Origin of the sequence: Streptomyces liliiviolaceus, assembly GCF_018070025.1 — a bacterium.
Classification (GTDB): Bacteria; Actinomycetota; Actinomycetes; order Streptomycetales; family Streptomycetaceae; genus Streptomyces; species Streptomyces liliiviolaceus.
Map to the genome: position 1 here is coordinate 8247784 of NZ_JAGPYQ010000001.1, position 187706 is coordinate 8435489.

Here is a 187706-nt window from a genome sequence, read left to right on the forward strand (position 1 = left end):
ACGCGCAGTCGGCCGGAGACCTGCTTCATCGCCTTGTGCTGCGCGGAACCACCGACTCGGGAGACGGAGATACCGACGTTCAGCGCGGGGCGCTGACCGGCGTTGAAGAGGTCCGACTCCAGGAAGCACTGGCCGTCGGTGATGGAGATGACGTTGGTCGGGATGAACGCCGAGACGTCGTTGGCCTTCGTCTCGACGATCGGCAGACCGGTCATCGAGCCCGCGCCCAGCTCGTCCGAGAGCTTCGCGCAGCGCTCAAGGAGACGGGAGTGCAGGTAGAAGACGTCACCGGGGTAGGCCTCGCGCCCCGGCGGACGGCGGAGCAGCAGGGACACGGCGCGGTAGGCGTCGGCCTGCTTCGAGAGGTCGTCGAAGATGATGAGGACGTGCTTGCCCTCGTACATCCACTGCTGGCCGATGGCCGAGCCGGTGTACGGCGCCAGGTACTTGAAGCCGGCCGGGTCGGACGCCGGGGCGGCGACAATGGTCGTGTACTCCAGCGCGCCGGCCTCTTCGAGGGCGCCACGCACGGAGGCGATGGTCGAGCCCTTCTGACCGATGGCGACGTAGACGCAGCGGACCTGCTTCTTCGGGTCGCCGGTGCGCCAGTTGTCACGCTGGTTGATGATCGTGTCGACGGCCAGCGCGGTCTTGCCGGTCTGACGGTCGCCGATGACCAGCTGACGCTGGCCACGGCCGATCGGGGTCATGGCGTCGACGGCCTTGTAGCCGGTCTCCATCGGCTCGTGGACCGACTTACGGGCCATGACGCCCGGTGCCTGCAGTTCGAGCGCGCGGCGTCCGGACGTCTCGATCTCGCCGAGACCGTCGATCGGGGCGCCGAGCGGGTCGACAACGCGGCCGAGGTAGCCCTCGCCGACGGCCACGGACAGGACCTCGCCGGTACGCGTGACCGGCTGTCCCTCCTCGATACCGCTGAACTCACCGAGGACGACCGCACCGATCTCGCGCTCTTCCAGGTTCAGCGCGAGACCGAGGGTGCCGTTCTCGAACTTCAGCAGTTCGTTGGCCATGGCCGAGGGCAGGCCCTCGACCTTCGCGATGCCGTCGCCGGCAAGGGTGACCGTACCGACCTCCTCGCGCGAGGCCGCGTCCGGCTTGTACGACTGGACAAAGTTCTCCAGCGCGTCCCGGATCTCCTCCGGCCGGATCGTGAGCTCCGCCATCTGGGTTCCCTGCTCTCCTTGTTGGGCCCGAAGTTTTCTTGGGGGGTCTGGGGCTTTTTCCCTCAGCGGCTGCGCCGCGGGCCCCCAGGAATCCTCTGCACGGCCCAACCAGGGCCGTAAGTACTGCGGTGTGCTGACTGCGGTGTACTGAACTTCCGGGTACTTCTGGTGTACGCGTATTGAATTGCCGCTAGCTCGCCATGCGGCGGCTGACTGCTTCCAGCCGGTCCGCGACGGAGCCGTTGATGATCTCGTCTCCGACCTGCACCCGGATCCCGCCGAGGACCTCGGGGTCCACGTCCAGGTTCAGGTGCATGGGGTGGCCGTAGAGCTTCGCGAGGGCGGCGCCGAGGCGCTGCTTCTGCACGTCGCTCAGCGGAACCGCCGAGGTGACGACGGCGACCATGCGGCTTCGGCGGTCGGCCGCGAGCTTGGACAGGGATTCGAGTCCCGACTCCAGGCTACGTCCCCGGGGCGCGGTCACAAGGCGCGTGACCAGCCGCTCGGTGACGGCGTCGGCCCGGCCGCCGAGCAGGCTGCGCAGCAGCTCGCCCTTGGCCGCGGCGGTGGCGCCACGGTCGGTGAGCGCGGCACGCAGCCCGGTGTCCGAGGCGACGATCCGGCCGAACCGGAACAGCTCGTCCTCGACGTCGTCGAGCCTGCCCAGCCGCTGCGCCGCCGTGAGGTCGGCGGTGTCGGCCAGCTCCTCGACGGAGTCGACCAGGTCGCGCGAGCGCGACCAGCGGGAGCGCACCAGACCGGCCACCAGGTCGGCGGTGGTGCCGCTGACCTGGCCGCTGAGGAGACGCCCGGCCAGCGCGGCCTTGGCCTCGCCGTCCTGCGCGGGGTCGGTGAGGACCCGGCGCAGGGACACCTCACGGTCGAGCAGCGCGGTGACGGAGGCCAGCTCGTCGGCGAGCTGCGCCGCGTCGACGGACGTGGAGTCCGTCAGCGCGTCGAGACGCTCACGTGCGGTGGCCAGCGCGTCGCGGCTCGCTCCGTTCATCGCGTGGCCTCGGCCTTCGAAGCGGTCTCGTCGAGACCGTCGAGGAACCGGTCGATCGTGCGGCTCTGCCGGGCGTGGTCCTCAAGGGACTCGCCGACGAGCTTGCCGGCCAGTTCGGTGGCCAGCTGGCCCACGTCCTGGCGCAGCGCGGACGCGGCGGCCTTGCGGTCGGCGGCGAGCTGCGAGTGACCGGCGGCGATGATTTCCTCACGCTGCCGCTGGCCTTCCGCGCGCATCTCGGCGATGAGCGTGGCACCCTGCTCCTGCGCCTCCTGGCGCAGACGCGCGGCCTCGTGCCGGGCCTCGGCGAGCTGGGCCTTGTACTGCTCCAGCACGCTCTGGGCTTCGGTCTGAGCGGCCTCGGCCTTCTCGATACCGCCCTCGATGGCCTCGCGGCGCTGCTCCAGAACCTTGTTGATGTTCGGGAGCAGCTTCTTGGCGAGGAAGCCGAAGACGATGACGAAGGCGATCAGGCCGATGACCAGCTCGGGGATCGGCGGGATGAGGGGATTTTCCATCTCCTCGGCCGCGACAGTGAGCAGCTGGCTCATATCAGTGCCTTTCGTCTAGTGGGCGGTCTGTCGTGAATCCGACGTCAGACGCCGTAGACGAACGGCATGACCAGACCGATGAGGGCGAGCGCCTCACAGAAGGCGAAGCCGAGAATCTGGTTGGCACGGATCAGGCCGGCAGCCTCGGGCTGACGGGCAAGGGCCTGGGTGCCGTTACCGAAGATGATGCCGACGCCGACGCCGGGGCCGATCGCGGCAAGGCCGTAGCCGATGGAGCCGAGGGAGCCGGAGACAGCGGCGAGGGTCTCAGTGGCAGCCATGCTGATTCTTCCTTCTCTGTACGGACCGGCGGGGGTTGACCACCGGACGTTTAGGGGGTTTGACGGGGGTGACTCAGTGGTGCTCGGCGAGCGCGCCCTGGATGAAGGTGCAGGTCAGAAGCACGAAGACATAAGCCTGCAGGGCCTGGATGAACAGCTCGAACGCCGTCATGACGATCACCATGATGAACGAGACGCCCGCGTAGGCGATCCCGATGCCGTTGAGCAGGTACCAGCTGGCGATCGTGAACAGCAGCAGCAGGGTGTGGCCCGCGAACATGTTCGCGAAGAGTCGCACCGCGTGCGTGAACGGCCGGACGATCAGGTTCGAGAGGAGCTCGATGCCCATGGCCAGCGGAAGAACCGGGCCCAGCGACTTGTCGTAGCCGGAGAAGTTCTTGAACGCACCGACGAAGCCGTGCCGCTTGAAGGTCAGCGAGACCCACAGGACGTACACGATCCCGGCGAGGACCGCGGGGTACGAGATGATCGACGTGACCGGGAACTGGGCGACCGGGACGATCGACCAGATGTTCATCATCCAGATGAAGAAGAACAGCGAGACGACCAGCGGTACGTACTTCTCGCCCTCCTTCTTTCCGATCGTCTCGTAGACGACGCCGCGCCGGACGAAGTCGTATCCGGCCTCGGCGACCATCTGCAGCTTGCCCGGGACGACCTTCGGCTTGCGGAAGGCGGCCCAGAAGAAGCCGATGACGATGACGGAGCCGAGCAGCGCCAGGAGCATCGTCTTGTTGAAATAGACGCTGCTGTCCGCATCGCCCACGAGGGGCTCGAACAGGAACGAGTGCAGGCCGGGGGCCGGGAATCCACAGCCGTCGAAGATGTGGCAGTCGGTCTCGAAGGCGAGCACCTGCGTCGGGTCAGCACTCACCGCGGGCTCCTTCAGCGTGGCGCATAGGTACGGCAACCTCGTTGTGTCGGCGCGGCGCGCAGCCGCGGTTCGGCACTGGACTGGTGTAACGGATGTGAGGGCGGCTGGGGGGCATCAAGCCTCGCGATTGAGCAGGCGTCAGCTCAGATGCCCGCGCCCGCGATGCCGCAGTTGGCACCGGACGATAGCAGGGTCTTCCACGAGCACTTATCCCGGCCCTACCCCTCACGACGAGTGCCCTGTCTTTTCGGGCCTGTCGCCCTTCGAGGACTCGGGTTCGACGTAGAGGATCTTGGCTTTCATCTGGGCACGCGCCTGCGCGCCGATCCACGCGAGCGTGGCGGCGACGATCGAGATCGCGAAGGCCTTCGGGTTGAACAGCGTCGTGTTCTTGAACGCGGCGACGAAGATGAACAGCAGAAGAATCTGTGCCGTGTAGAGCATCAGACCCATCGCCTGGAACAGGTGCGGAAGCGATTTGGCGGTGCGCTGCAGGACGTACAGCCCGACACCCATGAAAAGGATCACGACCAGCGTCGCCACGACCGCCCCGACCGCCCCCTTGCCCCCCGCGACCACACCACTGACGACGGCGGCGATCGCGCCGACGGCAGCCGTGGGCACAGCGGCCTGGAGAAGGATCCGGACGTCATTGGAGGGCATGGCGGCAACTCCGCTTTGCTCAAGGGGGCAGGTGTCGTCATGGACGAGCGTAGTCCCGGACAGCGAGAGAACCTCACCGCCGGTGAACCGTCGTATCGCGGTCCTTCGGCTCTGTCCTGGGTTCTCGTGAACCGTATCACAAACTATTTGATGAGGTCTTTACCTGGTTGGTGTGCTCGGTGTCACACATGAGGGTGAACATGCACGTCTGTGCAGTCGAGCGACCAACTTGTCTGGTATTGGGGCGCTTTCGGAGAGCCGCCCATCGGACGGCTCTTGCGAAACTCTTACCCGGCGTCAGCGCGACGTCCCGGCCCCTCGCTCGTCCAGCAGACGCGAACGGGCGCCGACGGCGGTCGCCCCGTTGACTCCTGAGACACCGACAGCGACCGGAGTACGGCGTTCCCCGTCCTGCTCCCCGTCCTCGTCCCCGCCGTGCGCGAGGTCCTCGCCGGCCTCGTCGTACGCGACCGCGGGGCCGCCCTCCGCGGGCACGTCCACGGCCTTGCGGCGGCGGTAGCGCGGCGGCACGAACTGCTCGGCCCAGCGCGGGGCACGCGGCGTGAACCGCGGCAGCAGGAGCAGCAGCAGGCCCACCGCGCTGAGCGCCATGATGCCGAGCACGATCCACATGGCGCCCGAGTTCACCGAGTAGGCGAGGGCTCCGAAGGCGATCAGCGCCGACCAGAAGTACATGATGAGCACGGCCCGGCTGTGCGAGTGCCCGATCTCCAGCAGCCGGTGGTGCAGGTGCCCGCGGTCGGCGGCGAACGGGGACTGGCCCCGCCAGGTGCGCCGCACGATGGCGAGCACCAGGTCGGCCGCCGGCACGGCGATGATCGTCAGCGGCAGCAGCAGCGGGATGTAGACGGGCACCGTCTGGTGCACGGCCTCCTTCTCGGACCCCGCGAACAGGTTCATCGCGTCCGGGTCGACCTGCCCGGTGATGGAGATGGCGCCGGCCGCCAGCACGAGCCCGATGAGCATCGAGCCCGAGTCGCCCATGAAGATCCGCGCGGGGTGCATGTTGTGCGGCAGGAAACCGAGACACATGCCCATCAGCAGCGCGGAGAAGAGCGTGGCGGGGGCGGCGGACTCCAGCCCGTACCCGTACCAGATGCGGTAGCCGTACATGAAGAACGCGGCGGCGGCGATGCAGACCATGCCCGCGGCGAGGCCGTCGAGGCCGTCGGCGAAGTTCACGGCGTTGATGGTGATCACGACGAGCGCGACCGTCAGCAGAGTGCCCTGCCACTGGGTCAGCGAGACCGAGCCGACACCGGGGATGGGCAGCCACAGGATCGTCAGACCCTGCATGACCATGACGCCCGCGGCGATCATCTGGGCGCCCAGCTTGATGAGCGCGTCGATCTCGAACTTGTCGTCCAGGACGCCGATCAGCCAGATCAGGGCGGCGCCGGACAGCAGGGCCCGCGGCTCGTTGGAGTTCTCGAAGACCACGCTGAGGTTCGTCAGATGGTCCGCGACCAGCAGGCCCGCGCACAGTCCGAAGAACATCGCGATGCCGCCGAGGCGCGGGGTGGGTTCTCGGTGCACGTCACGTGCCCGGATCTCCGGCATCGCTCCGGCCACGATCGCGAACTTCCGCACCGGCCCGGTCAGCAGGTACGTCACCGCGGCCGTGATGCAGAGCGTCAGGAGGTATTCACGCACGGGCATTCCCCACAGGTCTCGCTGGCCATCTCAGCCCCACACCATAGCTTCGCGCGCATACGGTTGAGGACTTCCGGGTAGAGCCGATGGTTGCACGAGTGGCTGTCACTCCAAGCCCACCCACCCCACGCTAGCCGGGATAAGGGGGAAATCTCCCGGTCAGGTCCCGCACTTCTTCACGTACGTGCCGGCCTGCGGACTCGTCCCGCAGCGCCGTGCCGAACAGCACCGCGACGCGGGCCATCTCCGCCTCGCCCATGCCCTGGGTGGTGACGGCGGCCGTGCCCAGGCGCAGCCCCCGTACGTCGGGACGGGGCAGCGCGCAGGTGTCGAGGACCATTCCGGCGGCGGCGAGACGGCCGCGGGCGGTACGGCCGTCGACGCCGAGCGGCGCCGGGTCGACGGTCAGCAGATGGGTGTCGGTGCCGCCGGTGACGACCGCGAGCCCCTCGGCGGCCAGGCACTGCGCCAGCACCCGCGCGTTCGCGACCACCTGATGGGCGTACGCCGTGAACGCCGGTGTTGCCGCCTCGCCGAACGCGACGGCCTTCGCGGCGACGGTGTGCATCTGCGCGCCGCCCTGCGTGAAGGGGAAGACGGCCCGGTCGACCCGGTCGGCCAGTCCGCTCCCGCACAGCAGCATCCCGCCGCGCGGCCCCCGCAGCACCTTGTGCGTGGTCGCGCACACGACGTCCGCGTACGGGACCGGGCTGGGCGCCGCTCCCCCGGCGACGAGGCCGATGGGGTGGGCGGCGTCGGCGATGAGATACGCGCCGACCTCGTCCGCCACCTCGCGGAAGGCCGCGTAGTCGATGTGCCGGGGGTAGGAGATGGATCCGCACACGATGGCCTTCGGCCGGTGGGTGCGGGCCAGCGCCCGGACCTGCTCGTGGTCGATGAGCCCGCTCTCCGGGTCGACGCCGTAGCCGACGAAGTCGAACCAGCGGCCCGAGAAGTTCGCGGGCGACCCGTGCGTGAGGTGCCCGCCGTGCGGCAGGCCCATGGCGAGGACGGTGTCCCCGGGACGCAGCAGGGCGGCGTACGCGGCCAGCACGGCCGAACTCCCGGAGTGGGACTGCACGTTGGCGTGTTCGGCGCCGAAGAGGGCCGTGGCGCGCTGTACGGCGATCCGCTCGGCGACGTCGACCAGCTCGCAGCCGCCGTGGTGCCGGGCGCCGGGGTATCCCTCGGCGTACTTGTTGGCGAGCGGCGAGCCCAGCGCGGCCAGCACGGCGGGCGAGGTGAAGTTCTCGGCGGCGATCAGCTGCAGCGTCGTGGTCTGCCGCGTCAGCTCCGCGAGGAGGATCTCGGCCAGCTCCGGATCCTGCCGGCCCAGCACATCGACGGACGGCGGGCCTTCGAGCGTGTGTGTGACCGGCATGGCTGACTCCGGACCTCGGCGGGGGGATCGCTATGTCCAATGTAGGACCGAGTCCCCTGCCGCGCCCGGCGTTACGCCCGAGCACCCCCACACACCGCCCTAGCGGCCCGCCACACTCACGCCCGCGCAGGCGCCCCCGTCAGCGCCGTGACCACCGGGTCCAGCGCTTGGTTGATCTCGTCGCCCACCGAGCGGAAGAACGGGAGGGGGGCGCCGTACGGGTCGTAGACCTCGTCGGCTTCCGCCGTGGGGGCCAGGAGCCACCCGCGTAGAGCCGCCGCGGCGCGGACCAGGGCACGGGCGCGTTCGACCATGCCGTCGTCCAGCGGGGGCAGGGTGGCCGGGTCTATGGCACGGACCAGGCGGGTGAACTCCTTCAGGGTGAAGGTGCGCAGGCCCGCCGAGTGGCCCATGGAGATGACCTGGGCGCGGTGGTCACGGGTCGCGGTGAGGACCAGGTCCGCCCGGATGACGTGCTCGTCCAGCAGTTCGCGGCCCACGAAGCCGGAGGCGTCCGCGCCGAAGTCCGCGAGGACCGCCTCCGCGTTGGCCTCCATGGGCGCGCCCTCGTGCCCCCAGGTACCGGCGCTCTCCACGATCAGGCCGCCCCACAGGGGGTCGCCGAGCCGGTCCGCCAGGGCATGACGGGTCAGCCGCTCGGTGATCGGCGAGCGGCACACGTTGCCGGTGCTGACGTGGAGGATGCGAAAAGAGGAGTCGCCCGAGGCCCCGTCGCCGTAAGCCCCCGTGTACCCCGTCCCCGTACCTATGCCACGCCCCGCGTCAGGGGCTGTCAATTCGCCACCTCAAGGTCGGGTACGACCTTTCGCAGCTCCTCGGCCGACAGCGCGCCGGCCCGCAGCAGCACCGGCACCTTGCCCGTCACGTCGACGATCGACGACGGGACGATGCCGGGGGTGGGACCGCCGTCCAGGTACACGGAGACGGAGTCGCCGAGCATCTCCTGCGCGGCGTCGCAGTCCTCGGGGGACGGATGTCCGGTGAGGTTGGCGGACGAGACGGCCATCGGGCCGGTCTCGGTCAGCAGCTCGATGGCGACCGGATGCAGCGGCATGCGCACGGCGACGGTCCCACGGGTGTCCCCGAGGTCCCACTGCAGGGACGGCTGGTGCTTGGCGACCAGGGTCAGCGCGCCCGGCCAGAAGGCGTCGACGAGCTCCCAGGCCATCTCGGAGAAGTCCGTGACCAGGCCGTGCAGCGTGTTCGGGGAGCCGATGAGGACGGGCGTGGGCATGTTCCGGCCGCGTCCCTTGGCCTCCAGCAGGTCCGCCACGGCCTCCGAGCTGAACGCGTCGGCGCCGACCCCGTACACGGTGTCGGTCGGCAGCACGACGAGCTCGCCCCGGCGCACGGCGGACGCGGCCTCGCGCAGACCCGTCGAGCGGTCGGTCGCGTCGTTGGTGTCGTATCGCCGTGCCATCAGCAAGCCTCCTCGCACACGCGGACCCCGGTGGCCGCGCACTTAACGGTTTCCACGTCGTCCGCACGGGACATCGCCGTGGTCATGGCGTCGCCCTGCGGGCGGTCGCGAACCGCGGCCGGTTGTTGAGGTCCGGGTGGTCGGCCGCGTCGGCCCAGCCCCGCTCCTCGGTGAAGATCCACGGCACCTGACCGCCCTGGGTGTCGGCGTGCTCGACGACGACGACACCGCCGGGCCGCAGCAGCCGGTGCGCGGTGCGCTCCAGACCGCGGATCAGGTCGAGGCCGTCCTCCCCCGAGAACAGGGAGAGTTCGGGATCGTAGTCCCGGGCCTCCGGAGCGACGTACTCCCATTCCGTGAGCGGGATGTACGGCGGGTTGGTGATGACGAGGTCGGCCTGGCCGTCGAGGTCGGGGAAGGCGTCCAGGGCGTTGCCCTGGCGCAGGTCGACCCTGGACCCCTCGACGTTCTTGCGGGTCCACCGCAGGGCGTCCTCGGACAGCTCCACGGCGTGTACGCGCGAGCGCGGCACCTCCTGTGCGAGGGCGAGCGCGATGGCGCCCGAACCGGTGCACAGGTCCACGATCAGCGGCTCCACGACGTCCATCGCGCGGACGGCGTCTATGGCCCAGCCGACCACGGACTCGGTCTCGGGCCGGGGCACGAACACGCCCGGCCCGACCTGGAGTTCCAGATAGCGGAAGTAGGCCCGCCCGGTGATGTGCTGGAGCGGCTCGCGGGCCTCGCGGCGCGCGATCACCTCCCAGTACCGGGCGTCGAAGTCCGCGTCCTTCACGGTGTGCAGCTCGCCCCGCTTCACACCGTGCACGAACGCGGCGAGCTCCTCGGCGTCGTTGCGCGGCGAGGGCACGCCGGCGTCGGCCAGCCGCTGGGTGGCCTGGGCCACTTCCGCGAGCAGCAGGTTCACGCGTCCTCCGGGCTGAGCTGTTGTCCGTCGTGCGGATGTGTACTGCGACTGTCCACTGCGGCCGTGCGGGTACGCGTCCTAGGCCGCGGCGAGCTTGGCCGCCGAGTCGGCGTCCACGCAGGCCTGGATCATCGCGTCGAGGTCACCGTCGAGGACCTGGTCCAAGTTGTACGCCTTGAAGCCGACGCGGTGGTCCGAGATGCGGTTCTCCGGGAAGTTGTACGTACGGATCTTCTCGGAGCGGTCCACGGTACGGACCTGGCTGCGGCGGGCGTCGGCGGCGTTGCGCTCCGCCTCCTCCTGGGCCGCGGCGAGGAGCCTGGAGCGCAGGATACGCATCGCCTGCTCCTTGTTCTGCAGCTGGCTCTTCTCGTTCTGGCAGGAGGCGACGACTCCGGTGGGAATGTGCGTGATGCGCACCGCGGAGTCGGTCGTGTTGACGGACTGGCCGCCGGGTCCGGAGGAGCGGTAGACGTCGATCCGCAGGTCGTTCGCGTGGATCTCGACGTCGACCTCCTCCGCCTCGGGCGTGACCAGCACACCGGCGGCGGAGGTGTGGATACGGCCCTGCGACTCGGTCGAGGGCACCCGCTGCACGCGGTGCACCCCGCCCTCGTACTTCATCCGCGCCCAGACGCCCTGGCCGGGCTCGGTGGCGCCGTTGCCGCCCTTGGTCTTCACCGCGACCTGGACGTCCTTGTAGCCGCCCAGCTCGGACTCGGTGGAGTCGATGATCTCGGTCTTCCAGCCGACGCGCTCCGCGTACCGCAGGTACATGCGCAGCAGGTCGCCGGCGAACAGGGCCGACTCGTCGCCGCCCGCGCCCGCCTTGATCTCCAGGATGACGTCCTTGTCGTCGCTGGGGTCGCGCGGGACCAGCAGCAGCCGGAGCTTCTCGGTGAGCTCCTCGCGCTGCTTCTCCAGGTCCTTGACCTCGGCGGCGAAGTCGGGGTCGTCGGCGGCGAACTCCTTGGCCGTCTCGATGTCGTCCCCGGACCGCTTCCAGGAGCGGTACGTCGCGATGATCGGGGTCAGCTCGGCGTAGCGCTTGTTGAGCTTGCGCGCGTTGGCCTGATCGGCGTGGACCGACGGGTCAGCGAGCTTCTTCTCAAGATCGGCGTGCTCGCCGATGAGTTCCTCGACCGCCTCGAACATCTCCGGCTCCAATGGACTGCCCCCGGCACCGTCACGGGTTCGGGGACGTAGGTACGGCATGGGGGTTCGTATGGGGGTTCCCTGCTCGATCGAACCGCTCGATCGATCTGCTCGATCGCGTTCGAGAGCGAGGGGTGGGGCTGCACCGCAAAGCGCCGGTCCCGGCGCCCCCGGACGGAGGCACCGAAGACCGGCGCTGTGAGCTCGCTACTTCGAGTCGGCCGCGGCCTTGGCCTTGCCGAAGCGGGCCTCGAAGCGGGCCACACGGCCACCGGTGTCGAGGATCTTCTGCTTGCCCGTGTAGAACGGGTGGCACTCGGAGCAGACCTCGGCGCGGACAGTGCCGCTGGAGATCGTGCTGCGGGTGGTGAACGACGCGCCACAGGTGCAGCTGACCTGCGTCTCGACGTACTCGGGGTGGATGTCGCGCTTCAAGGTGTCTCCTAGTTTCGGGAGGGCGCCGGGTCGCTGCCGCGGATTGCGGGGGCGTGAACCGGGGCCGACTGTCCAGTCTGCCAGGACTGGTGCCATCTCCCCAAACCGGGGGATGGCCGGGGGTATTCCCCAGGGCCCCTGCGGGGGTGCCGGGAGCTCGCCGCGGGCGGGTGCGGGACCGTCGTGGCTGGGCGCGCAGTTCCCCGCGCCCCTTGCGGGGCCGGGGCGGAGCACGATCAATTACTGGACGACGCCCTTGGCATCGCCGCTCGCCGTCCCCTCCGTCGCCGACTTCGGGATCGCGCGGTCGTTCTTCAGCGCGTCCCAGACCGCCGCGGCCTTGTCCTCCTCGACGAGGACACGGTTGCCGTCAGCAGGGTCGTACTGGACCGGCAGCGTGACCATGTTCATCTTCGACGAGCTGATCCCCTTGAGCCCGTTGGCGAAGGACGCCAGATCCTTGACCGAGGCCAGGTCGGAGTCCGTAGTCACCGTCTTCGTCGCGGTGTCGGCGAGGTCGTACAGCTTCTTCGGGCTGGTCAGTACGCCGACGCTCTTGACCTGCTCGACCAGCGCCTTGATGAACGCCTGCTGGAGCTGGATCCGGCCGAGGTCGGAGCCGTCGCCCACCCCGTGCCGTGTACGCACCAGGCCGAGCGACTGCTCGCCGGTCAGCCGGTGCGTGCCGGCCTTGAGGTCGAGGTGGCTCTCCTTGTCGCTGATGTCCTTGGTCGTGGTGACCTCGACACCGCCGAGTTCGTCGATCAGCTTCTGGAAGCCGCTGAAGTCGACCTCGACGTAGTGGTCCATGCGGATACCGGTCATCGACTCGACGGTCTTGACCGCGCAGGCGGCGCCGCCCGTCGAGTACGCCGAGTTGAACATGGCCAGCGACGCGGCGTCGTGCTCGACGCCCTCGCTGTCGGTGCACGCGGGCCTGGGGACGAGCGTGTCGCGCGGTATGGAGACCACGCTGGCCTTCTTGTGGCCCTCGTAGACGTGCACGACCATCGCGGTGTCCGAGCGGGCGCTGCCGTCGTCGGTGCCGCCGCCCAGGTCCTTGTTGGTGCCGGAACGCGTGTCGGAGCCGAGTACGAGGATGTCCTGCGAGCCGTTGTCGACGTCCAGGGGCCGGTCGGTGCCGAGTGCCTGGTCGATGTCGACGCTCTTGATGTTGTCGTTCAGGTTGAAGTACACGTACCCCAGACCCGTACCGCCCAGAACGAAGACACCCGCTGCGGACCAGGCCGCGATGACGAGCGCCTTATGACGCGCGCTCCGCGGTTTACGTCGATGGCCGGATTTAGGTGTGCTCTCGGCAGGCATGTGCTCCTCAGTTCTCGCTGGTCGGCTCGATTACCCCCTGCGGTCAGGGTCAGGCGTGGTCATGTGCCGTGACGTCTCTGTCAGGACCCGTCTGTTCAGACGTTGAAACCGAAAAAAGGGTTGCACGACGCACTGTGACCGTACTGTGCGAACACGGACACATCGGGTGACCGATGGTGCGGGCCGCGGGCGGCTCACCTGCGCTTACGTGGGCGGACGCACCGGTTCCGCGCCACCGTGCCGACCATCACATCTGTGGCGAAGGTCTCCGGAAGTGCACGACGGTGCACACCAGTGCACGACGGGGACACAACGCGCAGGGCCGCCCCCGAGGTGACGGGGACGGCCCTGTGCGGTACCGGCTGCGCCGGCTGCGACCTCAGTCGTTGCCGTTGCCCGGCATCGGCGTCGTCTTCTGGATCTGCAGCAGGAACTCGGCGTTCGACTTCGTCTGCTTCATCTTGTCGAGCAGCAGCTCGATCGCCTGCTGCTGGTCGAGCGCGTGCAGCACGCGACGCAGCTTCCAGGTGATGGCGAGCTCGTCGCTGCCGAGCAGGATCTCTTCCTTACGCGTACCGGACGCGTCGACGTCCACCGCCGGGAAGATGCGCTTGTCGGCGAGCTTGCGGTCGAGCTTCAGCTCCGCGTTGCCCGTGCCCTTGAACTCCTCGAAGATGACCTCGTCCATGCGCGAGCCGGTGTCGACCAGCGCGGTGGCCAGGATCGTCAGCGAACCGCCGTCCTCGATGTTGCGCGCGGCACCGAAGAAGCGCTTCGGCGGGTACAGCGCGGTCGAGTCGACACCACCGGACAGGATGCGGCCGGAGGCCGGGGCGGCGAGGTTGTACGCACGGCCCAGACGCGTGATCGAGTCGAGCAGCACGACGACGTCGTGGCCCAGCTCCACCAGACGCTTGGCACGCTCGATGGCGAGCTCGGCGACCGTGGTGTGGTCCTCGGCGGGACGGTCGAAGGTCGAGGAGATGACCTCGCCCTTCACCGACCGCTGCATGTCGGTGACCTCTTCCGGACGCTCGTCGACCAGGACGACCATCAGGTGGCACTCGGGGTTGTTGACGGTGATCGCGTTGGCGATCGCCTGCAGGATCATGGTCTTGCCGGTCTTCGGCGGGGCCACGATCAGACCGCGCTGGCCCTTTCCGATGGGCGCGACGAGGTCGATGATGCGGGTCGTCAGCACACCCGGGTCGGTCTCCAGACGGAGCCGGTCCTGCGGGTAGAGCGGCGTCAGCTTGTTGAACTCCGGGCGTCCGCGCCCCGATTCGGGCGCCATGCCGTTCTGCGAGTCCAGGCGGACGAGCGCGTTGAACTTCTCGCGGCGCTCGCCGTCCTTGGGCTGCCGGACGGCGCCGGTGACGTGGTCGCCCTTGCGCAGACCGTTCTTGCGGACCTGGGCCAGCGAGACGTACACGTCGTTCGGACCGGGAAGGTAGCCCGACGTACGGATGAACGCGTAGTTGTCGAGGATGTCCAGGATGCCCGCGACGGGGATCAGGACGTCGTCGTCGGCGACCTGCGGCTCGTTCGGCCCGAACTCGTCGCGGCCACGGCGGCCACGGCGGTCGCGGTAACGGCCCCGGCGGCCGCGGCGGCCACCCTCGAAGTCGTCGTCGTCCTGCGGGCCGTTGTCACGCTGACGGTCCTGGCGGTCCTGACGGCCGCCGCCCTGCTGACGGTCCTGCCGGTCCTGGCGCTGCTGGTTGCCGCCGCCCTGGCCCTGACCGCCCTGGTTGCCCTGTCCGCCCTGCTGCTCGTCGCCCTTGCCACCACGGCGGTCGCGGTCGCGGCCCCCGCGGTCACGGTCGCCGCGCTCACCGCGGTCGCCGCGGTCACGACGGTCGCGGCGGCCCTGACGGCCGTCGGTCCCGCCGTCCGAGCCGTCGCCCTTGGCCTCGCCCTGGGACTGCGCGGACTCCTCGGTCCTGCCCTCGGTCTTCGCCTCGGCGGTGATCGTCTCGGGGCTGCCCGCCTCCGAGGTGGCACGACGCCGGCGGCGCTCGGCCGGAGCGTCGTCCCCACCGCGCTCGCCGCCCTCGCTCGCCCGCGCGGGGCCGCCGGCCGGCTGGCCGGGGATCTCGATCTGCTGCTGGGCCACGGCCTTCTCGGCCTTGGCCTCCGCCTTCTTCTCGGCGGGAGAGACGGCCTCGTCCCCCGTACGAGCCTTCGAGGTGGCCCTGCGCTTGGGCTTCGTCTCGGTGGCGTCCCCGGCGGAGGACGCGGTCTTGGCCGCAGCACCCCCGCCGCCCTGCGCCTCCTTGATGACCTCGATCAGCTGGCTCTTGCGCATCCGCGCGGTGCCCCTGATGCCGAGGCCGGATGCGACCTGCTGCAGCTCGGCCAGCACCATGCCCTCAAGGCCGGTACCGCGGCGCCGACGGGAGCCGGCACCGGTGGCAGGCGCGGAGGCGTCCGTGGCGGGCGCGGCAGCGGTCTCCTCGACACGTGCGCCCATCAGATCGGTGGTGTCGCTCACGAAGGGTCCTTCCCTGGAGCGGACGTCGGCCTGTCTGGCTCGGCGACCGGTTGTGCTGTCCGACAGTGGTCCGTCATGTGTGGACCGTGCCGGGGCGGTGGTCCGCCCAAAGGCGGAGGGAATTTCTGGGATGACGTTTCCCGGGGCCGCGGACTTGAGGTTCTGTGTCCATCGGCTCGTTCACGCCGGTTCCGGAGCGTACTCAGCACCGCTCAGCGCCTAGCACCCAATGCATGGCACAAAGCGATTTGGGGGGCTCCCGGAAGAATGATTGTCCCGGACGGGGACGTGAAGCACCTCGCCATGGTGGGGTCGGGTGCAGACTTGAGGTTAACACTACCGGATCCAACAAACATTCCCCCTCTCGAAATCCGGCAACCGAGTGTCACGGAGCAAGCGGCAGCACGCTCGCTCCCGTGGCGTCGAGGCCCAGCCGGTTGGCCGCCCAGCCCTCTCCCGCCAGTTGTGCGACCTTGTCGGCCGCGGCCTCGTCGGCGAGCGCGAGCACGGTGGGCCCGGCACCCGAGATGACCGCGGGGATCCCGTCCGCCCGCAGCCGCTCCACCAGCGCGGCGCTCTCCGGCATGGCCGGCGCGCGGTACTCCTGGTGCAGTCGGTCCTCGGTGGCGGGCAGCAGCAGCTCGGGGCGCCTGGTGAGGGCCTCGACGAGCAGTGCGGCGCGGCCCGCGTTGGTGGCGGCGTCGACGTGCGGGACGGTACGCGGAAGGAGTCCGCGGGCGGTCTCCGTCAGTACGGCCTTGCCGGGTACGAAAACCACCGGAACGATGGAATCGGCGGGTTCCATCCTGATGGCGCGCGCCGCCCCGTTCTCCAGCCAGGACAAGGTGAATCCGCCGAGCAGACAGGCCGCGACGTTGTCGGGGTGACCCTCGATCTCGGTGGCGAGCTCCAGGAGCGCGGTGTCGTCGAGCTTGCTGTCGCCGCCTATGGTCACCGCGCGTGCGGCGACGATGCCGGCGCAGATCGCGGCGGACGAGGAGCCGAGGCCGCGGCCGTGCGGGATGCGGTTGGCGCAGACGATCTCAAGACCGCGGGGCTGTCCGCCCAGCAGGTCGAAGGCGGTGCGCAGGGACCGTACGAGGAGGTGGCGCTCGTCGCGCGGCAGCGTCTCGCTGCCCTCACCCGCGATGTCGATGTGCAGGCCGGAATCGGCCACGCGGACGACCACGTCGTCGTACAGCCCCAGTGACAGGCCGAGGGCGTCGAAGCCCGGGCCGAGGTTGGCACTGGTGGCGGGGACGCGCACCCGGACGGCGGCGGCGCGGAACGCTGGACCGGCCATCGCTCGATGACTCTCCTTGAGCTTGAGCTGCGAGATTTTCGAAATCCTGCGAGACGTACGGAGAATGCGGAAGACCCGGAGGCCGCAGGGGCGGCGCGGCACCGCGGCATATGCGGCGGGCGGGTTCGGTACAGCTTATCGAAGGAAGGTTCAGTGGCGACATAGGGCGCACAGGAGGCGCACGATGCGTGTCGTAAGCCCGCATGTGCACCCCCTGCCGGATGCCTCTTCCCGTGCCCCGTCGGGCACGTGTGCCGGGTGGTGCGGCTACGCCAGGCCCAGGCGCTCGGCGGCCGTGGCGGCGTCGACCGGGACCGTGACGGGCTGCGGGGCGCCCGCGACGGCCCAGTCGGGGTCCTTGAGGCCGTTTCCGGTCACCGTGCAGACGATGCGCTGTCCCGGGTCGACCTTGCCCTGCTCGGCGGCCTTGAGCAGACCGGCGACGGAAGCCGCGGAGGCCGGCTCGACGAAAACGCCCTCCTGCGCGGCCAACAGCCGGTAGGCGCGCAGGATCTCACGGTCCGTCACCTCGTCGATGAAGCCGCCCGACTCGTCCCGCGCGGCGAGCGCGTACTGCCACGAGGCCGGGTTGCCGATGCGGATCGCGGTGGCGATCGTCGAGGGGTCCTTGACGACCTCGCCGCGCACGATGGGCGCGGACCCGGACGCCTGGAAGCCCCACATGCGCGGCGTCCGCGCGGCGACCTTGTCGGCGGCGTACTCGGTGTACCCCTTCCAGTACGCGGTGATGTTGCCCGCGTTGCCCACCGGGAGGACATGGATGTCCGGGGCGTCGCCGAGCATGTCCACGATCTCGAACGCCGCGGTCTTCTGCCCCTCGATCCGCACCGGGTTCACCGAATTGACCAGCGCCACCGGGTAGTTGTCGGAGAGGTTGCGCGCCAGGGTGAGGCAGTCGTCGAAGTTGCCGTCGACCTGGAGGATCTTCGCGCCGTGCACGAGGGCCTGGCCCATCTTGCCGAGCGCGATCTTGCCCTGCGGCACGAGGACGGCGCAGACCATCCCGGCGCGTACGGCGTAGGCGGCCGCGGAGGCAGACGTGTTGCCCGTGGAGGCACAGATGACGGCCTTCGCGCCTTCCTCCTTGGCCCGGGTGATGGCCATGGTCATGCCGCGGTCCTTGAAGGACCCGGTGGGGTTGGCACCCTCGACCTTGAGGTGGACCTCGCAGCCCGTGCGCTCGGAGAGCACCTGCGCAGGCACGAGCGGTGTACCGCCCTCACGCAGCGAGACGACCTGCGTGGTGTCGGACACCGGCAGCCGGTCCCGGTACTCCTCGATGATTCCGCGCCACTGGTGGGTCATTGCTCGTTACTCTCCTTCAACCCGCATGATGCTGGCGACACCACGCACGGTGTCGAGGTTGCGCAGCGCCTCCACGGTCCCGGTGAGGGACGCGTCGGACGCGCGATGGGTGACGACCACGAGGGAGGCATCGCCGCCTCCGTCCTGCCGCCCCTGCTGGCGAACCGTATCGATCGACACGCCGTGTTCGGCGAACACGGTCGCCACCTGGGCGAGAACGCCCGGTTTGTCGGCCACATCGAGGCTGATGTGGTAGCGGGTCACGACCTCGCCCATGGGCGACACCGGCAGCTGGGTGTACGCCGAGTCGCCGGGCCCGGTCGCGCCGCTGAGCTTGTTGCGACAGACGGCGACGAGGTCCCCGAGGACGGCGGACGCGGTCGGCGCGCCTCCGGCTCCCGGCCCGTAGAACATGAGCTGCCCGGCGGCGTCGGACTCGACGAACACGGCGTTGTAGGCGCCGCGCACGGAGGCCAGCGGGTGGGTCAGCGGGATCATGGCGGGGTGCACCCGCGCGGTGACCGATCCCCCGTCGGCGGCCCGCTCGCAGATGGCGAGCAGCTTGATGGTGCAGCCCATCGCCTTCGCGGAGGCGAAGTCGGCGGCGGTGACCTCGATCATGCCCTCGCGGTACACGTCGTCGAGGCGTACGCGCGTGTGGAAGGCGATCCCGGCGAGGATGGCGGCCTTGGCGGCGGCGTCGAAGCCCTCGACGTCGGCGGTGGGGTCGGCTTCCGCGAACCCGAGGGCGGTGGCCTCGTCGAGTGCTTCCTGGTAGCCGGCGCCCGTCGAGTCCATCTTGTCGAGGATGAAGTTGGTGGTGCCGTTGACGATGCCCAGCACGCGGTTGACCTTGTCGCCGGCGAGGGACTCGCGCAGCGGCCGGATCAGCGGGATGGCGCCGGCGACGGCGGCCTCGTAGTAGAGGTCCGCGTCGTGGTCGTCGGCCGCCGCGTGCAGCGCGGCGCCGTCCTGCGCGAGGAGCGCCTTGTTGGCGGAGACCACGGACGCGCCGTGCTCGAAGGCGGTGGTGATGAGGGAGCGGGCCGGTTCGATACCGCCGATGACCTCGACGACCACGTCGATGTCACCCCGTTTGACCAGGGCGGTCGCGTCGGTGGTGACCAGGGCGGGGTCGATGCCCTCGCGCACCTTGGAGGGCCGGCGCACGGCCACACCGGCCAGTTCGACGGGGGCTCCGATGCGCGCGGCGAGGTCGTCGGCGTGCGTCGTCATGATGCGCGCCACCTCTGAGCCGACTACCCCACAGCCCAGCAGCGCCACCTTCAGCGGACGCGTACGCATCATCCGACCTCGTTTCCTCATACCGTCACGGTGGGACCAGTCTCACTCACCGGACGGGGGTTTCTACCCTTCGTCCGGATCGTGAGATGTCGATTTCATTTACGCGAGGCCGGAAAACAGGAGATCTTCCGTCCTGGCACGTCCGTCCATGTCAGCAGACATGGAGCCGGCAGACACCCGGGTCGGCCGACATCGGTCAGCCGACATCGGTCAGCCGACATCGAGGCGAAGAAGGTCCTCCTCGGTCTCGCGGCGGACGATGACCCTGGCCTCGCCGTCGCGGACCGCGACGACGGGCGGACGCAGGGCGTGGTTGTAGTTGCTCGCCATCGAGCGGCAGTACGCGCCGGTCGCCGGCACCGCGATGAGATCGCCGGGCGCGAGGTCGGACGGCAGGAAAGCGTCCTTCACCACGATGTCCCCGCTCTCGCAGTGCTTGCCGACCACGCGGACGAGCATGGGCTCGGCATCGCTCGTACGGGAGACGAGGGCGACGCTGTACTCGGCGTCGTACAACGCGGTACGGATGTTGTCGGACATGCCGCCGTCGACGGAGACGTACGTACGCAGTCCTTCGAGGGGCTTGACGGTGCCGACCTCGTACAGGGTGAAGGCGGTCGGTCCGACGATGGCGCGTCCGGGCTCGACGGAGATCCGGGGAGTCCGCAGCTTCGCGGCCTCGCACTCCCGGGTCACGATCTCGCCGAGGGCCTTGGCGATCTCATGGGGCTCGCGGGGGTCGTCGTCGCTGGTGTAGGCGATGCCGAGGCCGCCGCCGAGGTCGATCTCGGGCAGTTCGACACCGTGCTCGTCGCGGACCTGGGCGAGCAGGGAGACGACACGGCGGGCGGCCACCTCGAAACCGGCCATGTCGAAGATCTGCGACCCGATGTGGGAGTGGATGCCGATCAGTTCGAGGCCGTCGAGGGTGAGCGCACGCCGTACGGCCTCGGCGGCCTGTCCGTCCGCGAGCGCGATCCCGAACTTCTGGTCCTCGTGCGCGGTGGCGATGAACTCGTGCGTGTGGGCCTCGACGCCGACGGTGACGCGGATCTGCACGCGCTGCCGCTTGCCGAGGCTCTGCGCGATGTGCGCGACCCGCACGATCTCCTGGAAGGAGTCGAGGACGATACGCCCGACGCCGACCTCGATGGCCTTGGTGATCTCCGCCACGGACTTGTTGTTGCCGTGGAAGGCGATGCGGTCGGCGGGCATCCCGGCGGAGAGGGCGGTGGTCAGCTCGCCCCCGGAGCACACGTCGAGATTGAGCCCCTCCTCGTGCAGCCAGCGCACGACGGCACGCGAGAGGAACGCCTTCCCCGCGTAGAACACGTCGGCGTCGTGCCCGAAGGCGGTGCGCCAGGCGCGTGCCCGTGCCCGGAAGTCGGTCTCGTCGACGAAGTAGGCGGGCGTGCCGAACTCCTCGGCGAGCGAGGCCACATCGATCCCGCCGACGCTGACCGAACCGCTCGCGGTACGCGTCACGGTCTGCGCCCAGACCTTGGGGTCGAGGACGTTGAGGTCGGCCGCCGGGGCGGTGTAGTGCCCCTCGGGCAGGACATCGGCGTGGCGGGGCCCGGCGGGGTGTGCGGATCGGCTCATGTCTTTTGGGCTTCCTAGAAGATCTCGGATCGAATCGAATCAGACGGGATCAGACCGGATCAAAGCAATGAGATCAGATCAGGTCAGGTCAGGTCTGTTCAGCTCAGCTCAGCTCAGAGATGTGTCGGTGCGTCGATGCCGAGCAGGGACAGGCCGCCGGCCAGCACCGTCCCGGCGGCTTCGGCGAGCGCGAGCCGGGAACGGTGGGCGGCCGAGGGTTTCTCGTCCCCCAGCGGGAGCACGGTGTGCTGGAAGGCGAGCAGCGCGTCGGCGACGGTGACGAGATGCCGCGCGACCCGGTCGGGCGCGCGGTGGCGCGCTGCGGCGGCGAGGGCGTGGGGGTAGGCGTCGAGGGCGTCGAGGAGAGGGCCGGGAACACTGACGTGGTCCCCGGGAACGGCGGCGAATCCGAGGGCGGCGGCGTTGCGGCCGAGGGCCTTCGCGCGGGCGTACGCGTACCGGACGCGGAAGAGGGGGTTGCTCTCCCGCTGGACGAGGTGCTCGTCGGTGATGCGGGGGTGATCGTGGGCCGCGGGATGGAGCAGCGCCCAGCGGCCGGCGTCACGGCCGAGGGGGGTGGGGTCCTGGCCGGCGGGCACGGGGAGGAGATCGACTTCGAGGGGCGCGGACGTGGGCGCAGGCGCTTCGGGCGGGCCTTGGGCGGCCTCGACGGTGACGCCGAGGGTGCGGGCCCAGGCGGGGTCGAGCGCGTCCTCCGCGGCCTCCACGACCTCCGCGGCCTCGCAGGAGGCGGAAACGGCACCGGCGGTACGGGCGGTACAGGCGGTACAGGTGGTACAGGTGGTACAGGTGGTTCGGACGAGGACGCCCCGGGACCGCAGAATCCGGGCGAGGACCTGCCCGGTGACGGCGGCGCGCACTTCGCTGCAGGGGTAACGCAGCTGGACGACCTGCCCGGTAGGCCCGTCGACGTACCCGTACCGCTCGCGGCGCCGCAGAATCTCGGCGACGAGGGCGGCCTCCCGGCCCTTGAGGGTGATGTTGAGGAACCCGGGCCCGGTGATGTCGACGCGCGCGACGCCCGCCACTCCACTCAGGTGGGGCCGCAGGATCTCGGCGACCTCCTTCGGCGGCCGACCGGCGGGACGGGCCAGCTGGAGGGCGACATTGGTGGCGTAATCGCCACGCCCGCCGGGCCCGGGCGGCACGACCTGGGCGCGCTCCGGAACGGCCACGACCAGCTCACCGTCGTCCACGGCACGGCGCACGGCGCGCACCACGGTGCTGGAGAGCTCGACGGGGGTCACGGGGCAAGCGTAGGGGAGGAGGGGGGTGGGTAGGCGAATGGGTTTGGGCGAAGGTCCGGCATATGGACGCTTGCCTTCTCAGCGTGCTGCTCAGCTGCCGGTACGGCCGGCACGCTCGGGCCCGCCGGGCCCGTACAGACTCTCGGCACTGTCGAACGACGAACCAGTCCCGCTGCCGGAGGCCCCGCCGACACCGCTGTCGGCGGTCTCCCGCCGTTCCCGCCGCCGCTCCCGCAACTGTCGTACGAGGCGGACCAGGTCCGTGGGCTCGAAGGGCTTGGAGAGGAAGGCGTCGACGCCGACGTCGAGGCCGCTCTCGACCTCGTACTGGGTGCAGGCGCTGATGATGGCGAGCGGGAGGTCACGGGTACGCGGATCGGCCCGGAGCCGGGCGGCGGTACGCAGCCCGTCGAGCCGGGGCATGACCACGTCGAGGGTGACGACATCGGGGCGCACCTGGTGGATGACGTCCAGGCACTCGACACCGTCAGCCGCGGTCACGACCTCGAAACCCTCCAGTTCGAGGTTGACCCTGATCAGCTGCCGGATGACCTTGTTGTCGTCCACAACAAGCACCCGACCCGACGCGCCTGGCACAACTTGAGAGTAGGTCGGCGCGCGGGTTCGCGTCCGGCTTTTCCCTACTTCCACCCCACGCGGGGGATGCCGGGCCGCGGCCCGGCGTCGCACCCGCCCCGACTCCAACCAAGATCCAACGAACCCCGGACACCGCCTCCCCACCCCCCGAAATCCGTTCATGAACACCCGGAGAGAGCTGGTAGTGTTCAACCCGTCGCCGCAACCACAGCGCCCGACACGCCCCCGTAGCTCAGGGGATAGAGCAACGGCCTCCGGAGCCGTGTGCGCAGGTTCGAATCCTGCCGGGGGCACCTTGTATTAGGTGCCTAAAGACCCCGCCATCAGCGGTTTCGCTGAGGACGGGGTCTTCGCGTATCTACAGACGTGTGCAGGCAGGTGCCGCCGAAAGCAGCCGTTTGCCAGTGATCACGTAATGACGACGTAATGACCTTGGCGACCCTTCTTGCAGGTCAATGGCCCTTTGCCGCCCCCTTGAGCGTAGCTTTCCGACACACCTCCGACACGACGAAAGCCCCGGATCACTCCGGGGCTCGCGTGAGGGGCCTGTCGGTCAGTGTTCGGTGTCGACCCCCTCCCCCAGACCCTTCAGGATCCGGTCGTTCATCTCCTGCTCCTGGCCGTCGATGCACTTGGCGTAGATCTTCAGCAGGACGTCGACCGAGTGACCGGCACGCGCCGCGACTTCCGGGGCGGGTACGCCGGAGTTGAGCCACTGGGAGACGCCCGCGTGACGCAGGTCGTACGGACGGAAGGCCAGAACCGACGACACCTGGTGCGGTACGAGCGCCAGCTCCCGAGCCTGCTTCCACGCCCGGGAGTACGACGAGGCCGCGATCACGTTTCCTCGTTCGCTGGAGAACAGCCGGCCATCAGTGGCTGTACCGAACTCCTTCAGGTGCTCACGCAGCAGTGCCACCAGCGGAGGCGGTATCGGCACGATGCGCACTTCGCCGCGCGCTCGCTGCTTCAGGCCGCGCCGGTCATGAGCCTCGCCGGAGTCTGTCCACGCCTTCCCAGCCGTGGGACGGGTCTCCGTCAGCTCGATCCGACCCCAGCCGGATGCCGGAAGCGTGCAGTCGGAACGGCGGAGTCCCAGCGCCTCGCCCGGCCGCATGGCCGCGTAGTACAGGCACCCGAAGAACGCCTTCAGCCGCCGCCCGCTCGCACGGTCGTAGCCGCCGACGTAGGTGAGGGCGGTCAGCAGTTCCCGAGCCTGCCGAGGGTTGACCACCACCCGACGGTCAACTTCCTGCACCGCACTCTTGCCCCGCTTACGCCGCACCCGACTCAGCGGGTTGGAGGGCAGGTGTTCCAACTCCACAGCGTATTCCAGCGTGTTGAAGGCGACCGCCCTGCGCCGACGATACGTCTGGGTTGCCGCGGGCTTGCCGTCCAGCCTCCGGCCCAACCCGTCGATCAGCTCATGCACTCGGCCGATCTCCTGCAACTCCCCGACAGGAAGCGAGGCCTTTTCGATCCACCGAACGGCTGCCGCGATCTCCTCTGGCCGCTCCCGCTCCCTACGAGGAACCGGCAGAACATACGAGCGCAGCGCCCGCCGCAGCACCTCGGGAGTGGGTCGCCCTCTCCCCGGCTTCACGAGGAGGGGAACGACCGTCGCCAAGGCATCAGTCATGCTGTCCCGTTGCTTCGCTGACGCTTCCGCCCAGCGCGCTTCCACGTACCTCCGCGCCAGGTCGAGAAACGACAGCGCTGCCTTCCCTCCGCGAAGCGAGTCGGGCAGACCGGTGACTGTGTCGAACGGTTCGCCCTTGTCAGCGGCACGGAGGAGCTTGGCCCGGAAGCGGTCCGCGAGCGCCTTTGTCTTGTGCGACTCGTGGAACGGCTCACCGTCCACGGACCAGCGAACGAGGTAGGTCGGTTTCTTGGCGGAGCGGTTGATACTCAGTTTCCAGATCACAACCTTGTACGACTTCACGACGCGGCCCCCTCCGCACGCTTGTCCAACCAGTCGTTGAGCACGTCTCGCCGGACCCGTAACTCGCCGTTGGGCAACCGGATGCAGCGCGGGGCGATGCGCAGCTCCCGCCAGCGGTAGAAGGTGCGCCGGGAGATCCCGCCCAGTTCGTCGAGCACCTGCCGCACGGTGAGCAGTTCGGCCGGCTTCTCACGCGCCATGAGGATCACCGCTCTCCCGCACCGACACGGCCAGGAGCGCGGCCTCCGGCGAGTAGCCGCGCCCGGCGTAGCGCCACTGGCTGACCGTGACGGTTGGCCGTTCGCCGATACCGAGAGCCGTCCTCTGTTCCTCCGCACGGTGATCTGCACGGGCTCGACGGAGTGCGGTCAGGGTGGTGGAGTAGCGGCGTGACTTGGTGGAGAAGTGGCCGCCGTAGCCGAGCATGTGCGCCCAGCGTCGTAAGCCGAGAGGTTCGAACGGGGGCAGGCCGCCGAGCCACCAGCAGGTGCTGATCAGGCGGAGTACGTGGGCCCGTACCGGCAGCATGACCAGGTCCCGCGCGTGGTGAACCCGGCCGTCCACCGCGCCGGCGGACTCCGCTCCCTTGGCCGCGTACTTGGCGATGTAGCCCGCGACAGCAGCCGAGGCCAGCCGTTCCCCCGCACCGAACGCCGCGATGGGGCGCACGTCGACCTGTTCACCGAACCTCAGCACCCGAGGACCGACGACCTCCGCGCCGGGAGCGACGAGCCGCACCCGCACGACGACCGTCCGCACGGCCTCCGCCAGGAGGCTCGTCGTCGCCCAGCCAGGCGGGACCGAGGCCGGTCCGTCCGGGCCATCGAGGCGGATTACGGCATGGAAGTGGACCAAGCCGCGCCGCTGATACTCGGCAACCTTCGCGTACGACAACCTCACAGCCTCGCTGATCTCCGTACGGGACAGCCCGACCCTCCGGGCGATCTCGCGGCGCAGCTCCAGCCCGAAGCGGTGCCAGAGTTGCCCGGCGTGCGCCTGCCAGAGCACGGCCCCGGCGTAGTCGTAGCAGCGCGGGCAGAGCGGTTCACCGAGCCGGGAATCGTCAGCTGTATGCCGCTCATGGCAGCCGCCCGGCGAACCGTGTCGGCAGCACTCCCCCGGCCTCCTCGGACGGCAGGCTCGTACCTGTCCGTCGCGTTCACGACGAGTGTGGACAGGGCCGAAGCCGGGAGCCGTCAGGGTGGCGAAAACCCGAGGGTGCCCGCTCACGTCCTCCGTGACGTTCTTGCCGCCAACAAGTCCGGCCCGGATCAGCTGATACGTGTCTGCTCGGTAGAGCCGGGAGCAGGTCGGGCAGACAGTCGCTCGCCGGTTACCGCACGCCGTCAGCAGCCGACCCCCGTAGACGTCCGACTCGTACGAGAACAGTGCCTCGCCGGTAGTCGTGTCGAAGACGGTTGCTCCGCCGACCAGGTGAATCGGGTTGGTGCAGCCGCCGAGGCGGACGATGTTCCGTCGCCAGACCGCGAAGTCGGGCTCCGACGCCCTGGCGACCAGGGCGTCAAGGTTCTTCGGGAGAAGTGCGGTCATCGCCGATCACCGCCCCCGAACGCCTGCCACATCACGGCAGTGATCCCCTGCGGTCGAGTCTTGGCGCTGAACCTGAGTGTCGGATCGGTGAGCCAGAGTGCGGCGGCATGCGCCGGGCACAGGTGTTGCTCGAAGCCGTCGAGCCCGACGAGGACGATCTGTTCCCGTCCTACGCAGGTCGGCCGTTCCTTCTCCCTCAACTCGCAGTCCGGGTGAGGGGATTTGCGCGAACGATGCGCGGTGGACAAAGTGTGAGTGCTCCTTTCACTGCTCATGTGGCGGATGGAGTGGGTTCCTGACGGGGTCGGGTTTGGCGACTTCGCGCCCCGTCGGGAGCCCGTCGTACGGGCGGTCACTGCCACTCCTCGGGCGGCACCCCAACGGCGTCGACCAGAACGGGCACGGACGCGTGCCGCGGTAAGAGGACCGAAGGATTAGCGGTCGGGAAGTCGACCAGCTCCCGCAGGCCGGCCAGGGAGGCGGCGCGGTCACCGGAGCGGATGACGTAGTCGGACACGGGAGATCCCTTTCTCGGATCAGCGGGTTTGTTCAGAAGCGGAGTTGGCCGAGGAAGCCGTTCACGCCGTCGAGGAGCGTTTGGACGAACGGCGCGGCCACGGTCCGGGAGAGCAGGAAGCCGAAGGTTCCGCAGATCAGCGCATCGGCCCACCGCAGATAGCGGATGCGCAGGAGGAACCAGATCAGCAGGCCGAGCAGCAGCACGGCGGACATGGACACCAGCACGACAGGCCCCTTTCACGACGCTTCGACGTGCAGCTCGGAGAGCACGGGGGTCAGGTGCGCGTACTCGGCTGCGACGGCTTCCGCCTCCACCTCCGTGATCAGGTGCGACCGGGCGCGTTCCCAGCCGTCGCCGGAGGCGAGAACGGCTGTGCCGGCCTGTTCGGGGGTGATGGCCTGCGCCGCCTTGAGCGCGTCGGGGTTGAGGTCGCCGAGCGCCATCTCTGCCGTACCGGGGTCGGCCACTCGGTGACACACCCGGCCGCCGAGCTGTGCTCGCAGGGCGGTGACACCGGGTCCCAGGTCGGAACCGACACGTTGACCGGCGACGACGAGGAAGACTCCGAGGGCCGCGCCAAGCTGAGCGAGACGGATCAGCGCCGTACCGGCCGCCTGCGCTTCGTCCTTCTCGTTCCGGCTGGAGACGAGGAAGAGTTCCGCGATCTCGTCGACGATCACGACGACAGGGACCGGACGCTCCTTGTCGGGTAGGCCCCAGATATTGCGGACGCGAGCCGCCCGGCAGACGGTCATGCGGTCGAGGGTGAGGTCTACGAGTGCGGTGAGCAGTTGGACCGCCTGCTCCCTGTTGGTCGCGAGGGCGGACAGCCGCGGTTCGTAGAGGGACAGTTCCATGCCGCCCTTGCAGTCGATGCCGACCAGCGCGACGGGCTGCGGAGCGAGGCCCGCCACGAGTGCGTTGATGAGCGTCGACTTGCCGGAACGGGTGGCTCCGACGATCAGCCAGTGCGGTATGCGCCGCAGATCGAGCACCCACGCGGTACCGGTCTCCAACACGCCCACCGCTACGCGGAGCAGACGACCGGGCCCGCGCTGCTTCGGCACCCGAGGAGCCGCCAACGGATCGCACACCGAGGCGGCGACGCGCACGGTCCCCGGCTTCCAGGAGGTCACGCGCACCGCGTGAACCTGCCAGTCCTCCGCCATGGCAGGAGCCGCCTTGACGAAGTCCTCGGGCACCTGCCCCGGTAACAGCCGTACCAGCAGCCAGAACCCGCCGGCGGTCGGCCGTACGAGACCGCGCCGGGGCACACGCGGCTGAGGCGGAGGTGCCCCGTTGCCGACGAGCCCGGACACCACGGTCAGTGCCGGCCGACGGCTGACAGCCAGTCCGCACCCGGCCATCAGAGCTCGCCAGGTGTACATCACCCGGAGGGCGGTGGCCGGGAAGCCGAGTAACAGCCACCAGGCCAACGGGTAGCGGCGGCGCAGGACCGGGCCTGTGATGAACAGGCCCGACACCAGCACTGTGGCCACCAGTAGAACCCAACTCGGCCAGGTTTCCCGGCCCGAGGACGCGGAAGCCAGGATCATCACTGTGCAGCCCCCTTCCCCGCCGAAGTGGGAGCGCTCAGGGGCCGTATCTCCGCGGCACGGAAGGCGACGCCGTGCCGCCCGTCGTTCTCCCAGGGAGTGGCGACCAGGTCCCGCACGGCCACCGGCATACCGAGCTGAATGCCGACCGGCTCCCCGGCGACGCTCACGTTCACGACGTCCGCGGAACCTCCCGCCATCAGGCAGAGGCCGACTTGGTACACGGTCTTCCCGGTCTCACGGTCAACGCGAAGCTGACCGGTCTCACGGTTGGCAACCCGCGGAGCAGGGGGAACGGCACAGATGATCCCCGTGAACTTCGCGGTGTCGATCGGAAGGCTTGCCACTGTTCGGATCTCCTCATCTCTGGCACCCGAAGGCCAACCCTTCGGGCTGCTATACCACCCGTACTACGGGTGACGAGAACAAGAGTGACCACCCGTAGTACGGGTTGTCAACCGTCTAGTGATGAGCGAAGCTGTTCACGACCGTGGACAAGCTGTCTACGGAAACGCACAACCGCAGAGGTCACGGCCACGGAGGGCCCCACATGCCGCCGAAGAACACGCAGCCGAAGTACCGGCAGATCGCCGACTACCTGCGCGAAGGCATCCTGAACGGCACCTACCCGGCCGGCCAACCGCTCCCGTCCGAGGAGTCGTTGGCGAAGCAGTTCGGGGTGACGCGCCCAACGGTGCGCCAAGGACTCACAGAACTCCGGGCGTCGGGTCTAGTCGAGGCCATCATGGGCCGCGGTACGTTCGCCCGCTCCCCCCACGGCCGCCCCAGCCACACACGCCCGCGCGGCGTACGCCGGACCACGGACGGCCGCTACGCCGAAGCCGACGGCCTCCGCTGGACGGACGCCGAGCCCCCCGTAGCCACCCGCACCGACGCCCCGTTGGCCCTGGCGGATCTGCTCCGCATCCCGCCGGGCGAGCCGATGTTCACGTACGACGCCCTACAGACCGCGGACCAGGGCCACTTGCGCCAGCTCCACCGGACGTACGTGCCGTTCTCGGTGCTTCTCGACACTATGTACGAGGAGGAGGCCCCGCCGCCGGCACCGGACCTCTACAACGCGCTCGCCGAGCTGGGCCACGAACTCCACTTCACGGAGTACATCCGCACACGCATGCCCTTGCCGGACCAGGCTCAGGCCCTCCGGCTCTCGGACGGAGTTCCGCTTCTACACGTCCTCCGAGTGACGCTCACGGAGACAGATAATCCCTTGGCATTGGAGGAGTTCCACTTGCCGGGCGATGAGTTGGAGCTCTCGTTCAGGCTGTAGCGAGCTGCAGCTGGCTCAGACTTTCTCTACATCATCAAGGCGGCTCGCTCCGCTCCCCGCACGCGGCCCGGCCCCCGGCCGGGCCTGCGCTCCTGTCTCCGCCCCGCTCCAGCCCGGCCGGCGCCCGCGCCGCGAAAGGATGCAGCCGCATGCCGTAGGGAGGGGCACATCGTGGCTGGGGCTCGTCAGCGCGGTAACAAACGACCAAGACACACTTGGACTCATCCCTGGCTATACGTGAGCTCGCGAGAACCAGGGTCGCCGAAATCCGGAGAAGGCATCAGAAGCGCGTTACCAACGTGAGTCTTATCTTGTTTCTTTCCGCCGTCTTTGGAGTCAATTATGACCGTAATAAAAGCTACAGCCAGGACGACAGATACAACCAGCGAAGCTGCACCCACAAACACTTGCCTCACATGGTAAGTAGGCGGGTAATAACTTCCCCGCGGAGACAGCCAGAGCCTGCTTGACTTCACCAAAGTGATGCCGGATGCAACAATTCCGGCGGCAGACAGAAAGCCCACCAGAAGGATTCCGGCGAGAAAGTTGGCCTTAAATCCGGCGAAACCGAGGATGCTCAAGATATCTGCAGCAAGCGCGACAATAATTAGATACCAACCTGCTGCCCTTTGGCTTGAATCAGTCACACTTCACCGCCCACCAAAATTGCGAGGACGGTCAATCAACGGAAAGGCGGACAGGCGCAATTTCGTGACTTCTAGTCTGAAATAGCTCCAGTCTTCCCTCTCTGCAACATCTAGCATCGTCTCGGCCACCATGGAGGCGATTTGTGTAGCAAGGCGCATCGGATACTCATCCTCCAGTTCGCGCCGATCCCTAAGGAGGGAGATGACCGAGGTGACGATTACGCTTACAGAGACAACTACAGGCGTGATAGTAGCGAAAACCCTGCTGCCAGTGTTCGAGAAGGTGATTAGTTCCGCTACAGCAACCAATGAGGCGGCCAGCGAAAAAACTGTTCCCGCGATTACTGAGAGCGTAGCGAACGTCCGGTTGTTCTCATGCCGCTTGCGCTCCTCCGCCTGAGCCAGAAGATGTTCAGCGGAGCGAAGTGCACGCTCTAGCTCCTCACCGTCACTCAGATTCCACCTAGCCGCACGGCTGTCACCGACCCGCCGGGCCGCTCCGTCCCCTTGACGCCTATTCATTCCACAGTCCTCCGAGGGTATCAATCAGACATCGCAGCGAGGAGTTGCACTGAGAATTTGTCAATTGACTTGCCGCATTGAAAGACCCACGGGAAGAATGGAATTCATACGATTTTGCTTTGGCGGCAATCGGAAGAGTATGATACTGCAGGGAAATCGCTCCCAGGTCACCTAAAAGCTCTTGCGCCCTGAGGCCGAATTCGCTATCGGGGCCAATTTGGTAATATCTTCGCGCGTCATCAACTTCCCCCCAGTACAGATCGACCTTATTTGCCAGCACAAGTAGCCACTTTGGTTGATACTCTGCCGGAGCTAACATTCTCTTTTTTGTGATTGCTTTGCAGACTTCGTCGAAGCTGGCCAACTCGTGCCTCTTGTTGCGGGCACGCAGCGTTTGCAGGTCAAACGGGTCCAGCGCGCTCGCAACTACGTCTGAATTACTCCAGATGTGATCATATCCATTACATGCAACGAACACCACTCCTTCGAGAAGGGTCGATTCGCCGAACATCAGATTCATTGCATAATCGCGATCCTTACTCACTTGCCCGGGGATAGTGGTTACTGAATGAGCCTTCTTGTTCCGTCGAATAATATAGCCATCGTCTGTACTTACGCTCATCCCCGGCCCAGCGGGCCGCCTTGTTATTTGGGACCAGATCTCCGTCTTGCCCGCCCCGGAGTTTCCTGTAATCACGATTGGTGCCCCCCTTCGAAAAGAAAAGCGTTGAGACTGTAGGTCTAGATTATCTGGCGAACTTGCGTTTACCCTCGCCACGGCCTGCGGCCAACTCACCATGAACTGATGATATCCGGGAGCGTAGATCAACAACCCCTGTTCAGAGGTGGTCATCCTGATAGTTGTTCCCGAAGGTGGGCCACAGGTTGACAACTGCCGAGTGGAGAGTTGAACGGTGGGTGCCCCTCGTGCCCCTGCGCGGCAGCCCGCCGGAGTCACGGGACGTGATGCGGCTCGGCAGCATCAGAGCCGTTTGGCGCACAGTCGTATGGGCCGTGACCAATACGTGCCCGGCCGGACGGGCCCATCGCGAACACCAGACAGTCCCGCGGCTGGACACAACAATGGCCTCTGAACAACACTGCAGGTCAGAGACTGTTCACACTGCTCTCAGCGCGGAGGCGGTGTGCTATGTACCACGGTGGCATCGTTGCTACGACAGCTTTCAGGATTGCTCAGTCTCCATTGGAGAGACGGGTTGGGCGAGGAGGTTTGGTGCAGATCGAGCGTGAACCACGGGGAAAACCATGGAACCAGTTGACCACCCACCAGGTGCCTGCGCCGTCCACTCCAGTACGTACGCGCCGCACGCCTCGACCGCCACGAAGTCCTCCGGCGCCGCAGTCACGGGTCGGCCGTCGCGGGTTGCCCTGGTAGACGGTATTGACGGCGTGGCTAAGCCCCGGTGCGGGTGCAGCGAGACACACGCGTGCGTGGTCCTTCGGCGCACCCGCCGTCGTGGCTGACTGTCGTCGGCTGAGGTTCGGACGGGGCGCATAGAGGGCGCCGGCCGTCAGTCAGGTGCAGCGACGCTGAGCCGTTTCTGTGCCGTCCAAGGCCGCTCACCAGTGGCCAATGACAACCAACGACAACCACGAGGCGCACGATCTCACCGCCCCTGAACAGCAAAAACCCAGCTCACCAAGATCCCCGGCAAGACCCAGGGCAAGAAGACAGCTCATGACTCGCCTATAGCGATTCCATCGTCCGTGGTCGCACGGTGCAAGACGGCTGGGTGAGGGATTTCAGGTTCGTGCGGTGCGTGATGGTGTCTGCGTGCCAGCATGGTCGGTCCGGAGGTTGGTGGCTGGCTCTTCTCGGGGGTGCTTTGTTGTGCAGGCTGCTTTGCGGTGGCTAGCAGCGGTGCCGCTTGATTCTTAACCAGCGAAAAATGAGCGGTCGCACAGCGACCGTTCAGCGCGTTGCCGACTCGACCCCTTCCTGACTCCGCTCGGCCGTGGGATCTACTTCACAGCCACGGGTCTTTACCCGGCGGCAGCTCGTTCTCGTCATCAGGGTCCGTACGGGCGAGGTTCAGTAGCCATATGTCGGGCCCCTCCATCACGTTGCTGGTCAGCATCGCGGTAATGGGAAGGTGCGGCAGGGGGACCCGAACGCGCATGTATGTCTTCCGTCCGTCATCGTCCATCTCTCGGAACCAATCGTACAGTTCCCTGTCGATGGGTATGCGAAAATACCATTCGATGGCATTGAAGGCATGAAGCACCTTTGCATGTCGCTTTTCAAGATCTATCGATATGCTCCACGGCGCTATCGTTGGTTCGCATGACCTGCGGTGCCAGCGATATCCGCGCTTACGGGGTGGAGACGTAGATAATTCGACCACGACTATGCCGACCTGTTCCAGGTACAGCGGTGTTGCCCCTTCATTCTTCAGCGTCACCGTAAGGTCGATCTCGTTACCCATAGTCCTGTATTTACACTGCACGATCATGCGGGGTCGGGCGCGTCGATAGTTTTTCAACGTGATCGCAGCGTTGACGGTGGTTGCTAATCCGGCACCCAAGGCAATACCACGAGCCCACCAGTCAGCCGCCATGCCTACTCCGCCTCCCCCTCTAGCTCCCGCAGAGCGTCATCCAGGGTGGCTGGAAGCCTACGCCCGCGCACCGCCTCGTTGAGCCGAGTCATGTCCTGGTGAACACCTCCGTTGTAGCGCTTCGTTGTGAGGTAGAGCATGGGACGGCTGTGCGCTTCAAGTCCATTGGTAAGCATGGCCTCAACGCGAAATGCCAGAAGCCGGGCCATCCACTTGTCGGGGCGTGCCATCACAGTGAAGCCCTCATTGAGGACCCATCGTGCGCCCCCAAATGCGGGGATCGTCCGCTTGTCCTCCCCTTCCAGGAGGGTCACGATGCCAAGCCCCGTGAAGCGCCAAAGCTGCATAAAATAGGCACGGCGGCCCATGAACGTGGCAGCTAGCGGTGGCATAACGGGGCGGAGGTAGACCCTTTCTACCTCTACGACCGCTGCACTCCGGTTCTGTACGTGTACGTGGAGGTACCCCCGCCATGTGGTCTCGTCTGACGGATCGAGGTCCCCGTGGCGCGAGGAGTAGTCCACGGTTAGCTTGAGACGGGGGCCCCCGCGCCGGTACGTGGCTGCGGACACCAGCATGTTGGCAGCGGTAAAGCAGGCACTCAGGGACGCCACGAGGATGGCGATGACGGGTAGCGACATGAACGCAGGATGCCCAACCCGCCATGTGCGGCATGCCGGATTTGAGGAAGTTCAGCGGTAGTTGTGGTGGGGGTGGCGTGCGCCGCCATCGGTTCCTGAAGGGCGAGGACCAGCGGCCGGCTCAGACCGCGGTGGACGCGGGAGCGTCCCGGAGCTGGGCTCCCGAGGTGTCTGTCGTACGCTCGATCTTCGCCCACGCTCCACGGTGTGGGGGACCGAGCGGGGGTTCCGGCCACACGTGGGGCGTGGCCGGGACTTATCCGCGGTGCATGGGTGCGGTGGGGCTACTTGCCGTTGTCGCCCTCGTCGTCCTTCCGCTCCTGGTGCGTGTGGTCCGGATTGGGCAACGGCTTCTTGGGGTTAGGGTCCGGCGCAGGCGGGGGCGGCTTCGGGCGCCCTACTGCGGCATCCCCCCGCACGTTGCGCCGTACCTGAAACACCCTCACGGCCTGGTCGACCGCTTGGGATGTGATGACCGCTGCGATGGCGAGAGCCGTCGACACCGGTACGACCCACTCAGGCATGTTCATGTGCTGTTGCTGCCTTTCGCTCGCATTTTGGGCACCCCGAACCGCGCCCGCAGCGGGCATCGGTAGTGGGGGCTGGTCGCGGACCGCGTCGGAGTGGCGGTCGCGACCTCGATGGGATTTCCCACCGTTTGATCATCTTGTTGGTGATTGCTGGTATTTGTGGACCCTTCGGAGTATTTGGTTCCTCGTATGGGAATACGAAGGATTCACGGGCGCAGTTTCATCACGCACCCGAATTGGCGGCGAGAGATTTTCTGGTGAAGTGGCTGCACATAGAAAGGCGCAGTGCAGCACGGCATGATCCGTCTGGTTCCCACGGGGGTCAGGGGTAACGCGGCTATGTCGGACCCTCCTGTGAGTCTCCGCGTGGTGGTGCTGCTGAGCCGTTCCCACGTACCTAGTGCAATGCAATCCGAATTGTTTCGGCGTGCTCATGGACGGGTCACGTACGGGTCAAGGATAGGTCAAGGGCCGTTCGGCATCTGGGGTTCCATGAGTCGTCTTCAATACATACTGCTGCGTCGTTGGCCACGGCGGAAAACGGTGGTCGAATTGTGTACAGAAATTGCATCAGGTCAGAGCTGAGCAGGAGGGCCGCGCCGTGCGGGCAGGAGGAGGATTCCGCTGGTCAGGCAGGGTGTGGATATGTGGTTGAGGTCCACAGTCCACACCCAAAAAGCGTGGACCAGGTGTGGACCGAGGTCCACACTTGGGGGATCTAGCGCGGTTGACGAGAGGTAAAGCTCCACACTTATGTGTTTTTTATCGAAAGCGCTCTGACCTGGGAAAATACATAAAAATAATGTTAAATGCTCTAAGGGAAATGTACGCAAGAGCGCCACAGGATCAATGTGGACCTGGTCCACAGGTCCACAGTCCACAGTTGGTCCACATCCGGGGCACTTCCTCGCGGGTTATCCCCTGCGGTAATGCCGCGCGGAAGTGTGGGTCATATGAACTCAGTCTCATGCGGGTCCAGGACGTTCGAGATCAGGGTTCCGCCAAGCCAAGCCGGTTTGGCTCCGCTCACGCGCGGGCGTTTCCGAAATCGGCTTGGAGGTCTTGCCTTCCTTTACCTTCTACGCTGATTGCGGCCCGGCGAACCCGGCCTGACACGTCAAGGAGCAGCGCCGTGCGTGACCAGGGGTGTTGGCTGTCAGCGTGGTGACGTCGAGGGAGGAACGCGGGCGGTGACTCCCGCTCGCCGTTGCTGGTCATGCCGACTGCTGGAAACACCCGACGCTCGGACCTTAGAGGAGAGAGCCCGCGTGGAGGGCGCCCAAGGTAATGAACTCCCCGAGCGTTGGAGCCTGTTGCCCGGTCCCGTCGCGTGTTTCCGCAGGTGGGGACACGGGGTGACCTCCCGTCGAGCCGCTGGGTGGGCAGAGGCGTACCGCAGTGAGTGCAGGCCAGGGGTTCGAGGGTCAGGGCTCCGGGGTGGGGCCGGAGCATGGGGTGGATCACGGGTCGCCCCAGTGGTGCAGGGGCGAGGTGGGTGGCGAGGTGTGGATTCGGGGGTGCCGGATGGTCGTGCGTCGCGCCGAGAGGTGAGCCGGCGAGGGCTTTCGTGGGCCCGTGGGGAGGAGCGCGATGGTTCCTCCCTGAAGGGAGAGTCGGCGTACGACCGGAGGTTGGATAAGACAAGCTTTGAGTGCCCATCAGGCCGACCAGCACTCTGGCCTGTTGGGACTTAGACGTCGAGGTCGTAGGCGAGCACGGTAGGAGTACCTGTTCTCCTCGGCCTGGTGCGGAGGTTTGGCCGGCTCCCCCTCGTGCTCCTGGTCACCCTTCTGTTCCTGGCGCGTGTGGGCGGAGTCCACAGGCGGGGGCGTCTCCTTTCCTCGGAAGCTTCGGTACTTGTCCCGCACCTTTTCGGCGCTGTCGAGTAGTTTGACCGCCGCGTCCCCTGCCTGAGACCCGACGATTTTTACTCCGCCGATGGCAGCTATCGCCACCACCGCCCACTCACCTACGCTCATGTGCTGTGCTGCCTTTCGTTTCGATTTCGAGCACCCCGATGAAGCCCGCAACGGGGCGTTTCTGATGCGGAGTTGGTCGCCGTCCATCCCGCACCCTAGAGGGGCATGGCGACCGGATACTGGGCCGAGATATAAACGCGATGGCGGACATCTAGGAGCACACATGATGACTAGCGTCTTGTCACGCGCGGGTCCGTGATGCCTTGGGTGCCATTCGTGGAAAGCCGCTGGCCAGCGCTCTGTGTAATGCCACCCAACTCTCGTAGTCCTCAGTCTGCACAGGCCCTGGAACGAGAGTGGGTTCGAAGTTCCGGAGGATCGCGGCGGAACTTTCGTATCCGAGATACGTCGCGAAATCCTGTGTGACCCACGTGCGGAAGGGCGCCCGCAGGTTGGTGACAGACACGTCGACGGTGCCAGCCTCGATGCGAATCACCTTTGAGGGTGACCAGTTGGTCTTGGCCGCTGCTTAGTACTGCTTCAACCCCGCAGCCTCCCTCGCCTTCTTGAGGCGGTCACGCAGTCGTGCACGCTGGAATCCGGGCTCTTCCTGTGGCACCGAGGTCTCCGTCCTGCCGCAGTTGCGATGTCTGTTGGAAGGCTAACGGCCTCAATGCCGCCAGGCACACCGCTTACGGCTGCTCGGCGGATGGTGAGGGCGCCGAGCAACTCGCCGTCGTGCCGAAGTGCCTTACGAACCAACTACGCTTTCCCCGAGAGGTAGTTGGCTGCTCGTCCGAACGCGAAGGACCCTCTTCTTCGGGGGAGATATATCCTCCATAGCGGTATGTCTGTTATAGCGGGGTACCGCTTCTAGCCATGTCGCAGACGGCCAGGCAGCAGACATCACCCTGTCTCTTTGCGAGTACGCCGGTTGACGGGTCATGGACGCTGGCCGGATGCGCGGGGAACGTGCGCGCTTCCCGAGAGCTGAGCGTCCATCGGGCCACCCAACCTGACATCACCAGTTGACATCAACGACGGCGTACACAGGCAACCTTGGACAGTCCCGCATGGCGCAGCCGTACCCGCAGAAGGGCTCCGTGGAGGCTGCTCGATCGAACTCCTAAAGCGGTGGTCAAGGGGCCTGTGCCCTTCGCATGCCAGGTCCGGCGGGAAGCCGCGGGTAACACCGGCACTCGCAGCAAATGTGTTGCCACCCCCAGAACAGCGAAAACGCAGGTCACCAGGATTCCCGCACTGGGGAGGGTGTGGGGCCGAGGTAGTGCCGTTGGCCGAAGGTCAAAAGGCCAGATCGAGGTAGCTCTGCACTACAAGCCCGAAAGCAACGAAGAAGAAGCCAATCGTCTGCTCCCGCAAACCACGAATCGTTGCCCGCTTCGACTCCTCATCGCGAGCGGTGAGACGAGCCTCGAGGTCGTTGCCGATCTTCCGGTCTTCCTGTTCTCGTGCTTTCGTCTCTCGCCCTAGGTCGTACTGCACGTCCTGGGCCAGTGTGAAGACACGATTCAGGCGTTCCTCGACCGCGGCCTTGAAGGCGTCGGCGTCCTGTGCGGGGTCAGGCAAGGGCCCGAACGTGACGATGCCCCGAGCGCTTCCCGCGAAGTTGATCTCCATTGCCGCGCCGAGGCCATGAACCACTGTCGGTCGTGGGCGTCCGAGGAGGCGACGGCAGAGTCTTTTGAAGCCGGTCCAAAGTCGTCGGACTACTCCAAGCACGGTCGCCAGAACAGTGGCGAAGAAACGTTCGCCCGGAGCTGCGACGTCTCTGAACGTGTTGGACAGGCCAACGGCCGCCATAACCAGACCGCCAACCTGCATCGCGATGCTGATAAGCGTCAGCGCAGTCTTGAACACCTAGCCATCATCGATCTTGCACGATGATCAAATGTGCTGATCGCGCAAACTGCCCTCCTGCCTGCGGCGGCACGCTCGCCGAGCGCGGGCAGGCCGCTGCTGCCGACGGGGCTGGAAGGTCTCGGCCGCCAGCCGAGCGCGCCGAAGCTGGGCCGCCCCTGGGCCGTCCGAGGTCGCTCGACAGCGGCCAAGGACGACCAACGACGACCACCAGACGCGCGAGCCCACCGCTTCTGAGCAGGGAAAACCCAGCTCACCAAGATCCCCGGCAACACCCAGGGCAAGAAGAAGTAGAATTCATGATCGCGCTCCTCGTCCCTGCACATAACTCGGATGAGAGGCGCTTTCATGCTGAGGGCCCTCTTGGATCACTGTGTCTCGGCCCCGATCTCGCGGCCGGAGTTCATGAACGCATGCCCTTTATCGGCAGGAGCGACCGGGTGCCCCCTGCCCGTAGCTGTCAGGAGTGAGGGAGTCGCCACAGATGGGACTGCGCTCGGGCTTGAGGCGGCGGCATCGTGCGCACCAGGTGATAGAGGTTCTCAAAGTACTCTTGCCAGCGATTTGGATCTGGAAGAGCGTTCTGTGCCCGCTTGGCTCGCTCCACCCGTACCAGCGGCTCCATGCGTTCCCACACCGAGATCACGGATCCACCGAGGTAGCCGGAAACGGGTTCGATGTCGACAACACCGTGTGTGACCAGAGCACCCAGGTTGTCGTAAAACCAGGCCAGTTCACGTATCAGATTCCGCTCGGCCTCCGGCAGCCCCTCCATTCCGGCGGCCAAATCCCATTCTGGCAGCTGCTCGAACACGACCTCCCGGGCCCTGGCCAGGCGCATGCTGCGATGTTCGCGGAAGAGATCTACCAGAACCGGCAGCGTGTTCGTATGTTCCGCCAGCCGCAGCTGCCGAACGGACACGAGGACGGAGACACCCAGCGCCATCACCGATACCACCAAAGCCGCAATCTCCACCGAGTCCCCCGATTCCCACCGTTTGGCCTTCCGTTCCCTGCCCACGACGCGAGCAACCTCAAATGCCGGGGCCAAGCAGGCGGCCTCTAATAACCGCCCCGGCCGTAACCACCAGGTCGTAGGGCCGGATTACAGGGCCGTCGCAGGCGCGACAGGCGTGCCAGAACCGTGCCAGGTCGTATGGAGAACCATGGGGAACATCGGATACCAACTCGGTAACCGTCTCGCGAACAGGCACTCTTAGCCGCAAGTCAGTGAGAGAGACGAGGCCAAAGCATATGAGCCTCCCAAACTTAGAGCCTGTCAGCCGGCGGTGGGACGAGACCCAGGCGGGTGCTTCACTGATTTTTGGACGCGTCAGTGCCGGGTGCCTCGCTCTGAGCCTTAGGTGACAGTTCGCCAGCTGCTGATGTACCGCCCTTGGGCAAGGTAACGGGTCCCCTGAGCTCAGCCCGGACCGAGCGGATGGCTCGGACTGCTTTGATGACCTTCACCGCAACGACGGGGACTTGGTCAAGAGCGTGGCTGAGCGCGAAGACTGCGCTCGTGATGACGCCTACAGCAACGACAGCCCAACCAGCGATTTCCATCTGACCACCGAGCCTTCGCGAGGAACGATCACAGAACCAAGGCTCAGACGAAAAGCAGACCGCCAAACAGCAGTGCTACGTTCCATCGTCGCCTCCCCCCCGATGGCCCTGCGTCAGCTCTGACTCGTCAGATGACGCTGGACGCCGCAGTCACCCATGTGGACTACGTATTGCGACTATACCCGCGTATACTCGATCAAATCAGCGGAAGCAACGAAGAGTTGACGGTTGGAGGCGCGCGTAGCGGAGCCCGCTCACGGATCAAGATCAGTGTCACGAAACATTGGTCCGATCAATGTCGAGGCCTCGACGCTGTCCGTCTCGGTATCTGTCTCATCCCCGTTCAAGGCCGTTCAGATGAGACCAGGATTCGGGCAGTTCGTGAGCGGGCCGCCCATAACACAGGTGAACGCCCCCGCACGCACCCAGCCACCCCATCACCACAGCTGGAAACCGTGTTGGTCTTCACGGCAACGCCGGCCCACGACACCGCCAGTCGCGGCAGTTAGGTTGAGGGCGTAAACGAGGAAGCGATCACCATCAAGCTCACGCGCGATCAAGCGTTCGTGCTGTCGGACTGGCTCTACCACGTCATGTTCCAGTCCGACGACCTTGAAGGGATCGTGCCCAACCGAGCCGTCTGGTCGCCCATCTATGCGATCTCCGGAACGCTGGACAAGACGCTGAGCGAGATCTTCATGCCCGACGACGGCCCACGCCTTGAAGCGGCCAAGGAGCGTCTCCGCGTCAAGTCGTACGGGGGAGCCGACGACACCAGGCCCGGCAACGACGCACCACAAGCGCACCAGATAGAGCGGGGAACAGCGGGGAATCACGGCGAAAGCAACCACGGCCGATGAGACCCGGTACCAGGCGAACGCCCAGTTCAGCAGCCGTACCCGCCCTGAATGCCCGCAGCTTCCCAATCTGAGAGTCTTTGGAAAGAGAATCACTTCGGAGTATTTTCCCCGCGTTCCTGTCATTGTGGCTCATTCTGGTCTGAGGAACTTGGAGAGCTCTGCAGCTTAGGCAGGTCGCACTCCTGCGTTGTGCATGAGTGCGCTCCTGACGCGCCCTACCTCCACGCGCTAACTTGCGTCGCCGAGCAGGAATGAAAACACCGGGCGCATCCTCAGGAGTAGCGATGGCAGAGATCGATCAAGATGATCATGCGGGTGCTCTTGCTGAATATTCTGCGCTCAGAAATGAGATTACTACCAGAATCAGTTTGCAACATCAAGTTCTAGCCCTTCACGTGACCGCTGTAAGCGTTGTCTTCTCTGTGGCGTTGGCCGGAAGATCTCGCTGGCCAGTTCTTTTGATCATTTCTTTCATCTCTTACGCTTCCAGCGAGATCCTGGCATCCCTCTTTCGCACTATTGAAGGCATAGCGAAGTATATCGACGAGGAACTGAGTCAAAGGGTTGCTGGTGGTCTAGGGTGGGAATCGTGGCTAGTGCAGCATAAACCTGCTAGCGAAACAGCTAGACTGACGCATCCTTACTACCTGTTGTTCCCTGGAATATCTATCGTCTCCTTAGTCGCCATCGGCGCCTATGCATGGTCCAGTTCGCCAGATGGCCGCCAAAGCGCTTCTTTCTGGACCATAATCTCTGCCTGGCCGCTGGCGGCAGTATTCGCCGCATTGTCCTTTCGGGCTGTTCGAAGGCTACGTGCGCCGTTCTGACTGATGCCCTCAAGACAGCGTTCGAACGCTGTCGCTTATAAGTCCCCCTTCGTCCCTCATGCCTATCGGTCTGCCGTTCGTCCGGGCTGCGGCGCTGGGGCGCCGGTCCCGGCCGAGCGGCAGACCGCAGCGATACGGGGACCGAGGGCAGCGAAGGGCCCCGCACATCATCCGTCGGGGGAACGGTGACGTACGGGGCTTGGGCAGCCGGTTGCGGGAGCAGGCTCGTACCGCAGCTGGCCGAAGCTTCTCGGGTCGACCTGGGTCAGGCAACCGACGAGTCGTGTCGGGCGTTCCTCGCCTCTTGCATCATCGTCTCCGCCTGCGCCGCAAGGCCCGACAGAATCAGTTCCGCCAGCATCACGGCTGCTTCAGGGCGAACGTTGCCGAGGCGTACCAGGCCCTCGCCCGAAACGTTCACGTCTGCCGTGAGGTCGGGGAAGTCCGGCTCCAGGCCCAGAGCGGTGAGTTGCGCGGCCAATACGCCGGCGCTGCGTCGAGCTTGTGCCCAGCCCCGCACGTAGGGCACGCCGGGCATCAGGTTCTCGGCTCGTTTGGCGACGACGCCCCGTCGGTCGGTCATCACGTCAGTCCCTTCCTGATCGGTGTTCCGGAGGTTCGGCCCCGCTCTCTTCCAGTCGTCGCAGTCCCGCAGCGAGCGCCAGGCGCAGCAGTTCTGCCAGGCGCTCCGCGGTGGCCGGTGAGACACGGCCAAGCTCGACCAGGCCCTGACCGAACGCATTCATTTCGGCGCGCAGGTAAGGGAAGTCCTTTTCCAGGCCGGCAGCCAGCAGAGCATCCCGGAGGGCCGTCGTGGCGTTGCGTGTGGTGTACCAGTCGTCGCTGTCCAGAGGCGACCAGGTGGCAGCGTCGTGCCGGTGAGTGGCGTCATTTCCCATCGGGCCGGTCCCCCTCGAAAGTAGAGAGCGCGAGGGCAGCCGCGGACGGGTAGCGCGCGCCGTACCTGTCCACACGAGAGAGCAGTTCGGCAGAGGCAACCAGCATGGTGGCCAGGGCGACCGGACGCAGCGGGTTGGCGATGGGCCGCCGAGTTGGAGCACGGAGCCACTGATAGCGGTCACCACTCATAGGCATGGGCCCCGGGACGACGACCACAGAGCCGTCTCCCAGGTAGCGGTATGCCGGTGGGGCACCCTCCTCCTGCACCAGGTGTTGGGTGAACATCTCCTCGCTGTGCGAGCCGAGGAAGAAGCCGACTCGCTGCGCCTTGCGGTCGAGCACGGCAGGCCCGAACGGCAGACCTCTGCGGAGGAGTTGGTCGAAGGTCTCCATACCGACCCGCTGCTCGACCGTCACCGTGTCGAAGAGACGGCCAGCTGCCAACACGTACGGTGCGCGAGGATTGCTCGCCCAAGCCATCCTGCATTCGACCGGATCATCTGCCGCCGCGGAGAGCCATTCGACGCCTCTCGTGGTCATCCTCTGCACGTCATCTCACCTCGGTCTGACTCGGTCACGGCCGCGATGCCGTCCTGTGTCCAGACTCGGGGCTGGGCCCCCGGCCAGGGCAGATGACGAGAGGTGACGGGGGATGACGCGTCACGCGAGGACGCGTCATCCCCCGTCAGGGCGCAACCACTGCCTATCTGGGCTTACTTGGGGCGCTCGGTAGCGAACCGCGCGTACATTCAGACGTGGATCCACAGAGTCACTGACCTCAGCAGTCCCACCAGTGCACGCGCAGGGAGGGAATGGTCACGTCTTCCATGCAGCCGACCAGCATCCGCTTACGGCAGGTCCGTACGGACAGAGGTTGGAGTCAGCCGCGGTTGGTACGTGAGTTGCGGCAGGTCGCTGCTCGACGCGGGCACCAGCTTCCGGCGGACACCAGTGTGAAACGCCGTATCGCAAGCTGGGAGAACGGCCACAGCGTCCCGGACGACTTCTATGGTCCGTTGCTGTGCGAGGTGTTCGGACTCAGCGCCGCCGAACTCGGACTGACCCACGGGAGCGGACGGGATACGTCGCTCATGGATGTCACCTATCCGGCCAGCCCCGACGACGCGATCGAAGCGGTCGGCCAGCTGTGGCGTGCTGATCTCAATCGATACGAGCCGCTTTTGCAGGCTGAGCCGTCCGGGCCCGCGTGGAGCGAAGCGTCCCTCCGGTGGCTGGTTGCACCGGACCCGGCGATTCCCAGGCAGCGCAAGGACGGAATCCGGGTCGGTCTCGGAGACGTGGCAGCGATCAAGACCACCGCGGACATGTTCGCCGAACTGGACGACCGGTTCGGCGGCGACCACGCTCGGCACGCGGCCATCCAGTACCTCAGCACCGAAGTGGTGCCGCTTCTGCGCGGGCAGTACACCGAGCAGGTCGGTCGGGCCTTGTTCTCCACCGTGGCGGAGGCGACGCTCCTCGCCGGTTGGATGTCGTACGACGCCTGCCGTCATGGCTTGGCGCAGCGGTACTTTCTCCAGGCTCTCCGGCTGGCCCAGGACGCCAACGACCGCCGGCTCGCCGGAAGCATCCTGTCGGCCATGAGTCATCAGGCAACGTTCCTCGGTCGCTACACGGAGGCCGCCACGCTCGCTCGGGCTGCGCTCATGGGGATCTCCCCTGTGGCAACCCCGACGCTGCGCGCGCAGTTCCATGCCATGGAGGCTCGTGCCCTCGCTCGAACCGGCGACGTGCGCGCCTGCGAGGCAGCGCTGAACGCGGCCACGAAGGCACTGGAGAGCCGCAACAGCGATGACGAGCCAGAGTGGATCAGCTACTTCGACGAAGCCGAGCTCGCCGCCGAGGCCGCTCACTGCTTCCGTGACGTCGACAGTGCCCGTCAGGCCGTCGCCCACGCGGAGAACGCCATGAGCGGCAGCCACGTACGGAGCGACTTTTTCGCGACCATGGTCCTGGCCGACGCGCACCTACGAGCCGGAGACGTCGAGGAAGCGTGCCGTATGGCGCTGGACGCGCTCGATTTGGGAGAGCAGCTGAAGTCCGCGCGATGCGTCAGTTATCTCGCCGAGTTCCGGCAGAACCTCGTAACGGCTGGCCAGAGCGCCGAGGTGCACATCTTTACCGAGCAAGTCAGAGACCACAGACTGTGGGTCGCTTCCGGCGATCACGCCACTGTCTGAGGACGCTACGAGCGCGCAGACCCGTCGCTCAGAATGCGTTCCACTCGTCTCGTCCCTCCCCCGTGCGGAGAGACCGGACCCGTCGGGCGAACTCCGCGGCGGACCGCTCGTTAGCCGTGACCTGGTGACCGAGCCAGACAACCATCATCAGCTCACGCAGATCAGCCAGCGTCTCGTACCCCGGCCAGTTCATCAGGTCGAAGCCGTAGCGGTGGACGAACTCCGCGTACTCCGCCTTCGAATGCCAGCCGTAACGGTCGTAGTAGATCGCCGTCAGGATCAGGTCCCATTCGCGCGGGGCGAGCGTGAAGCCGTCCAGGTCGATGAAGACCGCGTGACCGTCGCTGTGGCGGAGGAGGTTCCCGATGTTGGCGTCCCCGTGGATCATCCCGAAGGGGAGCACGAAGTCCAGGCGGTCGTAGTCCTTGGCGAGCTTGGCCGCTCGTTCCTCCAAGAACTGCCGATCCTCCCCCGCGACGCCATCCAGTCCTTCGAGGGACGTCGCCAGTTTGGCCAGCGGATCGAAGTACGGCAGGCCCAGCGATTGCGGCTCTTCGAGCCAGTGCAGGCGGCGCAGCAGATCGGCCAGCTCGCCGATGGTGGCGTACTCCACGTTCTCCTGGACGCTCTCCCAGAAGGTCACGACCAGGCCGCCGACAACGAGCGGCTGAGCGATCTGTGCCGGCACTCGTGTGGCCGGGAAGTCCTCCGACTCCAGCCAGCGGGCCGCCTTCACCGCTCGGTCCATCTCCGCCAGGACCGACGGGTCACGCGCGATGCGGACGATGATCGGTAACGACGCCAGGCGGTAGACCGCGTTCGATCCGAGCCGCAGCAACTCGGCGCCGACGGAGTCGAGTCCGGCCGTCGTGCACGCCTCCCGGAGGACGGGCGCCAGACCCTCCGCAGTGAACTCCGTGCCGCCGCCGTCCGGTCCCCCGCCGCTGCCCGAGATCATGCTCCGACGATACGGGCCCGACCGACCGCCTGACAGGTCGCCCGCGTAATAGGGACGTGATGATGTTGCTCAGCATCCGCGCGGGAGGACCCTCCGCCGCTGGTCAGACGCCCTGTCGTCCCCCGTTCTCATCTGGGCTCCGGAGCCGTGTGCGCAGGTTCGAATCCTGCCGGGGGCACACTGTGTAAGTGTGCCCAAGACCCCGCCATCAGCGGTTTTGCTGAGGACGGGGTCTTCGCGTGTCTGGGGGCGTGTGCAGGCGGAGGCCGCCGAAAGCAGGCGTTTGCCAGTGATCACGTTGTAATAGCGTGTTGATCTATCTGCGCGACGCCGCACGTCAGGGGATGTTTTCGCGCCTGCCTAGCGTCGCCGTGCAGGCATGACGAAAGCCCCGGATCTCTCCAGGGCTCACGTCCATCGGTCCTGCGGACCGTTTCACTTTCCGGTGTCGTCCTCCTCCCCCAGGCTCTTCAAGATCCGGTCGTTCATCTCGTGCTCCTGGCCGTCGATGCACTTCGCGTAGATCTTGAGCAGCACGTCGACCGAGTGACCCGCACGAGCGGCCACGTCCGGTGCCGGAACTCCGGAGTTCAGCCACTGCGAGACGCCCGCATGCCGAAGGTCGTACGGCCGGAAGGCGAGCACGGACGAGACCTGTTCCGGCATGAGCGCCAGCTCTCGCGTCTGCTTCCACACGCGCGAGTACGACGACGCGGCTACGACGTAGCCCCGCTCGCTGGCGAAGAGCCGGCCGTCCTTCGCCGTACCGAACTCCTTCAGGTGCTCCCGAAGCAACCGGACGAGGGGTGGCGGTATCGGCACGATGCGCACCTCGCCCTCCGCTCGCTGCTTCAGGCCCCTTCTGTCATGCGCTTCACCGGAGTCCGTCCATGCCTTGCCTGCCGTCGGACGCGTTTCGGCCAGCTCGATACGACCCCAGCCTTTCGCCGGAAGAGTGCAGTCCGAGCGACGGAGACCCAGTGCCTCACCGGGCCGCATGGCCGCGTAGTACAGGCAGCCGAAGAACGCCCGCAGCCGTCGACCACTCGCCCGCTCGTAGCCACCCACGTACGTCACCGCCGCCAGCAGCTCGCGCGCCTGCCGAGGATTGACGACCACTCGGCGGTCAACCTCCTGCACAGGCCGTTTCCCGCGCTTGCGCCGTACTCGGCTCAGCGGGTTCGAGGGCAACAGCTCCAACTCAACTGCGTACTCCAGTGCGTTGAACACCACCGCCCGACGCCGCCGGTACGTCTGCGTAGCCGCAGGTTTGCCGTCCAGCTTCCGCCCGAGACCGTCGATCAGCCCATGTACCCGAACAATCTCCTGCAACTCGGCCACCGGAAGCGACGCCCGCTCGATCCACCGCATTGCGGCCAAGATCTCATCCGGCCGGTCCCTGTCCCGCTGCTTCGCGGATGCCTCCGCCCACCTGGCATCGACGTATCCGACCGTCAACTCCAGGAACGAGAGCGCCGCCTTGCCGCCGCGCAGTGAGTTGGGTAGTCCAGACACCGTGTTGTCGAAGGGCTCTCCCTTGTCTTGTCCACAGCTTGGCGACGCAGCCCGCGACAGCAGCCGAAGTCAACCTCTTCCCCGCACCGTCTCCGCCAAGAGGCCCGTGGTCGTCCAGCCAGGTGGAACCAAGGTCGGTCCGTCCGGCCCATCGAGGCGGATCACAGCATGGAAGTGGACCAGGCCGCTCCGCTGATACTCAGCCGCCTTCGGGACTGACCGACTTCGATCCCCAACCCGCGAAGCGTGAAGTACGGCGCAGATGATCATCAGTATCGATCGGAAGGCTTGCCACTGCTCTGAAACTCCTCGTCCCTGGCACTCCGAAGACTGATCCCTTATGCTGCTAAACCATCCAATGTACGGGCAACCAGAGTCCGGTATGGCGACCTGTAGTACGAGTTGGCAACCGACTTGCAATGGAGAACACCGTCCAAGGAAGTGGTCAACCTGCGCACCTTCTTGGGTAGCCGAGAAACGAACAGCCACGGAGAGCCTTTACACGCGACCGTGGAACAGGCAGCCGAAGTACCGGCAGATCGCCGACCACCTGCGCAACGAATCCTGAACGGTGCTCTCACGGCTGGACAACCGCTGACTCCTGAGGAGCCGTTGACGAAGCACATCAGCGTGACGCGTCCTGCAACCCGTCAAGGCCTCGCAGAGCTACGCGCATCCGGTCTGGTCGAGGCGATCATAAGTCGAGGCACGTTCACCCGTTCGCCTCAGAGCCGTTCGCGCCTCAAGCGCCCGAAGGGCGGACGCCTGGCCGCCGATGGCCGCTACGTGGAAGCCAACGACACCCGTTGGACGAAGACCAAGCCAGCGGTAGCCATCCGCACGAACGCTCCCTTGGCGTTGGCGGATCCGCTCCGCATCCCGCCCGGCAAGCCGATCCTCACGTGTGACGCGTTACAGACCGCCGACCACGGCCACATCACCCAATTCCACCGCACGTACATGCCGTTCTCCTTGTACCTGGGCGGCACCAGGTACAAGGAGAAGGCACCGCGCCAACGCCTATGCTCTACGTGGCACTGGCCGTGTTGGGCAACGAACTTCATTTCACCGAGTACGTCTGCGCCCTCATGCCACTACCAAACCCAGGCCCAGGTCCTCCCGCCGGCCCGGAAGAGGTCCACCTTCCTTGCGAAGATCTTGAACTGCCACTGCGGCTGCCCCCCCACGCCACAAGGCGGCTCGCCTCCGCTTCGGCACGCGCACCGACCAAGCTCCGACTACCGCCCGACCTGAATAATTCAAGCCAGCACTCGCCCCAAGAGCTCCGTCCGAGTGATACAACTTTTCTTGGTGATGAGCAGTGAACGCCCAGGAGGCGAACGTGACAAGCGGACTCGATGATCGCCCCAGCGCAACTATGTTCACGGTGGAGAATCTCGTGAACATGGCCCGGTCGGGAGAAATCCGAATTCCCCACTTCCAGCGCGACTTCCGTTGGCAGCGTCAAGATGTCGTACGGCTCTTCGACAGTATTGTTCGCGGATACCCGGTCGGCTCCCTCTTGCTATGGCGACGACCGGCACCAGCTCAGGTTCTGAAGCTTGGATCATTGGAGATCCAAGCTCCCGCTGTAAGTGCGGCGAGGTGGGTCGTCGATGGGCAGCAACGCATCACAAGCCTTGCCAGCGCACTAATTCCCGACGCGAGCAGGGATCCACGTTTCGCCCTCGCATATAACCTGCGTGACCAGGAGTTTGTGCCTACTCCGGCCGAAGAAGAACCACTCATTGTGCCACTTCCCGTGTTGTTCAACCTGACCCGAGTACTGCAGTGGTTTCAGAAATATCCTGAGACATTGGAGTACGTCGATCGCGCGAACAACATCACACAGACTTTGCGGCAGTTTCAAATCCCAGCATACGAGGTGAGCCAGAATGACGTGAAGGTTCTGCAAGATATCTTCGACCGGATGAATAACTACGGAAAGCGACTAAGCCGGGCTGAGATCTTCTCAGCGCTTTTCGCTGACGATGAAGGTATCAAAAATCGCCTCACGTTCGACAAGATCGCAGAACATCTCGACGAGGATTTGGGATTCGGGACAGTAGACAACGATACCGTTCTCATGGCCATGCTTGCCCGTCGCGGCCCCGACGTAAAAAGGGAAATCCGAAATGAGTTTGGTGGCGAAGAGGGAGGATCACGCGGGAACCATCTCGGGCGCGCCATCATTGATTTTCCCGATGAAGCACGCGACACTGCGTATCAACTCGGCGAGGCAGCAATGCGCCGAGCAATCGCTTTCCTTCAAGAAGAAGCGGGGGTTCCGCATGTCGGCATGCTCCCCTACCGCCATTTGCTCGTAGTCCTCACCCGACTCTTTGCGCACCACCCAAGCCCTGATTCAAGAAGCATCCGCCTACTCCGGCGCTGGTTTTGGCGAGCGGCAGTGGTCGGTCCTGAGGTTTTCAAGGGAAGCACCACCGGAGCAGTGCGGTTCCTGGTTTTTGCCGTTAAACCAAATGACCTCACCGGGTCAATCCAAGAACTGCTAAGCCTTGTTGACTACCCAAAAACACCACCCCCTGATCTGCGACGCTTCCGAAGCAATGAAGCGGCCACGAAGATAGTGCTATGTTCATGGTGGGCGAACATGCCCCGCTCTCTCGATGACGGAAATCCATTCGACCGAGAGGACCTTTCTGAAGTCCTCCTAGATCGGCCTACTGCGCTAGATGCCGTTCGCTACATTGTCCCAAGAAGTACAATCCCGCATGAATACCGCCTCTGGGCAGCCAATAGAGCGTTGGTACCTGTCATGGAAGCCAATGTGGCATCCATCGAGCCACTCGTGACACAGCGCCCCTTGAAGCTCTCCGAGGCTGCTTGGCAGGCCGCCTTGGCATCTCATCTAATCTCTTCAAACATGGCCTCCTTGATTACAGAAGGACGGACAGTCGACTTCCTCAAGGCACGCCAAGCAGAGCTCCAATCGCAATTGACTTCGTTCCTTGAGCGTATGTGTGAGTGGAACTTCGAAAATACACCATCACTCACCTCGCTCTTGGTTGAGGACCTAGCAGAGGATGTTGGACGTGCGTGAAGTGCAGCACGCAGTCTGGCTAAGGAGCCGTCACGTTGGAGTTTTGCACCAACGCGGCGACCACACTCGCTTGACTTTCGACGTATCCTACCGCGACGACCCTGAGCGGCCCGTCTTGGGCCTGTATTTCGAAGAAACTGTTCTGGCGGCACAATCATCAGCACTCAGAATTCCCCCATGGTTTTCGAATCTACTTCCCGAAGGTCGGGTGCGCGATTGGGTCGCGGAAGATCGAGGAGTCTCGGTTGACCGAGAGATGGAGCTCCTCGCCCACGTCGGACGAGATCTCCCTGGAGCCGTACGGATCCTGCCTACAGGGCTTCAGCCCGGCGGAGACTCGATTACTTGGGAACACTCGGACAACCAGGAACTACTCCACCAACTGTCAGACTCGGAGAGCCATCCCGGGTGGAGGATTTCTCTTGCCGGCGTGCAACTGAAGTTCGCCATGCTTTCCAAGGATGACCGCCTGACCATTCCAGGGTTTGGAGAAGGAAGCGACTGGATTGTCAAGTTGCCTGACAGACAGTTCAGCATGCTGCCACAAAATGAGTTCGCGATGATGACACTGGCACGCAAGGCCGGAGTTGACGTTCCCGATATCAAGTTGGTACATCGCGATCAGTTGTCGGGGCTTCCATCTAATGTATGGCCTGGAGAGGAAGAGCTGGCCTACGCTGTCAAAAGATTTGACCGAGGGCCTAACCGAGAACTAATTCACATTGAGGACCTCGCTCAGGTCAGAAATTTCTATCCTCGCGACAAGTATCGTGGAAACTTCGAAACTATCGCATCACTGACCTACAGACAGCACGACATTCGCGCGTTGCGAGAATTTGCTCGCAGAATGACCTTTATTATTCTTACGAGTAACGGCGACGCACACCTGAAGAATTGGTCATTGATCTATCGCGACGAACGCATTCCAACACTTTCTCCAGCTTACGATTTGGTATCGACAGACATCTACAGGGCCGGTGATGACCAGGAGGATCTGGGGCTCAAATTTGGCGGGAGCAAGCACTTTGATCGTGTCTCCCTAGCAACTTTCCGGAGGTTGGAAAGCCGCCTGAATGCTACCGGGGCAAACCTGACCGACTTCGTTAAGGAGACGGTAGAACTAGTTAGAGAAAATTGGCCTGTCGTGGCAGAATCTCTAACGCTCCCACGAGGTTTGACACAGTATCTTGGTAGAACAATCGAAGCACGCAGCAAAACACTGCTGAAATCTTGACTGATTGGCCTTCGGGACTTATTCAGGATAACGTCACAATGCCACAGCCCTGTTAGGGAATGCGGCAAGCCTCAGCCGATCACCCAGTTCAGCACTAGAATCGACAAAAGTCGCGGCTCCCCCTGACCCCTCTTGATTTCGGGGATGAGGTCGAGCCCTGCCTGAAGCGCGTCGTCAACTCGGGTTCGCTGTAGGCGCGGATGCTGCCGGCGTCCGTCTTGATGACGTCGGCGAATGGGTGGAGGTCCGTTGTCGTGGCAGTATCCATGGCGCGGGCGCGATCAGCCTCGAAGCTCTCGGCGTAAAGCCCCCGTCCGTCCCGCAGCTCGGCGCGGATGTCGGCCACAGTCCCGAGGTGCGGAAGTGATCCGTGCGGTGGCTCGGCGTGCTGCGCACTCATGAGTCCTCTTCGGGCCTGGTACTCGCTTATGGCCGTAGTAGTGGTCATGGGGCGGTCACGAGCTGGATGACCTCACACTCATACATCCGCTGAGTCCTCCTTGCGTTGCCGGACGGTCAGGAGTTCGGTTGCCTGCACGCGTAGCACCAGGCCCTCGTCCAGGCTCAGCACTACCGCGAGGTCATCGCCGCCATAGTGTTCGCGTCGGTGCGCTGACGACCACGCGCCACTCACCCCGCACCTTCACCAGCTGGTCCGGGCGCACCATGGCCGCCGCGGTCTCCCGTTCGACGGGCTCGGCGACGATGTCCGGCGCCTTCAACTCGGCCCATACCGTTTTTCCGGGACCGGCCTCGTGTTCCTCGACGCCCCAGCGGTGAGCCAGCGCCTCCACCAGGAGTAGCCCGCGCCCGCCGGTTTCGTCGTCGCTGGGCGTGCGCACTTCGGGCCGACCCTCGCACTCGTCGCTGACCTCCAGTCTCAGCAGGCCGTCCGCCGTTGATCTCGCGATCCGGACGCCGACCTGTCGGTCGCTCGGTGCGTGGGCTCGCAGCGCGTTGGTCACCAGCTCGGAGAGCAGCAACTCCGCGACGTCCAGCACGTCTTGGCCGACTCCCCATGCACCGAGCACGGCGTGTGCCAGCGCTCGCGTTCTAGGGACGCTGCGACGACAGTGGGGCAGCTGGAAGGTGACTTCGTTCGAGGCTGGGCTCCCTGTCATGGCACTCCCTGATGATCGGTGGGCGGCGATCTCGTCCCCGCGCTGCGGCAGCAGTTGCTGGTTCACCGAGGCAGGCATTCCGCAGCATATGTATTGGCGCAACGTTGCATGGAGCTTGTTAGTCTCGCTTCACCCCTTCGAGTAACTTCGCGGACTGACCGCCTGGCCTCTGGTAGGAGTCGCCCCATGCCTACTGTCAAACCGTCCACCGTGCTCGGACGCCAACTCGGCGACGAACTGCGCAAGTTCCGTGAGGCCTCGGGCGTGTCCATGGCGGACGCAGCGGAGCTTCTCGACTGCACCAAGGGAAAGATCAGCCGGATGGAGAACGGGCACGTTCCCGTCCGCGCTCCGGATCTGAACGCACTCATGCAGGCGTACCAAGTCCAGGACCTTGAGGCTCGCGCGCGTCTCAGCGCCATGGCGCAACGCGCCAACCGGCGTCGCCGTGAGGGATGGTGGCACCCCTACGACGCAGTTCTAGGAGATTCGTACAGGGATCAGATCGAACTGGAAGCCATTTGCGACAGCGTCCGAACATACGAGGTGCAACTGATCCCCGGACTGCTTCAGACCGCTGCCTACGGGCGGGCGGTGACAGTCGCCTCGCGGGCTTGGCAGACGCCTGAGGAGATCGACCAGTTCGTCGAGGTCCGGCTCGCCCGGCAGCGACGGCTCACCGACGAGGACCCCATGTCGCTCTGGGCGGTGCTGTCCGAAGGAGTCCTGCGCCAGCATGTGGGCGGCCCGGCGGTGATGCGTGCGCAACTGGAGCACCTTGTCGCCATGGCGGAGCAGCCCAACATCACCGTCCAGGTTCTGCCGTTCGCGCGTGGCGCCCACTCGGGTATGTTCGGCCCCTATCTGCTGCTGAGCTTCCCTCAGGTGACGTCGCTCGACCTTGTATTGACGGAGACCCCGACCGGCAACATCTGGGTGGAGCGCGAACCGGCAGTCGCCCATTACCGCACCCTCTTCGACGACGCCCGCACCACAGCGCTGCCTCCCACGGAATCGCGCACGCTGATCCGCCGCATCGCCAAGGAGTATCAAGCATGAGCCAGGACCACCACATACAGCCCGTACCCGTACCCGTACTCGCCGAAGCCGTATGGCGTGCCAGTAGCTACAGCGGCGGCCAAGGCAACTGCGTCGAGGTCGCCGGCAACCTCACCCCCCTCATACCCGTCCGCGACAGCAAGCGCCCCACCGGCCCTGTACTCGCCTTCTCCCGCAACGCCTGGACCACCTTCCTCGATCACCTGCGCTGAACCGGCGGTGGCTGCAGGACCGGCGGTGTCTGGATGTTCGGTCGACCCAAATCCACCCGAGTGCAAAATTTACCTAGCGCAATGATTGCCTTGTGCTTCTCGTACGTACCTCCTGGCGACCGGGTCGTTCAGCTCAGGAGGCAGCATGCGTGTCACGCAACGCACCGCAGGGACCGTATTCGTGATCGGTGGGCTGGGCGTGACGCTTGCCGCGCTCGCCTATCCGGCTCTCGTCGGGGTGGAGACCACCACGACCAGCCAGGACCGGATCATCGCCAACACCCGGTACGGGCCCCTGACCGAGGCCGATCGCGATTTTGTCGTCAAGGTGCGGGCCGCGGGGCTCTGGGAGCATCCGCTGGGGCTGATGGCCATGGAGCGCGGGACCACGCCCGCCATGAAGGAGGCCGGGAAGCATCTCGTCGCCGGGCACTCCGGGCTCGACGAGATGTGTCGGAAGATCGCGCCCGAGCTGGGCGTCACCCTGCCCAACCAGGCCAGCCCGCAGCAACAGCAGTTCGTGGCCACCGTGGACGGGAGCACCGGGCAGCAGTTCGACACGACCGCCGTCAACATCATGCGCGTCACGCACGGGCAGATCTTCCCCGTCATCGCGAAGATCCGTGCCAACACCAAGAACACCATGGTCCGTGAGCTCGCCGACCTGGCCAACGACACCGTCCTCGACCACATCACGGTGTTGGAGAAGACCGACCTCGTCAACTACGACCAGGTCAACTTCCAGCAGACCAGCCCGCCCAAGCTCCCCAAGGCCGAGTTGACCCCGCCCGCCCCGCAGCCCGGTTCGCCCGTCCTCGTCCTCAACAGGCCGGAGGGGTTGGATGTGAATACGACCTCGCCGACACCCACCCCGACTCCGACGCCCGCCGTGGGATGAGCGACAGCCGGCTATCCGTCGTGGCCCGTCTGCGGGTCCACCCAGCCCAGCGGGTGCGGCACACCGTCCTCCGCGTCGCCCACGTCCGGGACCGGGGGCTCACCGCCCGCCTCGTTGAAGGCGGTCAACGCCTCGACTATCGCCGTCCGTTGGGCCGGGGTGAGGCGTTCCACGATCGTGGCGATCTCCGCGCGCCGGCGGGCCGTGACGTCCTCGACCGTGCGCCGCCCCTCCTCCGTGAGCCGGAGCAGGGTCTCGCGGCGGTTGCCGGGGTTGGTCTGCCGGTCGGCGAGTCCGGCGGTGATGAGCCGGTCGACCATGCGCATGGCCGTGGACGGCGCGACCTGGAGCAGCTCGGCGAGCGTGACCAGCTTGGTGGCGCCGCGCGTGGACAGCACGACCAGCATCCGGACCTGCGGCAGGGTCACCCGTTCCTCGACCTCGGCGAGCGAACGGGCCGAGACCGCGACCAGTACGCGCGAGGCGGTCAGCACCGCCCGGGTCACCGCGTCGACGTCGTCATCGACGCCCACATCGGTGGCGCCCGCATCGGTGACGCCCACATCGGTGACGCCCGCGCCGGCAATGGCCCCGCCGGCGGCAGCCGTGTTCTCCACCGCCACTTCACTTACGTCTACGTCGTCCATGACGTCCAGGTCCTCCGTGACGTCGACGTCATCTGTGGCTCCGACAGGGGTCTCGTGCTCCGGCATGTGTCCTTTCTATCCCGCCGAAGTGCCTGCCCACTCACCTGATCCACACAGATTTTCCTCGTCCGTGACCCGTGTAAGCACGCAACGGCTCAACGACTGAATGGCTCAACGGGTCGGCGCCGGGCCCGTACTTCTGCGCACGATCAGTTCGACCGGCACCACCCGGCCCAGTTCCGGCTCCGGCGGCCCGTCCAGTTGGGACAGGAGCAGCCGCAGGGAACGCGTACCGATCTCGGGGAAGTCGGTACGGACCGTCGTCAGCGGGGGAAGCAGATGCGCGGCCTCGGGGATGTCGTCGTACCCGACCACACTCACGTCGTCCGGCACCCGGCGGCCCGACTCGTGCAGGGCGCGGAGCACGCCGAGCGCCATCTGGTCGTTGGAGGCGAAGATCGCGGTGACGTCGGGGTCGTCGGCCAGCCTGCGGCCCAGTTCGTAGCCCGAGTCGGCACTCCAGTCGCCGACGAGGGGTTCGTGGACCGCCGCCCCCGCCGCCTTCAGCGTGGCCCGCCACGCCTCCACCCTGCGGTCCGCCGACAGCCAGCCCGTGGGGCCCGCGATGTGCCGGACCGTCGCGTGGCCGAAGTCCAGCAGGTGCTCGGTCGCCTTGCGGGCGCCCGCCCGGTTGTCGGCCGTGACGAAGGACGCGTCCTTGCCGAGGTCGTTCTCCAGGACCATCAGCGGGGTGTCGAGCCGCGCCTCCGCCAGCGCCCTGCCCACCCAGCGCTGCGGGGCGATGGCGATCACACCGTCCGCGCCCTCGGCCGACAGGGTGTCCACGGCCCGTACGACGGTGGCCCGGTCCGCCGTGTCGAGCGCGATGGAGCTGACCAGGTAACCCGCGTCCTGGGCCGCGCTGTTGATCGCCGTCAGGATGGAGGCCGGGCCGTAACGGGCCGCGTCGAAGGAGATCACGCCCAGCATGCGGGTACGGCCGCTGGCCAGCGAGCGCGCGCTGCGGCTCGGGCGGTAGCCGAGGGTCCGCATGGCCGTCAGGACCACCTCACGGGTCTCGGGACGAACGGCCGGGTTGTCGTTCAGTACCCGGGACACCGTCTGCTTGGAGACACCGGCCAGCCGCGCCACGTCGTCCATCACCGGCCGCGCCCCCGCGAAGTTGCGCCGGCTGCGCCCCTTGGGGGGACCGGTCGGCACATCGTCACCGGCACTTCGGGTCATTGCGGGTGATGCCCTTCGAGGTACGGAGACGGAGGTAGGGGGACGACAGAGGTAGAGGTAACGGAGGTAGAGGTAGAGGGACGGAAGGTACAGGTCCGTCCGGCGGTCGGGGGCCCGCCCGGTCGGCCCAGGATAGGCCGCCGGGCGGGAGGGCGGCCCGGCAGCCCGGCCCCGCCCCGCTCTACCCGGCCTCCCTCACCTCCCCCGCCTCACCGATCGCCCACGTACGGGTCATCACCCACTCGACCCGCCCGACCGTCGCCGCGGCCGCCTCCGCTGCGGACACGTCCGCCACGTACACCCGCGCCTCCGTCGCCCTCGGCAGCACCCGCAGCCGCAGGCCCTCCCCCCGGAGGTCGAACGCCGGAAGCCGGTCGAGGGCGATGTCCCAGGCCCGCCCCGCGTGGAACTGGTCCGCCACGAGCCTGTCGCCCACGTACGCGCGGGCCACGTCACCGGACCAGTGGACGCGCAGCAGGGTTCCGGTGAGCGGGAGTCCGTCGGGGACAGAGATGGCGTACTCGGCGGCGGTCGTGTCGTAGTGCTCGTCGGCGGGGGCACTCGCCCGGCCCTGCACGCCGGTCACGGGTTCGGGCGCCGGCCCGGCGGCACGCACCAGCTCGGCCCGCCCGACGCGCAGTCCGCCTCCCCCGCTCTCTCCCCCGAACCGCGGGTCCCGGCCGTCCCCCGTCAGGTGATACCGCGTGAACACCCCGTCCTCCGACTCCCGCACGCTCCCGCCCGTGACGACCGGCGGCCGTCCCGGCGCCGGCAGTACGGCCAGCGAAACGTCACCGGCCGGGCTGTGCACCCGTACCTCGCCCTCCCCGCCCCGCGCATGCTCGTCGAAGACGACACCGGCACCTGTACAGGCATCTGCACCTGCCGCGCAGAGCACCAGCCGCTCCGCTCCCCAGGCGACCCCCTTGTAGGCGGTACGGGCCGTCCTCGCGTCCAGGACCAGGAGGCCGACCCGTTCGCCGTCCGCCGTGTCCACCTCCACCAGAGCGTCGGTGCCGGGCCGCAGCCCCGTGACCAGCACGCGGTCGTCGAGGGTGACGCTCTGCCCGAAGGGCGTCCGAACCGACCTCAACGTACGCGCGGCCAGGGCGAGTTCGACAGGGATGCCGTCCGCGGCCGCCAGCACCAGGACCGTACGGCCGTCGGCGTCGACCGTGCACACCGGCTGCGCCGTCGCCCAGTCCAGCCGCAGGCCTGCCACGTCCAGGCGCAGCGGCCAGCAGAAGTACGCGCCCGTCGGGACCGTGACCGGTGTGCTCGGGAGGGTGAGCGCGGGTCCCGCCGGGAACTCGACGGTGAACGAGGTGTCCGGGTGGTCCGGCAACTCCTCATGCGGCTGGTGGTTGTTGACGAAGAGGAAGCCGGAGTCCTCCGAGGCCCGGACCGCCCAGCGCAGGGTGTCCCGGTCGTCCCGCCCCGTCGGCTGCCGTGCCGGCAGGAAGGACTCCATCGGTGCGATCAGGCCGCCGAAGTCTCCCAACAGCAGGTGCTGCAGGCGCAGTTCGTCGTACGAGGGCCGGTACTGGCCGTACTCCCCGAGCGGGGCCTGGAAGTCGTACGTGCGGACGGGGAGGTCGTTGGGGTAGCCCGTCGCGTGGGACTCCTGGAGGGTCGTCAGCTCGCCCGCGGGATTCGTACCGCCGTGGAACATGTAGTAGCCCTGCCACACGGAACCGCAGCCGATCTTCGTGAGGCCGAGCGCTCCGACGTCGGCGGCGCCGACCCGGGGGCGGCGGTGGTACGAGACCGCCATGCCGCCGCCCAACTCGCAGGTGGCCCAGGGGAATCGACTCTCCGTGGCCGTCGGTTCGGTACCGCGTACCGTCGTCGTCGGGCGCAGATCGGCGCCGATGCCCTCGTCGTCGCGCTGGTGGGTGAAGAAGAAGTGGGTGCGGCAGGTGTCGGGCCAGCCGCCGTCGGCCTCGGTCCAGAAGGTCTCGGGGTAGCCGCCGTACAGCGGGAGCAGTTCGTCGGGCGGGAGTCGCACGCCTCCCCACGCCGTCGACGTCCACAGCGGGGCGCTCAGCCCGGCCGCCTGCGCCATGCGTTTCAGCGTGAGCAGGTGGCCCGGCCGGTCGTACAGCTCGTTCTCGATCTGGATCGCGACGACGGGGCCGCCGTGCGCGCGGTCGAGTCCGCTCAGCTGCGCCGCGACGGCCTCGTACCAGGTGCGTACGGGTGCCAGGTACGCCGGATCGTCGGTGCGCGGGGTGCAGGCCCCGGCGAGAAGCCAGTCGGGTAAGCCGCCGTTGCGGACCTCCGCGTGGGACCAGGGGCCGATGCGCGGGACGAAGTCCAGGCCGTGGCGGGCGCAGAGGCCGGCGAAGCGCCGCAGGTTCCGGTCGCCGTCGAAGCGGATCCGGCCCTCGACCTCCTCGTGGTGGATCCAGATGACGTAGCTGGCGACGGCCGTCACCCCGCCCGCCTTCATCTTCAGCAGCTCCTCCTCCCACTCCGCCGCCGGGTAGCGGGTGTAGTGGAACTCGCCGGAGACCGGGAACCAGGGGCGCCCGCCGCGGGTGAGGAAGCGGCTGGTGACCTCGATCGGGTCGGGGACTCCGGGGGCGTCGGCGAAAGGGAGGTGGCCGGTGAGGGGTGGCGCGGCCGGCGTGGACACCTTCAGGCGGAGCGGCGGCATCACGGGTTCACCGGGCCGAGGTCGGGGGTGTCGGTGAGGTGGACGCGCGGTTCGGTCGTGGCCTGCAGTTCCAGCAGGACGACGTCGTTGGTGCCGGGGCGCAGGACGGGCGCGGGCACGTACAGCGTGCGCTGCGGGCCGCGATTCCAGTAGCGGCCGAGGTGGAAGCCGTTGATCCAGGCCTGGCCCTTGGTCCAGCCGGGCAGGGAGAGGAAGGTGTCGGCGGGCGCCCCGACCTCGAACGTGCCGCGGTGGAAGGCGGGTCCGGCGTCGGACGGCGAATCGACGGCCGGAGCGAAGGGAACCGCACCCACCGTGTCCAGGGCCAGGGGGTGGCAGTCCCAGCCGTGCAGGGCGGTGCCGTCGAAGGTGACGGGTCCGAGCAGTCCCTTGGGCGCGCCGATGCGCGGTCCGTAGTTGACCCCGCCCATGTTCTCGACGAGCACGTCCAGCGTGGCACCGGCCCGCGGAACGCGCACGGGCAGGGCCTCTTCGTGCCGTTCCCGTTCCAGTACGCCGACGGGGGCGCCGTCCACGAAGACCTGGGCGCGGTCACCGACCCCGCCCGCGAAGCGCAGGACACCGTCGCCGCCCGCGGGAACCGTGGTGCGGTAGAGGACGTACCCGGCCCGCAGTCCCAGCTCCTCCATGGTCACCGGACCGGCGTCGACGCGTACCGGCTTGGCGAGGACGCTCGCATGCGGCAGCAGCGACGCGCGATCATCCAACTCGACGACGATGGGCGGCAGTTTGGGACCCGGCGCCGGGGCGGGCTCGTCGGGGACCGGGGCGTGACGGGAGATGACCTCGCGGAAGGCGTGGTACTTCGGACCCGGGTCGCCGGACTCGGTGAGGGCCGCGTCGTAGTCGTACGAGGTCACGATGGGCGCGTACGCGTGGTCGTGGTTGGCGCCGTTCGTGAAGCCGAAGTTGGTGCCGCCGTGGAACATGTAGATGTTGACCGAGGCGCCCGCGGAGAGGAGCCGGTCGAGGTCGGCGGCGGCGTCGGCCGCGTCGCGCACATGGTGCGGTTCGCCCCAGTGGTCGAACCAGCCGATCCAGAACTCCGCGCACATCAGCGGCCCTTCGGGCTGATGCGCGCGCAACTGATCGAGGGACTCGGTGATCCGGCTGCCGAAGGTGCCGGTCGTGAGGACGCCGGGGAGGCTACCGGCCGCCAGGTGCTCCGGGTCGGCCTGGTCGCAGGTGAACAGCAGCTCCTCGACGCCCCGGGCACGGAAGGACGCGGCGAGGTGTTCCAGATACGCGCGGTCGTCGCCGTACGCCCCGTACTCGTTCTCCACCTGGACGGCGATCACCGGGCCGCCGTTCGCGGCCAGCCGGGGCAGGAGCGGGGGCAGCAGCAGGTCGAGATAGCGGTCGAGCGCGTCGGTGAAGCGAGGGTCGCTGGTACGCAGCCGGATGTCGGTGTCCGTGGTGAGCCAGGAGGGCAGGCCGCCGCCGTCCCACTCGGCGCAGATGTACGGGCCCGGGCGCAGCAGGACGTGCAGGCCTTCGTCCTGGGCCAGCCGCAGATAGCGGGGCAGGTCGAGGATGCCGTCGAGGACGAGGGTGCCGGGTTCGGGCTGGTGGAGGTTCCACGGGACGTACGTCTCCACCGTGTTGAGGCCCATCAGCCGGGCCTTGCGGAGCCGGTCGGCCCACTGGTCGGGGTGGATGCGGAAGTAGTGCATGGCACCGGAGATGATCCGGAACGGCTCTCCATGGAGCCGGAATTCGTCGGAGGACGTACTCAGAACAGTCATCAGGATGCTGCTTCCCTTCGGCTCGGACGGGGGATCGGTACGGGGACTGGGTCAGTGGTCGATGTGGCGGCTTCGGTGGCCGATGCGACGGCGGCTTCAGCGATCGATGGGGTGGAGGTCCTCAGCGGCCGGCCGTCGCCGGGCGCGTGGCGCGGACCAGCCAGAGCGTGGCGGCCAGGCACAGGGCCGAGACCGCGCCCAGCAGGAGCGGGACGGCACGGACCCCGGACCACTCGATGGCCTTGCCGAGCGCGGGTCCGGCGACGACTCCGCCGGCCATGGACGCGGCGATGACCAGCGCGCCGGCTCTGCGGGCCCGCGGGGCGGCCCGGTTGAGCCAGGGCAGGCCGGTGGGGAAGATCGGCGCGATGAACAGGCCGACTCCCGCGTACGCATAGGGGGCGAGGCCCGGGATCGTGGCCAGCAGCAGGCAGACCGTCATGCCGGCGCACGAGACGATGACGATCGACTGGGCGGAGTGGCGCAGCGCGAGCGGTGCCGCGAGGAAGCGGCCGACGGTCATCATCAGCCAGTACACGGAGGTGGCGGTGGCCGCGGCCCCGGCGCCGTACCCGACCGCCTCCAGGTGGGTGGGCTCCCAGCCGCCGACGCCCGCCTCGATGCCCACGTGCAGCACGTACAGGGTGACGAACATGGCGAGCACCGACCCCAGACTGCGGCCGAGAACGGACGGCCCACCGGGCGCTCGCTCCCCCTCCCCCGGCTGCGGCGCATGCTCGCGCACACCCCTGAGGCACAGCAGCAGCGGCAGATTGACGACGGCGAAGACGAGGAAGACGACCGGATAGTGCTCGGCGCCGACCGCGCCGATCACGGCCGGTCCGAGGATCGCGCCCACGCCGAAGTGCGCGTTGAGGATGTTGAGCATGGCGGTCGAACGGTGGCCGAAGCCGACGGCGAACAGCTGGTTGAGCCCGTAGTCGACACCGCCGAAACCGAGCCCCGCGAGCAGGGCCGAGGCCAGCGCGACGGGCCAGTCCGGCGCGAGCGCGAAGCCTGCCGCGCCGAGGGCCATCAGCAGGTACGAGGCCCCGAGGATCTGCCGGTTGCCGAGCCGGCCGTACAGCCGGTCGAAGAGCAGCACTCCGGCGACGCCGCCGACGAAGTGCGCGCTCAGCGCGAGCCCGGCGGCCGAGGGCGACAGCCCGAACTCCTCGCGCAGGGCGGGGATCGAGGGCCCGTACAGCGCCTGGAGCGCGCCGATGAGCACGAACCCGCCGCAGGAGGCGACGACGGCCGCGGCGCTGAACACGGGCACGTCGTCACGGCTTGTGTCGTCACTCACGCGGTCACTCACGTGGTCGCTCACGCGGACTCCAGTCGGCGGTTGACGGCCCGCGTCCGCGCGGGCGACGAGCCGACCGGGGCGTCGGCGATGGCGCTGCGGCAACTATGATGTTACCGGTAACTCACAGCCGTCAAGATCTCCGCTCGGGATGCCGCGAGGGAGGAGACGGGCGCCGGACGCGGGCCCTCGGTCAGGACAGGGCTCGGCGCAGGGCGGCGTGGAGGTGGGCCGGGTCCGTCCAGTGGCGGGTCCTGGTCGGTGGCACGCGCCAGTGCAGACCGGGGGCGTACGTGCGGTGCCGGGGCGGGACGGCCACGTGGGAGCCCTGGCCGAGGATGCGGGCCGGGGGGACGTCCCAGGTGGCGGCCTCGCCCGGCGGGACTAGCCAGTACAGGACGCCGCCGTAGCCGTCCTCGATCACCGCTCCCGTGCGTGGGCCCAGATGATCGAGGATGCGCATGCCCGTGGCCAGTGGGACCCGGACCGCGTCCCACCACTGGCCGGCCGGGAGTGTCCGCACCTCCGGGTGCAACGGTCGCAGCCACTTCGGCGCATCACTGCTCGGCATGGTTCGGCCGCCTCCACGTCTCGCCCGGGATCATGACAATAGAACGAACCGGCGGCCTCGCTTGCCAGTACGGCTGGGGAACTTGTCGGTGTGCGCGTGCTCGTCGACGTGGGCGGTGGCCTTGCGTAACGGGAGGGGCCCGTGCCCGGGTGGCCGCGAGGGCGGCCGGGTGTTCGTTCATACGTGCGGGTCGTACGTGGCTGGTCGCGCAGTTCCCCGCGCCCCTGGGGGGTGGGGGTGGCCCCGTGCCTGCATGTGACCGTCGGACGTGGCTGAGCGCGCAGTTCCCCGCGCCCCTAGGGGGTGGGGGTGGCCCCGTGCTTGCATGTGGCCGTCGTGCGTGGCTGAGCGCGCCGTTCCCCGCGCCCCTAGGGAGTGGGGGTGGCCCCGTGCCTGTATGTGACCGTCGTACGGGGCTCAGCACCGTTCCTCGCGGCCCTTGTATGTGACCGTTGTGCGTGGCTTGGGGTGGGCGCTGATGGGGCGTGAGGGGGTGGTTCGGGATGTGTGGGCGGCGCGGCAAGGTGCGTTCACTTGTCGGCTCGGGAGCGCCGACCACATGTCCCGGACCACCCCCGCCCCCACCCGCGGCGCCAGGCGCGTCTTTAGGGGCGCGGGGAACTGCGCGACCAGCCACGTGCGGTCCGCAGCCGAAGGGAGACGTCCGGTCAGGCTGATGCCGTCTTTCGAGGGGAGGTCTTTTTGGGTGGGGGAGCGTCCGACGACTTCTTGCTCGCCGCGGACTTCGTGGTCGCCTTCTTCGTCGGGGTCTTCTTCTTGGTCGACGCCGGCTTCGCAGCGCTCGCGGCCGTCTTCTTCGCCGCCCTCTTGCGAAGGGGCTTCACCTGGGCCCCGTCAGAACCGGCGTCCTCGCCCCGCGCACCCCGCGCCTGCCGCACGCTGTTCTCCAGTGCGGACATCAGGTCGATGACCTTGCCGCCGGACTTCTCCGCGGAGGGCGCGGACGGCGCCGCCTCCCCGGACGCCTTCGCCGCGATCAGTTCCTCCACCGCCTCGCGGTAGTCGTCGCGCAACTCCGCGAGATCGACCTCCCCGAGCGTGTCCATCAGCGCGTCGGCCAGGTCGAGTTCCTTGTCCCGGACGGTGACACCCGCGTCCGGGGCGACGTCCTCGGGCGCGCGGATCTCGTCAGGCCACAGCAGCCCGTGCATGGCGATGACGTCGTCGACGACCCGCAGCATGCCCAGCCGCTCCCGCCCGCGCAGCGCGAACTTCGCGATGGCGACCTTCTGGCTGCGCTTCAGCGCCTCCCGCAGCAGGGTGTACGGCTTGGCCGCCGGCACCCCGTTCGCCGACAGGTAGTACGCCGTGTCCATCTGGAGCGGGTCGATCCGGTCGGCCGGCACGAAGGCCACGATCTCGATCGTCCGGGCGGTCGGGAGCGGCAGGGAGGCAAGGTCCTCGTCCGTGATGGGGATCATCGTGCCGTCCGCGTCCTCGTACGCCTTACCGATCTCGGACGACGTCACCTCGCGGTCCTCCGCCTCGCACACCTTGCGGTAGCGGATGCGGCCGCCGTCCTCGGTGTGGATCTGGCGGAAGGAGATCGAGTGGTTCTCCGTGGCGTTCATCAGCTTGATCGGGATGCTGACCAGGCCGAAGGAGATGGCACCGTTCCATATGGATCTCACGTCCGACACCCTTCAGGTCGCTGTCATCCGTACCCCGGCCCCGGCCCCGCTCCCACCCCCGCACACCCGTTTTCGTACGAATACGTGGGATTGTCATCCTATGACGCCAATCACTGAGGTGGCCGGGCGAAAGGTGACCCTGAGCAACCTGGACAAGGTGCTCCACCCGGCGACGGGCTTCACCAAGGGTGAGCTGCTGCACTACTACGCGACGGCGGCGGAGGCGTTCCTCCCCCATCTCCGCGACCGTCCGGTCTCCCTGCTGCGCTATCCGGACGGGCCGGACGGCCAGGTCTTCTTCACCAAGAACGTCCCGCCCGGTACGCCCGACTGGGTCGCCACCACGGAGGTTCCCCGTTCGGAGGGGCCGGCCCGGATGGTCCTGGTCCAGGATCTGCCGTCCCTGATGTGGGCGGCGAACCTGGTCACCGAGTTCCACACCCCGCAGTGGCGGGCGCGGACCCCTGATGTCGCCGACCGGCTGGTCCTCGACCTGGATCCCGGCGCGCCGGCCACGATCGTGGAGTGCTGCCGGGTCGCCGTATGGCTGCGCGACCGGCTGGCGGCGGACGGTCTGACGGCGTACGCGAAGACGTCCGGCTCCAAGGGGCTGCATCTGCTGGCCGCTCTGGAGCCAGCGCCGTCCGCCGAGGTGTCCGCCTACGCCAGGGTGCTCGCGGTGGAGGCGGAGGCCGGGCTGCCCGGTCTGGTCGTCCACCGGATGAACCGCAGTCTGCGGCCCGGCAAGGTCTTCGTCGACTTCAGTCAGAACGCTGCCCGCAAGACGACCGCCGCGCCGTACACGCTCCGGGCCCGGGCGGCGCCCGCGGTCTCCGCCCCCGTCACCTGGGGCGAGGTCGAGTCCTGCGCCGGTCCGTCCGAACTGGCCTTCGTGGCCGGGGACATCGCGGGGCGTCTCGATCGCCATGGGGATCTGTTGGCGCCGTTGCTGGACGCGGGCCGGGCGGGACCGCTCCCCTGACACTCGTCCGCGGGCCGGTGGGGGTTGGCCGCGCAGTTCCCCGCGCCCCTTCGGGGCACTGTGGCGGCGCGGTCGGACCTCGGAACCCGGACCACTCCCCCCGACACTCGACCGCGGGCCGGTGGGGGTTGGCCGCGCAGTTCCCCGCGCCCCTTCGGGGCACCGACACTCGACCGCAGGCCCGTGGAGGCCGGCCGCGCCGTTCCCCTCGCCCCTTCGGGGGCTGGGGGCGGGGGTCAGACTCGGGTCCATGTCCCCCGGTCTCGGGCCATCGCGTGGAGGGCTTCTACGTCCGCCGGTTTGAGGATGCCTCCCGCGCGGGCCAGCGATGTCACGTCCGTGTCCAGCAGGACGCGCAGTTCGCGCAGCGGGGTCGTCACCGAGACGTCCTTGGGGGCGAAGAGCACCAGGACGGGGCGCACCTCGGCGGTGAGGGCGTACGAGGCGCGGTCCGCGTCGGCGCGGACCGCGCGCAGCAGCGGCCGGGCCTCCCGGCGCCCCACCGTGACCATGGGATCGGCGACGAGGACGCGCAGCTTGCGCGCGTACACCGTGTGCACGGCGAACAGGCCTCCCGGGCCGATCACCAGGTGATGGACACGGTCCCCGCCGGACAGCGGCACCGAGTGCAGGGTGCGCCAGCCGGCCCCCTCCAGCCGGTCCAGCGCCTCGCCCACCGCGAGTTCCGCCGCGAGGGCGTGCCGCCTGGGATCCGTGCGCAGCCGCCGCTGCGGGCCCGGCTCGTGGTCGAGCACGGTCTGCAGGGCCTCTCCGGGCCGGTTCGGCGCGAGGTCGTCGTCCGGGTGCAGGGACAGCCTGGCGAGTTCGGCGGGGGTCGGCACCGGCGGCGGTCCGACCGTCACCGTTCCGGTCAGGAACGGGCCGAGCACATCGAGCACGTCCTCGCGCCGCTCCTCGCTGAGCAGATTGACCCGGGCGGCCTCCCTGTCGTACCAGGCGACGTTCCTGCCGTCCGTGCGGCAGACGTAGAGCCGTTCCTGACCGTGCCGCCAAGTCGGTATGACGCGCAGTGCGTTCATGCATCATCACCCCTCGACCATGGGAACAGGCGGGGTGCTCCAGGGGCAAGAAGGCGGTTACCTTTGGAAGCAGTTGGAGGGGGAGGCGCCGTTGCGGGCTCGCAGAAGGCAACCCGATGTGCCGGTCCCGGACAGTCCGTGGAGCGAGATCGTGCCCGGTCTGTGGATGGGCGGGCACCAGTACACGGGCCGGTCGGGAGAACCGGAGTTCGCCGTCGTGCACGACGAGTTCGACCTGGTACTGACCCTGCTGCGACTACCCGGCCACGGTCCCGACCCGGGCGTCGAGCACCATGTGTGGGCCATCCCGGACGGGCCGCTGGACGGCACCCAGCTGGCCGGCGTGATACGGCTCGCCCGGACCGCCGCCGAGGCGCTGGAGGAGGGCAGACGCGTCCTGGTCCGCTGCTTCCACGGCTACAACCGCTCGGGGCTCGTCGTCGCCCACGCCCTGGTCCTCGGAGGCCGTACGTCCGACGAGGCGATCCGGCTGATCCGCGCCCGCCGCTCCCCGTGGGCCCTGCACAACGAACTCTTCGTGGACTACCTGCGGACCGGTCTGGCCACGGCCCGGCTCCTGGAGGAACTCGCCGAGTAGGCCGAGTAGCCGGTCGGGCGACGCCGACAGCCCCGCCCGACCCACTCGGCCCACTCGGCCCACTCGGCGAACAAAAGGGACTTCCGTACGAATAAGGTGTCCCGGACAGCAGGGTCGATCAGCCATGTCCCTGCCCCCCGACCGGCCACCTCCGGCCCGTCCGGCCCCGTCCGGCCCCGACGCAGGAGCGCAGTGATCCACAACCGCCCCGCGGCCGTCGCGCCGCCCGCCGCCGTGTCGCCCGCCGCCGCGCCGCCGGTCGCGCTGCTCGTCGCGCTCGCGCTCGCCGGTGCGCTGCTGGCGGGCTGCGGGGACCCGGGCGACCTGCGCGGCGCGGGTCCGACGTCCACCGCCGTGGGGCCGACCCGGCTGTGGCCGCAGGTCCCGCCCGCCGCCTCGCCCGCCGTCGACTACGGCGAGGCGGACACCGAGACGGTCAAGGGCGTCCCGGTACCGGGCGACGACATCCGCAAAGCCGACCCGGTCGCCGTCTTCCGCGCGGAGATCGCCGCCCACCCGGACCTCTACACCGGCAAGGGGCGGTACGCGCAGACGGCCCGGCAGGTCGCGCGGTGCGGCGGGAAGAGCGCGCGCGGCCCGGCGTGCCCGGTCCTGCGGGCGTACTACCGCGATCTCACCGGTGACGGCCGCGACGACATGGTGCTCGGGGTGCGGATGCCCGACCACCAGTTGGGCGTACGCACCTACACCGTCATCGGGCACCGGCTGACGGAGGTCATGGCGACGACCGACAGCACGCTCGGTGTCGAGATCGCGGGCCGGGACGTGATCATCCGCTCGCCGTCGAAGCTGGCGGGCTACGAGTACCGCACGGTCTGGTCGTGGGACCGGCGGCAGCGGGCGATGCTCGCGGCCAAGGACGAGATCCTGCGGGTGGGGGCCACGGTCCCGCCCTCGGGACGCACGTCCGCGCGCACCCCGGCCCCATCGGCCGCCTCGGCCGGGTCCCGGTGAACCGTCCACCGCAGGGGCCGCTTCCAGGACCGGCCGCGCGGCCGGTCCCGGGTACCGGCCGCATCGGGCGGCTGCGGCGGCGGACCGCCAGTCTCACCTGGAAGGCCGCCGTCTTCATCACGGTGATGTGCTGCGGGCTCGCCGCGCTCCTCGGCGTCCTCGTGCACGTCTCGGTGACCGACCAGACCGTCGGCGAGGCCCGCGACCACGCGCTCGACCGGCTGACGGAGACCACGGAGGCGTTCGAGGCGGGCGACCGGCTGCCGCCCGGCGCGGGCGTGGATCCTGCGGGGCTGCCCGCCGAGTTGCATAGGCTCGCCGCGGGCGGGCGGCGCGGCACGATGGTCGGGACCGGTGACCCGTACCCCACGATGTGGGCGGCCGGGCCCGTGAGCGGCGGACGGACGCTGGCCGTGCAGGTCGACTACGCGCAGGGCGTCCGCACGATCGAGGGGCTCGACCGGGCGATCCTCGGCTCCTCGGCGCTGGCGATCGGCGTGACGCTGCTGGTGGGCGCGTTCGCGGTGACGCGCGTGACGCGGCGGCTGCACTCGACGGCCCAGGTGGCGCGGCGGATCAGCGCCGGCGATCTGGACGCGCGGGTGGGGGACCCGCGGGCCGGGGACCCGGCGAGTCCCCAGGACGAGGTGGCGGCGGTGGCGGGCGCGCTGGACACGATGGCGTCCTCTCTGCAGAACAAACTGCTGAGCGAGCAGCGCTTCACCGCGGATGTGGCGCACGAGTTGCGGACTCCGCTGACGGGGCTGCACGCGGCGGCCGAACTGCTGCCGCCCGGCCGTCCGACCGAACTCGTCCGGGACCGGGTCGCCGCGCTGCGCACGCTCACCGAGGATCTGCTGGAGATCTCCCGGCTGGACGCGCGCAGCGAGCGGGCGGAGGTGGACGCGGTGCGGCTGGGGGCCGTGGCCGAGCGGGTGGTTCGGGCCTCGGGCACAGGCGCGGGCACCGGCCTCGACATCGGTACGGAGATCAGCATTCTGCGGGATGCCGTCGTGGAGACCGATCAGCGGCGGCTGGAGCGGGTGCTGGGAAATCTTGTGGCCAACGCCCACCGGCATGGGCGGGGGCCCGTGACGCTGACGGTCGACGGGGGTGTCATCACCGTGCGGGACCACGGGGACGGGTATCCGGAGTATCTGCTGGGGTACGGGCCGCAGCGGTTCCGGACGGAAGGGGGTGCGCGGGGGCACGGGTTGGGGTTGACCATCGCCGTCGGGCAGGCGGAGGTGTTGGGGGCGCGGCTGGTGTTCGCCAATGCGGTGGGGGGTGGGGCGGTCGCCACGTTGACGCTGGCCGCTGCTTAGGCGGTGTGGTCGGGTGCGGGGTCGTCGTGGCTGGTCGCGCCGTTCCCCGCGCCCCTGAAAGACAAAAGACTGCGCCGTTCCCCGCGCCCCCAGGGGCTGCGCCCCTCAAAGCCGAAGGCCGCGGCGTTCCCCGCGCCCCCCAGGGGGCTGCGCCCCCCAAAGACAAAAGACTGCGCCGTTCCCCGCGCCCCTTGGGGGCTGCGCCCCCGGACGGTCGCGCCCCCGGACCGCTGTGCCCCGATGGCTCAGTGTGGCGGGCGGTTGCGGGGACGGGATTCTAATGTGGCGGTTAGTCAGCCTTGGTCACCATTTCGGAGGAGCCCGCCATGTCTCTGCGTACCGCTTTCGTCCGTCGCCTCGGGATAGCCGCCGCCTGTGGCGGACTCGTCCTCGGGGGCGCCGCTCCCGCCCTCGCCGGTGACGACTGGGACGACCACCACGGCAGCCACGACAGCAGTCACCCCCGGTACTACAAGGGCCGCATCAGCGCGCCCGGCGGGCTGAACCTGCGGGACAAGCCGACCCGCAGCAGTGCCGTCATCGGCTTCGCGGAGTACGGCGAGGTCGTCTCCATCTTCTGCAAGACGCCCGGCCAGAGCGTCCAGGGCAACACCCTGTGGTACCTCCTCGCCGACGGCACCTGGGCCTGGGGAGCCGCCCGCTACATCGACAACATCGGCGCCTCCCCCCGCTGGTGCTGAGTGCCCCCTGAGGGACACCGGAACAGCCCCGCTGTCGCGACATAACAGGACATCGGGCGACCGGCTTGCTAACTTCCGGACATGCTCTCGCCCGGAACGACAGTGCAGGCGGACCCGCCGGCTCCCGTTGTACGCCTCCCCCGGCGCCGTGGCATCGAGTTCACCCTCCTCGTCGTGGCCGTCCTGCTCTCCGTGTACGGCTACTGCGACGTCGGTCTCGCACGGACCGGATCCGTCCCGCCCGGCGCCGCCGGATACGGCGCCGGGCTGGGCGTGCTCGCGCTCCTCGCACATCTCGCGGTGCGCCTGCGCGCCCCCTGCGCCGACCCGCTGCTGCTGCCGATCGCCGTGCTGCTCAACGGCCTGGGCCTGGTCCTGATCTACCGGCTCGACCTGGAGACCCCGGCCGACCGGGCGGCACCCACGCAACTCGTCTGGTCGACACTGGGCTTCGGCCTGTTCATCGCGGTGATCGTGCTCCTGCGCGACCACCGGGTGCTCCAGCGCTACACGTACGTGTCCGTCGTCACCGCACTGGCCCTCCTCGTCCTGCCGATCTTCTTCCCCTCGGTGAACGGCGCCCGGATCTGGATCAGGATCGCCGGGTTCTCCATCCAGCCGGGCGAGTTCGCGAAGGTCATGCTCGCGCTGTTCTTCGCGGGCTACCTCGCCGCCAACCGCAACGCCCTCGCGTACACCGGCCGGCGGATCTGGCTGCTCCAACTGCCCACCGGACGCGTACTCGGCCCGATCCTCGCGGTCTGGCTGCTGAGCGTGGGCGTCCTGGTCCTCGAACGCGACCTCGGCACCTCGCTGCTCTTCTTCGGCCTGTTCGTGATCCTGCTGTACGTGGCCACCGGCCGCACCGGCTGGATCGCGGTGGGACTGCTGCTCGCGGCGTGCGGGGCGTTCGCCGTCGGCTGGCTGGAGCCGCACGTGCACAGCAGGGTCGAGGACTGGCTGCACCCCTTCGCGTCCATCGAGGCGGGCCGGGGCCCGAACCAACTCGCCCAGTCCCTCTTTGCGTTCGCCGCCGGCGGGTTCCTCGGCACGGGCCTCGGCTCCGGCCACTCGATCCTCATCGGCTTCGCCGTCAAGTCGGACTTCATCCTGGCCACGGCGGGCGAGGAACTGGGCCTGGCCGGCCTCTGCGCGATCTTCATCCTGTACGGGCTGCTGGTCGAGCGCGGTATCCGGGCGGGCCTCGCCCTGCGCGACCCCTTCGGCCGGCTGCTCGCGGTCGGCCTCGCCTCGATCGTGGCGCTGCAGGTCTTCGTGATCGCGGGCGGAGTGACGGGGCTGATCCCGCTGACCGGGATGGCGATGCCGTTCCTCGCGCAGGGCGGTTCGTCGGTCGTCACCAACTGGATCATCGTGGCCCTGCTGATGCGCCTCAGCGACTCGGCACGCGGCCGCTCCGAGGAACAGCAGCGGACGGAGGAGGTCGCCCCGTGACGGGCAACGGCCGGCCCATGACCCGGTACATCCGGCACGCCGCCGCGTTCTGCGCGCTCCTGCTGCTCGCCCTCCTCGTCAACGCCGCCCGGGTGCAGATCGTCCAGGCCCGCGCGTACGACGAGAATCCGGCCAACCGCCGCCACACGATCGCCCGTTACGGCCAGCCGCGCGGCGACATCCTCGTCGGCGGCCGGGCGGTCACCGGGTCCAGGGACTCCGGCGAGCAGTTCCGCTACGAACGGACCTACAAGAACGGCCCGTTGTACGCCCCGGTCACCGGCTTCGCCTCCCAGGTGTACGGGACGTCGCTGCTGGAGGGTGCCGCGGACGGCGTCCTGGCGGGCACCGACCCGGCGCTCTCGCTGCTCCCGCTGTGGAACGACCTCGCACGGACCCGTGACCCCGGCGGCCGGGTGGTCACGACCCTCGACGCGGCGGCGCAGCAGGCGGCGTACGCCGGGCTCGGTGCGCGGCGGGGCGCGGTGGCCGCGCTCGAACCGTCCACGGGCCGCGTCCTGGCCCTGGTCTCCACCCCCTCCTACGACCCGGGGGAGCTCTCCGGCACGGACTCCGCCGTGGCCAGGGCGTGGGCGCGGCTGAACGGCGCGGCGGACAGGCCGATGCTCAACCGGGCGGTCCGGCAGACGTATCCGCCGGGCTCGACCTTCAAGGTGGTCACCGCGGCGGCGGCGCTGGACTCGGGCGTGGTGCGTGACCTGGACGCGCCCACCGACTCCCCGGACCCGTACCGGCTGCCGGGCAGTACGGCCCGGCTGACGAACGAGGTCGAGGGGTGCGCGGACGCGTCGCTGCGGTACGCCTTCCAGTGGTCGTGCAACACGGTCTTCGCCGGCCTCGGGGTGAAGGTGGGCCGGCACGCGATGGGCTCGACGGCGGCCGGCTTCGGCTTCAACGACCGCAGGCTCGGCATTCCCTTCCGGGTCTCCCCCAGCACCTTCGACACCCGGGTGGACAAGGCGCAGCTCGCGCTCTCCTCCATCGGCCAGTACAACACCCGTGCCACACCGCTGCAGATGGCGATGGTGGCCGCGGCCGTCGCCAACTACGGCTCGGTGCGCACCCCGTACCTGGTGGAGCGGACGACGACGGCCGACGGGGACACGGTGTCCGCCACCGGGCAGCACACCCTGCGCCGGGCGATGAACCCCGCCACGGCCGTACGGCTGCGCGAGCTGATGACGGACGTGGTGGAGAAGGGCACCGGCACGAACGCGGCGATCCCCGGCGCCACGGTCGGCGGCAAGTCCGGCACGGCCCAGCACGGCATCCACAACTCCGGTACGCCGTACGCCTGGTTCATCTCCTGGGCGCAGGCCGAGGACACCATGGAACCGGCGGTGGCCGTCGCGGTCGTCGTCGAGGACGCGGCGGCCGACCGGGGCGACATCAGCGGCGGCGGGGACGCGGCGCCGATCGCCCGGGCGGTGATGGAGGCGGTGCTCGACCGGTGAGACGGGGGTGGTGGCACGGCCGCGGCCCGACCTAACGTTCGGTCATGACTCAGTCCGCAGCCGCGTACGAACTCGCCCAGGTGAACATCTCCCGCCTCCAAGCTCCGCTGGACTCACCGCAGTTGAAGGACTTCGTCGACGCCCTGGACCCGGTGAACGCGGTCGCCGACGCCGCCGACGGTTTCGTCTGGCGGCTGCAGACCGACGAGGGCGACGCGACGGACGTGTCCGTCTTCGGCGACGACTGGCTGATCATCAATCTGACCGTGTGGCGGGACACCGATGCCCTCACCGCCTTCATGTACCAGGGGCGGCACCGCGAGCTCCTCGCCCGGCGCAACGAATGGTTCGAGCGGATCCGGGAGGCGATGACGGCCCTGTGGTGGGTGCCGGCCGGGCATCGGCCGACGGTGGCCGAGGCGGAGGAGCGCCTGCTGCATCTGCGGGCGCACGGGGCCACGGCGTACGCGTTCACCCTGCGGACGTCGTTCCCGCCCGGGGAGCTCCAGGCGGCGCTGGGGGCTAGGGGCTAGGGACTAGGGCGCCTCCTCCCCCGCCCGGATCGCGGCGCCCACCTCCGTCACGCGCGCCTGCTCCTCCGCGGCGAAGCGGTCCGCGTCCAGCTTCTCCGCCAGTTCCTCGTCCTGGGACATCAGGAGGTCGAGGTTGGAGTCGCCCATGTCGAAGACGCCCATGTCGACGTAGGCCTGCTGGAGGCGTTTGCCCCACAGGCCGATGTCGCGGACGCAGGGCACGATGCGGGAGAACAGCAGTTGCCGGAAGAGCGCCAGGAACTCCGACCGCTCGGTGTACTCCTCGGCCTCCGCCCTGGGCACGCCGAAGTTCTCCAGGACCTCCGTACCGCGCAGGCGGTCGCGCATCAGGTAGCAGCCCTCGATGACGAACTCCTCGCGTTCGCGCAGTTCGGCGTCGGAGAGCTGCTTGTAGTAGTCGCGCAGCGCCATCCGGCCGAAGGCCACGTGACGGGCCTCGTCCTGCATGACGTACGCGAGGATCTGCTTGGGCAGCGGCTTCTCGGTGGTGTCCCTGATCAGACCGAACGCGGCGAGAGCGAGTCCTTCGATGAGGACCTGCATCCCGAGGTAGGGCATGTCCCAGCGGGAGTCGCGCAGGGTGTCGTCGAGCAGCGACCGGAGGTTGTCGTCGACCGGGTAGAGCATCCCGATCTTCTCGTGGAGGAAGCGGCCGTAGATCTCCGCGTGCCGTGCCTCGTCCATCGTCTGGGTGGCCGAGTAGAACTTGGCGTCCAGGTCGGGCACGGACTCGACGATGCGGGCCGCGCAGACCATGGCACCCTGCTCGCCGTGCAGGAACTGGCTGAACTGCCAGGAGGCGACGTGCTTGCGCAGTTCACCCCGGTCGCGGTCGTTCATCTTCTCCCAGTACGGCGTGCCGTAGATGGAGATCGACTCGTCGGGGGTGCCGATGGGGTCGTGCGGGTCGACCTCCAGGTCCCAGTCGATCCGTTTCTGCCCGTCCCACTGTTTGTCCTTGCCCTTCTGGTAGAGGGCCAGCAGTCGGTCGCGCCCTTCGTCGTACTCCCAGCTGAACCGTGCCGCGCCGGTCGCGGGCACCTGCCAGAGGGGAGCTCCGGGGTCCTTGGCGTACAGGTCGTAGGTCGGCATGTCTCGCAGGCTCACACGTGGTAGACGGCGGGTCAACAAGTTGCGCAGGGGGGATTGACGGGCTTGCTGACGAGCAGTCTCATAAGACGTGACCGGCGGTAACCCGGAGGTCTTCGGGCGCGCCGGCGCACGCACGACGAGACATGACGACGTACGGCGAGGTGGGCACAGCCATGACGACCGTGACGACGGAGGACCCCGAGGAGACCGGGCTCGCGGGTCTGCGCGACGCGCTCGGCCGGCTCAAGGACCGCGAACAGGTGGCCGAGCGGCTGCTCGAAGCCTCCGCGAAGCACTCCTTCGACCCGGACGAGGAACTGGACTGGGACGCGCCCTTCGAGGACGGCAAGTGGTTCTGGCCGCCGGAGCTGGTGTCGCTCTACGGCACCCCGATGTGGAAACGGATGAGCGAGGAGCAGCGCATCCTGCTCTCCCGGCACGAGGCCGCGGCACTGGCCTCGCTGGGGATCTGGTTCGAGATCATCCTCATGCAGCTGCTGGTGCGGCACATCTACGACAAGGCGGCGACGAGCGCGCACGTGCGGTACGCGCTGACCGAGATCGAGGACGAGTGCCGCCACTCGAAGATGTTCGCGCGGCTGATCACCCGGGGCGGGACACCGCACTACCCGGTGAGCCGGGCGCACCAGAACCTGGGCCGGCTCTTCAAGACGGTGTCCACGACCCCCGGTTCGTTCACGGCCACGCTGCTGGGCGAGGAGGTGCTCGACTGGATGCAGCGGCTGACGTTCCCGGACGAGCGGGTGCAGCCGCTGGTGCGCGGGGTGACGCGGATCCACGTGGTGGAGGAGTCGCGCCACGTCCGGTACGCGCGTGAGGAACTGCGCCGCCAGATGATGACCGCGCCGCGCTGGTCGCAGGAGTTCACCCGGATCACGTCGGGCGAGTTCGCCCGTGTCTTCTCGGTCGCCTTCGTCAACCCGGAGGTCTACACGAACGTCGGCCTCGACCGGCGGGCGGCGCTGGCCCAGGTGAAGGCGAGCGCCCACCGCCGCGACATCATGCAGACGGGCAGCAAACGCCTCACGGACTTCCTCGACGACATAGGAGTCCTACGAGGCGCGGGCCGCCGCCTGTGGAAATCGTCGGGCCTGCTGGCCTGAACGGCGCGGGCTCTCCGGCGGGGGCAGGGGCGCAGCCCCGCTTTTCAGGGGCGCGGGGAACTGCGCGACAAGCCCCCACCGGACCCGCACCCACCCACCGACCCACCCCACGCCCACCCCACCCCGCACCCCCGGGAACGGGCTACCCTGCGAGACATGACCTCGCAGGCCCCCACCCGCGCATACCGACGCCTCAGCGTCGAGGAACGCCGCAGTCAGCTCCTCGACGCCGCGCTGTCCCTGTTCGCGGTACGGGCCCCGGAGGACATCTCCCTGGACGACGTGGCGGAGGCGGCGGGCGTCTCACGCCCGCTGGTCTACCGCTACTTCCCCGGCGGCAAGCAGCAGTTGTACGAGGCCGCCCTCCGCTCCGCAGCCGAGGAGCTGGAGCACTGCTTCGCCGAACCGCCGGACGGCCCCCTCACCCGCCGCCTGGCCAACGCCCTGGACCGCTACCTCGCCTTCGTGGACCAGCACGACGCCGGTTTCAGCGCCCTGCTGCAGGGCGGCAGCGTGGTCGAGACGTCGCGGACGACGGCCATCGTGGACGGCGTACGACGGGCCGCCGCCGAGCACATCCTCAGCCATCTGGCCGTCGAGGAGCCGGGCAACCGGCTGCGGATGACCGTCCGGATGTGGATCACGGCCGTCGAGGCGGCCTCGCTGATCTGGCTGGACGAGGAGAAGGAACCCCCGCTGGACGAGCTGCGCGACTGGCTCGTCGAGCAGTTCGTGGCCTGCCTGGTGGCGACGGCCGCCCGCGACGAGCAGACCGCCGCGGTGGTACGGGCCGCGCTGACGCTGGAGTCCGCGGACGGACCGATGGGCTCGCTGGCCCGCCGGGTGCTGCCCGTGGTGGGCGACGCGGCGCACCTGCTGTGACACTGGCCGGGTGAAGAGCGAAGACACCCCCTTCGAGGGCGGCCCCCTGGACGGCCGCGTGCTGCCGGTCCTGCTCGGCCCGACCGGCCACCCGCCGAAGGTGTACCGCGTCCCGGTGCCGTCGAACGACGGCGGCGCGCCCACCCTCCTGGTCTACCGCCGCGTCCAGGCGGCCACGAGCAGCCGCCTCGGCCTGCACCAGGGCTGGAAGTACGAGTACGACCCCACGGGCCGCGCCGGAAAACTCAAGTGGCCGTGGTCGAAGCCGGACCCCGCCCCCGGTCCGGTGCCGGACTCCACGCCAGACGCCACGCCGGACGGCAAGCCGGAGGACACCCACGGGTGACCTCGTTGGGCCGGTCCGCCCACGGTCGGCGCGCGCGGCTCGCGCGGGCGACTGATGCTCACGGTGCGGAGGAGCGGAGACACCGCCCCGCACCGGAGGTGACGACGTGTCAGGAAGACTTCTGCGACTGGTCTGCACGGCGGCGATCGCGGCCGGCGCGGTGCTGGTGCCCGCACCCGGCCCCGTACAGGCTTCGGCGGCACCCGATCCGCGGGACGGCACCGCCCCCGCGGCCGAACGCCCCGCGGCTGAGCGCCCGGTGGCCGAGCTGCTGACGGACCTTCAGCGGCTGTACCGGGAGGCCGAGAAGGCCACCGAGACGTACAACGCGACCGAGGAGCGGCTGAAGCGGCAGCGGGCCGAGGTCGCGAAGCTCACCGGCCGGCTCACCGCGGCCCGCCTCGCGCTCCACGGCAGCCGCGGCGCGGCGGGACGGCTCGCCCGGCAGCAGTACCAGGGCAGGAGCGAGATCTCCTCGTACGTACAGCTGCTGCTCGCCCGTGACCCGCAGCACGCGCTCGACCAGGGTCACGTGATCCGGCAGGTCTCGCAGGAGAGGGCCGGGACGATGGAGCGGCTGGCGGGGGACGAGCGGCGGACCGACGACCTGGCACGCCGGGCCCGTACCGCGCTCGACGGCCGGCTCGCCCTCGCCGAGAAGCAGAAGAAGGACCGCGACCTCGTACGGGAGCGGCTGAAGGACGTCGAGGAGCTGCTGGCCTCGCTCACCGCGGAGCAGCTCGCGCGGGTGGCCGAGCTGGAGAGGTCCGGGGTGGCGAAGGCCCAGGACGAACTGGTGGCGTCGGGCGCGCTCGGCAGCACCCGCCGGCCCACCTCCGAGGGGGGCGCGGCGCTGCGCTACGCCGTGGCCCAGATCGGCAAGCCGTACGAGTGGGGCGCGGAGGGCCCGGACGCGTACGACTGCTCGGGCCTCACCTCACAGGCCTGGACCGACGCGGGCCGCCCCATCCCCCGCACCAGCCAGGAACAGTGGGCCGAACTGCCCCGCGTCCCCCTGCCCGAGCTGCGCCCCGGCGACCTGGTGGTCTACTTCCCCGAGGCCACCCACGTGGCGATGTACCTGGGCGACGGCCTGGTGATCCAGGCCCCGCGACCGGGAGCGAGGATCAAGGTGTCCCCGCTCGCGGCCAACCCGATCCTGGGCGCGGTCCGCCCGGACCCGTCGGGAGAGCCCCTGCGGCAGTACACCCCGCCGAAGCTCCCCGACAACGCGACGGACGGCTCGGACGAGGGCTACGACACGTACTAGGGCGCCCCCGAAGGGGCGCGGGGAACCGCGCGACCGGCCGGGACGGCGCGGCAGGGACGAGCGGCCCTCAGCCGGCCGTCACAGAGGCCAGATACGCCCCCGTCTTCTCCGGCTCGTAGAAGAAGTTCTCGAAGTCCGACGGGTCGTTGAAGCCGTTGGCGAAGCGGTCGGCGACGGGCGGCAGCTGGCCCGCCGCGCCGATCAGGTTCAGGACGTGCTCCGGGGGCGGGCCGAGCATCGCGTTCGTCCACTTCGTGGCGTGCTGGGCCGTGTCCCAGTAGCGCTCGAACGTGGCGCGCATCCACTCCTCGTCGAACTCCTGGTCCCCGTGGCCGAGGATCGAGCCGAGGTACGAGGCGGCGCACTTGGAGGCCGAGTTGGAGCCCTGGCCGGTGATCGGGTCGTTCGCCACGACCACGTCGGCGACGCCGAGGACCAGGCCGCCGCCGGGCAGCCGGCCGACGGGGTTGCGGACGGTCGGCGCGTAGCGGCCGGCCAGCGTGCCGCCCGCGTCGGTGAGTTCGACCTTGGTGGCCCTGGCGTACTCCCACGGCGTGAACCGCTCCATGAGTTCCAGGGTCAGGGAGAGGTGTTCGGCCGGGTCCTTCACACCCTGGAAGGCGTCCAGCGGGCCGCCGGGTATGCCCTCCCAGAAGAGGATGTCCGCCCGGCCGGAGGTGGTGAACGTCGGCATGACGAACAGCTCGCCGACACCGGGCACGAGGTTGCAGCGGACCGCGTCGAACTCGGGGTGCTCGGGGCGCGGGCCGAGCCCGTGCACGTACGCGACGGCCAGCGCGCGCTGCGGCTGCGCGTACGGGGAGCGGGAGGCGTCGCGGCCGAACATCGACACCAGCTCGCCCTTGCCGGCCGAGACGAGGACCAGGTCGTACGTACGGGCGAAGTAGTCGAGGTCGGAGACGGCGGCGCCGTGGATGACGAGCTGGCCGCCGCGCTGCGCGAACGTCTCCATCCAGCCGGCCATCTTCACGCGCTGGTCGACCGACTGCGCGTACCCGTCGAGCCTGCCCACCCAGTCGATGGCGCGCTGCGAGGGGCCCGGGTCGAAGGAGCCGGGGGCCGCGACGGAGACGCCGAGTCCTTCGATCTTCGGGGCCTGGGACTCCCAGAAGTTCAGCTGGAGATCGCGCTCGTTCTCCAGTGCCGTGTGGAACATGCACTGGGTCGACATGACGCGCCCGGTACGGATCTCGTCCGCCGTCCGGTTGGACATCAGGGTGACCTCGTACCCGTTCGACTGGAGTCCGAGGGCGAGCTGGAGTCCGGACTGGCCGGCTCCGACGACGAGTATCTTCCGCATGCGGGTCCTCACTGTGCACTGTGCGTACGCGTACGCCTTGTTACGCCTTGTTCGGGGCCGACGTCCTGCGAACTGTCCGGTGCGAACTGTTCGGTGCGAACTATTCGGTGCGAACTATTCGGGGCTGACGTCGAGCGCGTGGCCCACCAGTGCCAGCAGGCTCTCGATGACGGAGATCCTGCGGCGCGCGTCCATGATCATGACAGGTATGTGCCGGGGGATCGTGAGCGCCTCCCGCACGTCGTCGGCATCGAACCGCTCACTGCCGTCGAAGTGGTTGACGGCGACGACGTACGGCAGCCCGCAGGACTCGAAGTAGTCCAGCGCCGGCCAGCAGTCCTTGAGACGGCGGGTGTCGGCGAGGACCACGGCGCCTATCGCCCCGCGCACCAGGTCGTCCCACATGAACCAGAACCGCTGCTGCCCGGGCGTACCGAACAGGTACAGCACCAGGTCGTCGTCGAGCGTGATGCGGCCGAAGTCCATGGCCACGGTCGTGGTGGTCTTCTCCGGGGTCGAGCTGAGGTCGTCGGTGCCCTCGCTCGCCTTCGTCATCAGCGCCTCCGTCTGGAGAGGCGTGATCTCGGAGACGGCGGTGACGAGGGTGGTCTTGCCCACCCCGAAGCCACCCGCCACCACGATCTTCGTGGCGATCGGCGCGCGGGTCCGATCCTTCTGCCAGGCCCTCAACTCCTCGTCGGGCTCCACGACTTCGGGGAGGCCGGACGATCGGGAGACATCCGAGACGCGGGAGACGTCAGAGACGACGGAGTCCACTCAGCACCCTTTCCAGCAGAGCACGGTCCGGCTGTCCCGGGCCGTGACCTGTTCCGTACACACGGATCTTGCCCTGGTCCGCCAGGTCGCTGAGGAGCACCCGGACCACACCGAGCGGCATCTTCAGAAGGGCCGCGACCTCGGCCACCGTACGCATCCGGCGGCAGAGTTCGACGATGGCCCTCATCTCCGGCATCACCCGGGTGGAGAGTGAACCATTCTCCAGTTCACGCCGTTCATCCGGGGCCTCAAGTGCGGCCACGAACGTCTCGACGAGCAGCACGTGCCCGAAGCGCGTACGGCCGCCGGTGAGCGAATAGGGGCGTACGCGGGCGGGTTTGCGGTCGCCGCCGCGGACCGGCAGTTTGCGCGTGCCGGACGCGCCGGTCGCGCCGTTCTGGTCGCTCACTTGGCCGTCTCCGTCGTCGTGGCCTCAAGCGACTGGCGCAGCTCGCTGCGGAGTTCGGGAGTCAGGACGTGTCCGGCGCGGCCCACGAAGAGCGCCATGTGGTACGCGACGACGCTCATGTCGCAGTCGGGGGCGCCGTGCACGCCGAGCAGCGAACCGTCGCTGATCGACATGACGAAGAGCCCGCCCTCCTCCATCGCGACCATCGTCTGCTTGACGGTGCCGCTGTCCATCAGCTTGGCGGCGCCGATGGCGAGGCTGCCGATGCCGGAGACGATGGTGGCCAGGTCCGCCGCGGACCCGCGGGGACCCGACGGTCTCCCCTCCTGCCGCGCCTGCGCGTTCCTCCCGGGGTCGGAGGACAGGAGCAGCAGGCCGTCGGAGGAGACCACCGCGACCGACAGGAGGCCCGGCACCTCCTCGACGAGGTTCGTCAGCAGCCAGTGCAGGTTACGGGCTTCATGGCTCAGTCCGAAGGTACTGGGCGCAGTCAACTGCTTGCCTCCTCGACGGTGTCCCCCTTGGTTTCTACGGCATGTGCGGCGGACGTCTCCAGCTCCGACGTCTGTTCGGCGATCTCCGCTTCGACATCGCGGCGGCCCTCGCTGGCACCCCGGTGGAACCCACCGAGGCGGCGGCGCAGTGCCTCGGCGTCGACGGGCGTCTGCCGCGGTCCGGCGGCCGGCGCGGGCGCGGCGATCCTCGGGGTCCGCTTGGGCAGCCCCTTGTCGGTGATCCGCTCCACCGGCTCCGCCGACTCCACCGACTCCACCGACGTCTGTACGTCGTCCGGGGCGCGCTCGTGGCTGTCGGGGCCGATGGCGTACGGGTCGGGGGCGCGGTGCGTCTCGGCGCGGTGGTCCTTGGTGGCCTGGGCCGGGAGCCGGACCGCCGGGGCGTCCGAGGGGGACGCGGCGCCGGGTTCGGTGGGCTCAGCGGCCTCGGCGGCCTCGACGGGCTCGTCCGACGGAGACACGGGAGGCACCGGGGCCATGAGGACCATGGTGGTCTCGGGGCCGGTGGGCTGCTCCGGCTCCGGGTCGGCGGCCTCGGACGGCTCGGGGTCGTCGAGGTCGGCGGTTCCGGCGGGGGCCGTGGCGGTGGCGGCCGGCTCGGGCGTGGCAGCCGACTCGGGATCGGCGGTCGGCTCGGGATCGGCGGTCGGCTCGGGCGGGGCGAGAGCCGTCCCCGCCCCGTCCGTCTCGCGCAGGGTGTCCTCCGCCGCCGCGATCAGCGGGTCGCGGCCCTGACGGCCGTACAGGACATTGGAGTTGACCTCGGCGTCCGCTCCCGGCAGGGACATCGCGGCGGCGCCCCCGGGCGTGCGGGCGGTGGTCGCCTGCGGGACCGCCACGGTCGGCGCGGCGGCGAGCAGTGCCTTGGGCAGGACCACGACGGCCGTGATGCCGCCCTGTTTCTGCTCGCGCAACTGCACGCGCACACCGTGCCGGTGGGCGAGCCGGGCCACCACGTACAGGCCGAGCCCGAGGCCCTCGCCGCTCTCCTCGTCGTACGGGTCCTCGGGGTCGAAGGCCGCGAGGCGGGTGTTGAGCCGCTCCAGCCGCTCACCGGTCATGCCGATGCCCTCGTCCTGGACGGAGAGCATGACCTCGCCGCTCTCCAGGAGCCAGCCGGAGACCTCGACGGGGATGTCGGGCGGCGAGAACGAGGAGGCGTTCTCCAGGAGTTCGGCCACCAGGTGGCTGATGTCGTCCGCCGCGAACCCGGCGAGGTGCGCGTGCGGCGGCAGCGCGGAGATCCGGACGCGCTCGTAGCGTTCGACCTCGCTGACGGCCGCGCGGACCACGTCGACCAGCGGGACGGGCCCGGGGTGCTGGTGGCCGTGCTCGGCGCCCGCGAGGACCAGCAGGTTCTCGCTGTGACGGCGCATGACGGTGGCGAAGTGGTCGAGCTTGAAGAGGGTGCCGAGGCGCTCGGGGTCCTGCTCGCGCTCTTCGAGGCCCTCGATGACACCGAGCTGCCGTTCGACCAGGCCCAGGGTGCGCAGGGCCAGGCTGACATAGGTGCCGTGGATGTTCTGCCGGACCTGCTCCAGATGGGCGGTGGCCTCGGCGAGTTCGGTACGGAACCGATCGCGTTCGTCGGCCATCTTCTGGCGCTGGCCGATGAGGTGCTTGCGGTCGCCCTCCAGCGTGCCGAGGCGCTCCTGGAGCGCGAGGGCGTGCGTGTGGAGCGTGTTGACGGAGCGCACGACCTGCGCGAACTCGTCGTTGCGGCCGGTGAACTTGACCGGGTCGCCGGTGCCGGGCTCGGCGGCCAGGCGTGCCGAACCGCGGCGCAGGACGGACAGCGGGCGCGTGAGCGACCGGGCCATCCCGGTGGAGACGCCGACGGCGAGCAGCATCAGCGCACCGAGGATCGCGACGCGGATCTCCAGCGCGGTGACGTCGTCGTCGCGCAGTTGGGCGAGTTCCTCGGCGCGCTGGGTGTTGAGGGACGCCTCGACCCCGCGCATCAGCTCGACACGGGAGGAGAGCGCCGCGTCCAGCTTCTTGGTGCTGGTGGCCAGTTCGTCCTCGGAGAGGGTGGGCTGGTCCGCCAGGCTCGCCAGGTACTTCTCGGCGGACACGACATCCGGTCCGTTGACGGTGGAGTCGTACGAGGTCCGGTCCGCCTTGGGTGCCGTGCCGGCGAAGTCGGCCAGGGCCGCCTGCTCACGGACGTACGCCTGCTGGGCCGCGGCGGTGAGCGCGTCGCGCTGCTTGGTCGCGGCGGCCGACGACGTGGTGGTCGTGGTGGGCAGGCCCGTGATCGGGTCGGTGGTGGTCTGCGTGCTGGTGGGCACGCTCAGCGCGGCGAGCAGCAGACCACGGGTCGAGGCGGCCTGCTGGACGGCGGTGTCGAGGTCGGCGAGAGCGTGCGCGCCGGAGCCCGCGCGGGGCGGGATGTCCTCGGCCAGGTCCTCGGCGAGGGAGTGGAGTTCGGTGAGGGCCGTCGAGTACGCCCGGTGTGCTTCGAGGGCGCTGCTCTCCCCGGTGAGCGCCGACCTGCGGACGGCGGCGATCGCGTCGAGCGTCTTGAGGAAGGACGCGGGGGCGTCCGCCTCGACGGCGGCGACGCGCAGTTCGTCGACCTGGCGGTCCACGCGGGCGCTGCGGCGCTCCGAGGGGGCGTCGCCCTTCGGCCGGCCGGCCGCGAGGTACGCGGTGACCTCGTCGCGTTCGTCGGCCAGTGAGTGGGCGAGGGCCAGGGCGTCCTGGGTCCGCTCGGCCGACGTCACCAGGTTCTGGGAATCGTTCAGCTGTCCGGAGGCGGCGATCACGGACGGAGCGCCCGCTCCGGCGATCGCGGCGGCCACGACGGCGACGGCGACGATCAGCCGACTGCGTACGTGAGCGGGTCGACCTCGTCCCGCGGGGTCCGGAGTGTCCTGCGGTGCCGGTGAGTTCGGGGTGTGCCCGGAGGCTCCACCCGAGGCCGGCTGCCTGCCTTTGCGCCGAGGCCGCATTTTCTGCACCGGTGCTCGCATTCTTGACTCGTGTCCCCATGGGCCCGGGTGACGATCCGTCAACTCGCGTGTCGTCCCGGTTCGGCTCCCGACCTTCCCAGTGCCGGTGGGCAGTGGTCGCGCATCGCCTGACCCGCCACACGAAGGAGTGAACATCGCCGGAGAGCGGCCCGGCAAGTTCCCCTGGCGCGTGCGACACCCCTGCGCGACAGGCCGGTTGGACGTCCACGGCAACCGATGGCAGGATGCGCGGCCACTCTTCGCCCGACTCGGTGAATCCGTCGCAAAACAGGCGCCTGACCTGCCTGTCCGGACCATTTGACCGACGGTTGCCAGCCTTTGGTGAAGCTCGTGAAGGGCTCGTGCAGACTGGCCGGATGCGCTCGGAACTGATCTCGGTACCCGGTGACCCCACTCGCCCCGACGAGGACTACGCATCGGTCGGACTTCCCGCCTCCGGACAAGGCGGTTCGATCGTCGTCCTGGACGGTGTGACACCTCCCGCGACCGATCAAGGCTGTCTTCATTCCGTCCCCTGGTTCACCGCCCGGCTCGGTGGCGCGTTGCACGAACTGTCCGTTTCACGACGAGATCTGACGCTCACTGAGGTCTTGGGACACGCCATCGCGCGTACCGCCGACGCACATCGGGCAACCTGTGACCTTTCTCACCCACGCACCCCGCAGGCGACGGTGGTGCTGGCGCGCTGGTCAGAGGCGTTGGTCGAGTACCTGGTGCTCTCCGACTCGGCGCTGCTCATCGAGTCCCCGGCGGGCGCGGTCATCCCCGTGCTGGACGACCGTCTCTCGCGGGTCCCGCACGCCACGCTGAGGTCGGCCGCGGCGACGGACGCGATCCTGCGCAACAAGGAGGGCGGCTTCTTCACGGCCGCGGCGGACCCGTCGGTGGCGGTTCGCGCCGTCACGGGCGCGCTCCACCGTTCCGAGGTCCGCGCCCTCACGGCTCTCACGGACGGTGCGACGCGCTGGGTGGAGAAGTTCGGTGAGGGCGACTGGACGGACCTGTTCACCCTGATCCGCAAGGAGGGCGGCCGTTCCCTGATCGACAGGGTCCGCACCCTGGAGCGCTCGGACACGGCGGGCACGTACCTGGGCCGCTCCAAGACGCACGACGACGCGACGGTGGTGCACGTGGAGCTGTGACCCCCACCGCCGGGGAGTGGCTCGGAGCCGTGGTCGGGCCCGGGTCCACCGTGGCTGACCGCGCAGTTCCCCGCGCCCCTCGGGGAGGGGCTACGCCCCGTCCCACTCAGGCCTTCAGGGGCGCGGGGAACGGCGCAGTCTTGTGTCTTTAGGGGCGCGGGGAACTGCGCAGTCGTTTGCCTTTAAGGGGCGCGGGGAACTGCGCGACCAGCCACGACGGAGCGTCAGGCAGAAGGCGACGACCCGCGGCCGGGGCCGCTCAGCCCCGCTCGACCCCCCGGTTCAGCCGGTGCAACAACCGCGCCAGTTCAGCCACTTCCCCCCGATCCCAACTCGCCAGTTCGCGAACATACCGAGCCCGCCGAGCATCCCGCACGGTCCCGAACCGCTCCCGCCCCACGTCAGTGAGATGCACGAGCCAGGCCCGCCCATCCGCAGGATCGGGCTCCCGGGCGACGAGCCCCAGCTCCTCCAGCGCCCGCAACTGCCGGGACATCGTCGCCTTGCCGACCCCGATGTACGCGGCGAGCTCCGTCGCCCGCTGCCGCCCCCGCTCCTCCAGCCGTACGAGCAGCCCGTACGCGGAGGACTCCAGATCGGGATGCACCTCGCGCACCATCTCCCCGGAGGACGCCCGCGCCCGCCGCAGCAGAACGGTCAGCTCACGTTCCAGAGCCAGGAACTCCTGATCCACGGATCCGCGATCCACGGGCCCGCGATCCACGGAATCGCCGCCCCCGCCCCCGCCGTCCTGGTCCACACCACTCCCCGGAACGCCGGATCCCGCCCGATGCCCCTCGCCCATACCGCCCTCGTGCACGTCAGCACCCATGACCCGGTTTCCCGATCCTGAAAGTTTCCGCCAAAGACCGCCATTGCCGCAGCTCGGCCAGTATTTCGCAGGAATAGACCAACGGCAGCCGCCGAGCCCTCTTTCCGCCGGTCGCCGTCGTGCGTAGCTTCTTCACCACATACCCGCATGGCATGCCCACGCCATTTTATGGACCACCATCACCCGGGCACCACCGAGCCTTCGGAGGCACGAACATGTCCGTGCACACATCCGGGACGGCCCACCGCTCGCACCCGCGCGACCACCTCAGAACGCGCCACGGCGCGATGGGCATCCTGCTCCTGTCCCTCTCCCTGTCCCTCTCCCTCCTCATCGCCCACCCCGCCCACGCGGCCGACGTCCCGGCCCGCGGCTCCGCGTACATGGGCATGGGCGTCATCCCGCACGACGGCCAGGACGGCCTGCCGACCCCGGGCGACGCCACCCAGACGGAGGGCGTGGACGTCAGCAGCCACCAGGGCAACGTCGCCTGGTCGACCCTGTGGAGCAGCGGGGTCAAATGGGCCTATGTGAAGGCCACCGAGGGGACGTACTACACGAACCCCTATTTCGCCCAGCAGTACAACGGCTCGTACAACGTCGGCATGATCCGGGGCGCGTACCACTTCGCGACCCCCGACACGACGGGCGGCGCCGCGCAGGCCAACTACTTCGTGAACAACGGCGGCGGCTGGTCGAAGGACGGCAAGACGCTCCCGGGCGCGCTCGACATCGAGTGGAACCCGTACGGGGCGGCCTGCTACGGCAAGACGCAGAGCGCGATGGTCACCTGGATCCGCGACTTCCTGAACCAGTACAAGGCCCGCACCGGCCGTGACGCCGTCATCTACTCGGCCACCAGCTGGTGGACCCAGTGCACCGGGAACTACTCCGGTTTCGCCTCCGCCAACCCGCTCTGGATCGCCCGTTACGCCACGGCGGTGGGCACGCTCCCCGCGGGCTGGGACTACTACACAATGTGGCAGTACACGTCCTCGGGCCCCACGGTCGGCGACCACGACAAGTTCAACGGCGCCCTCGACCGCGTGGTGGCCCTCGCCAACGGCTGATCCACCTCCCCGTACGTACGCGGAAGGCCCGGCCCCCTCAGAAAGAGGGGGCCGGGCCCTACCCGACCGATGGCGTCCGTCACTGCGCCACCGGAGTCCGTGCCACGCGGCTCACACGAGTCGTCACACGAATCGGACGACTCACGCGACTCACGCGGCCACCGGAACCTCCGTCGCCGCGCCGTTCGTCGCCGGAGCCAGCGCCAGTTCCAGGACCTGGCGGACGTCCGTCACCGCGTGGACGTCGAGCTTCTCCAGGACCTCGGCCGGTACGTCGTCCAGGTCGGCCTCGTTGCGCTTCGGGATGATCACCGTGGTGACCCCGGCCCGGTGCGCGGCGAGCAGCTTCTGCTTGACGCCGCCGATCGGCAGCACCCGCCCGGTGAGCGAGACCTCACCGGTCATGGCCACGTCGGTGCGGACCAGCCGGCCCGACAGGAGCGAGGCCAGTGCCGTCGTCATCGTGACACCCGCGCTCGGGCCGTCCTTCGGCACCGCGCCCGCCGGGAAGTGGATGTGCACACCCCGGTCCTTGAGGTCGGCGACGGGCAGTTCCAGCTCGGCGCCGTGCGAGCGGAGGAAGGAGAGCGCGATCTGCGCCGACTCCTTCATCACGTCGCCCAGCTGACCGGTGAGGGTCAGCCCCGCCGCGCCCGTCTCCGGGTCGGCGAGCGACGCCTCGACGAAGAGGACGTCACCACCGGCGCCGGTGACCGCGAGACCGGTCGCCACCCCGGGCACCGCGGTGCGGCGCTCGGCCGGGTCCTGGGCGGACTCGGGCACGTGGTGCGGCCTGCCGATCAGCGCGCGCAGATCGTCCGCGCCGACCGTGAACGGCAGCTTCCGCTCGCCGAGTTCGTGCTGCGCCGCGATCTTGCGGAGCAGCCGTGCGACGGACCGCTCCAGGTTCCGTACGCCCGCCTCGCGGGTGTACTCGCCGGCCAGCCTGCGCAGCGCGCTCTCGTCGAGGGTGACCTCGGCGCTCTCCAGACCGGCCCGCTCCAGCTGGCGCGGGAGCAGGTGGTCGCGGGCGATGACGACCTTCTCGTCCTCGGTGTACCCGTCGAGCCGCACCAGTTCCATGCGGTCGAGCAGCGCCTCCGGGATGGCCTCCAGCACGTTGGCCGTGGCCAGGAAGACGACGTCGCTCAGGTCGAGCTCGACCTCAAGGTAGTGGTCCCGGAAGGTGTGGTTCTGGGCCGGGTCGAGGACTTCGAGGAGGGCCGCCGCCGGGTCGCCCCGGAAGTCGGAGCCGACCTTGTCGATCTCGTCGAGCAGGACCACCGGGTTCATGGACCCGGCCTCCTTGATCGCCCGTACGATCCGGCCGGGCAGCGCGCCGACGTACGTACGCCGGTGGCCGCGGATCTCCGCCTCGTCCCGTACGCCGCCGAGGGCGACCCGGACGAACTTGCGGCCCATGGCGTGCGCGACGGACTCGCCGAGCGAGGTCTTGCCGACGCCGGGCGGGCCGACGAGCGCGAGCACCGCGCCGCCGCGCCGGCCGCCCACGACACCGAGACCCCGGTCGTTGCGCCGCTTGCGGACCGCCAGGTACTCGGTGATCCGCTCCTTCACGTCGTCCAGGCCCGCGTGCTCGGCGTCCAGGACCGTCTTGGCGCCCTGGATGTCGTACTCGTCCTGCGTTCGCTCGTTCCACGGGAGTTCGAGCACGGTGTCGAGCCAGGTGCGGATCCAGGAGCCCTCGGGCGACTGGTCGCTGGAGCGCTCCAGCTTCTCGACCTCCTTGAGCGCGGCCTCACGGACCTTCTCGGGGAGATCGGCGGCCTCGACGCGGGCCCGGTAGTCGTCGGACTCCTCGCCCTCGGCCTCGCCGTTCAGCTCGCGCAGCTCCTTGCGCACGGCCTCCAGCTGCCGCCGCAGCAGGAACTCCCGCTGCTGCTTGTCCACACCTTCCTGTACGTCCTTGGCGATGGACTCGGCGACATCCTGCTCGGCGAGGTGCTCGCGCAGCTGCTCGGTGGCGAGCTTCAGCCGGGTCACCGGGTCGGAGGTCTCCAGGAGCTCGACCTTCTGCGCGGTCGTCAGGAACGGCGAGTAGCCGGAGTTGTCGGCCAGGGCGGACACGTCGTCGATCTGCTGGACGCGGTCCACGACCTGCCAGGCGGCCCGCTTCTTCAGCCAGTTCGTGGCCAGCGCCTTGTACTCCTTGACCAGCTCGGTCACGGAGCCGGGCAGCGGGTCCGGCACGGTCTCCTCGACCTGTGTGCCCTCCACCCACAGGGCCGCTCCCGGCCCGGTCGTACCGGCGCCCACGCGCACCCGTCCGCGACCGCGGATCAGGGCACCGGGGTCACCGTCGGCGAGGCGTCCCACCTGCTCGACCGTGCCGAGCACCCCCGTGTTCGCGTACGTGCCGTCGATGCGCGGAACAAGAAGCACCCTCGGCTTGCTGGCACCGGTGGAACGGGCGGCAGCCTGCGCGGCCTCCACCGCGGCGCGTACATCGGCGTCGTTCAGGTCCAGGGGCACCACCATGCCGGGCAGCACGACCTCGTCGTCGAGCGGCAGCACGGGCAGAGTGAGCGGTTCGGACGTCAAAGTCATGATCTCCCCTTCGGCATTCAAGTTGAGCTATGCCGACTCAATGCACGTGAGCCCCTGAATGTTCCCCTCCCGCTGTTCGCTGTGAGCGATCACCCCCGGGACCGGCTCGTTTCCGGCCCCCCGGCCGAACGCCGGAGCGGGTTCCCGCGTCACAGGAACGTCGTCGACAGCCGGGCGGTACCTCATGGGTACCGCACAGGTACCTCGCCGACTTCCCATCGGCCGTCCGTCCTGGGGGCGTCATGCGGATCACCTCGTTGTTGCGGCTGCTCGTCATGGGGAGCCTGTTCGCCGGAGCCGCCGCGTGCGGCCAGGGAAGCGCCGGGGACGGCGGTGGCGGCTCGGCCCACGGCCCGGAAGGGAGCACGCAACGCGCCCGTGACGTCTCCGAGGCCTGGGCGGGCTCGAAGGCCGCGCGGATCTGGCACGAGCGGTACTTCCCGATGGACGCCGCCGTCCAGCTTCCCGAGGGCGCCTTCCGCAGCGGGGCCGACGAGCGCGCGTACGCCACCCAGAACTTCGAACTGGGCGGAGTACTCCCCTCCGGTACGCCCGAGGAGGGGGAGGTACGCTGGCACGGCGGCGGCACGCTCGCCCTTCCCGTCTCCTCCGCGCGGGACGCCTACGCGAAGTTCGCCCGGGGCAGGAACTCCGGCCCCTCCCTCGTCGTGACCGGTGCGCGGCTCGGGACGATGACCCTGTCCACCAGCCGGGGCCCGGCGACCGTGCCCGCGTGGCTCTTCACGGTCAAGGGGTACGACACCCCGCTCAGGCGCGTCGCTGTCGCCCCCTCGAAGCTCCCCCGGCCGCCGGTCGGCCCCCTCCCGCAGACCTCGGACTTCCTGCTTCCGCTCTCCGGGGTCGTGTCGGTGTCGCCGGACGAGCGCACCGTCACCCTGCGGGCCCTGCACGGCTCCTGCGACCGGGGTCCGGCGGTGGCCGTCCTGGAGACCGCGGACAACGTGGTGTTCTCCGCCGGGGTCCGCGACCGGTCGGACGGCCCGTGCACGTCCGAGACGCGGTCCGGGAAGGTGCGGGTGGAGCTCGACCGCCCGGTCGGCGACCGCATGCTCCTCGACGCGTCCACCGGCAGGCCCGTGCCCTACGCCGCTCCGGTGGGATCTCCGGCGCCGTCCTGGAGCTGAGCTTCGGGGGTCGCCACCTGGTCCCGGGTCCGGCGTACCCAGGGCCAGGTGGCGACCCCGACGGCCAGGGCCAGCAGGTGGCCCCAGTTCGTCAGGGGGTCGGTGAAGGCCACGAGGCCCTCGCCGACCAGCCAGGCGGACACCGCCAGGAGGAGCAGGCGGGGCCAGAGCGTCAGGAGCCCGGCCAGTGCGCCGGCGCTCGCCGCGACACCGAAGCTGATGCCGTAGTCGTAGCGGTGCAGGGAACTGTCGGGGAGGTGCCCGGCGAGGACCGAGAGGCCGACGGGTATCTCGGTGGCCAGCGTCGCCACGACGTGCCCCAGCAGGAAGACACCCGCCGTGCGCAGGCCGCCGATGCGCCGCTCCAGCGCGGTGAGCACCAGGAGAAAGGCGATCGCGAACACGGAGGAGATGCCGCCGGCGATCCACAGGGCGCTGGCGATCAGCACGGGTACCGGCGCCTGCGCCAGGTGCACCACGTCCGTGCTGGAGCCCTGGAGCACGCGGCTCACCAGGTGCGGGTCGGCGTACTCGGTGAAGAGCGAGGTCAGGAGGAGGACCACGGCGTACCCGAAGGTGAAAGGGGTGCCGGTGGGGGTGGGCAGCGGCCACCCCCACCGGCGGGAACCCGGCGCCCGCGCCGACGGCGGGTTCGGATTCGGGTGCGGGTGCGGGTCCGGTGGGGGCTTGTCGCGCCGTTCCCCGCGCCCCTTGCGGGGGCCGGAAGGCGCGGGCGGTCCGGTGGGGCCGCCGGACGGTGAGGGCTGGGCGTGCCGTTCCTCGCGCCCCTTGCGGGGGCCGGAGAACTCGGCCCTCTCCCTTCGCTCCGCCATCCGGGGTTCCTTCCGTCCTGCGGGTCCCAGCGTCCTCCAGGGTGCCTGGCTCCGCCACCGCGGGCCGGAGTCGGCCGGCGCGGCGAAAAACGGCTGCCCGGCCGGGGGCGGCTTGCCAGGATGGGGGCATGACCGCGTACGACGCCCCGCACGGCAGCCCCCAAGTCATCGACCGCCGCGACGGACCGTACGGCGAGGTGGTGCTGCGCCGCCACGGCGAGCTGCTGCAGATCATCGCCAACGGCTGCTTCCTCATGGACACCTCCGACGGCCGCTCGGAGAGACTGCTGGTCGACGCCGCGCTCGGCGCGCTGGACGGGCGCCCCGCGCCCAAGGTCCTGATCGGCGGCCTCGGCGTCGGCTTCTCCCTCGCACACGCGGCGGCCGACCCCCGCTGGGGCCGTATCACCGTCGCCGAACGGGAGCGGGCCATCATCGACTGGCACCGCGCCGGGCCGCTCGCGGAGCTGTCGGCCCGCGCGCTCGCCGATCCGCGCACCGAGATCATCGAGGTCGACCTCGTCGCCCACGTCAATGAGACATCCGACACGTACGACGTACTGTGCCTCGACATCGACAACGGACCCGAGTGGACCGTCACGGAGGGCAACGAGAGCCTGTACTCACGGGCCGGACTCGCCGCGTGCGCAAGGGTGTTGAGGAAAGACGGGGTACTCGCTGTTTGGTCGGCCAAACCTTCGCCTGATTTCGCAAGAACCTTGCGGAATGCCGGGTTCCGACACGTGCGTACCGAAGAGATCCCCGTTGCCCGGGGCGTTCCGGACGTGGTGCATCTCGCGGTAAGACCTGGATAGCCGAGCAGTGTTCACTGCCCGTACCCTGCTGCTCTGACGCCGATCATTCAAGCGTCAAGCGCAGTCATGGAATCACCCCACTGGTTCCGGAAAGCACACTCAGGGGCGGGCGATGGAGCAGACACACACCTCGCACAACGGCACGGCGGCCACGCCGGGCGCTCAGCGCCGGGTGCTGGTGGTCGAGGACGATCCGACGATCGTCGACGCCATCGCCGCCCGGCTTCGCGCCGAGGGATTCCTCGTGCAAACAGCGGGTGACGGACCGGCCGCCGTCGACACGGCCGAGGCATGGCAGCCCGACCTGCTGATCCTCGACATCATGCTGCCGGGCTTCGACGGCCTGGAGGTCTGCCGCCGGGTCCAGGCGGCCCGTCCGGTACCGGTGATGATGCTCACCGCCCGCGACGACGAGACGGACATGCTGGTCGGCCTCGGCGTGGGCGCCGACGACTACATGACGAAGCCGTTCTCGATGCGCGAGCTGGCCGCGCGCGTGCACGTACTGTTGCGCCGCGTGGAGCGTGCCGCCCTGGCCGCGTCCACCCCGCGCTCCGGCATCCTGCGCCTCGGCGAGCTGGAGATCGACCACGCCCAGCGCCGGGTCCGGGTGCGCGCCGACGACGTGCACCTCACGCCCACCGAGTTCGACCTGCTGGTCTGCCTGGCGAACACACCCCGCGCGGTCCTCTCGCGCGAGCAGCTGCTGGCCGAGGTCTGGGACTGGGCGGACGCCTCCGGTACCCGGACCGTGGACAGCCACATCAAGGCGCTGCGCCGGAAGATCGGCGCGGAGCGGATCCGTACGGTGCACGGCGTGGGCTACGCGCTGGAGACCCCGACACCCTAGAGTCGGGCACCCTGACCGAGGGGGCGTATGTGATGAGGGGTCTCGGCGTACTGCGCAAGCGCGCCAAGGCGGGCGCGCGGCCGGTCTCCGGCACGGGTGCGCATACCGATGCTGCTTCCGGCGCCACTTCCGGTGCCGCTTCGAGTCCGGGTGGCTTCCCGGCGTCGGGCCCGACGCCGGGTGCCGCGCCGATCTCGGCTCCGGCTTCGCTCCCGGCTTCTCCCCCAGGGCCACCCCCGGGCGCCGGCAGAACGTTCGGCACGACGTCCGGCACCACGTCCGGCACTGCGCCGGGCACGAGCGCGGGCGCGGGCCCGAATTCCGGCTCGGCCACCGGTTCCGGCTCCGGTCCTGGCTCCGGTTCCGGTCTCGGCTCCGGTTCCGGTTCCGGTTCCGGTTCCGGTTCGGGATCCTGGGGTGACGTGCGCCCCTTCTCGATCAAGACCAAGCTCGGCACGCTGGTCGTCGTCGCCGTCTTCATCACCACCGGTCTGCTGATGATCGCGGTGCGCACCGAGACGGAACTGCGCTTCATCACGGTCTTCTCGATGATCGCGACCCTGCTGATCACCCAGTTCGTGGCGCACTCGATCACCGCTCCGCTGGACGAGATGAACACCGTCGCGCGGGGCATCTCGCACGGCGACTACACCCGCCGGGTCAGAGGCGCCGACCGCCGCGACGAGCTGGGCGACCTGGCCCAGACGATCAACCGCATGGCCGACGACCTGGAGGCCCAGGAGCGGCAGCGCAAGGAGCTCGTGGCGAACGTCTCGCACGAGCTGCGCACCCCCATCGCGGGGCTGCGGGCGGTCCTGGAGAACGTGGTGGACGGTGTCTCCGCCGCCGACCCCGAGACGATGCGCACCGCGCTGAAGCAGACGGAGCGCCTCGGCCGGCTGGTGGAGACCCTGCTCGACCTCTCCCGCCTGGACAACGGCGTCGTACCGCTGCGCAAGCGCCGCTTCGAGGTGTGGCCGTACCTGTCGGGCGTACTGAAGGAGGCCAACATGGTGGCCTCCGCGCGCGCGGGCATCGCCTCCGGCTCCGGCAGTCACACGCGTACGGACGTCCATCTGCACCTGGACGTGTCGCCGCCCGAGCTGACCGCGCACGCGGACCCGGAGCGGATCCACCAGGTCGTCGCCAACCTCATCGACAACGCGGTCAAGCACAGCCCGCCGCACGGCCGCGTCACGGTGAAGGCCCGGCGCGGCGACGGCCCCGAGTCCCTGGACCTCGAAGTCCTGGACGAGGGCCCCGGCATCCCGCGCTCGGAGTGGCACCGTGTCTTCGAGCGGTTCAACCGCGGCGGGGTCGTCGCGCCGCACGGCCCGGGCAGCGACGGCGGTACGGGTCTGGGCCTTGCGATCGCCCGCTGGGCGGTCGATCTGCACGGTGGCCGGATCGGCGTGGCCGAATCCGAGCGCGGTTGCCGGATCCAGGTCACTCTTCCGGGAGTGCCCTCGCCGGACAGGTTGACGTAGGGTTCGAAGCGAGAGCCCAAGATCCACGTGATGGGGCAGCAGGACACGTGTCATCGTGCGTTCCTGGCACGGGGGTTCGGCCTTCCGAGGTCGCAGCCCTGAGCAGGCGCGTCCATTTCACATCGGAACCTCGCTTGTTTCCCGCCATTTCGAACGCCGAAACACGCTTTTCGATGTGACTTACGCGACGATGACCAGGCCCGGACTGACCTAGCCGGTCCGGGGGGCGTAGCCTTTATTCCCGCTGTCCATCACCTTGTGAAGCGGAAGAGGGCGGTTGCCGCCGTGTCGCCACAGTCCCCCAGTAACTCATCGAGCGTCTCGACCGAGGACCAAGCCGGGAAGAACCCTGCTGCCGCCTTCGGCCCGAACGAGTGGCTCGTCGACGAGATCTATCAGCAGTACCTCCAGGACCCGAATTCGGTAGACCGAGCCTGGTGGGACTTCTTCGCCGACTACAAGCCCGGCGGCGTGACCGCCGCGGCTCCGGCGGGTACCGCGGCCGCGGGGGCCGCGGGAACCACCGCCCCACCGGCGGCTGCGAAGGCGGCTCCGGCCGCACCCGCCGCGCCGCCCGCCCAGGCCCAGGCTCCGGCCGCTCCTGCCAGGGCAGCGGCTCCCGCCCAGGCCGCACCGGCCGCCGCGAAGCCCGCGGCCGCCGCTCCCGCCCAGGCAGCGGCTCCGGCCGCCGCCCCGGCGAAGCCCGCCGCGGCCAAGCCGGCCGCCGCGAAGGCCGCGCCCGCCGCGGAGGCCACCGCGTCTTCGGCGGGGCCGGAGTACGTGACGCTGCGCGGCCCGAGCGCCGCGGTCGCGAAGAACATGAACGCCTCCGTCGAGGTCCCCACGGCGACGTCCGTGCGCGCGGTCCCGGTGAAGCTGCTCTTCGACAACCGCATCGTCATCAACAACCACCTGAAGCGTGCCCGGGGCGGGAAGATCTCCTTCACCCACCTCATCGGCTACGCGATGGTGCAGGCCATCAAGGCCATGCCGTCGATGAACTACTCCTTCACGGAGAAGGACGGCAAGCCGACCCTGGTCAAGCCGGAGCACGTGAACTTCGGCCTCGCCATCGACCTGGTGAAGCCCAACGGCGACCGCCAGCTGGTCGTCGCGGGCATCAAGAAGGCCGAGACGCTGAACTTCTTCGAGTTCTGGCAGGCCTACGAGGACATCGTCCGCCGGGCGCGTGACGGCAAGCTGACGATGGACGACTTCTCCGGTGTCACGGTCTCGCTGACCAACCCCGGCGGCCTCGGCACCGTCCACTCGGTCCCGCGTCTGATGCCCGGACAGTCGGTCATCATGGGCGTCGGCTCGATGGACTACCCGGCGGAGTTCCAGGGCACCTCCCAGGACACCCTGAACAAGCTCGGCATCGCCAAGGTCATGACGCTCACGTCGACCTACGACCACCGGGTCATCCAGGGCGCCGCCTCCGGCGAGTTCCTGCGCGTCGTCGCGAACTACCTGCTCGGCGAGCAGGGCTTCTACGACGAGATCTTCGAGGCCCTGCGCATTCCGTACGAGCCGGTCCGCTGGCTCAAGGACATCGACGCCTCGCACGACGACGACGTCACGAAGGCCGCCCGCGTCTTCGAGCTGATCCACTCCTACCGGGTCCGCGGCCACGTCATGGCCGACACCGACCCGCTGGAGTACCGCCAGCGCAAGCACCCCGACCTGGACATCACCGAGCACGGGCTCACCCTGTGGGACCTGGAGCGCGAGTTCGCGGTCGGCGGTTTCGCGGGCAAGTCCCTGATGAAGCTGCGCGACATCCTCGGTGTGCTGCGCGACTCGTACTGCCGCACCACCGGCGTCGAGTTCATGCACATCCAGGACCCGAAGCAGCGCCGGTGGATCCAGGACCGTATCGAGCGCCCGCACTCCAAGCCGGAGCGCGAGGAGCAGCTGCGCATCCTGCGCCGGCTGAACGCCGCGGAAGCCTTCGAGACCTTCCTGCAGACGAAGTACGTCGGCCAGAAGCGCTTCTCCCTGGAGGGCGGCGAGTCCGTCATCCCGCTGCTCGACGCGGTGCTCGACTCCGCCGCCGAGTCGCGTCTCGACGAGGTCGTCATCGGCATGGCCCACCGCGGCCGCCTGAACGTCCTCGCGAACATCGTCGGCAAGTCGTACGCGCAGATCTTCCGGGAGTTCGAGGGCAACCTCGACCCGAAGTCGATGCACGGCTCCGGCGACGTCAAGTACCACCTGGGCGCCGAAGGTGTCTTCACGGGCCTGGACGGCGAGCAGATCAGGGTCTCGCTGGCCGCCAACCCCTCGCACCTGGAGGCGGTCGACCCGATCCTGGAGGGCATCGCCCGCGCCAAGCAGGACATCATCAACAAGGGCGGCACGGACTTCACGGTCCTGCCGGTCGCCCTGCACGGTGACGCGGCCTTCGCGGGCCAGGGTGTCGTGGCCGAGACCCTGAACATGTCGCAGCTGCGCGGCTACCGCACCGGCGGCACGGTCCACGTGGTCATCAACAACCAGGTCGGCTTCACCGCCGCCCCGGAGTCCTCGCGCTCCTCGATGTACGCCACCGACGTGGCCCGCATGATCGAGGCGCCGATCTTCCACGTGAACGGCGACGACCCCGAGGCCGTCGTCCGCGTCGCGCGGCTGGCCTTCGAGTTCCGGCAGGCGTTCAACAAGGACGTCGTCATCGACCTCATCTGCTACCGCCGCCGCGGTCACAACGAGTCGGACAACCCGGCGTTCACCCAGCCGCTGATGTACGACCTGATCGACAAGAAGCGCTCGGTGCGCAAGCTCTACACCGAGTCCCTCATCGGTCGCGGCGACATCACGCTGGAAGAGGCCGAGCAGGCGCTGCAGGACTACCAGGGCCAGCTGGAGAAGGTCTTCACGGAGGTCCGTGAGGCCGCGTCCGCGCCCGGCGAGGCGCACGCCCCCGACGTGAAGCCCGAATTCCCGGTGGCGGTCACCACGGCGATCTCCCAGGAGGTCGTCAAGCGGATCGCCGAGTCCCAGGTCAACATCCCCGAGCGCGTCACCGTCCACCCGCGTCTGCTGCCGCAGCTGCAGCGCCGCGCGGCGATGGTCGAGGACGGCACGATCGACTGGGGCATGGGCGAGACGCTCGCGATCGGCTCCCTGCTCCTGGAGGGCACCCCGGTGCGCCTCTCGGGCCAGGACTCCCGCCGCGGCACGTTCGGCCAGCGCCACGCGGTCCTGATCGACCGGGAGACGGCGGAGGACTTCACCCCTCTCCAGTACCTCTCCGAGGACCAGGCCCGCTACAACTGCTACGACTCGCTGCTCAGCGAGTACGCGGCGATGGGCTTCGAGTACGGCTACTCGCTGGCGCGTCCCGAGTCCCTCGTGATGTGGGAGGCGCAGTTCGGCGACTTCGTCAACGGCGCCCAGACGGTCGTGGACGAGTTCATCTCGTCGGCGGAGCAGAAGTGGGGCCAGACCTCTGGCGTCACCCTCCTCCTCCCGCACGGTTACGAGGGCCAGGGCCCGGACCACTCGTCCGCGCGCCCGGAGCGCTTCCTCCAGATGTGCGCGCAGAACAACATGACGGTCGCCATGCCGACGCTCCCGTCGAACTACTTCCACCTCCTGCGGTGGCAGGTGCACAACCCGCACCACAAGCCGCTGGTGGTCTTCACCCCGAAGTCGATGCTGCGCCTCAAGGCCGCCGCGTCGAAGGCGGAGGAGTTCACGACGGGCGGCTTCCGCCCCGTCATCGGCGACGCCGCGGTGGACCCGGCCGCGGTCAAGAAGGTCGTCTTCACGGCCGGCAAGGTCTACTACGACCTCGACGCCGAGCGTCAGAAGCGCGGCATCACGGACACGGCCGTCATCCGCATCGAGCGCCTGTACCCCCTCCCGGGTGCCGAGCTCCAGGCGGAGATCGCCAAGTACCCGAACGCCGAGAAGTACCTGTGGGCCCAGGAGGAGCCGGCGAACCAGGGCGCGTGGCCGTTCATCGCCCTGAACCTCATCGACCACCTGGACCTGGCGGTCGGCGCGGACATCCCCCACGGGGAGCGCCTGCGCCGCATCTCCCGCCCGGCGGGCTCGTCCCCGGCGGTCGGCTCGGCCAAGCGCCACCAGGCGGAGCAGGAGCAGCTGGTGCGCGAGGTGTTCGACGCCTGACCGGTCACGGCACGCACTGACCGTACGAACGGAGGACCCGGTCCTGAGCTTCGGCTCGGGGGCGGGTCCTTCGTCGTGGTGGGCCGGGGCGGACGTTCCTGTCAGGTCGTCTGGGGCTCGAAGTTCCAGTACAGGCGTGACCGCTCCTCTGGCGCGGGCACCTGCTCGCCCCGCAGCGCCTGCCGGTCGGCGTCGAGGGCACGGCGGGCGCCCCGGGTCAGCGGATGTTCCTTCCCCAGGACCCGGCCGGCCCGCTCCCCCGTGTCCCGGCTCAGCGCGACGGCCGCTTCGACGCGGCCCGTGACATGGCGTATCGCGGCGGCGTTGACGGCGCAGCCGAGAGTCCAGGGGTGGTCGGGGCCGACGGCGCTCGTCATGTCGGTCAGGGCCCGCTCGGCCAGGGTGTGGGCCTGGTTCCGTTCGCCGACGGCCCGGAGGATGAGCGCCTGGTTGCTCCGCGCGCCCGCGACGAACGGATGGTCCGCTCCGAGCAGCCGCAGGTACCTGGCGACCAGTCGCTCACTGAGCCCGCGGGCCCGGTCGATGTCTCCGTGCTCGCGCAGGAAACAACTGTGGGCGGCCGCGAACATCAGGGTGGAGGAGTATCCCTTGCCGCGGACCTGTTCGCTCTTGGCGAGCACGGACCCGAAGAGTTCCCCCGCCGCCTCGTGGTCGTCCAGGCGGTACAGGCACTGGGCCAGGTTGTAGGAGGCCTGCAGGGTCTGGGGGTGGTCCTTGCCCAGGAGCCGCAGATGCTGCGCCGTGTTGGCCCGTTGAAGGTCCAGGGCTCGCTCGTAGCGGCCCAGGAGCCGCAGATCGGTCGACCGGGAGAGGTCGGAGATGAGCGTCCAGATGTGCTCAGCGCCAAGCACTTCCTCGCGGATGCCGAGTACCCACCGGTCGATCTCCAGGGCTTCCTCGTACCGGCCGAGAAGCCTCAGCGAGGATGCCTTGTTGTTCTGCGCCGCGAGGGTCAGCGGAGCACGTTCGCCGCCGAGTTCCGTGTAGCCCGCGCAGACTTCCTCCGACAGGTGCAACGACTCCTCGTACCGGCCGAGAGCGCGCAGGTCCGCGGCGAGACTGCCGACCGCGCGCAGATACCGCTCGTCCCGTGCCCCGCCCTTCGCGCGGTGCTCCTCGACCGCCGCCCGGCTCACGGCCTCGCTGTCCTTGAACGCACCCATGATCCGGAGCAGGTTGGCGTAGTGGTGGCGGAGGTCCCACAACCGTTCGGAGTGCTCGTCCTCGTGGCCCTGCCAGGCCGCCAGAGCCTGTTCGGCGAACCGCACCCCCGTCGCGTGCTCACCCGAGAGGTAGAGGTAGCGAAGGCAGTTCAGGACGAGGCCCTGGACGGACGGGTCGGTGTGCGACAGCAGTTCCGCGTGCTCCAGATGCGGTACGAGTTCGGCGTAGCGCTGCCACAGAGACGTCTTGCTGGGGTCGCCCGGATCGAAGGCGATCAGTACACGCCGGGCCGTTTCGGCGCACTCCTCGTGCTCCTCCGGTGACATGTCCAGCTGGACGGTCCGATGGACCATCCGGTGCAGGGAGAGGAACTCGTTCCGCGGGTCCTGTCGCGGATGCTCCACGTGGACCACCGAGTACTTCCGCAACCGCTCGACGGCGCGGTCCCAGCGGACGTCGTCCATGAGCAGCCCCGCCATGGCGGGCGGGAGTTCGCCGGCCGGTGCTCCTCGCAGCAGTCGCACGGACACCGCGTCGGGTGCGAAGAACGTGCACAGCCGAAGCAGTTGGACGGATTCCGGGGAGGTGGCGCGGAACTTGTCGAGCAGGACCGTCCAGGCGGTGCGGAAGGTCATCGGGAAGTCGGCCGACACCTGGACCGGGGTGCTCCGGTCCGCGTCGTCCGTCAGCAGTTCCCGGAGGTACTCCGACACGGGCATGCCGGACTCCTCCAGCCAGCCCGCGGTCTGGTCGAGAAGCAGCGGCAGGTCCCCCAGCGCCTCAGCCAGCTGGTGGGAGTCCTCCAGGGTCAGCCGGGGCGCGCGGCGCCGGATGAAGGCCACCGACTCCTCCCGGTCGTAGCCGGGAACCTCCACCAGGGTGCCGGGAGAGATGTCCCAGTCCAGGCTGCACGAGGTGACGAGCACATGACCGGTTCCGGTCGGCAGGAGGTCCCTGATCTCGTCCGGTTCGTCGGCGCCGTCCAGGATGAGCAGCCAGCGAGTGAAGGGCCGACCGCGCCTCAGTGCGTCCCAGACCGCGCGCAGCCGCTCGCCGTACTCCGCACCGGTCGCCAGTCCCAGCGCCGGGGCGAGTTCCGCCAGTCCCTGCCGGAACGCGGCTCGGTTACCGGAATGCACCCACCACACCACGTGATACCCGGAGGCGAAACGGTAGGCGTACTCGGCGGCCAACTGGGACTTGCCCACGCCCGACAGGCCGTAAAGGGTGACCCGGCTCTCGCGCTGGAGGACCTCGTACACCGTGTTCAGCAGTGGTACGCGCCCGGTGAAACGGTCGTTGCGTTCGGGCACCCGGCCCCACACGCGCAGGGTGTGCACCGGGAAGGGCGGTCCGGAACGGGTGTCCCGCGACGACTCGGGAGAGCTGAAGGGCAGATCGAGCCGGGCCAGAAGGCGCCGCTCCGCCTCCTCGGCGCCCACGTCGTGGAGGGTGACCGCGTCGAGCGAGGCGGCCGCCGCAGGCGGTAGGACGGAGGGGGCCACCGTCACCGCCGCGATGCGTCGCGCGTTCGGCGCCACGACCTCGCGCAGGGCGTCGTCCCACTCCTGGGACGTATGGGTGTCCAGTTTGAAGTACTGGTCGCTCAGGAGCAGCAGGACGGGCCCCGGAGCCAACAGGAGGTCACGGAGCGACTCCTCGATGGACGCGTCGGGCAGCGGATCCCACCGCTGGGGCACGACGCGGTGGCCGTGCAGCTCCAGACAGTGCGCGATCCAGGTGGCCCAGGGCCTGTGGACACCGGCGAAACTGAGGGTCACGGTCTGCCGTCCGGTGCGCAGCCGCCACGGCGGTCCGTTCGGCGGAACGAGTTCCGGCAGGTCGCCCGGTACGGCCCGGTGACCGGTCGTACGGTCGTCGTGCGCCGCGCGGCTCCCGGCCGCCGGCAGGTCGACGGACTGTTCCGACGTCCGGGGGGCGGGCAGGCTCTCGGTCGTGGAGGCCGGTTCCCGCAAGATGTCCGTCGATCGTGCGGCAGGTGCGCGGCCGGGCACGCGTTCCCTGATCTCTGACAGCAGCTCCGCCTTGCGGACCGGCACGCCCCACTGGTTGTTGACGGTCAGCCACAGCGACGCGTGGCCGGTCGCGCGCCCGGTCGAGACCCTGAAGTGGGCCGGTCCGTACGTACCGCCGAACCGGTGCAGGACGACGCTCGGTTCGTCGAGAGCGGTGCACACGAAATAGGGCGAGCCGTCCAGGGTGACGGTGAAGGTGAACTCCTCGTCCGGATAGGGCCAGTGACGGGCCGCTTCCTCGCCCTCCGGAAGAGGGCCGCGCAGGTCGACGGTGACCAGGTATTCGCACTCCGTCTCGGCGATCCGTGGCCAGGCCACAACGGGTTCGATCAGGAGGGTGTGCTCGTCGAGGTTCGTCACGGACTCCCTCCCCAGGCGCTGTGCCCTTTCTCGGTGATGAGTCGCAGTGTGGTGAGCGGATGTCCGTAATACTGGAAGGCGAAGGCGTACAGCAATCGCATGACCCGCTTTTGACCGACCTTGTCCACCTGACCGTCATCGTTGCGCGTTGTCGGGATCGCCGCCAGGGTGCCGAAGTCCTGGAGCGCGCCCTCCCGGAAGGCACGCAGCGTCTCCGGGACCGGTCTGTCGGGGCGGCCGGTCACCTCGCGCACCAGGCGCCGGATCAGTACGCGTGCTTCCTGGTTGCCGACCTCGCCCGCGGTGACGATGCATCCGCTCGCTCCTTTGCGCAGGAAGAGCTCGGCAAATCCTCTCAGCGCGTTCTCGCCCTGGCCCCGGTTGTCCACGAAGCGTCCCGAGTGGCAGGCGTTGAGACACACCAGAGAGCGGTCCCTGTCCAGGACCCGCATGGCCTGGCTGTTGTACTCCGCCCAGGTGCGCTCCGCGAGCGTGAGGCGCATGACGGTGTCGCCGTAGGTGCCGTGGCAGCCCAGGTAGACCAGGCCGGTGGGATCCTCCTGCTCCGGGGCTTCGAGCGCCCGCAGGAAGGACGTCATCTCGGGGTGCGTCCGGTGGATGTACGGCGTGAAGACGTGGGAGTCGTCGGCCATGTCCCGGTGGAGATAGGCGAGGACGCTGCCGTGGCATTCGCCCGTTGCGCGTGGCAGGCCCTGGCTTCCGTCGTGCACGGTGGTCCAGCGGGTCAGGACGAGCAGGGCGCCCAACAGGCCTCCCGGCAGCCCGTTTCCCCGGTCCGCGGGCACCCAGAACGCCTCCCAGGGCAGCTCGTAGCCCGTGTCGTCCCACACGATGAGGCGCAGCGCGGCGCCGTGCCGGGCGCGCGCCCGGTTGATCCAGTCCGCCAGTTCGGACTGGTTCCCGGACCAGTGCTGGATTCCCCGCAGGATCTCGGAGGGGTACTCCCCGCGCTGCGTCAGGTTGCCGAGGCCAACGGCCGGGGCGGTGAGCCGGGTCGGTCCGGCCGCGCAGGCGACCGTGAGGTCGCCGCACCAGCCCTGGAAGCGGTAGCCGTCCTGGCCTCCGATGCCGACGGCCCGGATCACCCGGAGAAGGGCGTATCCCTCGTCCAGACGTTCGTTCAGCCTGACGTCGGCGCCGCCGGTTCCGGTCGGGGCCTCCTGCGGGCGGAGCAGGTGAAGCATCGACGGGTGGTCGGGACGGATCGCGGTCTTGGGGCGGGGCAACGGCGCCCGGCGGATCACGTTGCCCGCTCCCGTCAGCCAGCGGGGGCCGCGCTGCGGCTCACCACTCACCGGCGTTTCCCCTCCCGTCCGCGTCCGGGCCCCTGCCGCCCTGCCCGTCGATCACGATGCCGCCCAGGGTGTCCGCCAGGGTGAACGGCAGGCTCCCGTACGGTTCGCGTCCCGCGTCGACCACGACGACCCGCAACCGCGTCCGGTCCATGGCCCTGATGTCCGCCGCGGCACGCAACGCGTCCTCGACCCCCTCCGCTCCCACCGGACCGCTCAGCCTCCCGGTGTGGCTGGCCCGCAGCGGTATGTTGCCGCGGCCGTCCGTGACCACGACCAGCCACGCCTCGGCGAGGCCGCTGCCGTGTTGCCGGAAGGCTCGGCGCAGGGCTCGCGCCGCCTGCTCGATGCCGTGGGCGAGCGGACTGGCACGGCCCAGGGGCCGGTACAGGGCCGCGAGCAGCCGTGGATCACGGACACTGCGCAGCGCGAAGGACTCCGCCCGCAGTTCGTCGGCCGCCTCGGCGCCGCCGATCTCCACGACGTGCACGGCGGCCCGCACGGTGTACGCCCATTGCAGGTAGGGGGCGAGGACGTCCTGCCAGTCCCAGTCGCCCCGGCACGTGTGGTCGAGGACGAGTACGAGCATGCGCTCCGGTGCTCCGGCGCGGACATGACAGTGCAGGTCGGCGGCCGAGACCGTGAAGTGTTCAGCCCGACGCACGCGTTGGTGCAGGGCGGCTTCTCGCACGGTGCGCACGTAGGCGAGGTCGTTAAGGTCCCTGGCCCGTCGCGAGCCGATGACCACACCGCGCCGGGTGTCCGTTCCCGCCGTCCGCTGCCAGGGGCTGCGCAACGGGGCGAAGTCGCGCAGTACGCCGGCGCTGTCCTCGGGATAGGGGGTGGTGAGGGCGGTGGGAGTGCCGCCCGGTGCGCTACCGATGCCCTCGGCGGGTTCGGTTTCCAGCAGTGCCTGTCCGGCTTCGGCCCGGCGGCGCTCGGTCTGCTCGCCCTGCCCGTGTTTCCCGGTGTCACCCCGCGGTCGTGGGATCAGGCGCGGCGGGGGCGGTACGGCAGCCGCCGCGCCCGCCGCCGGCTCTGGCGCCCGGGGCGTGTCGGCCACGGCGAGACCCATCAGCCGCGCCGCGGCGTCGCAGTGTTCGACGCGCGCCGTCCCCTCTCCCTCCAATGCGGCGAGCGCACGGGCGAGCCGGGCCAGGGCGAGCTGCCTGCGCACCCCCGTGTCCGGGCCGAGGAGACGGGCGACGCGCACGACGGTGTCGTCGGCGACAGCGACGGGCGGGGCACCGGTGTCGTCGACGGCACGGGCCGAGGCGGCGAGCCAGGTCGGCGGGAGGGCGCCGAGCAGCTGTTCGACGTCGAGGGTCGTGAGGCCCGCGACGGGCAGCCGGATGGCGAAACGGTCGAGCAGATGGTTGCTGATCCGGCCCGCGTCGGCCGAGCTGCAGGCGGCCAGCCAGCGGGCCCGGGGCCGGGCCTCGTGCCGCAGTCCCGCCTGTTCCACCACGGCCACGTCGGCGCCCAGCAGTTGGACCGCCCCGCGCATCCCGGCGACGCTGAGCCGGCACAGATCCGGTACGAGGACCACGGGCGGCGGAGCTCCCGTCCTGTCGTCCGCCTGGATGAGCGGACCCGGTTCGAGGCGGAAGGCGATGCCGTCCGCCTCCTGACGCAGCACGGGCCTGGTCCACAGATCCTCGTCGCGGCTGGTGGCACCCAGGACGACCAGCGGGGCCCCCGGCTGCCGGGCACCGGCCAGAAGCCTGCCGAAGAGGCGGGCCACTCCATCGAGGAGCTGCGGCTCAAGGTCGAACAGCAGCACGCTGGAGAGCGCCGGGTCCACCGCGGCGCAGACGAGCGCTTGACACAGGCGCAGGGCAAGATCGTCCGGCTGCCCTCCCCGGCCATGTGGCCCGTGCGGCCCCCCGCTCGGCTCCGGTACCGCGCCGGAACGGGAACCAGGGCCGGTGTCGGCGCCGATACCGATGTCGAAGGCAGAACCGGTGTCCGGGGTGTCGCCGCTCGGCGGTTCCGTGGCCATCCCTGTGCCTCAGCCGGTTTCGAAGAGGTCCCTGACACGGGCCTCGTCGTCCGTGGTCCAGTCGAACGTGCCGCCGTGGGCGGTCTCCGGCCTGCGGTGGCGGAACGCCATCGGCAGGACTCGCAGCAGATGACCGGGCTCCACGGTGTCCGCTCCCTCCAGGGCGGCCAGCGCGCGGGCCGCCAGCGTCGCGACGATCTCCCCGCGCTGCCCGACGGCCTCGACCCGCTGAGCCACCTGTGCGCACAGCTGGACCATCTCGTCCGGAACCTTCATCGTCGCCACCCGGCTCCTGGCACTTTCCAGCAGGTCCCGCGTCGCGGTGTTGTCCTGCTCGGCCTCCTGGAGCCAGGGCGACTCCTCCTTCTGGTACTCCTCCTCGAAGGCCAGCACGGTCTTGATCGTCCGGTGCCGGGTCTCCGTGTCCTGCTGCTGGGCGGCGACCATGAGTCCGAACCGGTCGAGCAACTGCGGTCGCAGCCAGCCCTCTTCGGGGTTCATCGTGCCCACCAGACCGAAGGAGACATGTTTGGCGTCGGCCAGCCCCTCCCGCTGCACGGACAGGACACCCGTGGAGACGACATCGAGGATCACGTTGACGAGATGGTCGTCGAGCAGGTTGACCTCGTCGATGTACAGGAGCCCTTTTCCGGCCGCCTCTTCGAGGAGTCCCGGCTGCGGGCGGGCCTCGCCCCGCATCAGCGCCTCCAGCTCCCAGCCGCCGACCACCCGGTCGTCGGTGGCGTTGATGGGGAGGGTGACGGGCAGTTCCGCGTGCACCATCAGCGCGAAGGCCCGCACGATCGTGGACTTGGCGGTGCCCCGCGCGCCGGCCATCAGGACACCGCCGATGCGTGGCGCCACGTAGTTCAGTTCGAGCGCCAGCTTGAGGTCGTTCTGCCCCACCACACGGCTGTAGGGAAGGATGCGTATGGCTCCGGTCGTACGGCTCACGAGTCGGTTCCCCCTCCGCTGCCCGGTAACGCCTCGACCGGGGCGGCGGTCCGCCACCGGAACGTGACCTGCAGCTGCGCTTCTGCCTTGCTGGTGACCAAGGCCGCCATGCCCGCGTCGACCTTGATGGACAACTGCATCTCGATCTCGTCCGGTCGCAGATCGTCCGTCAGTTCGGCGAACCGGCCGACGGCCTGTGCGGCGCACCGCCGGGCCAGCTCCAGCCCGTCCGTGTACGCGTCACGGGCCACCTCCACGACACGCTGCGCGACCCGCCCTCTGACCTCCTCGTCGCCGTAGACGGCCGCGAGACCGCCATCGGCGTCCGGATCGAGGTCGACCTCAATCTGGACGGGGATGGGCCCGTCCGCGCCATCCGGTACGGGGCCCACTAGGATCACCACACGTCCCCCCGGTGCAACTGTCCTGTGCAGTACGGCTGTTGGGCGGGAACTGGCTTCATTCCCCGGCGTACATGGCGGTATGCGTCGAGGAGCCGACTTCCCGGCTCAGGTTTCCTGTGGTTCGAAGTCCCACAACAGACGCTCCCTACGGCGCGCCTGGACCGTGTAGGAGTGCTGGGCGCCGAACGCCGAGGTCAGATCGGACAGCGCCTCCTGCTCGACCTTCTCGGCCTGTTGGCCGCTCCTCAGCCCGCGCATGTCGTCGGCCAGGCCGATGCGGGCGAAGACCGTCAGCGGATGGGTCCGCCCCAGCGTTTCGGTGGCTTTGGTGACGGTGTCCTTGCTGAGTTCGGCGGCCGCGTCGAATTCGTCCACCAGTTTGCGCATCGCGGAGGCGTTCAGAGCACAGCCCAACGTCCATGGATGGTCCTGTCCCACCGCCGCCGTCATGTCGAGCAGAGCTTGCTCGACCATCGCGTGGGCCTGCTCGCGCTCACCCACGTCGGAGAGGATCAACGCGTAATTGGCACGAGACCCCGCGATGTAGGGGTGTCCAGCGGGAAGCATCACCTCGTAACGGGCGATGACGGATTCGCTCACGGTGCGGGCCTCGTCGACATTGCCGTGCCGGCGGGCGAAACAGCTGTATCCGGAGGTGACGATCAGCGTGGTCGGACTGGTTTCACCCAGCACGCGTTCGCTGCGTTCCCTCAAATCAGCCAGAGCGGCGAGGAGTTGGTCCGTGTGCTCACGATCCCTTCCGCCGCTGCCATACGCGCAGAGAGCGTAGTTGTACTCCGCCAGCACAGTCACATAATTGCCCGGCCCCACAGCCCTGCGCAGCTCGCGGACATTTTCTCTTTGAATCGATCCGGCTACTTTGTACTGACCCAGAAGACGGAGGTCCAGCGCGTGGTGGAATTCCGAGGACAGCGTTGACGGGTTCCGTGTGCTGAGGATCCGCCGCCGCTCCTCAAGCGTACGCCGGTCACATTCACGCGCCTGTTCATAGCGTCCCAGGAGCCTCAGAGTGACCGCCAGGTTGTTCTCGACGCGCAAGGTCGTCACGGAATCCGGACTCAAGGCGGCACGGCACGTCGGAACGAGCCACTCGCAGAGTTCCAGCGATTCCTCGTACCGGGCGAGTGCCCGCAGGTCCGCCGCCAGACCGCTGACCGCACGGATGTGCGCCAGGGACTCGGCGCCCTGGGCGTCCCTCAGGTACTCGATGGCCGACCGGGTGATGGCTTCCGAACGTTGGTACTCACCCACTCCGCGCAGCAGGTTGGCGTAGTGGTGTGCCACCTCCCAGACCTTCGGGTGGTTCTCACCGAGCAGTGAGCGCCAGGTGTCCATGGCGCGTTCACCGAGTTTGATACCTGCCACGTAGTCGCCGGACTGGTACATGTAGCGGAGGCTGTCGAGGACCAGGCGCTGTACGCCCCGGTCCTCGCTCATCAGCACATCCGCATGCTTGAGGTGCGGCACCAACTGGGCGTACTTCTCCCAGGAACGAACGTCGTCCGGACTCCCGGGGTTTGCTGCTACGAGCGCTTGCCGCACCACGTCGATGAATTCCTGACGGTCTTGGTCCGGCATATTCTGGCGGACGATCTGATGAACCATTCGATGCAAGTAGAAAAGCCCTCCCGAGGTGCTGGCCTCATCGGAGTCCGCCGTCTGAAACTCCTCAGGGATGACGGAATAACGCCGCAGCTGTTTGACCGCCTTCTGCCACGCATCCGTGTCGTCCAGCAGTTCAGCGATCCGGTCGGGCACATGAACGGTCGGCATCTGCCGCAGTAGATCCACAGGGATAAGACCCGGCGCGAAGAACGTACACAGCTGCAGGAGGTCGACGGATTCGGGCGCGGTCTCCCGGAGTTTGCCGAGAAGTATCGACCAGGACTGCTGGAATGACATCCGGAAATCAGGCGATACCCTTACCGCACTCTGATCGACACTGCTCTCCAGCAGATCGATGTACTGCGTCACCGACATGTCCGAGTCGTTGAGCCAGCCGGCGGTCTGGTCCAGCGCCAGCGGCAGGTCTTCGAGCGCTTCGGCCAGTTGTTCCGCCTCGGACCAGGTCAGCCTCGGGGCACGACGGCGGATGAAGGCCACCGACTCGGTGCGGTCGTAGACCGGCACCTCCAGCAACTGGCTGTTGTGGTCACGCCATTGCGGGTTGCGGGACGTGATCAGTACATGGCCGGTGCCGGTCGGCACGAGGTCCGAGATCTCCTCCGGCTCATCGGCGCCGTCCAGGACCAGCAGCCAGTTGGCGTAGGGGTCGCCCCGACGCAGCGAGGTGCGCACCGCTCGCAGCCGCTCTCCGTAGTCGGCCCCCGTGGTGAGCCCGAGCTTCGGGGCGAGCTCCGCGAGGGCCCGCCGGTAGCCGGAGCGCTTTTCGGCGCGCACCCACCACACCACGTCGTACTCCAGCCGGAACCGGTATACGAACTCGGCGACCAACTGGGTCTTGCCCACCCCCGGCATGCCGTGGAAGGTCACGACGCCCGCGCCCGGTTGCGCGTCCTGCAGCGACCGGTACGCGTCGTTCAGAAGTTTCTCCCGTCCGGTGAAACGGGTGTTGCGGCGTGGCACCGTCGGATCCCAGACCTCCGGACTGGCAGTCGGGAATCGCGGTGCCCGTCGTGCACTGTCGGTGGATTCCACCGGGGATCGGCCGAGCAAGTCCAGCCGGTCGAGAACGCGCCGCTCGGCCTCCTCGGCGCCCACGAACGTCAGATCGGTCGCGGCAAGCACCGTGGTGGCTGTCGGTACCGGCTGGTTGGTGACCAGGACGCCTGCGAACCGCTCGGCCTCCGGCGCCACCACCTCACGAAGGGCCGTGTTCCATTCCTCGTACGTCCTCGGTCCGAGCTGGAAGTACCACTCGCTGACGACGATGAGGATCCGCCCCGGCGCGAGTCTCAGGTCCCGCAGTTGCTCCGCGAGCGGGACTTCGGAAGGCCCTTCCCAGCGCTGGTACACGACACGTTGCCCGTGACGTTCGAGCACGTAGCCGATCCAGGCCGCCCAAGCCCGGTTGTACCCGGCGAAACTTATGGTGACTGCCTGATTTTGGGCATGCCTGTCGGCCGGTCCGACCGGCGCACGGCTTTCAGACATGCAGCAGCCTCCCCCGCGTACATCGCGCGTGAGTCTATGACGCATGCAGGGATTGCCAACAGGGCTCATTAGGACGCGAGTTGGCGTGCCCGGGTATGCTGGGCGCACCCGCGAGCAATTCGCCCTATATGCACCATTCAATGGGTATTCGGACTGCGATCTTCACCCCTCCAAGAGACTGCGCGGCCTTGGGACACACCCGTGTTCCACTCATTCGGCGGGCGTACGGCAGCGCACCCACCGCGCGTGGGCTGCACTCACGCGCTCCTCGGCACGGATCTGCATGCCCCGGGGAGGCGGTTCCTCTCCCATCCGCTCGCACGCCTCGGTCAGCCGATCGACCAGCAGACGTCCCTGCGCCGTGAGGGCGGTCGAGGCCGCGAGCACCGGCAGCGTCACCCTGACCTGCGCCCGATAGCGTGCGTGCTCGCCCCATGCGATGCTCCGTTGCTCAGGTCTCGGGGTGGCCGCCAACGCGCACCGCTGGAAGAAATCCGCGAGCGCCACATGACTGTAGGCGCCCTGCAACAACCCGTCATAGGGCCTGGAATCCGGCCGCCACGGTGCGAAATATCGTTTTTGTGGCCCCTCCCGATGCAGCACGACCATGTCACTGAGAGCTGCCAGTTTGGCGTGCTGCACCTCGTGCACGAGAGTCGCTGCGAAGGTGGCGGAAGTGGGCGGCGTACTGCTGAGCACGGCCCCGAAAGCCTCCCTCCGGGTTCCGCTGCAGCTTCCCGTTCCCCCGTCGGGCGCCCCGTGGCCCGCAGGTGGGGCCAGAGGGACGAGACAGCGCAGTAGCGCGGCGACCTCCGCGACCCGGTGCTCACCGCCGAGTTGCAGGATCGAACGCACTCCCGCCCAGGAAGTCAGCCAACGCTCCCGTTCCGCCCTGTCGAGGGTGGCCGGACCACTCAACGCCTGGTGGCGGGAACCACCGTCCACCGTGCGATGCGGATCGAGATCGTCGAGAGGGACGGGAGCGGACTCGGGCAGCAGCCCGGGAAGAAGGTGAACCGGTCTCCAGGCGGTCGCGGCGGACCGGGTCGCGAATCCGGTCACAGGCGCGAGCCCGAGGCCGACGCCGAAAGCCGTCAGGTCGTCCCGCTCCATCACGTCCACCACCACGTCGGCCTCACCGCGCCGGCGAAGTGTCATACGACCGTCCCGGGCCACCACCTCGACGTCTCCGCCGCCGATCGCGCCCAGCGCCCCCAGGGAGGGCAGCGCCAGCACTCCGTCATACGCGGACAGCCGCGCCGAGAACGGCACCCCGGCCCGTACCGCGGCCGCCGCGGCGAGCGCGCTGAAATAGCCGAGTTCGCGGCGCAGGGAGCGGGCCCGTCGCTGCCGCGCCGTGCGGGGAATCGTTTTCGTACTCAGGGCGCGCAGGCAGCCGCGGGCCCACGGGCCGACGAGCGGGTACAGGATCTGGGTACGGGCGGGAGAGTGCCTGACACTCTTTCCCTCACCCGGCGGCTCCTCCGCCTCACCCGCCCGGTCGGCCTCCTCCAAAAGCGCCCAGTCCGTTCGGAACCTCTGACGCAGCGCAGGCGGGCAGATCTCGGCATCGGCTTCCTCCACGACGTCCAGGACCGCACGGAGCAGAAGCAGGCGCCGCACCTGCTGATCCCTCACGAGGAGGGCCAGAGTGTCCGGGCCGCCTTCGGTGCGGCCCAGTTCGCTCAACGCCTGCTCCGGCAGTGGCGACGGGATCAAGAGGTGTCTCCTGGGATCAAGGGGTGTCTCCTCCGGAGACGGTGCGCCCGGCGGGCGGACGTCCCGGCGCCGCCGCGGCGAGCCGGAGGGACACATGCCGGATGAATCGCTGCAGGTCGACGCAGTAGACGGAAGGGTGGGAGAAACCCTGCCCGGCGCGGTAGCGGTGCGCGTAGTTGCCGCCGCCGCAGACGGTGAGCAGGGGGCAGGCCCGGCAGCGGGTCGCCAGTGCGGCGGCCCCCGCCTGTCGTGCCATGACGCCGGGATGGCGCAGCGCCTCGTCGAAGCTGTTCCGGTGCACGTCGAGGCCGGTCCACGCCGCTCCGTCGTACGCCGACTTGAGGGAGTCCACCTGCTCGATGGAGCCGTCGGTCTCCACGACGACGGCGTCGAACGGAGCGAGCCCCAGCGCCTCCGTCACCGCGGGGAGCCCCATGAGCAGAGCCATGCACTCTTCGAAGAGGCGCACCCGGGTCTCCCTTCGCGGTCCCCGCCACCAGCGGTCGAACACGGCACAGAGCCAGTCTCCGTACGGTGTCGGTGCGTCGCGAGGGGTGTCGGCCTCCTCCGGTCCCAGTCTGAGGTACGGCGGCGGCGCCGACCAGTTCCCGTGCGGAAGCAGGAGGTCGAGGACCGGCGGGCGCAGGGCAAGCAAGGACTCGTAGACCTCGACAGGGGGTGTGGCAGGGTCCACGACGGTGAGAATCCCGGCGTACGAGTCCGGAAAGTGGTCGGCGAGCAGTCGGGCGCCGCGGACCGCGGCGGGCCAGGAGGGGCCGCCCCCGCGCGCCACCCGGAGCGCGTTGTGCGAGGGCAGGCCGCCGTCGAGGCTGATCCCGACGCGGATGTCCTGTCGGGCGAGCACGGTGAGCCGGTGCGCGTTCAGAAGGGTGGCGTTGGTCTGTACGACGGCATGCACCGTGCAGGAGCGCGGAACCCGGTCGCGCACGCTCTCGGTGAAACGGGCAAGCGTGTCGGCTCCCGCCAGAAGGGGCTCTCCACCGTGCAGCACCAAGGACAGCGCGCCGAGCCCATGCGTCCTCGCATGTTCGGCGATACGGTCCGCCGTGCGTTCCAGCACCTCGGAGGACGCGCCGGCGGGGCGGTCGAGCCAGGAACGGTCCGGGCCCTCGTAGAGATAGCAGTACCGGCACGCGAGGTTGCATCTGCCATGCGCCTTGACGATGAACTGGCGAAAAGGTGCAGACGTGACCGGCGTCGATGCCGACACGGATCCCTGCAGGCCGTCCACCCGGCACCCCCAGCCGTCGAGTTCTTCCTCCGGTACCGCAGGCTCCCGCGGCTCCGTGCGCTCACCCGCGCCTCGTCGTCGGCGCAGCACGAGGTCAAGCCGCACCTCGACCCCGCATTGACCGTCCGCAGCGCCATTACCAGCGCTTTCCCGGTCGCAAACGCTCACCGGCCGAAGCTGTCCGATTCAACCGGCGGACCGGCCGGAACCGGCATCCCGTGCGGCTAGAACGCGTTGTTGAACCCCCACAGCATCTCGCTCGGCTGCTCCGCCCTCTCCCTGAGTTCGGCCAGAACCTCGGCCAGCACCGGGTGCTCGATCGTCCTCAACTCCGCGAGCCCCAGTGCGAGAAGATCCGGCAGCGGCTCCGCGGCCGTCTGCTCATCGTCCTCTGCGCCCATCCTTCGACTCCCTCCCTCCGCCCGACCCCACATGCGCCCCGCCGGTTCCGGCACTTCCACCGGTCGGCGGGTTGCCATTACGGGCCCACCGTCCCGTAGGACATACCCCGCCAGTGACGTGCCTGCGCACCCGGGAGCGTGGCGGACCTCGCACAGGTACATCGAGCGGGCACGCGGCACGGGCCGGTCCAGGCGCCCTATCCTGCTGTACAGCCTTTCAGCACAGCTTTTCAGCGAAAACGACGGAGCACTACGCATGTACTTCACCGACCGCGGTATCGAAGAGCTGGAGAAGCGGCGCGGCGAGGAAGAGGTCACCTTCGAGTGGCTCGCCGAACAGCTGCGCACCTTCGTCGACCTGAACCCGGACTTCGAGGTCCCAGTCGAACGCCTGGCAACCTGGCTGGCCCGCCTGGACGACGACGAGGACGAGGAGTAACCACCCCCTCCCCCTCTGGAACCACCATGGGCCCCCTCAGCCCGTCCGGCGTTTGAGGACGAGCGCGTAGCGCGATTGCGGGGGCGAGGGGGCGCAGCCCCCATGCAGGGACGGGAACGGGAAGGGGCGGCGGGGGCGAAAACACCCGGTCGCGATATGGCGGGACGCCCTCGCCGCGGAGCGGCAGCCACCGCCCCCCGACGGGCATCGCGAGGTCGAATTATCCACATTTAGCACCATTGAGGCACCACGGTTCACCAGAACGAATGCCTTGACTTCCCGCATCCGCGATATATCGTGTCTATCAGGAGACGCGATATGGCGCGTCACCGCGTCCGCCCCTGCCGAGGAGGTCAGCACCATGTCCGAGTGGTCCGTCGCAGAGCCAAGGAAGCTCACGTTCGACGAACCGGTGACGGCTCTCCACGTACGCATCGCCAGCGGCACGGTGAACGTGGTGGGGATCGACGAGGGCCCCGCCCACCTCGAAGTCTCCTCGATAGAGGGACCGCCCCTGATAGTCACGCAGGAGAACGGCACCCTGACGGTCGCGTACGAGGACCTGCCCTGGAAGGGCTTCCTCAAGTGGCTCGACCGCAAGGGCTGGCACCGCAGCGCGGTGGTCTCCCTGGCCGTACCCGCCCGCACCCGCGTCGAGGTGGGCGTGGTCGGCGCCACCGCCATGGTCTCCGGCATCGACGGCCGGACCGTGGTGAAGGGCATCTCCGGCGACACCACCCTCGTGGGCCTCTCGGGCCCGGTCCGCGCGGACACGGTCTCGGGGAACGTGGAGGTCCAGGCCCTCACCGGCGACCTCCGGCTCAACTCCATCTCCGGCGACCTGACCGTCATCGAGGGCTCCAGCCCCTCCGTGCGGGTCGACTCGGTCAGCGGCTCCGTGATCGTCGACCTGGATCCGGCCGGCCGGTCCAGCGACATCCGGCTGACCAGCATCTCGGGGGAGATCGCCGTCCGCCTGCCGCATCCGGCCGACGCGGAGGTCGAGGTGGACTCGGCGAGCGGCACGGTCTCCAGCGCCTTCGAGGACCTGCGGATCGACGGCCGGTGGGGCGCCAAGAAGATCACCGGCAGGCTCGGCGCGGGGAACGGCCGCCTGAAGGCGACCACCGTCTCCGGTTCGATCGCACTGTTGCGCAGGCCCCCGGCGGAGGACGAGCCATGGGACGAGGAAGTGGATTTCGAGAAGAAGGCGGACGTCGGGGAGGATGACCCACGGGACACGGCTCCTGCCTCACCCGGGACCACCGGACCCGCTTCCGAGACGCCCGCGTCAGCCACCCTCTCCACCCCCGCGCAACATCCAGCCGCCGACGCCGCCACCGCCACTGACGCCACCGACGGATCACCCGACGGCCCGACCCACCAGAAGGGGCTCTGACATGGCTCCCGTCTTTGCCCATGGCCGCCTGCGGCTCTACCTCCTGAAACTGCTCGACGAGGCACCACGCCACGGTTACGAGGTGATCCGCCTCCTGGAGGAGCGCTTCCAGGGGCTGTACGCGCCGTCGGCAGGCACCGTCTACCCCCGGCTGGCCAAGCTGGAGGCCGAGGGCCTGGTCACCCACACCACCGAGGGCGGCCGGAAGGTGTACGCGATCACGGACGCCGGCCGTGCCGAGCTGGCCGACCGCAGCGGCGAACTGGCCGACCTGGAGCTGGAGATCCGCGAATCGGTCGCCGAGCTGGCCGCGGAGATCCGGGCCGACGTGCGTGGCGCCGCGGGGGATCTGCGCCGCGAGATGCGGGCCGCGGCGAGCGAGGCCCGGCGGGGTTCCACGGGAGCCGGTGCCAAGGCGCACGGCGAACGCGAGGGCGCCCACGGCGACTTCACGGACCTCGGGGACAAGGAGGCCTGGCGCGCCGCCAAGGAGGAGATGCGTCGCGTCAAGCAGGAGTGGAAGGAGCAGGCCCGGCGCGCCAAGGACGAGAGCCGGCGGGCCCGCGAGGAGGCCACGCGGGCCCGGCACCAGGCCAAGGAGGCCCAGGAGCGGGCCCGGACGCAGGCGCAGGAGGAGCTCCAGCGCATCGCCAAGCACGTCCAGGACCAGGTGCAGGACCACTTCACCCGGGGCGACTGGCCGACGGGGGTCCGGGAGGGCCTCACCGAGCTCGCCAAGGAGTTCGGCGATTTCGGGAAGGACTTCGGCAAGGAGTTCGGTAAGGACTTCGGCTTCGGCCGGTCGGGGGCGGGAGCCGGGACGGAGACGAGGAAGCCCGGTCGTCCCGACTACACGGACACCCCTGAGGACTTCCCCGCCGGTTACGAACCCTCCTGGGCCCACGAGGACTCGACGGGCGATCCCAGCCGGGACCTGGACCGGCTGCTGGACCGCTTCCGCGACGACATCCGCGACGCGGCCCGCGATCACGGGGTGACGGAGCAACAACTGCGCGATGCCCGCCGGCATCTGTCGTCGGCCGCGGCGCACATAGGTGCGGTACTGCGGATGCCCAAGGGCTGACCGGCGGGCCGACCGGCGGGCTGACCGGTGGGCGAGGCTGCGAGGCGGTTCAGGAGCGGACCGCCTCGCCTCTCCTCCCCCTCAGCTCGCCTTCGCCTCTCCCCCGCCGTACAGCACGCGCCGCAGGGACACGTAGGTCACGCCGTGGTCGGCCAGCACCTCCGACGGGACTCCGGGGCGGGCGGCCAGCGCGAGGAGAAGATGCTCGTCGCCGATGTGCCGGTCCTGCTGGGCGAGGGCCATGCGCAGGGACTCGGTGAGGACGTCCTTGGCACCGCGCGCGAAGGGACGCCGCTGACCGACGAAGCCGGCCCACCAGCCCTTGCCGCCACGCCCACTGTCGTTACCGGCGCCCTTCGCGTTCCCGTGAGAGCCCTCCAAGGCGCCCTCGCCATGGGCCTCCTCGACGCGGGAGACGATCGCCGAGACGTCGATGCCCAGCCCCGAGAGGGCGTCGGTGTCGGCGCGGGAGAGGCCGCCGCGGCGGCGCGCCTCGGCCAGCGCCCGCTGGACGGACTCCCTGCGCCCGCCGAGCCCCAGGGACGTCAGGGCGAACGACGCACGGCTCGCCTCGCGGTCGAGGAGTGCCAGCAGCAGGTGCTGTTCCTCGACCGTCTCCGCGTCCAGGCGTTCGGCGTGGCCGACCGCGCCGAGGACCACCGCGCGGGCGTCCTTGGTGAACCGTTCGAACATCACTGCCTCCCGTACTTCTTGTGCACGGCCTGCCTGCTGACACCCAGTTCCGCGGCGATCTCCTGCCACGACCAACCCTGATTGCGCGCGCTGCGCACCTGTACCGCTTCGAGCTGCTCCAGGAGCCGCCGCAACGCGGTGACGGCCCGCAGCCCGATCCGCGGATCGCGGTCGCCCGCGCGCTCGGCGAGATCCGTTGCTTCGGTCATGATGTCAACTTAGATTGACACACCAGGGATTGTCAACGCCGGTTGACAACTCGGAAGGAGTCGATGCCAGGGGGCGGTGCCAGAAGGCGGCGGTCAGGAGGCGGCGGTCAGTACGACCTTGCCGAAGAGTTCGCCGGACTCCATCCGCTCGAAGCCCTCGCGGGCGCGGTCCAGCGGGAGGATCTCGTCGATGACGGGGCGTACGTCGGTGGCGGCGCAGAAGGACAGGAGGTCCTCCAGTTCGTCCTTGGTGCCCATCGTGGAGCCGACGACCTTGAGTTCGAGGAAGAAGATGCGGGTCAGTTCGGCGTGCGAGGGCCGGTCACCGCTCGTGGCGCCCGAGATGACCAGGGTGCCGCCCGGCTTCAGGGACTTGACCGAGTGGGACCATGTGGCGGCGCCGACGGTTTCGATGACGGCGTCCACGCGATGCGGGAGCCGGGCGCCCGACTCGACGGCTTCGACGGCACCGAGTTCCAGGGCGCGCTTGCGCTTCGCCTCGTCCCGGCTGGTGGCGAAGACGCGAAGCCCCGCGGCCTTGCCGAGCGCGATCGCGGCCGTGGCGACACCGCCGCCGGCTCCCTGAACGAGAACCGAGTCACCGGGTCGTACACCGGCGTTGGTGAAGAGCATGCGGTACGCCGTCAGCCAGGCGGTGGGCAGGCAGGCGGCCTCTTCGAAGGAGAGCTCGGCGGGCTTGGGCAGGACGTTCCAGGTGGGGACCGAGACCTGCTCGGCGAAGGTTCCCTGGTAGCGCTCGGTGAGGATGGAGCGGGGTTCCTTCGGGCCGACCCCGTGGCCCGTCTGCCCGATGACGGAGTGCAGGACGACTTCGTTGCCGTCCTCGTCGATCCCCGCGGCATCGCATCCGAGGATCATCGGCAGCTTGTCCTCGGCGAGGCCGACTCCGCGCAGCGACCAGAGGTCGTGATGGTTCAGGGAGGCGGCCTTGACGTTCACGGTCGTCCAGCCGGGGCGGGGCTCGGGGGCTGGGCGGTCACCCAGCTCCAGGCCGTTCAGGGGGTGGTCGCGGTCGATACGGGCGGCGTAGGCAGCGAACATGTGCCGACCCTAGGTGGCGGGTGCGTCCGACGGAACGGCTCTCCTCTGTGACACGCGTCCCCCACCACCCCTGAAAGATTGCGCCGTTCCCCGCGCCCCTGGGCAGTGTCGTCGACTTTCCCGCCGTCGTGGCTGGTCGCGCAGTTCCCCGCGCCCCCAAGAAGGCAAGCCGGGGCGCAGCCCCGCTTGCTCAGGGGCGCGGGGAACTGCGCGAGCAACCCCCACCGACCCGCACCCACCACACCACCCCCACCACCCCCCACCCAAGGGGCGCGGGGAACTGCGCGGCCAGCCCCCACCGGCCCGCACCCACCCACCCACCGGACGCCCCACCCCCGGGCCCCGGGCCACCCACCCACCCAGCCGAACCCCCGGAAAGAATTTTCCGGCAAACGGCTTCGGGCCCCGCCCACCTGGACGGGACCCGAAGCCGACAGGAGAGAATCCGCGCGGCTACCGCCGGGCCACACCCTCCGCCCGCGCCGCCGCGGCGACCGCCGCGGTGACCGCGGGAGCGACCCGCTCGTCGAACGGCGACGGAATCACGTAGTCCGCGGCCAGGTCGTCCCCGACGACCGCGGCCAGCGCCTCGGCCGCGGCGATCTTCATGCCCTCGGTGATCCGGGAGGCCCGCACCTGCAGCGCGCCCGCGAAGATCCCGGGGAACGCGAGCACGTTGTTGATCTGGTTCGGGTAGTCCGACCGCCCGGTGGCGACGACGGCCGCGTACTTGTGGGCGACGTCGGGGTGCACCTCGGGGTTCGGGTTCGCCATGGCGAAGACGAAGGCGCCCTCGGCCATGGAGGCCACGGCCGGCTCCGGCACCGTACCGCCGGAGACGCCGATGAAGACGTCGGCTCCCGCGAGCGCGGACTCCAGCGAGCCGGAGAGGCCCGCCTTGTTGGTCATGACCGCGAGGTCCCGCTTGACCGGGGTCAGATCGTCCCGGTCGGTCGACACGATCCCCTTGCGGTCCGCGACGGCGACGTCCCCGAGCCCCGCCTCCAGCAGGAACTTGGCGATGGCCACCCCGGCCGCGCCGGCGCCCGAGATCACGGCCCGCAGCTGGCCGAGCGAGCGCCCGGTCAGCCGTGCCGCGTTGCGCAGGGCGGCCAGCGTGACGACGGCCGTACCGTGCTGGTCGTCGTGGAAGACGGGGATGTCCAGCCGTTCCTGCAGCCGGCGCTCGATCTCGAAGCACCGGGGTGCCGAGATGTCCTCCAGGTTCACGCCGCCGAAGGACGGGGCGAGCCGCACGACGGTCTCGACGATCTCGTCGACGCCCGTGCAGTCCAGCGCGATCGGCACGGCGTCGACGCCGCCGAACTGCTTGAACAGGATCGCCTTGCCCTCCATGACGGGGAGCGAGGCCTCGGGCCCGATGTCGCCGAGACCGAGCACGGCGGTCCCGTCCGTCACGACGGCGACCACGGACGACTTCCACGTGTAGTCGTGGACGAGTTCCGGCTGCTCCGCGATGGCCGTGCAGACCTTCGCGACGCCGGGCGTGTACGCGAGGGACAGGTCGTCCTTGTCACGGACGGGCACGGTGGCCTGCACGGCCATCTTCCCGCCCCGGTGCAGCGCGAACGCCGGGTCGAAGGAATGGAGGGGCTCGGCCCCGCCGTCCTGATCCGTACTGCTGTCGCTGCGAGGATTGACGATCTCCGCTGCCACTTTGTTTTACCCCTTAAGTCTTCTTGGTTGAGGGTTGCCGCTCCTGGTGAGGAACGGGCGGGCACCGCGCATATCCCTGATGACTGTTAAGTACGGAACATGCGCGACGGGCGCGCCGCACACGCGCCCTGAGCCCCGGATGAGGGGTGTAAGGAACCTTCTTACCGGACGGACCGCACCGCGGACGAGTCGATAGCGCGAAGCTCACACGTGGACGGCCGAAGCCCGCGCACCGGAGCGCCTGGACCCCCGCATCACGGAGGCCGGGCTCGTATACCGGAGCGCGAAGGTCACATACCGGTGACATGACTCATGGCCGAATACGCCGAACAAGACCACTTCACGAACAATCCGCCGATAGGCGCCATGGTGTCGTAAGTGCGCAGAAGCGGCCGCACTCATCGCGGGATCCACAGAAGATCCTCCGGCCCTCGCGGAGGTTTTCCGCACAAGATCCGGTCGAGCCGGACCGCTTCGGTCCGGTTAGGGGGTCACCCGTTATCCGATTTTGACATGGCGGGCACCCTGAAGGGACGAGTCCGAATGGCAAGATGCCCTAATCACACGAGGTCGCGACACCCGAAGGTGTGTGTTCTCGTCGACCCATCGGCTACTGCCGACCCATCGGCAACTCCACCCACCCGCCGGAGGAACCCACCATGACCGCACGCTCCACCCGTCGTACGACCGCCGCGCAGTCCCGGATAGCCGCGGTCGGTGCGATCGCGGTCGCAGGCGCCCTGCTGCTCACCGGCTGCGGTGACCAGACCAAGGACAAGGACAGCGGCAGCTCGGACACCGCCGACTCCAGCGCGGCCCCGCTGGCCGACAAGCTGCCCGCGGCCGTCCGCGACAAGGGCGTCATCAAGGTCGGCTCGGACATCGCGTACGCGCCCGTCGAGTTCAAGGACGACTCCGGCAAGACGGTGGGCATCGACCCCGACCTCGCCGACGCCATGGGCAAGCAGCTCGGCGTGAAGTTCGAGTTCGAGAACGGCACGTTCGACACGCTGCTCACCGGTCTGCGCTCCAAGCGGTACGACATCGCGATGTCGGCGATGACGGACACCAAGGACCGCCAGGAGGGCGTCGACGCCGAGACCGGCAAGAAGGTCGGCGAGGGCGTCGACTTCATCGACTACTTCACCGCGGGCGTCTCGATCTACACCAAGCAGGGCGCGGACCAGGGCATCAAAACCTGGGACGACCTGTGCGGCAAGAAGGTCGTGGTGCAGCGCAACACCGTCTCGAACGACCTCGCCAAGGCCCAGGCGAAGAAGTGTCCGGCCGGCAAGAAGCTCTCCATCGAGGCCTTCGACAACGACCAGCAGGCCCAGACCCGGCTGCGCGCCGGTGGCGCCGACGCCGGTTCCTCGGACTTCCCCGTGGCGGCGTACGCGGCGAAGACCTCGGGCGGCGGCAAGGACTTCGAGGTCGTCGGGGAGCAGGTCGAGGCCGCCCCGTACGGCATCGCGGTCGCCAAGTCGAACACCGAGCTGCGCGACGCCCTGCAGGCGGCGCTCGACGCGGTCATCAAGAACGGCGAGTACGACAAGATCATCGCGAAGTGGGGCGTCGAGGCGGGCGCCGTGAAGGAAGCCACCCTCAACGGCGGCAAGTGACCGCGTAGCCGGCGGCACTGAAAGGCAACATCCGTGACTGTTGACATCGACAAGACGCCCGGACCCCAGGACACTCCCCCGGGCGGCCCGGAGGCCATCAAGGCCATCCCGGTCCGGCACTACGGGCGGTACGTCTCGGCCGTCGTCGCGATCGCGATCTTCGTCTCGATCATCTACGCGTTCGCCCAGGGCAAGATCAACTGGGGTGCCGTACCGGACTACTTCTTCGACGACCGCATCCTCAAGGGCGTCGGCCAGACGATGCTGCTCACCGTGCTGTCGATGGTGATCGGTATCGCGGGCGGCATCCTCCTCGCGGTGATGCGCCTGTCGAAGAACCCGGTGACGTCGTCGATCGCGTGGTTCTACATCTGGTTCTTCCGGGGCACCCCGGTCCTGGTGCAGCTCGTGGTCTGGTTCAACCTGGGCCTGGTCTTCCAGTACATCAACCTCGGTCCGATCTACAAGGACTACTGGTCGAGCTTCATGACGCCGCTGCTGACGGCGCTCCTCGGGCTCGGTCTGAACGAGGCCGCGTACATGGCGGAGATCTGTCGCGCGGGTCTGCTCTCGGTCGACGAGGGCCAGACCGAGGCCTCGCACGCCCTGGGCATGAGCCACGGCAAGACCCTGCGGCGGATCGTGATCCCGCAGGCGATGCGCGTGATCGTGCCCCCCACGGGCAACGAGGTCATCAACATGCTCAAGACGACCTCGCTGGTGTCGGTGGTGCAGTTCGCCGAACTGTTCCGGTACGCGCAGGACATCGGCCAGTCGTCGGGCGCACCCGTGGAGATGTACTTCCTGGCCGCCGCCTGGTACCTGGTCCTGACCTCGGTGCTCAGCGTCGGGCAGTACTACATCGAGCGGTACTACGCCCGCGGTTCGAGCCGTGCGCTGCCGGCCACCCCGTTCCAGAAGATCAAGGCGAACATGCTGTCCCTGTCCAACCGCTCGGGCGGAGGAGCCAAGGCATGAGCGCCGACGCGAACGTGACGAAGAACGTGCCCGTGGCGGACTCCGGCACGGCGATGGTGAAGGCCGAGGGCGTCCACAAGTCCTTCGGCCCGGTCGAGGTCCTCAAGGGCATCGACCTCGAAGTGAAGCCCAGCGAGGTCTTCTGCCTGATCGGTCCGTCCGGCTCGGGCAAGTCGACGTTCCTGCGGTGCATCAACCATCTGGAGAAGGTGAACGCCGGGCGGCTGTACGTCGACGGGGAGCTGGTCGGCTACCGCCAGAAGGGCGACAAGCTGTACGAGCTCAAGGACAGCGAGGTCGCGCTGAAGCGGCGGGACATCGGCATGGTGTTCCAGCGCTTCAACCTGTTCCCGCACATGACGGCGCTGGAGAACGTCATGGAGGCGCCGGTCCAGGTCAAGGGCGTGAGCAAGGCGCAGGCGCGTGAGCGTGCGGGGCAGCTCCTGGAGCGGGTCGGTCTGGCCGACAAGGCGGGGAACTACCCCTCGCAGCTCTCCGGTGGGCAGCAGCAGCGGGTCGCGATCGCGCGGGCGCTCGCGATGGAGCCGAAGCTGATGCTGTTCGACGAGCCGACGTCCGCGCTCGACCCTGAGCTGGTCGGTGACGTCCTCGACGTCATGCGCGACCTCGCGGAGTCGGGCATGACGATGGTGGTCGTGACCCATGAGATGGGCTTCGCCCGGGAGGTCGGCGATTCGCTGGTCTTCATGGACGAGGGCGTGGTCGTCGAGTCCGGCCACCCTCGGGAGGTCCTGACGAACCCGCAGCATGAACGGACGCAGTCGTTCCTGTCGAAGGTGCTTTAGCCGTCCGGCGGTCGGGCGGATACGCGGAGGGGCGGTACGGGTTTTCCCGTACCGCCCCTCCGCGTAGCGGCCACCACCGGCTTGACGGTCACCTGCGGGCCCGGTGGGGGCGGGCCGCGCAGTTCCCCGCGCCCCTGAAAGGCGGGGCTGCGCCCCAGCCTTTCAGCCTGCCGCCCGGCAAATGCATTTCAGCCCGCCCGGCGCATGCATTTCAGCCCGTCCGGCGTTTGAGGACGAGGCCGTTCAGGCCGATACCCACCCGCCCCTCAGGCCCCCGCCACCCCCACCCAGCCCGTCCGGCGTTTGAGGACGAGCGCGTAGCGCGATCAGGGGGGCGAGGGGGCGCAGCCCCCATGTGTGGACGGGAAGGGTAAGGGCGGCGGGGGCGAGAGGAAGTCGGTCAGCGGACGGCCAGGACCAGCGCGTCGGACGGCGACCGCCACACCTCCCGCGCCTCCCCGAACCCCGCCGCCCGCAGGGCCCCCGCATGCCACGAGGCCGACGGAGTGTCCCCGTCCGCATGCTCCCCGTAGATCTCGAAGCGCCGGGCCGTCGGCCCGGCCAGCACGGGATCGGCCGCGGCCAGCGCCCACCACGACGCCCAGTCGAGCACCCCCGCGGCCTTCGCCGTCTCCATCCGCGCATGCCGCTGCGCCCGGTCCGCCGCGTTGATCAGCGGAGTCGTCTCGTCGACCATGTGGTCCGCGTTCATGAACACGCCACCCTCCCGGACGACCCCGGCGACCTGCCCGTACAGCACCGCCAGCGGCTCACTGTGCAGCCAGTGCAGCGCGGTCGCGGTCAGGACAGCGTCGTACGACTCGTACGGCAGCAGCGAGACCCACTCGGGGTCCTTGAGGTCCGCCGTGACGAACGAGACCCGGTCGTCGCCCGCGAACGTGCCCTCGGCGATGGTCAGGAGCGCCGGATCGAGATCGACACCGGTACTGACCGCCTTCGGGAACCTTTCGAGGAGCCGGGCCGTGATACTTCCCGTACCGCACGCGAGGTCCAGGACCCGTGGCTCGGGGCCCACCAGCGCCTCGACCATGTCGAGCATGACCCGGAACCGCTCCTCGCGGTCCGGGAGGTACCACTCCTGCTGCCGGTCCCAGCTCTCCTGCCACGCCTGCCAGTCGGACCCGAGGGTGGTCGTCATGAAAGCCCCTTTCGACTCCAGGATGTAATACCCTGGAAGCGCCATCAGCCATTACGTGCCCGCACCACGACCATAGAGCGCCCTCGTAAGGACTACAAGTGGAACTGGCCTATTACTCGGATTACGCCGTCCGTCTCGTCAACAGCGAGGAACCGGCCCGGGGCAAGGACACGCTCACGTCGGTCGAGGCCGTCCGTGACCTCTTCGGGGGCAACTCGTCGGCGGGCCGCCGCGCCAACGACTCGGACGTGACCCGCTTCCGGGGCGTACGGGCCCGGCTGCGCGCGGTCTTCGAGGCGGCCGACGGCGGCAACGAGACACTCGCCGTGGACCTGCTGAACTCGCTGCTGCTGGAGTTCCCGGTCAGCCCGCAGATCTCGGGCCACGACTTCCGGGACGACGACGGCCGCCCGCTGTGGCACATGCACCTGGCGGACCACCCGTCGAACGCGACCGCCGGGTACGCCGCGATCGCCGCGATGGGCCTGGCCTTCCACCTCACCGAGTACGGCGTGGACCGCCTGGGCCTGTGCGAGGCACCGCCGTGCCGCAACGCCTATCTCGACACCTCGACGAACCGCTCCCGGCGCTACTGCTCGGACCGCTGCGCGACCCGGGCGAACGTCGCCGCCTACCGCGCCCGCAAGCGCCTGGAGGCGGAGGACCGGCCGGAGAGCACCGGCCGGGCGGCCGACCACACCCAGCGCGCGACCGCGAACGGCGAGCGCTGACCTTTCTCCAGCGGCCGGTAGCGGAACCGCACCTTCCCGAGGACCAGTTCCTCGGGCACGGTTCCGTAGTCCCTGCTGTCCCCGCCGGCGAACGAGTTGTCGCCGAGCACCCACCAGCCGCCCTCACGCCGCTCGGCCGCGCGCTTCACGACCAGCAGGTCCTGCTGGAACGGATGGCGCAGGACGACGACGTCACCGGGCCTGACCCTGGCCCCGTACTGCACGACGAGTTGGTCCCCGTGCAGCAGCGTGGGCGTCATGGACGGCCCCGTCACCTCGGCGGCCCCGAACGGCAGGACGCCCCTCCCGCGCTCGGTCTCCTGCGACAGCTCCGGCATCCCGGCACCTCCCCGGTCCTATCCTCCACGAGTCCCAGTCTGACCCTGGACTTTTGTCCTAAGCCCACGGGGGCACTCGCGAAAACCCGTCCCTCACGGAGTAATGTCCCACCTGAGAAGACGATCACGAGGAAGGACAGCTCAATGCTTTCCCGCCTGTTTGCCCCCAAGGTCAAGGTCAGCGCACACTGCGACCTGCCCTGTGGTGTGTACGACCCCGCCCAGGCCCGCATCGAGGCGGAGTCGGTCAAGGCCGTCCAGGAAAAGATGGCCGGCAACGACGACCCGCACTTCCAGGCCCGCGCCACCGTCATCAAGGAGCAGCGCGCCGAGCTCGCCAAGCATCACGTCTCGGTGCTGTGGAGCGACTACTTCAAGCCCCCGCACTTCGAGAAGTACCCGGAGCTGCACCAGCTGGTCAACGACGCGCTCAAGGCCCTCTCGGCCGCGAAGGGCTCGACCGACCCGGCGACGGGCCAGAAGGCTCTCGACCACATCGCCCAGATCGACAAGATCTTCTGGGAGACCAAGAAGGCCTGACCTCGCGTCATGCTCTCTGACCTGCGGTTGTTCTGACCGCAGCGCCTTCCCGACCGCACCCGGTCCGCAGGCCGCCGAACCCGGCGTCCATCGCGGTCCGGGTGCGGTCGTTTCCTCGCCCCGCGCGTCCAGGGAACCTCCCCATGGGAGGGAAAAGAAGTTGAGCCGATCATTGTCAATCCCGCGACCGGCGGAGTATAGAGAACGATGACGCGGGAGGGGTGCGGCATGATCACCGAACTGGCTGTGGAGCGGGTCGAGTTCACCTGCGGCCGGTGCCAGGACCGCTGGACCCTCGACTACGACGTACAGCGCTTCATGGACGGCCTCGGTCACGAGTGGGAGTACTTCTCCTGCGACAACCGCAGTGTGCCGTCGCCCTACGCCGCCGAGAGCGCGCCGCCCTGCGGCCGCTGCGGCCACCGCCCGGCGGGCCGTCTCGTGGCACGCCGCCCCGTACCGCTGCCCGGCATGCCCGGCGCGCCCCGCAGCCCGGTCCCCGACGCCGGCGGCCACCGGCCGGAGCGGCACAGCGCGCCCTTGCTGTCGGCGGTCGCCGCCGAGCCCCGGGCCGCCGACCCCCAGGCCGCCGCTCCCTGACGGGCGGCCCCGTCAGCCTCCTCGCCACCCGGCCGCAGTCGACGCGCCGCCCCTCCCGCGGCCGGCTCAGGTCCGCGCGTGGTTGTTCGGCACAGGGCCCGGACTCCGCAGCGGAACCCGCCGGCCCATGAGCACGGGGTGGGTCATGGCCAGGAACCAGGTGTCGGCCCTGACGTCGAGCCCCCGGGCCTCGGCTATGCGCCGGCACTCGCGCACGTCGTCGAAGCCGACGATCCAGCGGGGCCGGGCGACGGCGGTGACGCTGTGCACCTCGTGCCGGGAGTCGGTCAGGTCGTCGGTCTGCAGCGCGACGAGCCTGCGCGGGGAGATCACCTCGGACAGCGCCCGGGCGACGGGACTGTCCTCGGGCAGGAGCGCCACCGGTTCATCGTCGAAGTGGACCAGCCCGACCAGTTCGATACGGGGCAGACCACGGCGGGTGACGGCCAGCCGGGCGGCCGGTGTCCGGGCCAGGACCTCGCGGCACTCCTGCTCGGTCAGTCGGGTCCGGTGGTCCTGCTCGGTCGGCCGGGCCAGGTGCTCCGGCCCGCTCCGGTGACGTCCGTCCACGCTTGGGCCCTCCGCCGGCGCCCGCGCACGCCTTCGGGGGCGCACGCGGATCGCGTCCGATGTGGGGGTGCCTGCCGGGGTCCGGGGCCGGCGCCCCCGGACCGGCCGAACCCGGCGCGGGAGCGCGTTCCCACTCTCGTACGGCCGAGGAGTCCCGGCAAGACGCTGTCCGGTCAGGCGGGCACACCGCGCCCGGAGGCCTTGTCGCAGGGTGATCCGGGTTCGTCGAGGAACGTGAAGGTACGTTCGAGCCGGGAGAGACGCAGGACGCGACGGACCTTGGCGGGGGTGCGGGCGAGCCGCAGTTCGACGCCGCTCAGGCACGTCCGGTTCCTGAGGCGGACCAGCAGGCGCAGACCGCCGGCGTCGAGGAAGGTCACCGCCCCGAGGTCCACGACGACACCGGACAGGGCCCGGTCCCGGGGACGGTCGAGGAGTTCGGCCACCAGCGGGAACAGCTCCTGGTCGGCCCAGGCGTCCAGCTCGCCGCGGGGCAGGAGTAACAGCGTGTCTCCCGCCGTCCGGTGGCGCAGGCCGAAGGTGACGTGATGGGTGCCCATGGCCCACCTCAGTGTTTTCCAGGAATGCAGGAATGACGGCACACGCGAGGGCGCGGCTGGGGGGACGCGCTGCGGACGCCGCCAGGGTCTTGGGCGGCACCGAAGTGATACTCACCATCGTGCCCGGTCAAACGCGGTCGTACGCCGTACACGGGATGCTTCTTGGTGGTACTTGCATGGATCGGGCGCCCCTGCGCACGCCGTGGCGCAGGGGGCGTGCGCGACGGCTCGTACCGGCCGGGGTCATTCCAGGGCTGCGAGCACCGCGGACGGTTCGAGGGTGCGGCGGACCAGTGCCTGGGCGGTCGCGGTGAGCCGGTTGCCGTTGAGGCCGCTGTAGGCGAGCAGGGCCTCCATCGCCCGTGCGGGTTCGAGCCGGCCGTGCTCGGCCAGCATGCCCTGCGCCATCTCGACGGTGGCCTTGGCGGCGACGGCAGCCTGGACGTGGGTGAGGATGTCCATGGGCCGGGCGGGGTCCGGGCTCCAGTGGACCAGCGCCACGGCGGCCACGTCGGCGAGCGCCTGGGCGAGGCGCAGATCGCCCGGCAGGAGCCCGGCGGGCGCGGTGAGCAGGAGGCTCACGGACCCGATGGTCTGGTGGTTGACCCGCAGCGGCAGCGCGTGCGCGGCGCCGTAACCGGCTTCCTGGACCTGGGCCGTGAACCGCGGCCAGCGGCCGTCGAGCCCGTCGAGGTGGGTGGCGTCCACCGGCAGCCGGGTCCGGTAGCAGTCCCGGCCGGGGCCTTCCCGGGTCTGCGTCTGGACCAGTTCGGCCGTGGCCGCGTGGGCGGAGACCGACATCGTACGAAGGTCGCCGCGGACCGTGGCCATCATGACGCTGACCGTGTCGGCACCCACGATGCCGACGCAGTGGCCGGCCAGGCGATCCAGCAGGATCACCGGGTCGAAGCCGTCGGCGAGGGTGTCCGCCAGCCCGACGAACGCCTCGGCGAGCTGCTCTTCACGGGTCATGACCGGTCACCGTCTCCTTCGTCGCCGAGCCGACCGCGGCCCTTCGGCTGATCGTCGTCCGCTTCCGGATGGAAACGCAGCGTTCGGGCCAGAACTTCCTGGGCCACCTCGGTGACCGTCCGCCCTTTCGCGAAGGCGTGTGCCCGCAGTCGGTCCAGTGCCTGCTCGGGATCGATCCCGAGTTGGACCATGACCATGCCAACGGCCTGATGGACCTCGATGTGGTCGGCTTCCGCGGCATCCACCCACGACGCTACTCCTGCTTCGTCCGCAGAGGTGAAACCGTCCGACGCTGCTTCGAGATTCAGTACGGCGAACGTGACCGCGTCCCGCGCCAGCAGCGCGATCCGCAGGTCTTTCGCGGACAGGGGGCCCGAGGTGTCCCGGTAGAGGTCGAGGGTCCCGATCGCGAGCGCGCCGGCGCCGAGGGGCAGCGAGAAGACCGCCCGGACGCCCAACTCGACGGCCTGATGGGCGAAGACCGGCCAGCGGCGGGCGTCCGGCCCCTGGGTGAGGTCCGGCGCGAGCACCGGGGCGGCCCGGTCGAGGGCGCTCTGACAGGGTCCGTCGCCCAGCGTGTACTGCGCCTCGGCGAGCCGGGCGGCCGTGTCGTCGCTGGCGCACCACAGCGCCCGTGCGGTTCTGCTGCCGGTGATCGAGATCGAGGCGCCGGTGACGGGCAGCAGGTCCACGCAGGCCGCGCACAGCAGCTCGGGCACCCTGTGCACGTCGCTGGACGAGGCCAACGAGGTGAAGGCCTCGGTGACCCGGCGGCGGTCCTCCACGTCGGACGGCTGTATACGGTCGGGCATCTCGTTGTCGCCGCCGCGATTCTCGTGCCGCATCGGCTTCACCTCCGCCCGGTCCGACGGCCAGCAGCATGATCCGCCAAGTATCGCCCACACCGGCGCCACCGGAGCGCCACCACCCGTCCGTCGCGCCCTGTCACGCCACGACACCCGTGCCCCCAGTCTCGTCCTCCCGCCCGCTCGTGGCCCGTACCGGTTCGGACTCTTGACGGTTCGGACGCGCACCGTCCCGGAACTCGTACCTTTTCGGCCACGGCGACCCCCCTTTTCGTACCGGGCACCTCCTGCGGGCTGCCCACTCCCGGCCTGCCACGGTCGCGGCGTGCCGTCCGTGAGTGGCCGATCACCCTCTGTTCCGCGCTGTCGGCCCGGCTTAGGGTGACCGGAGCCCAGGACCCCGGCGAAGCACCGCGCGCATCGGCGACCCATGAGCGAAAACCGAGGTGAGGGCCTTGCGAAGGGGGCCGTGCGCCCAGCGGCACCGGCACGCGGCGACCGGCTCGGCCGTGGGGACCACACCCTTCGGCCGTACGCCGTCCGGCCGCCGCCCCGCGCCCGCCGCGTACGCCCGCCGTCACAGGTGCCGATGGAGCCCCACCTTTCCCGGGGCCCCTTCCTGTCCCGCTCCGGCGTACGCCCCGACCGTCCGCGCCACTCCGGTACAGGCTGCTCGAACACTTCGCTCCTACCACGAACGCGAGCGCGAACACGTCTGCGCCGGCAGCGGCGGACACCAGATTCCCTACGCCGAAGAAGGAGTGATCCGATCCCATGAGGATCCTGGTCGGCTACGCCAGGGTGCACGGATCGACCCGGACTCCCGCCGAACGTCGCACGGGCGGACCGGCCGGGGGCGGTCGTACGGCGGCCGTCGCGGAACTCCGTCCGACACGAACGGCGTTCGGGCGCGAAGCCTTCGCCCTCGGCGGCGTACCTCACAGCGGTGCCCGGCCGCCACGGACGGCGGACGTCGTACGCCGTCGTCGCGCCGCGCCGCACACGGGCTCGGAGCGGCTGTTCGGCGTGGGCATGCCGCCCGCCGTTCGGCACGGACCGCGGCGGCACGGCACGCAGCCGCCTCGACCGCCCAGCCCCCGGTCGCCGTTCCGTCCCGGGGAGCATCGCGGACGGCCCGGCACCTGCCGCCGCGATCACCTTCCGCACCGGAGATCGCCGGCGTGCGCAGCACCCGGCGGCCGGTACGGCGACCACCGCGGCCGGAGGGCCGTCGGCGTCCGGGCCCGGCGGATCGGCCGGGAGTCGACCCAGGTCGACCGGGTCGGACACGGGTGGGCAACGGCCGGGCGGGAGGCGCCCGTTGGCCACTGACGAAGCGGGATTCCCGCCCACGGGCCGGCTGTGGGAGGCGTTCGTGGCGGAGCTGTCCCGTGGACTGCGCGCCGACGCGTCCAGGAACCACGGCCTGCCACGGGACAGGGACCGGAGCGCTCCCGAGCAGGAGAACGCGGACCGGCGCACTCCGCGGGACGGCAGTGGGAGGACGAGGAAGCCATGACCCCGGGCCGACCCGCTCAGGAAGGTACGGCCGCGGTACGGCCCGTCCTGAACGGCGGCGCATGACGCACCATCACTTCGTCCGCTTACGGGCCCGGTGCGGGCGCCGCCCGGACACCCGTCCCGGAACACCCGTGCAACCGGCTCCGCCCAGCGAGGCCCTGACACCGACGGGCCGACTCGGACACCTTTTCCGTACACGTCCCTGTGCCCCCGCGGCGCGAGAGAGTCAACGGTGTGCAAAGCTTCGCGCTCCCGAGGGGGCGCGGGCCGGAAGATACCACCGTCACGGACTCACCGTAGTCGCGCGATGGCGCCATGTGCTTGGCTGTCGTGTGGAACGAACAACACCCCCCCCGGGCCCGGCGGCGATGGCTGGGCATCCGGGGCCGTCCGTTCCGGCTCGGCAGCCCCACCCAGCCGTCAAGGAAACCCGAGATGAGCATCGAACCGCTCGACACCACCCGGTCGCAGGAATTAGCCGCGAATCTGCTCGCTCTGGTCGACGCTCCGGCCCAGGGCGAGAGCGAGGAGCATCTGCTGCGCCGGCTTGCGCGGGTCACGTCCCTGGTGCCCGGTGTGGAGGCGGCCGCCTGCAGTCTGATCGGCCCGGAGGGCACTCCCTGGCGCATGGCCGCGACGGACGAACGCACGCGTCGGCTGGAGTGTCTGCAGGCCGAGTCGCGCGTGGGCCCCTGCCTGGACATCGCACGCGGCAAGGGGCCCCTGGCCAACATTCCGATGTCCCACCCGCACAGCCGGACCCGCTGGCCCCGCTTCACCAGCCGTGCCCTGTCCGAGGGCTTCACCGCTGTCACGGCCCTGCCCCTGGTCCATCAGGACCGGGCGCTGGGCGCGCTCGATCTCTACCACCAGCACGGCGGGCTCGGGCCGGCGGGCATCCGGTGGGCCCGGCTCCTCGCCGACGCCACGGCCCTCGGTCTTGCCCATCGCGATGTGTTGCGCGACGCGCTCGTCCGGGGCGATCAGCTGCAGAACGCCCTGAACAGCCGCGTCCTCATCGAGCAGGCCAAGGGCATCCTCACCGAACGCCTGGGCTGTGACCTCCAGGAGGCGTTCGAGCAGCTGCGCGGCCATGCGCGCGCGAAGCGGATGAAGCTCGTCGACCTGGCCGCGCTGGTCGTCGCCGACGCGTCCGACACCTCGGCTTTTCCGCGTCGGCACCAGGCTCCCTGACCACCTGCGCACCGGTCGCGGTCACCTGGGCGGCAGTCCCGCTCGGGTTGATCGGCGTGCGGCAGGAGTCACCGAACGGGCCCGATTCATCGCGTGATTGCCATCGAACCCGGGCCTCCGCCGCCGTAGGCTTGAAGCCGCCCGTCCGCCCGACCGGGAGGCCGGAGCCGAACAGGACCGGCAGGACCAACAGGACCAACAGGACCAACAGGACCGGCAGAACGTTCCGGTGCGAGTCGACGCGCGGCAGTGTGATCCAGGGGAACGTATCGGCGGGAACGCACCGGCAGAGAGAGGCTCGACCCGGAAAGGGGAGGAAGCCGGATGCCCGAGCAGCCGCGCGAGGAGCGGTTGGCCGCCGCTTTCGTGGAGCTCGCCACCACCCTGGCGGGCGACTTCGACGACGTGCAGTTCCTGCGCACCCTCTCCGAGCGCTGCGTCGATCTGCTGGACATCTCGGCCGCGGGGGTCGCCCTGGCCGCGCCCCGGAACGGCCGGGCGGAGGTCACCGGATCCGACGCCCGTGTCCGCAGCCTCGAACGGAACGGCGCCGACTGGGGCGAGGGGCCGTGCCAGGACTGTCTGCGCACCGGAAACCCCGTCGAGGGGATCGCCCTCGACCACCCCGACGCGCGTGCCGCCTGGCCCCGCTTCACCCGCAGGGCCCGTCGTCTGGGCTTCCACTCGGTCGCCGCGACACCGTTACGCGTACGCGACGAGGTGGTCGGCGCCCTCAGCCTCTTCGTGGACGGGCCCGGCACACCGGACCCCGCGCAGCTCAGACTGGGCCGGGCCCTCGCCGACTTCGCCGCCATCCCGATACTGCAGCAGCGGGAACTGCGCCGGCAGACGCGGCTCACCGAGCAGCTGGAGACCGCGCTGGAGTCCCGCATCCTCGTCGAACAGGCCAAGGGCGCCCTCGCCCAGCAGCGCCGGATCACCGTGGACGAGGCCTTCGCGCTGCTGCGCGACCACGCCCGCTCGCGCCGGCGCCGGATCTCGGACGTGGCCCGGGAGTTCCTGGACGGCACCGGCGAACTCCCGCTCTCCGAACCCGCCGACTGATCCCCGCCGACCGGTCCCCCACGGGCCGGTCCGGGGACGCTGTCGGTGGGCCGTGGGATGCTGAGGGCATGACCACGGAGGACCTGGTCCGGCTGCGCAAGGCACGCGACCGCATGGACCGTGAGTACGCCGAGCCGCTGGACGTGCCCATGCTCGCGCGCACCGCGCTGATGTCCCCGGGCCACTTCCAGCGCAGCTTCCGCGCGGCCTTCGGCGAGACTCCGTACGGCTATCTCATGACGCGCCGCATCGAGCGGGCGAAGGCGCTGCTGAGACGCGGCGACCTGAGCGTCACGGAGGTCTGCTTCGCGGTGGGATGCACGTCGCTCGGTTCGTTCAGCTCCCGCTTCACGGAGCTGGTCGGAGAGACACCGAGCGCGTACCGGGCCCGGTCGCACGAGCCGGGGGCGGCGATCCCGGCCTGCGTGGCGAAGATGTACACGCGACCGGTGCGCCGGGCGGCGGCCAAGCCTCTAGCGTGAAGGTCATGGACCTCAAAATCGCGCAGTGTTTCATCTCCGTCGACGACCATGACCGGGCGCTCGCCTTCTACCGTGACGTGCTGGGCCTGGAGGTCCGTAACGACGTCGGGTTCGAGGGCATGCGCTGGGTCACCGTGGGGCCCCCGCTCCAGCCGGACGTGGAGATCGTCCTGGAGCCGCCGCTGGCCGATCCGAACGCACCGGCGGCGGACCGGCAGGCGGTGGCCGAACTGCTGGCCAAGGGGCTGCTCCGCGGTGTCATCTTCACCACGGAGAACTGCGACGCGACGTACGAACGGCTGCTCGCCGCGGACGCGGACATCATCCAGGAACCGATGGACCAGCCGTACGGAGTCCGTGACTGCGCGGTCCGCGACCCCGCGGGCAATCTCCTGCGCTTCACCCAGCGCAAGTGACGGGACCGGCCACCGGCTGCCGGCCCCGGGCGTTGCCGGTCAGGACTCCCGCTCCGCGCCGGGGCGGGACTCCTCGGACGGCAGGCCCGGCTCGGTCATGAGCGCGGGCTCCTCCCCTGCCTCGTAGCTCGCGCAGCGGGGGTTGTGGCAGGGGCCGGGACCCCACACGGGCACGAAGACGCCCAGGGTCTTGTGCCGACGCACGACCGTGTCGACGGACTGCTCGCAGACCGGACAGAGGGACTCATCGCTGGCCATGCCTCCAGAATATTGCGGGAGGAGTCGGCCCGACAGCCGGGCGGCAGCCCCGGAATCAGCGCTTCCTGCTGTACGTCCGCACGACCGCCCCGTTCTTGAACGTACGCACCTCGCCGAGCGTGAACTCGCTGATCGCGAAGCCGGAGCCGAACATCGGCATGCCGGTGCCCAGCACGATGGGGTACGTCTTGACGACCAGTTCGTCGATCTCGTCGAGCAGCTCGCCCGCGATCTGCGAGCCACCGCACAGATAGATGCCGAAGTCGCCTTCCTCCGCCTTGAGTTCGCGGACCTTGCCGACCAGGTCGTCGGCGACGATCTCGACGTTCGGGTCGGGCGACTCCTTCAGCGTGCGCGAGGCGACGTACTCGCGCAGATGGGCGTAGGGGCTGGTGACGTCGATCTGCAGCGCCAGGTCGTAGCTGGCGCGGCCCTGCACGACCGTGTCGTACTTGCGGTTCGCCAGGTCGTCGATGCCCAGCGCGCGGCGGCCGTGGGTGGGCAGCGTCTCCGGATACTCGGTCCTGAGGAACGCGAAGAACTCCTCGTCCACGAACCGGACCATCATCGAGCCGTCGCCGCCCGGATCGCCGATGAAGCCGTCGATCGAGCAGGCGATGAAATACGTGAGCTTTCGCAAGCCGGTCTCTTTCCGTAGGCTGACTGAACCACTCCATTCATAGTGCTTCACTTGTAGTGGTTGCAAGGCGATTACCGACCGCTTCCCGTACGGAAGCGAAGTGGGAGAGAGGATTCCGGATGGTGCGCAACCCGCAGCGCCGAGCCGCGCTGGTCGACGCCGGGGTGGAGGTCCTGGCCCGCGAGGGGGCCCGCGGGCTGACCTTCCGCGCGGTGGACGCCGAGGCCGGGGTGCCGGTGGGGACCGCCTCGAACTACTTCACCGGCCGCGACGACCTGCTCCGGCAGATCGACGCCCGGCTGCACGAGCGGCTGGCCCCGGATCCGGAGGTCATGGCCGAGCTTCTGACGGCCCCGCGGGACCGCGCGCTGGTCACGGCCTTCATGCACGACCTCATGGCCCGCGCCCAGCGCGACCGCACGGGGTACCTGGGCCTCCTGGAGATGCGTCTGGAGGCCACGCGCCGCCCCGAACTGCGGGCCTCGTACACGAAGACCGTCCGCGCCGACCTTGAGTACGGCATGGAGTTCCACCGCACGGCGGGCCTGCCGGGCGGCGACGAGACCGTGACGATCCTCTACGTCGCCATGCTCGGCCTGATCCTCGAACACCTGACCCTGCCGGGGGTACTGGACGGCGCCCTACCGGGCGTGAGCGTCCCGGACGGCCTGCTGGAACGCATCGTCGACACGATCGTCCCCCACTCCTAGCGGCACGGGAGGGCGCCTCCGCAACCGCGCCGAGACCGACGCTCCCAGGGGCCGCGGCACCTTCCGCGACCACGCCGAGACCGACGCTTTCAGGGGCGCGGGGAACTGCGCGACCAGCCCACGCGGCGCCGCACCCGAAGAACCGCCCCAAGCCTTGTCGGACAGTTCCGCCCCTCCCCCTGCCGCACGGGCCGGACGCCGATCGTCCAGAGATGCCCGTGGGCAGCCCTCGCCGGATGCGCCTCGGCGATCACCCGGGCGAGGGGTGGCGGGTCCCGCGCACCGTGGGGATGCGCGGGGCCCGCCGAAACCGGAGCCCCTCCGCCCCGCCGCGCCGTCAGGTGCCGCACGCGACGGAGAAGTCCGGTGTCTCAGACGGCCCTCCTCATGAGGTCCGCCGGGTCACGAACTCCGCCAGCGACAGCAGGCCTTCCGCCGCCTCCGGGTCCGGGACCGCGCGGGAGAGATGGCCGAGGGCCCGCGCCATCCGGTCGGCCGCCTGGATCTGGGCCCAGTCGCGACCGCCCGCCCGCTCGACGGCGAGGACCGTGCGCTCCAGCTCGCCGTCCCGGTAGGGAGCCCGGTACAGCTCGGCGAGTTCGGCCGCGGCCGGGGTGCCGGAGGCGAGCGCCGCGACCACCGGGAGGGACTTCTTGCGGGCCATGAGGTCCGCCCCGGCCGGCTTGCCGGTGCGCCCCGGGTCCCCCCAGATACCGATCACGTCGTCGATGAGCTGGAAGGCGAGCCCGGCCTCGCGCCCGAACGCGTCCAGCGCCGCGACATCCGCGTCGTCCGCGCCCGCGTACAGCGCCCCCAGCGCGCACGCGCACCCCAGGAGCGCACCGGTCTTGGCCTCGGCCATGGCCAGTACCTCATCGAGCGTGATGTCATCGGGGGCACGGCGCTCCATCGCCGTGTCGGCCTGCTGTCCCGCGCACAGTTCGACGACGCAGTCGGCGAGCCGCGCGGCCCCCGCCGCGGACGCCGGATGCGGGTCCTCGGCGAGCAGCCGGTGCGCCAGCGCCTGCAGGGAGTCCCCCGCGAGGACCGCGTCGGCGTCACCGAACACGGCCCAGGCGGTGGGCCGGTGCCTGCGGGTGGTGTCCCGGTCCATCAGGTCGTCGTGCAGCAGCGTGAAGTTGTGCACCAGCTCCACCGCGGCGGCCGCCCGGACGGCGTTCGTCCGGTGCCCGCCGAGTGCTCCGGTCGCGGCCAGTACGAGCGCGGGCCGGATGGCCTTGCCCGCGTTCCCCGCCGCCGGAGTGCCGTCCACGTGCTGCCACCCGAAGTGGTGGAGGGCGACCCGTCGTAACGGGCCGGGCAACGACTCGACGGCCCGGCGCAGTTCAGGTTCGACCGAGTCCCTGGCCCTGTCGAGGATGGCGGCCGCCTCCTGTGCGTCGGGCGAGCCGTGCGGCCCGGCGGGCGCCGGCCCCTGCTCGGGGACGGCTCCTGCCACTGCGGATGTCCATGGCTCCGTGCGCGTCTCCGTCATGAACTCACCCATGGGTCCGCCTCCTGGGACGCGCGGACGTCCCCCTGGGGTCTACCCGGTCCGGCGGACGGGGACACGGCACGCGGTGCGCCGGAGGTACCGGAGGTCACCGCCAGCGGCCGATCTCGACGTTCTCCAGGACGCCGAGCGCGTCGGGCACCAGGACCGCGGCCGAGTAGTACGTCGTCACCAGGTACGACATGATCGCCTGCTCGCTGATGCCCATGAACCGCACGGACAGGCTCGGTTCGATCTCGTCCGGGATGCCCGCCTGCTGGAGTCCGACGACCCCCTGCTCCGCCTCGCCCGTACGCATGGCGATGATCGACGTCGTCCTGGCCTCGGTCACCGGGATCTTGTTGCACGGGTAGATCGGTACTCCGCGCCAGGTCGGGATGCGGTTGCCCGCCACCTCCAGGGTCTCCGGGACGAGGCCCCGCTTGTTGAGCTCACGGCCGAACGCGGCGATCGCCCGGGGGTGGGCGAGCAGCATCTTGGTGCCGCGCCGCCTGGTGAGCAGTTCGTCCAGGTCGTCCGGGCTCGGTACACCGTCGTGCGGCTGGAGCCGCTGGTCGTACTCGCAGTTGTTGAGCAGCCCGAACTCGCGGTTGTTGATGAGCTCGTGCTCCTGGCGCTCCTTCAGCGCCTCCACCGTGAGCCGCAGCTGCTGCTCGGTCTGGTTCATGGGCTGGTTGTAGAGGTCGGCCACGCGGGTGTGGATGCGCAGCACGGTCTGGGCGACGCTGAGTTCGTACTCCCGCGGCGCGGCGTCGTAGTCGACGAACGTCCCGGGGATGGCGGGCTCGCCCGTGTGGCCGGCCGCGAGGTCGATCTCCTTCTCGCCGTACTTGTTGGCGCGCTGGTGCGGGATCGCGCGCAGTTGCGCGAGGTGCTCGCGCAGGGACTCGGAGCGCTCCGCGATCGCGTCGAAGTGCGTGCGCGGCAGTGCGAGGACCGTGCACGCGGTGGTCGCGCGGGCCGTGTACTCCCAGATGGCGTCCGGGTCGAGGATCGCCTGGTCGCCGAAGTAGGCGCCGTCCGCGAGCGTGCCCAGCTCCGCGTCGTCCCCGTACGGACCCGTGCCGATCTTCTCGACCCTGCCGTGGGCCAGCAGGAAGACCTCGTCGGCCGGACTGCCGAAGGAGGCGAGCACGCCGCCCGGCTCGAACTCGCGCTGCTCGCAGCGCGCGGCCAGCTCGGTGAGCACCTCCTGGTCCTCGTAGGTGCGCAGCGCCGGCAGTTCGCCGAGCTCCGCCGGGATGACCTGGACACGGTCACCCGTCTTGACGAAGGTGACGCGGCCGTCTCCCACGGAGTAGCTGAGCCTGCGGTTCACCCGGTATGTGCCGCCCTGCACGTTCACCCACGGCAGCATGCGCAGCAGCCATCGTGAGCTGATCTCCTGCATCTGCGGTGCGGACTTGGTGGTCGTGGCCAGGTTCCGCGCCGCGGATGTGCCGAGACTCTTCTGCGGCTGATCCTGGTCCGCGCGGATCTCTTCGCCTACCGACATGAAAATGTCCTCCCGATCGTGCAACGAGCTGCGGCGCCCACATTTCCATCACGGACCGTGCTGGTGCTATTACACGAAAGAGCGGGAATGGATCTTCGCGAAGCGGGGCATACTGCGGGCGCCCGGTCAGGGCCGGGCAGCCCGGACCGCCGGGTCCGAGGGCCGTTCCGGGACGGGAACTCCAAGATCGGACGGCCCGTTGAACAGGCACGACGCACGACGACGGAGGAGACGGCCATGGCAGGCTTCCTGGACCGCGCGAAGGAACAAGCACAGCGCGGCCTCTCACAGGGCAAGCAGAAGATCGACGAGGTCCAGGCGCAGCGGACCGGCGGTGATCTGCTGAAGACCCTCGGCGCGGCCTATCTCGCGGAGCGGCGCGGCAGCGGCTCCCCGCAGGCCACGCAGCAGGCGCTCCAGGCGGTGGAGAGCCACATCGCGACGCACGGGGACGGCTTCCTGCGCGCCTAGGCCCTGCGCGCGGTACCTGACCCCCGGTCCCGGTACCTGAACCCTCGGCACCCGGCTCCAGCACCTCTCCGTGTGAACAGGTGGTCGCTACAGCGGAGTTGCGGGTACAAGCAGCGGTACGAGGCGGCCACGGCGGGTGGCCGTCGCGCCCTGTGAGGAGGCGGCCGTGGCCTCACCCATGTCCGCGGGCAGCTTTCTGAGCCGGCTCAAGGCGGAGGACGTCACTGTCGTCGAGGTCGGCGACTGGGAGCATCACAACCGCAACCACAAGGGGCCGTGGGGCCCGGTCCACGGGGTGATGATCCACCACACGGTGACCTCGGGCAGTCAGCGCACGGTCGAGATCTGCCGTGACGGCTACAGCGGGTTGCCGGGCCCGTTGTGTCACGGCGTGATCACCAAGGACGGCCGCGTCCACCTCGTCGGTTACGGCCGCTCCAATCACGCGGGCCTCGGTGACGACGACGTCCTGCGCGCGGTGATCGCCGAGACGGCCCTGCCGGCGGACAACGAGGCGAACACCGACGGCAACCGCCACTTCTACGGCTTCGAGTGCGAGAACCTCGGCGACGGCGAGGATCCCTGGCCGGAGGCCCAGCTGGACGCCGCCGCGCGGGCCGCGGCGGCGATCTGCCGCCACCACGGCTGGACGGAGCGCTCGGTGATCGGTCATCTGGAATGGCAACCGGGCAAGATCGACCCGCGCGGCTTCACGATGGCCGCCATGCGGGGCCGCGTCCGCGCTCTCCTGCGGTGACGACCTGGTCGCCCCGGCGGGGCCGGACCCGGCCGGGGCGGTGGCGGCGCGACCCGCGTGTCGCTCGGACGCGTGTCCGACAATGGGGGTGTGACCGGCCCCGACACCCCTGAAGCAGTCGACCCCGACCTTGGTCCCGGCGTTCTGCGGCCACGGCTGCCGTCGCCGCTGCGGGAGGTCGTGGACGAGCGTTTCGCGCGCCATGGTGTGCGGCTGCTGCTCAAGCGGGACGATCTGATCCACCCGGAGCTGATCGGCAACAAATGGCGCAAGCTGGCCCCGAACCTGCGGGCGGCGGCCGGCCGCACGGTGCTCACCTTCGGCGGCGCGTACTCGAACCATCTGCGGGCCACCGCGGCGGCCGGACGCCTCCTGGGCCTGCCCACCGTCGGTGTGGTCCGCGGCCAGGAGCTGGCCGACCGTCCGCTGAATCCGTCCCTCGCCCGGTGCGCGGCCGACGGCATGCTGCTCCACTTCATCGACAGATCGACGTATCGCCGCAAGAGCGAGCCGGAGACCCTGGCCGCGCTCGTGCGCTCGACCGCCTGCGAGGACGCGTACGTGGTCCCGGAGGGCGGCAGCAACGCCCTCGCCGTGCGCGGTTGCACGGCGCTGGGCGAGGAGCTGGGCGACCACGCCGACGTAGTCGCGCTGGCCTGCGGCACGGGCGGCACCCTGGCGGGCCTGGCCGGGGGCCTGCCTCCGGGCAGGCGCGCGCTGGGCATACCGGTCCTGAAGGGCGGCTTCCTCGGCGCCGGGATTCGCGCTCTCCAGGAGGAGGCGTTCGGCGGCCCGCGCGGCGACTGGTCCCTGGACGACCGCTTCCACTTCGGCGGTTACGCCCGTACGACTCCCGCACTCGACGCGTTCGCGGACGACTTCGAGCAGCGCCACAGCCTGCCCGTCGAACGTCTCTATGTCGCCAAGTCGCTGTACGGACTCGCGACCCTCGCGGCGGAGGGCGCCTTCCCGCGCGGGACGACGGTCGCGGCCGTGATCACAGGCAGGCCGGACACCCCCTAGGTGCCCTCGCGGAACGCGGCGGCCTCCTCCAGGTCCAGGCGGCGCAGCAGGGTGCGCAGCATCTCGTCGTCGATGAAACGGCCGTCCCGCAGCTTCACGAACACCGCGCGCTCGGCGCCGATCATCTCCCGGGACAGCCGCCGGTACGTGTCGTCCGCGGTCTCGCCGGTGACGCTGTTGACCTGGCCGAGCCGTTCCCAGACGGCGTTGCGACGGCGCTCCAGGACCGTGCGCAGCCGGTCCGCCAGGGGTGGCGGAAGGGTGTTGCGCTCGTCGGAGAGGAGTTCCTCCAGGCGCCGCTCGGCGGCCCGGGAGGCCTGCGCCTGGGCGTTCGCCTCGGCGAGGGTCTCGGCCTGCTGGTCCCGCCCGGGGAGCTTCAGCACGCGGATGAGCGGCGGCAGCGACAGTCCCTGCACGACGAGCGTTCCGATCACCGTCGTGAAGGTCAGGAAGAGGATCATGTTGCGGCCGGGGAAGTCCTCGCCGCCGTCCGCGGTGAGCGGGATCGAGAAGGCGATGGCGAGCGAGACGACGCCTCTCATGCCGGCCCAGCTGATGACGAAGGACCCCTTCCAGGTGGGGTTCTCCTCCCGTTTCCTGATCCGCGCGGACAGCAGGCGCGGCAGGTAGGTCGCGGGGTACACCCAGGCGAAGCGGGTCGCGACGACGATCACGAAGAGGGCCACCGCGTACCAGGCCGCGCTCGCTCCCTCGTACTCGCCGAGGCCCTTGAGGATCACCGGGAGCTGCAGGCCGATGAGGGCGAAGACCGCCGACTCCAGGATGAACGCGACCATCTTCCAGACGGCCTCCTCCTGGAGCCTGGTCGCGAAGTCGACCTCCCAGTTGCGGTGGCCCAGGTAGAGCGCGACGACGACCACGGCGAGCACTCCGGAGGCGTGCACCTGCTCGGCGACCGCGTAGGCGAAGAACGGCGTCAGCAGCGACAGGGAGTTCTGCAGCAGGGCCTCCGTCAGGTGCGTGCGCATCCAGTGGATCGGCATCATCAGGACGAGTCCGACGCCGATGCCGCCCAGCGCCGCGAGCAGGAACTCGCCGATGCCGCCCGCCCAGGTCGCGCCCTCGCCGACGGCGGCGGCCAGCGCCACCTTGTAGGCGGTGATCGCGGTCGCGTCGTTCACCAGCGACTCGCCCTGCAGGATCGTGGTGACCCGCGACGGCAGCCCGACCCGGCGCGCCACCGCGGTGGCCGCGACCGCGTCCGGCGGCGCCACGACCGCGCCCAGCACCAGCGCGGCGGTGAGCGAGAGGTCCGGCACGATCACGTACGCGGCCCAGCCGACGGCGAACGTCGCGAACAGCACGTATCCGACCGACAGCAGCGCGACCGGGCGGATCTGCGCCCGCAGATCGAGGTACGAGCTGTCCGTGGCGGCCGTGTAGAGCAGCGGGGGCAGCAGCAGCGGCAGGACGATGTGGGGGTCGAGCGTGTACTCGGGCACCCCTGGTACGTACGAGACGATCAGGCCCGCCGCCACGAGCAGCAGGGGCGCGGGCACCGGCGTACGGCGCGCGGCGCCCGCCACCGCGGCGCTGCCCGCGATCAGCAGGAGCAGGGGCATCACATGCATCGGTATCGGCCCGCTTTCATTTCCGCGCGGATTCCCGCACACCCGACGTAATCTGGCAATCATGAAACAGTGCACGCACGCCGACGCGCTGCCGCAGCCCGAACCCGCACCGCTGAGCGACACCTGCCTCGAATGCCTGGCGGTGGGCTCGCACCCGGTGCAGCTACGACTGTGCCTGGACTGCGGTCACGTGGGCTGCTGCGACTCGTCGCCGCTGCGGCACGCCACAGAGCATTTCAAGGACACGGGGCATCCGATCATGCGGACCTTCGAACCCGGTGAGAGCTGGCGCTGGTGCTTCGTCGACCACGTGCTGGTGTGACGTGGGTTCCGGACGGTTCGATGCTCTGACGTCTGGGTACGTCAATCCGGCGCGTCCTCTTCCCAATTGGGCCCGCAGACCCCTAGCCACTGTGCGTATACCTAGGTTTACTATGAGTGACGGCAAGGGGTTGGGGTCCCGGGGACAGGAAACCTGAGAGCGCGATAGCGTCACCGCTGAAACACGAAGCGCGTTACCCCGGGGGGCGACCCTCGGCCCCCGAAAGAGCTTGTACCACCTTGGAGGTGAGGGTGTCCCAGATCGCAGGCGAGCCCGCGACCCAGGACTTCGTGGAAGTCCGGCTGCCGGCTGCGGGTGCCTACCTGTCGGTGCTGCGTACGGCCACGGCCGGCCTCGCGGCGCGCTTGGACTTCACCCTCGACGAGATCGAGGATTTGCGTATCGCCGTGGACGAGGCGTGCGCGATCCTTCTGCAACAGGCGGTGCCGGGCTCCGTGCTCAGCTGTGTCTTCCGCCTGATCGACGACTCGCTTGAGGTGACTGTCTCGGCCCCGACCACCGACGGCCACGCCCCCGCGCGCGACACCTTTGCCTGGACCGTGCTGTCGGCCCTCGCAGGCAAGGTCTCCTCCTCGGTGGGCGACGACAAAACCGTTTCGATCAGCCTCTACAAACAGCGCGGCGCGGGACCCGGGCCGGCGTGAGGAACGGGGACGGGCCGGTGCGGGACGAAGAGCGCGGCACACGGGAACTTTCCGCCGAGGGCGAGGGCGGCCCGGGCGGGCCCCGGCGTCTGGCGGAAGGCGTCGACGGCATCCCCGAGCAGCAGGCCCGGCCGCACCCGGAGGACGGCAGTTCCCCGGCGGCCGGGCGGGCTCGGGGCGAGCCGATCGACCAGGACGAGCGCGAGGCGCTTTCCGACAGTGACGGGCGACAGGATCCAGACGTTGCCGCGCAGTGGGGGTCCCCCCGGACGGAGTCTGGGGGGACGTCCTTGGAAGGGCGGCGGCGGGTGACGGGCGGGATCATGAGCGAGCAGCACGAACACGAGCGAAACGCCGACAACGGCGCGTCGGGATCACACCACGACCCGCACAACAGGAGCGGGGCGCGGGCCAAGTTCATCGAGCTGCGCGAACTGGACAGCACCGGCGCGGAGTACGCGGAGCTGCGCAATCAGCTGGTCCGGATGCATCTGCCGCTCGTGGAGCACCTCGCACGCCGCTTCCGCAACCGCGGCGAGCCGCTGGACGACCTCACCCAGGTCGCGACCATCGGCCTGATCAAGTCGGTCGACCGGTTCGACCCGGAGCGCGGTGTCGAGTTCTCGACGTACGCGACCCCCACGGTCGTCGGCGAGATCAAGCGGCACTTCAGGGACAAGGGCTGGGCGGTACGGGTTCCGCGCCGGCTGCAGGAGCTGCGGCTGGCGCTGACCACGGCGACCGCGGAGCTCTCGCAGCAGCACGGCCGCTCCCCCACCGTGCACGAGCTGGCCGAGAAGCTGGGCATCTCGGAGGAGGAGGTCCTGGAGGGCCTGGAGTCGGCCAACGCGTACTCCACGCTGTCCCTGGACGTCCCCGACACCGACGACGAGTCCCCGGCCGTCGCGGACACGCTCGGCTCCGAGGACGAGGCCCTGGAGGGCGTCGAGTACCGGGAGTCCCTCAAGCCGCTCCTGGAGGACCTGCCCCCGCGTGAGAAGCGCATCCTGCTGCTGCGCTTCTTCGCGAACATGACCCAGTCGCAGATCGCCCAGGAGGTCGGCATCTCGCAGATGCACGTCTCCCGGCTGCTGGCCCGCACACTGGCCCAGCTCCGCGAGAAGCTGCTGGTCGAGGAGTAGGCGGCACGTCGCACGGCTCGCGCCCCGTCAGGGGCGCGGCGGACCACCCGCGCACTACTCCCGCGCAGCGCCCGGCCCGGTGATCCCCAGGGCCCGCGTCGTCTCCGGGTTCAGGATCAGTACGAGCGTCGCGACCGCCACCACCGCCAGGGCGATCCCCCCGGGGATGGCGAGACTGTCGGCCTGGAGCAGGTTGTACGCGACGGGCAGCGCCATGATCTGCGTGATGATCGTGGGCCCCCGGCTCCAGCTGCGCCGCAGCAGCAGCCCCCGCGCGGCCAGCAGAGGCAGCAGGGCGAGCGCGATCAGCGTCACACCCCCGGTGACCGCCTGGCTCCGGTCGTCCGGATGGCCGGTGAGGCCCATCACCAGCAGGTAGACGCCCCCGGCGACGAGGGCGACCCCCTCCAGCGCGACGAGCGCGGCCGCCGTGGTCAGCCGCCCGGGGCGGGGTTCGGCGCCGACGTTTTCCGGGGTGGGATTCTGCTCAGGACTCACCCCTGAAGGGTAGCCCTCGCCCCCCGGTCGCCCACGGCCGCCGTACGACCCCGGACGTTCAGGGGTGCGGCCGGCAGGACACCCGGCGAGCCGTCCCTCTCTCACCTGATCCTCACCTCGGTATGGGACGAGTACCACGCGGTAGGTACGCTGCATCGCATGCGTGCACTTCTTGTGGTCAATCCGGCAGCTACCACCACCAGCGCACGCACGCGTGACGTCTTGATCCACGCGCTGGCGAGCGAGATGAAACTCGAAGCGGTCACCACCGAGTACCGCGGCCATGCGAGAGACCTCGGCAGGCAGGCCGCGGAGAGCAAGGACATAGAACTGGTCGTGGCCCTCGGCGGCGACGGCACGGTCAACGAGGTCGTGAACGGTCTGCTGCACAACGGCCCCGACCCCGACCGACTGCCCGGCCTCGCCGTCGTCCCCGGCGGCTCCACCAATGTCTTCGCCCGCGCCCTGGGCCTGCCCAACGACGCCGTCGAGGCGACGGGCGCCCTGCTGGACGCCCTGCGCGAGGGCCGGGAGCGCACGGTGGGCCTCGGCCTCGCCGCGGGCACACCGGGCAGCGAGGACGAGGGCGTCCCCTCCCGCTGGTTCACCTTCAACGCGGGGCTCGGCTTCGACGCCGGCGTGGTCGGCCGGGTCGAACAGCACCGGGAGCGCGGCAAACGTTCCACGCACTCGCTCTATCTGCGCCAGGCGATGCGCCAGTTCTTCGGGGAGACCCATCGCCGCCGCGGCACGATCACGCTGGAGCGGCCGGGTTCCGACCCGGTGACCGATCTGGTGCTGTCGATAGTCTGCAACACCTCCCCGTGGACGTATCTGGGCAATCGCCCGGTGTACGCGTCACCTAAGGCCTCGTTCGATACCGGCCTCGACGTACTCGGTCTCAGCCGGATGTCGACGACCGCGGTTGCCCGGTATGGCACCCAGTTGCTCACTTCGTCCCCCGAGCGCGGACCCCATGGCAAGCACGCGGTGTCCCTGCACGATCTGACCGACTTCACCTTGCATTCGAAGGTCCCACTCCCCCTCCAGATGGACGGCGACCACCTCGGACTGCGTACGAGCGTCGCGTTCACAGGCGTTCGCCGTGCACTGCGTGTGATTGTGTGAGCGGAACGGGCTAAAGTCCTTCCACTCGAACGTTTAGGCCAGGATCCACCCCATGGAAGTACGGCTGTGACCTAGTCGACACCGAGGAATCAAAAAAAACTTTCCGGTAGGGGTTGTATCCGCCGCTGAGGTTTGCGAGTCTCTACGTGGCGCTCGGGACGGGCCGCAACATCGCCCCCACAGAGCGCCGGAACCCCTCCTCACTTCAAAGGACCACACCAGTCCGTCTGGTAGTCGGCCCTTCACTTGTTGAGGGATTCGTGAAAGCGTTCACATTCACAAGCAACGTGCATGTAATACCAAGGAGAGGTAGCAGCCATGGACTGGCGTCACAACGCCGTTTGCCGCGAAGAAGACCCCGAGCTCTTCTTCCCCATCGGCAACACCGGTCCTGCGCTGCTGCAGATCGAGGAAGCCAAGGCCGTCTGCCGTCGCTGCCCCGTCATGGAGCAGTGTCTGCAGTGGGCGCTTGAGTCCGGCCAGGACTCCGGCGTCTGGGGTGGCCTCAGCGAGGACGAGCGCCGCGCAATGAAGCGCCGCGCCGCCCGCAACCGGGCCCGTCAGGCTTCCGCCTGACAACCCACCCCGCAACAGCCTGAGCTTGGCGGCGCGTACAGCGCGTACGCATCTCCCGCCCCCGAGCCGCAGCGCGCAGTACCCCCGATGCGCAACCGAATGACACTTTGAGCCCCGGACCACTCAGTGGTCCGGGGCTCATCGCTGTGCTCACCTCCGCGTGCACAGCGATGGGCACAGCGGTGGAGATTACGCAGCGTGTTCGTGAAGTAGTGGTGCGGAAGGTACAGGAGAGGTACGGGAGGTACGGGAGTCGCGCGAGGGGCCCGGCGAGGACTCGGAGCCGCCTGGCATATCCAGGCGGCCCATACGTACTGGGCTACTTCGGGTTCCGCACCGGAATGTCCAGGACGACCTGGGTGCCGCGCTCGGGGGCCGGGACCATGTCGAAGGTGCCGCCCAGCTCGCCCTCCACCAGCGTCCGCACGATCTGCAGGCCGAGGTTGCCCGAGCGGTGCGGGTCGAAGCCCTCGGGCAGGCCCACGCCGTCGTCCTGGACGGTGACCAGCAGGCGGTTCTCCTTCGACGTGCCGCCGCGGACCGCGGAGACCTCGACCGTGCCCCGCTCGCCCTCGCGGAAGCCGTGCTCCAGGGCGTTCTGCAGGATCTCGGTGAGGACCATGGAGAGCGGGGTCGCGACCTCGGCGTCGAGTATCCCGAAGCGGCCCGTGCGCCGGCCGACGACCGTGCCCGGCGAGATCTCGGCGACCATGGCGAGCACCCGGTCGGCGATCTCGTCGAACTCCACGCGCTCGTCCAGATTCTGGGACAGCGTCTCGTGCACGATGGCGATGGAACCGACCCGGCGCACCGCCTCCTCCAGGGCTTCGCGGCCCCGGTCGGACTCGATACGGCGGGCCTGGAGGCGCAGCAGGGCCGCGACCGTCTGGAGGTTGTTCTTCACCCGGTGGTGGATCTCCCGGATGGTCGCGTCCTTGGTGATCAACTCGCGCTCGCGGCGGCGCAGTTCGGTCACGTCGCGCAGCAGGACCAGGGAACCGACGCGCGTGCCCTTGGGTTTCAGGGGGATCGCGCGCAGCTGGATCACGCCGTCGTTGCTCTCGATCTCGAACTCGCGGGGCGCCCAGCCGCTGGCGACCTTCTCCAGCGCCTCGTCCACGGGCCCGCGGGACGGGGCGAGTTCGGCGGTGGTCTGGCCGAGGTGATGGCCGACCAGGTCGGCGGCGAGGCCGAGGCGGTGGTACGCCGAGAGCGCGTTCGGTGACGCGTACTGGACGACGCCGTCCGCGTCCACCCGGATCAGGCCGTCGCCCACGCGCGGCGAGGCGTCCATGTCGACCTGCTGGTTGGGGAACGGGAAGGAGCCCGCCGCGATCATCTGGGCGAGGTCGGAGGCGCTCTGCAGATAGGTCAGTTCGAGCCGGGAGGGCGTGCGGACCGTGAGCAGGTTGGTGTTGCGGGCGATGACGCCGAGGACGCGGCCCTCGCGTCGTACGGGGATGGACTCCACCCGTACGGGGACCTCCTCGCGCCATTCCGGGTCGCCCTCGCGCACGATCCGGCCCTCGTCCAGGGCGGCGTCCAGCATGGGGCGCCGGCCGCGCGGGACGAGGTGGCCGACCATGTCGTCCTGGTACGAGGTGGGGCCGGTGTTGGGCCTCATCTGGGCGACCGAGACATAGCGGGTGCCGTCGCGGGTGGGGACCCACAGGACGAGGTCGGCGAAGGAGAGGTCGGAGAGCAGCTGCCACTCCGAGACCAGCAGATGCAGCCACTCAAGGTCGGAGTCACCGAGCGCGGTGTGCTGGCGTACGAGGTCGTTCATGGAGGGCACAGGTGCGAGCGTACCCGTCGGGTACGACAGGTCCCGAAATCAGCCACCTGCGAGGGCCCCGGAGACACCCGCGGGCCGCGGCGCCTGAGAGGGACCCTCAACCCTCCCGGCACCGCAGCCCGGAGCAACATCGGCCACGGGGTGTGCGGTCCCGATCGGCCGAGGACGAGGATCCGGTGCAGTCAGGGCAGAGAGCGCCGGCTCCTCGATCCGCCTTCCTGTGCGGGGAAGGCGGAGGCTTGGTCATTCAGCTGCGCATGTGGGCTTTGCCTATGATTCTGGACTAGACCACTACGACTGTCCATGCGTTGTCGGATGTTTGTTGTTGTCCATTAATCCAACAACTCGCGTCCTCCTTGCACCACGCAGCCTAACCCCGGGCGGTTCAAGGGCGGGGTCGGATTCGCATGGCGAGTTGCGCCGTGCCTCCATTTTCTGCCGATGACTCGGCCCCGGGCGCTGCGGGGCGGTGCGGGCCGGAGAAATGATCTTCCCGGTTCGATCACCGGCGGGAATTACGGCGGGATTCCCGAGGGGATACGGCCGTCCCCGAAGACGCGACTGGAGGGGAGTGCTCTGCTAGATTGGTCTATACCACATATGCAGGTGAGTTCCCCTTCAGAACGGCAGGCCCAGCGTGGAAGTTGTCATCGTTTCGGACGCCAAGGCGGGTGGCGAGCTCATTGCCGGGGCCATGGCGGAGCTGCTCCGGCACAAGCCCGACGCCCTGCTCGGGGTGGCCACCGGTTCGACGCCGCTGCCCATCTACCAGGCGCTGGCCGCGACGGTCGGTGCCGGCGGCGTGGACGTCTCTCGCGCGCGGGTCGCGCAGCTCGACGAGTACGTGGGGCTGCCGGCCGAGCACCCCGAGTCGTACCGGTCGGTGCTGCGGCGCGAGGTGCTGGAGCCGTTGGGGCTCGACCTGGACGCGTTCATGGGGCCCGACGGGACCGCGGAGGACGTGCGGGCCGCGTGCGAGGCGTACGATCGGGCGCTCGCCGAGGCGGGCGGGGTCGACCTCCAGCTGCTCGGGATCGGGACCGACGGGCACATCGGGTTCAACGAGCCGTGTTCCTCGCTGGCCTCCCGTACGCGGATCAAGACGCTGACCGAGCAGACGCGGGTCGACAACGCGCGGTTCTTCGAGGGCGACATCGAGCAGGTGCCGCATCACGTGATCACGCAGGGGATCGGGACGATCCTTGAGGCGCGGCATCTGGTGCTGCTGGCCACGGGTGAGGGCAAGGCGGATGCCGTGGCGGCGACCGTGGAGGGGCCGGTGGCCGCGGTGTGTCCTGCCTCGGCGCTCCAGCTGCATCCGCATGCGACGGTTGTGGTGGATGAGGCTGCCGCGTCCAAGTTGAAGTTGGCGGAGTACTTCCGGCACACGTATGCCGATAAGCCGGCCTGGCAGGGGATTTAGGCCCCTGGGGCTCGGCGCGCCTTAGGGGCGCGGGGGACTGGGTGGCCGGCCACGAGCTTTTAGGGGCGCGGGGAACTGCGCGGCCGGCCACGACGTGCCTGCGGCCAGCGACGTGCCTGCGGTAGCCAGACGGCACGAAGGGTCCGGGTTCCCCCCGTGGTGAACCCGGACCCTTCTTGTGTCCCGCTGCCCGTGGTGCGTTGTCGGGTGCGGGTTCGATGTGGCTGGCCGCGCAGTTCCCCGCGCCCCTTAAAAGCGGCGGTGCGTTGTCGGGTGCGGGAGCGTTGTGGCTGGGCGCGCCGTTCCCCGCGCCCCTTAAAAGCGGCGGTGCTTTGTCGGGTGCGGGAGCGTTGTGGCTGGGCGCGCCGTTCCCCGCGCCCCTGAAGGCCGTGGGGCTCAGGGGGTTGTGAGGGATTCTGCTGCTGCCGTGCCGCATACTCGGGCCGCGCCGTGGGTGGCGATGTGGAGGGCGCCTCGGGGTGGGGCCTGGGGGACGCCCATTTCGATCACGATCGTGTCCGGGCGGGACGCGATCAGGGTGTCGAGGGCCTCGGACATCCAGCCGTGGCGGTGGGCGTCGCGGACCACGGCGACCACGCGGCGCGTACCGGCGGCGGCGAGTACCTCCGCCCCGGCCCCCTCCCCCGTGAAGCTGCCAGTCTCCGTGCCCGGCAGCAGGCGCCGCAGTTCGGCGGCGACGCCCCAGGGGGTCTCGTCCCCGACGGCGATGTTCGCAACGGGGGTGAGGGCGGCGACGTACGGGGCCTCGGTGAGGGGTGTGTAGTGGCTGCCGCGGGTGACGGTCAGCGCGCGGCGGGCCGCCATCAGGCCGATCTCGGCGCCGTCCGTGACGGTTGCCGGTACCGACGGCCTGGCCGATGTCGTCCAGGAGGCCAGTGCGCGGACCCGGGCCGCCGCGTCCGCCAGGCGCTCCTCGGGGAGTTCGCCCGTGCGGACCGCCGTGACCAGCGCGTCCCGCAGGCGCAGGACCGTGGCCTCGTCGGCGAGTCCGCCGCCCACGCAGATCGCGTCGGCGCCCGCGGCGATCGCGAGGACGCTGCCCCGCTCGATGCCGTAGGTCGCGGAGATGGCCTGCATCTCCATGCCGTCGGTGACGATCAGCCCGTCGAAGCCGAGTTCCTCGCGCAGCAGCCCGGTGAGGACGCGGCGGGAGAGGGTCGCGGGGTGGGCCGGGTCGAGGGCCGGTACCAGGATGTGCGCGCTCATCACGGCCCGGGAGCCGGCGGCGATCGCCGCGCGGAAGGGGGCCAGCTCGCGCGAGTGCAGCACCGACAGGTCGGCGTCGATGCGCGGCAGCGCGTGGTGGGAGTCGACCGCCGTGTCCCCGTGGCCCGGGAAGTGCTTGGTGCAGGCGGCGACCCCGGCGGACTGCAGCCCGGAGACGTACGCGGCGGTGTGCCGGGCCACCAGCGCGGTGTCGGCGCCGAAGGACCGTACGCCGATGACGGGGTTGGAGGGGTTGGAGTTGATGTCCGCGGACGGGGCCCAGTTGAGGTTGACCCCGCAGTCGGCCAGCCGGCGGCCCAGTTCACGGGCGACGGCCTCGGTCAGGGCCACGTCGTCGACCGCGCCGAGCGCGTGGTTGCCGGGGAACGACGATCCCGTACGCACCTCAAGGCGCGTGACGTCACCGCCTTCCTCGTCGATGGCGACCAGGACGTCGTCGCGTTCCGCGCGCAGTTGGGCGGTGAGGGCGGCCAGCTGGTCGGGAGAGGCGATGTTGCGGCCGAAGAGGCCGACGGAGGTGAGGCCCTCGCCGAGCCGCCGGAGCAGCCAGGAGGGTGCGGAGGTCCCGGTGAAACCGGGCTGCAGGACGGCGAGGGCGTCACGGGTCAGCGTGCCGGTGCCGGAGGCAATGGTGGTCATCGGGTGGCGTTATCCCTTCACGGCGCCGGAGGTGAGTCCGCTGACGGCCTTGCGCTGGAGGTAGACGAACAGGACCAGGATCGGGATGGCGAAGAGCGATGCCGCGGCCATGGTGGCCCCCCAGTCGTCGCCGAACGTCGTCTCGAAGCTGGAGAGCCACAGCGGGAGCGTCTGCTTCTCGGCGTCCTTGTTGAGGATCAGGACCAGCGGGAACTCGTTCCACGCGGTGATGAAGCCGAAGAGCGAGGTCGCCATCAGGCCCGGGGCGAGCAGCGGGAAGATGACTTTCACGAAGGCCTGCCTGCGGGTGCAGCCGTCCACCATGGCGGACTCCTCCAGTTCCTTCGGCACGGCGGCGACGTATCCCCGCAGTGTCAGGATCGTGAAGGGCAGCACCATGATCATGTAGAAGGCGGTGAGCGGGATGAGGCTGTTGAGGAGGTCCGCGTCGCGCACGATCATGTAGATCGCGATGACCATGACCTCCCAGGGGGCCATCTGCGCGATCATGAAGGTCAGCAGGAAGCCGCGGCGGCCCTTGAACCGCATCCGGGCCAGCGCGAAGGACGCGAGCAGCCCGATGACGAGGGAGAAGACCACCGCGAGGACGGTCACCGTCAGGGAGTTGCCGACCAGCGTCCAGAAGTGGTCGGCTTCGAGCGCCTTCTGGAAGTGGTCGAACGTGATGTCGGTCGGTACGAAGACCGGGGTGTCCGCGATGATGTCGCCGGTCGGCTTCAGTGCCGTCGCGAACATCCAGTAGACGGGGAACGTGAAGACCACGAAGAGGACGAGGGCCGTCGCGTTGGGCCACAGCCGGGCCATCAGGGAGCGCTTCACAGCTCGTCCTCCTCTTGCTTGAGAACGGTACGCAGGTAGTAGGCCGTCAGGGCGAGCAGGATGAGGATCGTCAGGAACGAGATCGCCGCTCCCATCCCGTAGTGCTGGTTTCCGGGCCCTTCGACGAACGCGTAGATCGGCAGGGTCTCGGTGAGCCGGTCCGGGCCGCCCTTGTTCATGGCGAAGATCTGCGGGAACGCCTTGAAGATCCAGATGACTTCGAGGAAGGTCGTCGCCCACAGGAACGGCCGGATGAAGGGGAAGGTCACGGAGGTGAAGCTCTTCCAGGTGCCGGCCCCGTCGATGGAGGCGGCCTCGTACAGCTCCTTGGGGATGGTGGTCGTGGCGGCGTACAGGTTGATCGCCACGAACGGGATCGACTGCCAGACGATCAGCAGGGTGATCACGGAGAAGGTGGAGAGCTGGGTGCCGAACCAGTTGTAGTCGGCCATCGACGTCCAGCCGGCCTTGGCGAGCAGCCAGTTGACGACGCCGAAGCGCTGGGCGAACAGCCACTGGTAGACCGTGGTCGCGGCGATCACCGGCATCGCCCAGGCCAGCACCACGCCGAGCAGCAGGACCAGTCTCATGCGCTTGCCCAGCCGGGCGAGGAGCAGGCCGACGAGCGTGCCGAGCACCATGGTGAGGACGACGTTCACGGCGGTGAAGACGACCGTGCGCTGGACGACCTTCCAGAAGTCCTCGCTGCTCAGGACGTCCGTGTAGTTGTCGAACCCTCTCCACTCGGTGAGGTGGAGGATCAGCTGGCGCGGATTGAGGTTCTGGAACGACAGCATGCCGTTCTTGATCAGCGGCCAGCCGAGCAGGATCACCGTGGCGAGCAGGGCGGGCAGCAGGAGCACGTACGGGGCGGACGCGCCACCGCGGCCTCCGGCCGGGCGCTCGCCCTTGCCCTTGCCCTTGCGTATGCCTGTGTCGTCGGGCGGGGGTACGTCGGTCTTACGGACACCGGGCGCGGCGGCCGTGCCTGTGTCCGTGCGGTCGGTCTGCACTGACATGCTCGCCATCTCTTCCACCGTCGGGTTTCGCAGTTGAATGCGCCGGCGTGCCGGGGACGGAGGGAACCGTCCCCGGCACGGGGGTGATCAGCTGCTCTGCGCGAGCCGCTTGTTGATCTCCGCCTCGACCTGCTTGGCGGCTGCGGCGGGCGACTTCCCCTTCAGGACCGCGGTCATGTAGGCCTTGATCGGGTTGGGGTCGTTCTCCACGGCGGCCCACTCGGGGATCAGCGGCGTGGTGCCGCCGCCGGCCGCGGCCGGAGCGGCGGCCTCGGCGGCGCCGTTGCCCGCGAGGTGGATCTGCAGCGCCTCCTTGTTCGGGATGACGCCGTTCTCCTTGGCGAGCGCGCCCTCGAACTTGTCGGACAGGGCGAGCTTCAGGAACTCCTTGGCGAGCTCCTGCTTCTTGCTGCCCGCGGCGACCGCGAAGTTGGAGCCGCCGAGGAAGACACCCTCGGGCGAGTCGGCCGTCTCACCGGGGATGGTGAAGTAGCCGATGTCCTTCTCTATCTTCTTGTTGGCCGCGATGGCCGTGCCGGCCTCCCAGCCCATGCCGATGAAGGCGCCGACGTTGCCCTTGGCGAAGACCTCGGCCTGCTGCGGGGTCGCCTCGTCCTTGTCCTTGGGGGCCTTGGAGTACGACTGGTACTGCTTGTAGATCTCCATGGCCTTGCCGACCTGCGGGTCCGCGAGGTTGGAGACGTACTTGTCGCCTTCCTTCTTCACCAGGTCGGCGCTCTGGCCGATCGTCAGACCGTCGAAGAAGTACCAGTTCTGGCCGGGCAGGTAGATCGGCTCGGCGTCGGTCTTCTTGTCGATGGTCTTCAGGGCGTCGAAGAACTCGGCGCGCGTCTTGGGGGTGTCCGTGATGCCGGCGTCGGCCCAGACCTTCTTGTTGTAGATGACGACGCGGTTGGCGAAGTACCAGGGGGCGGCGTACTGCTTGCCGTCGAAGACCGAGGACTCGTTGAGGGCCTTGGTCCAGTCGCCGCCGATCTCCTCCTTGAGGTCGCTCAGGTCGGCGAGACCGCCGGTGGCCGCGTAGGCCGGGGTCTGGGTGTTGCCGACCTCAAGGACGTCCGGCGGGTTGTCCTCGGAGAGCGAGGTGGTGATCTTCTGCTGGATGCCGTTCCACTGCTGCGTCTCGAACTTCAGCTTGGCCTTCGTCTTCTTCTCGAAGGCGGCCGTGAGGTCCTTGGTCCAGCCCTCCGGCGTGGAGCCGTCCATGGCCCAGACGGTCAGGGTCTGGCCCTTGTAGCCGTCGGCCCCCGCCTTGCCACCGTCGTCACCGTCGTCGCCGCCACAGGCAGCGATCGACATCAACATGCCCGCGACACCGACGGCCGCGATGAGCTTGCGATTCACGTCATCCTCCTCAGGGATGCCAGCAACCCCCCTGCCCACCGCGTGACTTACGACGAGTACTGCCCGTGGGGCTGGGACCTGGTCCTCAATGGTTTAGACCAGTACGGGGAGCTTGGACTAGACCTAGAGAGGTGTCAAGGGTGAAAAAGCCGCTCCAGACCGTCCGTTACGCGACCTACATATGCAGGGACCTTTCACTACACGGGTGACAGATCGGGCGGGCGCCCACGCAGGTCGCGGGGGCCCCTCCGGCCCACCCTGCGCACGCTATGGACTAGACCAAAAGGGACCCCGACGGTATATAGAGGGGATCACGCAGCGTGCGGGAGGACACTCGCACGGTTGGGCGTGCCACGATGTGAGCCGTGGCCGGCGCGTACGCCGGCCGCATCGGCACTCGAAGCCGGGAAGGCAGAGTATGAGCACCGACGTCAGCAGTGCGGAGAACGAGGGTGGCGCCCCCATCCGTACCGCGCGCGTGCCCAAGTACTACCGCCTGAAGAAGCATCTGCTCGACATCACGGACACACTGCCGCCCGGTACGCCGGTACCTCCCGAGCGCACGCTCGCCGCCGAGTTCGACACCTCGCGCACGACCGTGCGCCAGGCGCTGCAGGAGCTGGTCGTCGAGGGGCGGCTCGAACGCATCCAGGGCAAGGGCACGTTCGTCGCGAAGCCGAAGGTGTCGCAGGCGCTGCAACTCACCTCCTACACCGAGGACATGCGGGCGCAGGGGCTCGAACCGACCTCGCAGCTGCTGGACATCGGGTACATCACCGCCGACGACACGCTCGCGGAGCTGCTCGACATCAGTGCCGGGGGGCGGGTGCTGCGGATCGAGCGGCTGCGGCTCGCGAGCGGGGAGCCGATGGCGATCGAGACGACGCATCTGTCCGCGAAGCGGTTTCCCGCGTTGCGGCGGTCGCTGGTGAAGTACACGTCCCTGTACACGGCGTTGGCCGAGGTGTACGACGTGCGGCTCGCGGAGGCGGAGGAGACGATCGAGACGTCTCTCGCGACTCCTCGGGAGGCGGGGTTGCTGGGGACGGATGTGGGGTTGCCGATGCTGATGCTGTCGCGGCACTCGATCGATCAGGATCAGCAGCCGGTGGAGTGGGTGCGGTCCGTTTATCGGGGGGATCGGTACAAGTTCGTTGCTCGGCTCAAGCGGCCTATGGATTAGGGGGGTTGGGGGGGGCGGGGGGTTGGGGTGCGTTGTCGGGTGCGGGTGCGTCGTGGCTGGTCGCGCAGTTCCCCGCGCCCCTGAAAGACAAAGACTGCGCCGTTCCCCGCGCCCCTGAAAGACAAAGACTGCGCCGTTCCCCGCGCCCCTTGGGGGCTGCGCCCCCTAAAAGATTGCGCCGTTCCCCGCGCCCCTGACGGGGCTTCGGTCCGTGAAGACGCGTGATGTTCGTGGTGTAGCGCTGGTGCTCATCCTGTTCTACCGTCCTCCCGTCACTCATGGACGGGAGGACGACCCGTGCGCACCGACAGCCCCCGGACGGCATCTCCGCAAGGCCCCCGCAAGGCAAGTCCCCGCAACATCGTCATCTGGACCCTCGTCGCGCTGATCGCCGCGGCCGGCTGGTCCGTGCTCGCTCTCTCGCGGGGCGAGGAGGTCTCGGCCGCCTGGATGGTGGCGGCCGCCCTCGGCTCGTACGCCATCGCCTATCGCTTCTACGCGAAGTTCATCGCGTACAAGGTGCTGAGGGTCGACAAGAACCGGGCCACCCCGGCCGAGCGGCTCAACAACGGCATCGACTTCCATCCCACCGACCGGCGGGTGCTCCTCGGCCATCACTTCGCGGCGATCGCCGGTGCGGGGCCGCTGGTGGGGCCCGTGCTGGCCGCGCAGATGGGGTATCTGCCCGGCACCATCTGGATCATCGTCGGCGTGATCTTCGCGGGCGCGGTCCAGGACATGGTCGTGCTGTTCTTCTCCACCCGGCGCGACGGCAGGTCGCTCGGGCAGATGGCGCGCGAGGAGATCGGCCCGTTCGGCGGCGCTGCGGCCCTGATCGCCGCCTTCGCCATCATGATCATCCTGCTCGGGGTGCTCGCGCTGGTCGTCGTCAACGCGCTCGCCCAGTCCCCGTGGGGCACCTTCTCCATCGCGATGACGGTCCCGATCGCCCTGCTGATGGGCTTCTACCTGCGGGTCCTGCGGCCCGGCCGGGTCGCCGAGGTCTCGCTGATCGGTGTGGCGCTGCTGCTGTTCGCGCTGGTCGCGGGGCGCTGGGTCGCCGAGTCTTCCTGGGCCGACACGTTCACGCTCGCCCCCTCGACACTGGTCATCTGGCTGGTGGCGTACGGGTTCATCGCGTCGATCCTGCCCGTGTGGATGCTCCTCGCACCCCGCGACTACCTCTCCACGTTCATGAAGATCGGCACGATCGGGCTGCTCGCGCTCGGGGTCGTCGTGTCGCTGCCGACGCTGAAGATGGACGCGGTCACGGACTTCGCCTCGCAGGGCAACGGGCCGGTCTTCGCGGGCTCGCTCTTCCCGTTCGTCTTCATCACCATCGCCTGCGGGGCCCTCTCCGGCTTCCACTCCCTGATCTCCTCCGGCACCACGCCGAAGATGATCCAGAAGGAGACGCAGGTCCGGATGATCGGGTACGGCTCCATGCTCATGGAGTCGTCCGTGGCGATCATGGCGCTGGTCGCGGCGTCCGTCATCGACCCGGGCCTGTACTTCGCGATGAACGCGCCCGCCGGTGTCATCGGCGACACCGTCCAGAACGCCTCGCAGGTGGTGGGCAGTTGGGGCTATCAGATCTCACCCGGCGATCTGGCCGCCGCGGCCAAGAACGTCGAGGAGGCATCCCTGCTGTCGCGGACCGGCGGCGCGCCCACGCTCGCGGTCGGCGTCTCGGAGATCTTCTCCGACGTCACCGGGGACGGTCTGCGCGCGTTCTGGTACCACTTCGCGATCATGTTCGAGGCGCTGTTCATCCTGACCGCGCTCGACGCGGGCACCCGGGTGGGCCGCTTCATGCTCCAGGACACGCTGGGCAATCTCTACAAACCCTTCAAGGATGTGAGCTGGAAGCCCGGTCTGGTCATCACCAGCGGCATCGTCTGCGGTCTGTGGGGCTACTTCCTGTGGGTCGGCGTCCATGAGCCGCTCGGCGGGATCAACCAGCTGTTCCCGATCTTCGGCATCTCCAACCAGCTGCTCGCCGCCGTCGCCCTGGCCGTCTGCACGACCCTGCTGGTGAAGTCCGGGCGCCTCAAATGGGCCTGGATCACCGGGATCCCGCTCGTCTGGGACGCCACGGTCACACTGACCGCGAGCTGGCAGAAGGTCTTCTCCAGCGACCCGCGCGTCGGCTTCTTCAAGCAGCGCTCGATCTACCAGGACGGCATCGACCGGGGCGAGCTCGTCGCACCCGCGAAGAACATGGACGACATGCACACGATCGTCACGAACTCCACGGTCGACGGTGTCCTCACGGCGGTTCTCGCCCTGCTCATCGTCGTGGTGATCGCGGACGCGACACGGGTGTGCATCCGGCACGTACGCCGTCCCGCGCTCTCCACGCTCAGCGAGGCGCCCTACGTCGAGTCGCAGATCGTCGCCCCGGCCGGGCTGATCCCGACCCGGGAGGAGAAGGAGGAGGTACGCGATGCGGTCGGCGCTGAACCACGCGGTTAGGGCGGCCAGGGGCGTGCGTTGGTACGTACGGGAGCTGACCGACGAGTCCGCGTACGACCGGTACGTGGCGCATCTGCGCGCGGAGCGGGCCGATGCGGAGGTGCCCTCGCGGCGGGAGTTCGAGCGGATGCGCACGGACCGTCAGGAGGCGGATCCGCGGCAGGGCTTCCGCTGCTGCTGACACCGTGACGCGGGGGGCCGCGGTCGCCGCACGACACGGCACATCCGTTATGCGGACGGGGGTTCCATAAAGCGGAACCGTCCCTTAGATTTCCTGCGCGTTGCACAGGTGATCAGTGAGGGGACGGAGCCGCCGTATGTCGGAAACACCGGATGTGCCAAGAGCGCCCGAAGGGGAACCACCGGTGGTGACACCGGTCCGTGTGGTGATCGCCGTCTGCCTGATCGCGCCGTTCGTGGCGATGCTCTGGGTGGGCTCGTACGCGAAGGTCGACCCGACCTTCATCGGCATCCCGTTCTTCTACTGGTACCAGATGCTGTGGGTGCTCGTCTCGACCGCGCTCACGATGACCGCGTACACGCTGTGGAACCGTGAGCAGCGCGCCCGCAAGGCCGCCCGTCGGGCACAGAACGGGGGCGCGTCCGCATGAAGGACGGCGTGAACGGCGTCGCACTCGCCGTCTTCATCTTCTTCTTCGTGGCCGTCACGGTCATGGGCTTCCTGGCCGCGCGCTGGCGGCGGTCCGACAACGAGCACACCCTCGACGAATGGGGGCTCGGCGGCCGGTCGTTCGGCACCTGGGTCACCTGGTTCCTGCTCGGCGGCGACCTCTACACCGCGTATACGTTCGTGGCGGTACCGGCGGCGATCTACGCGGCGGGCGCGGCCGGCTTCTTCGCCGTCCCGTACACGATCCTCGTCTACCCCCTGATCTTCACCTTCCTGCCGCGCCTGTGGTCGGTCTCGCACAAGCACGGGTACGTGACGACGTCCGACTTCGTGCGCGGACGTTTCGGCTCGAAGGGTCTGTCGCTCGCGGTCGCCGTGACCGGCATCCTGGCGACGATGCCGTACATCGCGCTGCAGCTGGTCGGCATCCAGGCCGTCCTCGACGTGATGGGCGTCGGCGGTGGTGAGGACACCAACTGGTTCGTGAAGGACCTGCCGCTGCTCATCGCCTTCGGTGTGCTGGCCGCGTACACGTACTCGTCCGGGCTGCGGGCGCCCGCCCTGATCGCGTTCGTCAAGGACACGCTGATCTACATCGTCATCGCCGTCGCGATCATCTACATCCCGATCAAGCTCGGCGGCTTCGACGAGATCTTCGCCAAGGCGAGCGAGGCGTACAGCCAGACCAACCCGGCGACCGGCGCGCCACGCGGCTCCCTCGTGCCGGGCGAGGCGGGCCAGTGGACCTACGCGACGCTGGCACTGGGCTCGGCGCTCGCGCTGTTCATGTACCCGCACTCGATCACCGCGACGCTGTCCTCGCGCAGCCGTGAGGTGATCCGGCGCAACACCACGATCCTGCCGCTGTACTCGCTGATGCTGGGCCTGCTCGCGCTGCTCGGCTTCATGGCGATCGCCGCCGGGATCAAGGTGGACAACGGGCAGCTGGCGATCCCGCAGCTCTTCGAGACCATGTTCCCGGACTGGTTCGCGGGCGTGGCGTTCGCGGCGATCGGGATCGGCGCGCTCGTGCCGGCGGCCATCATGTCCATCGCGGCGGCGAACCTGTTCACCCGCAACATCTACAAGGACTTCATCAAGCCCGACGCGACGCCCGCCCAGGAGACCAAGGTCTCCAAGCTGGTCTCGCTTCTCGTGAAGGTGGGTGCGCTGGTCTTCGTCCTGACCATGGACAAGACGGTCGCCATCAACTTCCAGCTCCTCGGCGGGATCTGGATCCTGCAGACCTTCCCTGCGCTGGTCGGCGGACTGTTCACGCGCTGGTTCCACCGGTGGGCGCTGCTCGCGGGATGGGCGGTCGGGATGGTGTACGGGACGGTCGCCGCGTACGGGGTCGCGTCGCCGACGCAGAAGCACTTCGGCGGGTCCTCGAAGGAGATTCCCGGGATCGGGGAGATCGGGTACATCGGGCTCACCGCGATCGTGCTGAACGTGGTGGTGACGGTGGTGCTGACGTTCGTCCTGAGGGCGGTCAAGGCGCCGGACGGGATCGACGAGACCTCTGCCGAGGACTACACGGCGGACGCCGGCGACAAGGGAGTCCAGGTGGACCTGCCGCCGGCGACGGCGGGGGCCGGGCACTAGGGGGCACTGGGGAGTTTTCGCCCCCGCCGCCCCTACCCGTCCCGTCACTGTGTCCTCAAACGCCGGACGGGCTGAAAGATTCGCGGACGGTCCGCGAATCTCCAGCCCGTCCGGCGTTTGAGGACAAACGGGGGCGAGGGGGCGCAGCCCCCATGCGTGGACGGGAACGGGTAGGGGCGGCGGGGGCGGATAACCTGGCCCGGTGACCCCACGCGCCCCCATCGTCCTCGACAGCGACCCCGGCATCGACGACGCCGTAGCCCTCCAGTACCTGCTCGGTACGGGCCTGTGGGACCTGAAGGCCTACACCTCCGTGGGCGGCAACCTCCCCGCCGAGCAGACGTACCGCAACGCCCGCGCCCTCGCACGAGCGATGCGCATCGACGCGGACGTCCCCGTCCACCGCGGCGCGGGCCGCCCCCTGACCCGCCTCCCCCACCGCGTCGCCGCCGACTTCCACGGCCCCGCGGGACTCGGCGGCGAGACGCTGCCCGACTCGACCGCGGCGCACCCGGCGGAGTCCTCCGCGCGGACGCTGCTGCGGCTGTCCCGGGAGTACGAAGGCGAGCTGACGGTGTGCGCGACGGGCCCCCTCACCAATGTGGCGGTCGCGCTCCTGGAGGACCCCGGCTTCGCGCGGCGCGTGAAGAAGTTCGTGTTCATGGGCGGCGCGGCACGCGTGCCGGGGAACATCACGCCGGTCGCCGAGTTCAACATGTGGGCCGACCCGGACGCCGCCGAGCTGGTCCTGTCCTCCGGCATCCCTTTCACCATGGTCGACCTGGACGCCTCGCACCGCTGGCTGTTCACGCCCGCCGACCTCGCGGCACTGGAGGCGGCGGGCCCCGGCACCGCGCTCGCGGCCCGGCTGCTGCGGGTCTACATGGAGGCGTACCGCCGCAGCGGCGGGGACGGCACCTGCCCGCTGCACGATCCGCTCGCCGTCGGTGTGTGCGCGGACGAGTCGTTCGTGACGCTCGCGGAGGGGGCGGTCATCGTCGAGTCGGCCGCCGAACTCACCCGTGGCCAGACCGTGTTCGTCCCCTCGGCCGCCGGGCGGGTCTACTATCCCGAGTCGCCCGCGCTGACCGCGAGGGCGCGTCTCACCGGCCGGGTGGCCCTCGGCGCGGGACCGCGCGACTTCTCGAAGGACTTCGTCTCGACCCTGCCCCTGTGGCCGGGGACGGGGACGGGGCCGGGGCCAGGCGACGAGGACGGGCTGGGATCCGTATGACCATCGTGATCCGGCGGGCGGAGCCCGGGGAGTTCGCGGAACTGGGCGAGATCACCGCGCGGGCCTATCTCGGGGACGGGCTGCTCGACTTCGGGGAGAGCGACGCGTATCTCGGCGAGCTGCGGGACGTGGCGAAGCGCGCGGCGGCCGCCGATGTGCTGGTGGCCGTCGAAGCCGTCGCCGGGGAGGGCTCGGGCGGCCCGCCCCGGAGCCGGCTTCTCGGCGGAGTGACCTTCGTGCCGTCCGGCGGGCCCATGGCCGACATCGCGCGGGCGGGCGAGGCCGAGCTGCGGATGCTGGCGGTCGCGAAGGAGGCCCGCGGCCGGGGCGTGGGGACCCTGCTGGTGCGCGCCTGTGTCGACCGCGCCCGGGCCACGGCGGGCTGCGGAGCCGTCGTGCTGTCCACCCAGCGCACCATGCGCAGCGCCCACCGCGTGTACGAGCGCCTCGGCTTCACCCGTACCCCCGTCCGTGACTGGAACCCCTTGCCGGAGCTGGACGACGTCGTGCTCCTCACCTACGAGTTGACGCTCTGACACCTCCCGCTGCACCGTCCGGAGCCGACACGACACAACATGTGGGGGTGCTTCCGGAGCCCGGCACAAGATGTATGCTCGTGCTCGCTGTCGTCGCAGGGGAATCCGGTGCGAATCCGGAACTGTCCCGCAACGGTGTACTTGTATGTGATATGCCCGCATGCCCAGATGTCCGACACCGGATGTCCGCATGCCCGCGTGCCGCGTACGGGAGTCAGTCCGAGGACCTGCCGACAGCGCGCCCAGGCCGTCCGGCCCGGGTGCATGACGTCCGGGCCTCGTGGAGTGGGCCGGTGGACGCGGCGTACCGCTGCCCAGAGCGCGTACCCCCGTGTGCCCCGAACCCCTCTCCCCCGAGGCCCCCGTGCCGAGCGAGGGAGAGCCCCACGTGACCATCGCGCCAGCCGATCCGGTCTCCGCGACAGCGACCCGGGACCAGCAGGACAGGGCCGAGGCCGACGGACCGGGAACCGCGTTGCTGCGGATCCTGACCGACTTCACCGCCGACCTCCCCGGCGCCGACCCCGGCCGGGTCGCCGCCGCCGCGCTGCGCGGCCGGTCCGCCGCCGCGGACATCGCGGAGCTGCGCGAGCTGGCCACGGAGTCGGCCGCCGGTCTCATCTCCGAGGACCCGGTCTACTCGAAGCTGGCCGCCCGTCTGCTGACCGTCACCATCGCCGCGGAGGCCGCCTCGCAGGGCGTGCGCTCCTTCTCGGAGTCGGTCGCCGTCGGCCACCGCGAGGGCCTGATCGCCGACCGCACGGCCGAGTTCGTCCGCCTCCACGCGGCCCGGCTCGACACGCTGATCGACCTTGCGGGCGACGACCGCTTCGGCTACTTCGGGCTGCGCACGCTGCACAGCCGGTACCTGCTGCGGCACCCGATCACCCGATCCGTCATCGAGACGCCCCAGCACTTCATGCTGCGGGTGGCGAGCGGTCTCGCCGAGGACGACACGACCAGGTCCCTCGACGAGGTGGCCTCGCTGTACCGGCTGATGAGCCGCCTCGACTACCTGCCCTCCTCCCCCACGCTCTTCAACTCCGGTACGCGCCACCCGCAGATGTCGTCCTGCTACCTCCTCGACTCCCCGCTGGACGAGCTGGACTCCCTCTACGACCGCTACCACCAGGTGGCCCGCCTCTCGAAGCACGCGGGCGGCATCGGGCTCTCGTACTCCCGGATCCGTTCGCGCGGGTCGCTGATCCGCGGCACGAACGGGCACTCGAACGGGATCGTGCCGTTTCTGAAGACCCTCGACGCCTCGGTCGCCGCGGTGAACCAGGGCGGCCGGCGCAAGGGCGCCGCCGCGGTCTACCTGGAGACCTGGCACTCCGACATCGAGGAGTTCCTGGAGCTGCGCGACAACACCGGTGAGGACGCCCGGCGTACGCACAACCTGAACCTCGCGCACTGGATCCCCGACGAGTTCATGCGCCGGGTGAACGAGAACCGCGACTGGTCGCTGTTCTCCCCCTCGGACGTGCCCGAGCTGGTCGACCTGTGGGGCGACGCGTTCGACGCCGCCTACCGGGGGGCCGAGGAGCGGGGGCTGGCCAGGAAGACCATCCCCGCCCGTGATCTGTACGGCCGCATGATGCGTACCCTCGCGCAGACCGGCAACGGCTGGATGACCTTCAAGGACGCCGCCAACCGCACCGCCAACCAGACGGCGCTGCCCGGCCACACGGTCCACTCCTCGAACCTGTGCACCGAGATCCTGGAGGTCACGGACGACGGGGAGACCGCGGTCTGCAACCTCGGCTCGGTCAACCTCGGCGCCTTCGTGGACGCGGACGCCGGCGACATCGACTGGGAGCGGCTCGACGCGACCGTGAGGACCGCGGTCACCTTCCTCGACCGGGTCGTCGACATCAACTTCTACCCGACCGAGCAGGCGGGCCGCTCCAACGCCAAGTGGCGTCCGGTGGGCCTCGGCGCGATGGGGCTGCAGGACGTCTTCTTCAAGCTGCGGCTGCCGTTCGACTCGCCGCAGGCGCGCGCCCTCTCCACCCGCATCGCCGAGCGGATCATGCTCGCCTCGTACGAGGCGTCCGCCGACCTCGCCGAGCGCAACGGCCCGCTGCCCGCCTGGGAGAAGACCCGTACGGCGCAGGGTGTGCTGCACCCCGACCACTACGACGTCGAGCTGAACTGGCCGGAGCGCTGGGCGGCGCTGCGGGAGCGGATCGCCGCGGTGGGCATGCGCAACTCGCTGCTGCTGGCGATCGCGCCGACCGCCACCATCGCGTCCATCGCGGGCGTGTACGAGTGCATCGAGCCGCAGGTCTCCAACCTGTTCAAGCGCGAGACGCTGTCCGGCGAGTTCCTCCAGGTCAACTCCTACCTGGTGGCCGAGCTGAAGAAGCTCGGCGTGTGGGACGCGCAGACCCGGGAGGCACTGCGCGAGTCCAACGGCTCGGTGCAGGGCTTCACCTGGGTCCCCGCGGACGTGCGCGAGCTGTACCGCACGGCGTGGGAGATCCCGCAGCGCGGTCTGATCGACATGGCCGCCGCCCGAACCCCGTTCCTGGACCAGGCCCAGTCGCTGAACCTGTTCCTGGAGACACCGACCATCGGCAAGCTCTCCTCGATGTACGCGTACGCCTGGAAGTCGGGGCTGAAGACGACGTACTACCTGCGCTCGCGCCCGGCGACCCGTATCGCCCGCGCCGCCCAGGCGCAGAGCGTGACCGAGGCGCGGCCCGAGAAGACCATCCCCGTCCAGCAGGCCGCCGACCCCGACGCGGTCGCCTGCTCCCTTGAGAACCCCGAGTCCTGCGAGGCCTGCCAGTAATGACCACCGCGACCACAGCCAAGGGTGAGAAGAACCTGCTCGACCCGGGCTTCGAGCTCACCCTGCGCCCCATGCGCTACCCGGACTTCTACGAGCGCTACCGGGACGCGATCAAGAACACCTGGACCGTCGAGGAGGTCGACCTCCACTCGGACGTCTCCGACCTGGCGAAGCTGTCACCGGGTGAGCAGCACATGATCGGCCGGCTGGTCGCGTTCTTCGCGACGGGCGACTCGATCGTGGCGAACAACCTGGTCCTGACGCTGTACAAGCACATCAACTCCCCCGAGGCGCGGCTGTATCTGAGCCGTCAGCTCTTCGAGGAGGCCGTGCACGTCCAGTTCTATCTGACGCTCCTGGACACCTACCTCCCCGACCCGGAGGACCGGGCGGCGGCCTTCGACGCCGTCGAGAACATCCCGTCCATCCGCGAGAAGGCCGAGTTCTGCTTCAAGTGGATGGACTCGGTGGAGAAGCTGGACCGGCTGGAGACGAAGGCCGACCGCCGCCGCTTCCTGCTGAACCTCATCTGCTTCGCCGCGTGCATCGAGGGCCTGTTCTTCTACGGGGCCTTCGCGTACGTCTACTGGTTCCGCAGCCGGGGCCTGCTGCACGGCCTGGCGACCGGCACCAACTGGGTGTTCCGCGACGAGACGATGCACATGAGCTTCGCCTTCGAGGTCGTGGACACGGTCCGCAAGGAGGAGCCGGAGCTCTTCGACGAGGAGCTCCGGCAGCAGGTGACCGACATGATGCGCGAGGCCGTCGAGGCCGAGCTGCAGTTCGGGCGCGACCTGTGCGGTGAGGGCCTGCCGGGCATGAACACCGAGTCGATGCGGCAGTACCTGGAGTGCGTCGCCGACCAGCGGCTGCAGCGCCTTGGTCTCGCCCCGGTGTACGGCTCCGAGAACCCGTTCTCCTTCATGGAGCTGCAGGGGGTTCAGGAGCTGACCAACTTCTTCGAGCGCCGGCCCTCGGCGTACCAGGTGGCGGTGGAGGGGACGGTCGACCTCGACGAGGACTTCTGATCCCTGACAGGGCCTTGGCCCTCGGCGGGGCCCCGCTCCTTCGCGGGGCCCTGTTCGGCCTCCCTGAGCTGACGGTCGACGCGTCGGTCGCGCACGATGCCGAACACCGCGGGGAGGACGAGCAGGACGAGGATTCCGAGGACGAAGAGCATTCCGATCAGGCCTTCCAGCTGTGTCGTAGTCATGGACACCACTGTCGCGCCGGATACTCCTTACCGTGAGTGGCAGGACTGCCGCACACCCTCGATTTCCTGCCAGAGCGGGTGCACACTGGCAGCATGCTGACCAACGTGGCCGCCGTCCTGCTCGACGGCGCGCATCCTTTCGAACTCGGCGTCGTGTGCGAGGTGTTCGGTCTCGACCGCAGCGACGAGGGACTTCCGGTGTACGACTTCGCGGTCGCCTCGGCCGAGGGGCCGGACCTCGCCACCCACGTCCCGGGGCTCACCCTCTCCACCCCGTACGGGCTCGACCGGCTGGAGGAGGCCGACCTCATCGTCGTACCCGCCGGGAGCCACTACATCGGGCGCACCTACCCGCCCGCGCTGCTCGACGCCCTGGTCCGGGCCGCCGACCGCGGCGCCAAGGTGCTGAGCGTCTGCTCCGGGGTCTTCGTGCTCGGCGCGGCCGGACTGCTCGACGGGCGCCGCTGCGCGGTCCACTGGCGGCACGCCGACAAGCTGGCCGCCCGCCATCCCCTCGCGAAGGTCGAACCGGACGTGCTGTACGTGGACGAGGACCCGGTGATCACTTCGGCCGGCACCGCCTCCGGCATCGACGCCTGTCTGCACATCGTCCGCAAGGAGCAGGGCCCGGAGATCGCCAACAGCATCGCGCGGCGCATGGTGGTGCCGCCGCACCGCGACGGCGGCCAGGCCCAGTACATCGAGCGGCCGCTGCCGCGCTCGCAGTGCGACACGGTCGGTGAGACGCTCGCCTGGATGGAGCGCCACCTCGACGAGGAGGTGACCGTCGAACAGCTCGCCGCCCGCGCGCACATGTCGCCGCGCACCTTCGCCCGGCGCTTCCAGCAGGAGACGGGGACCACCCCGTACCGCTGGCTCCTGCGTCAACGGGTACTGCTGGCGCAGGAGTTGCTGGAGGCCACCGACCAGACGATGGACTTCATCGCGGACCGCACGGGGTTCGGGACGGCGGCCGCGCTGCGCCATCAGTTCGTCCGCTCGCTGGGGACGACACCGAACGCGTACCGGCGCACGTTCAGGGGCCCGCAGGCCGCCTGAACGTGCGCCGCGCGGTCACCGGGGCACGGCCGTGCTCACCTCGGCACGGCCCTCAGCAGCAGCCGGTGCGGCCGCAGGGTGATGCCGACGCGGGTGGTGTCGTTCGACTCGGACACCTGCTCCAGCCGCCAGCGCGAGGTCACCGCCGCCGTGATGAGCCCGAGCTGGGCCATCGAGAAGTGGTCGCTCGGGCACTTCCGGTTGCCCACGCTGAACGGGCTCATCGCGTACTTCGGCACGTCCTTGGCACGTTCCGGAAGCCAGCGATCGGGGTCGAACTCCAGATGCCCGCCGTACGAACGCGCGTCGCGCTGTATCGCGTACGGGCTGTAGACGATGTCGGCCCCGGCCGGAATGCGATACCCACCGAGTGCGGTTTCGGTCACGGCCCGGCGCGTCAATATCCATACGGCGGGACGCAACCGCATGGCCTCGACGACGACATTGTTCGTGTGGGACAGCTTCCGCACGTCCGCGAATGCGACAGGGCGGCCTTCAGTGACCGATTCGACCTCTTCGCGTACGCGATCCGCCTGTTCCGGGTGTTCCGCGAGGACCTGCAGAAGCCACATGATCGTGGAAGCGACCGTTTCGCTTCCGGGGGTGAGTATCGCGACGACCTGGTCGTGGATCTCCTGTTCCCCGATGGGCTCGCCATTCTCGTCCTTCGCTTCCAGCAATGCTGTCAGCAAATCGTCCGGCTTTTGACCAGATGCACGGCGCTCGGCCACGATCTCGTCGACCAGGAGGTGTAAATCGGCCAATGCGCGGTCGAATTTACGATTGGCCGGAAGCGGAAGCCGGTAGAGCGGTCCCGCGGGAACGACCATACGGCGGTACATGCCGCGGAAGACGGTGGCGAGGGCGATGCTCAGCCGCTCGGCCCGCTCGTCCATGAAGTCGCCGCGCAGCAGGCAGCGGGCGGCGATGCGGACGGCGACGCGGAACGACTCCGCGGTGCAGTCGATCGTCTCGCCGGGCCGCCAGCGCTCCGCGAGGGCGTGCGCCTCCTCCTCCATGATCGGCCCGTAGCCGGGGATGGCGTCCAACCGGAAGGCGGGCTGGATCGTCCGGCGCTGACGCCGGTGCCGCGAGCCGTTGGCGGTCGCCACTCCCTCCTTGCCGAGCAGGCCTTCCAGGGACTCCCACAGCGGCCCGTCGATCTTGAAGTCGGGGCTCAGGGCGAGCTCCCCGGTGAGGGCCGGCGTGGTGACGGCGTACACCGTCTTGGGGCCCAGCTTCAGCCGGACGACCTCGCCCTGGTCGCGCAGCCGGGAGAGGAACCCCAGCGGGTCGCGGACCAGTTTCAGGCCGTGTCCGAGGCCGGGGACGCCGCCCCCGGCGAGGGGCGGGGTGGACAGTTCTGCCGCTTGGTGTGCAGCGGACCGTACCGACTCGACGGTCATTTCTCACCTGCCGCTTCGTTGTTGACGTACGGGGGTGTGGTGCGGTCGTCCCAGCTGTCGACCATGTACCGTCCCGACTCGTGGTGGAACCAGTACACGGAGCTGAACCAGTTCCGCATATTGAACAGGCACGCCCGTACGGCAGCCGCTAGTTCGGCGCCGCGGACGGACCCGTTGTCGATCCTTTCCGCGTACCTCAATACCTCCTGTTCGACGTCGAGGAATTCAGTGATGCATTCCTCGACCCGTCGCCTGACTTCCTTGACCGATTCCTCCAGTCGCATTCCCTCGTGATGAATGAGACTGATACCGAGATTGTGCACCTCGTCGCCCGCTATTTCTTTGGGCAGAGAGCACAGATCGTTGTACCAGGCGGCGAAATCCTGGCACAGCAGAGCAGCCCTCCGATAGGCGGGGTTCTCCCGCACGGCGACGGGCAGTTCGTACTCCGCGCTCGGTTCGAGCAGGTCGAGCCAGATCCAGTGCGCGAAAGTGTTCCGCCGCAGTTCGAGGTATTCCGCGACGGTCGGGACAATGCCCGAGACCCGGTTGTGGAATTCCTGGTCGTACGCCTCGATGACGGTGTGGAAGTGGTCGGCGAACCGCGCGTTCCACCCCTCGCCCAGGAACGAGTACAGCCGGACCATGCTGTCCGCGAACCCCGCCACCAGGGGGTCCTGGTGGTACAGATGCTCCTTCGGGGAGTCGAGGGCCGCGTGCAGCCGCGTCCTGAGCAGCTGCCAGGCCACCGGCCGGCCGTGGATGACATCACGGTCGTGGCGGTCGTCCCAGACGAAGAACCACGCGCTGTAGTCCGCTATCGCCTGGAGGACCTCGTCGGGCGCGCCAATGTAGAAGCCCGCCATGAGGTCGGTGTAGCAAAGCCCATCGGCATATGCCTCGACCTTCGCCGCAGACATGAGGCGCATTTCCAGGAGCCAGACCCTGGTGTTCTCCTGGAGTCGGGGCCAATACGGATGGAGTTGACGGGGAAACTCGGCCTCGATCACCGGAAGAGAGAGCGCCGGTGGAACGAGGGCCGAGGTGTACGTCGTTGAGGTGCTCTGTGGGAAAGCAGGCACGAACAAACCCCTCTCAGCCGCCTGTTGACGACACGCCCCTCCCGCTGTGCCGGGCGTGCGCCGTTGCGTATCCCCGCACTTCCCATTCAGCACCACAACTGACCGTTCTGGGAACGGATTTGCTGCGCTCACTACCCCACGATGCCGAGAATCTCCCTATGTGTGACTGAATATGGATCATTACAGACGCACAAGGGATCGAACGTGCTACGCGCAGACGAACGGCGCCTGGTCGGAGGGGAATCCGACCAGGCGCTGTGGAGGCGGGACGCTCACGCCCCGGTTTTCGTTCTGTGTCACAGACGTTCTCAGGTGTTCACAGACGTCCGCAGACGTTCTCAGTCGTTCGCGACGACGGGGTAGCGCGGTTCGTTCTCGGCCATCTGCCGCAGCGCGTCCTTGCGCTCGCGCTTGGAGAGCCGGTCGATGTAGAGGTACCCGTACAGGTGGTCCGTCTCGTGCTGGAGGCAGCGCGCGAAGTAGCCCGTGCCCCGCACCTTGATCGGGTTGCCCTTCTCGTCCTGCCCGGTGACCTCGGCGTAGTCGGGGCGGGCCAGCGGCGCGTACGCGGTCGGCACCGACAGGCAGCCCTCGTTGCTCTCGTCCAGCTGGCGCCGCTCGGCGGGCAGCTCGACGAGCACCGGGTTGCAGACCACTCCGGTGTGCCGCTTGCCCTCGTCGTCCGGGCAGTCGTAGACGAAGACCTTGAGGTCGACACCGACCTGGTTCGCGGCCAGGCCCACGCCCTCGGCGGTGTGCTGGCTGGCGAACATGTCGTCGACGAGCCGGGCGAGGTCGTCCCCGAAGTCCGTGACGTCCCTGCACTCCTTGTGCAGCACCGGGTTCCCGACGACCGTGATGGGCCGCGAGGTCCCGCGCCCGCGGTAGGCCGCCTCACGCTCCTCCGGGTTCTCGGTGTCGATGACGAAGCCCTCGTCGTCCACGGGGAGCACCCCGGAGTGCTGCTGCTCAGTGTCCTGCTGCGCCATGACCGACGTAAGCCTTCCTCGGAAAAACGGGGTTGCGATGCGGATACAGGGTACGGGGGCGCCGCGCCCCTCAGGGGCGCGGGGAACTGCGCGACCAGCCACAGCCGGACCCGCACCCGACGATCAAGCCCAGCGGCCCCCGGGCGCTAACAGACCTCTTCGAGGTCACGCCAGTCCCGCGAATCGGGACTGTCGGCGACCCACCCGTCCAGCAGCCCCCGCACCAGCGAGGCAGGAGCGGCGAGCCCGCACTCCCGCTCGGGCACCCACAACTGCCCGTCGGTCCGATGCCCGAGCGGCCCGGGATGCCCCGGCTCGCTGTGATCGTGCGGATCGAGATGCTCCCCGTCCCCCTCGTCGGACGGCATCCGCGACTCGGAACACATCCGGCACAGCAGCCGCACGGAGGACGACCAGTCCTCCGCCGCGAACCCCGCGTCGGCCGCGAGCCGCTCCAGGGCGTCCCGGTCGTCCTCGGTCTCCGCCTCCAGGAGCACGACCCAGGTGGGCACCGGCGAGGGCGCCCACAGCTCGATCTCGTCGAAGACGGGATACGCGTGCCCCGCGGCGGTCGTGCGCTCCCCGTGGGGAACCCCGTCGTGCAGGACGACCTCGCCCCAGCGCCGCCCGGAGGACGGCAGCGGGATGGAGAGGACCTCGATACGGGCGGGGTCGAGCCGCCGCCCCCACACGACCTCGGCCTCGCCCTCGGGCGACAGCCGCACGGCCGCGCTGCCGAGGTCCATGCCCACCGGCTCCCCGGAGGCACCGGCGCCCGCGCCCGGCCTGGGCCGCGACGCACCGCCGGGCACCCGCAGGCCGTACGCCTGCCAGGCCCGCCGCGCCAGCGGCCAGTCCTGCAGGGCGGTCGCCGCGATGCCGACGTTCCACCAATCGGGGGCCCCGGTCTCCCGGTCGAGCAGCGCCACGGCCCGCAGACCGGCCGCCCGCGCCTGTTCCCAGTCGTGCCGGAACTTGTGCAGCAGCGCGAGGTTGAACCAGGACTCGGAAAGCCAGGGTTCCAGGTCCGCCGCACGTGTCAGCAGCGCCCCCGCGTCCTCGTACCGGCCGTCGCCGATGAGGGTGAACGCACGGTCGGTGGCCTGCCGCCATGAGGCGGAGGGCCGGTGCCGTCCCTTGCCGAAGATCCTCACGATTCCCGCCTGCCAGTTCGTTGAAGAGCGTGCAGCCTCGGGCTGGACTGTGCCCCCTGATGTCCTCTTCCTCGCATCCAACCACGGACGTGAGGAGGGGCGCTCATTACCCATGGGTTACCCAACCAGAGGCAAGGTAAGACCGTCTCTCGCCAGCACCCTGGCCAGCGACTCGACGACCTCGGGCCGGTAGTCGCGCGCGGTGCCCAGCCGCAGCTCCTCCAGCGCCTTCAGCGGCCCACCGGGGCCCGCTTCCCCGGCTATCTCCTCGTACGCGTTCACGGCCCTCACGATCGACGCGCTGACCGGTTGGTCGCGGTAGGGGTCCGCCTGCCGCTCCACCACGACGGCGACCGCGGCGGCCACGCCCGTCTGGCGCACCACCGCGCCGCCGAGCAGGGCGATGCGCCGCTGTTCGGCGGGGGCCAGGGCGGCCGTGGCACCGGCGGGTACGGGGTCGACGAGCGAGAGCTGGCCGATGTCGTGCATCAGGGCCGCGTACTCCAGAACGGTCAGCTCGGGTCCGGAGAAGCCCAGCTCACGGCCGACGGCCCGGCTGAGCGCCGCCACGCGCCGGGCGTGCCCGGCCGGGGTGTAGCCCGCTATCTCGGTGGCCCGGGCGAGTGAGGCGATGGTCTGGCGGTAGGTGGTGCGCACGGCCGCGTACCGCCGGAAGGACAGCTGGGTGAGCAGCAGCGGCAGACAGAGGACGGGCAGCGCCCACAGGCCCGCGACGGCGACCGCGAGCGCCATCACGGCCCCGGTCGCGCAGACCGCCCACCCGATGCCGAGCGTGCCGCGCAGTTCGTCGCGCAGCAGCGGTCCGAAGGGCCAGCGGGTCCGTGCGTGCGCCATGGCCGCGGCCAGCACGGCGTCCCACAGCGCGGTCAGCAGGAGCAGCGCGACGACGAGCGCCGCGTACGCGGGTCCGGTCCCGGCCCACTCCGCCACCCTGCCCTGGTTGTAGAGGGGTTGGAAGCACACCGCGGCGAACCCGACGGTCAGGACGCGCCGGGTGAGATGGTCCGCGGTGGGCCCGTGGCCCTTCGCCACGTGCGGCACGCAGCCCAGCAGGGAGGCGGCCGTGACCACGGCGACGATCTGCGGGACGCCGTCGTGGGTGGGGTGGCCGGCGTTCTCGCCGAGCAGCGCGTAGGCGAGGGCCCCGGCGGCGGCCAGCGGCGCCGACTCACGCTCCTCGGCACCGCTCCAGCGGGCCAGCTCCCCCACGGCGATGAGCACGGCGAAGGCGAGAGCGGGCCCCCGCTCGTCGATCCCGGCCCAGAGGGTGACGGCGAGGGCGGCCACGGCGGCCAGCGCGGCGCCGGCCCGCACGAGGATGAGGGCGGGCGGGAGCGGTCCCCCACTGATCGTGCTCATGGGCCGGACCCGCCGACGGTTCCGCGGTGCGGTTTCAGGTCGGTGGGCTTGAGGTCGGTGGGCTTGAGGTCGGTGGGCTTGAGGTCCGTGGGCTTGAGGTCCGTGGGCTTGAGGTCCGTGGGCTTGAGGTCCGTGGGCACGCGCGGAGCCGGTGGGAGGGCTTCGGCGTGCGGGGACGTCTCGTCCGCCGTCACCGCGGGATGCCATCCCTGCCGCACGAGCGCCCGTACGAAGGCCTCCACCATCCGGGGATCGAACTGGGCCCCGGCGCACCGCTCCAGTTCCTCCAGGGCCGCCGGGACCGGCCGCGCCCGCCGGTACGAGCGCGTCGACGTCATCGCGTCGAAGGCGTCCGCCACCGCCACCACCCGGGCGAACTCCGGGATCTGGCCCCCCTTCAGCCCGTACGGATAGCCGCTCCCGTCGAGCCGTTCGTGGTGGTGGAGGATCGCCGACCTGGCCTCGCCGAGGAAGCCGATCCCGCGGACCATCTCGTGCCCGTACTCGGGATGCAGCTCGATCACCCGGCGCTCCTCGGGCGTCAGCGGGCCGTCCTTGCGCAACAGGCGGGTGGGGACCCCGAGTTTGCCGACGTCGTGCAGGATGCCGGCGAACCTGAGCACCTCGGCCCGTTCGTCGTCCATGCCCAGTTCGCGCGCGATCATCATGGACGCCTGCCCCACCCGTTCGCTGTGCCCGCGCGTGTAGCCGTCCTTGATGTCGACGGCCTGCACGAGCGCCCGGATGGTGGCCCGGTGGGCGGCCCGCTCCCGGTGGTACTGGGCGAACACCCACCACGACACGTACATCGGCAGCAGCACGAGCAGCGCGGCGGCCGGCCCGTACGGGCTGCGCCAGAGCACCGCCATCATCAGCCCGGCGAGCCCGTGCACGGCGACGGGGGCGAGCGAGCGCAGGAACAGCCCGCGCCAGGCGGCCCGGACCGGCACCCGTTCGGCGAGCGCCAGGATGCCGCCGTCGAGCACGGTCAGGACCAGGCAGAACGCCACCACGGCCGCGCCGGCGGCCGCCAGGGCGTAGGGGAAGTCGGAGGTGACGACCGCGTCCCGGCCGCCCAGCGACCAGTGGACCTTCGAGGCCGCCCAGGTGCCGAGCGCGAGCTGCGCGGCCCGCCACACCCGGCGCGGCCACCGCGGTCGCTGCTCGACCCGGGCCAGCAGCGCTCCCGGCATCGGCACGAGCGCCGCGGCGGGCGGGGGCAGCAGGAAGGCGGCGGCGAGCATGACCGGCGTGTGCCATCTGAGGGAGGCACCGGTCTCGCCGGACGCGCCCGCGCCCTCGGGGCCGCCGTCGCCCGCGAAGCGGCTCGCGGCGAGCAGTTCGCATGCCGCGCAGAGCGCCGAGAACAGCGCCACCGCCGGCCAGGGGGCGCGGGTGTCCGGAACCGGCACCGCGCAGAACGCCGCGGCGAGCGCGGTGCAGACGACGTAGACACGTGCCCACGGCGGGACCGACCGCATGGCGCAGCCCCCCTCCCGCTCCCGCTCGGACCACCTCGCACAGGCCAGGCCGCGTACAGCCTTCGGGACATGGACGATAGGACGGTCGGGTGGGGCCGGGGGGAGGCATGGGCCGATTCACCGGGCCGACGCGAGCAGATTCGCCCGTTCGAGTGAGCCACGTGTTCGCACGAAGGCGCTGTACTCGGCTACGACCGGACGTCCGTACGAGCCCATGTACGGGCCCATGTACGGGCCCATGTACGGGCCCATGTACGGGCCCATGTACGGGCCCATGTACGGGCCCATGTACGGGTCCGTGTACGAGGCCGTCGGCGCCCGGAGCGTTCTCCTGGCCGCCGGTTCAGCGCGCCACGTCGGCCGCGAGCGCCTGGGTCAACTGCTCCACCGTGGCGGGCGACTCCCGCTGGAGCGCGGCGAGGTCGAGGCCGTCGTCGCCCATCACGGTCAGCAGGGCCCGGTCGCCCACGGCCATCACGATGACGTGCCCCGAGCCGCACCGCGCCACGACCTCGCGCAGCGCGCCGACGCTCGTCTGGTCGGCCATACGGCGGGCCACGCCGAGGGTCGCGGCGGCGAGCGCGGCGACGGACTCGGCGTGGGAGGAGTCCGTGTCGGCGACCACGAGGAGTCCGTCCGCCGTGGACAGGACACTTTCGGAGACCCCCATCACCCGGTCGCGCAGAGAGGTCAGGATCTCGGTGAGGGGATTGGGCTGCGACGTGTCGCTCATGGCGCTCCTTGCTGCGTGCATGGGTGGTCGTGGTGCGGTCGGAGCGGTGTCAGTCGGTATCCGGAAGTGCGCCCAGGCCCCGGCGGACCCGGCGCAGCATGTCGAGAGAGGGCTGGTCGGCGGCCAGTTGCTCGGGCGACAGCGGGGGCAGCGCGAACGGCGGCGCCGAGGGGGACGAGGCGGCGCCCCGCATAGGCAACGGCGGGGGCCTGTCCACGGACGCGGACGCCGACACGGACGCCGACGCCGGGCTGCCGATCCCCCGGCCCGACCCCGCTCCCGCTCTCGTCTCCGCCCCACGAGCGTCCCCCGGACCATGCGCCGACAAGGCGTCCGGTGCTGACGCGACCTCGGGCTCCGGCACGTTGTCCGTTCCCGGTCCGGTGTCCGTTCCCGGTCCGGTGTCCGTTCCCGGTCCGGTGTCCGGAGCCGGTCCGGCGCCCCGTGTCTCCACGCCGTCCGGGCCCGGCTCGATGTCCGGGCCTCGGGTGCGGCGATGCGCGGTCCGCCGGGCTTCGGCGGCCGTCCCCCGTCGAAGACGCTTCGCCGCCCGACGTCTGCTTGAACTCACTAGCCCCCGTGCCCCCCGGTCGTCCCCGCGGACAGAGCGTCGCTTCCCTCGGCCGACGCCTCCCCCTGCGGGCCTTCCCGCGCCTGCCCGTCCCGTACGAGGACATCGGGCGCCTGACCCTCGCGGATCCGGGCCTCGTGCGCCTGGCCGTCGTGCGACCGGCTCTCGCGCGTCCGGGCCTCCCCCGGCCACGAGCCGCCACCCCGCGTACGCCTCGGCAGCGGCGCCGCCTTCGCGGCGGGCTCGGCCTGCGCGGAGCCCGACTCCGACGCGTCCGCGGCGCCCCGTCCGGGCAGCACACGCGGTGCGGTGCTGGGCCGGCCCTCGGACGGACCGCCCGTCTCCCAGCGGATGAGGTCCTGGGCTTCCAGACGGGTCAGGTCCAGCATGATCGCGTACAGCCCGCGCCCGAGCGTGAAGGCCATGTCCCGGGCGGTACGGCGGCCGTTGACGGTGCTCAGCACCGACCGGTGGCGGTCCGAGAGGCCGCGGCGCAGACCGGCGTCCGGTACCGCCGCGGGCCGTATCCGGGCGAGTTCACCCGGCGCACCCCACTCCCCGGAGAGCCGCACGATGCGCCGGGTGGTCTCCTCGGTCAGCCGCCGCGGCTCCACACCGGGCCCGGCGTGGAGGGTGGGTTCCGGGCCGTCCAGCGTCCAGCCGCCGGGCGGTCCGATGGCCATGGCGAAGGCCGCGTCGAACACCGACGCGGTGCACACGACCTCCAGTTCGGCGGCGCCGATCAGCCCGGCGGACACCAGGTATGCGCCCAGCCGGTCCGTGTCGGGCTCCGCCGCGCAGGCGGCCAGCCAGGTCTCGTCGTCGATTCGGCCCGGCGTGAGCAGCACCGAGGTGGCGGCCGGGGCGCCCGGCGTCTCGACCGCGGCGATCAGCCCGCCCCGCAGGTGAATCGTTCCGCCTGGCGATCCGGAGACCCGTACGGTCCCGCTGTAACCCTCTTCGTGCAACCCCTGCAACAGCGCGGGCAGATTGCGCGCCTCGGCTGTCGTCATGCGAGCACCTCGGCGGCCCGGTCTGCCAGACTCCGCGTGGCGAGCGCCAGGTTGGCCCGTTCCCGGTCCATCCCCGCGGTCAGCAGCAGCGGGTCGCCGACCGGCCGCGCGACGGCGAGCAGCACCTGATGGCGCCGCCTGCTGGTCATGATCACACTCTCCAACTCCCCCTCGGCGCCCGCCCGCCCCAGTCGTTCGGCGATGAGGGCCGCGAGTTCGGCGCACTCGGCACCGTCCCCCGCCTCTTCCGCGTTCCCGGCCACCCCGTAGGTGAGGCCGGTGACCGCGTCGACCAGGGCGACGCCGGTGACCCCGGGGGAGTCGAGAAGCCGGACCAGGGAGGCATCAACGGTCGTCGTCATTACCCCGTTCCCCCTTCACGTCTTGACGTCGCACACTACTTTGAGCTTCAACTTACGCAACAGACGCCATATTTTGTATTTTGTGGCGCACTAGCCGCTTGTGTTCGATCGTAGTTGTACAGGCAACGACCGAACAGCGTCACCGAGGAATTGGGGCAGCAGTATGAACATCGAGACCGCGCTCAAGGAAGCCATGTCCGTGGAAGGCGCCATCGGCGTCTCCCTCGTCGACTACGAGAGCGGCATGGCACTGGGCACGCTCGGCGGCGGACCGACGCTCGACCTGGAGCTCGCGTCGGCGGGCAACACCGAGGTGATGCGCGCGAAGCTGCGGACGCTCTCCTCGCTGGCCATGGACGACACCATCGAGGACATCCTGATCACGCTGGGCAAGCAGTACCACCTGATACGCCCGCTCACCGCCAGCGGCGGCACGCTCTTCCTGTACCTCGCCCTCGACCGCGGCCGCAGCAACCTGGCGCTGGCCCGGCACAGCCTGAAGAGGATCGAGACGACGCTGGAGGTCTGACGCCGGGCCCGGTACCCCCGGCACCCCCGGACCCCCCGCACACGCACCCGTAACGCCCAGAAGCCGGACCGGCTGAACCGGTCCGGCGTCGGGTCGTTCTCAGGAGTGTGCTTCAAGGGCCGTGCAGCCCTCGGCTGTCAGTCCTCGGTGGCAGACCTCGGGTGTCAGCCCTCGGGTGTCAGCCCTCGGCCGCGGCGCCGCGGACGTCCGCGGTCGTCACCTCGTGCTCGGGCACCGTCTGCCCGGAGCGGATCAGCTCGATACGGCCCATGACCTTCGCCCGCAGATCGGTCGGCACGTCGTCCTGACCGCAGCAGCGCTTGACGAGCTTCTTCACGGCCTGCTCAAGTCCGTACTTCTCAAGGCACGGTGAGCACTCCTCGAAGTGCACCTCGAACTTGGTGCAGTCGGCATCGGGCATCTCGTGGTCGAGGAACTCGTAGAGATGATCGAGTACTTCACTGCAGTCCGTCTCGTGCGGCTCTCCGCAGCTCATGAGCCCGAGCCTTTCGTTCCGTCCGACTCTCCGGCGCCCGCCGGGACCAGGCCGCGGTCCTTGGCGTAGTCCTCCAGCATGCCGCGCAACTGACGGCGGCCCCTGTGCAGGCGGGACATCACCGTACCGATGGGTGTCCCCATGATGTCCGCGATCTCCTTGTACGCAAAGCCCTCGACGTCCGCGAGATAGACGGCGATACGGAATTCCTCGGGGATCGCCTGCAGCGCCGACTTGACGTCCGAGTCGGGCAGGTGGTCGAGCGCCTGCGACTCGGCGGAACGCAGACCGGTCGACATGTGCGACTCGGCACGCGCCAGCTGCCAGTCCTCGATCTCCTCGGCGGCGGACCGCTGGGGCTCGCGCTGCTTCTTGCGGTACGAGTTGATGAAGGTGTTGGTGAGGATCCTGTACAGCCACGCCTTGAGGTTGGTGCCCTCACGGAACTGGTGGAAGGACGCGTACGCCTTCGCGTACGTCTCCTGCACCAGGTCCTCGGCGTCGGCCGGGTTCCGCGTCATGCGCAGCGCGGCCGAGTACATCTGGTCGAGGAACTCCAGCGCGTCCCGCTCGAAGCGCACATTGCGCTCGGCGGTGGACTCGCTGCTGCCCGTGTCCTCGGGCTGCTCCGCCTGGCCGTTTTCGGTCCCTGCGTCGGTCCCTGTGACCGGACCCACCTCCTCCAGAGTCTGGGCGGGGCCGAAACCGGTCCCACCTGAATCGGAGAATAGACGACCGGCGGTCGCGGCGGCTTGCCGATCCGGTCCGCCCGCCACCCGAACAGGGGCGGTCTTCGCCGCGTGCAGCACCGACCACTCCAGGTCTGTGCTGCTGCCACGGCTCGGGCAGATGGTCGAACCCATGCGGCGGACTTCCTCTCGTACGACGTCTCCCAGCACACCTTCCGTGCTGTCTGATCCGCACAACAGTGGTCCGGGGCGCAACATTCCCGGGGTCACGGGAGTGACGAAACCCACTTCAGGACGCCGTCCGTGACGACCGTCAGCGCCTGCTCCTGGTCGACCGGGGCACGCTTCGGTACGGCGAAGCCATGATCGCCGTACGGCACCTCGACGAGCTCGTACGCGTCCGGCCCGGTCCGGTCCGGGAACTCCTCGGGGCGTCCGAACGGGTCGTTGCCGCCCTGTACGACCAGCGTGGGCACCCCGGCGCCGAGCAGTTCGTCGGCGCGGGACCTCTCCGGCCGGCCCGGCGGGTGCAGGGGGAAGCTGAGGGCGAGGACGGCGTGGGCGCCCAGCTCGGTGGCCGTGCGACAGGCGACCCGGGCCCCGGCGCTGCGCCCGCCTGCGACGACGGGGAGCCCCGGTGCGGCGAGCGCCGGCCACAGGCCCCGCCAGCCCGCGTCCAGCGTCTTCGGCGCGGGCGCGAGCTTCTTGCCCGCCACCCGCCAGGGCTGTTCGACGAGGGCCACGGTCACTCCGTGCGCGGGCAGGGCGGCGGCGAGCGCGCGGAGGTCGCGTGCCTCGATGCCGCCACCGGCGCCATGGCTGACGGCCAGCACGAGCCGGGCCGCCTTGGCCCCCGCCGAGTCTGCCTTCGCCGCCTTCTCGGCCGTGTCGGCCTTCTCGGCCCGGCGCCAGGTGATCCGGGCCGTGCCCGCGTCCGTCTCGACCGTCTCGACCGTCTCGATGATCTCCGTCACATGCGTCACGTCAGAAGAGTGTGCCCTCCTCGGGCCCCTCCAGCTCCTTCAGCAGCTCCGGGCCGTTGTTGCGGACGTTGCTCACCGCCGTGGAGACGGGATACGCCCGCATCAGCCCCTCCGGCGGCGGCGCGAGCAGGGAGCGCAGGTCCTCGACGTCGGTACGGGAGGGGTCGAGCCAGGCGTCCCAGCGGTCCGGGGTGAGCATCAGCGGCATCCGCGGGTGGATGTCGGCGAGGGAACGCGGGCCCTCCTCGGGGCCGACCGCGAGCGGGGAGGTCTCCGCCTCCGTGGTGATGACGGAGCAGGTCGCCCACCAGGCGCGGGGGTGGTCGTCGGGCAGCGTCCTGTCCCGCCAGAACTCGTACAGCCCGGCCATCGCGAAGACCGAGCCGTCGGCGGGGAGCACGAAGTACGGCTGCTTGCGGGGCCGCTTCTTCTTGCCCTCCACCTCAAGGTCGCGCTCGCCGGTGCCGGTGACCCACTCGTAGTAGCCGTCGGCCGGTATGACACAGCGCCGGGAGGTGAAGGCGCGTCGGAACGAGGGCTTCTCGTGGACGGTCTCGGAGCGGGCGTTGATCATCCGGGCGCCGCCCTCGGGCGTCTTCGACCAGGAGGGGATCAGGCCCCACTTGAGGCGGCGCAGCTGACGGACCGGCGCGGGGTCCTCGGCGCCCTTGAGGGGACGGTCCAGGACGACGTAGACCTCTTTGGTCGGAGCCACGTTGAAATCGGGGTCCAGAGCGTCCTCCGGCTCCCACTTCTCGATCTCGAAGACTCCCGCGAGGTCTTCGGGCCCACGACTGGCCGCGTACCGTCCGCACATCTGAACCACCCCTCCGACCTGACGCAATCGTGAACCTACATCGTCGCAGTCACCGTCCCGACGGCTTCCGGGATCCCGCCCTGTTCCGGAGCGGTCAGAAGCGGCCAGTAGCGGTCCGGAGCGATTCACAGGTGTCTCCGGGCCTGCTCACAGCGGCCGAGGGTAGAGCAGATGTCCCGGACCGTTCCGGGGCTTCACTGCTGTGACCTGCGCCTCGGCCGTCAGGAACGATCCCCGCCCCTCCCGCGTCTCATCTACCGTCCGCTCATACATGTCAGACTGCCTGGCCCACCCGTAAACCCCTGCCGAAACCCCTGCCGACAGCGCACCGAGGGAGCCCGAGCCACCCATGGACAGCACCGCAGCCACCTCGCTGGCGACCGTCTGGGACGAGGTCTTCGGGAGCCAGCCCGACCCCGACACCTGGGTCGTGGTCGCCACGATGGCGGCCGCGCTGGCCGCGATCGTGCCGCACCCGGTGTGGCGGCTCTCGCGCAACGCGATCACCATCGCCCACGAGGGCGGCCACGGTCTGGTCGCGCTGCTCACGGGCCGCAGCCTCAGCGGCATCCGGCTGCACTCCGACACCAGCGGTCTCACCGTCAGCCGCGGCAAGCCGACCGGCCTCGGCATGATCCTCACGGCGGCCTCGGGCTACACGGCTCCCCCGCTGCTCGGCCTCGGCGGGGCCGCGCTGCTGGCGGCCGGCCACATCACCGCCCTGCTCTGGCTGGCGACCCTGCTGCTCGTGGCCATGCTGGTGATGATCCGCAACGCGTACGGGGCCCTCACGGTCCTCGTCACCGGCGGCACGTTCGTGGCGGTGTCCTGGCTGGCCGGTCCCCAGGTCCAGGCGGCGTTCGCGTACGCAGTCGTCTGGTTCCTGCTGCTCGGCGGGGTCCGCCCGGCCTTCGAACTCCAGGCCAAGCGCTCACGCGGCGGAGCGGGCGACTCGGACGCGGACCAGCTGTCACGCCTGACGCACATACCGGCGGGCCTGTGGCTGTTCCTCTTCCACGCGGTCTCCCTGTGCTCGCTCCTGGCAGGCGCCAACTGGCTGCTGGACCTGTAGGTCCGGAGGGGCGCGCGCCCCTCTGGACGGGGCGCGGCCCCTTCCCTGAGGGGCGCGGGGAACTGCGCGACAAGCCACACACGGCCCGCAGCCGCCCGACCACACCAGCCTCCCGAGCTCTCAGGCGCACCCCCCACCCCCCTCGGAGCGCACCACCGCTTTCGATCAAGATCTCCGCAAGGGGCGAACCCTTAAAGTGAGGGCATGCCCGTTAACCCCGCACTCACCGCCCTCTGGCCCGCCCCGCACGCGAGCGGAGCCGTCGACGCGACGGTCCACGTGCCCGGGTCCAAGTCGGTCACCAACCGCGCGCTCGTCCTCGCGGCACTCGCCGCCGAGCCCGGCTGGCTGCGCCGCCCGCTGCGTTCCCGCGACACTCTCCTGATGGCCGGCGCCCTGCGGGCGATGGGCGTCGGGATCGAGGAGGGCGTGGGCCCCGACGGTTCCGGCGAGGCATGGCGTGTCATCCCCTCGGGCCTGCAGGGCCCGACCACGGTCGACGTGGGCAACGCCGGCACCGTGATGCGCTTCCTGCCGCCGGTCGCCGCACTCGCCGACGGCCCCATCCGCTTCGACGGCGACCCCCGTTCGTACGAGCGACCGCTGCACGGCGTGATCGACGGACTGCGCGCCCTCGGGGCCCGGATCGACGACGACGGCCGCGGCGCGCTGCCGCTGACCGTGCAGGGCGGCGGGGCGCTGGAGGGCGGCCCCGTCGAGATCGACGCGTCCTCGTCCTCGCAGTTCGTGTCGGCGCTGCTGCTGTCAGGCCCGCGGTTCAACCAGGGCGTGGAGGTACGGCACACGGGCTCGACGCTGCCGTCCATGCCGCACATCCGGATGACCGTCGACATGCTGCGCTCGATCGGCGCCCAGGTGGACACCCCGGAGTCGGGCGGCGAGCCGAACGTCTGGCGGGTCACGCCGGGCGCGCTCCTCGGCCGCGATCTGACGGTCGAGCCGGACCTGTCCAACGCCCAGCCGTTCCTGGCCGCCGCGCTGGTCACCGGCGGTACGGTCGTCATCCCCGACTGGCCCGCCCGCACCACCCAGCCGGGTGACAGGCTGCGCGAGATCTTCACCGAGATGGGCGGTTCCTGCGAACTGACGGACCGGGGCCTTGAGTTCACCGGCTCCGGCTCGATCCACGGCATCGACGTGGACCTGGGCGAGGTCGGCGAGCTGACCCCGGGCATCGCGGCGGTCGCGGCGCTGGCCGACTCCCCCTCGACCCTCAGCGGGGTGGCCCATCTGCGGCTGCACGAGACGGACCGGCTGGCCGCGCTCACCAAGGAGATCAACGAACTCGGCGGCGATGTCACCGAGACCGCCGACGGCCTCCACATCCGCCCGCGCCCGCTGCACGGCGGGGTCTTCCACACGTACGACGACCACCGCATGGCGACCGCGGGCGCGATCATCGGCCTCGCGGTGGAGGGCGTACAGATCGAGAACGTGGCGACGACGGCGAAGACCCTGCCCGACTTTCCCGCGCTGTGGGCCGGAATGCTCGGGAACTGACGGGCGGACCGGGATCATGCGCCGTTACGGCAAGCACACCGACGAGGACGACATCCCCTCGCGTCCGAACCGCAAGGGCAACCGCCCCCGGACGAACATCCGGCCCAAGCACGAGGACGCGGCCGAGGGCATGGTCCTCACCGTCGACCGCGGCCGGCTGACCTGCCTCGTGGACGACCGCGTGGTCTTCGCCATGAAGGCACGCGAGCTGGGCCGCAAGGCGGCGGTCGTCGGCGACCGGGTGGCCCTCGTCGGCGATCTGAGCGGCAAGAAGGACACCCTCGCCCGGATCGTCCGGATCGAGCCGCGGACCTCGGTCCTGCGCCGCACGGCCGACGACGACGATCCGTACGAGCGCGTGGTCGTCGCCAACGCCGACCAGCTGGCCATCGTCACGGCCCTCGCCGACCCGGAGCCGCGCCCCCGTCTGATCGACCGCTGCCTGGTCGCGGCGTACGCGGGCGGCCTCGACCCGCTCCTCGTCCTCACCAAGTCGGACCTGGCGCCCCCCGACGAACTCCTGGAGCTGTACGGGGCACTGGGCGTCCCGTACGTCGTCACGAGCCGGGAGGAGCTGGAGAGCGGCGAGGCCGTCGACCGCGTACGCAAGCAGCTGGACGGCAAGATCACGGCGTTCGTCGGGCACTCGGGCGTGGGCAAGACGACGCTGGTCAACGCGCTCGTGTCGACGGAGCGGCGGCGGACCACGGGTGTCGTCAACGCGGTCACGGGCCGGGGCAGGCACACCACGACCTCGGCGCGCGCGGTCCCGCTGCCGGGCGACGAGGGCTGGCTCGTCGACACGCCGGGCGTACGGTCCTTCGGGCTGCACCACGTGGACCCCTCGCAGGTCATCAAGGCGTTCCCCGACCTGGAGCCCGGCACGGAGGGCTGCCCGCGCGCGTGCAGCCACGACGAGCCGGACTGCGCGCTGGACGCGTGGGTCGCCGAGGGCCACGCGGACCCGGCCCGCCTCTACTCGCTGCGCCGGCTGCTGTCGACCAGGGAGCGGCGCGAGGGCGACTGATCGCCGCACGGCCTCCGTGGTGATGACCTCTGTGTTGTTTGCGTCCCTGTCGCGACGGTAAAGGCATAATCGCACCAAGTCCGAGCGGTCACGGAGCGTGGGAGGGCATCACATGGCGTGGCTGCTGGTCGTCGTGGCGGGCTTGCTGGAGACGGGTTTCGCCGTCTGTCTCAAGCTCTCCCACGGCTTCACGAGACTCTGGCCGACGATCGCCTTCTGCATCTTCGCGCTGGGCAGTTTCGGCCTGCTCACCCTGTCCCTGAAGAAGCTGGACGTGGGCCCGGCGTACGCGGTGTGGACGGGCATCGGCGCGGCCGGTACCGCCATCTACGGCATGATCTTCCTCGACGACCTGGTGTCCACGCTGAAGATCGTCTCGATCTCGTTCGTGATCATAGGAGTCATCGGCCTGCAGCTGTCCGGCTCGTCCCACTGAGCCGGCTCCCTCCCGGCGGCGCGGGCACCTCAGACCACGGAGCGCACCGTGGCGAGCGCGTTGCGGACCAGTCCCGCCGTGCCTCCCTCGCCCGCCGGGGCCAGCACGCACGACACCCCCAGCCGCACCGCGAGTTCACAGGCCCGGGCCAGCTCCGCCGCCTCCGTCTTCGACCCGCCGTGCACGGCGAGCGAGGCGACCGCCCGGTCCCGTACCAGCGCCACGAAGTCGCCGGGCGAGGGCAGCGGCCCGTCGGCCCGGCGCTGGGCGGGCACGGCCGAGGACGACGGCACGGCGGACAGCGTCGGTGAGGGCAGCCGCTCCCCCCAGCATCCCGTGAGCATCGCGCGCACCAGCACGTTCCCTCTGGCCGCGGACGCCGTCCACTCCGCCGCGGCGGCCAGCCGTTCCCGGGGCTCGGGCCGGCTCACCAGGGCCCGCTCCACCCCGGCGAGATAGGCGTCCGCCTCCCGCCGTACGAGCGCGCGGGCGAGGCCTTCCTTGCTCCCGAACTCGTTGTAGAGGGTCTGCCGGGAGACCCCGGCGACGGCGGCCACGTCGACCATCCGCACGGCGGACCACGGACGGCGTCCGAGTGCCGTGTAGGCGGCGTCCAGTAGGGATTCCCGCGCTGCAGGCATCATCGCCTCCCTGGGGCGATCGGCTCTGCGCATCAGAGTTGACGCGCGCGGGGGCACTGTCAAGACTTCGCACGCCGTCGGGGCGGAGCGGGTCAGTTCGTCGGGTGCGGGTCCGCTGTGGCTGAGCGCGCAGTTCCCCGCGCCCCTGAAAGCCGGGGCTACGCCCCAGCCTTTCGCCCTTAAGGGGCGCGGGGAACGGCGCGGCCGACCACGACGCACCCGCACCCGGGAAGCGCCCCCCAAGTCCCCACCCCCTCAGGGGCGCGGGGAACGGCGCAATCTTTTGTCTTCAGGGGCGTGGGGAACGGCGCATCTTTCAGGGGCGCGGGGAACTGCGCGCTCAGCCACGACGCACCCGCACCCGACGACCGCCCCAACACCCCACCCCCTCTCCACAACCCCAGCCCTATAGCCGCACCCCCCGGAGCGGTACCGTTCCCC

175 protein-coding genes, 1 tRNA gene, 1 pseudogene and 1 riboswitch (1 of these 178 running past the window's edge) are annotated in these 187706 nt (G+C 69.4%); of the genes and pseudogenes, 68 read left to right on the plus strand and 109 right to left on the minus strand.

Annotated elements, in window-relative coordinates:
• The 21 genes from atpA to J8N05_RS35020 all read right to left on the minus strand — a co-directional run.
• Nucleotides 1-1187 carry the 5' portion of a F0F1 ATP synthase subunit alpha gene (gene atpA, locus J8N05_RS34920; protein WP_107021297.1) on the minus strand. It extends 406 nt beyond the left edge of the window, so 1187 of the gene's 1593 nt are visible here — the first part of the coding sequence; it begins with the start codon at nt 1185-1187; its stop codon lies off the left edge, out of view.
• A 190-nt stretch (nt 1188-1377) separates the two neighbouring features.
• Nucleotides 1378-2193: a F0F1 ATP synthase subunit delta gene (locus J8N05_RS34925; RefSeq protein WP_210889788.1), complete on the minus strand. Its 816-nt coding sequence runs from the start codon at nt 2191-2193 to the stop codon at nt 1378-1380.
• Nucleotides 2190-2744: a F0F1 ATP synthase subunit B gene (locus J8N05_RS34930; protein ID WP_107021299.1), complete on the minus strand. Its 555-nt coding sequence runs from the start codon at nt 2742-2744 to the stop codon at nt 2190-2192. Before J8N05_RS34930 ends, J8N05_RS34925 begins: the two co-directional genes overlap by 4 nt.
• 44 nt (nt 2745-2788) lie before the next feature.
• Nucleotides 2789-3025 (minus strand): ATP synthase subunit c family protein, encoded by a 237-nt coding sequence (locus J8N05_RS34935; RefSeq protein WP_067273352.1) that lies wholly within the window; start codon nt 3023-3025, stop codon nt 2789-2791.
• A gap of 73 nt (nt 3026-3098) precedes the next feature.
• Nucleotides 3099-3920 carry a F0F1 ATP synthase subunit A gene (gene atpB, locus J8N05_RS34940; protein ID WP_210889789.1) on the minus strand — a complete coding sequence of 274 codons (822 nt, stop codon included), beginning with the start codon at nt 3918-3920 and terminating at the stop codon, nt 3099-3101.
• A 225-nt stretch (nt 3921-4145) separates the two neighbouring features.
• Nucleotides 4146-4583, minus strand: a complete 438-nt coding sequence (locus tag J8N05_RS34945; protein ID WP_210889790.1) for a hypothetical protein — start codon at nt 4581-4583, stop codon at nt 4146-4148.
• Nucleotides 4584-4880: 297 nt separating this feature from the next.
• On the minus strand, nt 4881-6257 hold the full coding sequence (locus tag J8N05_RS34950) for an MraY family glycosyltransferase (RefSeq protein WP_210889791.1): 1377 nt from the start codon (nt 6255-6257) through the stop codon (nt 4881-4883).
• 130 nt (nt 6258-6387) lie between these two features.
• Nucleotides 6388-7638 (minus strand): serine hydroxymethyltransferase, encoded by a 1251-nt coding sequence (locus J8N05_RS34955; RefSeq protein ID WP_210889792.1) that lies wholly within the window; start codon nt 7636-7638, stop codon nt 6388-6390.
• Nucleotides 7639-7754: 116 nt separating this feature from the next.
• Nucleotides 7755-8435: an arsenate reductase/protein-tyrosine-phosphatase family protein gene (locus J8N05_RS34960; RefSeq protein ID WP_383934841.1), complete on the minus strand. Its 681-nt coding sequence runs from the start codon at nt 8433-8435 to the stop codon at nt 7755-7757.
• Nucleotides 8432-9079, minus strand: a complete 648-nt coding sequence (locus J8N05_RS34965) for an L-threonylcarbamoyladenylate synthase (RefSeq protein ID WP_107021303.1) — start codon at nt 9077-9079, stop codon at nt 8432-8434. The genes J8N05_RS34960 and J8N05_RS34965 overlap by 4 nt, the downstream gene beginning before the upstream one ends.
• 82 nt (nt 9080-9161) lie before the next feature.
• Nucleotides 9162-10007 (minus strand): peptide chain release factor N(5)-glutamine methyltransferase, encoded by an 846-nt coding sequence (prmC, locus tag J8N05_RS34970; protein WP_210889793.1) that lies wholly within the window; start codon nt 10005-10007, stop codon nt 9162-9164.
• Between the two features lie 78 nt (nt 10008-10085).
• Nucleotides 10086-11162, minus strand: coding sequence for a peptide chain release factor 1 (gene prfA / locus J8N05_RS34975; RefSeq protein WP_210889794.1), 1077 nt, complete (start codon nt 11160-11162; stop codon nt 10086-10088).
• A gap of 207 nt (nt 11163-11369) precedes the next feature.
• Nucleotides 11370-11597, minus strand: coding sequence for a 50S ribosomal protein L31 (gene rpmE, locus J8N05_RS34980; RefSeq protein WP_189837654.1), 228 nt, complete (start codon nt 11595-11597; stop codon nt 11370-11372).
• Nucleotides 11598-11837: 240 nt separating this feature from the next.
• On the minus strand, nt 11838-12923 hold the full coding sequence (locus J8N05_RS34985) for an LCP family protein (protein ID WP_210889795.1): 1086 nt from the start codon (nt 12921-12923) through the stop codon (nt 11838-11840).
• 379 nt (nt 12924-13302) lie between these two features.
• A complete protein-coding gene (gene rho, locus J8N05_RS34990) occupies nt 13303-15417 on the minus strand; it encodes a transcription termination factor Rho (protein ID WP_210889796.1) in 2115 nt (704 codons plus the stop codon).
• 385 nt (nt 15418-15802) lie between these two features.
• Nucleotides 15803-16720 (minus strand): homoserine kinase, encoded by a 918-nt coding sequence (gene thrB / locus J8N05_RS34995; protein ID WP_107021308.1) that lies wholly within the window; start codon nt 16718-16720, stop codon nt 15803-15805.
• 267 nt (nt 16721-16987) lie between these two features.
• Entirely contained in the window at nt 16988-18046 is a 1059-nt protein-coding gene (gene thrC, locus J8N05_RS35000; protein ID WP_210889797.1) for a threonine synthase, read from the minus strand.
• A gap of 6 nt (nt 18047-18052) precedes the next feature.
• A complete protein-coding gene (locus J8N05_RS35005) occupies nt 18053-19351 on the minus strand; it encodes a homoserine dehydrogenase (protein WP_210890578.1) in 1299 nt (432 codons plus the stop codon).
• A gap of 210 nt (nt 19352-19561) precedes the next feature.
• Nucleotides 19562-20953 (minus strand): diaminopimelate decarboxylase, encoded by a 1392-nt coding sequence (gene lysA, locus J8N05_RS35010; protein ID WP_210889798.1) that lies wholly within the window; start codon nt 20951-20953, stop codon nt 19562-19564.
• A gap of 113 nt (nt 20954-21066) precedes the next feature.
• Complete coding sequence (gene nrtL / locus J8N05_RS35015) at nt 21067-22221, minus strand: ArgS-related anticodon-binding protein NrtL (RefSeq protein ID WP_210889799.1); 1155 nt, start codon at nt 22219-22221, stop codon at nt 21067-21069.
• Between the two features lie 90 nt (nt 22222-22311).
• Nucleotides 22312-22797: a response regulator gene (locus tag J8N05_RS35020; RefSeq protein WP_407699955.1), complete on the minus strand. Its 486-nt coding sequence runs from the start codon at nt 22795-22797 to the stop codon at nt 22312-22314.
• Between the two features lie 242 nt (nt 22798-23039).
• Here J8N05_RS35020 and J8N05_RS35025 point away from each other — a divergent pair.
• Nucleotides 23040-23111: transfer RNA gene (locus J8N05_RS35025), tRNA-Arg, on the plus strand.
• A 260-nt stretch (nt 23112-23371) separates the two neighbouring features.
• On the opposite strand, the gene J8N05_RS35030 is transcribed toward J8N05_RS35025, so the two are convergent.
• The 8 genes from J8N05_RS35030 to J8N05_RS35065 form a co-directional block, all read right to left on the minus strand.
• Complete coding sequence (locus tag J8N05_RS35030) at nt 23372-24760, minus strand: tyrosine-type recombinase/integrase (protein ID WP_210889800.1); 1389 nt, start codon at nt 24758-24760, stop codon at nt 23372-23374.
• Complete coding sequence (locus J8N05_RS35035; protein ID WP_210889801.1) at nt 24757-24960, minus strand: helix-turn-helix transcriptional regulator; 204 nt, start codon at nt 24958-24960, stop codon at nt 24757-24759. The genes J8N05_RS35030 and J8N05_RS35035 overlap by 4 nt, the downstream gene beginning before the upstream one ends.
• Complete coding sequence (locus J8N05_RS35040; protein WP_210889802.1) at nt 24950-26311, minus strand: replication initiator; 1362 nt, start codon at nt 26309-26311, stop codon at nt 24950-24952. Before J8N05_RS35040 ends, J8N05_RS35035 begins: the two co-directional genes overlap by 11 nt.
• Nucleotides 26308-26559 (minus strand): hypothetical protein, encoded by a 252-nt coding sequence (locus J8N05_RS35045; protein ID WP_189773495.1) that lies wholly within the window; start codon nt 26557-26559, stop codon nt 26308-26310. The genes J8N05_RS35040 and J8N05_RS35045 overlap by 4 nt, the downstream gene beginning before the upstream one ends.
• Before the next feature lie 104 nt (nt 26560-26663).
• On the minus strand, nt 26664-26828 hold the full coding sequence (locus tag J8N05_RS35050; RefSeq protein WP_210890613.1) for a hypothetical protein: 165 nt from the start codon (nt 26826-26828) through the stop codon (nt 26664-26666).
• A gap of 32 nt (nt 26829-26860) precedes the next feature.
• Complete coding sequence (locus J8N05_RS35055) at nt 26861-27055, minus strand: hypothetical protein (RefSeq protein WP_055514380.1); 195 nt, start codon at nt 27053-27055, stop codon at nt 26861-26863.
• Nucleotides 27056-27067: 12 nt separating this feature from the next.
• On the minus strand, nt 27068-28387 hold the full coding sequence (locus J8N05_RS35060; RefSeq protein ID WP_210889803.1) for an FtsK/SpoIIIE domain-containing protein: 1320 nt from the start codon (nt 28385-28387) through the stop codon (nt 27068-27070).
• Complete coding sequence (locus tag J8N05_RS35065; RefSeq protein ID WP_055514377.1) at nt 28387-28734, minus strand: SCO3933 family regulatory protein; 348 nt, start codon at nt 28732-28734, stop codon at nt 28387-28389. Before J8N05_RS35065 ends, J8N05_RS35060 begins: the two co-directional genes overlap by 1 nt.
• A gap of 203 nt (nt 28735-28937) precedes the next feature.
• Between J8N05_RS35065 and J8N05_RS35070 the strand changes: the two genes are divergently transcribed.
• Nucleotides 28938-29678: a GntR family transcriptional regulator gene (locus tag J8N05_RS35070; RefSeq protein WP_210889804.1), complete on the plus strand. Its 741-nt coding sequence runs from the start codon at nt 28938-28940 to the stop codon at nt 29676-29678.
• 221 nt (nt 29679-29899) lie between these two features.
• On the opposite strand, the gene J8N05_RS35075 is transcribed toward J8N05_RS35070, so the two are convergent.
• The 8 genes from J8N05_RS35075 to J8N05_RS35105 form a co-directional block, all read right to left on the minus strand.
• Nucleotides 29900-30325 carry a hypothetical protein gene (locus tag J8N05_RS35075; RefSeq protein ID WP_210889805.1) on the minus strand — a complete coding sequence of 142 codons (426 nt, stop codon included), beginning with the start codon at nt 30323-30325 and terminating at the stop codon, nt 29900-29902.
• Between the two features lie 3 nt (nt 30326-30328).
• A complete protein-coding gene (locus tag J8N05_RS35080) occupies nt 30329-30847 on the minus strand; it encodes a hypothetical protein (RefSeq protein ID WP_210889806.1) in 519 nt (172 codons plus the stop codon).
• A complete protein-coding gene (locus J8N05_RS35085) occupies nt 30840-31700 on the minus strand; it encodes a hypothetical protein (RefSeq protein WP_210889807.1) in 861 nt (286 codons plus the stop codon). Before J8N05_RS35085 ends, J8N05_RS35080 begins: the two co-directional genes overlap by 8 nt.
• 1135 nt (nt 31701-32835) lie before the next feature.
• On the minus strand, nt 32836-33426 hold the full coding sequence (locus J8N05_RS35090) for a hypothetical protein (protein WP_210889808.1): 591 nt from the start codon (nt 33424-33426) through the stop codon (nt 32836-32838).
• A 2-nt stretch (nt 33427-33428) separates the two neighbouring features.
• On the minus strand, nt 33429-34067 hold the full coding sequence (locus J8N05_RS35095) for a hypothetical protein (RefSeq protein WP_210889809.1): 639 nt from the start codon (nt 34065-34067) through the stop codon (nt 33429-33431).
• Nucleotides 34068-36757: 2690 nt separating this feature from the next.
• Nucleotides 36758-37012 carry a Scr1 family TA system antitoxin-like transcriptional regulator gene (locus tag J8N05_RS48230; protein WP_407699956.1) on the minus strand — a complete coding sequence of 85 codons (255 nt, stop codon included), beginning with the start codon at nt 37010-37012 and terminating at the stop codon, nt 36758-36760.
• A gap of 806 nt (nt 37013-37818) precedes the next feature.
• Entirely contained in the window at nt 37819-38394 is a 576-nt protein-coding gene (locus J8N05_RS35100) for a hypothetical protein (protein ID WP_210889810.1), read from the minus strand.
• Nucleotides 38395-38854: 460 nt separating this feature from the next.
• Nucleotides 38855-39370: a DUF4760 domain-containing protein gene (locus J8N05_RS35105; protein ID WP_210889811.1), complete on the minus strand. Its 516-nt coding sequence runs from the start codon at nt 39368-39370 to the stop codon at nt 38855-38857.
• A gap of 1156 nt (nt 39371-40526) precedes the next feature.
• On the opposite strand from J8N05_RS35105, the gene J8N05_RS35110 reads away from it, so the two are divergent.
• Both J8N05_RS35110 and J8N05_RS35115 read left to right on the plus strand, forming a co-directional pair.
• Nucleotides 40527-40820, plus strand: a complete 294-nt coding sequence (locus J8N05_RS35110; RefSeq protein ID WP_247706627.1) for a hypothetical protein — start codon at nt 40527-40529, stop codon at nt 40818-40820.
• 284 nt (nt 40821-41104) lie between these two features.
• Nucleotides 41105-41647: a hypothetical protein gene (locus J8N05_RS35115; protein WP_210889812.1), complete on the plus strand. Its 543-nt coding sequence runs from the start codon at nt 41105-41107 to the stop codon at nt 41645-41647.
• A gap of 265 nt (nt 41648-41912) precedes the next feature.
• Here the strand turns inward: J8N05_RS35115 and J8N05_RS35120 are convergent, their stop codons facing one another.
• From J8N05_RS35120 to J8N05_RS35130, 3 genes are read right to left on the minus strand one after another with little or no spacing between them, the layout of a single operon-like run.
• Nucleotides 41913-42230 carry a hypothetical protein gene (locus J8N05_RS35120; RefSeq protein ID WP_210890581.1) on the minus strand — a complete coding sequence of 106 codons (318 nt, stop codon included), beginning with the start codon at nt 42228-42230 and terminating at the stop codon, nt 41913-41915.
• Between the two features lie 4 nt (nt 42231-42234).
• Nucleotides 42235-42546 carry a hypothetical protein gene (locus J8N05_RS35125; RefSeq protein WP_210889813.1) on the minus strand — a complete coding sequence of 104 codons (312 nt, stop codon included), beginning with the start codon at nt 42544-42546 and terminating at the stop codon, nt 42235-42237.
• The gene (locus J8N05_RS35130; protein ID WP_210889814.1) at nt 42536-43087 is read right to left on the minus strand and encodes a bifunctional DNA primase/polymerase; all 552 of its coding nucleotides are present in this window, start codon (nt 43085-43087) and stop codon (nt 42536-42538) included. The genes J8N05_RS35125 and J8N05_RS35130 overlap by 11 nt, the downstream gene beginning before the upstream one ends.
• Nucleotides 43088-43500: 413 nt before the next feature.
• Here J8N05_RS35130 and J8N05_RS35135 point away from each other — a divergent pair, with 413 nt between their 5' ends.
• Nucleotides 43501-44748, plus strand: a complete 1248-nt coding sequence (locus J8N05_RS35135) for a hypothetical protein (protein WP_210889815.1) — start codon at nt 43501-43503, stop codon at nt 44746-44748.
• A 28-nt stretch (nt 44749-44776) separates the two neighbouring features.
• Here J8N05_RS35135 and J8N05_RS35140 read toward each other — a convergent pair whose 3' ends face one another.
• From J8N05_RS35140 to J8N05_RS47650, 3 genes and pseudogenes are all read right to left on the minus strand, one after another.
• Entirely contained in the window at nt 44777-45706 is a 930-nt protein-coding gene (locus tag J8N05_RS35140; RefSeq protein ID WP_210889816.1) for a phosphotransferase family protein, read from the minus strand.
• A gap of 435 nt (nt 45707-46141) precedes the next feature.
• Nucleotides 46142-47248 (minus strand): annotated as a pseudogene (locus J8N05_RS35145) (tyrosine-type recombinase/integrase); the annotation flags it as partial.
• Nucleotides 47249-47290: 42 nt separating this feature from the next.
• A complete protein-coding gene (locus J8N05_RS47650; RefSeq protein WP_407699957.1) occupies nt 47291-47491 on the minus strand; it encodes a replication initiator in 201 nt (66 codons plus the stop codon).
• Between the two features lie 1072 nt (nt 47492-48563).
• Here J8N05_RS47650 and J8N05_RS35155 point away from each other — a divergent pair.
• Nucleotides 48564-50285, plus strand: coding sequence for a GmrSD restriction endonuclease domain-containing protein (locus J8N05_RS35155; protein WP_210889817.1), 1722 nt, complete (start codon nt 48564-48566; stop codon nt 50283-50285).
• Entirely contained in the window at nt 50269-51519 is a 1251-nt protein-coding gene (locus tag J8N05_RS47655) for a type II toxin-antitoxin system HipA family toxin (RefSeq protein WP_407699958.1), read from the plus strand. Before J8N05_RS35155 ends, J8N05_RS47655 begins: the two co-directional genes overlap by 17 nt.
• A gap of 94 nt (nt 51520-51613) precedes the next feature.
• On the opposite strand, the gene J8N05_RS35165 is transcribed toward J8N05_RS47655, so the two are convergent.
• Nucleotides 51614-51919, minus strand: a complete 306-nt coding sequence (locus J8N05_RS35165; RefSeq protein WP_210889819.1) for a hypothetical protein — start codon at nt 51917-51919, stop codon at nt 51614-51616.
• Between the two features lie 181 nt (nt 51920-52100).
• Complete coding sequence (locus tag J8N05_RS35170) at nt 52101-52718, minus strand: ATP-binding protein (RefSeq protein ID WP_308286956.1); 618 nt, start codon at nt 52716-52718, stop codon at nt 52101-52103.
• Between the two features lie 108 nt (nt 52719-52826).
• On the opposite strand from J8N05_RS35170, the gene J8N05_RS35175 reads away from it, so the two are divergent.
• From J8N05_RS35175 to J8N05_RS35185, 3 genes are all read left to right on the plus strand, one after another.
• The gene (locus J8N05_RS35175) at nt 52827-53699 is read left to right on the plus strand and encodes a helix-turn-helix domain-containing protein (protein WP_210889820.1); all 873 of its coding nucleotides are present in this window, start codon (nt 52827-52829) and stop codon (nt 53697-53699) included.
• Nucleotides 53696-53911, plus strand: coding sequence for a DUF397 domain-containing protein (locus J8N05_RS35180; RefSeq protein WP_210889821.1), 216 nt, complete (start codon nt 53696-53698; stop codon nt 53909-53911). The genes J8N05_RS35175 and J8N05_RS35180 overlap by 4 nt, the downstream gene beginning before the upstream one ends.
• 145 nt (nt 53912-54056) lie before the next feature.
• Entirely contained in the window at nt 54057-54809 is a 753-nt protein-coding gene (locus J8N05_RS35185) for a DUF4142 domain-containing protein (RefSeq protein WP_210889822.1), read from the plus strand.
• 11 nt (nt 54810-54820) lie between these two features.
• Here J8N05_RS35185 and J8N05_RS35190 read toward each other — a convergent pair whose 3' ends face one another.
• The 7 genes from J8N05_RS35190 to ku all read right to left on the minus strand — a co-directional run bounded on the left by J8N05_RS35190 (nt 54821) and on the right by ku (nt 64655).
• Complete coding sequence (locus J8N05_RS35190; RefSeq protein ID WP_247706817.1) at nt 54821-55342, minus strand: MarR family winged helix-turn-helix transcriptional regulator; 522 nt, start codon at nt 55340-55342, stop codon at nt 54821-54823.
• Between the two features lie 285 nt (nt 55343-55627).
• Nucleotides 55628-56701, minus strand: a complete 1074-nt coding sequence (locus J8N05_RS35195; RefSeq protein ID WP_210889823.1) for a LacI family DNA-binding transcriptional regulator — start codon at nt 56699-56701, stop codon at nt 55628-55630.
• A 181-nt stretch (nt 56702-56882) separates the two neighbouring features.
• Entirely contained in the window at nt 56883-59360 is a 2478-nt protein-coding gene (locus tag J8N05_RS35200) for a beta-galactosidase (protein ID WP_210890584.1), read from the minus strand.
• Nucleotides 59360-61126 carry a beta-galactosidase gene (locus tag J8N05_RS35205; protein WP_210889824.1) on the minus strand — a complete coding sequence of 589 codons (1767 nt, stop codon included), beginning with the start codon at nt 61124-61126 and terminating at the stop codon, nt 59360-59362. Before J8N05_RS35205 ends, J8N05_RS35200 begins: the two co-directional genes overlap by 1 nt.
• Nucleotides 61127-61247: 121 nt before the next feature.
• The gene (locus J8N05_RS35210) at nt 61248-62432 is read right to left on the minus strand and encodes an MFS transporter (RefSeq protein WP_247706630.1); all 1185 of its coding nucleotides are present in this window, start codon (nt 62430-62432) and stop codon (nt 61248-61250) included.
• 193 nt (nt 62433-62625) lie between these two features.
• The gene (locus tag J8N05_RS35215) at nt 62626-63003 is read right to left on the minus strand and encodes a hypothetical protein (RefSeq protein ID WP_210889825.1); all 378 of its coding nucleotides are present in this window, start codon (nt 63001-63003) and stop codon (nt 62626-62628) included.
• 668 nt (nt 63004-63671) lie between these two features.
• Nucleotides 63672-64655 carry a non-homologous end joining protein Ku gene (ku, locus tag J8N05_RS35220; protein ID WP_210889826.1) on the minus strand — a complete coding sequence of 328 codons (984 nt, stop codon included), beginning with the start codon at nt 64653-64655 and terminating at the stop codon, nt 63672-63674.
• 100 nt (nt 64656-64755) lie between these two features.
• Between ku and ligD the strand changes: the two genes are divergently transcribed.
• The gene (gene ligD / locus J8N05_RS35225; protein WP_210889827.1) at nt 64756-65637 is read left to right on the plus strand and encodes a non-homologous end-joining DNA ligase; all 882 of its coding nucleotides are present in this window, start codon (nt 64756-64758) and stop codon (nt 65635-65637) included.
• Between the two features lie 236 nt (nt 65638-65873).
• Here the strand turns inward: ligD and J8N05_RS35230 are convergent, their stop codons facing one another.
• On the minus strand, nt 65874-66677 hold the full coding sequence (locus J8N05_RS35230) for a nuclease-related domain-containing protein (protein ID WP_210889828.1): 804 nt from the start codon (nt 66675-66677) through the stop codon (nt 65874-65876).
• Nucleotides 66678-66768: 91 nt separating this feature from the next.
• Here J8N05_RS35230 and J8N05_RS35235 point away from each other — a divergent pair, with 91 nt between their 5' ends.
• The 7 genes from J8N05_RS35235 (at nt 66769) to J8N05_RS35265 (ending at nt 73739) form a co-directional block, all read left to right on the plus strand.
• Complete coding sequence (locus J8N05_RS35235) at nt 66769-67275, plus strand: protein-tyrosine phosphatase family protein (protein WP_210889829.1); 507 nt, start codon at nt 66769-66771, stop codon at nt 67273-67275.
• Nucleotides 67276-67467: 192 nt separating this feature from the next.
• Nucleotides 67468-68250, plus strand: coding sequence for a hypothetical protein (locus J8N05_RS35240; RefSeq protein ID WP_407699959.1), 783 nt, complete (start codon nt 67468-67470; stop codon nt 68248-68250).
• Nucleotides 68251-68375: 125 nt separating this feature from the next.
• Nucleotides 68376-69575: a sensor histidine kinase gene (locus J8N05_RS35245; protein WP_210890587.1), complete on the plus strand. Its 1200-nt coding sequence runs from the start codon at nt 68376-68378 to the stop codon at nt 69573-69575.
• A 326-nt stretch (nt 69576-69901) separates the two neighbouring features.
• Nucleotides 69902-70276, plus strand: a complete 375-nt coding sequence (locus tag J8N05_RS35250) for an SH3 domain-containing protein (protein ID WP_210889830.1) — start codon at nt 69902-69904, stop codon at nt 70274-70276.
• Between the two features lie 81 nt (nt 70277-70357).
• Nucleotides 70358-71731: an FtsW/RodA/SpoVE family cell cycle protein gene (locus J8N05_RS35255; protein WP_210889831.1), complete on the plus strand. Its 1374-nt coding sequence runs from the start codon at nt 70358-70360 to the stop codon at nt 71729-71731.
• A gap of 17 nt (nt 71732-71748) precedes the next feature.
• Nucleotides 71749-73206 (plus strand): penicillin-binding transpeptidase domain-containing protein, encoded by a 1458-nt coding sequence (locus J8N05_RS35260; protein ID WP_210890588.1) that lies wholly within the window; start codon nt 71749-71751, stop codon nt 73204-73206.
• A 44-nt stretch (nt 73207-73250) separates the two neighbouring features.
• On the plus strand, nt 73251-73739 hold the full coding sequence (locus tag J8N05_RS35265; RefSeq protein WP_210889832.1) for a DUF3291 domain-containing protein: 489 nt from the start codon (nt 73251-73253) through the stop codon (nt 73737-73739).
• Between the two features lie 3 nt (nt 73740-73742).
• Here the strand turns inward: J8N05_RS35265 and J8N05_RS35270 are convergent, their stop codons facing one another.
• On the minus strand, nt 73743-74852 hold the full coding sequence (locus J8N05_RS35270; protein WP_210889833.1) for a ferritin-like domain-containing protein: 1110 nt from the start codon (nt 74850-74852) through the stop codon (nt 73743-73745).
• Nucleotides 74853-75025: 173 nt separating this feature from the next.
• Between J8N05_RS35270 and J8N05_RS35275 the strand changes: the two genes are divergently transcribed.
• From J8N05_RS35275 to J8N05_RS35290, 4 genes are all read left to right on the plus strand, one after another.
• Entirely contained in the window at nt 75026-75976 is a 951-nt protein-coding gene (locus tag J8N05_RS35275) for an AurF N-oxygenase family protein (RefSeq protein ID WP_210889834.1), read from the plus strand.
• 156 nt (nt 75977-76132) lie between these two features.
• On the plus strand, nt 76133-76858 hold the full coding sequence (locus J8N05_RS35280) for a TetR/AcrR family transcriptional regulator (RefSeq protein ID WP_210889835.1): 726 nt from the start codon (nt 76133-76135) through the stop codon (nt 76856-76858).
• Between the two features lie 10 nt (nt 76859-76868).
• Nucleotides 76869-77204 (plus strand): hypothetical protein, encoded by a 336-nt coding sequence (locus J8N05_RS35285; protein WP_210889836.1) that lies wholly within the window; start codon nt 76869-76871, stop codon nt 77202-77204.
• Between the two features lie 106 nt (nt 77205-77310).
• Nucleotides 77311-78474 carry a C40 family peptidase gene (locus tag J8N05_RS35290; RefSeq protein WP_210889837.1) on the plus strand — a complete coding sequence of 388 codons (1164 nt, stop codon included), beginning with the start codon at nt 77311-77313 and terminating at the stop codon, nt 78472-78474.
• A gap of 67 nt (nt 78475-78541) precedes the next feature.
• On the opposite strand, the gene J8N05_RS35295 is transcribed toward J8N05_RS35290, so the two are convergent.
• The 5 genes from J8N05_RS35295 to J8N05_RS35315 all read right to left on the minus strand — a co-directional run bounded on the left by J8N05_RS35295 (nt 78542) and on the right by J8N05_RS35315 (nt 84471).
• Nucleotides 78542-79795 (minus strand): styrene monooxygenase/indole monooxygenase family protein, encoded by a 1254-nt coding sequence (locus J8N05_RS35295; RefSeq protein ID WP_210889838.1) that lies wholly within the window; start codon nt 79793-79795, stop codon nt 78542-78544.
• Between the two features lie 114 nt (nt 79796-79909).
• Nucleotides 79910-80572 carry a GTP-binding protein gene (locus J8N05_RS35300; protein ID WP_210889839.1) on the minus strand — a complete coding sequence of 221 codons (663 nt, stop codon included), beginning with the start codon at nt 80570-80572 and terminating at the stop codon, nt 79910-79912.
• On the minus strand, nt 80553-80981 hold the full coding sequence (locus tag J8N05_RS35305) for a DUF742 domain-containing protein (RefSeq protein WP_210889840.1): 429 nt from the start codon (nt 80979-80981) through the stop codon (nt 80553-80555). Before J8N05_RS35305 ends, J8N05_RS35300 begins: the two co-directional genes overlap by 20 nt.
• Nucleotides 80978-81475: a roadblock/LC7 domain-containing protein gene (locus J8N05_RS35310; RefSeq protein ID WP_210889841.1), complete on the minus strand. Its 498-nt coding sequence runs from the start codon at nt 81473-81475 to the stop codon at nt 80978-80980. Before J8N05_RS35310 ends, J8N05_RS35305 begins: the two co-directional genes overlap by 4 nt.
• The gene (locus J8N05_RS35315; protein WP_210889842.1) at nt 81472-84471 is read right to left on the minus strand and encodes a sensor histidine kinase; all 3000 of its coding nucleotides are present in this window, start codon (nt 84469-84471) and stop codon (nt 81472-81474) included. The genes J8N05_RS35310 and J8N05_RS35315 overlap by 4 nt, the downstream gene beginning before the upstream one ends.
• A 356-nt stretch (nt 84472-84827) precedes the next feature.
• Between J8N05_RS35315 and J8N05_RS35320 the strand changes: the two genes are divergently transcribed.
• Nucleotides 84828-85613: a hypothetical protein gene (locus J8N05_RS35320; RefSeq protein ID WP_210889843.1), complete on the plus strand. Its 786-nt coding sequence runs from the start codon at nt 84828-84830 to the stop codon at nt 85611-85613.
• A 259-nt stretch (nt 85614-85872) separates the two neighbouring features.
• Here the strand turns inward: J8N05_RS35320 and J8N05_RS35325 are convergent, their stop codons facing one another.
• The gene (locus J8N05_RS35325; protein WP_247706819.1) at nt 85873-86433 is read right to left on the minus strand and encodes a MarR family winged helix-turn-helix transcriptional regulator; all 561 of its coding nucleotides are present in this window, start codon (nt 86431-86433) and stop codon (nt 85873-85875) included.
• 227 nt (nt 86434-86660) lie between these two features.
• Between J8N05_RS35325 and J8N05_RS35330 the strand changes: the two genes are divergently transcribed.
• Nucleotides 86661-87515 (plus strand): lysozyme, encoded by an 855-nt coding sequence (locus J8N05_RS35330; RefSeq protein WP_210889844.1) that lies wholly within the window; start codon nt 86661-86663, stop codon nt 87513-87515.
• A gap of 150 nt (nt 87516-87665) precedes the next feature.
• On the opposite strand, the gene lon is transcribed toward J8N05_RS35330, so the two are convergent.
• Entirely contained in the window at nt 87666-90083 is a 2418-nt protein-coding gene (lon, locus tag J8N05_RS35335; RefSeq protein WP_210889845.1) for an endopeptidase La, read from the minus strand.
• Between the two features lie 242 nt (nt 90084-90325).
• Between lon and J8N05_RS35340 the strand changes: the two genes are divergently transcribed.
• Nucleotides 90326-91228, plus strand: coding sequence for a hypothetical protein (locus tag J8N05_RS35340; RefSeq protein WP_210889846.1), 903 nt, complete (start codon nt 90326-90328; stop codon nt 91226-91228).
• Here J8N05_RS35340 and J8N05_RS35345 read toward each other — a convergent pair.
• Nucleotides 91186-92061, minus strand: a complete 876-nt coding sequence (locus J8N05_RS35345; RefSeq protein ID WP_247706631.1) for a rhomboid-like protein — start codon at nt 92059-92061, stop codon at nt 91186-91188. The two genes, J8N05_RS35340 and J8N05_RS35345, sit on opposite strands and share 43 nt — an antisense overlap.
• A 128-nt stretch (nt 92062-92189) precedes the next feature.
• Between J8N05_RS35345 and J8N05_RS35350 the strand changes: the two genes are divergently transcribed.
• The 4 genes from J8N05_RS35350 (at nt 92190) to J8N05_RS35365 (ending at nt 99347) form a co-directional block, all read left to right on the plus strand.
• A complete protein-coding gene (locus J8N05_RS35350) occupies nt 92190-92876 on the plus strand; it encodes a spermine/spermidine synthase domain-containing protein (protein ID WP_210889847.1) in 687 nt (228 codons plus the stop codon).
• A gap of 112 nt (nt 92877-92988) precedes the next feature.
• On the plus strand, nt 92989-93726 hold the full coding sequence (locus J8N05_RS35355; RefSeq protein ID WP_107021341.1) for a response regulator transcription factor: 738 nt from the start codon (nt 92989-92991) through the stop codon (nt 93724-93726).
• A 422-nt stretch (nt 93727-94148) separates the two neighbouring features.
• Nucleotides 94149-95213 (plus strand): HAMP domain-containing sensor histidine kinase, encoded by a 1065-nt coding sequence (locus J8N05_RS35360; RefSeq protein WP_210889848.1) that lies wholly within the window; start codon nt 94149-94151, stop codon nt 95211-95213.
• Between the two features lie 285 nt (nt 95214-95498).
• Complete coding sequence (locus J8N05_RS35365) at nt 95499-99347, plus strand: multifunctional oxoglutarate decarboxylase/oxoglutarate dehydrogenase thiamine pyrophosphate-binding subunit/dihydrolipoyllysine-residue succinyltransferase subunit (RefSeq protein WP_210889849.1); 3849 nt, start codon at nt 95499-95501, stop codon at nt 99345-99347.
• Between the two features lie 101 nt (nt 99348-99448).
• Here J8N05_RS35365 and fxsT (J8N05_RS35370) read toward each other — a convergent pair whose 3' ends face one another.
• The 9 genes from fxsT (J8N05_RS35370) to fxsA form a co-directional block, all read right to left on the minus strand.
• Nucleotides 99449-102334 carry an FxSxx-COOH system tetratricopeptide repeat protein gene (gene fxsT, locus J8N05_RS35370; protein ID WP_407699991.1) on the minus strand — a complete coding sequence of 962 codons (2886 nt, stop codon included), beginning with the start codon at nt 102332-102334 and terminating at the stop codon, nt 99449-99451.
• A 590-nt stretch (nt 102335-102924) separates the two neighbouring features.
• On the minus strand, nt 102925-104244 hold the full coding sequence (locus J8N05_RS35375) for a CHAT domain-containing protein (RefSeq protein ID WP_247706632.1): 1320 nt from the start codon (nt 104242-104244) through the stop codon (nt 102925-102927).
• Nucleotides 104234-106243 carry a magnesium chelatase gene (locus J8N05_RS35380; RefSeq protein ID WP_210889851.1) on the minus strand — a complete coding sequence of 670 codons (2010 nt, stop codon included), beginning with the start codon at nt 106241-106243 and terminating at the stop codon, nt 104234-104236. Before J8N05_RS35380 ends, J8N05_RS35375 begins: the two co-directional genes overlap by 11 nt.
• Nucleotides 106244-106252: 9 nt before the next feature.
• Nucleotides 106253-107197: an AAA family ATPase gene (locus J8N05_RS35385; protein ID WP_210889852.1), complete on the minus strand. Its 945-nt coding sequence runs from the start codon at nt 107195-107197 to the stop codon at nt 106253-106255.
• Entirely contained in the window at nt 107194-107601 is a 408-nt protein-coding gene (locus J8N05_RS35390; protein WP_247706633.1) for a CU044_2847 family protein, read from the minus strand. The genes J8N05_RS35385 and J8N05_RS35390 overlap by 4 nt, the downstream gene beginning before the upstream one ends.
• A 105-nt stretch (nt 107602-107706) precedes the next feature.
• Nucleotides 107707-110736 (minus strand): FxSxx-COOH system tetratricopeptide repeat protein, encoded by a 3030-nt coding sequence (gene fxsT / locus J8N05_RS35395; RefSeq protein ID WP_210889853.1) that lies wholly within the window; start codon nt 110734-110736, stop codon nt 107707-107709.
• 210 nt (nt 110737-110946) lie between these two features.
• Nucleotides 110947-112455 (minus strand): aKG-HExxH-type peptide beta-hydroxylase, encoded by a 1509-nt coding sequence (locus tag J8N05_RS35400; protein WP_247706634.1) that lies wholly within the window; start codon nt 112453-112455, stop codon nt 110947-110949.
• A gap of 16 nt (nt 112456-112471) precedes the next feature.
• Nucleotides 112472-113686 carry an FxsB family cyclophane-forming radical SAM/SPASM peptide maturase gene (locus J8N05_RS35405; protein WP_210890592.1) on the minus strand — a complete coding sequence of 405 codons (1215 nt, stop codon included), beginning with the start codon at nt 113684-113686 and terminating at the stop codon, nt 112472-112474.
• Nucleotides 113687-113931: 245 nt separating this feature from the next.
• Nucleotides 113932-114108 carry an FxSxx-COOH cyclophane-containing RiPP peptide gene (gene fxsA / locus J8N05_RS35410; protein ID WP_107021351.1) on the minus strand — a complete coding sequence of 59 codons (177 nt, stop codon included), beginning with the start codon at nt 114106-114108 and terminating at the stop codon, nt 113932-113934.
• Nucleotides 114109-114364: 256 nt separating this feature from the next.
• On the opposite strand from fxsA, the gene J8N05_RS35415 reads away from it, so the two are divergent.
• The 3 genes from J8N05_RS35415 to J8N05_RS35425 all read left to right on the plus strand — a co-directional run bounded on the left by J8N05_RS35415 (nt 114365) and on the right by J8N05_RS35425 (nt 117030).
• Nucleotides 114365-114547 (plus strand): DUF6104 family protein, encoded by a 183-nt coding sequence (locus J8N05_RS35415; protein WP_018571400.1) that lies wholly within the window; start codon nt 114365-114367, stop codon nt 114545-114547.
• A gap of 361 nt (nt 114548-114908) precedes the next feature.
• On the plus strand, nt 114909-115946 hold the full coding sequence (locus J8N05_RS35420; protein ID WP_210889855.1) for a DUF4097 family beta strand repeat-containing protein: 1038 nt from the start codon (nt 114909-114911) through the stop codon (nt 115944-115946).
• A gap of 1 nt (nt 115947) precedes the next feature.
• Nucleotides 115948-117030: a PadR family transcriptional regulator gene (locus J8N05_RS35425; protein WP_210889856.1), complete on the plus strand. Its 1083-nt coding sequence runs from the start codon at nt 115948-115950 to the stop codon at nt 117028-117030.
• 81 nt (nt 117031-117111) lie between these two features.
• On the opposite strand, the gene J8N05_RS35430 is transcribed toward J8N05_RS35425, so the two are convergent.
• The 4 genes from J8N05_RS35430 to J8N05_RS35445 form a co-directional block, all read right to left on the minus strand.
• Nucleotides 117112-117723, minus strand: coding sequence for a Clp protease N-terminal domain-containing protein (locus J8N05_RS35430; RefSeq protein ID WP_210889857.1), 612 nt, complete (start codon nt 117721-117723; stop codon nt 117112-117114).
• Nucleotides 117723-117932 carry a helix-turn-helix domain-containing protein gene (locus J8N05_RS35435; protein ID WP_107021356.1) on the minus strand — a complete coding sequence of 70 codons (210 nt, stop codon included), beginning with the start codon at nt 117930-117932 and terminating at the stop codon, nt 117723-117725. The genes J8N05_RS35430 and J8N05_RS35435 overlap by 1 nt, the downstream gene beginning before the upstream one ends.
• Nucleotides 117933-118025: 93 nt before the next feature.
• Nucleotides 118026-118994: a zinc-binding dehydrogenase gene (locus J8N05_RS35440; protein WP_210889858.1), complete on the minus strand. Its 969-nt coding sequence runs from the start codon at nt 118992-118994 to the stop codon at nt 118026-118028.
• Nucleotides 118995-119447: 453 nt separating this feature from the next.
• The gene (locus tag J8N05_RS35445) at nt 119448-120671 is read right to left on the minus strand and encodes an NAD(P)-dependent malic enzyme (RefSeq protein ID WP_210889859.1); all 1224 of its coding nucleotides are present in this window, start codon (nt 120669-120671) and stop codon (nt 119448-119450) included.
• 659 nt (nt 120672-121330) lie between these two features.
• Here J8N05_RS35445 and J8N05_RS35450 point away from each other — a divergent pair.
• Genes J8N05_RS35450 through J8N05_RS35460 form a run of 3 tightly spaced genes read left to right on the plus strand, consistent with a single transcriptional unit; the run spans nt 121331 to nt 124077 of the window.
• Entirely contained in the window at nt 121331-122293 is a 963-nt protein-coding gene (locus J8N05_RS35450) for an ABC transporter substrate-binding protein (protein WP_210889860.1), read from the plus strand.
• A gap of 33 nt (nt 122294-122326) precedes the next feature.
• On the plus strand, nt 122327-123271 hold the full coding sequence (locus J8N05_RS35455) for an amino acid ABC transporter permease (protein ID WP_210889861.1): 945 nt from the start codon (nt 122327-122329) through the stop codon (nt 123269-123271).
• A gap of 53 nt (nt 123272-123324) precedes the next feature.
• The gene (locus J8N05_RS35460; protein WP_210890593.1) at nt 123325-124077 is read left to right on the plus strand and encodes an amino acid ABC transporter ATP-binding protein; all 753 of its coding nucleotides are present in this window, start codon (nt 123325-123327) and stop codon (nt 124075-124077) included.
• A gap of 400 nt (nt 124078-124477) precedes the next feature.
• Here J8N05_RS35460 and J8N05_RS35465 read toward each other — a convergent pair whose 3' ends face one another.
• Nucleotides 124478-125236 (minus strand): class I SAM-dependent methyltransferase, encoded by a 759-nt coding sequence (locus tag J8N05_RS35465; protein WP_210889862.1) that lies wholly within the window; start codon nt 125234-125236, stop codon nt 124478-124480.
• Nucleotides 125237-125334: 98 nt separating this feature from the next.
• Here J8N05_RS35465 and J8N05_RS35470 point away from each other — a divergent pair, with 98 nt between their 5' ends.
• Complete coding sequence (locus J8N05_RS35470; RefSeq protein WP_210889863.1) at nt 125335-125967, plus strand: CGNR zinc finger domain-containing protein; 633 nt, start codon at nt 125335-125337, stop codon at nt 125965-125967.
• On the opposite strand, the gene sodX is transcribed toward J8N05_RS35470, so the two are convergent.
• Nucleotides 125868-126305 (minus strand): nickel-type superoxide dismutase maturation protease, encoded by a 438-nt coding sequence (gene sodX, locus J8N05_RS35475; RefSeq protein WP_210889864.1) that lies wholly within the window; start codon nt 126303-126305, stop codon nt 125868-125870. The genes J8N05_RS35470 and sodX overlap by 100 nt on opposite strands.
• A gap of 144 nt (nt 126306-126449) precedes the next feature.
• Here sodX and sodN point away from each other — a divergent pair, with 144 nt between their 5' ends.
• Both sodN and J8N05_RS35485 read left to right on the plus strand, forming a co-directional pair.
• Nucleotides 126450-126845, plus strand: a complete 396-nt coding sequence (sodN, locus tag J8N05_RS35480) for a superoxide dismutase, Ni (protein ID WP_210889865.1) — start codon at nt 126450-126452, stop codon at nt 126843-126845.
• 228 nt (nt 126846-127073) lie between these two features.
• Entirely contained in the window at nt 127074-127445 is a 372-nt protein-coding gene (locus J8N05_RS35485; RefSeq protein WP_210889866.1) for a hypothetical protein, read from the plus strand.
• A gap of 66 nt (nt 127446-127511) precedes the next feature.
• Here the strand turns inward: J8N05_RS35485 and J8N05_RS35490 are convergent, their stop codons facing one another.
• The 4 genes from J8N05_RS35490 to J8N05_RS48005 all read right to left on the minus strand — a co-directional run bounded on the left by J8N05_RS35490 (nt 127512) and on the right by J8N05_RS48005 (nt 130392).
• Entirely contained in the window at nt 127512-128015 is a 504-nt protein-coding gene (locus J8N05_RS35490) for a hypothetical protein (RefSeq protein ID WP_210889867.1), read from the minus strand.
• A 173-nt stretch (nt 128016-128188) separates the two neighbouring features.
• On the minus strand, nt 128189-128575 hold the full coding sequence (locus J8N05_RS35495) for an STAS domain-containing protein (protein ID WP_210889868.1): 387 nt from the start codon (nt 128573-128575) through the stop codon (nt 128189-128191).
• A 243-nt stretch (nt 128576-128818) separates the two neighbouring features.
• Complete coding sequence (locus J8N05_RS35500; RefSeq protein WP_210889869.1) at nt 128819-129547, minus strand: GAF domain-containing protein; 729 nt, start codon at nt 129545-129547, stop codon at nt 128819-128821.
• Complete coding sequence (locus J8N05_RS48005) at nt 129544-130392, minus strand: GAF and ANTAR domain-containing protein (RefSeq protein WP_282108183.1); 849 nt, start codon at nt 130390-130392, stop codon at nt 129544-129546. The genes J8N05_RS35500 and J8N05_RS48005 overlap by 4 nt, the downstream gene beginning before the upstream one ends.
• A 1282-nt stretch (nt 130393-131674) precedes the next feature.
• Here J8N05_RS48005 and J8N05_RS35510 point away from each other — a divergent pair.
• The 5 genes from J8N05_RS35510 (at nt 131675) to J8N05_RS35530 (ending at nt 135031) form a co-directional block, all read left to right on the plus strand.
• Complete coding sequence (locus J8N05_RS35510; RefSeq protein ID WP_210889870.1) at nt 131675-131872, plus strand: hypothetical protein; 198 nt, start codon at nt 131675-131677, stop codon at nt 131870-131872.
• Nucleotides 131873-132309: 437 nt separating this feature from the next.
• Complete coding sequence (locus tag J8N05_RS35515) at nt 132310-133068, plus strand: GAF and ANTAR domain-containing protein (RefSeq protein ID WP_210889871.1); 759 nt, start codon at nt 132310-132312, stop codon at nt 133066-133068.
• Between the two features lie 324 nt (nt 133069-133392).
• Nucleotides 133393-134133, plus strand: coding sequence for a GAF and ANTAR domain-containing protein (locus J8N05_RS35520; RefSeq protein WP_210889872.1), 741 nt, complete (start codon nt 133393-133395; stop codon nt 134131-134133).
• Nucleotides 134134-134201: 68 nt separating this feature from the next.
• Nucleotides 134202-134615, plus strand: coding sequence for a helix-turn-helix transcriptional regulator (locus J8N05_RS35525; protein WP_210889873.1), 414 nt, complete (start codon nt 134202-134204; stop codon nt 134613-134615).
• A 5-nt stretch (nt 134616-134620) separates the two neighbouring features.
• Complete coding sequence (locus J8N05_RS35530; protein WP_107021374.1) at nt 134621-135031, plus strand: VOC family protein; 411 nt, start codon at nt 134621-134623, stop codon at nt 135029-135031.
• Nucleotides 135032-135070: 39 nt separating this feature from the next.
• Here the strand turns inward: J8N05_RS35530 and J8N05_RS35535 are convergent, their stop codons facing one another.
• Together J8N05_RS35535 and J8N05_RS35540 are read right to left on the minus strand one after the other, a co-directional pair.
• A complete protein-coding gene (locus J8N05_RS35535; protein ID WP_210889874.1) occupies nt 135071-135289 on the minus strand; it encodes a hypothetical protein in 219 nt (72 codons plus the stop codon).
• Nucleotides 135290-135344: 55 nt separating this feature from the next.
• Nucleotides 135345-135929 carry a dihydrofolate reductase family protein gene (locus J8N05_RS35540; RefSeq protein ID WP_210889875.1) on the minus strand — a complete coding sequence of 195 codons (585 nt, stop codon included), beginning with the start codon at nt 135927-135929 and terminating at the stop codon, nt 135345-135347.
• A 119-nt stretch (nt 135930-136048) separates the two neighbouring features.
• Between J8N05_RS35540 and J8N05_RS35545 the strand changes: the two genes are divergently transcribed.
• Nucleotides 136049-136639 (plus strand): TetR/AcrR family transcriptional regulator, encoded by a 591-nt coding sequence (locus tag J8N05_RS35545; RefSeq protein WP_210889876.1) that lies wholly within the window; start codon nt 136049-136051, stop codon nt 136637-136639.
• Nucleotides 136640-137024: 385 nt separating this feature from the next.
• On the opposite strand, the gene J8N05_RS35550 is transcribed toward J8N05_RS35545, so the two are convergent.
• Nucleotides 137025-138146, minus strand: coding sequence for a family 2 encapsulin nanocompartment cargo protein polyprenyl transferase (locus tag J8N05_RS35550; protein WP_210889877.1), 1122 nt, complete (start codon nt 138144-138146; stop codon nt 137025-137027).
• Between the two features lie 94 nt (nt 138147-138240).
• Complete coding sequence (locus tag J8N05_RS35555; protein ID WP_210889878.1) at nt 138241-139647, minus strand: family 2B encapsulin nanocompartment shell protein; 1407 nt, start codon at nt 139645-139647, stop codon at nt 138241-138243.
• A 237-nt stretch (nt 139648-139884) separates the two neighbouring features.
• On the opposite strand from J8N05_RS35555, the gene J8N05_RS35560 reads away from it, so the two are divergent.
• The 3 genes from J8N05_RS35560 to J8N05_RS35570 all read left to right on the plus strand — a co-directional run bounded on the left by J8N05_RS35560 (nt 139885) and on the right by J8N05_RS35570 (nt 141898).
• A complete protein-coding gene (locus J8N05_RS35560; RefSeq protein ID WP_210889879.1) occupies nt 139885-140118 on the plus strand; it encodes a hypothetical protein in 234 nt (77 codons plus the stop codon).
• Between the two features lie 166 nt (nt 140119-140284).
• Nucleotides 140285-140875 (plus strand): N-acetylmuramoyl-L-alanine amidase, encoded by a 591-nt coding sequence (locus J8N05_RS35565; RefSeq protein ID WP_210889880.1) that lies wholly within the window; start codon nt 140285-140287, stop codon nt 140873-140875.
• A gap of 90 nt (nt 140876-140965) precedes the next feature.
• Nucleotides 140966-141898 carry a 1-aminocyclopropane-1-carboxylate deaminase/D-cysteine desulfhydrase gene (locus tag J8N05_RS35570; protein WP_247706635.1) on the plus strand — a complete coding sequence of 311 codons (933 nt, stop codon included), beginning with the start codon at nt 140966-140968 and terminating at the stop codon, nt 141896-141898.
• On the opposite strand, the gene J8N05_RS35575 is transcribed toward J8N05_RS35570, so the two are convergent.
• Nucleotides 141895-143490 carry a Na+/H+ antiporter gene (locus J8N05_RS35575; protein WP_210889882.1) on the minus strand — a complete coding sequence of 532 codons (1596 nt, stop codon included), beginning with the start codon at nt 143488-143490 and terminating at the stop codon, nt 141895-141897. The two genes, J8N05_RS35570 and J8N05_RS35575, sit on opposite strands and share 4 nt — an antisense overlap.
• Nucleotides 143491-143551: 61 nt before the next feature.
• Between J8N05_RS35575 and J8N05_RS35580 the strand changes: the two genes are divergently transcribed.
• The 3 genes from J8N05_RS35580 to J8N05_RS35590 all read left to right on the plus strand — a co-directional run bounded on the left by J8N05_RS35580 (nt 143552) and on the right by J8N05_RS35590 (nt 145619).
• The gene (locus J8N05_RS35580) at nt 143552-143812 is read left to right on the plus strand and encodes a UBP-type zinc finger domain-containing protein (protein WP_210889883.1); all 261 of its coding nucleotides are present in this window, start codon (nt 143552-143554) and stop codon (nt 143810-143812) included.
• Nucleotides 143813-144063: 251 nt separating this feature from the next.
• Nucleotides 144064-144477 carry an ATP-binding protein gene (locus tag J8N05_RS35585; protein ID WP_210889884.1) on the plus strand — a complete coding sequence of 138 codons (414 nt, stop codon included), beginning with the start codon at nt 144064-144066 and terminating at the stop codon, nt 144475-144477.
• Nucleotides 144474-145619 carry an RNA polymerase sigma factor SigF gene (locus tag J8N05_RS35590; RefSeq protein WP_210889885.1) on the plus strand — a complete coding sequence of 382 codons (1146 nt, stop codon included), beginning with the start codon at nt 144474-144476 and terminating at the stop codon, nt 145617-145619. Before J8N05_RS35585 ends, J8N05_RS35590 begins: the two co-directional genes overlap by 4 nt.
• Before the next feature lie 54 nt (nt 145620-145673).
• Here J8N05_RS35590 and J8N05_RS35595 read toward each other — a convergent pair whose 3' ends face one another.
• Entirely contained in the window at nt 145674-146117 is a 444-nt protein-coding gene (locus tag J8N05_RS35595; protein WP_210889886.1) for a hypothetical protein, read from the minus strand.
• Between the two features lie 159 nt (nt 146118-146276).
• Between J8N05_RS35595 and J8N05_RS35600 the strand changes: the two genes are divergently transcribed.
• Nucleotides 146277-147245 (plus strand): diacylglycerol/lipid kinase family protein, encoded by a 969-nt coding sequence (locus J8N05_RS35600; protein WP_210889887.1) that lies wholly within the window; start codon nt 146277-146279, stop codon nt 147243-147245.
• A 318-nt stretch (nt 147246-147563) separates the two neighbouring features.
• Nucleotides 147564-147821 carry a WhiB family transcriptional regulator gene (locus J8N05_RS35605; protein WP_016639615.1) on the plus strand — a complete coding sequence of 86 codons (258 nt, stop codon included), beginning with the start codon at nt 147564-147566 and terminating at the stop codon, nt 147819-147821.
• A 319-nt stretch (nt 147822-148140) separates the two neighbouring features.
• Here the strand turns inward: J8N05_RS35605 and J8N05_RS35610 are convergent, their stop codons facing one another.
• Complete coding sequence (locus J8N05_RS35610; RefSeq protein WP_210889888.1) at nt 148141-149616, minus strand: sensor histidine kinase; 1476 nt, start codon at nt 149614-149616, stop codon at nt 148141-148143.
• A gap of 637 nt (nt 149617-150253) precedes the next feature.
• Between J8N05_RS35610 and nagB the strand changes: the two genes are divergently transcribed.
• Complete coding sequence (gene nagB, locus J8N05_RS35615; RefSeq protein WP_210889889.1) at nt 150254-151039, plus strand: glucosamine-6-phosphate deaminase; 786 nt, start codon at nt 150254-150256, stop codon at nt 151037-151039.
• Nucleotides 151040-151435: 396 nt separating this feature from the next.
• Here nagB and J8N05_RS35620 read toward each other — a convergent pair whose 3' ends face one another.
• The 4 genes from J8N05_RS35620 to J8N05_RS35635 all read right to left on the minus strand — a co-directional run bounded on the left by J8N05_RS35620 (nt 151436) and on the right by J8N05_RS35635 (nt 156150).
• Nucleotides 151436-152926: a glycoside hydrolase family 3 protein gene (locus J8N05_RS35620; protein WP_210889890.1), complete on the minus strand. Its 1491-nt coding sequence runs from the start codon at nt 152924-152926 to the stop codon at nt 151436-151438.
• 9 nt (nt 152927-152935) lie between these two features.
• Entirely contained in the window at nt 152936-153766 is an 831-nt protein-coding gene (locus J8N05_RS35625; protein WP_210889891.1) for a carbohydrate ABC transporter permease, read from the minus strand.
• The gene (locus J8N05_RS35630) at nt 153763-154785 is read right to left on the minus strand and encodes a carbohydrate ABC transporter permease (RefSeq protein WP_210889892.1); all 1023 of its coding nucleotides are present in this window, start codon (nt 154783-154785) and stop codon (nt 153763-153765) included. The genes J8N05_RS35625 and J8N05_RS35630 overlap by 4 nt, the downstream gene beginning before the upstream one ends.
• Before the next feature lie 87 nt (nt 154786-154872).
• Entirely contained in the window at nt 154873-156150 is a 1278-nt protein-coding gene (locus tag J8N05_RS35635) for an extracellular solute-binding protein (protein ID WP_210889893.1), read from the minus strand.
• A 418-nt stretch (nt 156151-156568) separates the two neighbouring features.
• Between J8N05_RS35635 and J8N05_RS35640 the strand changes: the two genes are divergently transcribed.
• The 9 genes from J8N05_RS35640 to J8N05_RS35680 all read left to right on the plus strand — a co-directional run bounded on the left by J8N05_RS35640 (nt 156569) and on the right by J8N05_RS35680 (nt 167639).
• The gene (locus tag J8N05_RS35640) at nt 156569-157333 is read left to right on the plus strand and encodes a GntR family transcriptional regulator (RefSeq protein WP_210889894.1); all 765 of its coding nucleotides are present in this window, start codon (nt 156569-156571) and stop codon (nt 157331-157333) included.
• A 297-nt stretch (nt 157334-157630) separates the two neighbouring features.
• Entirely contained in the window at nt 157631-159808 is a 2178-nt protein-coding gene (locus tag J8N05_RS35645) for a carbon starvation CstA family protein (RefSeq protein WP_210889895.1), read from the plus strand.
• Nucleotides 159780-159989 carry a YbdD/YjiX family protein gene (locus tag J8N05_RS35650; RefSeq protein ID WP_210889896.1) on the plus strand — a complete coding sequence of 70 codons (210 nt, stop codon included), beginning with the start codon at nt 159780-159782 and terminating at the stop codon, nt 159987-159989. The genes J8N05_RS35645 and J8N05_RS35650 overlap by 29 nt, the downstream gene beginning before the upstream one ends.
• 136 nt (nt 159990-160125) lie before the next feature.
• Entirely contained in the window at nt 160126-160419 is a 294-nt protein-coding gene (locus J8N05_RS35655; RefSeq protein WP_210889897.1) for a DUF3311 domain-containing protein, read from the plus strand.
• Complete coding sequence (gene mctP / locus J8N05_RS35660; RefSeq protein WP_210889898.1) at nt 160416-162044, plus strand: monocarboxylate uptake permease MctP; 1629 nt, start codon at nt 160416-160418, stop codon at nt 162042-162044. Before J8N05_RS35655 ends, mctP begins: the two co-directional genes overlap by 4 nt.
• A 202-nt stretch (nt 162045-162246) precedes the next feature.
• Nucleotides 162247-163278 carry a nucleoside hydrolase gene (locus tag J8N05_RS35665; RefSeq protein ID WP_210889899.1) on the plus strand — a complete coding sequence of 344 codons (1032 nt, stop codon included), beginning with the start codon at nt 162247-162249 and terminating at the stop codon, nt 163276-163278.
• Entirely contained in the window at nt 163275-163814 is a 540-nt protein-coding gene (locus J8N05_RS35670) for a GNAT family N-acetyltransferase (RefSeq protein WP_210889900.1), read from the plus strand. Before J8N05_RS35665 ends, J8N05_RS35670 begins: the two co-directional genes overlap by 4 nt.
• Before the next feature lie 74 nt (nt 163815-163888).
• A riboswitch (cobalamin riboswitch) is annotated at nt 163889-164063 on the plus strand.
• A 139-nt stretch (nt 164064-164202) separates the two neighbouring features.
• Complete coding sequence (locus J8N05_RS35675; RefSeq protein ID WP_210889901.1) at nt 164203-166611, plus strand: ribonucleoside-diphosphate reductase subunit alpha; 2409 nt, start codon at nt 164203-164205, stop codon at nt 166609-166611.
• On the plus strand, nt 166611-167639 hold the full coding sequence (locus J8N05_RS35680; protein WP_210889902.1) for a ribonucleotide-diphosphate reductase subunit beta: 1029 nt from the start codon (nt 166611-166613) through the stop codon (nt 167637-167639). Before J8N05_RS35675 ends, J8N05_RS35680 begins: the two co-directional genes overlap by 1 nt.
• Here J8N05_RS35680 and J8N05_RS35685 read toward each other — a convergent pair.
• On the minus strand, nt 167552-167824 hold the full coding sequence (locus tag J8N05_RS35685) for a hypothetical protein (RefSeq protein WP_210889903.1): 273 nt from the start codon (nt 167822-167824) through the stop codon (nt 167552-167554). The genes J8N05_RS35680 and J8N05_RS35685 overlap by 88 nt on opposite strands.
• Before the next feature lie 93 nt (nt 167825-167917).
• Here J8N05_RS35685 and J8N05_RS35690 point away from each other — a divergent pair, with 93 nt between their 5' ends.
• Complete coding sequence (locus tag J8N05_RS35690; RefSeq protein ID WP_210889904.1) at nt 167918-168883, plus strand: helix-turn-helix domain-containing protein; 966 nt, start codon at nt 167918-167920, stop codon at nt 168881-168883.
• 35 nt (nt 168884-168918) lie between these two features.
• Here the strand turns inward: J8N05_RS35690 and J8N05_RS35695 are convergent, their stop codons facing one another.
• From J8N05_RS35695 to J8N05_RS35745, 11 genes are all read right to left on the minus strand, one after another.
• Nucleotides 168919-170289 (minus strand): bifunctional albaflavenone monooxygenase/terpene synthase, encoded by a 1371-nt coding sequence (locus J8N05_RS35695; RefSeq protein WP_210889905.1) that lies wholly within the window; start codon nt 170287-170289, stop codon nt 168919-168921.
• The gene (cyc1, locus tag J8N05_RS35700; protein WP_210889906.1) at nt 170286-171371 is read right to left on the minus strand and encodes an epi-isozizaene synthase; all 1086 of its coding nucleotides are present in this window, start codon (nt 171369-171371) and stop codon (nt 170286-170288) included. Before cyc1 ends, J8N05_RS35695 begins: the two co-directional genes overlap by 4 nt.
• Nucleotides 171372-171709: 338 nt before the next feature.
• On the minus strand, nt 171710-172360 hold the full coding sequence (gene def, locus J8N05_RS35705) for a peptide deformylase (RefSeq protein ID WP_210889907.1): 651 nt from the start codon (nt 172358-172360) through the stop codon (nt 171710-171712).
• A 146-nt stretch (nt 172361-172506) separates the two neighbouring features.
• On the minus strand, nt 172507-173514 hold the full coding sequence (locus J8N05_RS35710; protein ID WP_210889908.1) for a tetratricopeptide repeat protein: 1008 nt from the start codon (nt 173512-173514) through the stop codon (nt 172507-172509).
• Between the two features lie 117 nt (nt 173515-173631).
• Complete coding sequence (locus tag J8N05_RS35715; protein ID WP_210889909.1) at nt 173632-174894, minus strand: HD-GYP domain-containing protein; 1263 nt, start codon at nt 174892-174894, stop codon at nt 173632-173634.
• A complete protein-coding gene (locus J8N05_RS35720) occupies nt 174891-176375 on the minus strand; it encodes an HD-GYP domain-containing protein (RefSeq protein ID WP_210889910.1) in 1485 nt (494 codons plus the stop codon). Before J8N05_RS35720 ends, J8N05_RS35715 begins: the two co-directional genes overlap by 4 nt.
• 117 nt (nt 176376-176492) lie before the next feature.
• Nucleotides 176493-176663, minus strand: coding sequence for a hypothetical protein (locus tag J8N05_RS35725; protein ID WP_210889911.1), 171 nt, complete (start codon nt 176661-176663; stop codon nt 176493-176495).
• A 55-nt stretch (nt 176664-176718) separates the two neighbouring features.
• On the minus strand, nt 176719-177108 hold the full coding sequence (locus tag J8N05_RS35730; RefSeq protein WP_210889912.1) for a roadblock/LC7 domain-containing protein: 390 nt from the start codon (nt 177106-177108) through the stop codon (nt 176719-176721).
• A 49-nt stretch (nt 177109-177157) separates the two neighbouring features.
• Nucleotides 177158-177325: a hypothetical protein gene (locus J8N05_RS35735; RefSeq protein ID WP_210890614.1), complete on the minus strand. Its 168-nt coding sequence runs from the start codon at nt 177323-177325 to the stop codon at nt 177158-177160.
• Nucleotides 177326-177678: 353 nt separating this feature from the next.
• Complete coding sequence (locus tag J8N05_RS35740; RefSeq protein WP_247706636.1) at nt 177679-178692, minus strand: DUF4388 domain-containing protein; 1014 nt, start codon at nt 178690-178692, stop codon at nt 177679-177681.
• Nucleotides 178689-179054 carry a hypothetical protein gene (locus J8N05_RS35745; RefSeq protein WP_247706637.1) on the minus strand — a complete coding sequence of 122 codons (366 nt, stop codon included), beginning with the start codon at nt 179052-179054 and terminating at the stop codon, nt 178689-178691. Before J8N05_RS35745 ends, J8N05_RS35740 begins: the two co-directional genes overlap by 4 nt.
• Nucleotides 179055-179217: 163 nt before the next feature.
• Between J8N05_RS35745 and J8N05_RS35750 the strand changes: the two genes are divergently transcribed.
• On the plus strand, nt 179218-179583 hold the full coding sequence (locus J8N05_RS35750; RefSeq protein WP_210889913.1) for a hypothetical protein: 366 nt from the start codon (nt 179218-179220) through the stop codon (nt 179581-179583).
• Nucleotides 179584-179761: 178 nt separating this feature from the next.
• Here the strand turns inward: J8N05_RS35750 and rsrA are convergent, their stop codons facing one another.
• The 4 genes from rsrA to J8N05_RS35770 form a co-directional block, all read right to left on the minus strand.
• Entirely contained in the window at nt 179762-180079 is a 318-nt protein-coding gene (gene rsrA, locus J8N05_RS35755) for a mycothiol system anti-sigma-R factor (protein ID WP_210889914.1), read from the minus strand.
• Nucleotides 180076-180756 carry an RNA polymerase sigma factor SigR gene (gene sigR / locus J8N05_RS35760; RefSeq protein WP_055507026.1) on the minus strand — a complete coding sequence of 227 codons (681 nt, stop codon included), beginning with the start codon at nt 180754-180756 and terminating at the stop codon, nt 180076-180078. The genes rsrA and sigR overlap by 4 nt, the downstream gene beginning before the upstream one ends.
• Before the next feature lie 278 nt (nt 180757-181034).
• Nucleotides 181035-181742, minus strand: a complete 708-nt coding sequence (locus J8N05_RS35765) for an alpha/beta hydrolase family protein (RefSeq protein ID WP_210890596.1) — start codon at nt 181740-181742, stop codon at nt 181035-181037.
• Between the two features lie 10 nt (nt 181743-181752).
• Nucleotides 181753-182568, minus strand: coding sequence for an SOS response-associated peptidase (locus tag J8N05_RS35770; protein WP_210889915.1), 816 nt, complete (start codon nt 182566-182568; stop codon nt 181753-181755).
• 349 nt (nt 182569-182917) lie between these two features.
• Between J8N05_RS35770 and J8N05_RS35775 the strand changes: the two genes are divergently transcribed.
• The 4 genes from J8N05_RS35775 to J8N05_RS35790 all read left to right on the plus strand — a co-directional run bounded on the left by J8N05_RS35775 (nt 182918) and on the right by J8N05_RS35790 (nt 186624).
• Entirely contained in the window at nt 182918-183640 is a 723-nt protein-coding gene (locus J8N05_RS35775; protein WP_210889916.1) for a M50 family metallopeptidase, read from the plus strand.
• Nucleotides 183641-183844: 204 nt separating this feature from the next.
• Nucleotides 183845-185161, plus strand: coding sequence for a 3-phosphoshikimate 1-carboxyvinyltransferase (aroA, locus tag J8N05_RS35780; RefSeq protein ID WP_210889917.1), 1317 nt, complete (start codon nt 183845-183847; stop codon nt 185159-185161).
• Nucleotides 185162-185177: 16 nt separating this feature from the next.
• The gene (gene rsgA, locus J8N05_RS35785) at nt 185178-186188 is read left to right on the plus strand and encodes a ribosome small subunit-dependent GTPase A (RefSeq protein ID WP_210889918.1); all 1011 of its coding nucleotides are present in this window, start codon (nt 185178-185180) and stop codon (nt 186186-186188) included.
• 112 nt (nt 186189-186300) lie between these two features.
• A complete protein-coding gene (locus J8N05_RS35790) occupies nt 186301-186624 on the plus strand; it encodes a DMT family transporter (RefSeq protein ID WP_210889919.1) in 324 nt (107 codons plus the stop codon).
• A gap of 29 nt (nt 186625-186653) precedes the next feature.
• On the opposite strand, the gene J8N05_RS35795 is transcribed toward J8N05_RS35790, so the two are convergent.
• The gene (locus J8N05_RS35795) at nt 186654-187268 is read right to left on the minus strand and encodes a TetR/AcrR family transcriptional regulator (protein ID WP_210889920.1); all 615 of its coding nucleotides are present in this window, start codon (nt 187266-187268) and stop codon (nt 186654-186656) included.
• Between the last annotated feature and the right edge of the window lie 438 nt (nt 187269-187706).

Coding starts and splice junctions, on each gene's coding strand:
- J8N05_RS34925 (WP_210889788.1), bottom strand. CDS start 2,193: ATGAACGGAGCGAGCCGCGACGCGCTGGCCACCGCACGTGAGCGTCTC.
- J8N05_RS34930 (WP_107021299.1), bottom strand. CDS start 2,744: ATGAGCCAGCTGCTCACTGTCGCGGCCGAGGAGATGGAAAATCCCCTC.
- J8N05_RS34935 (WP_067273352.1), bottom strand. CDS start 3,025: ATGGCTGCCACTGAGACCCTCGCCGCTGTCTCCGGCTCCCTCGGCTCC.
- J8N05_RS34945 (WP_210889790.1), bottom strand. CDS start 4,583: ATGCCCTCCAATGACGTCCGGATCCTTCTCCAGGCCGCTGTGCCCACG.
- J8N05_RS34955 (WP_210889792.1), bottom strand. CDS start 7,638: ATGCCGGTCACACACACGCTCGAAGGCCCGCCGTCCGTCGATGTGCTG.
- J8N05_RS34965 (WP_107021303.1), bottom strand. CDS start 9,079: ATGGCACGGCGATACGACACCAACGACGCGACCGACCGCTCGACGGGT.
- prfA (WP_210889794.1), bottom strand. CDS start 11,162: ATGTTCGAGGCGGTCGAGGAACTCATCGGCGAGCACGCCGATCTTGAG.
- J8N05_RS34985 (WP_210889795.1), bottom strand. CDS start 12,923: ATGCCTGCCGAGAGCACACCTAAATCCGGCCATCGACGTAAACCGCGG.
- thrB (WP_107021308.1), bottom strand. CDS start 16,720: ATGGCCGGTCCAGCGTTCCGCGCCGCCGCCGTCCGGGTGCGCGTCCCC.
- thrC (WP_210889797.1), bottom strand. CDS start 18,046: ATGACCCACCAGTGGCGCGGAATCATCGAGGAGTACCGGGACCGGCTG.
- J8N05_RS35005 (WP_210890578.1), bottom strand. CDS start 19,351: ATGCGTACGCGTCCGCTGAAGGTGGCGCTGCTGGGCTGTGGGGTAGTC.
- lysA (WP_210889798.1), bottom strand. CDS start 20,953: ATGAGCCGATCCGCACACCCCGCCGGGCCCCGCCACGCCGATGTCCTG.
- J8N05_RS35035 (WP_210889801.1), bottom strand. CDS start 24,960: ATGGCGCGTGAGAAGCCGGCCGAACTGCTCACCGTGCGGCAGGTGCTC.
- J8N05_RS35040 (WP_210889802.1), bottom strand. CDS start 26,311: ATGACCGCACTTCTCCCGAAGAACCTTGACGCCCTGGTCGCCAGGGCG.
- J8N05_RS35060 (WP_210889803.1), bottom strand. CDS start 28,387: ATGATCCTGGCTTCCGCGTCCTCGGGCCGGGAAACCTGGCCGAGTTGG.
- J8N05_RS35070 (WP_210889804.1), top strand. CDS start 28,938: ATGCCGCCGAAGAACACGCAGCCGAAGTACCGGCAGATCGCCGACTAC.
- J8N05_RS35080 (WP_210889806.1), bottom strand. CDS start 30,847: ATGAATAGGCGTCAAGGGGACGGAGCGGCCCGGCGGGTCGGTGACAGC.
- J8N05_RS35085 (WP_210889807.1), bottom strand. CDS start 31,700: ATGACCACCTCTGAACAGGGGTTGTTGATCTACGCTCCCGGATATCAT.
- J8N05_RS35090 (WP_210889808.1), bottom strand. CDS start 33,426: ATGGCGGCTGACTGGTGGGCTCGTGGTATTGCCTTGGGTGCCGGATTA.
- J8N05_RS35095 (WP_210889809.1), bottom strand. CDS start 34,067: ATGTCGCTACCCGTCATCGCCATCCTCGTGGCGTCCCTGAGTGCCTGC.
- J8N05_RS35115 (WP_210889812.1), top strand. CDS start 41,105: ATGGCAGAGATCGATCAAGATGATCATGCGGGTGCTCTTGCTGAATAT.
- J8N05_RS35120 (WP_210890581.1), bottom strand. CDS start 42,230: ATGACCGACCGACGGGGCGTCGTCGCCAAACGAGCCGAGAACCTGATG.
- J8N05_RS35125 (WP_210889813.1), bottom strand. CDS start 42,546: ATGGGAAATGACGCCACTCACCGGCACGACGCTGCCACCTGGTCGCCT.
- J8N05_RS35130 (WP_210889814.1), bottom strand. CDS start 43,087: ATGACCACGAGAGGCGTCGAATGGCTCTCCGCGGCGGCAGATGATCCG.
- J8N05_RS35140 (WP_210889816.1), bottom strand. CDS start 45,706: ATGATCTCGGGCAGCGGCGGGGGACCGGACGGCGGCGGCACGGAGTTC.
- J8N05_RS47650 (WP_407699957.1), bottom strand. CDS start 47,491: ATGATCATCTGCGCCGTACTTCACGCTTCGCGGGTTGGGGATCGAAGT.
- J8N05_RS47655 (WP_407699958.1), top strand. CDS start 50,269: ATGTTGGACGTGCGTGAAGTGCAGCACGCAGTCTGGCTAAGGAGCCGT.
- J8N05_RS35165 (WP_210889819.1), bottom strand. CDS start 51,919: ATGAGTGCGCAGCACGCCGAGCCACCGCACGGATCACTTCCGCACCTC.
- J8N05_RS35170 (WP_308286956.1), bottom strand. CDS start 52,718: ATGCCTGCCTCGGTGAACCAGCAACTGCTGCCGCAGCGCGGGGACGAG.
- J8N05_RS35175 (WP_210889820.1), top strand. CDS start 52,827: ATGCCTACTGTCAAACCGTCCACCGTGCTCGGACGCCAACTCGGCGAC.
- J8N05_RS35180 (WP_210889821.1), top strand. CDS start 53,696: ATGAGCCAGGACCACCACATACAGCCCGTACCCGTACCCGTACTCGCC.
- J8N05_RS35185 (WP_210889822.1), top strand. CDS start 54,057: ATGCGTGTCACGCAACGCACCGCAGGGACCGTATTCGTGATCGGTGGG.
- J8N05_RS35195 (WP_210889823.1), bottom strand. CDS start 56,701: ATGACCCGAAGTGCCGGTGACGATGTGCCGACCGGTCCCCCCAAGGGG.
- J8N05_RS35200 (WP_210890584.1), bottom strand. CDS start 59,360: ATGCCGCCGCTCCGCCTGAAGGTGTCCACGCCGGCCGCGCCACCCCTC.
- J8N05_RS35205 (WP_210889824.1), bottom strand. CDS start 61,126: ATGACTGTTCTGAGTACGTCCTCCGACGAATTCCGGCTCCATGGAGAG.
- J8N05_RS35215 (WP_210889825.1), bottom strand. CDS start 63,003: ATGCCGAGCAGTGATGCGCCGAAGTGGCTGCGACCGTTGCACCCGGAG.
- ligD (WP_210889827.1), top strand. CDS start 64,756: ATGACGCCAATCACTGAGGTGGCCGGGCGAAAGGTGACCCTGAGCAAC.
- J8N05_RS35230 (WP_210889828.1), bottom strand. CDS start 66,677: ATGAACGCACTGCGCGTCATACCGACTTGGCGGCACGGTCAGGAACGG.
- J8N05_RS35245 (WP_210890587.1), top strand. CDS start 68,376: ATGTGCTGCGGGCTCGCCGCGCTCCTCGGCGTCCTCGTGCACGTCTCG.
- J8N05_RS35250 (WP_210889830.1), top strand. CDS start 69,902: ATGTCTCTGCGTACCGCTTTCGTCCGTCGCCTCGGGATAGCCGCCGCC.
- J8N05_RS35255 (WP_210889831.1), top strand. CDS start 70,358: ATGCTCTCGCCCGGAACGACAGTGCAGGCGGACCCGCCGGCTCCCGTT.
- J8N05_RS35260 (WP_210890588.1), top strand. CDS start 71,749: ATGACCCGGTACATCCGGCACGCCGCCGCGTTCTGCGCGCTCCTGCTG.
- J8N05_RS35265 (WP_210889832.1), top strand. CDS start 73,251: ATGACTCAGTCCGCAGCCGCGTACGAACTCGCCCAGGTGAACATCTCC.
- J8N05_RS35270 (WP_210889833.1), bottom strand. CDS start 74,852: ATGCCGACCTACGACCTGTACGCCAAGGACCCCGGAGCTCCCCTCTGG.
- J8N05_RS35275 (WP_210889834.1), top strand. CDS start 75,026: ATGACGACCGTGACGACGGAGGACCCCGAGGAGACCGGGCTCGCGGGT.
- J8N05_RS35280 (WP_210889835.1), top strand. CDS start 76,133: ATGACCTCGCAGGCCCCCACCCGCGCATACCGACGCCTCAGCGTCGAG.
- J8N05_RS35295 (WP_210889838.1), bottom strand. CDS start 79,795: ATGCGGAAGATACTCGTCGTCGGAGCCGGCCAGTCCGGACTCCAGCTC.
- J8N05_RS35315 (WP_210889842.1), bottom strand. CDS start 84,471: ATGCGAGCACCGGTGCAGAAAATGCGGCCTCGGCGCAAAGGCAGGCAG.
- J8N05_RS35320 (WP_210889843.1), top strand. CDS start 84,828: ATGCGCTCGGAACTGATCTCGGTACCCGGTGACCCCACTCGCCCCGAC.
- J8N05_RS35330 (WP_210889844.1), top strand. CDS start 86,661: ATGTCCGTGCACACATCCGGGACGGCCCACCGCTCGCACCCGCGCGAC.
- lon (WP_210889845.1), bottom strand. CDS start 90,083: ATGACTTTGACGTCCGAACCGCTCACTCTGCCCGTGCTGCCGCTCGAC.
- J8N05_RS35340 (WP_210889846.1), top strand. CDS start 90,326: ATGCGGATCACCTCGTTGTTGCGGCTGCTCGTCATGGGGAGCCTGTTC.
- J8N05_RS35345 (WP_247706631.1), bottom strand. CDS start 92,061: ATGGCGGAGCGAAGGGAGAGGGCCGAGTTCTCCGGCCCCCGCAAGGGG.
- J8N05_RS35350 (WP_210889847.1), top strand. CDS start 92,190: ATGACCGCGTACGACGCCCCGCACGGCAGCCCCCAAGTCATCGACCGC.
- J8N05_RS35355 (WP_107021341.1), top strand. CDS start 92,989: ATGGAGCAGACACACACCTCGCACAACGGCACGGCGGCCACGCCGGGC.
- J8N05_RS35380 (WP_210889851.1), bottom strand. CDS start 106,243: ATGGCCACGGAACCGCCGAGCGGCGACACCCCGGACACCGGTTCTGCC.
- fxsT (WP_210889853.1), bottom strand. CDS start 110,736: ATGTCTGAAAGCCGTGCGCCGGTCGGACCGGCCGACAGGCATGCCCAA.
- fxsA (WP_107021351.1), bottom strand. CDS start 114,108: ATGGGCGCAGAGGACGATGAGCAGACGGCCGCGGAGCCGCTGCCGGAT.
- J8N05_RS35415 (WP_018571400.1), top strand. CDS start 114,365: ATGTACTTCACCGACCGCGGTATCGAAGAGCTGGAGAAGCGGCGCGGC.
- J8N05_RS35420 (WP_210889855.1), top strand. CDS start 114,909: ATGTCCGAGTGGTCCGTCGCAGAGCCAAGGAAGCTCACGTTCGACGAA.
- J8N05_RS35425 (WP_210889856.1), top strand. CDS start 115,948: ATGGCTCCCGTCTTTGCCCATGGCCGCCTGCGGCTCTACCTCCTGAAA.
- J8N05_RS35430 (WP_210889857.1), bottom strand. CDS start 117,723: ATGTTCGAACGGTTCACCAAGGACGCCCGCGCGGTGGTCCTCGGCGCG.
- J8N05_RS35435 (WP_107021356.1), bottom strand. CDS start 117,932: ATGACCGAAGCAACGGATCTCGCCGAGCGCGCGGGCGACCGCGATCCG.
- J8N05_RS35440 (WP_210889858.1), bottom strand. CDS start 118,994: ATGTTCGCTGCCTACGCCGCCCGTATCGACCGCGACCACCCCCTGAAC.
- J8N05_RS35450 (WP_210889860.1), top strand. CDS start 121,331: ATGACCGCACGCTCCACCCGTCGTACGACCGCCGCGCAGTCCCGGATA.
- J8N05_RS35460 (WP_210890593.1), top strand. CDS start 123,325: ATGGTGAAGGCCGAGGGCGTCCACAAGTCCTTCGGCCCGGTCGAGGTC.
- J8N05_RS35465 (WP_210889862.1), bottom strand. CDS start 125,236: ATGACGACCACCCTCGGGTCCGACTGGCAGGCGTGGCAGGAGAGCTGG.
- sodX (WP_210889864.1), bottom strand. CDS start 126,305: ATGCCGGAGCTGTCGCAGGAGACCGAGCGCGGGAGGGGCGTCCTGCCG.
- sodN (WP_210889865.1), top strand. CDS start 126,450: ATGCTTTCCCGCCTGTTTGCCCCCAAGGTCAAGGTCAGCGCACACTGC.
- J8N05_RS35485 (WP_210889866.1), top strand. CDS start 127,074: ATGATCACCGAACTGGCTGTGGAGCGGGTCGAGTTCACCTGCGGCCGG.
- J8N05_RS35495 (WP_210889868.1), bottom strand. CDS start 128,575: ATGGGCACCCATCACGTCACCTTCGGCCTGCGCCACCGGACGGCGGGA.
- J8N05_RS35500 (WP_210889869.1), bottom strand. CDS start 129,547: ATGACCCGTGAAGAGCAGCTCGCCGAGGCGTTCGTCGGGCTGGCGGAC.
- J8N05_RS48005 (WP_282108183.1), bottom strand. CDS start 130,392: ATGCGGCACGAGAATCGCGGCGGCGACAACGAGATGCCCGACCGTATA.
- J8N05_RS35515 (WP_210889871.1), top strand. CDS start 132,310: ATGAGCATCGAACCGCTCGACACCACCCGGTCGCAGGAATTAGCCGCG.
- J8N05_RS35520 (WP_210889872.1), top strand. CDS start 133,393: ATGCCCGAGCAGCCGCGCGAGGAGCGGTTGGCCGCCGCTTTCGTGGAG.
- J8N05_RS35525 (WP_210889873.1), top strand. CDS start 134,202: ATGACCACGGAGGACCTGGTCCGGCTGCGCAAGGCACGCGACCGCATG.
- J8N05_RS35530 (WP_107021374.1), top strand. CDS start 134,621: ATGGACCTCAAAATCGCGCAGTGTTTCATCTCCGTCGACGACCATGAC.
- J8N05_RS35535 (WP_210889874.1), bottom strand. CDS start 135,289: ATGGCCAGCGATGAGTCCCTCTGTCCGGTCTGCGAGCAGTCCGTCGAC.
- J8N05_RS35545 (WP_210889876.1), top strand. CDS start 136,049: ATGGTGCGCAACCCGCAGCGCCGAGCCGCGCTGGTCGACGCCGGGGTG.
- J8N05_RS35550 (WP_210889877.1), bottom strand. CDS start 138,146: ATGGGTGAGTTCATGACGGAGACGCGCACGGAGCCATGGACATCCGCA.
- J8N05_RS35555 (WP_210889878.1), bottom strand. CDS start 139,647: ATGTCGGTAGGCGAAGAGATCCGCGCGGACCAGGATCAGCCGCAGAAG.
- J8N05_RS35560 (WP_210889879.1), top strand. CDS start 139,885: ATGGCAGGCTTCCTGGACCGCGCGAAGGAACAAGCACAGCGCGGCCTC.
- J8N05_RS35575 (WP_210889882.1), bottom strand. CDS start 143,490: ATGCATGTGATGCCCCTGCTCCTGCTGATCGCGGGCAGCGCCGCGGTG.
- J8N05_RS35580 (WP_210889883.1), top strand. CDS start 143,552: ATGAAACAGTGCACGCACGCCGACGCGCTGCCGCAGCCCGAACCCGCA.
- J8N05_RS35600 (WP_210889887.1), top strand. CDS start 146,277: ATGCGTGCACTTCTTGTGGTCAATCCGGCAGCTACCACCACCAGCGCA.
- J8N05_RS35605 (WP_016639615.1), top strand. CDS start 147,564: ATGGACTGGCGTCACAACGCCGTTTGCCGCGAAGAAGACCCCGAGCTC.
- J8N05_RS35620 (WP_210889890.1), bottom strand. CDS start 152,926: ATGACCACCATTGCCTCCGGCACCGGCACGCTGACCCGTGACGCCCTC.
- J8N05_RS35630 (WP_210889892.1), bottom strand. CDS start 154,785: ATGTCAGTGCAGACCGACCGCACGGACACAGGCACGGCCGCCGCGCCC.
- J8N05_RS35640 (WP_210889894.1), top strand. CDS start 156,569: ATGAGCACCGACGTCAGCAGTGCGGAGAACGAGGGTGGCGCCCCCATC.
- J8N05_RS35650 (WP_210889896.1), top strand. CDS start 159,780: ATGCGGTCGGCGCTGAACCACGCGGTTAGGGCGGCCAGGGGCGTGCGT.
- J8N05_RS35655 (WP_210889897.1), top strand. CDS start 160,126: ATGTCGGAAACACCGGATGTGCCAAGAGCGCCCGAAGGGGAACCACCG.
- mctP (WP_210889898.1), top strand. CDS start 160,416: ATGAAGGACGGCGTGAACGGCGTCGCACTCGCCGTCTTCATCTTCTTC.
- J8N05_RS35670 (WP_210889900.1), top strand. CDS start 163,275: ATGACCATCGTGATCCGGCGGGCGGAGCCCGGGGAGTTCGCGGAACTG.
- J8N05_RS35680 (WP_210889902.1), top strand. CDS start 166,611: ATGACCACCGCGACCACAGCCAAGGGTGAGAAGAACCTGCTCGACCCG.
- J8N05_RS35685 (WP_210889903.1), bottom strand. CDS start 167,824: ATGACTACGACACAGCTGGAAGGCCTGATCGGAATGCTCTTCGTCCTC.
- J8N05_RS35690 (WP_210889904.1), top strand. CDS start 167,918: ATGCTGACCAACGTGGCCGCCGTCCTGCTCGACGGCGCGCATCCTTTC.
- J8N05_RS35695 (WP_210889905.1), bottom strand. CDS start 170,289: ATGACCGTCGAGTCGGTACGGTCCGCTGCACACCAAGCGGCAGAACTG.
- def (WP_210889907.1), bottom strand. CDS start 172,360: ATGGCGCAGCAGGACACTGAGCAGCAGCACTCCGGGGTGCTCCCCGTG.
- J8N05_RS35715 (WP_210889909.1), bottom strand. CDS start 174,894: ATGAGCACGATCAGTGGGGGACCGCTCCCGCCCGCCCTCATCCTCGTG.
- J8N05_RS35720 (WP_210889910.1), bottom strand. CDS start 176,375: ATGCGGTCGGTCCCGCCGTGGGCACGTGTCTACGTCGTCTGCACCGCG.
- J8N05_RS35725 (WP_210889911.1), bottom strand. CDS start 176,663: ATGGGCCCGTACATGGGCCCGTACATGGGCCCGTACATGGGCCCGTAC.
- J8N05_RS35730 (WP_210889912.1), bottom strand. CDS start 177,108: ATGAGCGACACGTCGCAGCCCAATCCCCTCACCGAGATCCTGACCTCT.
- J8N05_RS35740 (WP_247706636.1), bottom strand. CDS start 178,692: ATGACGACAGCCGAGGCGCGCAATCTGCCCGCGCTGTTGCAGGGGTTG.
- J8N05_RS35745 (WP_247706637.1), bottom strand. CDS start 179,054: ATGACGACGACCGTTGATGCCTCCCTGGTCCGGCTTCTCGACTCCCCC.
- J8N05_RS35750 (WP_210889913.1), top strand. CDS start 179,218: ATGAACATCGAGACCGCGCTCAAGGAAGCCATGTCCGTGGAAGGCGCC.
- rsrA (WP_210889914.1), bottom strand. CDS start 180,079: ATGAGCTGCGGAGAGCCGCACGAGACGGACTGCAGTGAAGTACTCGAT.
- J8N05_RS35770 (WP_210889915.1), bottom strand. CDS start 182,568: ATGTGCGGACGGTACGCGGCCAGTCGTGGGCCCGAAGACCTCGCGGGA.
- J8N05_RS35775 (WP_210889916.1), top strand. CDS start 182,918: ATGGACAGCACCGCAGCCACCTCGCTGGCGACCGTCTGGGACGAGGTC.
- aroA (WP_210889917.1), top strand. CDS start 183,845: ATGCCCGTTAACCCCGCACTCACCGCCCTCTGGCCCGCCCCGCACGCG.
- rsgA (WP_210889918.1), top strand. CDS start 185,178: ATGCGCCGTTACGGCAAGCACACCGACGAGGACGACATCCCCTCGCGT.
- J8N05_RS35790 (WP_210889919.1), top strand. CDS start 186,301: ATGGCGTGGCTGCTGGTCGTCGTGGCGGGCTTGCTGGAGACGGGTTTC.
- J8N05_RS35795 (WP_210889920.1), bottom strand. CDS start 187,268: ATGATGCCTGCAGCGCGGGAATCCCTACTGGACGCCGCCTACACGGCA.